This window comes from Paraciimarium castrense LEGE 11436, assembly GCF_056633055.1.
Genome location: NZ_JBSJOW010000002.1, coordinates 109967 through 333013, shown reverse-complemented (window position 1 = coordinate 333013; position 223047 = coordinate 109967). Strand labels below are relative to the sequence as shown.

The following is a 223047-nucleotide window of genomic DNA, read 5'->3' as shown; positions in this document are numbered from 1 at the left end:
CCAGGCGGGTACCCGCCGCCAGCGGCGCCCCTCTCCAGCTCTGGTGCTGAGCCACCGTCACGGCCAGGCCGGCCCGCTCCAGCAGGGGGCGCAGCTCAGCCAGGGCCTCCAGGGTGGCCAGGGGGATCACCACCACACCGCCCGGCCGCAGACGCGGCAGCAGCGCCTGCAGGATCGCCGCACGGTCGCTGCCACCGCCGCCGAGGAGCACCCGATCCGGATCGGGCAGCTGGCTGAACACCGCCGGCGCCCGGCCCTCCAGCACGGTCTGGGGCTGCACCCCCAGGCGCTCGGCGTTCGCCCGGATCAGGGCGGCGGACCCACCCCTGGCCTCCACCGCCCAGAGCTGCAGCTGCGGCCGCAGCCGCAGGGCCTCCAGGCCGATGGAGCCCACCCCGGCGCCGATGTCCCAGAGCAGCCCCGCTGCCGGCAGATTCAGATCGGCCAGCAGCTGGATGCGCACCTCCCGCTTGGTCATCAGGCCGGGGCGATCGGCATGTTGCAGGAAGATCCCATCCGGCAGGCCGAACAGGGGCAGGGTGGCCGGATCGGGGCGCGGCGGTGGTTCAGCAATCAGCAGCACCAGGTGCAGGGGATCCAGGTCTGCCGGTAGGGGAGCGGTGGGAGCCAGCCGCTGCACCCGCTCCTGGGGGTGGCCCAGCCGCTCGCATAGCCACACGGCGTAGGCCGCCTCCAGGCCGGAGGCACGCAGCATCCGCCGCACCTCCTCGGCACCGCCCCGGCCGGGGTCAGTGAGCACCGCCAGGGCGGCGGGCCGCTTCTGCAGCGCCGCCGCCAGGGGTTGGGGGTCCCGGCCGTGGAGGCTGATCCAGCTGGCGTCCTGCCAGGGACGGCCGAGGCGGGCGAAGGCCAGCTGCAGGGAGCTGGGGGCGGGGTGAAACCGGAGCTGGTCGGAGCTGAAGTGCTGAAGCAGGATCCTGCCAATGCCGAACCAGAGCGGATCGCCACTGGCGAGCACCACCGCCCGTTCACCGCTGGAAAGGGCCTTGCGCAGGGGGGAGACCAGCTCCCCAGGGCGATCCGAAGGAAGGCAGAGGGCGCCGGGGCAACCGACGACCACGCAGGGGAGCAGCCGGGCGGGGGCGGCCACCAGTCCGGCGGACATCAGCAGAGACCGGGCCGCCGGCGCCAGGCCCTCCAGACCGGAGGCGTCGCAGCCCACCACATCGATCCAGCCGCTGGCGATGGTCAGCACGTCCCCTTGCACTGAGGCCATGATGCTGAGCCGCGTTCCCCTTCGCCGTGAGCGATCGCCGCCAGCGCCTCCACGACCTCGTGATCGCCCTGTTGCGGCAGCAGAGCGATCTGGAGCTGCTGGATGGCGACAGCCTGATCGATGGGCTGGCGCGGGGCTCCAGTGGAGGCAGCGCTCACCCGGGGGAAGCCGCCAACTGGCTGGAGCGCAACCGGCGGGTGCTTCAGCGCTACCAGTCCCTGGTACGCACGGCCGTCACCCTCGACGCCCTGATCGACGAGGAGGGCAGCACGCCGTTCTGAGGCCGCAACGGCACGGAGCCTTCGCTCCCCCGCCATCTCTGACAAGCTGGCGCCACTTCCCCCCGCTCCATGGCGCGCCTCGGACTCTCCACCCTCAAGACCCTGCTGCAGGGCCGGGGATCCGGGGCGCCGGCCAACCCACCGCCGGCCAGCTGGTCGCGGCCCTTCGGCCTGGGCTGGGAGCAGCCCTACACGGTGCGCTACGCCAGCAACCTCGATGACGGCCCCAACCACGGCATGCCCCTCGGGGGCTTCGGCGCCGGCTGTCTCGGCCGCGCCCCCGATGGCAGCTTCAACCTCTGGAACCTCGATGGCGGTGAGCACTGGTTCGGCTGCCTGCCCGACTGCCAGTTCGCCCTCTATGAGAGCGATGGCGACAGCAGCCGCGCCCACGCCCTGGCCGTGGCCCCCGGGGCCGATGCCTCCCGCCCGGAGGCCGGAGCGCCCCTGACGGCCTGGAGCTGGTATCCGGCCAGCTCCAGCGAGCGCAGCACCGGCACCTACGCCGCCCGCTATCCGCTCAGCTGGACGAGCTACACGGGGGTGTTCGCCGCCCAGGTGGGCTGCGAGGCCTTCAGTCCGATCCTGCCGGGCGACTACCAGCGCAGCAGCTACCCGGTGGCGGTGTTCCGCTGGAGCCTCAGCAACCCCAGCCGCCGCCCCCTCGATCTCTCGTTGCTGCTGAGCTGGCGCAACACCACCGGCTGGTTCACCAACACCGACCCCACAGCAGCCGTCAAGTTCCGCGACGACGGCAGCCCCGAGCACAACTACCTGCCGGCCATCGGCCGCAGCGAGGGTCAGCGCAACCGCTGGATCGACGACGGGGCGCTCAAGGGCGTGCTGCTGGAGGGCCAGGTCGCCGAGCCGATCGCCGAGGGGCAGGGCCAGTGGTGCATCGCCACCGATGCCGGCCTGGAGCAGCTCCACCCAGGGCTGCGCATCCAGCGCTGCAGCCGCTGGAACCCCGCCGGTGACGGCGCTGAGCTGTGGGAGCCCTTTGAGCGCGATGGCTCGATTCCCGACAGCAACAACGACCGCCACAGCGGGGCGAACGACCCCGCCAGCGCCGCCCTGGCCGTGCAGCTGCGGCTCGAACCGGGCGAAACGATCGAGATCCCTGTGGTGATCAGCTGGGACCTGCCCGTGACGGCCTTCGCCACCGGCAGCTCGGCCCTGCGGCGCTACACCGACCACTTCGGTGCCAGCGGCGCCAACGCCGCGGCCATCGCCGCCGAGGCCCTGCGCGACTGGGGTGGCTGGCTGGAGCAGATCGAGGCCTGGCAGCGGCCGGTGCTGGAGCGCACCGACCTACCGGAGCCGCTGCGCATGGCCCTGTTCAACGAGCTCTACGACCTGGCCTCCGGCGGCAGCCTCTGGAGCGCCGCCAGCCCCGAGGATCCCGTGGGCCGCTTCGGGGTGCTGGAGTGCCTCGACTACGCCTGGTACGAGAGCCTCGATGTGCGGCTCTACGGCTCCTTCGCCCTGCTGCAGCTGTGGCCGGAGCTCGACAAGAGCGTGCTGCGCAGCTTCGCCCGGGCCATCCCGGCGGCCGATGCCACGGCCCGGCCGATCGGCTGGTATTTCACCCAGGGCAAGGGCCGGGTGGAGGCCCCCCGCAAGCTGGCCGGCGCCACCCCCCACGACCTGGGCGCCCCCAACGAGCGCCCCTGGGACGCCACCAACTACACCGCCTACCAGGACTGCAACCTCTGGAAAGACCTGGCCAGCGACTTCGTGCTGCAGGTGTGGCGCACTTTCCGCCTCGCCCCCGGCGGCGAAGACCTGCGCTTCCTGGCCGACTGCTGGCCGGCGGCGGTGCAGGCCCTGCAATACCTCAAGAGCTTCGATGCCAACGACGACGGCCTGCCCGACAACGGCGGCGCGCCTGACCAGACCTTTGACGACTGGCCGCTCAAAGGGGTGAGCGCCTACTGCGGCGCCCTCTGGATCGCCGCCCTGGAGGCGGCCCTGGCCATGGGGCAGCGGCTGCAGCTGGAGCTGGGGCTCGACACCTCGAGCCAGCAGCGGCAGTTCAGCAGCTGGCTGGAGCAGTCGCGCGCCAATTTCGATCGGCTGCTCTGGAATGGCGAGTACTACAACATCGATGCCGAGAGCGGCACGCCGGTGGTGATGGCCGACCAGCTCTGCGGCGACTTCTATGCCCGCCTGCTGGGTCTGCCTCCGGTGGTGGCTGACGAGCGGGCCCGCAGTGCCCTGCAGGCGGTGAAGGAGGCCTGCTTCGAGGGCTTCGCCGGCGGCAGGCTGGGCGTGGCCAACGGCCTGCGCCGCGACGGCACCCCCCTCGATCCCAACGGCACCCACCCCCTGGAGGTGTGGACCGGCATCAACTTCGGCCTGGCCGCCTACTACCGGCTGATGGGCGAGCAGGCCACGGCGCTGGCGATCACCGGCGCCGTGGTGGAGCAGGTGTACAGCGGCGGCCTCCAGTTCCGCACGCCCGAGGCGATCACCGGGGTCAACACCTTCCGGGCCTGCCACTACCTGCGGGCGATGGCGATCTGGGCCCTGTGGGCCACCCACACCAACTGGCAGCCGATCCCCGGTGCCGAGCGGGAGGCGCTGGCATGAGCGGCGTCCTCGGCCTCGTGCTCGCCCTGCTGCTGGGCCTGGCTGGCGGCGCGCCGGCCCTGGCCCAGGTGCACGCCCACCCGGATGAGAACGGCGTGCCGGTGGTGCGCAGCCTCGAGAGCCTGCGGGACCTCGACTACCAGAGCTGGCAGCTGGTGGCCTACCGCCAGGGCCGCCCCGGCGGTCCGCTGCGGCTGCGGGTGGTGGGCTACCCCGGCAGGGTGCGCCTGAATCACCCCACGCCCTTGCTGGTGCGCAGCGGCCGCAACAGCTGGGAGCTCGGCGACATCACCCTGGACAACCCCCAGCTGGCGGCCGATGGCCGCGATGCCGCCGCCGAGTTCGACCTCGCTCCGCTGCTGGCCGACCTGCAGCAGGATCGGCCCCTGCGGCTGCAGTTGCCTGGGGTCTTCGTGGAGTTGCCGGTGCCGCCCTTCGTGGTGGCGGAATGGCGCAGCCTGCCCAGCGCCCCCCTGGGATGACGGCCCGGCAGCGGGCCTGGCGCCCCTGGATGCAGCGGGCCCTGCAGCTGGCGGCGCTGGGCGCCGGCCGTACCAGCCCCAACCCGATGGTGGGCTGTGTGGTGCTCGATGCCGAGGGTCGGCTGGCGGGGGAGGGGTTCCATGCGCGGGCCGGCGGACCCCATGCCGAGGTGGGCGCCCTGGCCCAGGCGGGGGAAAGAGCCCGGGGGGGCACCGCTGTGGTGAGCCTGGAGCCCTGCTGTCACCACGGCCGCACCCCTCCCTGCAGCGATTCGCTGCTGGCGGCGGGGCTGGCCCGGGTGGTGGTGGCGATGGCCGATCCGAACCCACAGGTGGCCGGAGGCGGCCTGGAGCAGCTGCGCCAGGCGGGGCTGGAGGTGATCGAGGGCGTCTGCGAGGCCGAGGCCCGCGCATTGAACCGGGCCTTTCTGCACCGGCTCAGCCACGGGCGTCCCCTCGGGATCCTCAAGTGGGCCATGGGGGTGGACGGCCGTACCGCCCTGGCCAATGGGGCCAGCCAGTGGATCACAGGGCCTGAGGCCCGCGGCTGGGTGCATGGGCTGCGGGCCGGCTGTGACGCCGTGATCGTGGGCGGCGGCACCGTGCGGGCCGACGATCCCCTGCTCACCTCCCGCGGGCGGCGCCGGCCGGAGCCGCTGCGGGTGGTGATCAGCCGCAGCCTCGATCTGCCAAGGCAGGCCAGGCTATGGGACACCAGCGCAGCCCCCACCCTGGTGGCCCACGGCTACGGCGCCCCGGCCCGCAGACGCTTCCAGCTCGACCGGCTCGGCATCGAGCGGCTGGTGCTGGAGCACTGCGAGCCCCAGGCCCTGCTGGAGCACCTGGCGCGGCGCGGCTGCAACCAGGTGCTGTGGGAATGCGGCGCCGAGCTGGCCACCGCCGCCCTGCATCAGCACTGCGTGCAGGAGCTGGCGGCGCTGATCGCACCCAAAGTGATGGGCGGCACCCCGGCCCGCACACCCCTGGGTGATCTGGGGTTCACTGACATGGAGCAAGTGCCCAGCTGGCAGACCAGCGCCCCCCGCGGCCTGGGGCCCGATCTGCTGTGGCGCCTGCAGAGTCCGAGCCATTGATCGCCATGTCCCCGTCCACTGCTGCCGCCGCGGCCCTGCCCTTCAACCTGCAGCTGCCGCTGGCGGGGCTGCTGCTGGCCGCGGCGCTGGGGCTGGTGCTCGACCAGCTGGCCCGCCGCTTCCGCAGTGACTCCCTCTGGCGCGCCCTGCTGCTGCTGAGCAAGCTCAGCCTCTGCCTCACCCTGGCCCTCGGCACCGCGCTCTGGTGGGCCGCCGGCCTGGCCGCTCCGGATCTGCTGGCCCAGGCCCGGGGCGGCGCCGCCCTGCGGGATGGCCTGATCGCGGTGGGGGTGTTCTGGACCCTGCTGCGCTGGAAGGCTGAACTCAGCAGCAAGGCGGAGCGCTACGCCGCCCAGCTGCTGCCACAGCTGGATGGCAAAGACCGGATCTTCCTGTTCGACGTGCTCACCAAGCTGCTGGGCGTGCTGATCTGGGTGCTGATCACCTTCCAGGTGCTGCAGGTGCTGGGGGTGTCGCCGTCGGTGCTGATCACGGCCGGGGGCTTCGGGGCCGCGGCCCTGGGCTTCGGGGCCCGCACGATCGTGGAGAACGCCCTCAGCGGCCTGAGCATCTACATCAACAGACCCTTCACGATCGGCGAAACGATCAGCCTGCCCCAACTCTCGCTGCTGGGCACGGTGGAGAACGTGAGCTGGTTCTACACCCGCCTGCGCGACCCCGACCGCCAGCGCATCTATGTGCCCAACGGTGTATTCACCACCCAGCCGGTGCAGAACGTGGCTGAGATCGACAACCGGCGGCTGGTGATTCCCTTCGGCCTCACCTACGAGGACCGCCACCTGATTCCGGCCATCTCCGAAGCCCTCAGGCAGAGGGTGCTCGAAGTGGAAGGTGTGGATCCCGCCAAGGATCACCTGGTGCACTTCATCGGCTACGGCGACTCCAGCCTGGACCTGCGCCTCACCTGCTTCGCCCGCAGCGGCGACATCAAGGTGGCCTGGGCGGTGCAGCACCAGGTGCTGCTGCTGATCGGTGCGGTGGTGGCCGAGCACGGCGCCGGCATGCCCTTCCCCACCCGCACCCTCATCTCAGCTGGGGGTGGGCCGGATCTCCCTTGAAGGGACCCTCCAGCCAGGGCAGGATCCAGCCACCGTAGAAGCCGCCGGGCTGGGGCTGCACCGGCTCGCCATCCACCCAGCAGCCGTCCATCAGGGCCGGATAGAGGGAAAACCAGCCCGCCAGGGCGCTGAACCGTCCGGTGGGCTGGGGATAGCTCCAGAGCGCTCGGGGCAAGCGGCGCTCCCGGGGTCCGCCCTCATCCAGCAGCAGATCCCAGTAGCTGGCCAGCCCCTTCCACTCGCAGAAGGAGCGGCCTGAGCCGGGCCGCAGCCATTCGCTGCGCAGGGCCTGGGGCGGCAGGTAGATCGTGGGCGGGTGGAAGGTTTCGAGCACCCAGAGGGAGTGGTCGCTGCTGGCCAGCTCCTCACCCAGGGCCCGCACCTGCACGGGCAGGCTGCAGGCCGCCAGGGCCGGTGGGCGCGGGTAGCGGGCTACCCGATCGGGCCGGCGACTGCTGATCGGCTGGTCCCACGCACCAGGTTCAGGGCCGCCAGCGTCGTGGGTTGGAGAGAGGGGGGTCACAGGCGTTCTGTCGGGAGCCGGGAGGCCCAGGCTGAGGAGTTCAGAACCAGGCATTCAGAACCAGGGGTTCAGGCCTGGATGAAGTGACGCAGCTTGCGGGCCTCGATGCCGGCCCGGTGCTGCAGTTCGGCGTCACTGAGCTGGGCGTCCTGCCGCTCCTGGGCGGCGAGCACATCGGCCTCCTCCACCGCATAGCCGCAGGAGCGGGCCAGCTCCAGGAACTCCACCAGCTCCAGGGGCTGGTTCAGACGGGCGACCAGCGGCTCCTGGCTGCGGGCGTCGGCCAGAAAGGCATCCAGTTGCTCCAGGCTCACCAGGGCAGCTCCAACTGGTCCTGGTCTAGCGGTGCGGGCTGCGGCGGTGGCTTCGAGAGGGGCTCCAGTTGCCAGCCGTCGCCATCCCAAGGCTCCAGCAGAGGCTCCAGGGCCCGCAGCGCAGGGCCGTCGCAGGGGGCCAGCCAAGGCTCCTCCAGGCCGTCCGGCACCACCACGGGCATGCGGTGGTGCACAGGAGCGATCAGGGCATTGGGCGTGGTGGTGAGCACGCAGCAGGTATCCAGCTCGCTGCCGTCGGCGCCGATCCAGCGCTCCCACAGCCCCCCCAGCCAGAAGGGCGCCCCGTCGGCGCGGCGCACCTGATGGCCCTTCTCCTGGAAGGCATCGGCGGGGATCAGGCAGCGGTGATGGCGCCAGGGCCCGCGGAAGCTGGCCTTCTCGGCCACGGTTTCAGCGCGGGCGTTGATCGGCCGCCGGCTGCCGGCGGGGTCCTTCACCCAGCTGGGCAGCAGGCCCCAGAGGGCCAGGGCCGCCCCCAGCTGGCCATGCTCCTGCCGCAGCAGCAGCAGCGGTTCCCCCGGGCGGATCTGGGGCCGGGGGGCGTAGTGCTGCCGCAACCCCGGTGGCAGGGGGCCCTTGAGCCTGGGCAGCAGGCGGTCGAGCTCGCTGGTGAGGGAATAGCGGCCGCACATGGCAGGGACGGTGAAGGATCGGTTCTCCCAACCCCGGGTCGGTTCGGGCTCTCACCCACCAGGCCTAGCTTGGGCGCACCTTTGGCTGCCGCACCATGCCGATCCGCCAGGATGACAAGGGGCCCTCGCGGCGCTTCGGCCTGATCAATCTGATTCTGATCGGCTTCGGCGTTCTGCTGCTGTTCAGCAACTTCCTGCCCAATGGCTCCTCCCAGGTGCCCCGGGTGCCCTACTCCCTGTTCATCGATCAGGTGAACGATGACGGCGTCAAGCGCGCCTTCATCACCCAGGAGCAGATCCGCTACGAACTCAAGGAGGCCCCTGCCGAGGGAGCCCCCACGGTGCTGGCCACCACGCCGATCTTCGACATGGACCTGCCCCAGCGGCTGGAGCAGCACGGCGTGGAGTTCGCCGCCGCGCCGCCCCAGAAGCCCAACTTCTTCACCACCCTGCTGAGTTGGGTGGTGCCGCCGCTGATCTTCATTCTGGTGCTGCAGTTCTTCGCCCGCCGCAGCGGCATGGGCGGTGCCCAGGGGGCCCTGAGTTTCACCAAGAGCAAGGCCAAGGTGTACGTGCCCGATGAGGAATCCCGCGTCACCTTCGCCGATGTGGCCGGGGTGGATGAAGCCAAGACCGAACTCACTGAGATCGTCGACTTCCTCAAGACCCCCGAGCGCTACGCCGCCATCGGCGCCCGCATCCCCAAGGGCGTGCTGCTGGTGGGCCCTCCCGGCACCGGCAAAACGCTGCTCTCGAAGGCCGTGGCCGGTGAGGCCAGCGTGCCCTTCTTCATCATCTCCGGCTCGGAGTTTGTGGAGCTGTTCGTGGGCGCCGGCGCGGCCCGGGTGCGTGACCTGTTCGAAGAGGCCAAGAAGAAGGCGCCGTGCATCATCTTCATCGACGAACTCGACGCCATCGGCAAGAGCCGTTCGGGCTCGATGGGCGTGGTGGGCGGCAATGACGAGCGCGAGCAGACCCTCAACCAGCTGCTCACCGAGATGGATGGCTTCACGGGCCAGGACAAGCCCGTGATCGTGCTGGCGGCCACCAACCAGCCCGAAACCCTCGACGCCGCCCTGCTGCGGCCTGGCCGTTTCGATCGCCAGGTGCTGGTGGATCGCCCCGACCTCTCCGGCCGCAAGATGATCCTGGAGATCTACGCCAAGAAGGTGAAGCTGGCCGAGGGCGTGGACCTCGACCGCATTGCCCAGGCCACCAGCGGCTTCGCCGGAGCGGATCTGGCCAACCTGGTGAACGAGGCCGCCCTGCTGGCCGCCCGGGTGAAGCGCACCAGCGTGGAGCAGGGCGACCTCAACGAGGCGATCGAGCGCGTGGTGGCCGGCCTTGAGAAGAAGAGCCGCGTGCTGCAGCCCGATGAGAAGAAGGTGGTGGCCTACCACGAGGTGGGCCACGCAATCGTGGGTCACCTGATGCCCGGTGGCGCCAAGGTGGCCAAGATCTCGATCGTGCCCCGCGGCATGAGCGCCCTCGGCTACACCCTGCAGCTGCCCACCGAGGAGCGCTTCCTCAACTCCAAGGAAGACCTCGAGGGTCAGATCGCCACCCTGCTGGGCGGCCGCAGCGCCGAGGAGATCGTGTTCGGCGAGGTCACCACCGGTGCCGCCAACGACCTGCAGCGCGCCACCGACATCGCCGAGCAGATGGTGGGCACCTACGGTATGAGCGACACCCTCGGCCCCCTGGCCTACGACAAGCAGGGCGGCAGCCGCTTCCTCGGCGGCGGCAATAACCCCCGCCGGGTGGTGAGTGATGCCACGGCCCAGGCGATCGACAAGGAAGTGCGCAGCCTGGTGGACCGGGCCCATGACCGGGCTCAGGCGATCCTGCGCCACAACCGCTCCCTGCTGGAGAGCATCTCCCAGGAGATCCTCGAGAAGGAGGTGATCGAGGGGGACAACCTGCGCGATCTGCTCTCTGAGAGCGTCATGCCGGAAGACGCCAAGGCCCTGGCCTGAAGCTGGCCCCCCTTGACTGGGGGGCTGCCCATCTCCGATAAGGGTTCTTTGAGCGGGGTCCGATGGCCAGTCAGCCCACCTCTGCCGGCGCCAGCCTCGCCGCCCTGCAGGCCCTGCGGGGCCTCGACCTGCTCTCCTCAGCCGACTTCAGCGCCGAGCAGACCGCCGCCCTGCTCGACCTGGCCGCGGCCCTCAAGCGCGGCACCCGCAGCATCGACCTGCGCGACAAGGTTCTGGGCCTGATCTTCACCAAGGCCTCCACCCGCACCCGCACCAGCTTCAACGTGGCGATGGCCCGGCTGGGCGGCCAGACCATCGACCTGCAGCCGGGCATCACCCAGGTGGGCCGCGGCGAGCCGGTGGCCGACACCGCCCGGGTGCTGAGCCGCTACGTGGACGTGCTGGCCGTTCGCACCTACGCCCAGGAGGAGCTGGCCGAGTACGCCCGCTGGGCCTCGGTGCCGGTGGTGAACGCCCTTACCGACCTGGAGCATCCCTGCCAGGCCCTGGCCGACTACCTCACTCTCCAGGAGGCCTTCGGCGGCCAGGCCAGCGACCTGGCGGGCCTGACCCTCAGCTACGTGGGCGATGGCAACAACGTGGCCCACTCCCTGATGCTCTGCGGCGCCCTGCTGGGCGTGAACGTGCGCATCGGCTGCCCGGTGGACTACAGCCCCGATGCCGCCGTGCTGGAGCGCTCCCAGGCTCTGGCGGCTGAGCGCCGCTGCGTGGTGGAGGTGCACCACGAGCCGGTGGCGGCAGTGCGGGGCGCCCACGCCCTCTACACCGACGTGTGGGCCTCCATGGGGCAGGAGGACGAGCAGGAGCGCCGCGACGCCGCCTTCGCCGGCTGGTGCCTCGACGAAGACCTGATCGCCGAGGCCGACAGCCGCGCCATCGTGCTGCACTGCCTGCCGGCCTACCGGGGCAAGGAGATCAGCGCCGGCGCCATGGAGGGAGCAGCCAGCCGCATCTTCGATCAGGCCGAGAACCGCCTGCACGCCCAGCAGGCCCTGCTGGCCGCCCTGCTGGGCGGCATCTGAGCGGCATCCGGGCCCCATCCGGGCGGCCCACTGGACAAACGGGCCAGACGGCGGTACATCTGTATCAGTGACAGCGCCGCGGTGCCCCGATCCCAGCCTGACGTGCTCACCCAGGCCCAGCAGGAGCTCTACGACTGGCTGGCCGACTACATCGGCGCCCATCGCCACAGCCCCTCCATCCGCCAGATGATGGAAGCGATGGGGCTGCGCTCGCCAGCGCCGATCCAGAGCCGTCTGCGGCATCTGCAGCAGAAGGGCTGGCTCACCTGGCAGGAGGGCCAGGCCCGCACCCTGGAGCTGCTGGGGGGCGGCAGCGGCGGCATCCCGGTGCTGGGCGCCGTGGCCGCCGGCGGGCTGGTGGAGCCCTATGACGACCTGCGGGAACGGCTCGACCTGGCCCCGGTGCTCGACACCCGCGGCCTGTTCGCCCTCACCGTGAACGGCGACTCGATGGTGGAGGCCCACATCGCCGATGGCGACGTGGTGCTGCTGGAGCCGGTGGTCGATCCCGCCCGCCTGCGCCAGGGCACGATCGTGAGCGCCCTCGTGAGCGGCAGCGGCACCACCCTCAAGCACTTCCACCGCAAGGGCGCCACCGTGACCCTTGAGGCCGCCAACCCGGCCTATGAGCCGATCGTGCTGCCAGCCGACCAGGTGACCGTGCAGGGCAAGCTGGTGGCCGTCTGGCGCCAGGTGTGAGGGCCCACCGCGTTGTAAGCTCCAGCAGCGCCAGGCGAGGTCATCAGGCCTAACGGGTGAGCGACCAGCGTTCATCCAGCCCAGCGTTCACAACGGGGCCATAGCTCAGCTGGTAGAGCACCTGCATGGCATGCAGGGGGTCAGCGGTTCGAATCCGCTTGGCTCCATTCTCGTTGTTCATCAACAGCCGATAGGCTGGTCATGGATTATTGCTGTGGCAACCGCAGCTGATCAGGTTGTTTCTGCGCAGGGCTGGCAGGCCAGCGCTGTCGGAGAAGCTCACCCTCCCCAGAGGAACTTCAGAGCGGCAACATCGGAGCTGGTGTAGTTGAAGTTGCGCCGTACGTTGTATGACATCACCGTGTCATTGGTGGTGTAGCGAGGATTGAAGCCGCTGCCGTAGGGGTGGTCAAGCCCGAGCACGTGGCCGATCTCGTGCTTGATGGTACGGCGTTCACTGCGGGTGAGCCGCCCCCCCCGGCGTCCTTCCCAGGCCACCTCAAACCAGCCGAGGCGGCGGGTGGCGAGGCCGATCGTGTTGCCGCCCAGGTCCTTCACGGCGCTGATGTCCAGATCCGAGGCGCGGCGGCCTGTGTAGGCGAAGCGCAGGCCTGTGACGCGATCCAGCTGCCGGAAGGTGTTGCGGATGAACCGCTCTTCATGGCGCGACACCGACAGGGCACCGAAGGCCCCGTTGCGGTTGATCCAGACGTTCACCACACCATCCCCGCCTGAGAAGCGATCCAGGGAACTGGCCCAGGACGGATCGATGATGCCTGCGATAGCGATGCCCATGATGGCCTCGGTCTACCCCAACAATGCTCTCTTAACCGCACCTTGGCCAGCGGGGGCTATCCATGGAGCTGTCCTCCCCCGAGGACCCTGTCGCTGCGCCCCCCATGTCCCTCAGCTCCACGAACGCCCTCAGCACCATCGAGGCCCTGGCCCAGAAGCGCAGCGTTCTCTCCATCGCGGCCGGGGAAGTGATTTTCCGCAGCAACGACCCCGGTGATTGCCTCTATGGCCTGCTGGAAGGCACGGTGGAGCTCGACTGGGATGCGGGCAGCCTGGTGGAGACCATCGGCCCGGGCGAGACCTTCGGCATCGGCGCCTTCCTCGATCCCTCCCACCGCCGCTTCGGCAACGCCACGGCCAAGACCGCCTGCAAGCTGCTGGTGATGAACCAGCAGGAGTTCCTGTTCGCCGTGCAGGAGATGCCGATGTTCGCCCTGGAGATGCTGCAGTCCCTGGGGGGCCGTCTGCGCGACCTCAAGCGCCGGGCTCGGGTGTGAGGCTGGCCCGCAGCAGCGCCAGCCGCTTGGCGTTCACGCCCAGGTCGGAATCCCCGAGCCTCGACACCGAGCGGGCCTGCAGTACGCCCCCGGTGGGGTCGGCGTAGAGCTCCACATCATCCACAAAGCCGAACAGCGCACTGCTGGCCGTGGCGTGCACGTAGCCGCCCTGCTGCTCGATCAGTTCAACCCGGGGTTGCTCCAGCAGCACAGGCAACACCAGCTGCAGCGCCGCTTCGGGGTCGGCCACCTGCCAGCTCTCCCTGGCGCAGTGGGCGGGCGATGGGCAGGCCGCCAGGGCCCCCTGCTCCAGGCCCAGGTCGGTCGGCACCGGACCCACCAGGTGAAACAGGCCCAGGGTCAGGGCCAGCAGGCTCTGGATCAGGAAGGAAGGCAGCAGCATGGTCACGGTGATTCCAGGCGAGGGGAGGGGCTCAGCGTTGGGGTGGGTGGCGACACCGGCGGCTCCAGGAACGGATCCAGGAAGCTCAGCGGTCTCGCCATGGTGGCCGAATAGCCCAGCAGGCCGGGATCGCGGTGGCTGTAGAGGAGGGTGTCGTCGGTCTCCAGCAGGAAGGTGCCGCCGCGCTGGGTGAGGTGGCGGTCGTGGGGCACGTAGGTGCGCCAGCGGCCGAGCACTTCCGCCATGTTGCCCAGCCGCAGCAGGGCCAGCTCGAAGGGCCGCAGGAACCCCTCCCCGCCGGCCAGGGCCAGCAGCGAGCCGCGGATCGGCGGCAGGGGCGGCACCAGCACGGTGTCTTCGGCGGCGAGGCGCTGGGCGGCGCTGCGATCGCCGCTGTAGCCGCGCAGCACCTCCGCCAGGGTGCCGGGCGAAGCGATCCCTGCGCACATCAACAGCAGCGATGGCCAGGGTCCGCCTGGAGCCTGCAGGCCGGGAGAGAGCCCCAGGGCCTGGTGCAGCCCGGGCTCGGGCTCCACCTGCAGCCGGTCTGCGGGAAATCCCGTGAAGGCGCAGAAGCGCTCCGCCCCGGCCGCCTCGCCGAGACCGATCGCCAGCAGGGCGATGCCGGCGGCCTTGAGCCGGGGCAGCACGGGCACGAGTTGCTGGGCGTATTCGAGGCTGTCGAAATCCCCCAGCTGGGGCAGGATCAGCACCAGCCTCCGCTGCCCCCGCCCCATCCCGCTCACCCCTGCCAGCCTCTGCAGCAGGGGCTCTGGGGCAGGCGGTCTGCCGGCAGCCCCTGCAGCCTCCACCTTTCCTTCCGCTTCCATGGCCGGCGATGACAGCACCCGTGGCCCAGACCCTGGCATGGGCGGCGGGGCACTCGCGGATCTGCGCCAGGAGTATCGCCGCGGCGGCCTGCGGCGCTCGGAGCTGGCCGCGGATCCGGTGGAGCAGTTCCGGCTCTGGTTCTCCCAGGCCCAGGCGGCCGCCGTGCCGGAGCCCAACGCCATGGTGCTCTGCAGCAGTGATGGCCAGCGGCTGAGCTCCCGCACGGTGCTGCTCAAGGCCTTCGACCAGCGCGGCTTCGTGTTCTTCACCAACTACGAGAGCCGCAAGGCGCGCCAGATCGCCCAGCAGCCGGCGGTGTCGCTGTTGTTCCCCTGGTATGTGCTCGAGCGTCAGGTGGCGATCGAAGGACAGGCCGAGCGGATCTCCGCTGCCGAGTCGCTGGCCTACTTCCGTTCACGGCCCTGGGGAAGTCGCCTGGGGGCGTGGGTGTCGCAGCAGAGCCAGGTGATCAGCTCCCGCCAGATCCTGGAGATGCAGTGGGAGCACATGCGGCAGCGCTTCGCCGCCGGGGAGATCCCGAGGCCGCCCAGCTGGGGAGGCTTTCGCGTGGTTCCGGCCACGATCGAGTTCTGGCAGGGCCGCGAGAACCGCCTGCACGACCGCTTCCTCTACAGCCGTGAGAGCGCCCGTTCCGCCGCCGAGGGCAGCACCCCGAAGAGCGCGCCGCCCTGGCGCCTGGAACGGCTGGCCCCCTGAGATCTCAGTGGCTCCACAGCCCCAGCCACTCCTGCTGGCGCTGGGGCACCGAGCCCTCGGCCGGTTGCCAGAGCTGCTGCACCAGGCCAGCCCCGGCAAAGAGCGCGGCAATGGCTTCCGGATCGCTGCCCCAGGGCGGGCCGCCGGGGCGCCCATGGCACCAGAACAGTCCCAGCAGCCAGCCCCCGGGCCGCAGCAACCGGGCGATGGTGTGGGCGTAACTGGGGCGCTGGGCGGGGTCGATGGCGCAGAAGCAGGTGTGCTCCAGCACGCCATCGAGGCTGGCGGCAGCGAGCCCGGCCCGCTCCAGGGCTTGGGGATCGAGCAGATCGGCCTGCAGCCACTGCAGCCCGGGCCGATCGGGACCATGCCGCCGGCGGGCCTCCTCCAGGGCCAGGGCGCTGAGATCAAGGCCCACCGCGTTGAACCCGGCCCCGGCGAGCAGGGCCACCTCATGGCCGCGGCCGCAGCCCGGCACCAGCACCCGCCCAGGCGGCCGGGGAGCCAGCTGGTGGTGGAGCAGAAAGCGCTCCAGGGGAGGCGCCGGCTGGCCCAGTTCCCAGCCATCACGCCCCTCGCGGTAGCGCCGATCCCAGCGCTGGGCTTCGGCAGAGGAGGAGGGCGTCATCCGGAGCTGGCGCGGCTGGGGCCAGGCTGACAGCAGCAGCCGGGCAGGGGGTGGTGAACCCAGCAGTCCTGGCCTATTGCAAAGCGGAGTCACTATGAGTTAACTTCAGCAGCATCTGGCCCCGGCCAGCGCTTTGTCTGTCCCATCAGCCCTGTTTCCACGACCACCATGGCCATCCTCAACCGCGTTCCCAGCGTCACCTTCAAGACCCGCGTGCGCGATGCATCCGTGCCCGGCCCCAACCCCTTCCGCTGGCAGGACCTCTCCAGCGACGAGATCTTCGCCGGCAAGCGCGTGGTGCTCTTCTCCCTGCCCGGCGCCTTCACCCCCACCTGCTCCTCCAACCACCTGCCCCGCTACGAGGAGCTCTACGCCGAGTTCCAGGCCCAGGGCATCGACACGATCGTGTGCCTCTCGGTGAACGACGCCTTCGTGATGTTCCAGTGGGGCAAGCAGGTGGGCGCCCACAACGTGATGCTGCTGCCCGATGGCAACGGCGAATTCACCCGCAAGATGGGCATGCTCGTCGACAAGTCGAATCTGGGCTTCGGGCTGCGTTCCTGGCGCTACTCGATGCTCGTCAACGACGGCGTGATCGAGAAGGTGTTCGCCGAGCCCGAGTTCGGGGACAACTGCCCCATCGACCCCTTTGAGGTGTCCGATGCCGACACCATGCTGGCCTACCTCAAAGGCACCAGCTCTGCCGGGGTGAGCGAGGCGCGCCGCAGCTTCGAGGGCTGAGCCCGCCGGGGCGGGCTTGTAACGATTGCCTAGAGGGTGACGACCGCTACGGGCGCATCCTTAAGGTTTTCGTCAGAATCTCGCCATCAAGGTTCACCCCCCGCACCGCCCCTGGCGCTCCTGCTGATGACCAGCTCCGGATCCCTCCTCGCCCTCGCTGGGCTGCTCGGCTTCACTCTGGTGGAGGTGGCGCTCCAGTTCACGGGCTGAGCCGTGCCCTGCGCCCCTCCCAGCGGCGCAGACCCAGGCCCAGCAGCGCCAGCAGCAGCAGCGGCGTCTCCCGCCAGCGGCCGTAGGGGCTGAGCCGGGTGATCGGCACGGGTTCAAACAGAGCCGTCCCAGGCTCTCCTGGTGCCATCCGCCCCCGCACGGCACCGCGGGAGTCCACCAGTAGGCCAGGGCCCGTGTTGGCCGAGCTCACCAGCCAGCGGCCGGCTTCGATGGCCCGCAACTGGGCCAAGGCGGCGAACTGCTGCTGCAGCATCAAGGGATAGGGATCGAGATTGGCGCTGGCCAGCAACCAGGTGGCGCCCTCCCGGGTGGCGGCGCTCAGGGCCATGCCATCGGAGAGCTCGTAGCAGATCGCCACTCCCAGGGGGGCCAGGGGGCGCGCCAGCAGCCGCGATGGCGGCCCCGGCTCCACGCCACCCACGGCTGAGAGGCCGCTCCAGCGCAGCCAGCCAGCCAGGGGCACCCACTCCCCGAGCGGCACCAGGCGGTGCTTGTCCACTGCCGTGGCGGGCCGGCTGTCACCCACACCGAAGCGCAGCAGGGCACTGCGCTGTTCGGGACCGCCGGGCCCCTCCTGCCAGCGAAAGCCGCCGCTGAGCAGCTCCACCGGGGCCGGCTGGGGCAGCCGGGGCTCCAGCCCCAGCGCCCCTTCCGGCAGCAGCACCGCCACGGCCTGCCTCCGCTGGGCCTCCAGCAGGGCCGCCTGCAGCTGCTGCTCCAGCTGCCGCCGCGCTTCCCCGGTGTGTTTCTCGCGGGTGGGAATCGCGGGCTGCAGCACCAGCACCCGCTCGGCGGCCCCTTCGCCCGCGGGTTGCCACGCCAGCAGGGCGGCGCCGCTGCCGTGCAGGAGCACCACCACCAGCAGCCAGGCCCCCAGCCGGCGCCAGCGGAAGGCCGGCGCCAGGGCGGAGCCCCCGGGGGGCGTCGCCACCAGCCGCCAGAGGCCCCAGCCCAGCAGCACCTGAACCGCCGCCACCAGGCCACTGCCACCAAGCGCCGCCAGGCCGGCAAGCGGCAGATCGCCTGGCAGGGGAGCCGCCCCCAGCCCCAGCCAGAACAGCGGCCCCCGGGCCAGGGCCAGTTCAGCGGCGCCCCAGAGGCAGGCCAGCAGCAGGGCCGTGCTCCAGCGCTCAGGCCCCAGCAGGCCGGCCAGCCAGGTCCAGCCCGCCACCAGCAGCGCCCCCAGGGCCGCCAGCACCAACAGCAACAGCAGACAGAGGGGCAGGCTCAGGGGCAGGGGCACGCCGATCCAGTCGAGGGGGTGGAGGCCGAGCAGCCAGCGGTGGCTCACCAGCACCGCCAGAGCGCCCCACAGCCCTCCTGTGGCCAGGCGGCGGGTCCCCGAACCGCTGCTGCCATGCCAGAGCACGGCCAGGGCCAGCCAGAGCAGGGGGGGAAAGCCCAGCGGCGGCAGGGCGACGCCCGCCAGCAGGCCAGCGGCGGCGCCCCTGATCGAGGCGCCCCGTGCCCCGACCGTCAGAGCAATCCCGCGCAACCGTCCCTCGACCGCCATTGGCAGGCCACCGTAGGAAGCGCCAAGGTTGAACCACACGCGACTCACGCGAGGCCTCACTGATGGATTCCTCCAACCCCCTGCACCAACTGCTGCTGCGGGGCCTCGGCACCACCTCCCTGGTGAACGACAGGCTGCGCTACGTGAGCCAGGAGTGGGTGCGCAGCGGCAAGCTCGACCCCAGCCACGCCTCCGCCCTGGTGGAGGACGTGATGCGGGCCCTGCGCGGCGACACGCCTGGCCTGGAGGAGCAGGCCGGCCGCCAGCTGGAGCGCAACCGCGACCAGCTGCTGCAGGACCTCGGCATCCCGATGCAGCGCGAGCTCGACGAACTGCGCGGTCGCATCGATCGCCTCGAGCAGTCGCTGCGCCAGCGCAACGGTGATTCTGCCGGCGAGTAGGCCGATGCCGGCGAGTCGGCAGAATCGGAGCCTCTACGGGCTTGCCATGCGCGACATCCTGATCAGCTCCACCGTTTGTGTGCTGTGCCTGCTGCTGGCCTTTGTGAGCCAGTTGGTCAGCCCCACCACCGTGGCCGCCGCCGCCCCGGCTGAGCCGGCCCCCCTCAGCGCCCCGGCCGTGGCGAAACCTGCCGCCGTGGTCAGCACGGCCCCCTATGAACTCGATCCCGACGACCCCAACCCCACCCTGTTCGCCATGGCTCCGGAACCCAGCCCCGAGATCGCCCAGGCCGACATGCTCGGCGACCCCATGACAGCCCCGAAGGAGCGGGTCACCGCCAGTGGCCTGCGCATCACCGACCTGGTGGTCGGCGACGGCCCCGAGGCCAGCGCCGGCCAGAGCGTCAGCGTCAACTACCGCGGCACCCTGCAGAACGGCAAGGAGTTCGACAGCAGCTACGGCCGCGCACCCTTCTCCTTCCCCCTCGGCGGCGGTCGGGTGATCAAGGGCTGGGATGAGGGCGTGGCCGGCATGCAGGTGGGCGGCAAGCGCAAGCTGGTGATCCCCCCCGATCTGGCCTACGGCGAGCGGGGCGCCGGCGGCGTGATCCCCCCCAACGCCACCTTGATCTTCGAGGTGGAACTGCTGGAGATCGGCCGCTGAGCCCGGGCCGCTGCGGCCCCGCCCTGGCCGGGAACGGCCAGGGAATCTTTAGCGATCGTTAGGATGGATGTGCCGTCGGTCACGCCGGCGGGCACTTTTCAGAACGACATCCCATCCATGGCCCACACGCTTCCCGCGCTTCCCTACGGCCAAGATGCGCTCGAGCCCCATATCTCCCGTCAGACCCTCGAGTTCCATCACGGCAAGCACCACAACGCCTACGTCACCAACCTGAACAAGCTGGTTGAGGGCACCGAACTCGACGGCAAGAGCCTCGAGGACACCATCACCGCCGTGGCCGGTGATGCCGCCAAGGCGGGGGTGTTCAACAACGCCGCCCAGGTGTGGAACCACAGCTTCTACTGGCAGTGCATGAAGCCAGGTGGCGGTGGCCAGCCCACCGGCCCCCTGGCCGAGAAGATCAATGCCGACTTCGGCAGCTTCGAGGCCTTCGTGGAACAGTTCAAGACTGCCGGCGCCACCCAGTTCGGCAGCGGCTGGGCCTGGCTGGTGCTCGATGGCGGCAGCCTCAAGATCACCAAGACCGCCAACGCCGACCTGCCCCTGGCCCATGGCCAGAAAGCCCTGCTCACCATGGATGTCTGGGAGCACGCCTACTACCTCGACTACCAGAACCGCCGGCCTGACTACATCACCACCTACCTCGAGAAGCTGGTGAACTGGGACTTCGTGGCCGCCAACCTGGCCGCCGCCTGAGCCCCTCTGCTCCATGCCCGGCCCATCAGGGCCCAGGGCCAGCCCCCGCCAGAACGGGGGCTTTTTTCATGGAGCTCACGGCGAAACCGCTTCAGGCAGCACCGCCTCAGGCGGGATCCACATGGCATCGCCATAGGAAAAGAAGCGATAGTCCCGCTCGATCGCCTCGGCGTAGAGCGCCAGCAGGCGCCGCCGGCCGAGCAGGGCGCTCACCAGCAGCAGCAGAGAGCTCCTGGGCAGGTGGAAGTTGGTGAGCAGGCCCTGCACCACCGCAAAGCGGAAGCCGGGCTGGATCACCAGGTTCACCGGGCCCGTGTGGGGCCGGAGCTCGCCGCCGTGGAGGGCGGCCACCCCCTCCAGGCTGCGCACGCTGGTGGTGCCGATGGCGATCACGCGGCCGCCGCGGGCACGGCAGGCCTGCACCGCCGCCACCAGTTCGGGGCTCACCTCCACCCACTCGCTGTGGAGCTCCAGGCCCCTGAGGTCTTCCGTTTCCACCGGCCGGAAGGTGCCCAGCCCCACGTGCAGGGTGGTGGTGGCAAGTGCCACACCGCGGGCCTGGATGGCTGCCAGCAGCGCATCACTCAGGTGCAGGCCGGCGGTGGGGGCGGCCACGGCGCCGGGCCTGGCGGCGTAGCGGGTCTGGTAGCGGTCGTTGTCGCTGGCGTCGTGCTCGTGGATGTAGGGCGGCAACGGGATGGCGCCGTAGCGCACCAGCAGCGGCTCCAGGGAGGCGGCATCGGCGCAGGCCGCCGGAAACTGCACGATGCAGCCGCCGGTTTCGGCATCGCGGCCACAGATCTCCACCGGCAGGGGGGGCTGACCCTCGGCGATCACCTCCAGAACCTCGCCGCTCTGGAGGCGCTTGGCCGGCTTGGCCAGGCAGAGCCAGCGGCCCGGCGCCGGCGGCCCGGGCTCCTCCAGCCAGGGCTCCAGCACCAGCAGCTCCACCTGCCCACCTGAGCTGCGGCGCGCCTGCAGCCGGGCCCGCAGCACCCGGGTGTCATTCACCACCAGCAGGTCGCCGGGTCTCAGCTCCTGCTGCAGATCCCACACGCGCAGGTGACGGCAGGCAGGCCCATTCCCAGCGGACGCGCTGGAGGCAGGGGCGCCCACCGCCAGCAGTCGGGCACTGTGGCGCGGCTCCACGGGCCGCTGGGCGATGCGCTCCTGCGGCAGCTGAAAGTCGTAGCTGGAGAGCTTCAGGTCGTCGGACTCCCCGCCGCCAGCGGCAGGGGGAAGGGGAGCGCAATCGCTGGACAAGCGCAGCGGGCCAGGGACGGCCGATCAGGCCGGCAAGTAATAGCGCACCAAGGTCAACACATGGTTGTGGTGCGCATCCAGCGCCTGGCGCATGTTGAGGCCCCTCTGGTTGAGCAGCAGGCTGTCGAAGGGGTAGCGAGGGATGGCCATCGGCATCACGATCGTGAGCGGTTCTGCTGGCTGCCGCCGCTCCTCCTCCTGCACGAGGGCGACGAAGGGCTGGATCAAGGAGGCATAGGGGCTCTCCAGCAACCGCAGCTCGAGTCCGGGGGCCTCCCCCACCACCCGGCGCCAGTCGGCGCGGATCGCCACGGGGTCATCTTCCGCGGAGAGCACCCACACCCCCACCACCTGGTCCGACACCCGGGCGGCGTAGTGCAGGGCCTCGAGGCTGGGGCGGTTCAGGGAGGCGATCCACACCAGGCTGCGGTTGCCGATCGGCTGCCGCCGCAACGGCAGCCGCACCGGGCGGATCTCCTCCGGCGGCAGGGCGATCTCCGCGTACACCCGGCGGTAGCGCCGCCGGATCGCGGCCAGAATGGCCACTAGCAGGGGAATGGCGATCACCACAGTCCAGGCGCCCTCGCCGAACTTGCTGACCACGATCACCAGCAGCACCACGCCGGTGGTGCAGGCCCCAAGGGCATTGATCAGCAGCCGCCCCAGCCAGCCGGCACCACGCCGCCGCCACCAGAGCACGACCATGCCGCTCTGGGAGAGGGTGAAGGCGAGGAACACCCCGAGGGCATAGAGATTCACCGCCACGGTGGTGTCGCCGCGGCAGACCAGAATGATCACCGCCGTAGCCAGCACCAGCACGGTGATGCCGTTCTGGAACACCAGACGGTCGCCCAGCCAGCCCATCTGGCGGGGAAGGAACCGGTCCTGGGCCAGCATCGCCGCCAGCCGGGGAAAGCCGGCGAAGGCGGTGTTGGCTGCCAGCACCAGGATCAGCAGGGTGCTGATCTGCAGCGCCCAGAGCAGCGGGCTGCCGGCGCCGAAGACCCGGGCGCCGATCTGGGCCAGCACGGTGCGCTGCGGATCCGGCGCCACGCCGTAGAGATAACCCAGGCCGCTCACCGCCAGCACCATGGCCGAAAGGATCAACCCCATCACCAGCAGCGTGGCGCGGGCCCGTAGAGCCGCCGGCTCGCGGAACAGCTTCACGCCGTTGGCGATCGCCTCAATGCCGGTCATCGCCGAGCAGCCGGAACTGAAGGCCCGCAGGATCAGAAACAGCCCCAGCGGCTGCAGCGCCGCCACCGCTGGAGGCGGGTCGGGGCGGAAGCCATGGTGGAGCAGCAGATCCTGCAGGCCGAACAGGGCCAGCAGCGCCACCATCACCACAAAGGCATAGGTGGGCAGGGCAAAGGCCTGGCCGGCTTCCTTGACGCCGCGCAGGTTGGCCCACCCCACCAGGAGCAGCAACAGCAGGGCGAACGCCACCTCGTGCCGCAGCAGGCCAGGCACCAGGGAAGAAAGGGCCTGGGTAGCGGCCATCAGGCTCACCGCGGCGGTGAGGGTGTAGTCCACCAGCAGGGCGGCACCGGCCACCAGGCTGGCCCCACTGCCGAGGTTCTCCCGGGCCACCACGTAGGAGCCTCCCCCCTGGGGATAGGCCTCGATCGTCTGGCGGTAGGAGAACACCACGATGGCGATCAGGGCGACGATCGCCAGGGTGATCGGCAGCGACAGGGCCAGGGCAGCGCTGCCGGCCAGGATCAGCACCCCCAGGGCCGCCTCGGTGGCATAGGCCACCGAGGAGAGGGCATCGGAGGAGAGGATCGGCAGCGCCTCATAGCTGGGCAGCCGCTCGCTGTCCGCCAGGCTGCGGGGCAGGGGATCTCCGAAGAGGCGGCGCAGCAGTGCCACGGGTCTCCTGCCCGGCCGGATCAGAGGGCCAGGCGCTCGGTGTTGGTTTCGATCAGCAGGGCGAGATCCTTGAGGAAGGCGGCGGCATGGGCTCCGTAGATGGTGCGGTGGTCGCAGGTGAGATTCACCTGCATCTGATGGGCCACGCGGATCGAGCCGTCCTTGTTGGCCACCACACAGGGGCGCGACGCCGCCACCGCCAGGATGGCGCCCGTGCCCGGCGGCAGGATCGCGTCGAAGCGATCCACGCCGAACATGCCCAGGTTGCTGAGCGTGAAGGTGCCGCTGCTGTACTCCTCAGGCTGCAGCTGCTTGCTGCGGGCCCGGGCCACCAGATCAGCCCAGCTGCGGCCCAGGGCGTAGATGTCGGTGGTGTCGGCGTGGGCCAGCACGGGGGTGATCAGGCCACCGTCTTCCATCGCCACAGCCACGGCCACGTTCACGGTGGTGGGGTAGACCATGGCGCTGCCATCGGCCGAGGTGGCGGCGTTCACCTGGGGGTGGCGGGCCAGGGTCAAGGCCACGGCCTTGGCGATCAGCACCGTGGTGGTGACCCCTTTGCTCTTCACCTGCCGGGTGAGGGCATCGAGCTTCGTGGTGGTGATCGTGTAGCCCACCCGGTAGGTGGGCACGGCCAGGCTGGCCACCATGTTGCGGTTGACCGCGCTCTGGAGGGTGTTGAAGGCCACGGCCTCGCCAGCCCGGCCAAAGCTCTGGCCCACCGCCGTGGGCGCCCCCGGGGCCGTGGCCCCTGCGCCGGCAGCCCCGCTGCCATGGGCGGCGGCCACGGCGGGCCCGGTGCCCTCCGCCACCCGCGGCACACTCACCGGCTGGCCACTGGCGGCCAGCACATCCTCGGCCTGAATGCGGCCATGGGGACCGCTGCCCCGCAGGCCATTGAGGTCCACCCCGAGCTGACCCGCCAGCTTTCTGGCACGGGGCGAAGCCACCACCCGGCCAGCGGCGGCAGGCGCCGCCAGCGGGACAGCCTGGGGAGCGGGCGCCGCCACGGGTGCCGCGGTGGCCACCGGAGCAGGCGCTGGTGCGGAGGCCGCCATAGGGGGGGACGGAGCTGCAGGGGCCTCAGGAGCGGCCGCAGGCGCCGCCGCCGTGGCCGCGGGAGCTGCCGCGGCCACGGCGGCGATGTCGGCTTCGTTCTCCACGATTAAGCCGATCGTTTCACCCACCGGCGCGGTGCCGCCGGCGGGCATCAGCACGGCGGCCAGGAAGCCCTCCTGGAAGGCCTCCACGTCCATGTCGGCCTTGTCGCTCTCCACCACGAGCACGGATTCGCCCCGCTCGACGCGTTCACCGGGTTGCTTGAGCCACTCCACGATCTTGCCCTCCGTCATCGTGGAGGAGAGGGCGGGCATGAAGATTTCGTGGGTGGCCAACGGGGTGCGCCGCGCGGAATGGGCGGATTTTACGAGGCGCCTTCCACCGCTTCGATCACGCCATCGCGCACCAGCACCGAGGCCTGCAGTTTTTCCACCAGGTTGTCGCCCACCTGCACCGTGCAGAAGCTCTCCAGCTGGCCCTGCTCCACGATCTGCTCCATCTCCAGCTCGCGCACCTGGCGTTGCTGCTCCAGCATCTGGCGCTTCTGTTCCTCCAGCTCGGATCGCTTCGCCGCCACCTGCTGCTGCACTGACCCCACCTGCTCCTGCACCCGGGGGTCGAGGGGGTTGGCGCTCTGACGGCGGATCTCATCGATCACCTGCTGGCCCTCCTGCTCCAGCTGGGCCAGCTGGGCGTCGCTGGCGGCGAGGCCATTGCTCAGTTCCCGCTCCGCATCCTCTTTCCAGCGCGGGGTGACCACAGCGCGCACGGTGATCGAGCGCTTGATCGAAAGACTGCCGTCGGCCATAGGGAAGGGGATGCAGCAGTCAGGTTGTCAGCGCGGCGGGTGCTGGTCAACCGACGCAAGGTCAGTGGGGCCGATACAGAGCCTCGATCGCGGCGGCATCGCGGCTGGCGATGCGGTCACGGCGCTGCTTGAGGGTCTGGGTGAGCAGGCCGTTCTCCAGGCTGAAGGGCTGCACCAGGGCCACCGCCCCCAGCCGCTCATCGGGCCGGGAACCGGACCGGGCGGCCAGCAGGCGGTTGCACTCGCGGGCCAGAGCCCGCAGCAGGGCCGGCTCCGCCGGCTGCCCCTGGGCCCAGACCAGGCCCGCCTCGGCCGCGAACGACCCCAGCACGTCGGGGCGGGGCACCAGCAGGGCCCCCAGCTGCTTGCGGTCCTGCCCCACCAGCATCACCTGCTCCAGCAGCGGACTGGCCACCAGGGCATCCTCGAGGGGGCCGGGCTCGATGTTCTCGCCGCTGCTGAGCACGATCGTGTCCTTGGCCCGGCCAGTGAGCACCAGGGAGCCATCGGGCAGCAGGTGGCCCAGATCCCCCGTGTCGAACCAGCCGTCGGCGTCCAGCACGCGGGCGCTGGCCTCCGGCTTGTGCCAGTAGCCCCCCATCACCTGGGGACCGCGGGCGAGCACCAGCCCCCGCTGCCCCAGGGCCAGGGGCCGATGACTCTCGGGGTCGGCGACGCGGATCGCCGTGCCGGGCAGGGGCTGGCCGGCGCTGCCACGGCGGTTGGTCCAGGGGCGGCGGCAGGTGAGCACCGGACTGGTCTCGGTGAGGCCGTAGCCCACCAGCAGCTCGATGCCGATCGCCTCGAAGAAGCCATCCACATGCAGGGCGAGGGCGCCACCGCCGCTGATGGCCGTGCGCAGACGGCCACCCACCAGCTGGGAGCGCACCTTCGGCCACAGCACCGCACCGGCCAGGCGGTGCAGCGGCCAGCGCAGCAGGGCCTCGCAGGCGGCCCTGGCCCGACTCGCCGGCGGCTCGGGGCTGAGGGTGAGATCAAGCATGCGGCGACGCGCCACCCCCTGGGCGCGGCTGTTGGCCAGGGCGGCCCCGATCAGCCGCTGGCGGGGGGCCGGCATGGAGCGCAGGGCGTCCTCAAAACCAGCCAGGATGGCCTCCCACAGGCGCGGCACGCTGATCAGGTAGTGGGGTTGCACCCGCTGCAGGTCGGGCCGCAGCTGCTTGAGCGTGGTGTAGGTCTGATGGCAGCCGCAGGCCAGCAGGAAGTACTCGGCGCTGCGCTCGTAGGAGTGCCAGATCGGCAGCACGCTCACCACCCGGTCCCCGGGCTGGGGCGTGACCGCCACGCCCAGGTGGCGCAGCTGGTGCAGCAGGTTGGCGTGGGTGAGCGGCACACCCTTCGGCTGGCCCGTGGTGCCGGAGGTGTAGAGGATCGTGGCCAGGGCCTGGGGGTCAGCCGCCGGCTGCGGGGCCGGCCGGGCGGCCGCCAGGGCCTCAGCGCCCCGCTGGGCCAGCTCCTGCCAGCCCATCAGCACCGTCCCTGAGGGGGTCTCGCCGGTCGGCGGCTCCGCCTCGATCAGCACCACGAAGCGCAACGCCGCCAGGGCCGCTGGCGGCAGGTCGAGCTGCCGCCACAGGGCCGCCGACTCCACCACCAGGCCGATGGCGCCTGAGTCCTCAAGGATGTAACGCAGCTCCTCCACCGGAGCGGCGCTGCCACGCACGGCATCGGCGGCCCCGCAGCGCATCAGCCCCTGGTCAGCCTGCAGCCAGCGGGCGCCGTTCTCGGCAAAGATCGCCACCACGTCGCCGCTGGCCACGCCCAGGGCCGCAAAGCCTGCAGCCAGCTGCTCGATCCGCTCCTGGAGCTGGCGGTAGCTCAGCGACTCGGGCACCGCCGCATGGGGAGCCTCCAGGGCAGGCGCATCGCCGTAGCGCTCGGCCAGGATCGGCCAGAGGCCGTGAATCCCGCTGAGCTGGCTCCAGTCGCTGCCTTGGGCCAGGGCCTGCTGGTCGCGGCGGCTGCCGCTCCAGTGGACCTCGGCAACGTCAGGAGCGACCTCAGGAGTGGCAGATGGGGGAGCTGGCGACACGGGCAGTGGTCCAGGGAGTCACCATCGTTACCATCCCTGGAGCTGTTCGTGGGGCGCCGGGGGGCGCAGGTTCAGCTGGAACCGCTCGGCGAACGCCGCCAGCAGCGGGGCGCGCAGCCCCTCGGCCGTGAGGCTGGGGTCCAGGTCGACGAGCCGGCCCACGCGCTGATCGGCCAGACCGCAGGGGACCACCGCCTCGAAGCCGGCCAGATCGGCCTCCACGTTCAGGGCCAGGCCGTGCTGGCTGATCCAGCGCCGTCCCCCCACCCCGATCGCCGCCACCTTGCGGCCCTCCAGCCACACGCCGGTGAGCCCCTCGATGCGCTCGCCGCGCAGGGCCAAGCCCGCCAGCAGGTCGATCACCACCTGCTCCAGCTGGCGCAGATAGAGGTGCAGGTCAGCCCCGTGGCGGCGCAGGTTGAGCACCGGGTAGAGCACCAGCTGGCCCGGGGTGTGGTGGGTCACCTCGCCGCCGCGGTCGATGCGGTGCAGGGGGAAGGGCAGGGCGCTGGGGGGAGAGCGCAGGAAGGCCTCCGAGGCTCCGCGCCCCAGGGTGTAACAGCTCTGGTGCTCCAGCAGCAGCACGGCATCGGGGCCCTGGGGGGCAGCCAGCAGGCGCTGCTGCAGCTGCCGCTGGGCCCGCCAGGCCGGCTCGAACGCCACTGGAAGGCGGGATTCAAAAAGGATTGCGTCGAGCGGGGGGGGCACCGGCAGGCGTTCCTAGCGTGGGGATGAACCAGCAACGGAGCCGGCTGCCATCTGATGAAACTGCTGATCCATGGCCGCAATCTTGAAGTCACCCCCGCCATCCGGGAGTACACCGAAACCAAACTGACCCGAGCCATCAGCCACTTTGAGGGCATGGTCAAGGAAGCTGATGTGCACCTCTCGGTGGCCCGCAACCCCCGCGTCCCCCAACAGATCGCCGAGGTGACGATGTTCGCCAACGGCACCGTGATCCGGGCCCAGGAGCACAGCGACAACCTCTACGCCAGCATCGACCTGGTGGCCAGCAAGCTCACCCGTCAGCTGAACCGCTACAAGGAGCGCATCCACGAGCGCCATCAGGGTCCGGTGCATCGCTCCGCCCGTGACGAAGAGGCCGGTGCCGCAGCCCTGCCACCCCCCGGCGGCAGCCTCACCGATGGCAAGGAGCCGGAACTGCCCAACCGTGGCGTGCGGCGCAAGTACTTCTCCATGCCGCCCATGACCCTGGATGAGGCCACCCACCAGCTGGAGCTGATCGACCACGACTTCTACGTGTTCCGGGAGGCCGAAACGGGGCAGATCCAGGTGGTGTACCACCGCAACCATGGGGGCTTCGGGGTGATTCAACCGAAGGAGGCGTGAGCCGCGAGCTCCCCGATCTGATCCCCCTGATCGAGCACGCCCTGCTGGATCCCCTGCAGGGCAGCGAGGCCATCCAGCAGGGCTGCGATCAGGCCCGCCACTACGGCTTCGCCGGCCTGTGCGTGGCCTCACGCTGGGTCGATGAGGCCCGCCAGCGCCTGCCGCTGGCGAGCTCGGGCCGCGGCTCCGGGCCGCGCCTGATTGCCGTGGTGGGATTCCCGTTCGGAGCGGTGCCCGCCGCTGTGAAACGGGCCGAGGCCGAGGCCGCCGCCGCCGCCGGGGCCGACGAGCTCGATGTGGTGCCCGACTTCGGCGCCCTGGCCGACAGGGACAGCGCCCGGGTGCTCGACGAACTCTCGGCCCTCTGCGAGCTGGGGTTGCCCGTGAAGGTGACCCTGGAGGCGGGGCGCCTTGACCCCGAGGCCCTGGCCCTGCTGGTGGAGATCAGCATCGATGCCGGCGCCCGTTTCCTCAAGAGCGGCGCCGGCTTCGGGCCACCGGTGACCGCGGCCCTGGTGGCCCAGCTGCGCGACCTGGCCCGGGGCCGGGCAGGCGTCCAGGCCTCCGGCGGCATCAGCGGCCTCGAGCAGGCCCTGGAGCTGGTGGAGGCTGGCGCCAGCCGCCTCGGCACCAGCCGGGGGGTGGCCCTGGCCCAGGCCCAGAAGAGCTGAGGCGCCTGTGGTTGAGGAACGGCTGGATGGACTGGCCCTGAGCAGCCGACCCCTGGGGGAGAGCGACCGCCTGCTCACCGTGCTCAGTGAGACCCACGGGCTCAGCCGCCTGGCCGTGCCCGGGGCCCGCAAACCCCGCAGCAGCCTGGCGGCGGCCGTGCCCCTGGCCCATCTGCAACTGCAGGTGGGCGGGCGCGGCGGCCTGCGGCGGGTGCGCCAGCTACGGGTGCTGCACAACTACAGCCAGCTGGCCCAGCGCCTGGAAACCCTGGCAGCCGCCCAGGCCCTGGCTGAACTCTGCCTCGCCCTGGTGCCCACGGACGAGCCGGTGCCGGGCATGCTCACCACCGTGCTGATGCATCTGGGTCGGCTGGAGCTGCTGGTGCGCGACCGCAGCGACAACCTGGAAGCCCTGGCCGTGGCTGTGCAGGCCAGCGTGCATGTGCTGGCCCTCGGCGGCTATGCCTTGCCCCTGAGCAGCTGCTGCCGCAGCGGGGCGGTCCTGGAGCCACCCGTGGGCACCTGGGAGTGGCGCTGCAGCCTGCTGCCCGGCGAAGGCTTCGCGATCGGCGCCATCGCCGGAGCCCGGGTGGTGCTGAATGCCTCCGAACTGGCCCTGCTGCAACGGCTGCCGCGGGCCGCCCTGCCCCGCCGCCGCGACGGGGCCCTGATGGGCCCCCAACCCGTGTGGCTGCACCTGCTCGAGCTGCTGGAGTGCTGGTGCGGCGAGCATCTGAGCCGGCGGCCCCGGGCCTTCCGGCTGCTGCGGCAGGGGATCGAAACCGCTCCCGGACCGCCATGACTCGGCCCTGAGCCATCATGGGCAGCCGTGCTCGGGGCCATTCCAGCTTGACCGGCAGTCCAGAAGGCTCCCCAGCAACCAGGGAGCGGGGCCCAGGCAGGCAGACCACGGGGGTGCAGGCCGTGCTGGCCTTCCCCGACTTCCGCCTGCTCTGGGTGGGGCAGATCTTCTCCCAGCTGGCGGACAAGTTCTACATCGTGCTGATGGTGTACCTGATCGCCCAGACCTGGGTACGGGGCACGCCGGATGCCAACCCCGCCCTGGCGGAGGCCGCCACGGCGATGCGGATGGATCTGCCCGAGACCAGGGCCCAGATGATCACGCTGCTGGCCACGGGCATCTACGTGGCCAACACCCTGCCCGCGATGCTGCTGGGCACCGTGGCCGGCGTCTGGGCCGACCGCTGGCCCAAGCGCACCGTGATGGTGGCCTCCAATGGCCTGCGGGCAGCGCTGGTGCTGTTCGTGCCCTTCTGCCTGGTGGACACGCCCCTGTGGATGGGGCTGAGCGTGGGCTACTGGGGCCTGGTGCTGATGACCTTCCTCGAATCGGTGCTCACCCAGTTCTTTGCGCCGGCGGAACAGGCCGCCATCCCCCAGCTGGTGCCAAGCCAGCACCTGCTGGCGGCCAATTCCCTCTACCAGGCCACCAGCATGGCGGCCACCATCGTGGGCTTCGCCCTCGGCGATCCGATCCTGCGGCTGCTGCAGCGGGCCCTGGCGGAGATCGGCATCGAGGGGGGGGAATTCCTGTTGCTGCCGGCCTGCTACGGCATCGCAGCCCTCACCATCTCCCGCATCCGCTGGCGGGAAGCTCCCCGGCCGGCGGCCCACACGTCGGTGCTGTCGGAGATCCGCCAGGGACTCGCCGTGCTGCGGGAGCGGCCGCCGGTGGCCCGGGCCATGGGCCAGCTGGTGCTGCTCTACAGCCTGCTGGCGGCCCTCTACGTGCTGGCCATCAGCCTGGCCTCGGCGGTGCCGGGGCTCGGTCCCACCCGCTTCGGCACGCTGCTGGCCATGAGTGGCCTGGGATTGGGGATCGGCGCCCTGGCCGTGGCCCAGCTGGGTCAGCGGCTTCCACGCCGCAGCCTGGCCGCCGCCGGCCTGGGCACGATCGGCTGGAGCCTGCTGCTGCTGGGCCAGCTGCGCGGCAGTCTCGTGTTCACCCTGCTGCTCTGCGGCGTGCTGGGGGTCGGCGCCGCAATGCTGGCGATCCCGGCCCAGACCACGATCCAGGAAGACACCCCCGAAGCGATGCGGGGCAAGGTGTTCGGCCTGCAGAACAACCTGATCAACATCGCCCTGAGCCTGCCGCTGGTGCTCGCCGGCGCGGTGGTGAGCCGCTGGGGTCTGCTGCCGGTGCTGTGGGCGCTCGCCTCGATCGCGCTGGTGGCGGCCCTGGCCGAGCAGCCCTGGCGGCGCTGGTAGCGTCAGGAGACGTCGCGCGAGGCTGGGTGGCTCAGATTGCCTGGCTAGGCAAGAAATCTCCCTTCTGCGGCAACGTCACCTACGGCCTCACCACGACGCATGCCCTGCGGGAGCGGGGCCACGCCGTGAGCTTCATCCACTTCGACACACCGGCCGCCCAGCTGGGGCGCTCTCTGGCTGAACCAGGTGGTCAGACCGCCGAGGTGGCGGGTCGCTGGCCGAGCTCGAGCCTGGGCCGCCTAGGGCGGCGCAGTGGCGTGGGTGGCGGCGCCAGGCTTGGGGACGGGGCGGTGCTGGACCTGCCGGAGGCGGTACGGGCCCTGGGCGCCGAAGCGGGCGGCTCGCCAGGGGGAATGGACCCGGAAGTGATCCTGTCCTACCTGGTCAAATCCCAGGTCTACACAATTCCCTCGCCTGGAGCCCAGCGGGAACTGCGGGAGTCACTGGAACGCCTGCGCCCCGATCTGGTGCACGCCAGCCTCACTCTTTCTCCCCTCGACTTCCGGCTGCCGGACCTCTGCCAGCAGCTGGGGCTGCCCCTGGTCGCCACCTTCCATCCGGCCTTTGACGCCAGTCTGCGCAACCTCACGGCAGGCACCCAGCAACTCACCTACCAGCTTTACGCACCCTCCCTGGCCCGCTTCGACCGGGTGATCGTGTTCTCCGATCGCCAGGCGGAGGTGCTGATCCGGCTGGGGGTCAGGCCCGAGCGCCTCGCCGTGATTCCCAACGGCGTGGACAGCGACACCTGGACGCCTGCCCCTGCCGTTCCCTCCAAAGAACTGCAGGCCCTGCGCCATCAGTTCGGGGGGACTCGCGTTTTCCTGTACATGGGCCGGATGGCCACCGAGAAGAACGTGGAGGCCCTGCTCAGGGCCTGGCGCCTGGTGCACCCCAGCGGCTGCGTACTCGTGATCGTGGGGGATGGCCCCCTGCGGGCCGCCCTCCAGGGCGCCTCCCAGGACGATGATGTGGTGTGGTGGGGCTACGAGCCCAACCTGGCCACGCGGGTGGCCCTGCTGCAGCTGGCTGAAGTGTTCCTGCTGCCCTCCCTGGTGGAGGGCCTCTCCCTGGCCCTGCTGGAGGCGATGGCCTGCGGCACAGCCTGTGTCGCCACCGATGCCGGCGCCGATGGCGAGGTCCTGGACGGCGGGGCCGGCATCGTGATCAGCACCCAGGGGGTCACCACCCAGCTGCGCACCCTGCTGCCGGTGCTGCGGGACCAACCTGTGCTCACGGCCGAACTGGGGCGAAGGGCCAGGGCCAGGGTGCTGGAGCGCTACACCCTCAGCTGCAATCTCGATGCCCTTGAGCAGCTCTACGGCGAGCTGATGGGCAAGCGCCCGCTGCCCTCCTGATCACAGGCGGCCTGAGTCCCATTCGATGGCAGCAGGGTGGCTTCCAGGCCGTGCCTGACAAAGGCGGTGAGGTCCTCCACGGCCTGGCGGCGATCGCGGCGGTAGGCCGGATGGCGCTGCGTGACCTCGATCGGTGCCTGCACCTGCAGCCGTGCCCGGCTGCGGCCCAGCGACGGCGGCGAGGCCCCTGGGCGACCTTCGATCCAGGCCACGGCCCGCCAGAGGATCTGCAGCACCTCGGCGTAGCGGTCCGCCGTGGGGGCCTCGGCCACGTAGTGGCCGCTGATGGCTGCAAAGGGCTCCACCAGGTGCATGTGCTCCAGGCAGAGGCTGGCCTCGGCGGCGGTCCAGTCGGCCAGGCCCAGAGCCACCGGTGAGAGCTCGGCGCGGTCGCTGCGGTAGATCCGCTCCCAGCCGGCCTGCTCGATGCGGCGGCAGCGCTCCTGCAGCGTGCCCTGGGGCCTGAGCCCGAAGCGGGCTTCAGCCAACCCGAGCATGGCCTCCCGCAGCCGCGCCAGGCGATCGATGAAGGGAGCGGTGGGATCGAACACCAGTCCATGGGCCTGGCGGTAAAACACCTCCATCGCCCCCAGCAGGGCCATGGACACCGCCTGAAGGCGGGCGTAGCGCCGGGCCTGGAGCGATGGGCTGACGGGATCGCCCGCGGTGGTGGCAACCACCCCCAGCTGCCGTTCCAGCAGCAGCAGCAGCTGGTCGATGCGCTGCCAGCTGGGCCGCAGCAGCTCGTAGCGCACACCGATGGGCACGATCAGCACCTGCTCGTCGCGCCCCGCCGCCGCCAGGTCATCACAGGTCCAGAAGGCGATCTGGGCCAGCCCCGGCTCCAGGGGAGCGATCAGATCCCCATGTTCATTGGTGGCCCCCTCCGGGGCGATGGCCAGGGGGAAGGGGCCCCGGGCCGCCACGTCCCGGGCGAGGCGGAGGGCCTGGCGATCGAGCTTGCCGCGCTGGATCGGGATGCCCCCCAGCCGGCTCAGCAGCCAGCCCACCGCGGCGCCGGCCCAGAGCGGAACGCCCCGGTCGTAGAGAAACTGGGCATGGCAGGGCTGGGGCAGCCGCAGGCCCTGGCGGCGGGCCTGGCGCGGCAGGGCACACCAGAACAGCCAGGCCAGCACCAGGGGGTCGCGAGTGCTCGGGTGGCGGAAGGCCAGCAGCAGCCGCAACTCACCACGCTGGTGAGCCAGGAACAACCTGGCGAGTTCCTTACCGCCGGCCACCTCGATGCGCCAGACCCCCTGGCAGCGGTGCAACAGGGGCAGCAAGGCCCGCAGCAGCAGCCGCACCCAGGGGCGGCGCATCGGCGGGATGAAGCGGAGCGGGGGCTGAACCCCCCCGACATGCAGACGCGGCATGACCCAGGCCTCAACTCAGGACAGCTCAGCGCAACAGGCGGCGAAGGCCGCCGCCGGAGCAGGCGCCGCGGTGATGGGCCGGCCGATCACCAGCTGGCTGGCCCCGGCGGCCAAGGCCTCAGCCGGCGTCAGCACCCGCCGCTGGTCGCCGGCGGCAGAGCCTGCAGGCCGGATGCCCGGGGTCACAAGATGAAAGGGCCGGGGATGGGCCTGCCGCAGGGCCGCCACCTCCAGGGGAGAGCACACGGCACCGGCGATGCCGGCAGCGGCGGCGAGCCGGGCCAGTTGCAGGACGTAGGGCTCCAGGGGGGTCTCGATGGCCAGCTCGGCGCGGAAGCGCTGCGCCTCCCAGCTGGTGAGCACGGTCACGGCCAGCAGGGAGGGAGCGCCCAGGCCGGCCCCCTCTGCTCCCTCGGCGGCGCCGGCCTGGGCAGCGGCGAGGGCCTCGGCCCCGGCGCAGGCATGCACGGTGATCAGCTGCGCTCCCAGGGCCGCCGCGCTGCGACAGGCCCCGGCCATGGTGGCCGGGATGTCGTGGAGTTTGAGATCGAGAAACACCGACAGGCCCTCGTCCCGCAGGCGACGGACCACCTGGGGACCGGCCGACACGAACAGCTCCAGACCCACCTTCACCCAGCGCAGGCCGGGGATGGCGTGGGCCAGGGCCAGGGCCTCCCCGGCCTGAAGGCCATCGAGGGCCACGATGATCTGCTCGGCAGGCTCCTGGAGGCCCGTGGCCGGGCTCGGCGGGGCCGCGTCCCAGGAAGCAACGGCCAGGGTGGGATCGACGCTCACCGGCAGTGGCGGAGGGTGATCCGCACCCTAGGTGGGTCGGAGCACAGGGCTCGGGCCTCGGGCCAGGGCGTCCTGATCCAGAGCGGCTCAGCCCGGCACCAGGCGCCGGAAGGTCTTCCTGCCCAGCTGCAGCACCTTGCCGGCCAGGTCCTCGGCCGCGCTGAAGCTCTGGTTGGGATCGGTGAGCTTCTCGCCATCGAGCCGCACGCCACCGCCCTGGATCTGGCGACGGGCCTCGCTGCTGCTGGCACAGAGCCCCAGGGCCCGCAACAGGTAGAAGGCTGTGGCCGGGAAGCTCACTGCCGCCAGGGAGGCCTCCGGCACCTGGGCGGCCTCGGCCCCGGCCACCAGCGAAGCGGCATCCCGCTTGGCCTGCTCAGCGGCCAGCAGGCCATGGCGCTGGGCGGTGATCGCCAGGGCCATGGCCTGCTGGCGCTCGCGGCAGCCGGCGCCCAGGGCAGCGGGATCGAGATCGGTGAGCAGCGTGAGGTAATCCCCCACCAGGGCATCGGGAAGCTTCTCCAGCTTCGAGTACATCGAGAGCGGGTCCTCGTTGAGACCCACGGTGTTGCCGAGGCTCTTACTCATCTTCTGCACCCCGTCGAGGCCGGGCAGGATCGGCAGCAGCAGGCCGAACTGGGGGCGCTGGCCGAAGTGGCGCTGCAGGTCGCGCCCCATGGCCACGTTGAACTTCTGGTCGGTGCCGCCCAGCTCCACATCGGCCTGGATCGCCACGGAGTCGTAGCCCTGCAGCAGCGGGTAAAGGAATTCGTGCAGGGAAATCGGCGTGCCGGAGCCGTAGCGCCTGGAGAAGTCGTCCTTGGCCAGCATCTGGCCCACGGTGGAGGTGGCCAGTAGGTCGATCACGGCGGGGAGATCGAGATCGGCCAGCCACTCGCCGTTGCGGCGCACTTCCAGCCGCCCTGGGGTGTCGAAGTCGAGCAGGGAGCGTTCCGGGGGCTGGCCCTGGCCCAGCTGGCTCAGGTAAGTGGCGGCATTGGCTTCCACGGCGGCAGCACTGAGCTGCACCCGCGTGGCGCTCTTGCCGGTTGGATCGCCGATCCGGGCGGTGAAATCCCCCAGGATCAGCACCGCCGTGTGGCCGGCGTCCTGGAAGGCCCGCAGCTTGCGGAACAGAATCGCGTGGCCCAGGTGGATGTCGCTGCCCGTAGGGTCGATGCCCAGTTTGACCCTGAGCGGGCGGCCCGCCTGCTCGGCCTGCTGGAGGCGCAGGGCCAGGCAGCTGTCGCCATCTTGGCCCGCCCCCCCAGACGTCGCAGGCCCCACGGCGGGAAACAGATCGGCGAGGCCCCGCTGCAGCCAGGCCGGAAGCTCCACTCTGTCTTCAGCCATCGGCCTGCCCCGCTCAGCGGCGGATCGTAGGCAGGCCTCGGTCACCGCCCCCCTGCGGGTGGTCAGGTCTGGGCTTCCAGCTGGCCCTTCATCCGCTCCAGGGTGTGGTGCATCTGCTCGAACATCGCCTCCGGCGTGAGACCGAACTGACCCAGTTGAGAGCGGAGCTGCTCGACGGTGAGCTTGGCCTGGAAGTCCTCCGAGAGCTCGAAGCGCTTCATGAACACCCGGTAGCGATCCATCATCGCCTCCATCTGTTCGATGTAGAGCTTCTTGCCCTCCCGATCGAACTTGCCGTAGTCGCCGCCAATCTGCATCAGCTGCTGGTAGTCGAGGAACAGCCGCTTGGCCTCATCCTGGACGATTTCGGAATCGAAGAAGGCCATTGGCTGCCCAGCCCCACGGATCTGCGTCTCATCAATTGTGAGCAGGGAGCCTCGGCCCTGGGGAGTGTGGATTGGCGTATTCGCCGCATCGGGCGGCCTGGCGACCACCCAGCGGCCGCTTCCTGGCAGACAAGCCGGCTTGCCGCGGCCAGGATGGAAACTCAGGCAGCCCTGAGCTGCGTTCGCGTCCCGTGGACTACACCCCCAATCTGGAGGCCATCCGCGACCGGGGGCGGCAGGTGGCGGAGCTGCTGCAGGACAGCCGAGTGGTGCTCTGCATCGGCAACAGGATGAGCCTGAGTGTGTGGGTGGGCGGATCGATCGCCTCCCGTGCCGTGGTGGGCGCGGCCACGACGGAGGCGGAGGGCCTGGCCCTGGTGGAGCGGCTCGCCCCGACCCTGCTGGTGGTGAGTGATCGGCTGGAGCAGGGCAATGGCATCGATCTGCTGCTGGCCATCAAGGCCCGCTGGCCCGACCTGGCCGTGCTTGTGGTGGTGGGCCGGCATCAGCGCAGGCGGCGACTGCAGCAGGCCATGGCTGTCGGCTGCGAGGGGCTGGTGCCCAAGTCCCGCTTCGGCCAGGGAGCCGGGCTGGCAGCCCTGTCCACGATCGCCAGTGGCGGGATCTATCTCGATCGCACGCTGCGCTCCCTGCTCCAGGGCTCTGTGCCCGGCGAGGGACCGATCGAGCTGCTCTCACCGCGCGAACTGGAGGTGCTCTCCCTGGTGGCCGGCGGCTCCAGCAACCTCGAGATCGCCCGCGTCCTGTTCCTGAGCGTGGACACCGTGAAGACCCATCTGCACAACGTGATGCGCAAGCTGCCGGCCCGGGACCGGACCCATGCCGCCGTGCTCGGCCTCTGCTGGGACCTGATCGACTGGCCTGAGCCCTGATCCTGCCGCTAGGTTCAGCCTCACGACAGCAGACGGCAACCACCCATGGCCCGCAGGCACTGGCTGGACCCCCTGGCGCGGCAGCTGCTGGTGGCCACGGGCCAGATCCCCGCCAGCCCACCGACTCCGCCAGCCGCCCCCAGGCAGACCCCCCGGCAGGCCTCCCGCGAGGACGAGATCGAGCGGGAGTTGCTGGCCCTCAAGCTGCGCCAGGACCCCTCCCAGCCCCTGCGCAATGCCGACGCTGTGCGCCATGCCGCGGCCCTCGGCTGGCGCCTGGATGTGAACCGGGCCACCGCCGCTGACTGGTGGCGGCTGCCTGGCATCGGTGCCGACCAGGTGGACCTGCTGCTCAGGCTCCAGGCCGGCGGCATCCAGCTCAGCGATGCAGACGATCTGCACCGGGCCCTGGGCTGGTCGGCAGAGCAGGTGGCGCCCTGGCTGCCGGTGCTCGCCTTCCGCTGGTACGGCGAGCCGCCCACCAGCCCGGAGCGCGCCCGCGTGGACGTGAATCAGGCCAGCGCCTCAACCCTGCAGGCCCTGGGGCTGTCCAGCCAGCAGTCCCAGCGCCTGCAGCGGGAGCGGGCCCGCCGGCCCTTCCAGGACCTCGCTGAACTGCAGGAGCGGCTGCAGCTGCCACCGGCCCTGGTGGAGCGCTGGCTCGGACGGGTGCGCTTCGGGGCGGGACCCGCCGGCCCCGTGCTGCCCCCGGGCCCCCGGCGCTAAGCGATGGCTCGCCAGGGGGAACTGTTCGGGGCGGCTGTGCACGGTGCCGCTGGCGCGCCGGGGGCCCAGCATCGGCTGGAGCAGCATCAGTTGCTGGCCTGGCAGCAGCGGGTTGCCGCCTTTCAGGAGCCCCTTTTCGCCGTTCAGCCCCCGCCAACAAGCCAGCCCTCCCTGTTTGCGGCCCCTGACTTCGCTCCGGCCCCGTCAGCGTCTCCAACCGGCGACGTGGAGACAAGCGCCGCCCGGCTCGATCCCCTGACGCTCCAGCCCCAGTCGCTGCTGTTCTGGCGTTGGCCCGAGGCCCCCCAGTCCGGCGCGGCGCTCTACCTGGTGATCGACCAGGAACCCTCCCTGCCCGGCCCACTGCTGCTCTACGTGGGCGAAACCGGCGAGGCCGGCCGGCGCTGGAAAGGGGCCCATGACTGCAAGAGCTATCTGGAGGCCTACGGCGAAGCCCTCAGCCACACAGGCCTGCCCAGCCGCCTCAGCATCCGCTTCTGGCTGGATGTGCCCGAGGCGATCCGGCCCCGGCGGGCCCTGGAGCAGGCCCTGATCCGCCGCTGGCAGCCCCCGTTCAACAAAGAGACGCGTGGCCGCTGGGCCACGCCGTTCACGGCCGAGGCCGGCACCTGACGCTGGCTACGATCACGGCCCCTAAGGGCAGTCCATGGAGTTCCGCTGCATCCCCACGTCGCTGAGCAGCAGTCTGGGGGCGTGTGACACGGTGGCCGTCGGCCTGTTCGCCAGCCCCCAGAACGGCCCTCAAGGCGCCGCCAGCCCCAGCGAAGAGGACGGCTTCGAGCCCCTGGATCCGGCCCTGACCGAAGCCCTGGGTGCTCCGCTTGAGCCCTGGCTGCGGCAGCGCCGCTTCAAGGCCAAACCCGGCGAGTGCCTCAGCCTGCAACGCCTGGGCCAGCGGCCCGGCAGCGTGATCCTGGTGGGGCTGGGCGAGGCGGCGACCTACGGACTCCCCACCCTGCAGGAAGCGGCGGCGGCCGCAGCCCGTTGCGCCCTGGCCAGCGGCAGTGATCAGCTTGGCCTGGCCTTGCCGCCGGCCGACCTGGATCCAGCTGAAGCGGCGACGGCGATGGCCATCGCGGTGCGTCTCAGCCTCTACGAGGACCAGCGCTTCAAGGGCGCACCCAGGTCCAGGTCCCTGCCGCAGCGCATCGATCTGATCGGCCTGCCCAGCGAGGCCGCCAGCGGCCTGGAGCGGGTGGAAGCCACCTGCGCCGGCGTGGAGCTGGCCCGCCAGCTGGTGGCGGCTCCGCCCAACGTGGCCACGCCCCAGCACCTGGCGGACACAGCAGCGGCAATCGCCCAGAACCATGGCCTCAGCCTCAAGGTGCTGGAGCGGGGCGACTGCGAGGCGGCCGGGATGGGGGCCTTCCTGGCGGTGGCCCAGGGCTCCGATCTGCCCCCCAAGTTCATCCACCTCACCTACACCCCCCAGGGAGGCGCCCAGCGCCGGGTGGTGCTCGTGGGCAAGGGCCTCACCTTCGATTCCGGCGGGTACAACCTCAAGACCGGTGGCTCGCAGATCGAGATGATGAAGTACGACATGGGCGGCAGTGCAGCCGTGCTGGGGGCGGCCCGGGCGATCGGTCAGCTGCAGCCCGCCGGCGTGGAGGTGCATGTGATCGTGGCCAGCTGCGAAAACATGATCAGCGGCGGCGCCGTCCATCCCGGCGATGTCGTGACGACGTCCAAGGGCACGACGATCGAGATCAACAACACCGATGCCGAAGGACGCCTCACCCTGGCCGACGCCCTCGACTACGCCTGCGGCCTGGAGCCCGATGCGGTGGTGGATCTGGCCACCCTCACAGGCGCCTGTGTGATCGCCCTGGGCGACGAGATGGCGGGGCTCTGGTCGAACAGCGATGGCCTGGCCCAGGCCCTGCTGGCAGCGGGCGCTGCGGGCGGTGAGGCCCTGTGGCGCATGCCCCTGCGGGCCTCCTACAAAAAGGGGCTCAAGAGTGGCGTGGCCGATCTCAAAAACACCGGCCCCCGCCCGGGGGGCTCGATCACCGCTGCGCTGTTCCTGCAGGACTTTGTGACCAAGGGGCTGCCCTGGGCCCATCTCGACATCGCCGGCACGGTGTGGAGCGACAAGGGCCGGGGCCTGGACCCTGCCGGCGCCACCGGTTACGGGGTGCGCACCCTGGTGGAGTGGGTCTGTCGCGGAGCCGGCAGCTGAGGCTCGTGGCTCGTGCAGGCGAAGCTCGGGTCGCTGATGTTCAGGCGGCGATCGGGCCGGCCGGGCCGGCGCAATCAGCCCTGGCCGCAGCCGGGGCCTCGAGGGCATGGATCAGCCATCGGGCACGGTTGCTGCAGTAGGGCAGAAGGCGGTCGAGGTCGTCAGCGGCGTGCTTGGGGCTGGCATAAGGACCGATATGGCGGGTCTGCAAGCCTTCGCGGATGGTCAGCAGATACATACAAAACTCTGCCCGTCAGTGCCACTCACCCTAAGCGAATCGGACTGCTTCTGAACCGCCCCAGCAGGCAAACCGACGGACAAAGTGCCGCCGGGCACACTCTCACAACCCGATGATCTTTATCTTTTCTTTTGATTGTCATCCTTGCGGTGGCGGCCTCGATCACCACGGATCGGCCGTTCGCGCCCGGTCCCCCCATACCGCCCGCAGCCGCCGGTCGCGCCCACAGGCCCAGCGGTAGTAGCCATAGCTGGCGCCGTTCTGCTCGGCGTAGTTCTGGTGATACGCCTCCGCCGGCCAGAACCGCTGCAGGGGCCTGATCGCAACCTGCAGTGCCGAGGCGTCCACGTCCAGGGCCCGGGCCGCCGACTCCAGGCTGGCCTCGGCCCGGGCCTGCTGATCGCCACCGGTAGAAAAAATCACTGGCCGGTAGGAATCGCCGCGATCGCAGAACTGCCCGGCGCCATCGAGGGGATCCACGTTGCGCCAGTAGGCCCGCAACAGGGTGGGATAGCTGATCAGCGCAGGGTCGAAGCGCACCTGCACAGCTTCCTGGTGGCCCGTGCCCCCAGCGGACACCTGGGCGTAGGTGGGATTGGCCAGGTCGCCGCCGCTGTAGCCGCTCACCGCCTCCAACACCCCGTTCAAGCCTTCGAGATCGTGCTCCAGACACCAGAAGCAGCCTCCGGCCAGCACGGCCTGCTGCGGCTCGGCGGCCCTGGCCGGCCGGGGGGTGAACACCACCCCCAGCAGCAGCAGCATCGCCAGCAGCGCGCCCAGGATGCGCTGCCCGCCACGGGTGAGCGGCCAGGGGACTGGCGGCTGGCAGCTGGCGCGGCGCGGCAACGGCGGGCTCATGGGGTCTCCAGCACCAGATCCAGAATGGCGGCGGCGGCTCGGCGGGTGACGCCGGGCTCGCCCAGCACCGCCCGCAACCTGGCATAGCCCTCCAGCATCGACCCATGGGCGCCGCTGTCCGGCTGCAGCAGGGGCCGGGCAGCCCGCACGATCGCCTCGGCGGTGAGATCGGCCTGCAGCAGCTCCGGCACCAGCCGCTCCCCCAGCACCAGGTTCACCGGCGAGATGTGGGGCACGCTGAAGCGCAGGATGCGTCGCGCCACGAAGGCCGTGAGCCCGCTCACCCGGTACACCACCACCTGGGGCACCCCCCGCAGGGCCAGTTCCAGATTCACCGTGCCCGACTTGGCCAGGGCCAGGTCGGCGGCCGCGCAGAGGGCCGGCTTGAGCCGGTCGGCATCGGCGGCAGGAATCACCAGGGCCTTCACCCCGGCCTGATCGAGCTGGCGGCTGAGGTGGGCCTCGAAACCCGAGAGCCCAGCGGGCACCACCACCTGCAGCTCGGGCTGGCAGCGCTGCAGCTCGGCAGCGGCCGCCACGATGTAGGGCAGCATGTAGCGCAGCTCCTGGCGCCGGGAGGCGGGCATCAGCAGCAGCACCGGTGCCTCGTTGACCAGACCCAGCAGGGCTCTGGCCTCACTGCGGCTGGGGGATTCCTCCACGGTGTCCACCAGGGGGTGGCCCACATAGGTGACGTTGGCGCCCCGGCAGCCGTAGTAGCGGGCCTCCTCCTGAAAGATGGCCAGGATCTGGTTGGTGAAGCGGATCAGGTTGGTGCGGCCTTCGGATCCGAATTTGAAGGCCCACTCCTGGGGCGCGATGTAGTAGGTCACCGGCACCCCCGGAAAGTGCCGCTTCAGCCGCAGGCCCAGGTTCACGTTGGGGCCCATGTAGTCGATCAGCACCACTCCGTCCGGCGGGGCCTGGCGAAACCAGCGCTTGAGGCGGCGCTGCAGCCGCAGGGTGGGCAGCACGAAGGGCATCACCTCCAGCAGGCCAATGGCGCCCATGCGGGTGGTGTCGGCCAGCAGCTCGGCACCGGCCCGGGCCATGCGGTCACCGCCGAGGGCCACCACCTGCAGCTCCAGCCCGCGCCGACTCGCCTCCTCATAGAGCGCCTGCACCAGCAGCGCCCCCTGCAGATCGCCGGACACCTCACCGGTGCTGACCAGCAGTCGCAGCATCAGCGGGCTCCGGGAATCGGACCGCGACGCCCTGGCTGAAGCGACGACTCCAGGAAGGCCACCAGCGTTTCAGCGGCAGCCGTGAGCGGAGTGGCCCGCAGCTGATCCAGCGCCTCGGCCAGGGTCAGCTCCTGCCGGTAAAGCAGGGTCCAGCAACGCTTGAGATCAGCGAACTGCAGGCCCCCATCCAGCTCGGTGAGGCCGCTGCGGCGCAGGCCGATCGTGTTCAGGGCCCGCACCCGCGAGGGGTGGCCTTCCACCAGGGTGAAGGGCGGCACGTCGCGCTCGATCCGGCTCATGCCCCCCACCATCGCCAGGGTGCCGATCTGCACGAACTGGTGGATGCCGAGCACCCCCCCGATCACGGCCCGATCGCCGATCACCACATGGCCGGCCACGGCCACGCCGTTGGCGATCACGATCCGATCGCCCAGGGCACAGTTGTGGCCCAGATGGCTGTAGGCCATCAGCAGGTTGCCATCGCCGATGCGGGTCTGCTGGCTGTCAGTGGTGGCACGGTTGATGGTCACGTACTCGCGGATCGTGTTGTCATCGCCGATCACCACCTCGGTGGGATCGCCGGTGTACTTGAGATCCTGGGGTTCCAGGCCGATGCAGGCTCCGGGAAAGATGCGGTTGCCGCGGCCCATGCGCACCCGGCCATCGAGCACCACGTGGGGACCGATGCTGCAGTCCGGACCGAGACTCACCTGGGGACCGATCACCGCATAGGGACCCACCGTGACACCGGCGGCCAGCTCGGCGCGGGGATCGACCACGGCGGTGGCATGGATCGTGGTGGCCATCAGTCCACCAGCGAGAACATCAATTCACCGGAACAGGCCAGCTCACCATCCACGAGGGCTTCGGCGGCCACTTTGCCGAAGCGCCGGCGCTTGAGGCTGAGCAGGGTGCAGGTGATCACGAGCTGATCGCCGGGCACCACCGGGCGGCGGAAGCGCACGCCATCGATGCCGGCAAACACGAACAGGCCCTTGGGCAGGTCGGGCATCTGGGTCACGATCAGGCCGCCCACCTGGGCCATCGCCTCCACGATCAGCACCCCGGGCATCAGGGGGCGCCCAGGGAAATGGCCCTGGAAGTGGGGCTCGTTGACGGTCACGTTCTTGATGGCCACGGCCCGCTTGCCGGGCTCGTGAAGGATCACCCGGTCCACCAGGGCAAAGGGGTAGCGGTGGGGCAGCAGACCCTGGATCTGCTCGGCGCTCAGCACCACGGACGGCGGCGCCGGCTCAGCAGCCGTGGTGTTCTCGGGGCAGGCGGAGGAAGGGTCGGGGGAGGCGGGCAAGAGGGTCAAGCGGCAAACGACGAACGGGGCAGGTCCGCCAGGGCGGCCGCGAGGGCAGTGTGGAGCCCATGGGAGCCCCGGAAGGCAAACACCTGGGCCCGGGGCAGGCCGACCAAGGCCAGGTCGCCCACCAGGTCCAGGATTTTATGGCGCACCGGTTCATCGGCAAACCGGAGCGGCGGGTTGAGCCAGTGATCGCCATCACAGACGAGGGCGTTGTCGAGGGCACCGCCCTGGATCAGGCCAGCCGCCCGCAGCTGCTCCACCTGGGAGAGCAGGCCGAAGGTGCGTGCCGGGGCGATCTCCGCGACGAACGTTGCCGGGCTGAGCTCCAGGCCATAGAGCTGGCGACCGATCGCCGCCTCGCCGAACTCGATGCCGGCCCCCAGCCTCAGGCCTGACGCCGGCAGGGCCGTGATGAAGCCAGCCCCCTGGTGCAGCGTGAGTGGAGCCTCCAGCTGGGGCGACGGCGGCGCGCCGTCCACAGGAACCAGTCCGGCTTCAGCGATCGCGTCCACCCAGGGCAGGGCGGAGCCATCGAGCAGGGGAACTTCCGGCCCATCCACCAGGATTTCGGCCTGGCTGACGCCCGTGCCGGCCAGGGCGGCCAGCAGGTGCTCCACGGTGGCCAGCTGACGGCCCCCCAATGCCACCGCCGTGCAGAGGGTGGTGCCGTGGACCGCCGCCGGGCCCAGCTGCAGCAGGGGAGCATCCGGTTGCTGGTCCAGCCACCCCAGCCAGTACCCCGGCCGCCGGGACGACTGCAACCTGACCCGGGAGTGAGCGCCGCTGTGCAGACCCACACCGGAGCGCTCCACGGCAGCTCCCAGGGTCCAGGCCCGGGAATAGTCAGAGGGCCAGAGCCCCACTAGAACTTCCAGCCCACACCGAGGTTGAAGCGCCAGTTGTCGGTGAAGTTCTCCGTGGCCACCTCCAGCCGCAACGGCCCCACCGGGGTGGTGACGATCACGCCAATCCCCGGCGAGAAGCCCTCACCCTCCTTGCCGAGCAGGCCACCCGGGTTGCCGGGGATGTCGCTCTGGGTGCCGAAGGTGGTGCCGGCGTCAAAGAACACCGAACCGCTGACGATGCTGAACAGGGGGAATCGGTATTCGACCGTGAACTCGGCATAGCTCTTGCCCACCCCCAGGTCGCAGTCGAAGTAGCCCCGCACCGAGTTGCCACCACCGAGACAGAAGGCCTCGTAGGGGGGGATGTCATCGCCGAGCAGGGTGCCGGCGGATACCTGAAAGGCCAGGGCCTGCTTGCAATCGCGGGTCTCGCCGGGCTTGGGACGGCAGCCCTTGTAGATCTTCAGCCAGTCCACCGGGATGAAGTGGGTGAAGGTGGTGCGGAGGCGGTTGAAGGTGGGGGAATCATCGCCGATGGAGATGAATTGTTCGGTGCCGATGCTGAAGAAGTTGCCGCTCGTGGGATTGCGGGGGTCGTCCAGGGAGCTGAAGGTGGCGCCGACCCGGAAGCTGAGCAACTGGTTTTCCGAGGCGCAGTTGAAGGCCAGGCAGATCACCTGATTGCTGCGCACCCGCGCCGGCTGAGGCAGGTCGTCGTCGACGCCGACCACGGCCTGGTTGAACTTGGAACCCGAGAAATTCATCGGCGTGACCTCCTGGCCGCCGAAAGCCAGGATCAGGTTCCAGGGGGCCCGCTTGAAGGGATTCCCACCATTGAGGGGGCGGATGAACTGCACGTTGGCTCCGACCCGCTGGATCGCCACGGTGTCAAAATTGGTGCGCACCTCGGCGAAGGGGCCGGAGGTGTCCACCGGACTGTTGGTGACGACATCAAAATCAGCGCCGTTGAAGTCCTGCAGGTTGAAGGTGGTGTCGTTGTTCTCACTCTGGAACAGCTGCGGCACCTCCCGGCTGAAGAAGATTCGGGTGCGGAAAGAAGTGCGGAAGCGATCACCCTTGATCCAGGGATCGGTGAAGGTGATGTCGCCCAGGCCACCGAACTGGCCATAGGAGAAGTTGGTGCCCAGATTCCAGGCCCTGCCAAGCAGATTGCTCTCCTGCAGCTGGATCTGTCCAAACACGCCCTGGGTCTGGCTGTAGCCGATGCCGCCGGAGATGGAGCCGGTGGACTGCTCCACCATGCCCAGCACGATCACCACCTTGCCGGGTTCGGCGGGCACCGGTCGCAGGGTGACCTTGACATCGCCGAACAGACCGGTGCCGTAGAGGCGCCGGATGTCTTCCTCCAGCTGACGGCGGTTGAAGACATCTCCGTTCTTCATGGAGATCTCCCGGGTCACCACCCAGGGCTTGCTCTTGCCGCGGATCGGCTCGCCCTTGTCGTTGGTGGCCGAACCCTCCTTGTCGAGGAACTGGACCTCCACCCCCTCCACGAGGCCTTCCCGCACCAGCAGTTCGACCGTGCCGTCCGGACTCACCCGGGTGGGGCCGGTGACGCGGGCCAGGGAATAGCCCTCATCCGCATACCACTTCTGCAGCTCCTGCATGCGGGACTGCAGGGCGTTCAGGTTGAGGGTCTTGCCGAAGTCAGGGGCAAAGGTGTCGGTGACCACCTGCTCCGGCAACTTCAGATCGGTCGGCTCCAGATCCACGGCCTGCAGCACCGGGTTGGGCACCACCGAGACGATCAGCCTCACCCCCAGGGGCCCGTCCTGGGGCTGGATGCGCACATCGGAGAACCAGCCCGTGGCGTAGATGGCGGAGAGGTCGGTCTGCAGTTCGCTGCGGGTGACCCGGGTGCCAGGGGTGACGGCCATGGCGGCGTAGGCGGCCAGCTCAAGGCGTTCGCTCTCGGGATGGCCATCGAGGCCCTCCACCACAATCTCAGCGATCTGAACCCGGGGCTCCTCAGGGGCCACCGACTGCTCAGGCTCCCCGAAGGCATCAGCCGGCCCCGGGCTCTCCTGTGCAGGCCCCGGAGCCGGACCCTCTGGTGCCGGGGCCGTCTGCTGAGGTGCCGGAGTGGCCGGCTGGTCGACCGGGACGGGGATGGGGAAGTCGAACTGCCCCTCGCCCGGCGGAATGGCGCCAGGGGGTGTCTCGCCAGGCGTTGTGGGAGGACTCCCCTCCGGTTGCACTGAGGGGGCTGCCGTCTCCGGCTGCTGCTCCTGGGCCAGCGCCGGCGAGCCCGCCAGCAGTGCCAGACCGAGGAGCGGCCCAGCACTCTTCCAGCCCATTGAACCCACCATGCCAGTCACGAAGAGCGCGGGATGGCCGCAAATGCCGTGACCTTACCGGTAGACCTCCGGTTGGGGACAGACCCCTTGGAGCCGTTTGAGAACCTGCCCATAGGCCTCCACCACACCGCCGAGATCGCGGCGAAAGCGGTCTTTGTCGAGAATGCGATCGTCGCTGTCGGCAATCCCCCTGTCCCAGAGCCGGCAGGTGTCGGGGCTGATCTCATCGGCCACCACCAACTGCTGGTCCGCCGTGAAGCCCAGTTCGATCTTGAAATCCACCAGAATCAACCCCACGCTGGCCAGCACCTCCTGCAGCACGGCGTTCACCTGACGGGCCAGCCGCTCCAGCTCCTGGCGCTGGCTGGCATCCAGCAGGGCGAGATGCTGCAGGCGCGCCTCCGTGAGCAGGGGGTCAGCGAGTCCATCGTCCTTGTAATAGAGGTCGAGCAGCGGCGGCTCCAGGGGGGTGCCGGCTTCGATCGGCATCTGGCGGCAGAGAGAGCCGGCCGCCAGGTTGCGGATCACCACCTCGATCGGCACGATGCGCACCGGCCTCACCAACATCCAATGGCCGCCGTGCTCCCCCTCGCCCAATCCGAGGTAGTGGGTGGGAACACCCTGACGGGCCAGGAGCTCGAACAGCAGGGCCGAGATCTGGCAGTTGAGTTCTCCCTTGCCCACCAGCTGGGCCGTTTTGAGCGCATTGAAGGCGGTGGCATCGTCCTTGAACTCCACCGCCACCAGGTCGGGCTGGTCCGTGGCATGCACCCGTTTGGCCTTGCCTTCGTGGAGCAGGGAACCGAGGCTGTAGGCGCTCATGGCAGGGATGGGTCAGGGGGCTGGACGGCATGGCCGCCGGGATCACGGGGGGAGCGCAGCAACCGATCCAGCTGGGCGGCCCGGGCCGGATCCGCCGCAAAGCGGCGCTGCAACAACCACTCACCGTAGGCATCGTCAATCCGGCCGCTGAGCCGCAGGCGCCGCTGCAGGGCCTGGGCCTCAGCCGCCGAGAGCTGGGCCACGGGGCCGGCCGGCGCTGCGGCGAGCTGTTGGTCGAGCAGGTCGGCCACCAGCCCCCAGGCACCGCTGGCGGCGGCCTGTTCCAGGGCCCGCTCCAGCAGGCTCTGCCGCAGCCCAGGCTCGAGGCTGGTGCTGAGGGCCACGGCTCTGGCCCAGCGCCGGGCGTCGCTCTCCGGCGTGCTGCGGCTGGCCAGCAGCACCACAGCGGCCTCGTCGGGGCGGCCCAGGCTTTCGAGATGGTCGGCCAGCTGGTCGAGGGCAGAACGGCTCTTGGCCGCTGCTCCCTGCTGCGGGGTCAGGGTCAGGCTGACCTCCTGCAGACGCACCGGATCGCCCTCGGCCAACCAGCGCAGGGCCTGGGCGGCGCGCTCGTGGTCAAGGCCGGCATCGGCGGCCCGCCACTGCAGCAGCAGCCAGGCCCGGCGGCCGGGGCCGGGGGCGGGAGAACGGCGCGCCAGCACGGTCAGGGCGGCGTCGGGGGCCTCACAGCGCACCAGGGCATCGGCGCTGGCCAGCAGCGACTCCAGCCCCTGGTCCGTGGGCAGGGCCAGCAGGCGATCGTGCAGGCTGCGCAGCTGAACCGCATCCCCCGCGGCCCGGGCCTGCCGGCAGAGGTCCAGCAGTGGGGGCAGGGCCTCCAGGCCAGGCATGACCTGCGGGGCGGTCTGGGCCCTGAGCGGGTCTCCCCCTGCCCCAGGCAGCAAAGTCGCCCAGGCCAGGCCCAGCGCCAGCGCGGTGCTTCGCAATCGACCAGCCTGCATGGGGAGAGAATGGGGCGCGAGTTCAGGGACGAGACCCCTGATGGGCCAGGCGGTGGCCACTGGTCCGCGCCTGAACCTGGCAGGCCTGTCGGGCCATGCACCAGCCAGGCTGGTGGTTTCAACCTAGCCACAGAGCCCTCCTCCCTTCCCTACCCCATGCCTGAGCCCAATGGCCCCTGAGGCAACGCAGCACGATCTCCGCATCCTGGTGGTGGGATCCGGTGGTCGGGAGAACGCCCTCGGCTGGGCCCTGGCCCGCTCCGCTGGGGTTGAGCAGGTGTGGCTGAGCCCTGGCAATGGCGGCAGCGGCGATCTACCCGGCTGCCGCCAGCTGGAGATCAGCGAGGGCGATGGGCCCGCCCTGCAGCAGGGCTGCCGCGAGCTGGCCATCGATCTGGTGGTGATCGGCCCGGAGGTGCCGCTGGCGGCTGGGCTCGCTGACCAGCTCAGGGCCTGCGGTGTGGCGGTGTTCGGTCCCGGCGCCGATGGAGCCCAGCTGGAGTCCAGCAAGCGCTGGGCCAAAACCCTGATGCAGGAGGCCGGGGTGCCCAGTGCGGGCTTCTGGCCGGCCGCAAGTCGCGAGGAGGCCCTGGCGCTCCTGGAGGCCCAGGGCCGGCCCCTGGTGGTCAAGGCCGATGGCCTGGCCGCCGGCAAGGGGGTGACCGTGGCCGAAACGCTGCAGGAGGCCCGGGACGCCATCGAGGCGATCTTTGCCGGCCGTTTCGGCCCCAGCGCCTCACTGGTGCTGGAGGAGCGCACCCACGGTCCGGAGGTGTCCGTGTTCGCCCTCTGCGATGGCGAGCGGCTGCTGCTGCTGCCTCCGGCTCAGGACCACAAGCGCATCGGCGAGGGCGACACCGGCCCCAACACCGGGGGCATGGGGGCCTACGCCCCGGCGCCGCTCCTCGATGCCGCCGCCCTCGAAGCGGTGCGTCAACAGGTGCTCGAGCCCACCCTGCGGGCCCTGCGGGCCCGGGGCATTGACTACCGCGGCGTGCTTTACGCCGGCCTGATGCTGACGCCGCAGGGGCTGAGCGTGATCGAGTTCAACTGCCGCTTCGGCGATCCCGAGTGCGAAACCCTGATGCCCCTGCTGGGCGAGGAACTGGCCCAGGTGCTGCTGGCCTGCGCCAAGGGCCGGCTCGACACCGCTCCAGCCTTGAGCCTGCGCAGCGGCTGCAGTGCCTGCGTGATCGCCGCAGCCGAGGGCTATCCGGGCGCCATCCGCCAGGGCGACCCCGTGGAGGGCGTGGCCTGCCCGGGCGACGATCTGCAGATCTTCCACGCCGGCACCCTGCGCACCTCGGATGGGACCTGCGTCAGCAGCGGTGGGCGGGTGCTGGCGGTGGTGGCCCAGGCGGAGGATTTCGACGCGGCCTTCGCCAGGGCCTATGAAGGACTGGCCCAGGTGCACTTCACCGGCATGACCTACCGGCGCGATATCGGTCACCAGGTGCGCCGCCGATGAGCCCGTCGAGCAGCCCCGCTCCGCCCCCATTTTCCTGGCGCCAGGCCCTGGCGCGCTGGTGGGCCGAGTTCAGCCTGCAGACCAAGTTGCTGGCGGTGGCCACCCTGGTGGTGAGCCTGCTGATGACCGGCATCACCTTCCTGGCGCTCAACGGCATCCAGCGGGACGCCCGCATGAGCGACACCCGCTATGCCCGCGACCTGGGGTTGCTGCTCTCCGCCAACGTGACGCCCCTGGTGGCGGAGGGCAACGACCGCGAGCTGGCCATGGTGGCCGAGCGCTTCTGGCAGACCAGCCGCAGCCTCCGTTACATCTTCTTCGCCGATCCTGACGGGATCATTTATCTGGGCATCCCGATCGGCGGCACCTCGGGGGGCAGCGAACTGCTGCTGAGTCGGCGTCTGGAACTTCCCCCCGACATCCAGAAGCGGCCAGACAATCCCCTGGTGCGCCAGCACCTCACCCCCGACGGCCAGGTCACGGACGTGTTCGTGCCGCTGGTGAATGAGGGGCGCTTCTTCGGGGTGATGGCCATGGGCATCAACCCCAACGAAACCCTGCTGGCCAGCGCGGCCCTCACCCGGGAGGTGACGGTGGCCGTGTTCATCTCGATCTGGGTGCTGGTGATCCTGGGGGCCGTGTTCAACGCCCTCACCATCACCCAGCCGGTGAAGGAGCTGCTGCGGGGCGTGCGCCAGGTGGCGGTGGGCGACTTCGAAACCCGCATCGCCCTGCCGATGGGGGGGGAACTGGGGGAACTTCTGGAGGGCTTCAACGCGATGACCTCCCAGCTGGAGGTGTACAAGGCGGCCAACATCGAGGAGCTCACTGCCGCCCAGGTGAAGCAGGAATCGCTGATCGCCACCATGGCCGACGGCGCCGTGCTGCTCGATGCCGCCGGCGGCATCGTGCTGGCCAACCCCACCGCCCGGCGCCTGTTCCGCTGGGAGGGCCGCAATCTCGAGGGCCAGGAACTGATCGGCGAGCTGCCGGAACGTCTGGCCCTGGAGCTGCATTCCGCCCTCGACAACATGATCATCGGCCAGCAGGATGCCGCCGACGTGCGCTGCAGCGTCGGCGATCCCGCCCGCACCCTGCGCATCGTGCTGCAGCCGGTGCGCGATGCCAGCGGCGAATCGCTCAAGGGCATCGCCATGACCATCCAGGACCTCACCCGGGAGGTGGAGCTCAACGCCGCCCAGAGCCGTTTCATCAGCAATGTGTCCCACGAGCTGCGCACGCCGCTGTTCAACATCAAGAGCTACGTGGAAACCCTCTACGATCTAGGCGACCAGCTCTCTGACCAGGAGAAGCACGAATTCCTCGGCATCGCCAACGCCGAAACCGACCGGCTCACCAGGCTGGTCAACGACGTGCTCGATCTGTCGCGGCTGGAATCGGAGCGATCCTGGAGCTTTGAGCCGCTGGATGTGGCCGAGGCGATCGAGCAGATCCTGCGCACCTACCGGCTGAATGCCGAGGAGCGAGGCGTGAAGCTTCGGTTCGAAGCCGAAACGCTGCTGCCCAGGGTGCTCGGCAACTGGGACCTGCTGCTGCAGGTGTTCGGCAACCTGGTGGGCAATGCCCTCAAGTTCACCCCGCCCGGTGGACAGATCGTGCTGAGGGCCTATCCCTGGCCCGATCTCTGCCTGCTCCATGACCACCAGCAGCCAGGCGGTGACAGCCCCCGCTGCGAGCTCACCTCACCGCTGCCGCGGCTACGCATCGAGATTGGCGACAGTGGCTGCGGTATCTCCGAACCCGACCAGACCCGCATCTTCGAGCGCTTTTTCCGGGTCGAGAATGCCGTTCACATTGAGGCGGGTACCGGTCTGGGTCTTTCCATCGTGCGGGGCATCCTCGACAAGCACGGCACCCAGGTGAGGATGGCCAGTGAGCCTGGGGTCGGCAGCGTGTTCTGGTTTGAGCTCTCGCTTGAGGATTCCGATCAAGACGAACTCCTCCTGAGCGCAGAGCGCAGGGCCCAGAGCCTCGAAATCACCCCACTCTCCGCGACGGCTGCCGAGCCGGTGACCCTCTAAGCCATGGCCAGCCGCTGGTCTCAGCGCTCGTCGGCAACACCGCGCACAATCCGCGAGAGCTCGCTGCGCTCATCGGTGGTCACCCGGTGGGGAACACCGCTGATGATGCGTTCAAAGTTGGAGAAGGAGTCTTTGATTTCGGGGCCATTGTCGGTGATCACGAATTCGCGGATGCCCTTGTCATGCCAGGAGCCTCGCATCTTGAACACATTCAGGGCGCGGGCCATCTCACCGCGGATCTCCACATACTGAAGCAGGAGGATTGTATCGGTGATCGTGGAGATGTGGGAATCAGTGATGGAGTGGCTACCCATGAACTCCTCTGATGTGTTCGTGAAGAATCCGGCAATTTCCTCCTGCTTGGCATAGCCCGTAACCCCGATCACAAACTGGCGGAAGGCGTTGTGGCTGACGCCGCGGGCCAGGGCACTGAGCGAGTCAATGGCCATCCTCGACGGCTTGAACTGACTGATTTCGGTCTTGATGATCTGGAGGTGATCCTCCAGGCCAGTGGATTCCGGATAGGCACAGATGATCTTGAGCAGGCCATCCTGCTCCATCTGCTCAAAGTCAATGCCCCAGCTGGTGCCGTTGCGCAGCAGCTGGGCCCGGGATTCCTCGTAGGCGAACAGAATGGCGCGTTGCTTGCTGCGGCAGGCGTCTTCAATGAACTTGGACACCAGCAGCGTCTTGCCCGTGCCGGTGGCTCCCGTGGCCAGGATGATGGAGTCCTTGAAAAAGCCTCCACCGCACATCGCATCCAGCCGGGGCACCCCCGAGCTCACGCGCACATTGGAGGACCGTTGGGTGAGCCGCATCGCCCCCAGCGGGAACACGCTCATGCCATGGCTGCCCATGGTGAAGGGGAATTCGCCCTTCATGTGGGTGGTGCCCCGAAGTTTGAGAATCTCCACGGTGCGCCGGCGCCGCTCACCCTCCAGCACATTACGCAGAATCACCACATTATCGGACACAAATTCTTCAACCCCATAGCGAGCGATCGGCCCATACTCATCAATGCGCTCGGTGGTCATGACGGTGGTGACACCGATCTCCTTGAGCCGGGCAATCAGTCTGAAGATCTCCCGGCGCACCACCGAAACGGCGTCATACTGCTGGAAGACAGCGGTGATCGAATCGATGGCTACCCGCTTGGCCTTGTACTTACGAATCGCGTAGTTGATGCGCTCGATCAGACCGGAGAGGTCAAAGTTACCCGCCACGTCCTGGCCGTCAGGGTCAGGTGAAGCATCCAGCAGGAAGAGCTTGTCCTGCTCGATCATCTCCTGAAGGTCCCAGCCGAAGCTGGCCGCATTGCGCATGATATCGAGGGGCGACTCCTCAAAGGTTACAAAGATACCGGCTTCCTTATATTGCCTGATGCCGTTATAGAGAAAGTTCAACGACAGCACGGTCTTGCCGGTTCCCGACGTGCCGCTGATCAGCGTGGAGCGGCCGATCGGCAGACCACCATGACAGACATCGTCAAAACCCTCGATGCCGGTGGGCAACTTCTGGACCTGCATCAACTGGGCTTCGATCGGACTGGGTTCCTGCATGACCTGGGGAGACGTGGACAAAAGGGCTGGGGGCGGATCAATCCGCTGATCAAGCTCGGGGATTCAGGCCATCGTCAGGAAGCGATCCTTCCAGGGCGAGATCGGCCAGAGCATCATCCTCCCCAGCGAGACGCGGGACTGCCAATCCCTGGCTGCTGTGCAGAAGCTCATTGAGCTCGCCATCTTCGGTGAGCTCGTCGTAGAGCAGGTCCAGGCCGATCAGCACCCGCTCGCGGTCGCTGAGATCACCAATGATGCGGCGCACCGGCGGGGGCAGGATCTTGGTGAGCGTGGGGGTGGCCAGGATCTTGTCCTCCTCGGCCAACTGTGGATTTACGAGCACGTCGATCACCTTGAGGGCGTAGACCCCCTTGAACTCGGTTTCCAGAATGTCGCGCAGCGTTTTCAGGGCGCGCATCGAGTTGGGGGTGTTGCCCGCCACATAGAGCTTGAGAATGTAAGTTTTGCGGGGTGTCATGACAAGACTGTCCAGGTGTGCGAATCCATCTGCGCCTCAAGCCTCCGAAGGGAACGGCATCAGTGGCACATCGGGGGGGATTGAGCGGCGATACATCTCGCAGAGATGGGCCATCACATCCAGCAGAGCCAGTCTGTAATCCTGAAGAAAATCACTCTTGTGCCCCTCCAGCTGCAGGCGCTTGGAAAACAGATCGATCAGGTCCATGTGGATTTGCACGGTTGTCGTGATGGATAAATCACTGAAAAAGGCCGTGTTCACAAAGCTCTCCAGGGCCTGGTTGGCCGCTGAGGGGTTGCGGAAGTAATGGATCAGCAGATCCCGATAGCTGCGCTCCAGTGAGCGCAGCAGGTCGTCCTGCTCTCCCTTGGGCAGATTGCGCAGGAAGCGGGAGGGATCGCGCTTGTAGAACACCCCCAGCAGCCCCAGCCGCTCCTTGAGGCGGCCATCCAGTCGCCAGGGCAGGGGCGCCGGGGCCACCTGCCTGGCCCCGGCGACCTGGGGCGATGGCGCCGCGCTGGTCGCGACGGCAACCCCATCCTTCTCGGCAGAGGCTTCGGCGGCCTCGGCCCCGCTCCATGACGGCTCGCTGCCGGCGGAGCCGGTTCGGGGGTTGTCTTCAGCTGGATGGCCCAGGCCCTGTCGCAGAAAGCGCGACACCGCGGCATCCAGGCAGTAGCTCAGCTGCTCAAGCTGATCGGCCTGCAGCCTCACTTCCGCCTCGTGGAAGCTCACCTCGCCATTGACCTCCCCGATCACCACCGCGGGCAGCACCAGACCCCGCTCCGTGAGCCCGTTCAGCACCGAGCCATCCACGGCATCGGCCTCGATCAGCAGGGCGTCGAAGTCCTCCCGCAGGCGGTCGAGATCCGCCACAGGGTCGGCCAGCGGGTCGACGCTGACGAGGGTGTAGCGGCCGCCGGCCAACCAACGGGACACCCCGGCCTGCACGGTGGGATCACGGACAAGGGAAGCAACGGTGAGGGCCGACTTGGGCATAGGGGCGGTCCGCAGGCAAGGGGAATCTGGCGGACAGGTGGCCCAATGTTGACGAAAGGCAGCTTGGAATCGGAGGATTTGCCATTGTCTTTCGATTGTGCGTCAGGCCCAATCGGCCGGCGGTCCCCGCCGGCCAGCCTGACCACGCCCCATCCCCATGACCCAAGACCCCGCCGCAGCCCAGGCGCCCTACGCCATCGTGGAGGCCTCCGGCCAGCAATTCTGGCTCCAGGCCAACCGCTACTACGACCTCGACCGGCTGCCCGCCGCCGTCGATGAGACCGTCACCCTCGACAGCGTGCTGCTGGTGAACGACGGCCAGGCCGCGACCCTTGGCCAGCCCTACGTGAGCGGAGCCAGCGTCACCCTCAAGGTGATGGCTCACCGCCGCGGTCCCAAGCTGATCGTCTACAAAATGCGTCCCAAGAAGAAGACGCGGCGCAAGAACGGCCACCGCCAGGAGCTCACCCGTGTGATGGTGGAAGCCATCACTGTGGCTGGCAAGGCCCTGGGCTGAGGCCCTCTGCCCAGAACAAGCTGACCAGATCCCCGCGATCGTTTCCGTCCATCCTCATCCGCGTTCATCGCCCCCCTGATCCATGGCCCACAAGAAAGGCACAGGCTCCACCCGCAACGGCCGCGACTCCAACTCCAAGCGCCTGGGCGTCAAGACCTCCGGCGGCACGAGCGTGAGCGCCGGCTCCATTCTGATCCGCCAGCGCGGCACGTCCGTGCTGCCCGGCCTCAATGTGGGCCGCGGCTCCGACGACACCCTGTTTGCCCTCAGCGATGGCGTCGTGGGCTTTGACACCATCAAGCGAGGCCTGCGCACCCGCAAGCGCATCAACGTGGCCCTGGCCGTCTGACGCGAGCCCCAAGCCGTCTGATCTCGCCTGGCTGTGCTCTCAGCGCAGCCGGTAGGCCCTGGTGGTGATCAGGTAGGGATGGAACACCTCCAGAAAGCGCTCCTGGAGGGTGTGGAAGAAACGGTTCACCAGGACCGGGTCATCCACGTGGAATGGGTATTCGCCATTGAAGCCCTTGAAGAAATACCAGTTGAGCAGGGCGGTTCCAGAGGGTGCCAGCCGCTGGGCGAACTGTTCGAGCTGACCTGCTGGATCGGGCAGGTGCTCCAGCACGTCAAGGCACACCAGGGTGTCGAACCGCCCTGGCAGCCTGGCGTCGTCCAGGTCGCGGTGACAGGAGAGGCGCGCCCCCAGCCCCAGGCTGTCGGCCCGCGCCTGCACGCAGGCCCGGTTGTGGGGGTTGAGATCGACGAACCACACTCGCTCCACCTGCGGCAAGGCGGCCGCGGCCAGGGCATGGCTGCCGATGCCGCCGCCGAAGTCGAGCACCTGACCCTGGGCAAAGCGCTGCTGCAGCCTGAGGGTGTCGGCGATGTAGTCGGCACTGCCCAGGTGCCAGGCGGCCAGCTCCAGCAGGTGGGCCGTGCCCACGGTGTCTTCATAGAAGCGGCCGGCCTGGGCGAAGTCGAAGGCGCCGGGGTGCAGGGCGGCCAGCTGCTCGGTGCTGCTGGGCAGCTGCTGCTCCAGCTCACTGAGCTCGAGGCGGAGGTAGTCGGCCAGGTGCTGCTTGAGCGCGAAGCCATCGGCCAGAAAGCGCTCCACTCCCAGCCCCGTGCCCACTGCCGTCGTCACTGCTGCGCTGGTATCGGTGGCGCCAACTTAGTTGGCGGGGGCTCAGCCGATCTCCGCCCCCTCGCCGGGCACCTCGAGCCAGCGCCGCAACCAGGCGGTGAGGGCGTAGAAGGGCAGGGTGTCAACCAGGGCAGCCAGGGCCTTGAACAGATAGCCGCTGGCGATGTAGCTGCCGAGCTGGGGCAGCACGGCCTCGTCGGCACGGATCGGCAGCACATGGCTGGCGTAGTGGCTCACCAGCACCACCGCCGTGGTGTCCACCAGCTGGCTGCCCAGGGTGGAGCCGTTGTTGCGCAGCCACAGGGCACCGCCGCCGCTGAAGCGCTTCCAGAAATGGAACAGCCGCACATCGGCGAACTGGGCGGCCAGGTAGGCCAGCATCGAGGCCCCCACGGCGCCGAAGGCCAGGTGCTGCACCTCAAAGAAGGTGGCCTCGGGCGCTCCCGCCAGGCCCGGCAGCACGCCACCCAACCAGAGAATCAGCACCACCCAGCCATTCAGGGCCAGCCCAACCCACACCAGCTGGGTCGCCTTCTGCTCGCCCCAGAGCTCACTGATCAGGTCGGTGCAGAGGAAGGTCACCGGGTAAGGCAGAGCGCCCACCGCCACCACGATCGGCCAGGAGCCGATCGACCCCAGCTGCAGAAAGCGGGTGAGGCCCAGGATGTTCAGCATCGCCATGCTGCCCAGGAAGAGGCCGGCCAGCACCAGGAACGCCAGGTCGCGGCGCTGCTGCAGGGTCATCGGGGAGGGTGGCGTGGGACTGTTCCAGGCTGATGGGTGCCGGCATGGCTGACCAGCCCTGTGGATTTCTGGTGTTGGACAAGCCCGCCGGGCTCACCTCCCACGGCTGCGTGGCCCGGGTGCGGCGGGCCTACGGGCTGAGGCGGGTGGGTCACGGCGGCACCCTCGATCCCGCCGTGACCGGCGTGCTCCCCCTGGCGCTCGGACCGGCCACCCGGCTGCTGCCCTACCTGGTGGGCGACAAGCGCTACGAGGGCACGATCCAGCTGGGGCTCTGCACCGACACGGACGATCTCAGCGGCACCGTGCTGGAGCGCCATCCCCTGCCGCCACTGCCGCTCGACGTCCTGGAGCGGGCCCTGGCGCCCTTCCGCGGATCGATCCTGCAGGTGCCGCCCCAGGTCTCCGCCGTGCACGTGCAGGGCGAGCGGGCCTACGCCCGCGCCCGCCGGGGCGAGGCCCTCAGCCTGCCCCCCCGGGCCGTGACCATCACGCAGCTGGAGCTGCGCCACTGGGAGCCGGGCACGGGCCGCCTGCAGCTGGAGGTGCAGTGCTCGGCGGGCACCTACATCCGCTCCCTGGCGCGGGACCTCGGCACAGCCCTGGGCTGCGGTGGCGCTCTGGCGGAGCTGCGGCGCACCGGGGCGCTGGGCTTCGACCTGGCCCAGGCCGTGCCGCTCGAGGCCCTGGAGCAGCCGCCGCTGCCACCGCTGTTGAACCCGCTCGCGGCCCTCGGCCATCTGCCGCGCCGGCAGCTGGAGCCGGCCGAACTGGAGGGCTGGCGCTGCGGCCGGAGCCTGGAGGGCCAGGCGGACTGGCCACCCGGGCAGCCGGTGGCGGTGCTCGGTCCGGATGGCAACCTGGTGGGGATGGCCCTGGCCTGCGCCGCTGATCGGCTGCAACCGAAGCTGGTCTTCGATGCGCTCGGCTGAGCCGGCTCGCTCCTCCCCTTCGACCACCTCCCAGCTCCGATGGCCGGCCACAGCAAATGGGCCCAGATCAAGCGCACCAAGGCGGTGGTGGATGCCAAGCGGGGAGCTGTGTTCACCCGTCTGGGCCGGGAGATCAGCGTGGCCGCCCGCGGCGGCGCCGACCCCAGCGGCAACTTCCAGCTGCGCACCGCGATCGAGAAGGCCAAGGCCGCCGGCGTTCCCAACGCCAACATCGAGCGGGCAATCCTGAAGGGATCAGGGCAGCTCAGCGGTGGCGGGGAGCAGTTCGCTGACGTGCGCTACGAGGGCTACGGGCCAGGCGGCGTGGCGGTGCTGATCGAGGCTTTCACCGACAACCGCAACCGCACGGCCGCCGATGTGCGCCTGGCTTTCAACAAGCACGGCGGCAACCTCGGAGAGACGGGCTGCGTCGGCTATCTGTTCGAGCAGCGCGGCGTGGTGAGCCTTGGTCCTGCCCTCCCAGCAGACCGGCCCCAGGAGCTGCTGGACGTGGCCGTGCTGGAGGCACTCGAGGCCATTGAGGCCGCTGGGGGGCCCCAGACCCTGGACTACGAGCTCCAGGACAGGGGTGTTGAGCTGCACTGCCGCTTCAGTGCGCTGGAAGGCCTGCAGGAGGCCCTGCAGGGCGCCGGCTTCGCGGTGGAGGGGTGGGAGCACCGCTGGATTCCCCAGACCGCCTGCCCCCTGCACGAGGCCGAGCTGTTGCGGCGCTGCCTGGGGTTGCTCGATGCCCTGGAGGAGCTCGACGATGTGCGCAGCGTGACCTCCAACCTCGAGGCCGAGGACTCCCTGCTGGAGGCCCTGATGGCGGAGTGAATCCTGGCCTGGAGACGAGTCAGCCCCAGCTGAGGGCAGCCCGGTCGGCCAGCACCGAGACGGCCGGGTGGCCGCGCAGCCAGCTCGCCGGCAGCAGGGCGCTGGGGGGCTCCTCCAGCAGCCGCCGCAGCACAGCCGCCTTGGCGCTGCCCGTGACCACCAGCACAATCTCGCGGGCAGCGAGGATCTCGGCCAGTCCCAGGCTGATCGCCCGGGTCGGCACGGCCCCCAGGTCGCCGCCGAAGGCCCCGGCGTTCTGCTCCCGCGTCATCGCACTGAGGGCCACACAGCGGCAGGGGGCAGCGGCAGCACAGGGAGGTTCGTTGAAGCCCACGTGGCCATTGAGGCCGAGCCCAAGCACCTGCAGCCCGATCCCCCCCGCAGCGGCCACAGACGCCCCATAGCGGCCGGCCTCAGCAGCGGGATCGACGGCGAGGCCATCGGGCAGCTGCAGCTGGCTGGGCTTCAGGCCCAGGGGTCCACCCAGCCGTTCCTGCATGAACGCCGCAAACGAGCGGCCATCAGCCGGGGCCAGCCCCACGTACTCATCCAGATTGAAGCTCAGCCAGGAGCGGCTCACGGAGCGGCGCTCCGCTTCCGGGGCCCGGCGCCACTGCGCCACCAGGGCGGCGTAGACCGGCTCCATGGTGCGCCCCGTGGCCAGCCCCAGGGGCTGGCGGGGCGTGGCCAGGCGCTGCCGCCAGAGGCGCTCAGCCAGATGGTCCGCCACGGCTGCGGCGTCCTCAAACCGGATCAGCTCCAGCTCTTCAGAGCAGCTCAAGCTAGGGGTAGTGGCGCAACTGGGTGCCCCTGAAGTAGTGGCTGAGGATGGTCTCATGGCTGCGGCCCTGTTCCGCCATGGCCAGGGCGCCCCACTGGCTCATGCCCACCCCGTGGCCGAAGCCCCGACCAATGGCCAGCAGGGAAGGGGCCGGGGGCACGGAGCCTGCGGAACGAACCCCGGGAGCCATGGCACCGGTGGCCGAATCCACGACAAGGAACGGCTGGACCGAGGGGGCCCCGGCGGCCGTCAGCAGGGGCGGCGGCGGCGTGGGCAGGCCCCGGGTGAGGGGGCGGCTGGGCTCCACCACCTCAAAACGCACCTTGGTGCTGCGCAGGCCGAGGCGGCTGCGCAGCTGGGGACCGGTCACCACCAGGGTGCCGGCCGGGCCGATCACCCGGGCCTGCCGCACCCGGCCGGTGGCCGTGGTGGCCAGCACATCGATGCGCTGCACCCCGCCGGTTTCAGAAAAGGCCTGGCGCAGTGCCTCTGGGGGCAGGGGCTTCTCCCACTGGTGCACAGGACTGTTGTGGTCAAAATCAGGCACGCTCACCAGGTAGGGGAGCTGACGTGTCCAGAGATCGCCGCTGTTCTCGGTGCGGCCGCCGCTGCTGCTGTGAAAGACGGTGGTGGCCAGGCTGCCCTGGTACAGCAGCACCAGGCCGCGGGTGCTGGTCACCGCGTGGCGGGTGGATGCGGTTTCGGCCTCCACGCCTTTGTAAACCTGGCTGCTCACCGTGGCGGTGACGTCGAAGGGGGAGCCGGGTTTGCGTTGGCGCAGGGCGTAGGTGCGGGCCGCCACGGCCTGGGCCCGCAGGGCGGCCTGGGGCCAGCTGGCCGGCATCTCGCTGCCCACCACGCTCGGGAGATAGGTCTCGAGGCCGATGTGGTTGATGGCCTGGAGTGCCTGGCCCTCCCGGCGCAGCTGCAGACGGCCGCGGTAGTGACGTTTTTCAAGCTGGAACAGGGCCTCCTGGACGCCAGCGCCAGGATGGCTGGCCTCCAGCCAGAGGGTCGTGGCGGCCGGCAGCTCGCGGGCCCCGGTCTCGCTCTGGAGCTTGAGGCGCCCCGCCTGCAGCCGCAGCACCAGAGCCGTGGCCGGAGCCAGCTCCAGCAGCGGCGCCTGCTGGGCCCCACTGCGAAGCACCAGGGGCTGCCTCAGGGAACTGAGGCGGATCTCGCTGCCCTCGGCCAGCAGCACCCGGATCTCGGGCTCACCCTGCTGGGCCTGGAGTTCACTGCCACTGGGTACCAGGGCCACCACCGGCAGGGCCAGGGCCAGGGGCAGGATCGCAGCCGAGCGGCGCGAGATCACTGAGTGCAGTGCCACGGGTGGGCCGGCAAAAGGCACCTCATTGTGGCGATGCTGGTGGCGGCCCGCCAGACCCGGCGTGGCAGCATGCGCAGGAGGCACAAGGCCCGTGCAGGTCACGTTTCTCGGCACCAGCTCCGGCGTTCCCACCCGCAGCCGCAATGTTTCAGCCGTGGCGCTGCGCCTGCCCCAGCGCAGCGAGCTCTGGCTGTTCGACTGCGGCGAGGGCACCCAGCACCAGTTTCTGCGCAGCTCCCTGCGGGTGAGCCAGCTGCGCCGGATTTTCGTGACCCACATGCATGGCGACCACGTCTTCGGCCTGCCGGGCCTGCTGGCCAGCCTGGGCATGGCCGGCAGCTGCGGCGGCATTGACCTCTACGGACCAGACCGCCTGCGCGACTACCTGGAGGGGGTGCTGCACACCAGTTCCACCCGCATCGGCTATCCCCTGCGGCACCACCAGGTGCGCCAGGCGGCCGAACAGGGTCGTCTGGTGCTGGACGACGGGGATCTCACCGTGCGCTGCACCCCCCTCACCCACCGGGTGCCGGCCTTCGGTTACCGCGTGGACCAGAAACCCAGGCCGGGGCGCTTCGACGTGGCCAGGGCCCAGGCTCTGGGCATCCCGCCCGGACCCGTCTATGCGGAGCTGAAGCAGGGGCGGACCGTGACCCTGGAGGACGGCCGGATCATCCGCGGCAGCAGCCTCTGCGGCCCGCCCCAGCCCGGCGCCAGCATGGTGTATTGCACCGACACGGTGTTCTGTGAGGCCGCCGTGGAGCTGGCCCGCGGCGCCGATCTGCTCATCCACGAGAGCACCTTCTCCCATGGGGAGGCAGAGCTCGCCTACCAGCGCCAGCACTCCACCAGCACCATGGCCGCCCAGACGGCCCTGGCCGCCGGGGTCAGGCAGCTGGCCCTGACCCATCTGAGCCCGCGCTACGTGGCCGGCAACGCGGTCACCGCCGACGACCTCGTGGAGGAAGCACGGGCCATCTTTGCCAACACGCTGCTGGCCAAGGACTTTCTGACCCTCGATGTACTGCCCGGCCCCGCCGAGCCACTGCCCGAGGCCGGGACTGCCCCGAGCAGCGGCCCCGCTGCCCCCAGGGCCAGCCCAGGACGCCGCGCACCGGCGGGCCCACAGCCCTAGCCCTGCAACAGTTCTCCCGACTGCGCCGCTACGGCCCCATTGCCCGTGATACAAGGTCTCCGATGCGGTTTCCGTCGCCCCACCTCCCTCTGCCACACCGCCGGCTTCCCCCAATGGCCTCAACCTTCTCCCCATCTGCCCTTCGCAGAGTGCTGCGGGCTGCCGCCCGTACCCTGCTGGCGCTGCCCCTGGCCCTGCTGCTCTGCCTCGGCTTCGGCGGCCAGGCGCTGGCCGCCCAGTGGACCAGCGAGCAGCTCACCGTTCCCGCCAGCCCTGACGGCACCGCGGTGACCTTCAGCGAAGCGGAGATCAAGGGCGGTCGCAAGCTGTTCAATAACAGCTGCGGCGAGTGCCACGCCGGCGGCATCACCAAGACCAACCAGAACGTGGGGCTCGACCCTGAGACCCTGGCCCTGGCCACACCGGCCCGCGACAACATCGAGGCCCTGGTGGACTACATGAAGGACCCCACCAGCTACGACGGCGAGTACAGCATCGCCGACCTGCATCCCAGCATGCGCAGCAGCGACGTGTTCGTGAAGATGCGCGATCTCGATGACGACGACCTGCGCCTGATGGCCGGCTACATCCTGGTGGCTCCCAAGGCCCAGGGCCTGCAGTGGGGCGGCGGCAAGATCTACTTCTGAGCCCGCTGCGCTCCAGCGGTCCCGTGAAGCCTCAGCCGGTGTCCCCGACACCGGCTTTTTGCTGGCTGGAAGGCCGGGCAGAGGCCGTTGGAGGCTGCTGGTTGGCAGGGTCGAGGGAACTGGGCACCTTGCTGTACCACCACTCCTGCAGGCCGCCGCCGAGGCGCACCGGGAACAGGGTGATCACCGTGGCGGTGGGCCGGGCACCGGGCTGGAGCAGCTCCACGGCATAGGAGGGGCAGCGACGCGCGGCCAGGTCGGCGACGAAGCGCCGGCCCACCCGCCGCCAGCTGGGCTCCTTGCTGCGCCAGGCCAGCCTGCAGCACGGCCAGGGCAGGTCTTCCCGATCAAACAGCCGGCAGCAGGCCCCCAGCACCCGATAGCTGTACTGGCCGCCTGGACTGGCGTGCACACTGCCCGGCTCCAGCAACTCCTGATCGGGCCGGGGCAGCGGGTCGCTGGTGGAGACACGACCAGGACCGAGCATCGAGGCAGGGGGCGGCTGGGAGGACATGAAAAAAGCCACCCATCAGGGTGGCATGCTCAGAACTGGAAGGCGAGAGGCCTGAGGGCCTCCCGTCAGACAGCCTGGGAACTCAATAGAGCTCTTCTTCGGAGTGGGTCTTGATGGTGCAGTCGCTGGTGGGGTAAGCCACGCAGGTGAGCACGAAACCAGCTTCGATCTGGTCGTCGTCGAGGAAGCTCTGGTCAGACTGGTCAACGGTTCCGGCAGACAGCTTGCCGGCGCAGGTGCTGCAGGCACCGGCGCGGCAGGAGTAGGGGAGGTCGATGCCCTGCTCTTCAGCGGCGTCGAGGATGTACTGGTCGTCAGGAACCTCGATGGTCTTGTTGAGGCCCTCGCTCTCGTTGATGAGGGTGACCTTGTAGGAAGCCATGGAAGGGATTGGGGCTCACAGGCACCCGGGCAACCGGGCCTGTAGGACCCGCCCTTCATACATCCGCCACAGGCCGTTCCTGTCGATTTCGGGGCCCGAAGGCTGGAAGGCCAATCAAAGGGGAAGCACAGATCAGCGTGCCTTATGCGACATCCGGCCCCAGCCTCAGGCCCTGCGGATGCGCAACAGCGCCCAGCCGCTCTGCTGCCGCGCCAGGCTGCTGCGCCAGCCCTCGGCCGCGAGAACCCTCTGCAGACGCGGTGTCTGATCCTCCAGCAGGCCACTGAGCACGCCCACCCCCCCTGGGGCCAGCAGGCTGTTGAAGGCGGGGCAGAGGGCTTCAATCACCGGCGCCAGGATGTTGCAGAGCAGCAGGTCGGCTTGCTGGCCGGCCTGCAGGGCCACGAGCTCCGCCGCCGAGCCCTGGACCACCTGCAGCTGCTCGCCACAGCCGTTCATGGTGGCGTTCTCGCGGGTGGCCCGCACGGCCAGGGCATCGGTGTCGGCGGCAGCCACCCGGGTGGCGCCCTGGAGCAGGGCCGCCACGCCGAGGACGCCGCTGCCGCAGCCCAGGTCGGCCACGCTGAACTCGGCTGCAGGGCACTCTCCCGCTGACCCGTGCACCGCCAGCAGCGCCTCGATCTCCTCCAGGCAGAGGCGGGTGGTGGGATGGCTGCCCGTGCCGAAGGCGCTGCCGGGATCCATGCGGATCACCAGCCTGTCGGCGTGCTCCGCAGGCCGACTCAGCCAGGCTGGGAGGATCAACAGCCGCTGGCCCACCGGATCGGGCTGCCAGTGCTGCTTCCAGCTGCTGCTCCAGTCTTCATCGGCCTGCTGCTGCCAGGACACGGGCGGGAACGCCAGGTCGAAGGGAGCGGCCAGGCGGGCCAGGACAGCCTCCAGCTGCCGCCGCTCGGCCTCTGGCCAGTCGATGGCCGGCAGCCAGGCCTGCAGCAGCCGCTGGTCAGGCCGCTCAGGCCGATGCCGGATCGCCACCCGGGGCAGGCCCAGGTCCTGCAGCTTCCACAGCAGCGACTCCTCCAGTTCGGGCGGCACGGGGAGTTCGAGCCGCCACCAGCACAGTTCCATGGTGGATCGCAGCAGGGGAACGGACCCGGTCAGAGGGTCACCGGATGGGCCTCCTGGATGCCGGTGATCGCGTTCACGCGGGCCAGCAGGCTGGCGGGGATCGGATCATCGAGGCTGAGCACCATCACGGCATCCCCCCGCACGATGCGGCGGCCCACCTGCATCGAGGCGATGTTGACGTTGTTCTCGCCCAGCACCGAACCGATCTGGCCGATGATCCCAGGCATGTCCCGGTGGCGGGTGAACAGCATGTGGCGGCTCGGGTTCACGCTCACGGGGAATTCGTCGATGCAGGTGACCCGTAACTCCCCATCGGCGAACACGGCTCCGGTGACGCTGTGGTTGCCGAGACTGCTGCGGGAGCTGAGCTGCAGCGAGCCGCCGGCGTAGTCGCGGGCGGCGTCATCCTTCACCTCAAGCACGTGGATGCCCCGCTCCTTGGCCTCCAGGCTGGCGTTCACGTAGTTGATCGAATCGCCGAGGGCGGTGGAGAGCATGCCCTTGAGGGCGGCCACCACCAGGGGCTGGGCCGGGTGGCTGGCGAATTCGCCCTGCAGACGCACCTCCAGCTCGCTGATGGCGCCGCCGGCCAGCTGGCTCACCAGCTGCCCCAGGGTCTCGGCCAGCTGCAGGTGAGGTTTGAGCTGCTCCATCACCTCGGCGTTGAGGCCGGGGATGTTCACGGCACTGCGGGCGGGCAGGCCCTGCAGCACGTCCCGGATCTGTTCGGCCACATCGATGGCCACGTTCTCCTGGGCCTCGGCGGTGCTCGCCCCGAGGTGGGGGGTGAGCAGCAGACGCTCCTTGACGAGCCGCAGGGGCGAGTCGGCGGCCAGGGGCTCCTTGGCGTACACGTCCAGGGCGGCGCCGGCGATCACGCCGGCCTCCACGGCCTCCGCCAGGGCCGCCTCATCGACGATGCCCCCCCGGGCGCAGTTCACCAGGCGGGCAGTGGGCTTCATGGTGCGCAGCAGGGCCGCATTCACCAGGTTCTCGGTGTCGGGCGTGCGGGGCAGGTGCAGGGTGACGTAGTCGGCCTCGGCGAACAGCTCGGCCAGGGGCAGCAGCTTCACCTGCATCGTCTGGGCCCGCTCGGGGGAGACGAAGGGGTCGTAGGCGAGCAGCTCCATGCCCATGGCCTTGGCCACCCGGGCCACGTGGGAGCCGATCTTGCCGAGGCCCACCACGCCGAGTTTCTTCTTGTAGAGCTCATTGCCCACGTAGGTCTTGCGGTCCCAGCCGCCGGCCAGGGTGCTGGCGTGGGCCTGGGGCACGTGCCGCGACAGCGACAGCATCAGGGCCAGGGCATGCTCGGCGGCCGCGATCGTGTTGCCCTCGGGCGAATTCACCACCAGCACACCGCGGCGGGTGGCGGCAGGCACGTCCACGTTGTCGACGCCGACGCCGGCCCGGCCGATGATCTTGAGCTGGTCGGCGGCCTCGATCACGTCGGCCGTCACCGTGGTGCCGGAGCGGATCATCAGGGCGTCGTAGCCACCGATGCAGGCCTGGAGCTCCGCGGCCGAGAGACCGGGGCGGAGGTCCACCTGGGCCACCTCGGAGAGGATGTCGATCCCCGCCTGGTCGATGGGATCAGAGACGAGAACCTTTGTCATGCCCGGCGGGTGGGGTGGGGAAGCCGGAGGTGAAGTGTAGTGAGCAGCGAGAATCCTCTTGAAACCGATTCCTGAGGCAAAGCGGCGTGGGCACGAGCGTGGTGGTGGTGTTCAACGACCGCAAGCGGCTGAAGCAGCTCCAGGGGAGCCTGGCCGAGCGCCAGCCTCCCCTGGTGGAGCTGGTGGCCATCGGGGCCCAGGAGAGCAGCCTCGACGACGTGCCTCGCCTCAATCCGGCGGTGGCCCGCCGCATCCGGCAGCGCAACATGGCCCGCTGGCTGCTGCCCTTCGGCTTCATGGCCGGGCTCACCTTCACCTACATCACCGACCTGGACACCTTTGCCTTCGCCGGGGCCTGGAGCCAGCACCTGATCGGCGGCCTGCTGGGTCTGGTGTCGGGCTGGATGGGCAGTTTCGCCGCCTCGGCCAGTGTCAGCTCCGAGGACGACGACCGGATCCGCGGCCTGCGCAACCGCCTGGCGGAGGGCAGCTGGCTGCTGCTGGCTGAGACCGCCAGCGGCGTGGACATGCCCTGGCTGCTGCTGCAGCAGCACCGGCCCCAGGCGGTGGTGCGCCTGGCGGACCGCTGATGCTGCCCCGCCGCGACCTGCTGTCGGGCAGCCGCCATCCGGCCGAGCTGGAGGTCCTGATCGCCACCGCCGAACGGGTACTGCAGACCTGGCAGCCCATCTGGAGCGGGTTTCTGGAGGGCTCGGTGCTGGAGGAGGCCCAGCAGCGCCTGGGCGATCTGGCCGAACTGCAGCTCCATGCGGAGGGGGGCTATGCCGGGGCGGAGCGCTGCCGGCTGCTGCTCAGCCGGCGGGAGGGCGCCCAGCAGAGCGATGCCACGCGGGCAGCCCTGACCGGCCTCAGCCTGAACGGCAACTTTCTGTTCGATCCAGCCGCACCAGCCGATTTCCGCGCCAGCCTCACCGCGGCGGGGTTACCCCCTGAAGCCCTGGGCGATCTCTGGCTGCGGGGCGACCGCGGAGCCCAGGCCGTGATCATCGCCTGCTGCGCCGTGCCCGAGGCGCTGGATCTGCAGGTGCGCAGCGTGCCGGTGGCCCTGGAGCCCCTGCCCCTCGATCAGCTTCAGCCCCCAGGGCGCCGCCTGCCGCGCCGCATCGACACCGTGGAGGCCTCCCGGCGGCTGGACGCGGTCGCCTCCGCCGGCTTCGGCGTCTCGCGCAGTCGCATGGGCAGCTGGATCCGCGACGGACTGGTGCGGCTCAACTGGGCCGAGGTGACCCGCCCCGGCCAGGAGCTGGTGGCGGGCGACCGGGTGCAGTTGAGCGGCAAGGGGGAGCTGCAGGTGGAGGCGATCAACCCCACCAAGCGCGACCGCTTTCGCATCACCCTGCAACGCCGCTGATGGCGGCTGGTGCCAGGAGCTCCGACTGCTAGGTTCCAAGCATCCTGTTACGGCAGGACACGGCAACGATGGAGTCTCCGAAGGGAGATTCTGGCCGGGGGCATCCGTCCCAGGCAACCATCGACTCGCTGCACGACGGTGCCCGTTGATGACTGATCCAGGCCCCTGGCCCGGTTGACTGTCGGCAACAGCCTCTCTCCACCAGCGTTGATGTCGTTTCGTTGTCTGAGCTTCCTGGGCTGAACTTTCCGCTCCGGGAGCCGATCAGCATCAAGCTACTGGCTTGAATTCTGGATCAAGCTTCAGGCTTGAATCTCCCACTCTCGAACCCGTTTTACGGGCGATTAGCTCAGAGGTAGAGCACTACCTTGACACGGTAGGAGTCACTGGTTCGATTCCAGTATCGCCCACTTGTCTGAACCGGCGCCCTGCAGCGCCGCCCCCGATGTCCACCACGCCTCTGCGCCGTGAGGGTCTGACCGCCGTGGTGGGGATCGGACGCTCCGGCTGTGGCGCCGCCCGTTTGCTGCACCGAGAGGGCCATCGGGTGTGCGTGATCGATTCGGCCGATGCCGCCGAGCAGCGGCAACGGGCTGACCAGCTGAGGCAGCAGGGAATCGAGGCGCGCCTGGGCATCCCCCTGGAAGCCAGGGCGCTCGACAGCCTGGGACCCCAGCTGGAGCGCCTGATCCTGAGCCCAGGCATTCGCTGGGACCATCCGGCCGTGGAGGATCTACGGCGCCGCGGCGTGCGCGTGGATGGGGAACTGGTGCCGGCCTGGGAGGCCAGCCGACCCGTGCCCTGGATCGGCATCACAGGCACCAACGGCAAGACCACGGTGACCCATCTGGTGCACCACCTGCTCAGCAGCAACGGCATCGATGCGCCGATGGCCGGCAACGTGGGCCTCTCCGCCGCAGAGCTGGTGCTGGAGCGGCTGAGCGCCGCCGAGGGGCTGCCGCAGTGGATGGTGGTGGAGCTGAGCAGCTATCAGATCGAGGCGGCTCCTGTGGTGGCGCCCCGGGTGGGCCTCTGGACCACGCTCACCCCAGACCACCTGGAACGGCACGGCAGCCTGGAGGCCTACCGAGCCATCAAGCGGAGCCTGCTGGAGCACAGCGCCGTGCGCCTGCTGAATGCCGACGATCCCGATCTGCGCCGCCATGCCGAGAGCTGGCCGGCAGCCCATTGGGTCAGCGCCGGGCCGAGGCAGGCCCTGCCGCCCTCGATCCAGCCCCTGCTCTGGATCGAGCAGGGCCGGGTCTGGCAGCAGCAAGACGGCCAGAGCCACGACCTGATGGACGCCGCCTGTCTGGCGATGCCTGGGCAGCACAACCGCCAGAACATGCTGCTTGCCGCCGCCGTCGGCCTCGAAGCCGGCCTCGACGGCCCGAGCATGGAGCGGGCCTTCCGCCTGTTCCAGGGGGTGCCGCACCGGCTCGAGCGCATCGAGGTGTTGAAGGGCATCACCTATTTCAACGACAGCAAAGCCACCAACTACGACGCCGCCGAAGTGGCCGTGCGGGCCCTGGAGGGTCCCCTGGTGGTGCTGGCCGGGGGGCAGGCCAAGCTCGGTGAGGCCCGCCAGTGGCTGGATGCCCTCAAGCAGAAGGCCCTGGCGGTGGTGCTGTTCGGCGCGGCCCGCGAGCCGTTCGGGGCCCTGCTGGAGCAGGCGGGCTTCGCAGGCGCGGTGCATCGCTGTGAGGACCTGGAGGAGGCCGTACCCTTGGCCCGGCAGGCCGCCGAGAGCCTGGGTTGTCGGGCCGTGCTGCTCTCACCGGCCTGCGCCAGCTTTGATCAGTACAGCGATTTTGAGGCACGCGGCAACCACTTCCGCGAGTTGGTTCTCAACCTGAAGAGCTGATCGTGCCAGCCGCTGTCACCCCCCGGCGCTGCCCCTAGCATGGGTTTCTGGCTGGCGGTGCGATGGCCTACTGGTTAATGAAGAGTGAGCCCGAGGTCTACGGCATCGACCACCTGCAGCGGGAGGGCACCACGCTCTGGGATGGGATCCGCAACTACCAGGCCCGCAATTTCATGCGCAGCATGGTGCCGGGAGATCTGGCCTTTTTTTATCACTCCAACACCAAGCCACCCGGCATCATCGGCCTGATGGAAGTGATCGAAACCCACCTGGTGGATCCCAGCCAGTTCGATCCCGCCTCGAAGTATTTCGATGCCGCCGCCTCCCCGGAAAACCCTCGCTGGGACTGCGTCCGCCTGCGCTATCGCACCACCTACCCCCGGATCCTGAGCCTCGATGCCCTGCGGGAGGTTTTTACCCCTGAGCAGCTGGGCGTGGTGAAGCGGGGCAACCGGCTGTCGATCCTGCCCGTGCCGGAGGCCACCGCCCGGCGACTGGAGACACTCCTCGCCGTCGGCCCCGGGGAGGCCTGATGGCTGATCCGGTGGCCGCGGCCACACCCGCCATCGCGATCCGACGGGCCGTGGAGGAGGGCTGGCAGGCCTTCATCAGAACGCCGGTTCCCTTCGTCCTGTTCACCAGCGTGCTGGGAGGGGCGAACCTGCTCTGCCAGCTGGCGATCCGCTTTCAGCAGGAGCAGCTGCTGACGCCCTTCGGCCAGCCTGATGTAGGGGCCCAGCTGTTGCTCCTCGTCGCCTGGTTCTGCTGGGGGCTCAGCAATCTCTGGCTGGCCGTGGGGCTGCTGCATGGAGCCAGCACGGCCCTGGACCATGGCCGACCACGGCTGCGCCGGATGCTGCGGCCGGATGGCCGGGCGATGCTGCGGGGGGCAGGCACCCTGGGCCTGGTGCTGCTGGTGCTGGGGGCCATTGCCCGGCTCGCCCAGGCCAGCGGCTGGCTGCTGGCCCTGATTCAGCCGCTGCTGTCGTGGCTGCCGCTGCTGGCCGGCTGGGCCGTGACCGTGTACCTGGCCACCGACCAGCTGCTCTGCCTGCCGATCAGCGTGCTCGGCCAGGCCTCGCCGCTGGGGGCCTTCCGAGAGGGGCGCCGGGCGATTGATCCCCACTGGCTCCAGGCCCTGGGGCTCACCCTGGTGTTGATCCTGGTGGTGTTGGCGGGGTTCCTGGGGCTGGTGCTGGGGCTGGTGGTGGCCCTGCCGGTGGCCACCTGCATTCAGACCGCCGCTTACCGCCAGCTCTTCGCAGGGCCTGCTCAGGGACCCCTGAACTCCGACTGAGTCGGGAACAGTGTGGCCAGGTAGGTGCGGGTGAGCTCGCGGCTCTGCTCTCCGTTCTGCACCAGGAATCCCGCCAGGGCCGCCTGCACCAGGCGGTATTGATCCCAGTGGGGGTGACGTTCGATGAACAGCCGCATGCTGCGCAGCAACCCCTCGGGAACGCAGGCCTGCAGGCTCACAGTGGCCGATCGGTCCTGGGGGGAGGCGTCACTGGCAGAGGGGTCAACGGGGGGTCGGTGATCGGCAGGTAGGCCCAGTCCACCAGCCCTCCCATCGTCATTGTCCATGGCAGCCTGAGATCCGCAGTCTTGACCCAGTAGCCCACAGGTCGGCGGGGGGGTCAAATGCCACCTTTCCGGGCAGGGGCGAGGGGTTCCCAGCCTGAGATCACTTGCTGCGCCTGGGGTCGGGGGTCACCCTGCGCGGCACCGCGCGACACCGCTGCCATCGAGCCTGGTCTGTCAAGGGGAGCGAGGCGGCATGAGCGCCGCCGCAGTGCCTCTCCCCAGGTGAGGGAAGGCGCAAGCCCAGGCCGATGGCCCCCCCGGGAAAACCTGGGGAAAAACGGTGGCGGGCCTGGGGGATCCCGAGCAAGACCGAAGCAATCAGCACTGCTGATCACCCCCGGCGGAACCGGAGCCGTCTCAGCCGGGATCGGCGTCACAAGCTGGGGGCCCCGGAGACCGCCGATGCCTTCTGCTCCGCCGATCGCCCTGCTTGGCACTGGACTGCTGGGAGCCGCCATCGCCCAGCGGCTGCTGGGGCAGGGCTACAGCGTTCAGGCCTGGAACCGCACACCCGCCCGGCTGCGGGCCCTGGAGACCTGCGGTGCGCTGGCCTGCCCGAGCCCCGCCGCGGCGGTGCAGGGCTGCGGCTGGGTGATCACCGTGCTCTCGGACGCCAGCGCCTGCCGCCAGGTGCTGCTGGAGCAGCCGGGGCTGGAGCTGGCAGGCCTGCGGGTGGTGCAGATGGGCACCATTGGGCCATGGGAAAGCCAGGAGCTGGCGGAGTCGATCGCGGGCCGCGGCGGCCGCTACCTGGAAGTGCCGGTTCTGGGCAGCAGGCCAGAGGCACTGGCCGGCAGTCTGCAACTGATGGCGGCAGGGCCAGACGAACTCTTCGCCGAGGCCCTGCCCCTGCTGCGGGACCTGGGACCCCAGCCCCTCCATCTGGGCCCGGTGGGTCGGGCCATGCACACCAAGCTGGCCCTCAACCAGCTGATCGCCAGCCTCACCCATGCCTTCAGCCTCTCATTGCAGTTGGTAGAGGCGGCCGGAGTGGAACGGGAGAGCTTCATGGCCCTGCTGCGGGGCAGCGCCCTGCATGCCCCCACCTTCGACAAGAAGCTCTCCCGGATGGTGGCTGGCGACTACGCCAATCCGAACTTCCCCACCGCCCACCTGCGCAAGGACCTGAACCTGTTCCTGCAGGCGGCCCAGCGCCAGGGCCTCCACAGCGAAGGGCTCGCGGGCCTGGCGGCGCTGCTGGAGCGGGCTTCAGGCAGCCGCCTCGATGGCCTCGACTACAGCGCCCTGCACGAGCTCACGGGCCCCTACTCCGAGGCTTGAACGTCCAAGCCCTGCAGGGCCTGCTCCAGGGCTGCCGCGATCGCGGCGCTGCCCTGGGGGCACCAGCGCCCCTCAAACCCCCGTCGCTCCGGGCCCGGGGCCAGCACGACCCGCAGGGCCCAGGCGCTGGGATGGCCCTCGATTTCCAGCCAGAGGGAGCCGGCGCCACAGGGGCGCTCCAACTCGAGGGTGATGGCCTCTTCCGCCATCAGCTGATCGGCCAGGGCCTCCAGCTGGACGGCCAGCTCCTGCACACCGCTCGCCAGCAGGCGGGCCTCGCCAGCACTCAGCTCGGCGGCCCAGTCCTCAGCGCCGATCAGCACGGGCCAGGGATCACGGGAGGCGTCTACCTCCAACCGCCATCCCAGACCCTCAAGAACCTGCATGGCCTCGGGCCGCGTCGATCAGCCAGGCAACAGGGCGGGCTGGTCCTGCTCATCGCTGAGCTCGACGATCGCCCGCTGGACCGGTTTGATCATCGACTCATCGAGCAGGCCGTCGAAGTCGTCAAAGCGCCGCTGCTTGGCGCGGAAGGCGATCCGAACCGTGGTGAGATAGCGGTTGCTGGAGTGGCGGATCAGACTCTCCGCCCGCTGGGCCAGTTCCTTGGCGTTCACGTCCAGACCGCGTTGCATCGGATGCCGTACCACAGATCCTTCACCTTAAGTCACCACCCCGGGAACTCCCGTACCCCCGGGCTGACCGTCTAGAAGGGCGCCATGGCCGGCACGCTCGCCATCGATCTCGGCAGCAGCACCACCGTGGTGGCCTACCAGGCACCAGGGGGGGAGCCCGTCTTGCTGGCCCTGCCGCCCTTCAGCCTGGAGGAGCCGCCGGTGATCCCGTCGCTGCTGTGGCTGGCGGCCGCCGACAGTCCGAGCCCCCTGGTGGGCCGCCAGGTGCTGGAGGCGGGCCTCGCCCAGTCCACGGGACCTGAGCTGCAGCGGGATTTCAAACGCCGGATCGGAGCTGGCCCGGCGCCAGGAGCTGCCACCGGCGCTGACGCCAACAACGCTTGCAGCGCCCTGCCCCTTGCCCCGGAGGCCAGCGCTGCCCTGCTGCTGCGGCTGCTCTGGCAGGCCCTGCCGGCTGAGTTGGAGCCAGGCCGGCTGGTGCTCACCGCGCCGATCGAGGGCTACCGGGGTTACCGGAACTGGCTGCTGCAGGCCTGCAGCGAGCTGGATGTGGCCGAGGTGGCCCTGGTGGATGAGCCCACCGCCGCGGCCATCGGTGCCGGGCTGGCGGCCGGCAGCACCGTGCTGGTAGTGGACGTGGGGGGCGGCACCATCGACCTCTCCCTGGTGCGGCTGGAGGGGGGCGAGGGCCGGGCGATGCCGATCGCCCAGCTGCTGCGCTTCGCGGGCCGCGACCTCGGCAGCAGCCGGCAGGCCCTGCGCTGCGCCACGGTGATCGGCAAGGCCGGGGTGGCCTTGGGCGGCCGCGACATCGATCGCTGGATCGCGCACCAGCTCTGCGGCGAACTGGGCAGCGACGGCCAGGCCGAGCCGGCCCTGCTGGATGGGGCCGAACGGCTCAAGTGCCGCCTTAGCCAGGTGCCCGAGGCGCGGGTGCTGGTGAGCCCCCCAGGCAGGGCTCCAGTGGAATGGCGACTCAGCCGCAGCCAGCTCGACGCCCTGCTGGAGCAGCAGGGACTGCTGGAGGAACTCGACGCCTTGCTGGAGCAGGTCCTGGCCGCTGGCCGCCGCGCCGGCATGGGCCTGGCCGACATCGGGGCGGTGCTGCCGGTGGGGGGAGGCAGCCAGTTGGGGGCGGTGCGGGACTGGCTGGCCAGACGCTGCCCAGGGGTGACCATCCGTGACCAGCGGCCGGTGGAGGCCGTCGCCCTTGGCGCCCTCGCCCTCACCCCGGGAGTCCGCGTCAACGACGTGCTCAGCCATGGCGTGAGCCTCCGCTGCTGGGACCGGCGCAGCGCCTGCCACCACTGGCATGCCCTGTTCGTGGCAGGCCAGAGCTGGCCCACCGAAAGCCCTCTGGAGCTGGTGCTGGCCTGCAGCCATGACGGGCAGCGGCAACTGGAGCTGGTGTTCGGTGAGCCGGTCGACGAGGAGCGGCGTGAGGTGGTGTTCGAAGCCGGACTGCCCGTGCTGCGCCGACGCCAGGCCGGTGAGGCAAGCGTGCGGCGCTGGAGCCAGCCGCCCCTGGCCCTGCCCCTCGCTCCTCCCGGCAGCCAGGGCGTCGATCGGTTGCGTCTGGGCTTCGGGATCGATGCCCAGGGTCAGCTGGTGCTCACGGTCAAGGACCTGCTCACGGAGGAGCAAGTCCCAGCGCGGCCCCTGGGGCCGGTCCGCTGAGACGGATCCGCGGGATCGGCGTTGCATGGCCCTGGCCAGCAGGCCCTGCCAACGCCGACGCGGGCGCGCCGGGGGCGCTTACATAGAAACTGCCCCCCCCCAGGATCTGCCCCCTTTTGGCCCTGCGTCTGCATCGGCGGCCTCGCGTCTGGATTGCTGTTGCTGTCGGGCTGGCGGCCGCGATGGCGGGGGCAGCCTGGTGGTGGGAACGCCAGCTGCCTGCTCGCCTCGAGGCGGCCGGGGAACGCGGTGACCTGGATGCCTGCTTGCGCTACGGGGCCCAGCTGCAGGCCCTGCGCTGGCTGGGGGGTGGCGCAGCTCAGGAGCTGGACCAGTGCCGCCGGCGCAAGGCGGGCCAGCTGTGGGAGGAGGAACAGTGGGGCGAGGCCCTGCGTCTGCAATTGCAACTGGTCAATTCAGAAGCATCCAGGCCGGAGGATCGCCAGCGGCTCGATGCCTGGCAGGTGGCCCTGCAGGATCGGGCCATGGCCCGCTTTGAAGCCGGCGATCTCGAGGGCAGCCTGGCCCTGCTGGAGCCCATGGGCGAGCACGAACGCCCTGACCGGCGGGCCCTGGGCAACCGCCTCAGGGAGATCTGGAGCCGCAACCAGCAGCAGCTGGAGCGGGCCCAGCGCCTCAGTCAGGAGAAGCGCTGGTGGGAGGCCCTCGAGGCCCTCAACCGCATCGACCATCCCTGGTGGAAGCAGCAGAGTGAGGCCGTCAGGGCGGAGGTCCAGCTCGGCATCGGCAGCCTGCGCGGCCCCGACCGCCAACGGGATGGCCATGGCGCCCTGCCCCACTCGGTGCCCCTGGAGCAACTGGACCGCGAGGTGCAGCAGCGCATCGCTGCCGGCATGGATGAGTGGGCCGCCTTCGAAGCCGCCTGCCGGGCCCTGGGTGGCAAGGTGGTTGAGGCCGGCCCGGAGAGCGGTTGTCAGCGCTGAGGGAGGCTCAGGCCCGCCATGACAAGATTGGGGCCTTGAGTGTCGGGTCGTCCATGCAGCCAGGGGATCAGGTCAGGGTCTGCCAGAGCGTGGTGGTGTATCACCATCCCGAACACCGCGGCGAGGCCTTTGATCTGAAGGGCCAGCAAGGCGAAGTGAAGTCCGTGCTGAACGAATGGAAAGGCCGGGTGATCAGCCCCACCCTGCCCGTGATCGTGGCCTTCGGAAAATTCCGGGCCCACTTCCGCCCCGACGAACTCGAAGCCGCCTGACCAGGCCGCCCCGCGACCCACCCGAGCGCTGGAGCAGTGGCTTGTCCGGCACTCACAGTGGCTCAAGGACGGATCAGAAAGACGCCCTCCTCCGCGTCAATGCCCCGAAGACACAGCTGAATCGACTCCTGGCGGCTGGTGGGCACGACCCGGCCGCAGAAGTCGGGCTGGATCGGCACTTCCCGGTGCCCCCGGTCCACCATCGCCAGCAGGCTCACCCGTTTGGGGCGACCCCAGGCCTGCAGTGCCTCCAGGGCGGCACGAACCGTGCGCCCGGTGAAGATGACGTCATCCACCAGCAGCACATGGCGCCCCTCCAGCGCCACGGGTAGAGCCGTGGGCTGCACCAGGCGGGTGCCCACCCGGTCGAGGTCGTCACGGTGAAAGGTGGGATCGAGCGCCCCCCGATCCACGGACTGGCCGCTGAGCCGCTCCAGCCTTGAGGCCAGCACCTCGGCCAGGGCCACCCCCCGGGTGGGGATACCCAGCAACAGCAGCGCCTCGCTGTCCGGCTCAGCCTCCAGCACCTGGGTGGCGAGACGATCGAGCGTGCGGGCCAGCTCACCGCTGGAGAGAAGTTCCAGCCTGGCCATGCGCGCAGAAAACTCCAGGACGCTCAGGCTGAATCGTACGCAGCCCGGGCCGCAAGCCATCCCAGCGATCGGCGACCTGCTCGGCCCTCCCGCTCCCAGGAGTGTGACCAAAACCTGACGCTGGCTGGAAGCAACGCAGGAGCGTTACAAACGGGCTGTAAGTTGACACCCGAAGACACTTTCCAGCATGTGAGGTGAGCCGGGTGTCAGCAAATCCCTCCCAGCAGTCGGCCGTGGGTTCCAGGGAGGGTGCATCTGCCTCCAGGCTGCAGGGGCGTTCAGCTGACGGCTCCGCCCCGGTGGCTCCCGTGGTGCTGGCCATTCTCGACGGCTGGGGCCACCGCCATGAGCAGGCCCACAACGCCATCCAACTGGCCGAAACCCCAGTGATGGATGCCCTCTGGCAGGCCTATCCCCACACCCTGATCGAGGCCAGTGGCGCGGCCGTGGGCCTGCCGGACGATCAGATGGGCAATTCCGAGGTGGGCCATCTCACCATCGGCTCAGGCCGGGTCATCCGCCAGGAACTGGTGCGGATCAGCCAGGCCGTTCGCGACGGCTCTCTGGCACACAACAGCGCACTCAACGCCCTGGCCGATTCCCTGCTCCAGAGCGGCGGCACCCTGCACCTGCTGGGCCTCTGCTCCGATGGCGGCGTGCACAGCCACATCAGCCACCTCGGAGGCCTGCTGCGGTGGGCCGCCGGGCGGGGGCTGAGCGATGTGTGTGTGCATCTGATCACCGATGGCCGCGACACCGCTCCCACCAGCGCCCACACCTACGCGGCGATGGTCGAGGCCCAGATCGCGGCTGCGGGTATCGGCCGCGTCGCCACTGTCTGCGGTCGCTACTGGGCCATGGATCGCGATAACCGCTGGGAACGCACGGAGCGGGCCTACCGGCTGTACACCGAGCCCGGAGCACCCACGGGCCAGTCGGCGGCGGATGTCATCACCGCCTCCCATGCCGCCGATGTGGGGGATGAGTTTCTCGAGCCGGTGCGACTGAGTGAGGGCCATCTGCAATCCGGCGACGGCCTGATCTGCTTCAACTTCCGCCCCGACCGGGTGCGGCAACTCGTCCGTGCTCTGGTGCTCGACAGCTTCGAGCCCTTCCCCCGCCCCGATCCCCCCCTGCTGCAGGTGGTCACCTTCACCCAGTACGAGCGGGGCCTGCCCGTTGCAGTGGCCTTTCCACCGGAATCCCTTGATGGCCTGCTGGGTCAGGTGGTCTCAGAGGCGGGCCTGCGCCAGTTCAGAACCGCAGAAACGGAGAAATATCCCCATGTCACCTACTTCATGAATGGCGGCATTGAGCAGGCCTTCCCCGGGGAAGACCGCCATCTGGTGCCATCCCCGCGGGTCGCCACCTACGACCAGGCTCCCGCCATGTCGGCCGAACTGCTCACCGAGAACTGCCTGACGGCAATCCGCAAGGGGATCTATGCCCTGGTGGTGATCAACTACGCCAACCCGGACATGGTGGGGCACACAGGCCAGATCCAGGCCACCACCGAGGCGATCGGCACCGTGGACCGATGCGTGGGCCGGTTGATGGAGGCCACCAATCGCATGGGCGGCACGCTGCTGATCACCGCCGACCACGGCAATGCCGAGGTGATGGTGGGAAGCGACGGCCGGCCCTGGACGGCCCACACCACCAACCCGGTGCCGGTGATCCTGGTGGAGGGGGAGCAGCGCAAGCTGCCCGGCCACGGCAACGCCGTGACCCTGCGCGAGCACGGCGGACTGGCGGACATTGCCCCCACCCTGCTGGAGATCCTGGGGCTTCCCAAGCCCAGCCTGATGACCGGCACCTCCCTGGTGGAGCCGAGCACCGTGACCGTCACGGAGAACCGGGTGCCGCAGACCCTGAGCGTCTAGCCTGCGACAACCGCACCCGCAGCCATGGTTGCTTCCGTGATGGCCTGGGTCTGGGCCGCCACAGGCATTCTCCTGATCCTGACCATTCTCCTGCACAGCCCCAAAGGCGACGGCATGGGTGGACTGGCCTCCAGCGGCGGCTCGATGTTCACCAGCGCCCGCAGCGCTGAACAGACCCTCAACCGCGTCACCTGGACCCTGCTGGTGCTGTTCCTGGCCCTGGCCGTGGTACTGAGTGCCGGTTGGCTGGCCTGAGCCCCGCCCCTTGCCTTCCCCTCTCTGATGCCCATGTCCCGTCGCAACCTGTTCGCCGGCCTCGCCACGGGCCTGGCGGGTCTGCTGGCGACAGGATGCCGAGCCGATGCCTCCTCGGAGGCGAAGGACCCGAGCTGGCAACTGAGCGAAGCCGAGTGGCGCAAGCGGCTGAGCCCCGAGGCTTTCAAGGTGCTCCGCCAGGAGGGCACTGAGCGGCCCTTCTCCAGCCCGCTCAATGGCGAAAAGCGCCAGGGCACCTACAGCTGCGCCGGCTGCGAGCTGCCCCTGTTCAGCTCCAGCAGCAAGTACGACAGCGGCACCGGCTGGCCAAGCTTCTGGGAACCTCTGCCCATGGCCATCGGCACCAAGCAGGATTACAAGCTGATCGTGCCCCGCACCGAATACCACTGTCGTCGCTGCGGCGGCCACCAGGGCCACGTCTTTGATGACGGCCCCCGGCCCACGGGCAAGCGCTACTGCAACAACGGCGTCGCCCTGAGCTTCGAACCCAGCTGATTGCCCCTGAACTGTGCTGATTGCCCCTGAACTGTGCTGATTGCCCGTGAACAGTCCCTACAGCACCCTGCCGAGCAGGGCTTTCTGGCGCAAGGCGGTGGCAGAGGTCTCTCCCTTTGATCAGGGTGATCTCTATCGGCCCAAATGGAAGATCGGCCCAGAAACCAAGATTGCCACCGCCGGCAGCTGCTTTGCTCAGCACATCACCACTCACCTGAGGGCAAACAGCTTCAACGTTCTGGATCTTGAGAAACCGCCTTTTTCCTTGGCAGAAGAACACCACCAGCGTTTCGGATTCTCGCTCTATTCCTGTCGCTACGGGAACATCTACACCGCCCAGCAACTGCTCCAGCTGGCTCAGGAAGCCCTGGGCCGCTTTCAGCCCCAGGAGCCCGCCTGGGAGCGGGACGGCCGCTGGTTTGATGCCCAGCGGCCAGGCATCGAGCCTGAAGGCCTCGAGAGTCCAGACGCCGTCAGGGAGCATCGCCGCCATCACCTCGCTCAGGTGAAGCTGATGTTCAAACGCATGGATCTGTTCATCTTCACCCTCGGACTCACGGAAGCCTGGGTGCGCCTCGGCGTTCCTCAGGACACGGTCTACCCAACAGCTCCTGGCACGATCGCCGGCCAGTTCGAGCCACAGCAGCACATCTTCAGAAACTACAGCTGTGCCAGCGTGCTCCAGGCGCTGCAGAGCTTCCGCAAGGTGGTGCTGAACATGCGGCGGGGCCGACCCTTTCAGATGCTGCTCACCGTGTCACCAGTGCCCCTAACGGCCACCGCCAGCGGCGAACATGTGCTCGCCGCCACCGCTTATTCCAAGGCCGTGCTGCGGGCAGCGGCGGGTGAGCTGGCAGCCAGCTCGGAGGCCATTGACTACTTCCCTTCCTACGAAATCATCACCAACCAGGCCGCCCGCGGGCTCTTTTACGAGGCCAATCTGCGCTCGGTGCGCAGTCAGGGTGTTGCTGTGGCCATGGACACCTTCCTCAGGGCCCACAGCCTCGGTAGCCAAGGAACTGATGCCACCCCGGGAGCGCCGATGCCAGGCAGAGTCCGGGGCAAGAGCGCTGCCCGGGTGCGCCGTCAGGGCCAACGGGCCGAACAGCAATCCAGCCAGCGGCGCCGGGGCGATCTGCAGTGCGAGGAGGCCCTGTTGGAGGCCTTCGGGCCATGAAGAGGGTCCTCTGGTGCGGAGGCTCCCACCTGGGCAATGTCAAGAATTCAGCCATTCGCCGCCTGCACGAGGAACAGCTGCGCGACTACAGCGCCGAGTTTTACATCACCGCTGCCCCCGCCAATCGCAACTGGAGCGCCAGAGGTGGGCGCTACGGGGTGGAGCAGAGCACGGTGTTTGGCAATCGCACCATGCGGCAGGAGCGGCGCGACTTGAGCAGCTATGCCGCCATCATCTTTGTTGGCCAGTGGATACAGCCCTGGTTTGCGTTCAGAGACGCCTTGCCGCTCTCGGAGGCGCTGCTGCGCCTGAGCCTTGAGGGCCTGCCCCTGCATCCCTGGATCACCAGGAAGGGCCGACGGATGCGCTGGTTCAACGAACCCCTCGCCCTGTTTCCCAAGCTCACCCAGGCGCCGGTGATTCTGATTCGCGACCCCGAGGCCCGCATGAAGCACTACCGGCTCGTGCCGGCGGCGGTGAAACGGCGCTTCCAGTCCCATCTGGAGGCGTTCTGCCAGGAGGCCGGCATCGTGCTCTGCCCTCAGGCCTCAGATGCCCTGGATCGCGACCTGGTGACCCAGCCGCGCTATCTCCGCGACCGAACTGGGGCAGATTGCGTGCACATGTCGGATCGGTACTGGCAGCGTCTGTTCGTCAACCAGCTGGAGCCCTTGCTGAGGGTCCAGCTGCAGCAGTGGAAGGAGAGTATGGCGGCGACCAACCTGGGAACAGCTAGAGTAAAATCATCAGGTCAATCCTGAAATATGAGCAGGTTTCAAGCAACCATCTCCACGTTTGCAGCGATCGGCACGATTGCCCTCACTGTTGTGACGGTCTATCGTTTCGTTGATAATCAGCGGCAGAACGAGCTGCAGAATCAGAAAGAAATTCAAACCCTCAGAGAGCAGCTCAACCAGCAGTTGCTGGACAGGTCCCGCGAATCGGAGCCTGAGGATCCCACTCCCACCCCGCGAGAGTCCTCAAGGCCGTCCCTGGAATCTGGTGGGCCATCCGAGCCAGCCCAGTCCCTGCCGCCCGTGTTCAAGCCCCTGGACCCCCCTCCGGAACCGCCACCTGTCAACTCCCGCCCCTGAGGAAGCGGGCAGGGGCACGGCCCAACAGGCCCGAAAGCACGACCCAAAAAAAAAGCGCCCCCTTGGAGCGCTTGCCGGAGGGTGGAGGACAGGATCCACCCCGGATGATGAGACAGCGGATTCAGTAGTCGAAGTCGCCGCCCATGCCGCCGCCGGCAGGAGCTGCTTCCTTCTTCTCGGGAAGGTCAGCCACGATGCACTCGGTGGTGAGTACCATTCCGGCGATTGAGGCGGCGTTCTGGAGGCCGGAACGGGTCACCTTGGCGGGATCCACAATGCCGGCAGCCAGCATGTCCACGTAGTCGCCGGTGGCGGCGTTGTAGCCCTCGTTGAAGGGCTTGTTCTTCACGTTCTCGGCCACCACAGCACCGTTGGCGCCGGCATTCTCAGCGATCCGCTTGAGCGGAGCGGTGAGGGCGGAAGCCACGATGGTGGCACCGATCAGCTCTTCGCCGGAGAGGTTGGCCGCGGCCCACTCCTCGAGGGCGGGAGCCAGGTGGGCCAGGGTGGTGCCACCGCCGGGAACGATGCCCTCCTCAACAGCCGCCTTGGTGGCGTTGATGGCGTCTTCCAGGCGCAGCTTCTTGTCCTTCATCTCGGTCTCGGTGGCAGCGCCCACCTTGACCACGGCCACACCGCCGCTCAGCTTGGCCAGACGCTCCTGCAGCTTCTCCTTGTCATAGGAGGAGTCGGTTTCGTCCATCTGCTTGCGGATCTGCTCGCAGCGGGCCTTCACCGCCACCTCATTGCCTTCGGCCACGATGGTGGTGGTGTCCTTGTTGATGGTGATGCGGCGGGAGGTGCCCAGCATCTCCAGCTTGGTGTTCTCCAGCTTGAGGCCGGCGTCCTCGGTGATCAGCTGACCGTTGGTGAGAACGGCGATGTCCTCAAGCATGGCCTTGCGGCGGTCACCGAAGCCGGGGGCCTTGACGGCGGCCACGTTGAGCACGCCGCGCAGGCGGTTCACCACCAGGGTGGCGAGGGCTTCCTTCTCGATGTCCTCGGCGATGATCAGCAGCGGCTTGCCGGTGCGGGCGATCTGCTCGAGCACGGGCACCAGGTCCTGCACCAGGCCGATCTTCTTGTCGGTGAGCAGGATGTAGGGCTCTTCGAGCACCGCTTCCATGCGCTCGGTGTCGGTGGCGAAGTAGGGCGAGATGTAGCCCTTGTCGAAGCGCATGCCCTCGGTGACCTCCAGTTCGGTGGTCATCGACTTGCCTTCTTCCAGGGAGATCACACCCTCCTTGCCCACCTTGTCCATGGCGTCGGCGATCATCTGGCCGACTTCTTCGTCGTTGCCGGCCGAGATGGTGCCCACCTGGGCGATGGCGTTGGAATCGGAGATCGGCTTGGCGTGCTCCTCGATCTTCTTGACGAGGAAGTCGGAGGCCTTGTCGATGCCCTTCTTGAGGGTGATGGCGTTGGCACCGGCGGCCACGTTGCGCAGGCCCGCCTTGACCATGGCGTGGGCCAGCACGGTGGCGGTGGTGGTGCCGTCACCGGCGGCGTCGTTGGTCTTGGAGGCGGCCTGACGGATCAGGGCGACACCGGTGTTCTCGATGTGGTCCTCAAGTTCGATCTCCTTGGCGATCGTGACGCCGTCATTGATGATCTGGGGAGCGCCGAATTTCTTCTCGAGCACCACGTTGCGGCCCTTGGGACCGAGGGTGACGGCGACGGCCTCAGCCAGGATGTCGATGCCTTTTTCGAGAGCCCGGCGGGCTTGCTCGTTGTAGATGATGCGCTTGGCCATGGGAGGCAAAGATCGTAGGAAAGAACAGTGAAAGGAGTGTTCAGCGCGTCAGCGCGCCGCCCCACTCAGCATGGAGCTGGGATTCAGCTGACGACGGCGAGGATGTCCTTTTCGGACAGCAGCACGTATTCATCGGAGCCGAGCTTGATATCGGTACCGGCGTACTTGCTGTAGAGCACCTGATCGCCGATGCTCACTTCAGGAGCCTGGCGTGAACCGTCGTCATTGCGCTTGCCGGCACCCACTTGAACCACTTCCCCGACCTGGGGCTTTTCCTGGGCGGTGTCGGGCAGCAGGATGCCGCCGGCGGTTTTTTCGTCTGAGGCAGAGACTTTGATGAAAATGCGATCTCCGAGGGGCTTAACCGTGGAGACGCTGAGGGAAACAGCAGCCATGGATAGATGCGATAGCAACGACATGGCGCCCGAGACGCCATGCAAGACCCGAGTTAGCACTCTGGCCCTGCGAGTGCCAACCTATGCGGCGCCGATCCCCAACGGCTACCCCATCCGTTGTGCGGGTCACCGAACCCAGGGCCCGAACCAGGCCTGCCAATGTCCGCCGCTGAGCCGTGCTCGGCCCACCAGGCGCCTGTGCTGAGCGGCCCGGTGGTAAGGTTGCCCGGCTCCCAGCGGGCAGGGATCGTTCCAGCACCCCTCCCGCCCAGCGCCCTCCACGACTTCCTTCCATATGGCTGCTGCTACTGCCTCCGGCACCAAAGGCATCGTCCGGCAGGTGATCGGCCCCGTGCTTGACGTCGAATTCCCAGCCGGACAGCTGCCCAAGATCTATAACGCCCTGCGCATCGAAGCGAAGAACTCCGCCGGCCAGGACGTGGCCCTCACGGCCGAGGTGCAGCAACTGCTGGGCGACCACCGGGTCCGCGCTGTGGCGATGAGCGGCACTGATGGTCTGGTGCGGGGCATGGAAGCCCTCGACACCGGTGCTCCGATCTCGGTGCCCGTCGGTGAAGCCACCCTGGGCCGGATCTTCAACGTGCTGGGCGAGCCGGTGGACGAGAAGGGTCCTGTGACCACCAGCCTCACGGCGCCGATCCACCGCGCTGCTCCCAAGCTCACCGAGCTCGAAACCAAGCCCAAGGTGTTCGAAACGGGCATCAAGGTGATCGACCTGCTGGCTCCCTACCGCCAGGGCGGCAAGGTGGGTCTGTTCGGCGGGGCCGGCGTGGGCAAGACCGTGCTGATCCAGGAGCTGATCAACAACATCGCCAAGGAGCACGGCGGAGTGTCGGTGTTCGGCGGCGTGGGTGAGCGCACCCGCGAGGGCAACGACCTCTATGAAGAGTTCAAGGAGTCGGGCGTGATCAATGCCGACGACCTCTCGAAATCGAAGGTGGCTCTCTGCTACGGCCAGATGAATGAGCCCCCCGGCGCCCGCATGCGTGTGGGTCTCTCAGCCCTCACCATGGCCGAGCACTTTCGCGATGTGAACAAGCAGGACGTGCTGCTGTTCATCGACAACATCTTCCGCTTCGTGCAGGCCGGCTCCGAGGTGAGCGCCCTGCTGGGCCGCATGCCTTCTGCCGTGGGCTACCAACCCACCCTCGGCACCGATGTGGGCATGCTGCAGGAGCGCATCACCTCCACTCTGGAGGGCTCAATCACCTCCATCCAGGCTGTCTACGTGCCTGCTGACGACCTCACCGACCCCGCGCCGGCCACCACCTTCGCCCACCTGGACGCCACCACCGTACTGAGCCGGGGCCTCGCCTCCAAGGGCATCTACCCCGCCGTGGATCCGCTGGACTCCACCAGCACCATGCTGCAGCCCGCCGTGGTGGGCGATGAGCACTACCGCACTGCCCGTGCCGTGCAGAGCACCCTGCAGCGCTACAAAGAGCTCCAGGACATCATTGCGATTCTGGGCCTTGACGAACTTTCCGAAGACGACCGTCGCACGGTGGATCGGGCCCGCAAGATCGAGAAGTTCCTCTCCCAGCCCTTCTTCGTGGCCGAAGTGTTCACCGGCATGTCAGGCCAATACGTGAAATTAGAGGAAACGATCAAGGGTTTCAACATGATCCTTGCTGGCGAGCTCGATGACCTGCCCGAGGCAGCCTTCTACCTCGTCGGCAACATCGATCAGGTGAAGGCTAAATCTGAAAAGATCAAGGCGGATGCCCAGGGTTGATCCCGCTCCTTCAACCCTGAGGTTTTCATCATGTCCCTGACTCTCCGAGTTCTGGCACCCGACCAGAGCGTTTTCGATGGCAGCGCCGAAGAGGTGATCCTGCCCAGCACCACCGGCCAGGTGGGCATCCTTCCCGGCCACGTCACCATGCTGGCGGCCCTGGACACCGGGGTGATGCGTCTGCGGGCAGGCGGCTCCTGGAGCTCAATCGCCCTGCTCGGGGGCTTTGCCGAAGTGGAGGCCGATGAGGTCACGGTGTTGGTGAACGGCGCCCAGCTGGGTGCCAGCATCGACGCCACCGCAGCCGAGGCTGAGTTTGAAGCGGCCCAAGCCGCTGCGGCCAGCTTCGATGGCAAAACGCCAAGCACCGAAAAGCTGAAGGCTCAGCAGGCCCTCGCCAAGGCCCGGGCCTGGATGCAGGCCACCCGGGGCAGCTGAACGCAGGGGCTGCGCAGGTCATGCCCGCCTGGGCATCGATAGATTCGCGCCCATGGCGGTGCCGCCACGACAGCACTTGCGAGAGGACGGTGGGAGGCAAGGGGCGTGAGCTCGGACTCAAGCTGCGGGCCTGGCAGGAAAGCGGTACGCCGGGGCTGCTCAACGGCAAGGCCCTGGCAAACCGACTGGTGGATCTGCTCGGGGCCGATGAGGTGCTGAAGGGTCCCGTGCGGGACCTGGCCGTGCAACCCCTGTTTCTGCGTGCCCTCGGCCCTTCCGGCGCCGCCCGCGACAGCTCCGTGGAGCAGCTGAGCCAGCAGCTCGCCGCCACCTACGCCCCTGCCGTGCTGGCCGAACTGCTCGACCTGTTGGAGGCCGCCACCGGGGTGGCCTTGCCCCCGCCGGACACCACGGCCCCCCGGCGCCCCCCGGCTCCAGACGGAGCCCAGGCCCTGGACCCGACCCTGCAGGCCCTAGCCCTGGGCCCCACCCTCAGCGCCCTGGGCCCTGGCCTGGCCCTGGCCGCCAGCTTCGCCCTGGTGCTGCGCTGGTTCGGCGGCGAGCTGGAGCGGGAGCTGTTCAAGCCCTGGGGCTGGCCCGCCGTTGTGGTGCTGGCGGTGACGCTGGGCCTGTTGCAGGCCCTGGCCCTCGGCCCCCTGAAGGCCCTCCGGCGCCAGTGGCCGCTGGAGCAGGCCGATGCCTCTGAACCCCGCCAGGCCTGGCGCTGGATCACCGCCCCCTGGATCCACCACAGCCAGGCCGAGGCGGTCATCAACCTGGTGGTGCTGCTGATCCTGCTGGGGCCCTCGCCCCTGCCCCTGCCAGACCTGCTGCTGCGCTATGCGCTCACCAGCCTGGCCACCACGGCCCTGGCCCTGGTGCTGGCGAGGCAGGGCACCGACCAGCGGCGCTGGGATGGAGCCGCTGGAGCGATCAGCGCCCTGATCGGCCTGGGGGCCGCCTCGAGCCTGCTGCACTGGCGGGCCCTGGCCTATCCGGTGGGCGACAACCTGGCGATCCCCTGCTGGGTGCTGCTGCTGGTCTACGGCGCCCTGCAGCTGAGCTGGCAGCTGCCCCGCCAGAGCGACACCGACTTCAGCCGCCCCCTCGATCGCCTGCTGAGCTGCCAGTGGTGGTGGGGCCTGGTGCTAGGGGTCGGCTGGGCCGTGGTCAGCCGGCTGGGGGGGTTGGTGCAACTCGCCCTGCGGGCGCGGGAAGCCGGCGGCTGAACGGCCTCAGCTGCCGCGGGCCGGGATGGCTCCCATGTAGCGGCCCCAGAGTTCGGCCACGAGGCCGCCGCTGGCCGCCGCGGCCGGCCGGTTGTCGTCGTTGCCCATCCAGATCGCCGTGAGGATCAGGCGAGAGGGGGAGTAGCCGATGAACAGCACATCGACGCCGTTGTTGGTGGTGCCGGTCTTGCCGCGGGCATCGGCCACCCCAGCGGCCGCCTTGCCCGTGCCAGCCTGCACCACCTGGGCCAGCAGGTCGTCCATCACCGCGGCATCAGCCGCCGGGAGCAGCTGGCGGGGCTGCTCACCGATCGGAATGGTGACCCCCTGCTCCGGGCAGCTGTCGAGGCTGTAGATCGAGCGGCAGAGGCCCAGGTCGTAGATGCGGCTGACGCCGTGCATCGGCACGCTGCTGCCGCCATTGGCCACCACCGCGTAGGCGCGGGCCAGCTCATAGAGAAAGGTTTCACGGCCACCCAGCATGGTGTTGAAGTCGGCGTCGAGGGGGGTGCTGAGGCTCAGCTGGCGGGCCTTGCGCACCACCTGGTTGAGGCCGGCCTTTTCGGCCAGCCGTAAGGCCACCACGTTCTCTGACTGGGCGAAGCCGCGGGCCAGCGTGATGCTCCCTCCCCCCTGGCGGCAGCCGGCCACGTAGCCCAGGGGGGCACAGGAGATCGAGTCGGCTGGGCGGGCGCCCGCCTCCAGGGCCGCCAGATAGGGGAAGAGCTTGAAGGTGGAGCCGGGCTGGCGCAGGGCCTGCACTCGGTCGAAGCTGGAGCGGGAATAGTCGCCACCACCCACATAGGCGAGGATCTCCCCGCTGCGGTAGTTGAGCGAGATCAGGGCGCCCTGGGTGAGGCCCACCCGAGCCGCCGGCCCCTCCAGGAAGCGCTGCAGCTGCTGCTGGGCCAGCTGCTGCAGCTTCGGGTCGATGGTGCTCACCACGTAGTAATTGCCTCCCCCGGTCTGCTCCGAGAGGTTGAGGCCGAAGCGGGTGCTCTCCAGTTCCCCGAGCACGTAGTCGCTGAAGAAGGGATAGCTGGAGAAGCTGGATTCACTGCAGGCGGAGGCGTCGATGTTCAGCGGCCGCCGCTGGGCATCAATCAGCTGCTGATCCCCCAGGTAGCCCTGCTCGTGCATGAGCTGAAGCACCAGGTCGCGTCGTTCCCGACCTGCGGTGGGGTCCTTGACATTGCAGGGGCTGTAGCCGTTCGGGCTCGGCAGCAGCCCCACCAGGAAAGCCGCCTGGCCCACGTCGAGGTCGCCGACAGACTTGCGGAAGTAGAGCCGCGCCGCCTGCTCGAAGCCGTCGGTGCCCTGGCCCAGGTGGGCCCGGTCCAGGTACATCTTGAGAATCTGGTTCTTGCTGTAGCCCACCTCCAGCTGCAGGGCCACCCAGAGCTCCCGCAGCTTGCGGCTGAGGCTGTAGTCAGTGCCCACCTCCGCGTAGTAGATGCGGGCCACCTGCTGGGTGAGGCCGCTGCCGCCGCCACTGCCCAGCAGGGCCGAGCGCAGGGTGCCGAACAGATCCACGCCGCTGTTCCAGCCGAAGCGTGCCTCCTCGGAGGCCAGCAGGGCCTGGCGCAGATGGAGGGGGTAAGCCTGCAGGGAAGGCAGGGCCGTCGCCGAGCCCTCCTTGGCGTCGATCTGCTGGCCCGAGGCCGCCACGATCTTCACCGGGCCGGAGATCAGCCGGATGCGGGAGCCGCCACCGATCGAGGCCGCCGCCAGCAGCGCCCCCACCAGCAGACCCGACCCCACCAGGCTGGCGAGGCCGAGCAGGTGCACGGCCTGCTCCAGGGCGCTGCGGGGGTTCAGGTAGCGGAGTCGGGGTGCGGCGCCCTTGAGCGGCGAGCCGAAATGCACCCAGTCGCCGTGACGCAGGCGGATGGACCGGATGCGACGGTCACGGTGGAACAGGCCGTTGGCGGAATTGAAGTCCTCCAGAGCGAAATCGCGCTCGCCAGGGCGCTGCTTCTCGAGGATGGCGTGCACCCGGCTGAGGCTGTCTGCGGGCAGGGGCATCTCACAGGCCGGGTCGCGGCCGATGCGGTAGCGGCCCTCCCGCAGCACGGTGCGGCTGAGCCGCCGCTCCCCGAGCCAGAGCTCCGCCACCGCCCCGTGCTCCCGCAGCGGTCCCAAGGCCGAGCGCACCGCAGCCGGGCGCTGCCGCAGTCCCCCCTGGCTGCAGGCGGCCAGAAAGCGTTGCCAGGCCCGGCGGTGGCCGAGGGGTGCCGTGTCCGAGGCCGGAATGGGGGCGGAGGGGTCGGCCATGGAAGCAGGTCTCTGGCGCAGCCCGGGATACGCTAAGCGCTCTGATCTCCCCGTCCCGTGCTGCGCCAGCGCGATCCCTGGGAGCCCTTCAGGCTCTGGCTGGCCCTCACGATCGGCCTCTACGCGATCCGTGCCAGCTTCGCCGCCACCTGGATGGGGGCGATCCCCGGCTGGGTGCTGCTGGCCATGGTGCTGGTCGCCCTGGCCCTGGCCAGCAAGGCCCTGCTTTTCCCCGGGCGAGTCACCCCCTACCGCGAAGGCGATGGCGGCTGGTGGGCCGACATTCAGGCCGACTGGCGCCTCTGGTGGCGCCGCCGCCGCGGGGGGGCATGACCCCTCCAGCCGCCCAACTGCGGCTTCGGGATCAGGCCGGCAAAGTCGCCCGGCTCGATCCCCAGCAGCCGCTCACCATCGGCCGAGCCACCAACAACCGGCTCTGCATGCCGGAGCAGTCGGGCCTCTCTCCCCACCACGCCGTGGTGCGCCACTCCCGCAGCCAGGGTGGCTGGGTGGTGTGCGACTGGCAGAGCACCGATGGCACCTACCTGCGGGGAGAGCGCCTGCAGCACTGCCGCCCCCTGGGCGATGGCGACGAGATCCGGCTGGGCATCAGCGGGCCGGTGTTGATTTTTTCGCTGAGTCCGGCAGCAGCGGCCGCCAGCCGGCCAGTCAGTGCGGCCAGCCCTCCGGCCACCGCGCCGGCCGCGACACCGACCGCGATCCCACCCCCGCTCAGCCCCGCCACTGCCGCGCCGCGCAGCCTCGACATCGGCGGCGAGCAGATCGCCATCGATCAGATTCGTTCGGCCACGGTGCTCAGCCTGCCGCACCATCCCCACATCTTCAGCTGGTGGCTGCTGGTCAGCCTCGGCAGCCTGCTGCTGCTGCCCTTCCCGCTGCTGTTCTGGCCCCTGGAGGTGGCGGCCCTGGCCGGCTGGGTCCTGCTGGGGTCCCGCAAGGACCACAGCCTGGTGGTGGTGCTGCGCGACGGTCGCGCCCAGCGGCGCAGCTTCTCCAACCGGCTCACGGCCCTCTCCCACCGCAACGGCATCCGCAAGGCCATCGGCCAGAGTCTGGAGGCCTGACCAGCCACCCCCTGTGACCTGGATCCTGCCGGAAGGCGCCAGCCTCGACCTCGAGGGCATTGCTGCCCCGCTGCGGGTGCTGCGGGGCCTCGGCGGCGGCACCCAGGGACAGGTGTACGCGGTGGAGACCGCCGGGGAGCAGCTGGCGCTGAAGTGGTACCTGCCGGCCTGCATCGCCCGCGATCCGAATCTGGAGCGGCGGCTGGGGGAGAGCATCCGGGCCACAGCTCCCAGCGACGCCTTCCTCTGGCCCCTGGCCCTGGTCAAGGCCACCCCGGGGGCTCTGGGGCTGATCCGCACTCGAGAGCCGGGCTTCGGCTACCTGATGGAGCTGCGCCCTGCCGGCTTTCTCGGGGCCCACGAACATGTGGGGGGCCACCTGGAGATCAGCCTGCGCAACGTGGTGCGGGCCTGCTTCTTTCTGGCGGAGGCGTTCCACGCCCTGCACCTCAAGGGTCTCTGTTACAAGGACATCTCCCTGGGCAACCTGTTCCTGGAGCCTTCCAGCGGCCGCATCCTGATCTGCGACAACGACAACGTCGACGTGGATGGCCGCGACCTGGGCAGCGTGCTGGGCACCCCCGGCTTCATGGCGCCGGAGATCCTGATGGGCCGGGCCCGGCCGGGGGCCGCCAGCGATCTGTTCTCTCTGGCGGTGCTGATCTTCCGCCTGCTCACCCGCCACGATCCGCTGCGGGGCAAGCGGGAACTGGCGATCCGCTGCCTCGATGAACCGGCCCGTCGGCGGCTCTACGGCGAGGAGCCCCTGTTCATCTTCGATCCACGCGATGCCAGCAACCGGCCCGACCCGATCGAGCACGCTGCCGCCCTGGTCACCTGGCCGATCTACCCCGAACCGATCAAGCGGCTGTTTGAGCAGACCTTCTGCGACGGCCTGCAGGCGCCGCGGCGGCGCGCCCTCACCGGCCAGTGGATGGCCGCCCTGGCGGCATCCCTGGACCAGCGCCAGCTCTGCCCTCACTGCGGCCAGGAGACCTTCCCGGATCCGGCGGCCCAGGCCCCCCTCTGCTGGAGCTGCGGCAACTCCCTGCCCGCCCCGCTGCGGCTGCGGCTCGCCCATGGCCTGGTGACGGCGACGGCAGGCAACGAGCTCCATCCACACCATGGCGACAGCCGGCTGCCCGTGGCCCTTCACCAGCCCCTGGCCAGGGTGGAGGCCCACCCCGGTGATCCCACCCTGCTGGGGCTGCGCAACCTGGGCGCCCAGGGCTGGCTGGCCGAACTCAGAAACGACCGGCGGGTGACGGTGGAACCGGGCCAAGCCTGTAATCTCGCGCCACTCGTGCGGCTGATCACGCCGGACGGGGCCATTGCGCTGCAGTCCTGAGCCAGTCGTCGAGCCCGGAACCGATGCCCTTCCCCAACGTCAGGCTCGCCAATCGCCCCCTCCACTTCATCTACATCTGCGACTGCTCCGGCTCGATGCAGGCCCAGGGCAAGATGCGGGCCCTCAACCAGGCGATCCGCCAGTCGTTGCCAGGCATGGCCGAGGTGGCCCGCCAGAACCCTGAGGCGCGGGTGCTGGTGCGGGCCGTGAGCTTCGCCGACCGGGCCGGCTGGCACATCGCTGCGCCCACGCCAGTGCAGGAGCTGGAGTGGGTGGATCTGGAGGCCGGTGGCATCACCGCCATGGGGGAGGCCCTGGAGCTGGTGGCCGCAGTGTTGCAGTCGCCGCCGATGGAGGAGCGGGCCCTGCCGCCGGTGCTGGTGCTGATCTCAGACGGTCAGCCCACCGACGACTTCGACGCCGGCCTGGCCAACCTGATGCGGCGCCCCTGGGCCCAGAAGGCCGTGCGCCTGGCGATCGCCATGGGCCACGACGCCGACACCGAGGTGCTGCAGCAGTTCATCGGCCCTGACCCCGCCGGCCATCTGCCCGCGGGAGAAATTCCAGGAGCCAGCGGCCAGAGCCCCCTGCACAGCGTGGGCAGATCCCCCCGCCGCCCGCTCCAGGCCAGCAACGCCACCTCCCTGGCCCAGTACATCCAGTGGGCCTCCACCGCCGTGGTGGGCGCGGCGTCCATGCCCACCAGCCGCCTGGCGGGAACGGGCCCAGCCGGCAACATCCCCCTGCCGGACCTGCCCCCCACCCAGCTGGACCCCACCGACGATGTGGGACCGGTGGTGTGGTGAACCGCTGGCGCCCACCGCTCCAGGCCCGCCGCAGCGGTGCGGCCCATCTGCGCCGGGGCCGCCCCTGCCAGGACGCGGTGGCCGTGGGCGAGCTGCGCAGCCGCGACGGCCAGCCCGTGCAGCTGATGGCCGTGGCCGATGGCCATGGCGGTGAGCGCTACATCCACAGCGCCGAGGGCAGCCGCCTCGCCTGCAGCGTCGCCCTGGCGGCCGTGGAACGGCGGCTGCGGGCCGGCAGCCTGCCCGCTGGCGAGGGGCCGGAGCTGGAGGCGTGGGTGGACTGGCTGGCCGTCAGCCTGCCCCGCCAGATCCAGCACGACTGGCTGGCCGTCGTGCAGCGGCACTGGCTGGGCCTGAACACCCTGGAGGTGGCCAACACCAGCGAGGCTGGATCCAGCGAAACCAGCAGCGCCGCCGCGGCCGACGTGCCCTTGCTCTACGGCACCACCCTGGGGCTGGTGCTGATGGCCCCCGGCTGGTGGGGCTTCACGGGCCTTGGCGACTGGGACCTGGTGCGGATCGATGCGGCAGGCCAGGGGGAGCTGCTGAGCGAGGAGCCTTCCATGGGCGGCGGTGAAGCCACCGGCAGCCTCTGTCTGGAGCGGGCGGCCGAAGGATTCCGCAGTGGGCTGACACCGATCCGCGATCCTGATCGCGCCTTCGCCCTGGTGTTGAGCAGCGATGGCATCCGCAAGTCGTGCGCCACCGATGCCGACTTCCTCGCCCTGGCCAGCCACCTGGCCAGCACCCCGGCTCTGACAGCCAGCGACGACCTGGCCGCCTGCCTCGATCAGATCAGCCGGGAGGGCAGCGGCGACGACGTGACCGTGGCGATCGGCCACTGGGGCGGATCCGGCCACTTGACCGAGGCACAGCCGGCTGCCGATCCTGCTCCAGCGGTTAGGCAGCCACGCAGCAGGGCCATCGGGCTCACAGCCCTGGCCCTGGTGGTGGTGATGGCTGGGCTGGCCTGGGGCTGGCTGGGGCTGCGGCAGCGGAGCCAGACCGGCGGCCCGGTCGCGCCCCTCGCGGCCGAGATCACCCGGCTCTGCCGCAGCCCCGCCGCCACCATCGGCGGCACCCTGAGCGGCCGGCGCAGCCAGTTCAGCGGGCTGCGCCAGGGCACCCTGACCCCCGCCCAGCTGCTGGCCTCGGCCCAGCTCGATCCCCTTGGCGCCCTGATCGCCAGCAGTTTCGATCCCGGCAGCGGTGGCATGGTCCAGGGGCCCAGCCTGCGGGCCCTTGCCCTCTGTCCCGATCTGGCGGCGGCCCTGCGCCAGCAGTGGCAGCCGGGCCCTGCCGCCGCTGGCCTCAAGCTCAAGTCCCTCCCTTCTCAGCCATGACCGACCACCAGCTCGGCGCTGCCCTGAAGGCCCAGGTCCTCAATGACCGCCAGCGGGGACTGGCCGCCGATGGCCGTCGCCTCCAGGCGGTGGCGGGCGACCTCTGCGGGGCGGATCAGGCCGGGCTACTGCCCGCCGTGCGCTACCTGGTGATGTCGGCGGCCTTCGCCAGCGCGGCCGGCCAGGCCGAGCCCCTCGCCGATCCGCGGCTCCACTCCCGACTGATGCAGGAGTTGCAGCAGGTGTTCACACCCGCCATCTGCGCTCGCATGGAGGAGGTGCTTCGCGGGCTGCTCAGCCTGCCCTCCCAGGCCGGGGCCATGCCTGTCCCTCCCCAATCCCCTGCATCGGCACCGTCACCTGCCCAGACAGCCGTGTCCCTGCCGGCAGTCACCGCAGCGGCTGACCCCCCTGAGGCCGCCGCCGCCGGCAGCAGTTCCGGCAGTGGGGGCCTGGTGGCCGTTCTGTCCTTCCTCACCGGCGGCCTGCTGGTGGCCCTGGTCGGCGCCGTGGTGCTGGTGCACCAGTCCCGCCTGCCGCCAGTCGAGGTCAGTGCCCCAGCGGCATCGCTCCCCAGCCCGGAGCCGGAGCTGCCGCCCTCGGAGCTGATTCCCCCCGCCGAGCCGAGCCTGCCGGATGCTGCCGAGACTGCAGGGGCGGGGGACCAGGCCATGGCGGATCAGGCCTTGGCCAGCCTCCAGGGCCTCTATGCCGCCCTGAGCAACAAAAACTTCAGCGAAGCTCGCCAGTACTTCGGGGGTGCTGCCGCCGACCAGTTCGACCCTGCCTTCTTCGAGCAGTTCGAGCGGGTGAGCGTCGCTGACCTGCGCGAAACGAGTCAGGTGGGCTCCAGCCTCAACCTCCAGGGGATCGTGACCTTCGTCTACCCCGACGGCAGCACCCAGATCGAGAACCGCAGTTTCACTGTGGACACGTCAAGCAGCCCGGCCCTGATCACTGGCAGCGAATTCGGCGGGGTGCTCAAAGCCCGCTGACCCTGGGCCCACCCCGACAACCCCAAGGCCCCGGACCCCCCAAAAACGCAGGTAGCACCCCTGGTGCGAGCTGGTAGGCCGTTACCGCTCAGGCGGTGCCGCAGAAGGTCACGTCGGGGAACTTGAGCTTGGCTTCATCGAGATTCTTGCCCTTGCCCTCTTCCTGCCAGTAGTTGATCACCTCGGTGGCCTTGTTGAGCACCTCGACGCGCTCGTTGTCGGTGATCCAGCTTTTGGCCTCGAGCTCACTCTTGAGGGTTTCCCAGGCATCTTCCCGGGGCCAGAAGAAATAGGCGGTGAGAGGGCTGGGGCCGCCACCCACGATCTGATCCACCGCCAGGGCCACGTTGTCCGGCAGCCAGAGAATTTTCAGCAGGAAGCGGCCCTCGTCGGCCTTGGGGGTGTAACCCGAGGGAACACCGTCTTCATCGATGGTGGCCGAGGCCAGGGCAGCACTGCCACCACGCATCACCGGACGTCCCTGAGAGGCGGTGTCTTCAGTGGCGGTGGCCACCTCGGGCGCATCACTCACGGCAGCGCCGGCGGCGCTTTCGGTGGCTGGCATGGTGTCGGCGCTCAAGGCAGAAAGTCAAACAACTAACCTATCAGCCGAGCTGCCGCAGCCCCCTGAGTCCCCGCGCTGTCCAGCTGTTCGACATCGACGGTGTGATCCGTGACGTGTCCGGCAGCTACCGCCGGGCCCTGGCCGAAACCGTGCAGCACTACGCCGGCTGGCGACCGGATGCGGCCACGATCGACGCCCTCAAGGGCGAGGGCCGCTGGAACAACGACTGGGATGCCTCCCTGGAGCTGCTGCGCCGCCACGGCCACACCCCCCTGCCCCAGCGGCAGGCCCTGGTGGAGGTGTTCAGCCGTCACTATTTCGGCGGCGACCCCCACGGAGACCCGGCCCTGTGGCAGGGGTTCATCGGCCAGGAGCCCTTGCTGGTGGACGCCTCCCTGTTCACGTGGCTCAGCCATGCCCAGGTGGCCTGGGGCTTCGTGAGCGGTGCCGAACCCCCCTCCGCCCGCTACGTGCTGGAGCAGCGGCTGGGCCTGGAGCAACCTCCCCTGCTCGCCATGGGCGATGCTCCGGACAAACCCGATCCCACAGGCCTGCTGCGTCTGGCCGCCCAGCTGGCCGAAGCACCCCTGGGCCTGGCCTCCAGCCCACCGGTGCTCTACCTGGGCGACACGGTGGCGGACGTGCTCACCGTGGTGCGGGCCCGGCAGCAGCTGCCCGAGCAGCCCCTTCTCGCCCTCGGGGTGGCACCTCCCCACCTGCGCAGCGATCCAGCCGCGCTCCGCCGCTACGAGGCTTCCCTGCTCGAGGCCGGGGCCGACGCCGTGATCCCCAGCACCCAGACCCTGCCGGAGCGCCTGGAGCACCTGCTGGCGTCGCTCAGCGCTCCATCGCGCTGAGGCTCTTGAGGGCGGCAGCCGTCAGCACCTCATGGCCCCGGCCGGTGACAGCCACGTCATCCTCGATGCGGATGCCGATGCCCTTCCAGCGCTCCTCAATGGCGGGCTGGCCTTCCGGCACGGCCAGCCGGTCGCTCACGTACAGCCCCGGCTCCACCGTGAGCACCATGCCCGGCTCCAGCTGCACCGGGTGCTCGCCCAGTCGGTAGGCCCCCACGTCATGGACGTCCAGGCCGAGCCAGTGGCCGGTGCGGTGCATGTACAGGTGCCGGAAGGCGCCCTGCTCGATGACGCCGTCGACGTTGCCGCTGAGCAGGCCAAGCTCGATCAGGCCCTCCACCAGCACGCGCACGGCCGTCATGTGCACGGCCTCGGCGGTGTGGCCCGGGGCCACCGCCGCCACTGCCGCCTCCTGGGCTGCCAGCACCAGGACATAGAGCTCGCGCTGTTCGGCGCTGAAGCGACCGTTCACCGGGAAGGTGCGGGTGATGTCGCCGTTGTAGTAGTCGGCCAGGCTGCAGCCGGCATCGATCAACAGCAGATCGCCGTCCCGCAGGGGGGCGCTGTTGGCGGTGTAGTGCAGCACGCAGGCGTTGTCGCCACCCGCCACAATCGAGCCGTAGGCGGGCCCCCGCGCCCCCTGCTCCAGGAAATGCTGCTCAATCACCGCCTGCACCTGCCGCTCATTCAGGCCGGGGCGGGCCACCTGCCGGGCCAGCTCATGGGCCTCCGCCGAGATACGGGCGGCCTCCCGCAGGCGCTCGAGTTCATCGTTGCCCTTGCGCAGCCTCAGGGCATGCAGCAGCGGGCAGGGGGCCACCAGGCCGAGGGCAGCGCCCCCCCGCCGCGGCGCCCGGTCCAGCTGCTGGCCCCAGGCCTGCAGCACCAGGGGCTCCACCGCCGGGTGGCGACCCACCCGGAAGGCAATGCCCTCGGAGCCCTCGACGTAGTCGGCCAGTCGGGTCTGCAGCTCCGAGAGCGGATGGGCCGCCGAGGCCCCGAACTGGTCCACCGCGCCCTCGGTGCCCCAGCGCACGCCGGTCCACACTTCGGCGCTGGGCTGCTTGGGCTGCACGAACAGCACGAAGGGCGTGTCCGGGCGGTGGGGCAGGAACAGGGCCACCGCATCGGGTTCGTCGAAGCCGGTGAGATACCAGAAATCGCTGTTCTGCCGGAAGGGGTACTCGCAGTCGGCGTGGTGGGTCACCAGCGGGGCCGCCGGGATCACCGCCGCGGCACCGCCGAGCTGCTGCAGGAAGCGGGCGCGCCGCTCGGCATGAATCGACACATCGGGAAGAGCCGTTGCGGCCATGCTGACGAACCCTGTGCAGCGACCATGCTGACGGTCCGTGGGCGACAGCGGTGGCGCCGGCGGATTTAATGGAGCGATCCACCCCTTCGATGGCAACGGGCCTGCCCCCACCTGAATGAACGACCTGGTGGCTCTGGCCCTGCTGGTGCTGGTGGTGCTGGTGGGCTCCGCCCTCTGCTCCGGGGTGGAGGCCGCCCTGCTCACGGTCAACCCCCTGCGGGTGCACGAGCTGCAGGCGCGCATCAGACCGGTGCGGGGCGCCCGCCGCCTGGCCCAGCTGCGCCAGCGCCTCGGCCGCACCCTCTCGGTGCTGGTGATCGCCAACAACGGCTTCAACATCTTCGGCAGCCTGATGCTGGGGGGCTATGCCGCCCACGTCTTCTCCGAGTACGGCGTGGAGGGCGTGGCCCTTCCCCTGTTCTCGGTGGGACTGACGCTGCTGGTGATGTTGCTTGGGGAAATCCTGCCCAAGGCGCTGGGCAGCCGCATGGCCCTGCCGGTCGCCCTGGCCAGTGCCCCCGCCCTCTACCTGCTGGGGCGTCTGATGCTCCCCCTGGTGCTGCTGCTCGAGAGGGTGCTGCCGGCGATCACGGCGGAGAGCGAGATCAGCACCGATGAGGAGGAGATCCGCCTGCTGGCCAGGCTCGGGTCCCAGAAGGGACAGATCGAAGCCGATGAGGCCGCAATGATCGCCAAGGTGTTCCAGCTCAACGACCTCACGGCCAGGGATCTGATGACCCCCCGGGTGGCCGCTCCCACCCTGCGCGGGGCTGCCACCCTCACCGAGGCCCGCGCGGAGCTGCTGGCCACCAACGCTCCCTGGTGGGTGGTGCTGGGTGAGGAGGTGGATGAGATTCTCGGCGTGGCGAGCCGGGAACAGCTGCTCACGGCTCTGCTGCAGGGCCATGGCCAGCTCACCCCCGCCGACCTCAGCGAGGCGGTGGAGTACGTGCCGGAGATGATTCGCGCCGACCGTCTGCTCACCGGCTTTCGCCGCAACAGCGGCGGCGTGCGGGTGGTTGTGGATGAATTCGGCGGCTTCGTGGGGGTGATCGGCGCCGAGGCGGTGCTCGCCGTGCTGGCCGGCTGGTGGCGTCGCCCCCAGGGGACGACCGAGGCCTTGGCACCATGAGCCCGACGCTGCCTGCCCAGCTGCAGCGGCCACCGGCCTCCCCCGAGCGGGCACGGCTGCTGCTGGATCAGTGGCGCCGATCGCTCAGCCTCAGTGGCCGGGAAGCCAGTGGGCTGCAGGGCCAGCTGGCCGCCCTTGACCGCCAGTTGCAGCGGCTGCGCCAGCGGCAACCGCGGCTGGCCGTCTATGGCCGCGTGGGCGTGGGGAAGTCGAGCCTGTTGAACGCGCTGCTGGGTCGCCAGGCCTTCGCCACAGACGTGGCCCACGGCTGCACCCGCCACCAGCAGGCGGCACTCTGGCCCCAGCCGCTGGCGGGCCTGGCCGCGGCGGAACTGGTGGACACCCCTGGCCTCGACGAGATCGGAGCGCTGGCGCGGGCGCGGCTGGCCCGGCGGGTGGCCCTGGGCTGCGATCTGGTGCTGATGGTGCTGGACGCCGATCTCAGCGCCGTCGAACGCCAGGCCCTGGACGTGCTGCTGGCCGCTGGAAAACCCGTGCTGCTGGTGCTCAACCGCAGTGATTGCTGGCCGCTCGAGCAACGCCAGAGCCTGCTGGAGAGCATCCGGCGTCGGCTGCCGCCGCAGGCGCGGCAGCTGGAGCTTGTGGCCGTGGCCGCCGCGCCGCGGCGGGCCCGGCTGCTGGCCGATGGGCGGGTGCGCAGCGAACCCCTGCAGCCCTCCATCGCCCCCCTGGAGCGGCTCCTGATCGCCCTGCTGGAGAGCCAGGGTGAGCTGCTGCTGGCCATCAACGCCCTGCGAGCCGCCGAGCGGTTCCACCAGGCCCTGCAGGCGGCACGGCTGCAGCACAGCCGCCGGGCGGCCCAGGGGCTGATCGGCAGGTTCGCAGCCCTGAAGGCGGCGGGGGTGGCGGCCAATCCGCTGGTGCTGCTCGATCTGGCCGGTGGCCTGGCCAGCGACACCGCCCTGGTGATGCAGCTCTGCCAGCTGTACGGCCTGCCGATGGAGGGGGCCCGCGCCCGTCAGCTGCTGGCGCGGCTCAGTGGCCACAACGCCCTGCTGGGCGGTGCCCAGCTCGGCCTCCAGGCCCTGTTGGGGGGCCTGAAGCAGCTGTTGCTGGCGGCGGCGCCCCTGAGCGGCGGCCTGAGCCTTGCCCCTGCCGCGCCGGTGGCGGTGGCCCAGGCGGCCCTGGCAGTGCACACCACCCGCCGCACCGGCAGGCTGGCGGCGCTGGAACTGGTCCGGGCCGCCAGGGGCGGGGGCCGGCCTGGTTCGCTGCTGCGAAGGCTGGCCGCCAGTGACCCGGAGGTGCGGCTGTGGCTGGGCACCTGGCCGGAGCGCTCCCACACCGCCAAGGCTGGGGAGTCCGGCCAGGCCCCCTGGCAGGGCCTGCTGCCATGAGCCGGCCTGGCCTGAACGCTGGGGGCGACGCCATCGCCCTGTTCGGCACCAGTGCCGACCCCCCCACCCGGGGCCACCAGGCCCTGCTGGAGGGGCTGCTGCAGCACTTCCCGCGGGTAGCCACCTGGGCCAGTGACAATCCGATGAAGCAGCATGGTGCCCCCTTGGCCCAGCGAGCCGCGCTGCTGGGGGCCCTGGTGCGGGGCCTCCATGAACCGCGGCTGGAGCAGCATCAGGAGCTGAGCAGTCCCTGGACGATCACCACCCTGGAGCGCGCCGCCGCTGCCTGGCCTGGGGCTCCGCTGGTGTTTGTGGTGGGCAGCGATCTGGCCCCCCAGATCCCGCGCTGGAAGCAGGCCGGCGAGCTGCTGCAGCGCTGCCGGCTGGCGATCGTGCCGCGGGTGGGCTGGCCGGCGGCAGAGGCTGATCTGCGCCCCCTGCACAGCCTCGGCGCCCAGATCGAGGTGCTGCCCCTGGCGATTCCGGCCAGCGCCAGCTCGGCCCTGCGCCGCCAGCCCGATCGCGGCCAGGTGCCCGACAGCGTCTGGCCGGTGCTGCTGCAGCAGAATCTCTACGGCCTGCCCCAGCCCTGATGCAGCTCGCCCTCGCCCAGCTCAATCCCCTCGTGGGAGATCTGCGGGGCAATGGCGAGCGCATCCTGCGGGCCTGCCGCGAAGCCGCCAGCGGCGGGGCTGAGCTGGTGCTCACCCCCGAGCTCTCGCTCTGGGGCTATCCGCCGCGGGACCTGCTGCTGCAAGCGTCGCGCCTGGCCAGCCAGGCCCGGGTGCTGGGGCAGCTGGCCGCTGACCTGGCCGCTCACTGCCCCGGGCTGGCCGTGCTGGTGGGCATCGCCGAGCCGAGCGGCAGCTCCGCCCTGCCCAGCCTGTTCAATGCCCTGGCCCTGGTGCAGGCGGGGGGCTGGCGGGTGGTGGCGCGCAAACAGCTGCTGCCCACCTACGACGTGTTCGATGAACAGCGCTACTTCCGCCCGGGGTCGGAGCCGGCCGTGCTGCAGCTCAACGGCCGGGATGGCCCCCTGCGGCTGGGGCTCACCATCTGCGAGGACCTCTGGGTGGAGCAGGAGCTTCAGGGTCACCGCCTGGCGGGACCGGATCCCGTGGCGGCCCTGGAGCACCAGGGCCTGGACCTGCTGATCAACCTCTCGGCCTCCCCCTTCAACCCAGGCAAGGCCGCCCTGCGCCATGCCCTGGGGGCCCGGGCGGCCCGGCGGCTGGGCTGTCCGGTGGTGTACGTGAACCAGGTGGGAGGGAACGACGAGCTGGTCTTCGATGGGGCCAGCTTTGTGGTGGACCGGGCGGGGGCCGTGGTGTGTCAGCTGCCGAGCTGCCAGGAGGCCCTGGAGCCCTGGAACCCCCTGCACAGCACTGGCTTGGTCAGGGCTCTGCCTGAACCGATCGAGCAGCTGTTTCGGGCGCTGGTGCTGGGGGTGCGCGACTACGCGGCCAAGTGCGGCTTTGGGCGGGCGCTGCTCGGCCTCAGCGGCGGCATCGACTCCGCCCTGGTGGCGGTCCTGGCGGTGGCGGCCCTGGGGGGGGGCCAGGTGCGGGCCCTGTTGATGCCCTCCCCCTGGAGCTCCGAGGGTTCGCTGGCCGATGCTCTGGCCCTGGCCAGCCGCCTGGGCCTGGACACCGACACGGTGCCGATCGCCGAGCTGATGGGCGGCTTCGATGCAGCTCTGGCACCAGCCCTGGGGCAGGAGCCGGCGGGGCTGACAGCCGAGAATCTTCAGTCGCGCATCCGCGGCACCCTGCTGATGGCGGTGGCCAACCAGGACGGCCCGCTGCTGCTCTCCACGGGCAACAAATCCGAACTCGCCGTGGGCTACTGCACCCTCTACGGCGACATGAACGGGGGCCTGGCCGTGATCGGCGATCTCTACAAGAGCACCGTCTTTGCCCTGTGCGCCTGGCTCGACAGGCCGGAATCGTCCGCCTGCCGCGCGGCCCTGGGCTTGCCAGCCGAGGGGGAGCTGGTCGGCGCGGCCATCCGCCAGAAGCCCCCCAGCGCTGAACTGCGCCCCGACCAGCGCGACAGCGACTCGCTCCCCGACTACGGCCAGCTCGACCCCCTGCTCGAGGCCCTTGTGGAGCAGCACCGCAGCCCCGAGGAGCTGGTGGCCCAGGGCAGCGATCCCGCCCTGGCCGCCCGGGTGCATGGGCTGCTGCAGCGGGCGGAGTTCAAGCGCCGCCAGGCGGCACCGGTGCTCAAAGTGAGCGGTCACGCCTTCGGCAGCGGCTGGCGGATGCCGATCGCCGCTGGCTGAGCCAGTCTGGGGACACGCCTACCGCGTCTGCATGGCTGCCCAGGCTTCGTCCCTTCCCCTCACAGCGCCGATGGCGAGCATCGGTGTGCCCACGGAAATCAAGCGCGACGAGCGGCGCGTGGCCCTCACCCCCGATGGGGTGCGGGAGCTGGTGGGCCAGGGCATGGAGGTGCGGGTGCAGCAGGGCGCCGGCCTCGGCGCCGGCATGGAGGATGCCGACTTCAGCGCCGCCGGCGCCCGGCTGGTGAGCTGCGAGGAGGCCTGGGCCGCCCACCTGGTGGTGAAGGTGAAGGAACCCCAGCCCGAGGAATTCGTCTACCTGCGCAGCGACCTGGTGCTGTTCACCTATCTGCACCTCGCCGCCTACCCGGCCGTGGGCCGGGCCCTGCTGGAGGCGGGCACCACCTCCGTGGCCTACGAGACGGTGCAGCTGGAAGACACCAGCCTGCCCCTGCTGGCGCCGATGAGCGAGATCGCCGGTCGGCTGGCGGCCCAGGTGGGCGCCCATCTGCTGGAGAAGCCCCACGGCGGCCGCGGCATCCTGATGGGCGGCTGCACCGGTGTGCGGCCGGCCCGGGTGGTGGTGCTGGGGGCCGGCACCGTGGGCTGGAACGCCGCTCGCATCGCCGCCGCCATGGACGCCGAGGTGTTCCTGCTTGACCGTTCGCCCCAGCGCCTGCGCCAGCTGGAGGCCGACCGCCGCGGCAGGCTGGTGAATCTGGTCAGCAGCCGCAGCCTGGTGGAGCGCCTGGTGCCCGGTGCCGACCTGGTGATCGGGGCCGTGCTCACCCCGGGGGGGCGGGCCCCCACCCTGGTGGAGGAGGAGCTGGTGCAGCGGATGAAGCCGGGTTCGGTGATCGTGGATGTGGCCATCGACCAGGGGGGCTGCATCGCCACCAGCCGGGAGACCACCCACACCGAACCCGTGCATGCCGTGCACGGCGTGCAGCACTACGCCGTGGGCAACATGCCCGGGGCGGTGCCCTTCACCTCCACCGAGGCCCTGATGAGTGTCACCCTGCCCTACATCCTGGTGATGGCGGGCCGGGGGCTGGCGGAGGCCGTCACCGACCGGCCGGAGCTGCTCTCCGGGCTGAACACGGTGGATGGTGCGGTCTGCCATCCCGGCGTCGCCAGGGCCCTCGGCGTGTCGCCGCGGCACCCGATGGCCTGTCTGCGCTGAGCGGCGAGCCCCCCGCATGCTGAATCCGAGCCGGATCCGGATCCTCGCAGTGGGCAAGCTGCGCAGGAGCTGGGTGCGGGATGGACTGGCGCACTATGCCAAGCGCCTGCCGGGTCTCACGATCGTGGAGCTCAAGGACAGCGATCCCCTGCGCGAGGCGGAGGCGATCCGCGCCCAGCTGCGGCGCGATGAGCAGCTGATCGCCCTCAGCGAGGAGGGCCAGGTCCTGCCGTCGCGCCAGCTCGCCGCTCAGCTGCTGCAGCGCGGCTCCCTCAGGCTGGCCTTCGCGATCGGCGGGGCCGATGGTCTGCACGCCCAGCTCAAGACCGAGGCCAGCTGGCAGCTGAGCCTCTCGGCCCTCACCTTCCCCCATGAGCTGGCCCGGCTGCTGCTGGTGGAGCAGCTCTACAGGGCCCAGACCATCCTCCAGGGCGGGCCCTACCACCGGGAGTGAGGCCCCAGAGGTTCACCCCCCCGGGTTGAGGGGCGGCAGGGGCCGACTCAAGGCCGTGGGGCAGATCCCCTCCCGCAGGGCCAGCACCAGGCCGGCGGCCTCGCTGTAGCTGCGCGCCGGCAGCACCTCCAGCCCCAGGGCCGCCCCATCCACCTGCAGCACGCAGGGGTTCTCCACCGCGATCAGGGGCACACCCCGCTCGGCGCAGGCCAGCACCGCCGCTCCCCCCAGGGCACCGGCCGGAGCCACCACCGCTCCGATCTGCTCGGGCAGCAGCAGGTCCGGATCGGCCCAGGCCGGGCGGCCGTTGCAGAGCGGCACCAGGTCGGGGGCCCGGCTGAGGCCCACCAGCACACAGGGGAGGAAGGTGTGGCCGAGCTCTTCGGCGGCAGCCCTGGGGTCGAGGGCCGGGTCCAGGGGCAGGGCAGCCAAGGCGGGGGCATGGGCACAGGGCAGCCCCAGCTGATCGGTGAGCAGGTGGCTGATCACCGCCTCGGCACCGGCCAGGGCGTCGACGCCGGAGCCGTCCCGGTAGGCCGCCAGGGCCTCAGCATCGGCATCGTCCGGGAAGCGCGCCACCACGGCGATGGCCGTGGCTCCGGCGGCCCGCAGCCGTTCCGCCCCCTGCAGCAGCAGATCCGGCCGGCCCAGGCTGCCCCAGCTGGCCCCACTGGGGCCGAGCTCCAGGCGAACCTGCAGCGGCCCAGCGGTGCCCAGCACCGGGCCGATCGTGAGCCCCAGGGTGGCCCGGCAGGCGTCCACCACCTGAAGATGGCGCTGCAGCAGGGGCTGTTCAATGCCGTCGTCGAACAGGACCCCGAGCCGCTGGCTCCGCACCGGTCGCAGGGCCAGGGTGCCGCCAGCGAAGCGATCCAGGGCCGCCCCCTCCACATAGTGGATGCGGGGGTCCCGCCAATAGAGCGCCGCCCCGTTCATCACATTGGGATGGGTGATGAGACAGCCGCTGGCCGCTGCCAGCAGTCGGGCGGCAGGCAGGGCATCGCCGGCATAGCCCCCGAGGGCGCAGCCGATGCCCGTGGGCACCACCAACAGGGTGGGCAGCGGTGGCGACAGCACCGCTTCAGGGGCGATCACGGCCGGCCGGACGGGCCGATCACCACAGCTTCAAGGGTGAGGCCATCGCCGCACACTCCAGTGATGGCCCAGCGCAGCGGCCGGCCGTGCAAGGCCAGGGCCGCCAGCACCTGGGGGAGCAGGGCCCCCGGACAGCGCTGCAACCGCAGCTCGACAGATCTGAGCTCAAGCGAGCCGGGGGTGAGGAACTCGGCACTGGATGGGGCGCTCACTTCTGGTACTGGCCGAACTGGAGGTCGTACAGCGCGTCCTCCATGCAGGCCTTGAGGGTCAGGTCACTGGTGGGAAAGGACACACACAGCAGCGCATAGCCCTTCTCCTGCAACTCAGGCTTCACCCCCATGGCATCGGGCTGGCGCACCTGGCCCGTGCCGATCAGGGCCGCGCAGGTGGTGCAGACCCCGGAGCAGCAGGAACTGGGCAGGGGCACAGCGGCCAGCTCGGCCGCCGCCAGCACCGTCTGGTCGGCTCGACAGGGGAAGGTGTGGCTGGTGCCGTCGATCTCAGCAGTGATCGTGAAAGTCTGGGGCGCGTCAGTCACGGAGGCGTCCGGCGTCGGGCTGGGGTGCTCCATCCTCCCAGCCGAACGGTCCGCCCCCCAGATCCTGCCAGTGACCCGGATGGGGGGCCAGGTATTCCGGGGGGGCTGTTCCAGCCGGAGCCGTCAGCACGAGGTCCAGACTCAGGGAGCAGCGAATGCTGTCGGGATCGCGGTTCGGCAGCACCGCATGGTCAAGGCTGGCTGGGAACAGCACCAGCAGCCCGGCGCGGGGAGCCACATCCACCCAGGGGAGGGTCCAGTCCGAGGCTCGCAGGGGTCCGTCATGGCCCACGGCCATGCCCGGCACCAACTCGTTGCCCGTGGCCGGCGGGAACAGGCGCAGGCTGCCCTGCTTGCCACTGCCATCACCAGTGAAGTAATACACAGCGCTCAGATGGGCATTGGGATGGTGGTGGCGCCCCACCACCTGGCCGGCCTCGCTGAGCACGGGCCAACAGCGCTGCACATGCAGAGCCACGCGGTCGGGCGCAAAACCCAGTTGCTTCATGAAATCGGCGGCATGGCCACAGAGCTCTTGCACCAAGGGCGCAAAGGTGGCGTGGCGATGAAGTTGCCACACCCCCTGCAGATCGCCTGTCCAGGCGCAACCGGGCTCAGGGTTGCTGCAGGCATCGCCACGCAGCGCCAACAGATCCTGCAGCTGGATGGCCAGGTCCAGAGGATCAGGCCGTCGCTGCAGCTCGCCCAGGGCCACGGGGAACAGCGGCTTGAGATGGAGCTCGGAACCGGAAGGGTCCAAGGGAGGTCTTCGGCAGGTGGGAGCCGGCAGGCCCCCTCAGGCCATGGCGGCAGAGCCACCCACCACTTCCAGGATTTCCTGGGTGATGGCGGCCTGGCGGGCCTTGTTGTAGTCGAGCGTGAGCGTCTTGGCGAGGGCCTTGGCGTTGTCGCTGGCGTTGTTCATGGCCGTCATGCGGCTGGCCAGTTCTGAGGCTGCAGCTTCCTGGAGAGAGCGCAGCAACTGGTTCTGCATGTACAGGGGCAGCAGAGCATTCAGCAACTGCTCCGGGCTCTGGTCAAAGACGATGTCCGAGGGCAGGGCAGGGGCCGCGTTGTTGGCACTGCCGGCTTCCACCACCAGGCGACCTTCACGGGTGGTGAGCCGGAAGATCTCATCTTCAGGGGTGGCAATGCCCTGGGGATCCAGGGGCAGGAGAGTCTGAATGACAGGCCTGGAGCTCACCAGGTTGATGAACTTGGTGAAGATGATTTCCACCCGATCGGTGGAAGCGGAGAGGAATTCCGCCAGGATTTCGTTGGAAATCGTCCTGGCCTCATCGGCACTGGGCACCTGCTCAAGGCCGGTGAAGGTGGCACGGATGGTGTAGAGGCTGGAGCGGTTCTGGAAGTAGCTGATGGCCTTGCGGCCGATCAGCACCAGATCCACCTTGAAGCCCTGGCCCACCAACTCAGCGTGGCGCAGTTCCGTGCGCTTGATGATGTTGGCGTTGTAGCCACCGCAGAGGCCCCGATCACCTGTGACAGCCAGCAGGGTGATCTGATCCACAGGGCGGGACTCCAGCAGGGGAGCGTCCATGTCTTCAAACCCCATGCGCGACTGAAGGTTTTCGAGCACGCGAGCCAGGCGATCGGCAAAGGGACGACTGCGCAGCACCTGATCCTGGGCACGTCGCACCTTGGCTGCAGCCACCAGGCGCATCGCCTCAGTGATCTTGCGGGTGTTCTTGACCGAACTGATGCGGTCGCGGATCTCTTTGAGGTTGGCCATAGGTTCGTTCGCTCCTGCTCAGATTGAGGCCAACATGGTGGACTTCACCTCGGCAATGGCCTCTTTGAGCATGGCTTCCGCCTCCTCGCTGAGCACCTTCTCGGTTTGCACCTTCGAGATGTAGTCAGGCTTGTTGGACTTGAGATACTCCCGCAGCTCACGGCAGAACTGGGCCACCGCATCGGCCGGGACCTCGTCGATCAGGCCCTTGACCCCGGCATAGACCACGGCCACCTGCTCAGCCAGAATCAGGGGGCTGAACTGGGGCTGCTTGAGGATCTCGCGTAGCCGCTTGCCCCGCCCCAGCTGGGCCTGGGTCGCGGCATCCAGGTCTGAGGCGAACTGGGAGAAGGCGGCTAGTTCATCGAACTGGGCCAACTCGAGCTTCAAGGTGCCAGCGATCTTCTTGATCGCTTTGGTCTGGGCGGCACCGCCCACCCGGCTCACGGAGATGCCCACATTGATGGCGGGGCGCAGGCCGGAGTTGAACAGGTCGGAGCTGAGGAACACCTGGCCATCGGTGATCGAGATCACGTTGGTGGGGATGTAGGCCGACACGTCACCAGCCTGGGTCTCGATGATCGGCAAAGCGGTCATCGAGCCCTTGCCCATGGCATCGGAGAGCTTGGCGGCGCGCTCCAGCAGGCGGCTGTGGCAATAGAACACGTCGCCGGGGTAGGCCTCCCGCCCGGGTGGGCGGCGCAGCAGCAGAGACATCTGGCGGTAGGCCTGGGCCTGCTTGGTGAGGTCGTCGTAGATCACCAGGGTGGCCTTGCCCTTGTACATGAACGATTCAGCCAGGGCCGCACCCGTATAGGGGGCGAGGTACTGCAGAGCTGCAGATTCCGAGGCGCTGGCGGCTACCACGATGGTGTAGTCAAGGGCGCCCTTCTCGCGCAGCACCTCCACTACGTTGGCCACCGAGGCGGCCTTCTGGCCCACCGCCACGTAGACGCAGACCACGTCCTCGCCACGCTGGTTGATGATGGTATCGATGGCGATGGCGGTCTTGCCAGTCTGGCGGTCACCGATGATCAGTTCCCGCTGTCCCCGGCCGATGGGGATCATGGCGTCGATGGCCGTGATGCCCGTCTGCATCGGCTCGTGCACTGACTTGCGCTGGATGATGCCAGGCGCCATCGACTCGATCAGGCGTGTCTCGGTGGTGGCGATGTCGCCCTTGCCATCGATCGGCTGACCAAGGGCGTTCACCACCCGGCCGAGCATGGCATCGCCCACCGGCACGGCAGCGATCTTGCCGGTGGCCTTGACGGTGCTGCCCTCTTGGATGCCCCGACCCTCGCCCATCAGCACGACGCCGACGTTGTCGTCTTCGAGGTTGAGGGCGATCCCCTCGGTGCCATCCACGAATTCGACCAGTTCCCCGGCCATGGCCTGCTGCAGGCCGTAGACGCGGGCGATGCCATCGCCGATCTGCAGCACGGTGCCGACGTTGCTGACGGCCACCGACTTGTCGTAGTCCTCAATCTGCTGCTTGAGGATGGCGCTGATCTCGTCAGGACGGATGGAAACCATGGGAGAAATCCCCGCAGGGGGAGTGGAGGGGAACTGGGGGGAGAGTGATGGGGCGGGAGCGGCGACTCCCGAAGAAGAGCGGGCAGGGCCCTCTAGCCAACCTTGGCCAGGGCAAGACCGAGGCGACGAACCTGGCCGGAGAGGCTGGCGTCGACCACCTGGGAACCCACACTGACGATGAAACCGCCGATCAGGGCGGGATCGATCTGCAGATCGACCTCGACGGCATCGGTGCCTGCCAGGGCCTGCACCTTGGCGGTGAGCTGCTGCTGCTGCTCTTCGCTCAGGGGCGTGGCGGACGTGACAGTGGCCATGGCGATGTTGCGGAGCTCGCGGTACAGCTCAAGGAAGCGCATCAGCACGGCATCGAGCACGGCGATGCGCTGGCGATCAGCCAGCACTTTCAGCAGATTCTGGAGCGAGGCCGCAGTCTGGTCCTTGAACAGAGCGTCCAGGGCCGCCTTCTTGGCCTCAGGCTCCAGCACCGGTGAGGCCATGGCCTCGCGAAGCTGGGACGAGGCCTTCCAGATGGCCAGCAGGTCGCGGGCCTGGTCAGCCACGCTGTCGGTTTCCTCTCGGGCCTCGGTGACCTGCAGCAGCGCCTCCGCATAGGGGCTGGCGAGACTATTGAGCAGAGGCATCAGGCGTTCCCCAGATTCTGGATGGACTGATCGATCAGGCGGGCCTGGGCCGTGGCATCGAGCTTGCCGGGCAGGCTGGCGAGAGCCTTGTCGATCGCCTGCTGGGCGGCTTCCCGGCGCAGAGCTTCTGTGACCCTGGCGGCCTCGGCATCGAGATCGGCCATGGCGCCCTGCTTGAGGCGGGCCATCTCATCGATGGTTCGGGCCTCACTGTCGGCCCGAATGGCCGCTGCCCTGGCCTTGCCATCCACCCGAATCTGCTCGGCCTTCTGGTGGGCCGCGGCGAGGGCGCTCTGGGCCTCAGTCAGGCTGGCGTTGGCCTGGCTCAGGCGTTGCTCGGCATCGTCGAGATCCGTGAGGATGGCCGCCCTGCGGCGCTCAAGGATGCCGCCCAGAAACCCCGGAAGAAACTTCCAGAGAGCGACGATCACGATCACCAGATTGATGATGTTGGTCTCGAACAGGTCGAGGTTGAGACCAAAGCCGCCGTGGCTGGCGAAAAGAGGAAGCATTGGGGTCATGGCGCGGGAGCCAGCAGGCGGGAGACGATCAGATCGGCAAGCCCATCAGCATCCCCGCTGAGGCGGATGAGGGCCTGATCCCGTTGGCCATCGATCTGGCGCCGGACTTCTTCCCTCTTGGCGTTGGCGTCGGCAGTGGCCGCAGCCAGGGCGGAACGGTAGAGCTGGTCCATCTCCTGCTCGGCTTCCAGGATCAGCTGCTGGGCCTGCTGGCGAGCCTCTTTGAGCTGCTCACGCAGGTCGCCCTCCAGGCGCTCCACCTGGGCCAGCTTCTGCTTGGCGTCGGCGCGGCTGGTGCTGATGTAGCCCTCGCGCTCCTCAACAGCCCGGCCAACGGGGCGGAAGAACAGCGAGTTGAGGATGAAGGTGAGGAGAACGACCTGCACAGCCATCAGAGGCAGTGTGGCGTCGAGGTCGAAGAGACCTCCCTCGGGTGCGCCTGCTTCGGCGAGCAGAAGCCAGCTGGTCATGGGAATCGATGCGCTGGAGGGATCGGGATGGAAGGAGGGGCCGAGCTGCCAGACGGCAGGGGCATCAAGCCCCCACCGACCGTCCACTCAGAAGCCGATCAACCAGCGAAGGGGTTGGCGAACAGCAGCACCAGGGCAACCACGAGGCCGTAGATGGTGAGCGCCTCCATGAAGGCCAGCGAAAGCAGCAGGGTGCCGCGGATCTTGCCCTCGGCTTCGGGCTGGCGGGCGATGCCTTCAACGGCGCCGCCGGCAGCGGTGCCCTGACCGATGCCAGGGCCGATGGCGCCCAGGCCGACGGCCAGACCAGCGGCCACAACGGAAGCTGCGGAAGTGATGGAATCCATGGGGGAAGAAAAGATGGATGCGCTGGGACAGCGCTGAGTGGACGGAGGGATGAAATTCTCCTGCGCCTGGGACGTTGCCTGGGGTTGGAAACGGGCCCGGTGGCTACCGGACCTGCGCGCAGTGAGTTTGCCAGACCGGCGGACCGGGCCAGCTGAGCCGCTCTAGTGGTGCTCCTCGTGGACCGCTTCACCGATGTAGTAAGCGGCAAGGGTGGCAAAGATCAGAGCCTGGATCGCGCTGGTGAACAGGCCCAGGAACATCGCCGGAAGCGGCACCAGCAGGGGAACCAGAAAGGCCAGCACGGCCACAACCAATTCGTCGGCCAGGATATTGCCGAAAAGTCGGAAAGAGAGCGAAAGTGGTTTGGTGAAATCCTCGACGATCTTGAACGGGAGCATGATTGGCGTGGGCTCCACGTAATACTCAAAGTAACGAAGCCCTTTGCGGCTGAGGCCCGCGTAGAAGTAAGCAAGCGACACCAGCAGTGCCAGGGCAATAGTGGTGTTGATGTCGGCGGTTGGGGCGCCAAGCTCGCCGCTGGGCAGGTGGATCAGCTTCCAGGGAACCAGCGCTCCGCCCCAGTTGCTCACGAAGATGAACAGGAACAGCGTGCCGATGAAGGGCATCCAGTCTCTGTAGGCCCGTTCACCGATCTGCTCCCGGGAGAGGTCGCGGATGTAATCCCACAGAAACTCCAGCAGATTCTGGGTGCCGCGCGGGTCACGTTCGAGCTTGCGGGTTCCGGCGATCACCAGGGCCAACAGGGCACCGATCACAACCCAGGAGCTCAGGAACACCTGGCCATGGATCTTGAGGTTGCCCAGCTGCCAGTAGAGGTGTTGACCCACCTCAAGCTCGGCGAAAGTCAGAATGGAGGGCAGCGCAAGCATCGGGGGGATCAGGGGGACGGGGAATTCAGGCGTCGAGCACGGCCTGCAGGATCACTGCGGGCTTGTAGAGCAGGAACCCCAGGAAAGCAGGCAGCAGATCCAGCTGGGGCAGGCGGCAGGCGGCCAGCACAAGGAGAATGGGCACGAGCAGCTGGGCCTTGCCCATGCCGCGTCGCTCACCACCCAGTCGGGTGACGCTGCGCCCGAGCAGCCGCAGATAGAGGAGGGCGGCCGTAGCCCCCACCAGCACAGCGAACGCTGTGCTCCAGCTCAGGAGCAGACCGGTGGCCAGGAAGGCCACACCGCTGAGCAGCAGGGTGAGCTGCTGCAGCTTCAGTTGGAGACGGTGATACTCGGCCATGCCATTGTCCGGCTCGGCGGCATCGGCCTGGGGGGCTTGCGCGTCGGCAGCAGGGTCCACGTCCCCTGCCGGCTGGCCGGCATCAACCGATCCTGTCACCTGATCAGCCAAGGGCTGCCCAGGCAGGCAAGGTGGAGAAACCGACAACCGAGCCAACCCCTAGAAGGCGCGCGGAATCTATCACGCAGCCCCAGAAGCCAGTGGTAGCAACACCCGGGCGGCCAACAGCTCCCGGGCGGCGCCAAGTCGGCGTTGCCTCGATGCGTTGATTGTGTCGTCCGTCGGGCCGGCTGTCGAGCGCTCAGCAGGCAGGGCACCGATCGCCGTCCCCGGGGGGGCGGCCTCCAGGGCCTGCATGAGGGCCAGAGCCTCGTTGCTGAGGCTCAGAGGCATCAGATCCGGATCCAGCAGCTCCGTGGAGGGCCAGCCCCAGAGGCAGCGGTTGCGGATGCCGCCGGCTGCCAGCAGAGCTCCATCGTCATCCCAGCAGGGGCTGGGCAGCGCCCCCTGGGAGAGAAAGAACTCGAAGTGGCTGATCTCAGGGTCCAGATCCTCCACCAGAGCCCAGCGCTCCAAGTCAGGCAGGGCCTGGGCCCTCTCCAGCAGCTCGCCGCTCAGCAACCGGGCCGGGTCCCAGACGCCCGGATTGGAAAAGCCCGCAAATGAGAGCTCCGCGCTCTGCACGAAGGCCATCAATCGCTCCAGGTTGTAGCTGGTCTCCTGGGGATGGAGGTACATGTCGGCGAAGTTGGCCTCGGCCGCGGTGTCGAGGGCCCAACGCTGCTCGTGGTGCCGCCGTAGCCGGTTGGTCTCGGGCAGGTCGGCGAAGAGCTGGCGGCCCAGCCGCATCCCCTCGCTGCCGCTGCCCACCCCCAGACGGCCGAGGCTGCGCTGGATCCGGTGAATTTCCCAGCGCCCCCCATCGGCATACAGAAACAGATGCAGGAGGCCGCCGGGCCTGAGCAGGCCCGCCAGGGCCTTCAGTCCGGCCTCCGGCTGGCGCAGGTGATGCAGCACACCCACCGAGTTGATGTAGTCGAAGGGTCCCTCGCCGGCCAGGTCGAGCAGGCTGCGCTGCTCGATGCGCAGCTCCCCGACCTGCTGGGCGGCGCCGGAGCGGCGGGTGCGCTCCCGGGCCACGTCCAGGGCACCGGCACTGATATCCACCGCCAGCACCGACGAGCCCGGGTTGAGATGGCAGAGGTAGTCGGTGCTTACGCCAGTGCCGCAGCCGGCGTCCAGGATTCGCCAGGCCCGCCTGCCTGAGGGCCCGGGTGGCGGCAGGGCACCGCTGGCCGCCACCCAGGCGCTGTCGACACACCAGCGCCAGTTGTAGCCAGGAGGAGGCCCGTCCTGGAGCGGGTCGGCTGGGTAGGGGAAGCGGTCGTAGAAGGCGCTCACCACAGGGGTGGCGGCATCACTGGCAGACACGGCAGCAGGGCGATCTGGGGGCGAGCATTTCACGGCGGCCCCGGCGACAGGGCTGGACCGGGGGGGCTGCCGGGGCTGCCGGGGCTGCCGGGGCTGCAAACATTTGTTCAACAGCTCCCGGTGCTCCTGGCAACGAGCCGTAGGTTGGCGCGGCCCGGTTCGCTCTCGTCAATGACCGTGACCGCCAGCAGCGGCAGCACCAGGGTTGCTCCCCAGCGCTACGACACCCTGCCGCTGTCCAGCGTCCGTCAGGCGGAGCAGGAGGACCGCTTCCCTGATGGGGGGGAGCTGAACAACCTGGTCACGTTCTTTCAGAGCGGCCAGAGGCGGGTGGAGGCAGCCCGTCGCATTTCGGACAATGCCGACTTCATCGTGGCCAAGGCGGCCAACAGGATCTTCTCGGGTGGAACGCCGCTTTCCTACCTGGATGCGCCCCTCAGCCCTGCGGCCCGCTCGGGCAGCCAGACCGCCGTCCTGGCCGCAGATCAGGCCGCCTTCCGCCGTTCGGTCGAAACCTATGCAGGGGCCAGCGGCAGCACCGGCCGCGGCAGCCTGATCAGCCGTCTGCTGGACGGTGCTGGCGGCGACGCCGACGTGCGCGTGGTGCTGCCGACCGGCTTCTCGCCGATTGCGGTGGGTCTCTACGGCACCGCCAGGATGCGGAAATCGATCCGCGACCTCGCCTGGTTCCTGCGCTACGTGGGCTATGCCCTGGTGGCAGGCGACCCCAGCATCCTGGCCGTCAACACCCGCGGCCTCCGCGATGTGCTCGAGAAGGCCTGCTCCCTGACAGCCACCAACGTGGCCCTGCAGGAAATGCGGGCGGCCTCGGCCGGGCTGTTCAAGGGCGAGCCTGACACCCGCCAGCTGGTGATCCAGTATTTCAATGTGCTCATCGCCGAACTGGCGATTCCCACCCCCTCGGCACGCCAGCGTCTGGGCAGCCCGATGAGCCAGGGACTGCAACTCCCCGCCACCTACGCCCTCGGAGCCCAGGGCAAGGCCCTGCGCTTCGTGATGAAGCCGGCCATGACCGGGGCCCAGAAGGCCGAGGTGATCCGGGCGGCCTACCGCCAGGTCTTCGAGCGCGACATCGTCAAGGGCTACGGCCAGGAGGTGTGCTCCGTGGAAGCCACCCAGACGCGCCAGGGGCAGCTCTCGATGCGCGAGTTCATCCGCGCCCTCGGCCGCAGCCGCGACTACCAGAAGCAGTTTTACGGCCGCTTTTCCAACAGTCGGGCCGTGGAGCTGGCCTTCCGCCACTTCCTCGGCAGGGGCCTCAGCTCGAGAGAAGAGTTCACCGCCTACTTCGACATCATCAGTGCCCAGGGCCTGCCCGGCCTGGTCGACTGCCTGGTGAACTCGATGGAGTACGCCCGGGTCTTCGGTGAGGAGACCGTTCCCTACCTGCGCGACCTCGGCGAGGAAGCCCAGGAAAGCGCCGGCTGGGGTTCGAACCGCAAGCTCTTCCGCTTCAGCGCGCCCTTTGAGGGAGCGCCCCAGTACGTCACCCTCTACGCCTCCTACCGCCAGCCCTATCCCGATCAGCACCCCTACGGCGGCAGCAACGATCCGCTGGGCCTCACCTACGGTGCCATTTTCCCCTCCAGCACCGCCAAGGTGGCCACCCGTCCCGCCCCGTTCGGCTATGACAGTCGCCGCATCCTGATCGGCAACGGCCTGAACCAGCCCGGTCAGATGGACAGCCGCCAGTTCCGCAAGGCAGTTCCCCGGCGGGTCGGCCCCAAGGTGGTGCGCCTGCAGCAGATCGCCACCGGTGGCAACTCCGTGCCCCGCCGCGGCGGCCAGCCCAGTATCCGCGGCACCGAAGCCAGCACCCAGGCCGTGATCAATGCGGTGTATGTGCAGGTGCTCGGCAACGCCGGCTATGCCGGCGAGCGCAACAAGGTGGAAGAGATCAAGCTGGAGAACGGCGACATCAGCCTGAGGGAGTTCGTGCGCCAAGTGGCCCGCTCCAACGCCTTCCGCCGGCGCTACTGGAGCGGCCTCTACATCACCAAGGCCATTGAAGTGATGCATCGGCGCCTGTTGGGCCGCCCCAGCTTCGGCCGCTGGGAAATCGATGCCTACTTCGACACGGCAGCCCGCCAGGGCTTCTATGGCGTCATCGACGCCATGCTCAACAGCCGGGAGTACAACGACTGCTTCGGCGAGGACACGGTTCCCTTCGAGCGCTTCATCACCCCTGCCGATCGGAGCGCCCGCAAGGTTCCTGGCCTGAATCGGCCCTTCAACGCCGCCGCCTACCCGGACCTCACTCCCACCAAGCGCCCCGAAGTGGCTCCGCCCCTGGCCGTGCGCACCGTTGGCGACATCACCCCCCGCAACCTTCCCCAGCGCGACAGCGTCATCCGCGGCAGTTGGAGCGCCAAGGTTGCCGGTGGCGAGGTCAGCCGTCCTGCCGGTTCCCGGACAGCCAGCAACAGTGTCCGCCAGCAGCCGGCTCCGGAACGCACCTGGCGCGCTCCCGGAGTGAATGCTTTCTGGAGCACTCCCGGTGGCCAGGGATTTGAGAGCCCCTCTGCCCCCCAGGCTCCGCTCGTCGGTGGCTGGACCAAGGCCGTTGGGGGCAACCTGGCCACGGCACCGGCCCTGCAGCCTGGAGAGGCCATGCAACGGGCCCTGCGTCCCGGCCAGCCGCAGGGCTTCGGCCGGCGCCAGGGCCTCGGACGTCCGGTCCGCGTGGGCCGCACCGCCAGCGAGGCCCAGGTGCAGGAAGCCGTCACCAGCACCTACCGCCAACTGCTCAACCGCATTCCCCTGGCGGTCGAGCGCCTCAAGGACGCCGAGTCCCAGTTCCGCAACGTCCAGCTGACGGCTGCCGAATTCGTGGCCCAGGTGGCCACCGGTGAATTGTTTCAGCAGCGGCTCAACCGCATGGCGCCGCTGCGGGCTGCTTCTGCGGCCTACCTGGCCCTGCTGGGACGGGCAGCCCAGCCCCAGGAAGTGAGCCGTTATCTGGCCACGAGGGCCGCCTCCGGTCAGGTCGCAGCCGTACAGGAGCTGCTGAACAGCCAGGAGTACGCCGAGGCCTTCGGACAGGACACCGTTCCCTATGTGCGCGGCCTGGCCACCGCTGACGGCATTCCCCTCAGCACCGTGAACCGGACGGCGGCTCTCTATGGTGGCAACGGGGGGTTGAATCCAGCCCCCCGTGGAGCGATTTAGCTGGGTCCCAAGTCCCCTCCTGGGCTGCGCACAGACGCCCAGACCCCTGAGGAGCAAGGCCCCGTGAGCTCACCTAGGCCAGAGGCCACAGGCTCGAAGCTATGACGCTGCTCGTTCAGCCTCCAGCCCTCGGCCACCTGAACGGTTCCGATCCGATGGCTACAGATGACATGGCCGCCACCAATCTGTCGATGCACGCTAGATGAGCGGCTGAGGCATTAACGCCCATCAGAGCAACATCTTCTCCTTCGGAGCACTCCAACGTGAGGTTATGCATCGCAGGAAAAATATGCCTCCACAGCAATTCTTTGCCGTATCCGCTGAAGACAACAGTCACCCCCTACGACGCCCCTAGCCAGGAGCGTCGTAGGGTTTATTCACTATTGGAAACATCCGCCAAACCCCTTGCGCGCCAGTGCTTTTCCTTCAGCGTCTGGCCATGAAGAACTGTTACCGGAGCAGGAGCCATGGCGGGGCCTTGGCGCAGAATGATTCGGCGATCGGCGCGAGTCGATCACTCCCTTACCCACCGGATACCGGTCTCCGTCAAGGCGGCCGCTTGTTTCGAGGCAGAACTGCATGAGCATCGTCTCCAACTCGATCATCAACGCGGACGCCGAAGCCCGCTATCTCAGCCCTGGCGAACTCGACCAGATCAAATCCTTCGTGACTGCCGGCCAGCGCCGTGTGCGCGTGGCCCAGGTCCTGAGCGAGAGCCGCGAACGCATCGTCAAAACCGCCGGGGGTGCGCTGTTCCAGCGGCGTCCCGACGTCATCTCCCCTGGCGGCAACGCCTATGGCGAGGAGATGACCGCGTCTTGCCTGCGGGACATGGACTACTACCTGCGCCTGGTCACCTACGGCGTTGTGGCCGGTGATGTGACACCCATTGAGGAAATCGGGATCATCGGTGCCAAGGAGATGTACCGCTCCCTGGGCACGCCTCTCGATGCGATGGCCGAGGCTGTCCGCGAGATGAAGAACGTGGCCACCGGCATGCTCACGGGTGGTGACGCCGAAGAAGCTGGTTTCTACTTCGACTACGTCATCGGCGCCCTCTCCTGAGGCTGCTCATTCCCTTTTCCTCCTACGCCTTCAGCAGGATTCATGCAAGACGCCATCACCAACGTCATTAATCAGGCCGACGTTCAAGGCCTGTATCTCGACGGCTCCGCCATGGGTCGTCTGGAGCAGTACTTCGCCAGCGGTGAGCTGCGCGTCCGTGCCGCCGCCACGATCAGTGCCAACGCTTCCGGCATCATCAAAGAGGCCGTCGCTAAGTCTCTGTTGTATTCGGACATCACCCGTCCGGGCGGCAACATGTACACCTGCCGTCGTTATGCGGCCTGCATTCGCGACCTCGACTACTACCTGCGCTATGCCACCTACGCCATGCTGGCAGGTGACACCTCCATCCTGGATGAGCGGGTGCTCAACGGCCTCAAGGAAACCTACAACTCCCTGGGTGTGCCCATCGGCGCCACGGTTCAGTCGATCCAGGCCATGAAGGAAGTCACCGCTTCCTTGGTGGGCCCCGATGCCGGCCGTGAAATGGCCGTTTACTTCGACTATATCTGCTCGGGTCTGGGTAACTGATCCAGAGTTTCCGTCTATCCCTGCGGATCACTCCATGCGCCTGTTCAAAATCACTGCCTGCATCCCTTGCCCTGAGAAGTCGCGAACCCAGCGCGAACTTCAAAACACCTACTTCACCAAGTGGGTGCCCTATGAGAGCTGGTTTGCTGAACAGCAGCGAATCATGAAACAGGGCGGCAAGATTCTCAAAGTTGAATTGGCCACCGGCCGCCGTCAGGTCAACGTTGGCAACTGAGCGAATCACTGATCTCTCAGGCCTCTCCTGAGAAATCATCTGATCAGCCCGGCCCCGTGCCGGGCTTTTTCATGCCCATCCGGTTGCGGCCATCCGTGAGAGGACAGCTGCATGGGCGGACTCAAGACTCGACAATCAGGGGTGAGGCGCGGCTCAATGGGAGTCCTTCCTGGTTCTGCCAGGACCCGATGTCCAGTTCGTGACCTCCACTGCTGCGCCAACAGCCGCACGACCGCGACGGCCAGGCCGCCGTCCCCACGCCGTAACCCCGGAGCGGACCCTCTGGCCCTGGCCTTGGGCCCAGTGGCCGGCGGAAGCACGTCTGCTCCTGGCCCTGGTTGGCCTGTGGAGCCTGATGGGCTTACTGGTGCTCGCCTCCGCTAGTTGGTGGGTGGCCGAGCGGGAGATGGGGGATGGCGCCTTCTATCTCAAGCGCCAGCTGATCTGGATGCTGGCGAGCTGGGGATTGCTGTGGATGGCGGTGCGCACCAGCCTGCGGCGCTGGCTTCACCTGGCTCCGCTCGCCCTGCTGGTCTTCACGTTGCTTGTGGCCGCCACGTTGGTGGTGGGCAGCACCGTGAATGGCGCCAGTCGCTGGTTGGTGCTGGGCCCCATCCAGATCCAGCCCTCCGAGCTGGTGAAGCCCTTCGTGGTGCTGCAGGGGGCCGCCCTGTTCGCCCACTGGCGCCGCATCAGCCTCGATCAGAAACTGCTGTGGTTGGGTGTGTTTGGAACCCTGATCCTGCTGGTGCTCAAACAGCCCAACCTCAGCACCGCCGCTCTCACCGGGCTGTTGCTCTGGCTGATGGCCCTGGCCGCTGGGGTGGGGCTGCCACTGCTGCTGGGAGCCGCCACCGCGGGGGGCCTGCTGGGCTCGGCCAGCATCCTGATCAACGACTACCAGCGGCTGCGGGTCATCTCGTTCCTGGACCCCTGGCGGGACGCCCAGGGCGATGGCTATCAGCTGGTACAGAGCCTCCTGGCCATCGGCTCCGGTGGGCTGCTCGGGGAGGGCTTCGGCCTCTCGACCCAGAAGCTCCAATACCTACCGATCCAGACCACCGACTTCATCTTTGCCGTCTACGCCGAGGAGTTCGGCTACGTGGGCTCGGTGGCACTGCTGCTGTTCCTGCTCCTGTTCGGCTTTGTGGGGGTGCGGGTGGCGCTCAGTTGCCGCAGCAACCAGCAGAGGCTCGTGGCCATGGGGGCCACCACCTTGCTGGTGGGCCAGTCAATTCTCAACATTGCCGTGGCCAGCGGGGCCATGCCCACCACGGGGCTGCCGCTGCCCCTGATCAGCTACGGGGGCAATTCCCTGCTGGCCAGCCTGCTGATCTGCGGTCTGCTGATTCGCTGCTCCCTGGAATCAGGGGGCCTCAGCACCGAACCCCGCCGCCGTCGACCGCAGCCGGCCCGATAGGCTGGAGTCATGATCGAAGCTGGCGCAGCACTGGCCGATTGGGCCCGCTACAGCGAGCTGCTGCTTCGGAATTCTCTTCAGCATCCCGGGCCCGCCACCGTGCTTCTGGTGTTCGCCGGAGGTGTGCTGACCAGCCTGGGCCCATGCTCCCTCTCGCTGCTGCCGGTCACCCTGGCCTACCTCGCCGGGTTCAGCGGCCAGAGCGAGGCAGGCCGGCCCTGGCTGCGCAGCGCCAGCTTCGCTGCCGGGATCGTTGCCGCCCTGGTGCTGCTGGGGCTGGCCAGTGGGCTGCTCGGCAGGATCTATGGCCAGATTCCCGGTCTGATTCCCACCATCGTGGCCCTGATCGCCCTGGCGATGGGCCTCAACCTGCTGGGCTGGCTCCCCTTGCAGCTTCCTGCCGGCCCGGATCCCGAACGCTGGCGCCAGCATGTTCCCGCCCCCCTGGCTCCCCTGGCTGCGGGCCTTGCCTTTGGCCTTGCCGCCACGCCCTGCACCACGCCCGTGCTGGCGGTGCTGCTGGCCTGGATGGCCCAGGTGGGCAAGCCCCTGGTGGGCATGCTGTTGCTCACCAGCTTCGGCGCCGGCCAGGTGATGCCTCTGCTGCTGGCCGGCACCGTGGCCGCCAGCCTGCAGGGCCTGCTCAGCCTGCGGCGCCTGGGTCAATGGGTGCCACCCCTGAGCGGCGCCGTGCTGCTGGCGACGGGACTGGTGATGCTGGTCGCCAACTGGACCTGACCCCATGAGTGCCCTGCAACGCCTGGCTGGCTGGATTGCCGATCTGCGTCTGGCCATCGGTCTCCTGATCGTGATCGCCATCGCCAGCGGTGTCGGCACCGCCATTCCCCAGAAAGAGCCTGAAGGCCTCTACCACCAGCTCTACGACCCCCAGCCCTGGCTGGGGGTGCTCAATGCCGACAGGGTGCTCGGCCTGGAACTCGACCATGTGTATTCCAGCCACTGGTTCCTGGCCCTGCTGGCCTGGTTGGCCCTCTCGCTTCTGCTGTGCAGCTGGCGGCGCCAGTGGCCTGCCCTGCGGGCCTCGCTGCGCTGGATCGATTACCGCAGCCCGCGCCAGCTGAGCAAGCTGAACGTGGCCGAAACGCGGGCGTGCGACGACGCCAGCGCCGATCTGCAACGCCTGGAGGAAAGGCTGCGGGCCGAGGGCTGGCAGGTGCAGCGCCAGCCCGATCGCCTCGCCGCCCGGCGGGGAGTCCTGGGGCGGGTGGGGCCCCTGCTGGTGCATGCCGGCATGGTGGTGCTGATGCTGGGGGCCGCCTGGGGAGCTCTCGGGGGCCAGCGGGCTGAGCAATTCCTGGCACCTGGCCGCAGCCTGGAGCTGGTGGACAGCCGCGGCCACAGCACCCTCACCCTCGCCCTCGACAGCTTTGCGGTGGAGCGCGATCCCGCCGGGCGGCCGGAACAGTTCCGCTCCGACCTGCGGCTGCTGGAAGGCGATGGCGAGACCGGCACGCTGCTGAAGGCCTCCCAGATCAGCGTCAACCACCCCTTGCGCTTCCAGGGCGTCACCCTTTACCAGGCCGACTGGGGCCTGGCCGCCATCACCGTCCAACTGGGGCGCAGCCCGCTGCTGCAGCTGCCCCTGCAGAGCTTCCCTGAGCTGGGAGAGCAGATCTGGGGCCTGGTGCTGCCCACCAGGCCCGATGGGACTGATCCAGTGCTGCTCAGCCTCAGCAGCGAGCAGGGACCGGTGGAGGTGTTCGGCGCCGATGGCTCCAGGCTCGGCCAACTGGGGATCGGCGCCGCTCCCCTGGAGATCAATGGGCTGCCTGTACGGGTGGATTCGGTGCTGCCGGCCAGTGGCATCCTGCTCAAGCGCGATCCAGGCGTCCCCCTGGTGTATTCGGGCTTTGCCATCGCCCTGGTCGGCGGCGGCCTGAGCCTGCTGGCCACCCGCCAGCTCTGGGCGATCGCCGAGGTGGGGCGGTTGCACGTGGCCGGGCTGTGCAACCGCAACCTCACCGCCTTTGCACGGGAACTACCCGAATTGCTCAACCCGCCTCAGCAGGCCTGACGGCTGCCATGGCTCACTGTGACCACCGTGTGCACATTGCCGCGGGGGTTGAAATCGGCTTGCAGCTGCATCCACTGCGGCTCGCAGGCTGCCACGAAGTCGTCCAGGATCCGGTTGGCCACCTCCTCATGGGAGATGCTGCGATCGCGGTAGCTGTTCACATACAGCTTGATGGCCTTCAGCTCCATGACCCGGGGACCGGGCTGGTAGAGCAGACGCAGGGTGGCGAAATCGGGGTAGCCCGAGAACGGACAAAGGCAGGTGAATTCCGGGAGGGTGATGGCGATGTCGTAGGGACGCCCCGGCCGGGGATTGTCGAAGCAGATCAACCGGCACTCGGCGATCGCCCGTTCGCCGTAGAGGGGTGTCTGGGTCTGCTCCGCAACGGAGCTGGCGCTCGCCTCGGGGATGGCAGGTGGCGTGGACAAGGCTGGGCACAGAGCTGACGCAGGCCATGATGACTGAAACCAACGGAGGGCCTGGGGGCCACGGCCTGCCGGTTGCAAGCGGGGATCCTGTCAGGGCGCTGGCCGAGTAGCATCGGCTACGACAACACCCCCCTGGCTCGGGCGTAATGGACCCCTCTCCGCCAAAAGCGGGGAACCCTGAGATCCTGATCGTCCAGCCCACCGGTATCCATGAAAAAAGTAGAGGCCATCATTCGGCCCTTTAAGCTTGAAGATGTCAAGATTGCCCTGGTCAATGCCGGCATCGTGGGCATGACAGTCAGCGAGGTTCGCGGCTTTGGTCGGCAGAAAGGTCAGGTGGAGCGCTACCGGGGTTCTGAATTCACGGTGGAATTCCTCCAGAAGCTCAAGCTGGAAATCGTGGTGGATGATGACAAAGTCGACACCGTGGTCAATGCGATTCAAGACGCGGCTCGCACCGGTGAAATCGGCGACGGCAAGATCTTCGTGGGCACCATCGATGGGGTGATCCGCATCCGCACCGGTGATCGCGACAGCGGCGCCATCTGAGCTCGCCGGCTCTGAAGCTCTGAGTTCTAGGGATCACCAGGGGGCCTCTCGGCCCCCTGGCCACGGCAATCTTCCCCTCAGGGGGTGGCCAGGGTGGAAGCCACGCATGCACTGATCGCTTCAATCCGCTCTTTGGGGTCCAGTGGCAAGGCCCAGCTCGCCTCAGCAGGAACGCTCACCAGGGCTGCCGAACGCAGCCAGAGCAGGTATTCGTGGTTGCCGGCCGGGCCTGTGATCGGAGACGCCACCAGGCCTGGGGCCTGAAGTCCTTGCTGTTCAGCGGCCCTCAGCACCGCCGTGATGGCTCCGACATGGGCCTCTGGGCTGCGCACCACACCCCCTTTGCCCACCTGGCCCCGACCCACCTCAAACTGGGGTTTCACCAGCAGAATCAGATCGTGAGTGCCACGAGGGGGAGCGTCCCCCAGCAGCCCCAGCAGGGCTGGCAGCACCAGGGCAAGGGAGATGAATGACACATCAGCCACCGCCAGATCGGGCCGGGGGTCGGCGGCCCCGAACAGAGCTTCGGGACTGAGATGGCGCAGATTGGTGCGCTCCTTGAGCACCACCCGCGGGTCGCAGCGCAGCCGCCAGGCCGTCTGGCCGTAACCCACATCAATGCCGTACACCCGCGCAGCCCCGTGCTGCAGCAGGCAGTCGGTGAAACCGCCCGTCGAGATGCCGCCATCGACACAGACTCGACCGCTGACCGGGAGCGGGAAAACGGCCAGGGCCGTCTCCAGTTTCTCGCCTCCGCGCGACACATAGCGAGGCAGCTGCAGCACCTGCAGCGGCAGCACAGCTGCCACGGCCATGCCGGGTTTATCGAGCAAACGCTCACCGCTGCGCACCCGACCGGCCCTGATCAGCACCTGGGCCTGCTGGCGTGTCTCCACCAAGCCGCGGGCCACCAGTTCCAGATCCAGGCGCTGTTTCGAAGCCACGACTCCGGGAGCGGACAGGTGTTGCCGTTCCCTGATCAAACCACAAGGTAAACGGAACAGATTGCGTGATTGTCCACGGCGGCCCCCGCAGCCACCTGAAGATGGCCCCAGCCCCCGAGCGGCAGTATGCAGTCCAGCGCAGCCAGCATTCCACCCACAGCCCAGGTGGCCGACCTGGAGCGCCACCGTCAGTCGGCCCAGCTCATCGAGGCCCTGACCCCTGGCAGCTTTGTCACGCTGCGCAACCAGCCCCCCGACCTCCCCCCCTTCCAGCTGATCCAGTGCCGGGGTGGGCGCTGCTGGGTGCGCCAACAGAGCTGGGGGGCGATGGTGCAGTGGGAGGTGGGCCACCGCCAGCTCAGGGCCCTGACCTGAACAGCTTCGGCGCAGCAGAACCGCCCCCGTCGGGCACCTTTCAGCGGCGTCCCTGCCAGCCCCTGCAGCCGCGTCCTTGCCGACCCATACATTGGATGGGCCGTTCCCACCCGCTGGGCCTTGATCGAGCGTTACACCCTGCCTGAGATGGGCGCCATCTGGAGCGAGCAGGCCAAGTTCCAGAGCTGGCTTGACGTGGAGATCGCCGCCACTGCCGCCAATAGCGAGCTGGGTCGGGTGCCCGCCGAGGCCCTGGCCCAGATCAGGGAAAAGGCCAGCTTCAGCGTGGAGAGGATCCTCAGTATCGAGGCCGAGGTACGCCATGACGTGATCGCCTTCCTCACCAATGTGAATGAACACGTGGGCGACGCGGGGCGCTACATCCACGTGGGCATGACCAGCTCCGATGTGCTGGACACCGGCCTGGCGCTGCAGATGAAGGCCTCCGTGCAGGTGCTCCGCCAGGAACTGGATCAGCTGGTGGAGGCGCTGCGCAGCCTGGCTCGGCAGCACAAGGACACGGTGATGATCGGCCGCTCCCATGCGATTCACGGCGAACCGATCACCTTCGGGTTCAAGGTGGCTGGCTGGCTGGCCGAGACACTGCGCAACCAGGAGCGGCTCGAGCGGCTGGAGCAGGTGGTGAGCGTGGGTCAGATCAGTGGCGCCATGGGCACTTACGCCAACACCGACCCCGAGGTGGAGGCCATGGCCTGCAGGCAGCTGGGCCTGGTGCCGGACACGGCCAGCACCCAGGTGATCGCCCGCGATCGGCATGCGGAATACGTTCAGACCCTGGCCCTGGTGGGAACCGCACTGGAGCGCTTCTCCACCGAGATCCGCAATCTGCAGCGCACGGACGTGCTGGAGCTGGAAGAGAACTTCGCCAAGGGCCAGAAGGGCAGCTCTGCCATGCCCCACAAGCGCAATCCGATACGCAGCGAGAGGATCAGTGGCTTGGCCAGGGTGTTGCGCAGCTACACGGTTGCCGCCCTGGAGAACTGCGCCCTCTGGCATGAGCGGGACATCAGCCATAGTTCGGTGGAGCGCATGATGCTGCCCGATTGTTCAGCTACCTTGCAGTTCATGCTGAGGGAGATGACTGAAGTCGTTCGGGGTCTGGGCATTTATCCCGAAAATATGACCCGGAACATGAATATCTATGGAGGCGTTGTATTCAGCCAGCGCGTGTTGCTTGCCCTGGTGGAATCGGGTCTCAATCGCGAACAGGCCTACCGGATCGTGCAGAAGCACGCCCATGCGGCATGGAATACCGAAACCGGAAATTTCCGTCTCAACCTCGAGAGTGACCCAGTGGTTGCAGCGCGGCTGACGGCTGAGGAACTTGCAGCGTGCTTTTCGACGGACCTTCACCGGGCCAACCTGGCTGTGATCTGGCAGCGGCTCGGGATCTGAGCCGCATCGGCGCCCTACAACCGGGTCTCAGCGGGTCAGGATGTTGTAGAGCGAAGCGGCATTCAACAAAGGGCCCAGGGGTGCCACAGCCTGGGAAAGGGTGTCATTGAAGCGGGTCCAGTTGTTGCGCGACACCACGATCACATCGCCATTGCGCAGAGGGGGGTTCGCCTCCGAACCCAGGGCAGCGGAAGGATCAAAGGCCACCTCCTGAGACATGATCGAGCCATCGGCCTCCAGTCGCAACAGGCGAACGTTGGAGAGCCTGGCGCGCTGGGGATCAAGGCCACCTGCTGCCAACACCGCATTGGTCAGAGGGCTATTGGATTTCACCTGCTTGACGCCAGGAACCTCCACTTCGCCAACGACATTCACCGAGATGGAGTCTGGAGCAAAGTTGGATGCCCCAGTGGCAATGAGTGCCTCATTGGAGCGTGCACCTTCGAGCTTACCCACCTTGATCATGTCGCCGTCATTGATCAGTGGATTAACAACCTGCGCGTTGTTCATTAACACGCTGAGATAGTCAAAATGATATTCGCGAGGCGACTCTCCCGGAACATTGCCCTGACGCACCAGCACCAGATTGGAGAGATCACCCAAGGCCGTGAGGCCGCCGGCCCGCTGGATCGCATCCACCATGGTGGGCCAACCGGAGGTGGCCACAACAGTGCCCTCCACTCCAGGCCCTGCGGCCCTCAGGGTGGACGTGGATGGGTCGCGGCTGAGAGTGTAAAAGCCGGGGCGCTCCAACTGACCCACCAATGAGACCCGCACCGGCCGGGGCGCGATCAGGTCGATGTAGACCAAGGGTCGACGCAGGATCGTGGAATAGAGGCTGGTAATGCGCTGGTTGGATTCATCCAGCGTCAAACCCCACACGTTGACCGACCCGATCCGAGGCAGGTTCACCGTGCCATCACTGAGAACTTCCGTCTCAGCGGCATAGCCATCAACCTTGAACACCGAAATCCTCACCCGGTCACCGGGCGCCAGGCGGTAGCGGAAATTGCTGGTCTCCGGACTGAAGGTGGCCCGCCGCGCGCGCGCCTGCCTGGTCTCCCGCTGCTGTTGCACCACGGGTTGACCCGGTAAGGCGCTGGGAACCGCGGTATCTGACTGGGGAGCAGCTTGATCCCCGGTCATCGGGTAAGCCTGGCGCTGGGCCAGCCAGGCACCGGCAGCGGCCTGCGGGGCGAAAGGCTGCCGCTGGCCTGCCTGAGCAGGGATGCTGGGAACCATCAGGCCAGGACTGGCGAGCAGCAGCCCCGCAGCCCCAATCCGCAGCGGTGCCTGGGCGGCGGCTGTCAAATGGACACGGATGGAGGGCAGCATCGAAACCTCGACAAACACGCTGATCTCCGGCCGCTACAGGCGGATCAGCATTGGGCGCTCAGTGTAGGGGCAGAGTCCGGTCGGATCCAGGTGACAGCCTCACAACCGGCGGGACCTAAGGGCTTCAGCCCAGGGCCTTGGTTCTGGGCCTGCCCAGGTGGTTTCATGGGCAGCACGACGTCCACCGCGCTCAGCCCCAGCGACCGATGATCCCCCTGAGCCGTTCACTGATTGACGACATCAAGCCATTTTATTTCTTTTCCAACTACGGATTAACCCTCTTTCTAATTCCTGGCAACACGTTCGAAAACTTTTCGGATGAAGTTGGCCTGCTGCGAGAGCTGACCTACAGACAGAAGCTTTCTGGCTCTGGAAACAATAAAGACTTGGATGGCAGAGACCCATTCTACGATCACTTTATTTTGGTCGATGATACAACATTTGCCCTTGCAGGGACAGCCCGTCTTCAGTTTGTACCGTCTCAAACACCTTCTACTGACCCCAGCGCCAGCGGTATTGCCCACAGCTCTGCAACGTCATATCTTGAGCACGTCTACCCAGGAATAAAAAATTTTCTGATCACCCGTGGCAGCCATCTTGAGATCGGCAGGGTCGCTATTTCGCCAGCATTTCAGAGGCAACCTGCTTCGCTGATGACCCTGTTCCGAGGAGGCCTTCAAGCAGCCATTGCCTCAGGCTACACTGCAATTTATGGATTAGTATCCTATAATCACTTTCAATATCCGGGCAGTGTGAATGATTTCTTTCTTCGTTCCCTGATGCTCTCTCCATTCAGGGACGACAACACTGACATCCCCCCGGCTCGCTACCCAAGGGGGTTCCGCGGTGATGAACGCCACGCCGGTGGCAGCTGCCAATCCATCCAGAGGCTGGAAGGTGAAACCCAGAAACAGCTGGCCAGCTTCAAGCTCCCGGTGTTGTTACGCCAATACATCAATCTCATGGGTGCCAAAAGTCATGACATCTCAGTGGCCAAAGACTTCAACCAGATCACGGAGATTTTAATGACAGCCGACCTCACAAAGGTGCCCCGCCGACGGCTGCAGCATTTCATTGGCTTTTCCCACGCGCCGGTGTACCGGCAATTTCCCTGGTTCCGTGGTCCTTCTGAGATTGACCCCAGTGGTCCAGGCCGTGCTGGCAAACCCTTGAGTCAATGATAAAATATTGCTCGTAGAGCACCTGGTCAGACCCCGCTCCAGCTCGTCATAGTCTCAAACTCTTGACAGATTCAGTCACCCCAGAATCCAACGAAGGGCTGCCATCCTGTGCAGGCCACCTGCAATCAGACCCCAGCCCCGTGCTCACCGAGGCAGAGATTCTGGCTGGTTTAAAAGATATTCTGGCCCGGATCGCCGGGGTGGATCCCGCGGGTATTGAGTTGGATGCCCTCATCATTGATGATGTCGGTGTTGACTCCCTGGGTTTCTATGAGATTCTGATTGAGGCCGATGAAACCATGGGCATCAAAATCGAAGAAAAGGATCTTCTTACCTTCAAGACTGTGCGTGACATCGTTGATTACGTCACTGCCCGTGCAGTCACCGCGACCCAGCCAGCCCCTCGCTGAATGGCCCAGGGCCAGGGCCTGAGCACGGTTGGGGCTCCGTAGGCGCAGGCCCCACCACGTAGGTTTGGCCATGTTTCGCGCACAGCGCTGAACCCAGCCGTGGCCAAGGAGAGGATCGCCATCACGGGCATGGGAGCCCTCTCGCCTCTGGGTGCCGGGGTAGAGAGCTGCTGGCAGGCCTACCTCGCGGGCCGATCCGGCATCAGCCTTCTGGCGGACGGGTGGGCTCAGGACTTGCCATCCCGGGTGGCGGGGATGATCCCAGAGGAGCCCACTGCCCAGTTGGAGCCCCTGCTCAGGCGCCGCCTCGATCGCTGCTCCCAGTTGGCCCTGCTCGCGGCCAGGGAGGCCTGGCAGGGGGCAGGCCTCGACACTCCTGGTGGGCTGCCCGAGCGCCGGGTTGCCGTGGTGGTGGGCTGCGGCATCGGCGGTCTGGAGACCATGGGGCAGCAGTACCGGATCCTGCTGGAGCGCGGCCCCTCGCGGGTCAATCCGGTGACGGTGCCGATGCTGATTCCCAATGCGGGGGCAGGGCAGATCAGCATTGCCCTCGGTGCCCACGGCGGCGCCCACACGCCCGTTTCGGCCTGTGCATCCTCCGCCGAAGCCCTGCTCTGGGCCCTGATGCTGCTGCGCGATGACCGCGCCGATGTGGTGGTGGCGGGGGGGTCGGAGGCCCCCGTGAACCAACTGGGCCTGGCGGGCTTCAGTGCCATGCGCGCCCTCTCCACCCGTAACAGCACTCCGGAACTGGCCTCCAGCCCCTATGGCCTGGATCGGGATGGCTTCGTGATCGCTGAGGGGGCCGGCATTCTGGTTCTGGAGCGCGAGGCCGATGCCAACGCCCGCGGCGCCCACTGTGAGGCGTTCCTGCTGGATGCGGGCAGCACCGCCGATGCGCATCACATGGTGTCGCCCGAACCCCATGGCACCCAGGCCCGGGCCGCCATGCAGCAGGCCCTGCAGCGCAGCGGTCTGGCCGTGGCTGATCTGAGTTTCATCCAGGCCCATGCCACGGGCACCGCCATGGGTGATCTGGCGGAAGCCCAGGCGATCGGTGGGCTTCTGGGAGAAGCCAACGCGGCCCTAGCGGTGACAGCACCCAAAGGACAGTTCGGCCACATGCTCGGCGGGGCCGGCGCGGTGGAAACCATCATGGCCATCAGGTCCCTGGCCAGCGGGCAGGTTCCTGTGAGCGCCAACAGTCAGCCCCAGGATCCCGCCGTTCAGCTCCACTTAGTGCAGGGGGAACCCACCAGGCTCACGGTGCCGGTTGGGCAACGCTTCGTGCTCAAAAATGCGTTTGGCTTTGGTGGGCACAACATTTCCCTGGTGCTGCAGGGGGCCTGATCAGCTGGCCAGATGGTGATGGCGCTCGGCCCAGCCGGCCGCATCCTGGGAGTAGTACGCCATCACGCGGCGGGAGAAACCCTCCCGATGGTTCTCCTCAACCGGCAAGCCGAGATCCTCGGGACGACCCTGGCGGCAGTGGAGCACAACCCGTGGGGCCGTGAGTCGCTGGGCCAGCAGGCGCAGTGGTCTGTAGAGCGCCCCAGCCTCGATGCCCTCCAGCCCCCTGTACTCAAACCACCAGGGCACCACCGTGGCCCGATGGCGACGGGCCAGCAGATAGGCACTGGCGGAAGCGCGCTGCAGGATCGACGTCTTCAGGGAACCGTTGGGCGCGATCATCAACTGACCGTGGCGCTCCAGCACCTGCGACGACTTCCAGAGCGTGCTGCGCCGCTGCTCGGGATGGCGATGATCCAGGAGCACATGGCCGGCATTGGTGGCGGAGCGGTCAAAGAATGGCAGCAACCGGTTCAGATGCAACCCGGAGGTGGTGACTGCGGGAATCTGCAGATAGCCCTGGATGGCGAACACATCAAAGGGGCTGTTGTGATTCCAGATATGGATGCGTCGGCACTGATCATCCTGTAGCAACAGGCTGTCGTCGACAATCACATCGATGCCCACGGCGCGCAGGCCGAAGCGGGCCACCACGGTGAGCAAGTTCCGGGCCAGCCGCCGCATCCGCAGCGTGAGGGCGATCAACTCCAAGGCATAGGCCACATACATGGCCGCGAAGCAGAACAGGCGATAGATGACCCGCAGCGGCACCAGCCAGCCCAGCCTGGCGCCCGATGCCGAGCCCAGCCGGGCTGGACTTGAGCGCGCCGAGAGGGCCACCGGCAGGGTTTCGCGAAAAGGGAATTCACCATCAAAGTTGCCGTTGATCTGGGTGGTGGTGACCAGGTGGTTATAGAAGCGGTAAAACAACGGACGACTGCTGGTCTGGGGCGAGGCCCAGAAACCATCCAATGGTTGTTGATCAGTCAGGCCGGGGAGGTTGTAGAACGTCTGCCCCATCACCTTGGTGGCTGCCGCATGGAACAGGGCCTGCAGCCCCACCGTGCTGTTGACGGTGACCACGCCGCGACAGGTGCGGATGAAGGCGCTGAGGGGACCATCGTGGAAGTAATGAACCCGGCCGTAAACTCCTTCGCGTTCTGCCAACAGGCGGATCAGAGACTTGTAATTATTGTAACCCCGATCGCGGGGATGGTGCTTGAACGCAAGATGATCTGAGGGATGGGCATGGGCTGCAAACGATACAATCACGGTTTCAATGAAATCGTGCATGCCGCGAAAACCTGACCCTGTGGTGATCTGCGAGTCGCTGGAGACCTGAAGAATCGCCAGGAAGAACGACAGGTTTTCGACCAGCAGGTGCTTGAGCTTGCGTTCCTGCAGCCGATACATCCAGTAGCGCACGGAGCCCCTCACCTGGCACCAGAGAAAAGCCGGCGAGGGCTGCAGCTTGTGCTCCCCTTCAATGATCCTGTAGCGCGTCAAGGCGTGCTGGATGAAGGTGGGTGCTTTCCAGATCTTGCGCCAGCGCCAACCAGGATCCAGGCGTGCCTGGGGCAGATGGGCCACTGCAGGCAGGGCCTCGTAGAAACTCACTGGCTGGTTGAGATTGGAGCGGCAGTTAACACGATCGCGCTCCAGGGTGACATAGTTCGGCCTGACGTAACCCAGCTCAAACACATAGGCATCAACGTTCAGACTTTGGGCCACCTCAATAGCCAGGCGATGCGGGTCAATGAAGTCGCCATACATAAACAGGTGGCGGATTCCCTTTTCCTGAATCACCTCTCGCAGGAATGCTGGCCATTCCTCCATGGAACCTGAAAACGGAATCCTTGCCTTCCGAGGAAATCCGAATTCGTGCAGTGGATAGGAAATCTTGTAGACCGGCACGCCGCAGTCGTGCAGATACCGCCAGAGGCGCGAGAAAAACAGACCGATCGGGCCCATCAGGAGCAGCACCGGGCCTTCGATCTGAATCTGAACGCTGGCCAATGCCACCCCTGCGGCCGGACGAGTCGATTCTCCCATGCTGCAGCGGCTGGGCCGGGCTGAAACCCAGTGCTGACAGGCACTGAGACAGGTGTTTGGTCCTGGGGATCAGGCGTAGGATCGGCGCCAACAACCTCCGGAACAAAGGATGGGGACCAGCCCGCAGCCGGCCGCCTCCCCGCTCCTGCCCAGTCCCGACCCTGCGACCGCTGCGGCCGCGGCCACAGCTGCCTGCGACGGGCCGGGACCGTTGCTCGGCCTTCCCGATCCCCTCGTACTGGCCCACACCACCCTGGAGGCGCTGCTGGCTCCGGCGCAGGTTGTGGTGGGACGCCGTGCCTGCAGGCGTCGCAACCCCGACGCGTTGCTGGTGTGGGGACGGCGTCGCAGCGGACTCTGGGGCGAACGGGAGGCCAAGCGCCGGGGCCTCCCCCTGTGGCGGATCGAGGACGCCTTCCTGCGCTCGGTGGATCCAGGACCGGGCACACCGCCGCTTGGCATCCTGCTGGACGATCGGGGGATCCATTACGACGCCTCCCGGCCCAGCAGGCTGGAGGCCCTGATCGCCTCGGGCCTGGCTCCCGCCCAGCAGCAGCGGGCCCGGCAGCTGGCGGCGGCCTGGCGGCAGCACCGGGTCAGCAAGCTGAACGGGGCCCGGGAGTCGCCGCCCCCCGATGGCCCGTTCGTGCTGGTGGTGGATCAGGTGGCGGGCGATGCCTCCATCCGCCACGGCGCCGCCTCCGCAGCCAGCTTCCTGGCGATGCTCGAGGCCGCGCTGCAGGACTTCCCCAGGCACCAGGTCGTGCTGAAGACCCACCCCGACGTGGTGAGCGGGCGTCGACGGGGGCATGTCCCGGCGGAGGCCTTGCAGCACCCCAGGGTGCTGGCCTGTGCCGATGGCGGCCATCCTGCGGCCCTGCTGGAAGCCGCCAGCGCCGTTTATGTGGTGACCTCCCAGATGGGTTTCGAGGCCCTGGTCTGGGGGCGGCCCGTGCACTGCTTCGGCATGCCCTTCTATGCCGGCTGGGGGCTCACCCACGACCGCCTGCCAGTCCCGGAGCAGGCGGAGCGGGCAGCAGGCGCCCGGGCAGGAGGTGCCCAGCTGGAGGATCTGGTGCATGCCTGCCTGGTGGGGTACGCCCGCTACCTCAACCCCGAAACCCGGCAACTGATCGGCCCCGAGGCTCTGATCGCCCATGTCGGCCTGCAGCGGCGCCAGCGGGCGGCGGTGCCCCCGGCCCTGGAGGTGTTTGGAGTCGCCGGCTGGAAACGCCAGGCCGTGCGCCGCTTTCAGCGCCCCCTCAGCCCAGGCCGGCTGAGCTTTCGCCCCTTCCATGCCAGGCCGACCCGGAGGGCCGGTTGGCGCTCCCTGGTCTGGGGCAACCGGGTGGGGCTGGGTCTGCGGAAGGCTGGCTGCCCCCTGATCCACGCCGAAGACGGCTTTCTGCGCTCGGTGGGGCAGGGGTGGTGGCTGCGCTGGGTGCCGCCGGTGTCCTGGGTGGTGGACCACACCGGCATCTACTACGACGCCTCCTGCGCCTGCGACCTGGAGACCTTCCTGGCCGAACACCACTTCACTGCCGCCGAGCGACAGCGGGCAGCGGCCCTGCGGCAGCGGATCGTGGCGGCGGGGGTGACGAAATACAACCTGCGCGCGCCCCGGTGGAGCCGTCCCTCAGACCTGGGCCGCAGGCAGGTGCGCCTGGTGCCCGGCCAGGTGGAGGTGGACCTCTCGATCCGCTATGGCGTGCCGAAGCAGGCCAGCGTGCGCAGCAATCTGCAGCTGCTGCAGGCGGTGCGCGCGGCCTATCCAGACGATTTCCTGATCTACAAGCCCCATCCTGATGTGGTCTCCGGGCGTCAGAAACCCGGCCCAGGGGAAGCGGAGGCTCACCGCCACTGCGATCTGGTGCTGGCCGAGGCGCCGATGGACCATCTGCTCCAGGAGGTGGACAGCGTGCACGTGCGCACCTCGATCACCGGCTTCGAGGCCCTGATGCGGGGCATCCCGGTGGAGACCTGGGGCATGCCCTTCTATGCCGGCTGGGGGCTCAGCCGCGACCAGCTGCAGTGCGAGCGGCGGGGCCGGGCCCTGGTGCTCGATGACCTGGTCTACGGCGCCCTGATCCACTACCCGATCTATCTCAGCCAGGCTTCAGGGGCCTTCACCACGCCGGAGCGGGCCGTGGAGGAGCTGGGGCTGCTGCGCCGCGATCCCGGCGCCTTCCCCACCGCCCTGCCCCGCTGGCTGGAGCTGCTGGGGCTGGATCCGCCGCCGGAGCTGCGCTTCCGGCTGGCCCAGATCCGAGCCCGGCTGCGTGCCTGGAGCCCCGATGGGCGCTGCTAAGTTCGGGCTCAGTGCGGACCCCGGAGTCCTGGGGATGGAACTGCCGATCCCGCGCCACGACTGGCCCGAACCGCTGATCGACCCCTCCCTGCCGCCCCTTGCCCTGATTCCGGCGCGAGGCGGGTCCAAGGGAATACCCCACAAGAATCTCCAGCCCCTGGGTGGCCTCCCCCTGGTGGGCCGCACCGTCCAGAGCGCCCTCGCCGCCGAGGGCATCGGCCGGGTGGTGGTCAGCACCGACGATGGGGCGATCGCCGAGGCCGCCGCCGCCGCAGGCGCCGAGCTGGTGACCCGTCCTGCGGCACTGGCGGGAGACGGGGCGTCGTCAGAGTCGGCCCTGGTGCACGCTCTGCGCGACCTCGGTCAGCAGGGCGCCCTGCCCTCCGTGTTCGTCTTTCTTCAGTGCACCTCACCCTTCACCACCGGTGAGCAGATTGACCAGGTGGTGCGGGGTCTGCTGGCGTCAGAGGCCAACCTGGCCTTTGCCGTGACGCCGTGGCACGGCTTCCTGTGGGGCCGTGATCCCGACGGCTGGGGCGTGGGCCTCAACCACGACGCCAGCCGTCCCCGCCAGAGGCGCCAGGATCTCGAACCCTGCTTCCTTGAGACTGGCTCCATCTATGCCCTGCGCACCCAGGCCTTCCTGAGCGCCGGCAGCCGCTTCGTGCCTCCCCTGCTGCCGGTGGAGATCGAGGCGCCCTCCCCGGAGATTGACACCCCGGCAGATCTCGACCTCTGCCGTCAGCTTGCCCCGCTGCTGGATGGCCCCGTTCGCGGAGGGCTGGGCGGATGAGCCGCCTCCAGGACCGGCAGATCGCCGCCATCGCCAGCTTCGACTCCTTTGGCAAGACCGCCATGGCGATGTTGTCGGTGTGCCGCAAGCAGGGGGCAGTGACCACCCTGTTCCTGCTGGAAATCCAGGGCCGCCGTCTGTCGCGGCGGCAGCTGATTGAAATCCAGCGGATCGACGCCAAGGTGACGATCGTGCGCCAGGACTGGCAGACCCTCCGCCAGATCCGCGCCAGCCTCGCCGAGCTCGATGCCCTGGTGCTGGGCCTGGACGGCCAGCGCACCCGTGAGCTGCAGATGCTGCTGCGATCGGAGATGCCTGATGGGCGCTGGCCCCTGACGGTGAGCGCCTACCCCGGCATCCTCTTCCGCCACCAGATCGAGGGGATGATGGATCGCTCCGGTGCCGATCTGCTCTGCCTCAACTCCCCGGTGGACCTGGCGCTCTACAGCCACGCCTGCCAGGCCCTGGGAATCTCGGCCAGCAACGCCGTGGTGACGGGCCTGCCGATCCTCTGGAGCCTGCACCCAGGCCGCCGCGGCCCCGTGGAGAAGCCAAGCATCGTCTTCTTTGAACAGCCTTCGGTGCCCGGCAATCCTCTGCAGCGCCACTACGTCTGCAACCGGCTCAACGACCTCGCCAAGCGCTGGCCAGACCACACGGTGATCTTCAAGCCGCGCACCTCCGGAGTGGAGCGCACCCTGCACAGGCGCCATGGCGAGATGGCCAGCCGCATCGAGAAGCTGATGCGCAAGTCGCCGAACCTGCAGATCAACTACAAGCCGAGCCTTGCCCTGCTGCGCCAGTGCGGCTGCGCCATCACCGTGTCGTCAACGGCGGCCATGGAGGCGATGGCCCTGGGCATCAGCACCCGCATCGTGGCCGACCTGGGGGTGAACGAAACCCTGGGCAACCACTACTTCGTGGCCTCGAACACGGTGCGCAGTTTCGAGGCGATCATTGCCGATCCGTTCACGCCGATCCACGACGAGGCCTGGCTCGACAGCCACGGCCGCTGTCAGGACGGCCGCGAACGCTTCATCGAGGCCATGGCCCAGCTGCTTGAACGGGGCAGGGAGGCCGCTGCCAGCAGCCCCTCCACCTCCCCGGGCCCGCCGGGCTGGGGGGCCGAGCCCTGGCAGCAGTACGCCCTGCGCCACGGCGGCCGGCGGATGCTGAGCAGTGCCGGCAACCGCTCGCGCCTCAAGACCAGCCACCGCGGCAAGAACGTGATGCGCTATCTGCGCGACCTGGTGCTCGGCCTGCACTGGGTTGAGGACTTCGTCCGCGGCCGATGAGGGTGCTGCTGGTGAGCGACAGCCCGGCCACCCGCTCCGCCTGCGGGGCCCTCGCCACCGCCCTGGAGTCTGCGGGAGCGGAGGTCCTGGTGGATGCGCCCCTGGGGCTGGAGGCCCTGAGCTGCAGCGATCTGCTGCTCGATCTGGACGGCGTGGGGCTGTTCATCAACCCCCTGCAGGTGCCCCCCTTCCTGCAACGGCTGCGGCAGGCTGCCGCCCTGAGGGGCCGTACGCCGGTGGCCGTGTTCAGTGGACCATCCACGCCCCTGGTGGGCGATGACCTGGCCATGGATCTGCTGCCACGGCTCGGGGTCGACCTGCTCTGCCTGCAGGGCCCGCGTCAGCGGGAAGAGTTGGCGGACCTTGGGCGTACGAGCGGGCAATCGCCTCCGCCAACAGCCTTGCTGGGGTTGTGGGGGCTGGCGCCGAAGCTTCCTGCCGCGGCACCAGGATCCCGGCCGCGTCGCCTGGTGTTCCTGGAGCAGGCGACGCTGCCACCCGCCCCGGGGGCGCGCCTGCGGCTGCTGGAGGTGCTGGAGCGCCTCTGCGCCAGTTCTCCGGCCTGGGAGGTGATCCTTCAGAGCGATCCCTTACAGGATGGGCTGGGCCATGCACGGAACCATGCCGGTTCCGCCGCGGTCGAAGACAGCGAACCCAGCCTGGCCGGGTTGCTGGAGCAGCGCCCGCCCCCGGCCAACCTGCGCCTGGCCCCGCCATCGGACTGGGCCCGCAGCCTCGATCGGGCCGGCGTCTGCGCCACGATCAGCAGCCCCCTGCTGTGGGAGGCCCTGGGCCGGGAGCTGCCCCTGCTGCTGCTCGGCGACTACGGCATCCGCTCCGACATGCAGGGACCGCTGCTGTTCGGCTCCGGGCTGATGGGCCGGATCACCAGCTGCGAGAACCTCGAGGAGCTGCTGCATCTGCCATCTCCCAATCCCGGCTGGCTGCGGGAGCTGGGCTGGGAGATCGGTCCCGGTGCCGCTGCCCTGATCCAGTGGCTGGCGGACAGGACAGCACAGGCCGCCGAACTGGCGGAGCGGCGATGAGCGCCGTTCTGCTGGTCGCCGACTCAGACAGCCAGATGCTGTACTGCGAGGCCCTGGCCCGGGGGCACCGCGCCGCCGGCCTTGAGCTCACCATCCACCTGATCCCCCGGGACGGCACCCCGGAGGCGGTGAAGGAGCGCATGGCACAGCTGGGCACGGTGCAACAGGGCAGCTTGAGCACGCTGCTGCAGGACCAGGGTCTCAGCCGCTTCGCAGCGATCGGCGTGTTCCTCACCGGCAGCAAGATCGCCGGCTTCCGCAGCGCCTACCTCCGCTCACGTCAGCATGATCACCACCGCAGGGCCCTGCTCTTCTGCGGATTCAACGGCGTGGTGCTGGAGCGCTTCGAGGAGGCCCTCACCTGGCGGCTGGGCTACGACCTGATCTGTCTCAACGGCCCGCGCGACCAGGCGCGCTTCGAGCGCTTCCTGCGTCACACGCCCTTCCGGAGCCAGCGCACGGTGCTCACCGGGCTGCGGCGAGCCTCGGTAGCGGAGGTGAGGCCCCTGGCCGATCGCCCACGACAGCTGGTGTTCGCCGAACAGGTGGCCATGCCCGCGAGCCTGGAGGAGCGGCGCCAGCTGGCCAGGCTGGTGGTGGACCTGGCCCAGCGGTTCAGCGACTGGCAGGTGGTGCTGAAGCCCCGGGTGGCTCCCCATGAGGCCACATTCCATGAGATCGGCGAGCACATCACCACCACCCTCGAGCAGGTGTGCCGTCGTCGTCCGGCCAACCTGACGGTCTCCTACGCCCCCCTGGCCGCACTTCTGGCGGACAGCCGCCTGTTCGCCACGCTGTCCTCCACGGCGTTGTTCGACGCCCTCGACCATGGCTGCTCAGCGCTGGTGATGGGAGACTTCGGCCTGCGAAGCGACCTGGGCAGCGACTTCTTCGGGGGGTCCGGGCTCGTCCACTGCCTGGCCAGCATCGACGATCTCGATGCCCTGGTGGGAACGCGGGGAAATCCAGACTGGCTCCAGTGGGTGGGCTACGACGAGACCTGCAGCCCCAGCCGTCTATTCGATGCCATCAGCTGGCATGGCCTCCAGCGGGTGGGTGCCCCAGCCGAAGCGTCCCTGGAGCTGGAGCATCGGGGCTACGTGGTGAACTCGGCGGATCTGTCCAGCAACCAGCTGCGGCTCGCTGCGGAAGAGGCCATTGCGGCCCACGACTACGCCGAGGCCGGGAAACTGCTGGAGATGGCGGCCCTGCAACGGCCTGACAATGGCAACATCCAGCGCAGGCTGGAGGCCGTACGTTGCTCCAGCCGTCTCGGGCGGCGCCTGCTGCTGCTGGCCAGCCCCAGGTTCAACCTGTAAGCTGGCCGCGACGAAGGAGATTACACATTGCTCTCTTGCAAAGCAGTCTAAAGACTTCCAGCTGGTTGGCCCCCTGGGCTAACAATCTGAACGACAGACTGGGACTCCAAAACGCTTCAATCGTCGATGCTGTTGTTATAGGGCTAAGACCATGCAGATCGAGCGCAATTTCACTCAATTTGTAGTCTTCGCCGAAGACACTGTCTTGGCGGCCCTGTCCAAGATCACGGCCAACAAGTCACGCCTGATTTTTGTCGTCTCGGAGAGCGGCATCCTCCAGGGCGTACTCAGCGACGGTGACTTTCGTCGCTGGGTGGCCAGCTGCAACCCGATCGATCTGAACGCCCCGGTCACCCGGGCCATGAACCCCAAGTGCCGCACGGGACTGGTGGGCATGAGTCCAGCTGATCTGGCGCCCCTGTTCAGCCCGCAGATCCAGTTGGTGCCGCTACTCGACAGCCATGGACGCATCGCCGCCGTGGCCATTGAAGGGGCCCGGGAACTGCGGATTGCAGGGCGTTTGATCGGTGATGGCAGTGCAAGCTTCCTGATTGCGGAAATCGGCAATAACCACAACGGCTGCCTCGATCTGGCCCTGAAGCTGATTGATGCGGCGGCAGCAGCGGGTGTGGATTGTGCCAAGTTCCAGATGCGGGAGATGAAGAATCTCTATGTCAACGCTGGCAACAGCAATGACATGGCCTCTGATCTGGGCACCCAGTACACGCTCGATCTACTTGAGCGGTTCCAGCTGACGGACGACGAGCTCTATCGCTGCTTTGACTACACCGCCCGCAAGGGCATGATTCCCCTCTGCACACCGTGGGATGTCAGCAGCCTGGAAAAGCTGCAGCGCTGGGGTATGGAGGGTTTCAAGGTCGCCTCGGCGGACTTCACCAACCACGATCTGCTCACGGCCATCGCCGCCACGGGCAAGCCCCTGATCTGCTCCACGGGCATGGCCACGGAAGTGGAGATCACCAGCGGCATTCGACATCTGCGCCAGCAGGGGGCGCCGTTTGCCCTGCTGCACTGCAACTCCACCTACCCCACTCCCTACAAAGATGTGAATCTCCGCTATCTCGCACGCTTGCGAGAACTCTCCGGTGGACCGGTGGGCTATTCAGGCCACGAGCGCGGCTTTGAAGTGCCCATCGCCGCTGTGGCCCTGGGGGCCACTGTGGTGGAAAAACACATTACCCTTGATCCTGGCATGGAAGGGAATGACCACAAAGTGAGTCTGCTGCCAGAGGAGTTTCGTCGGATGGTGGAGGCCATTCGCGCCGTAGAGGATTCCATGGGCAGCGATGCCGAGCGCGCCATCAGCCAGGGAGAACTGATGAACCGTGAAGTGCTGGCCAAAAGCCTCGTGGCAGCGTGCCCTATCCCTCGCGGAACCGTGATCGAGAGTGCCATGGTGCGGGTTCAGAGCCCCGGCCAGGGCCTGCAACCCTACCGCCTCAATGATCTGCTGGGGCAGACTTTGAGCAGTGACAAGAATCCAGGCGATTTCTTCTTTGAGTCTGATCTCGGCCAGGATGGCGTTCAAGCGCGTCACTACCAGTTCAGCAATCCTTTTGGGGTGCCAGTTCGATACCACGATCTTCAACTTTTCAGCGGTGCCAGCAATCTCGACTTGGTAGAGATTCACCTCAGTTACAAAGATCTGGAAATCCCTGTAGCCAAGGCCGTTCCGAACAGCATTCCGTTGGGGCTGGTTGTGCATGCCCCTGAGTTGTTCGCCGGGGATCACACGCTGGATCTCTGCAGCATAGACAGCGAGTACAGGCAGCACTCAATCCAGCAACTGCAGAGGGTGCTGGATCTGGCCAGGGTCTTGCGGGAACGCTTCGATTGCCCTCAAGACGTGCTGCTGGTGACCAACATGGGTGGATTTTCAGCCCACCAGCACTTGTTGCCGGAAGCACGGCAGCCAATGCTTAACGCGCTGGAGGCCAGCCTCTCAGCGCTGAGCTGTGACGGCGTCGAAATCATCCCGCAAACGATGCCGCCCTTTCCCTGGCATTTCGGGGGGCAACGCTTCCACAACTTGTTTGTTGACCCCGACTTTATTGAGTCGTTCTGCAGGGAGCATCACTATCGAGTCTGCCTGGATGCCTCCCACTCGAAACTGGCCTGTAACCACCTTGGCCAGTCATTTCATGGCTTCCTCAAAAGGATTCTGCCCTTCACTGCCCACCTGCATCTGGCTGATGCCAGTGGTGTGGATGGTGAAGGTCTGCAGATTGACGAAGGCGAAATTGACTGGCCTCTACTGTTCCGGATGCTGCGCCACCACACCCCCGCAGCCTCGTTCATCCCCGAAATCTGGCAAGGGCACAAGAACCAGGGGGAGGGAGCCTGGCGGGCACTCGAAAGGCTTGAACGCCATGACCAGCGGACTGGCTCCGTGGCGCTCAGCAGCCCGGAGGGAGTGGGGAGCGAGCGCGAAGTCCAGGCTTCCCTGTTGAACTGATGCCGCAACCTCCCGCACTGTGGCCTGGCTCGAGCGCGACCGCTGAACCTGACATGGAGGCGGTGTTAGCCGCGATCGCCAAGGGCCTGGAAGGCGCCGACTACGACGCTGTGGCCAGGATTCCAACCAACTCACTTCCGAACTTCATCGTGATCGGGGCCGCCAAATCTGCCACGACAACACTGACCCGGGTGCTGGGCAGACATCCCGACATTTTCATGGCCAAGCCGAAGGAACCGAAGTTCTTTGGCAGGCGCTATGACAAGGGCTGGAATTGGTATGCCAAGCTTTTTCAAGAGGGTGCCCAAGCCAGATTACGCGGGGAGGGCAGCACAATGTATAGCAGCACCCTGCCAAGCTTTGAGCACACATCAGCCTTGATGCACAAGTATCTGCCGGATACAAAAATCATCTACATGACCAGACATCCCCTCGATCGCCTGGTGTCACAGTGGCGTCATATCAAAGGAAAACATCCTGGGACAAGGGAGTTCTCACAATTACTAGCAACATCAAGGCTTCAACATCTACTTCTGGGCTGCTCGATGTACTACGAGCGCATCAGCAGTTTCAGAAGCTATTTTTCGGATCAGCAAATTCTATGCCTGACCTTTGAAGATCTCCTCGGCTCACCCCAGCAGACCCTGCAAGTCGTGCTTGACTTTTTAGGCATTGGTGGTGAAGCGCGACAACTCCTGAACGATGGAACCAACTTGCCCTTGGTCAATGAAGCTGGCCAACAGGGCCGTCGCTATGTTGATAAGCCCGAGTGGCCGTGGCTCATGAAGTGGCGTGTTGCCCGCCGCCTCAAGGGCGACACGAGGCAGTTCCTGAGTTACATCGGCAAACCGGCAGACTACTGGAAATTATGATCACGTGCTGCCTGCCAGGCCAACTGGCCTCCCAAGCCTGAATCATGCCACCATCCCTGAACCTGATTCACAACGCCAACAAACGCCATCCCTCATGGTGGGGGAAGGCCTCGGTTGGGAAACCAAGCCCGATCATCGTTGAGAGCAATGCTTTGTTACTCGACATCAGTCGTCACCAGCATTATTTGAAGCGTTGGTGGCTGAATATGAGCCATGGAGCTGTGAACGAACATGGCGAACTGATCGAAGCATTGAACGATAAACGTGGTGAGCGCCACTTCTATTACCCACAGCAAGACCGCCTCGAGGATGTCAGACAAGGTAGGGGCTTGGGGGCAGAAGTCCTGGACAAAGATTTCGTGCTCTATGGCGGCACATTATTTGACCACTTCGGGCATTTGCTGCTGGATCTGACTCGTACCTATCAGCTGTTGCGGCTGTTTCGTGATCTTGATGCTCCCATCTGGTTTCACTACCACCGACTGCGCAAGGGAGGCAGCCTGGCGGATCGTCCTTTGATCACTGACTGGCTCGACTGCCTCGGCATCCGCGAGCGCGCACGGCTGGTGCGCCGACCGATCAGAGCCAAAACACTGGTGTCCAGCGGCGTGCTCTACAGGGACCGCTGCTTTGTGAACAGCGACTTTCACCACGCCTGCCTTGCTGCCCTGCGACCCCAGTTGCGTGACAAGCTGGCCCAAACGGCACGCAAGCAGAAGATCGCCTACCTTTCCCGCCACCGGCTGAGTACAGGCACAACCAAGTTTCTAGGCGAAACTGAAGTTGTTGAACGCATAGGCAGGCTGGGGCAAGTTGATATTATCTGCCCTGAAGAGTTGAGTTTTGAGCAGAAGTTGTCTCTCTACCGCGAGTACGAGTGGGTGATCGGATTTCCCCAGGCCTGCATGAATCTGAAAGCCTTTGTTCCCGCCACGGAAAACCATCCTCCTGCCCGACAGGTGATGTTCTTGGCAGGGCCCAAAACTCTCAGCACAAACTGGGTCAATATTGACGCTGCATGTCAATTTGAAGACTGCTATGTGGACTGCCATCCCGACACGTCCACGCGCCTTCAAGCCGACGAAGGCTTTCAACGAAGCAATGGCTTCAACGTAGACGCAGTTGTGCAGACCATCGAACAGCTAGCAAACAACTAGCAGCTGATGCAAAACAATAATCTCTCATGTCCATCCTTGTATCTTGTTCATATTCGTCGCACCAATGCAACCAGCAGGGAATCAATGCTGGAGTCGATCCCCCACGCCAGTGGCCAAAGAGTCCCAAGCGAAACCCTTCGCCGCCATTCAAACGAAACACCCTAGTCCCAGCCTTGGAACAACTACTTTCCCTTTACGATTATTCGGCATACATAACTTAGGCCTTTCTCACGGCCTTTCGGTTCAGCCGGTGGATGGAGTACGCTTCAAGAATCAGTCTCTTCACCTTGGCCATTCCAAGCGGAAGTCTGGATCTCCGATTACGATTGAGCTCGGTTCTCGCTTCCACACACTCCCAAAGCGGCTCGCCCTTGAGCCAAGCTGCGGCCATCTCTGGTTCTCATTACGTGTACATCCCCATGCTCGCAGAAGAGCAGGATGCCATCTAGAAGCTGGAAGATCTATCCAATATCGTCAGCAATCATGCTGCCATGCTGTCTCTCCAATGTCCAGCTCTGGAAAAGAATGTGGTTGCCAGGCCTGGAGTTGAATCCAGCCTCAGGGATGACGAGTTGTCGTCAAAGCAAATCAACAAAGCCTACCGGCTTGATGATGAAGATTTTGGGTATGGTATGTTGATTCCATGAGCACGCCAGCACGACTTGTCGCCGAAGCCACTACTGTGCCAATCATCACCCTTCGAGCGCGGCAACATCGGCTGGCTTAGTTAGTCCTACGGGGTAGGTGAGTTGGCATTCTAGAGTCCTCCGATGGTTTGGGACACGACGCGTGCTGGTGGTGGTTTGTGGGATGCACCGATCTGGCTCCACCCTGGTGGCGCAGCTGGCGAAAGGCCTGCTAAGCCCGGGCGGTGAGCTCACCGTCAGCAGCAATGGTCTCGGCAATTCAGTGGAGGAGATGCGAGCCCGGGCCAGTGACCCAAACCACACCTGGCTCGCCAAGGTTCATATTCCCCGGCGGGCACTGCGGCGTGCCTTGCCCGACCAGGGTGCTCGCTACCTCTACACCTACCGCGATGTCCGGGATGCCTTGGCTTCAGCCTGGCGCAAGAATCGCTTCATGTTTGGCAGTGAGGAGCGAGGTCCAACGATTGCAGCCCAGTTCGTACGCGAGGAGATCGAGATCGGGGCCGTGTTCGAAGATCGCCGCCACTGCTGGATCGGGCGCTACGAAGTCATCGTCAATGACATCCCCAGCCTCGTGAACGATCTGGAACGCTTTCTGAACGTGTCTGTCTCCACGACTCTCAAACAGGAGCTGGTGGAAGAGGCTTCCCCAGAGAAGCAGCGGCAGCGCTCTCGGCTGGTGAGCACGGGCGATCGTTCGGTGCGGCTGGACACATTCATCACCACCAATCACATCACCGATGGGCGTTTCGGTGCCTGGAAAGAAACCCTCTCCGTGGAGGAAGCCATCGCCTCCGAATGGGCTGCTCGCGACTGGCTGCGCCAGAAGGACTATCCCCTGTGTTTTCGCAAGGCCATGTACACCGATCCCCCCCAGGACTGACAGCTGTCATCAGACCACTGGCTGCCTTGAGCATTGGCTCGCTTGAGAGCTGGCTCGAGGCCCCAGACCTTCAGAGGCGCTCCAGGGTAGGGATCGCCCGGTAGAACAGCATCTCCGGCTGGGTCTGAAAACTGGCCTTCACCTCAGCCGCCAGGTTCCAGGGCAGCACCAGCACCCGCCTCGGCTCCAGGGCCAGCCACTGCTCCGGTGAGAGCACCGGGATGTGACTGCCAGGCAGAAAGCGGCCGATCTTGCTGGCAGCCTTGTCCGCCACCACGGGCAGGAGGTCAGCCCGCACCCCGGCGTAGTTCAGAAGGGTGTTGCCCTTGGCCGCCGCTCCGTAACCGAGCACCGACTCGCCCTGTTGCCGGGCCTCCAGCAGAAACCTCTGCAGGGCATGCTTGGTCGCTTCGGCGCGCTGCTGGAAGCCCAGAAACGCCTCCACAGACCAGAGGCCTGCCTCGGCCTCGGCGGCGAGAACGGCGGCGAGCCTGGCCAGGGCCGAAGCCGGCGGCGGCTGATCCGCACCGCGGCGGGCCAGCCAGACCCTGAGGCTGCCGCCATGGGTGGGGAGCCTCTCCACGTCCATCAGCTGGAGGCCCGCATGCTCGGCCATCCGCTGCAGGGTGGCGAGGCCGATGTAGCTGTAGTGCTCGTGGTAAATGGTGTCGAACTGGTTGCCCCGCAACAGCTCCAACAGATGCGGGAACTCGATCGACACCTGGCCACTGGGCTTCAGCAGGATGGCCATGCCGGCCAGGAAGTCATTGATGTCAGGCACGTGGGCCAACACGTTGTTGGCCACGATCAGATCGGCCCGGCGCCCCTCTGATGCCAGTTCCCCGGCAAGGCTGACGCCGAAAAACCGTTCGATCGTGGCGATTCCCTTCTGCCGTGCCGCCTCTGCGGTGGCCGCCGTGGGCTCGATTCCAAGGCAGGGGATGCCTCGCTCCTGCACGTACTGGAGCAGGTAGCCGTCGTTGCTGGCCAGCTCCACCACCAGGCTGTCAGCCCCGAGGCCAAGCCGCTCGCAGGCCATCGCCACAAAGCGCTCAGCATGAGCGCACCAACTGGTTGAGGTGCTGGAGAAATAGGCGTAGTCAGCGGTGAACAGCTGAGCGGCCGCCGCGTGGGCTGGCAGCTGCACCAGCCAGCAACTGGTGCACACCGACACCTTCAGCGGATAGGTGATCTCAGGCTGCAGCAGTTGCTCGGCCGTGAGGTAGGCGTTGCTGGGGGGCTGGTGGCCCAGATCGATCACCTCCTGCTCCAGCGGCGCTTGGCAGTGGCGGCAGCAGTGCTGGATCACGGGACGGGAACAAACGATTCAGAGGGCGGCCAGGCGCGGCAGCTGCTGGTCGCGGGGGCTGAGATCCACCACTGGCAGAGGCCAGGCGATGCCAAGGTCTGGATCATTCCACACCACTCCCACCTGGTCGGCGGGCCGGTAGGGAGCGGAATGCACGTAGAGGAGCTCGCTGCCGGCCTCCAGCACCTGAAAGCCGTGCAGGCAACCCTCGGGAATCAGCCAGGCATTGCCCGCCCCGGCGCTCAGTTCCAGGGCCAGCCACTGGCCCCGGGTGGGGGAACCCTGGCGCCCATCGAGGGCAACGTCGAACACCCTGCCACGCAGGCAGCGCACAAGTTTGGCTTCCGGAGTTGCCCCCTGCTGCCCGTGCAGACCACGCAGGGCGCCGATCCGCTCTGTGCGGCTCAGGTTGATCTGGTGCACGGGCCGATCGCCCCACCAGGGCGCCAGATCCTCGCGGCGGAAGGCGTTCAGAAAACTGCCGCGGGCATCGAGAAACGGCAACGCCACCAGCTCCACCAGCCCCTCGATGGCCGTGGGACGGGCCTGGGGCGAACTCTGCGCCATGGTGAAAGGACCGCTGCAGCGCGAGTCAGCCTGCCAGAGCCCCCACCCGTAGGCTGCTTCGGCCAGGGAGGTGGACATGGAAAAGTCCGGCGGAGCATCTGACTACAAGGCTCCCCGTGAGCTGCTCCTGCACACCGGCCTGGATGGGGGCCTGATCGCTGAGTTGGCCGCGGAGGTCGCGGCCAACCGCCGGCAGCTGCGGCGGCAAGGCATCTGTGCCCACCCGGGCGAGGCGCTGCTGCCGGCGGTGCTGCGCAACGACTGGACCGCCTGGAAGCGCATCGAACGAGGGCGCCAGTGGAAACCCTGGCGACGCCATGAGCACCTTTGGGCCGTGGCCCCCGGCCTGGTGCCGTCGCTGCTTCAGGAACGACGGTTCGGGCGCCTGCAGCAGCAGGTGGAGCAGCAGGGCTTCCGCCTGGCCATCGCGGTGCATCTCTTCGATGGCCGCGAGCAACTGGCGCGCGACTTCGCCCGTTGTCTGACGGCGTTGCGCTGCACCGGCTCCTATGACGCCTTCGCCGCACGCCAACTGGAGCACCATCCGCAGCGCTACCGGCTGGATCGCCTGTTCGAACCGCTGCTGGAATGGTGCGGCGCCCGGGGGCTGCGCTTCGTCCTGCATCCGCCTGCCGGGGGGGAACGCCTGGCCAGCACCTGGACCACCCTGAGCCTGTTCGGCGGCGCCGGCTGCCCGGACCTGCCTGCATCCAGCGATGGCCCCGCGCCCACGCCGCCGCCATGGCAAGCCGGACTGCCAATCCCCCCAGACCTCTCGCCGCGTGCTGTGGCGCTGGCTCAGCAATGCCTCCAGGGCCTCGATCAACCGCCCCGAGGCCAACAGCGTCAGCAGTTGCGCCAGCAGATCAAAGCCGAGCTTGAGGGATCGAGCCTGCCTGAGCCAGCAGAGACCTGCTGGGCCGACCACTTCGACACGCCATCCCTGGCCGCCGAGATTGCCGCGGCCCAGCAACGGCTGGGGCTGAGGGTCTGGGGTATGGACTGGCCGGCCCTGGGGCCGATCACGCCGGCTGGTCTCCCCCTGGGGCTGTCACGGCGTCGGTTCCGCAAGCGGCCAGGCGTGGCGTCAGTCAAGGCCCTGCGCCCTCGCCCGCAGGCCTCGGATCAGGCTGTCGGCTGATCAGACCTGCTGATCAGGCCATGCGCAGATCCAGCAGCCGCTCGGGGTAGGCCAGCATGAAGGCCCGCTGCAGGCGGGAGTTGCGCCACGGCCGCAGCTTGCGCAGGTAGCGACCCTTGCGGTCTTCGATCAGCACATTGGTGACGCCATCGAGCCCCCAGCCATGGTCGGGGTCGAAGGGCCAGAAGCTGTAGACGGTTCGGGCATGGGGGGAGAGGGCGACCACCCCCTGCATGAAGGTTCCGCGTCCCGCCACGAAATGCCGCCCGCGCACGAGGAAGGCGATGTCACGCTCCAGGCCCCAGCTGTGCAGGGTCACCGCCAGGCCCAGGGAACGGCAGTGCTGCTGCAGGGCCAGCACCACGGGGTTGCCGAAGTCTTCGAACACCAGGTGCACATGGCCCCAGGCCCGCTGCTGCAGCACCAGGGTGTAGAAGGCCAGCGGCGGCTGGTAGTAGCCGGGGTGGGGGTGGCGATCGAAGATGTCGCCGCAGCGAATGTGCACCACCAGGTGGTCGTCCGGCAGGGCCTCCCCCTCCAGCGCCAGCGTCATGGCGGGCCGCAACTGCTGCAGCAGGCTGCGGAAGCCGTGCATCGGATGGGCCAGGGCTCCGAGGGTATGGCAGTAGAAGAAGCGCCCCTCCAGGCGGGTGTGCTGGGGAGGGAAATGGCTGAGGCCGTTGATCACTTCCAGACCATCGGCCAGCCGCGTGGATCCGCGGCGCAGGTACCAGGCATCGGGAACCTCCAGAACCCTGGCACCGATCCGACGGGCGAGGTGGGAGGCATGGCAGAGCTGGGCCAGGCTGTTGGAGAAGCGCTCCAAACGGTGGATCCGCAGGGCGTCGACCTTGCCATCAAAGGCTTGGGGGCTGGCATCGGCGCCCAGATGCACGGCGTAGGGGTCGCTGCGCCGGCGATGGGCGGTGGGGGAAGGAATCCTGTGGCCCCGCATCATCAGCAGGTCGAGCTGATGGCGTTCGGCGAAGACGCTCTGAACGTGGTCATTCATGGATCAGCCCGCCCCGTAGGCCTCCAGATCGGCCTGGCAGCATGCCAGGGGAGACGACCCTTCATCCACCTGTCGATACCAACCGGCGGTGCGGGCCACGGTGGCGGCGAAGTCCCAGCGGGGCTGCCAGAGCAGGCGGCTGACGGCCTTGTCGATGGCCAGGTGCAGCAGGCCGGCTTCATGGGGAGCTCCAGCGTCGCTGGAGTCGCGCCAGCGGCCAGGCCGGTGGACCTGCAGGGCCTCCACCAGCTGCTGCACCGTGCGGTTCGACTCCAGCCCTGGTCCGAAGTTCCAGGCCTCGGCAAAAGCCGCCTCATCCCGGCTCAGGGCTTCGGCGAGCTGCAGGTAGCCGCCCAGGGGTTCGAGCACGTGCTGCCATGGGCGGGTGGCCCCGGGGTGACGCAGCTCCAGGGTCTCCGCTGCCGCCCAGGCGCGCATGGCATCGGGCACGATCCGGTCAGGGGCCCAGTCGCCCCCGCCGATCACGTTGCCGGCCCTGGCCGTGGCCACGGCCAGGTGAGGGGTCTGGTGAGCGCCAGGCCCGCAGAAACTGCTGCGCCAGGACGCGATGGCCAGCTCGGCCGCCGCCTTGCTGGCGCTGTAGGGGTCGTGGCCTCCGAGCCGGTCGGTCTCCCGGTAGCCATGCAGCCACTCCCGGTTCTCGTACACCTTGTCGGTCGTCACCATCACCACCGCGCAGGGATGGGGCACCGCCCTGAGGGCTTCCAGCAGATGCAGGCTGCCCTGCACGTTCGTGGCCCAGGTGCCGAGGGGGTCGGCGTAGCCCCGCCGCACCAGGGCCTGGGCCGCCAGGTGAATCACCACCTGGGGGCGGGAATCCCGCACCGCCGCCGCCACGGCCTCGGCGTCGCGCAGATCCAGCAGGCGCGAGCGCAGCAGCTCCGGGAAGCTGCGCTCGAGCTCCAGAGCGCCATAGAGGTTGGGGCTGCCTTCCGGCGGTAGGGCCAGCCCCTCGACCCTCGCCCCAAGCTGCAGCAACCAGAGGGCCAGCCAGGCCCCCTTGAAGCCGGTGTGGCCGGTGAGCAGCACCCGCCGACCAGCCCAGAAGGCCGGATCAATGCTCATCGCCAGCACTTCCAGGGGGCCTGGCCGCCCTGCCACAGCGCCTCCAACCGGTTGCGCTCCCTCAGGGTGTCCATCGGCTGCCAGAAGCCGCAGTGGCGGAAGGCTGACAGCTGGCCGTCCGCCGCCAGCCGCGGCAGCACGTCGGCCTCGAACACGCTGGCGTCATCGCGGATCAGGTCACACACCGAGGGCTCCAGCACAAAGAAACCACCGTTGATCCAGGCGTTGTCGCCATCGGGCTTCTCCTGGAACTGGCGCACCCGGTGATCCTCAAGATGCAGGGCGCCGTAGCGTCCAGGCGGCTGTACGGCGGTGAGCGTGGCCTGCAGGCCCTGGCTGGTGTGGTGCTGCACCAGGGCCGCCACATCAACATCGGCGAGGCCATCGCCGTAGGTGAAGCAGAACGACTGCTCCCCCAGATAGGGCCGCACCCGGGCCAGTCGGCCCCCGGTCTGAGTGGTCTCGCCGGTGTCCACCAGGGTCACTTTCCAGGGCTCGGTCTTCTGGTGGTGCACCTCCATGCGATTGCCCTCATCCATGTGAAAGGTGACATCGCTGGTATGGAGGAAGTAGTTCGCGAAGTACTCCTTGATCATGTACCCCTTGTAGCCACAACACACCACGAAGTCGTTGATTCCGAAGGCGCTGTAGATCTTGAGAATGTGCCAGAGGATCGGCCGCCCGCCCACCTCCACCATGGGCTTGGGACGCACCTGGGTCTCCTCGGAAAGGCGGGTGCCCAAACCGCCTGCGAGGATGACAGCTTTCATGCGACAGCGCAGGCGTGGCGCCACTTTAAGCCGCGGGGGCCACGGCTCCGATGCCCGCGGCTGAGCACCTCCGACCTGCCCCGCTGCGCCTGAGCCCATGGCTGCTGCTCCCCCCGATCTCGTCTGGCTGCCTGCGGCCAGCCGCCGGCTGCTGCAGGCCTCCCGGCTGATGCGCTCGGGTGAGCCTGGCCTGGCTCTGCAGCAGCTGTTCCAGGTGGCCGAGGCGTCACCGGGGTTGCGGCCGCTGTGCTCCCGGCAGGCCCGCCAGGCCCTCACCGCCCGGCTCAAGCGTGACGGCGTGGAACGGCTGCGCACCCAGGGCCCCTTGCCGGACCCCCCCGAGGCCCTGCTGGCCTGGGTTCTGGCCCATCCGGCCCGGCAGCTGGAGCTCTCGGCGGCCAGCCCGTCGGCCCTGCGGCTGGGCCTGCTGCATCAGCTGGTCTGGGACAGCACCGTGGTGGCGGCGCTCGCTGGCGACGCCCCCGGCCAAGACCCGCTGCCGGCCCTGCTCTGGCTCGATGGCCAGCTGATCACCGAGAGCGATGGCCGGAGCCGCTCCCTGAATGGCCGCGAGGAACCCCAGGCACGACTGGAGCGCCGCATCCGCCTGGCCCTTGGGCGCGAGTGGCTGCTCGGCTGGCACCGCTGGCCGTGGCTGCCAGGCCTGGCGATCGACCTCGAAACTCCCCTGAAGCCCGCCGAGCATCCACGCCACTGGCAGGAGGCCCGCAGCCTCTGCCACCAGAACCTGCTGGAGGAGCGGCGGCGCCTCTGCTGGATCTCAGTGCAGCGGCAGAGACGAGATGACGAGCTGGTGTCCGTGGTGATTCCCGTGTGGGGTGCGGGGACAGAGCTGGCCCTCGGCCTGGAGCACCTGGGCCAAGGGCAGGGCTCCCAGAAGCTGGAGATCCTCCTGGTGGACAACGGCAACGGCGATGCCGACACCTGCGCCGTTCTGGATGAGGCGCCCAGGCGCGATCGCCGCGTTCGGGTGCTGCGGCAGCCCCGAAATTTCGGCTTCGCGCTGGGATGCAACCTCGGCTTCGCAGCCAGTCGCGGCAGCAGGGTGCTGTTCCTGAACAGCGATGCCCGCATGGCCCCTGGGGCCCTGCCCCCGCTGCTGATCGCCCTGGAGGATCCGCAGTGCCGCGGCGCCCAGCCGGCCCTGCTCACCCCAGCAGGCCAGGTGCAGTGCCTGGGCATCGTCTTCGGCCAGGCCAGCCCCCTCGGCCTGGCCCTGCATGCAGGCGCCGCCGCAGCGCCCCTCTTGCAGCGTCGCCGCACCCCAGCCGCCACAGCAGCCTGTCTGCTGCTGCGCGCGCGGGAGTTCGCCGCCGTGCAGGGCTTCGACGTGGGCTATCTCAACGGCCAGGAAGACACCGATCTCTGCCACCGGCTGAGGCAGCGCTTTGGTGGTGACTTCAGCGTGGTGCCGGGAAGCCTGGTCGTCCACCCGGAAGGGTCGAGTCCAGGCCGCTATCGCTTCATCGAGGCCAACCGCAGCCGGCTGATCGCCCGCTGGCCCCACCCGGAGCAGCACTCCCTGGCCAGCGCCGCAGCCGCCGATGGTCTGGAACTGGTGGGCTATCTGGACAACGACCGGCCCGGCCGCCCCGCTTGGCTGCGCTCGCCGCGCCCTGTACTCAGGCCCCGACGATCGAGGCCTGCTGACGCTGCAACCCTCTGATCACCTCCAGAGCCGAGTCGTGCAGAGCATTCTGGCTGCGGGAGAACTGGACCGCCTGCTCCAGGGTGGCCTGGATCTGCTGCTGGTTGGCCAGCAGTTCCGCCTGGTTGAGCTGCTCGGCCTCCACCTGATGCTGCAGCTGCAGTCGGTCGCTTTGGCACGTCGCCAGGTCCGCCAGGGCGGCCTCCATCTGCTGCAGCTGCTCTGCCAGTTGCTCCCGGATCCAGGCAGCATCGATCAGTTCAGCGCGAGCCGCCCCGAGCTCCAGCCCGAGATCGTGCAGGTCAGCCTCGAAACGGGCCAACCGCTGGCGCTGCTCCAGCAACCGCCCTGGCTGGGCCGACGTCTCAAGACGTGAGGTGTAGTCGTGGTCGGTCTGGCGCCGTTCGGCAGGAGCCGCCAGGGGATGGCCGTCCACCCTGAGGTAGGCGGGCAGGATCTGCGGCTGGCACTGGAGCAGGTCCAGGGCAATCACGGCGTCGAGGGCTTCGGACTCGGGCCGGAACCAGAGGTCCTGAGCGGCCAGGTCAGCTGCGGGGCCCTCGCCAGACCCCGGCAAAGCGCCCGGCAGCGCTCCTGCTTGCAGGGCCGCCACCGCCCAGCCAACCAGCTGGGGCACGGAGCTGAGGGCCAGGTTGACCAGACGCAGCTGGGGCAGCGGCTCTGTCGCCGCCCACGTCGAGGCCAGATCGGCCAGGCGGGCGTAGTGCCCGGCAAGACCGCCCTCAGACTGAAGCAGGTCGGTGCAGAGGGCCTGATCAGGGGTGGGGTAGAGCACGGCCACGGGCCCCAGGCCCAACTCCACCGCCTCCCAGCTCTCCAGCCGTTCCACCGGCAGGCCTGCGGCAACCAGAGCGTTCAGCACCCGTTGCAGCACCGGCTCCAGCACGGGATCCGCAGCCCCCGGAGGGGGGGCAATCCGAAGTGCGCTCACAGGCCATCCAGGCTCACCGGCCCATCTTGCTCCCTGCTCCAGCCATCACCAAAACGAAGCAGCCGTGCCGGGCTGCCAGGAGACCGGCCAAAGACGGTCCACAATGGCGTACAGAGGATCACTGAGACCCCAGCAAAGGCATGAGCAAGACAGCCTTGATCACCGGGATCACGGGCCAGGATGGAAGTTATCTGGCAGAACTGCTGCTTGAAAAGGGCTATGAAGTGCATGGCATCAAGCGCCGCGCCAGCAGCTTCAACACCAGCCGCATCGACCATCTCTACCAGGATCCCCATGTCAATGATCCCCGCCTGGTACTGCACTATGGAGATCTCACTGACAGCACCAACCTGATTCGGATCGTTCAGCAGGTACAACCTGATGAGATTTACAATCTGGGGGCCCAAAGCCATGTTCAGGTAAGTTTTGAGGCACCCGAGTACACGGCCAACAGTGATGGCCTGGGGACACTCAGAATTCTCGAAGCCGTAAGGATTCTGGGCCTCTCAGAGGGCACCCGGATCTATCAGGCCAGCACCAGCGAACTCTTCGGACTGGTGCAGGAAGTGCCGCAGAAGGAGAGCACACCCTTCTACCCCAGGAGCCCCTATGGGGTTGCCAAGCTCTACGCCTACTGGATCACCGTGAATTATCGAGAGGCCTATGGCATGTATGCCTGTAATGGCATCCTCTTCAATCATGAATCTCCCCGAAGGGGCGAGACGTTTGTGACCCGCAAGATCACGCGGGGGTTGGCAAGGATCGATGCAGGCTTGGATCAGTGCCTCTACATGGGCAACCTCGATTCGCTGCGTGACTGGGGGCATGCCCGGGACTATGTCGAGATGCAGTGGCGGATGCTGCAACAGGAAGGCCCCCCCGAAGACTTCGTGATCGCCACCGGACGGCAGGAGAGTGTGCGCCGCTTCATCGAATTGGCTGCAGCAGCCGCGGGCTGGCAGGGTTCAGACGGTGGACCGGCCATCGAGTGGCAGGGGCAAGGTCTCGAAGAAGTGGGCCGCCGCACCGACACCGGTGCCGCTGTGGTGCGCATCGACCCCCGTTACTTCAGACCGGCAGAGGTGGAAACCCTGCTGGGTGATCCAAGCCGGGCTCATGAAAAACTCGGCTGGACTCCGACCACCACCCTGGAGGAATTGGTGGAGGAAATGATGGCCTGCGACAAGCTGGAGGCCTCCAAGGAAGCCACCCTTCGGCGGGAAGGATTCACGGTGGTGGGGTCGATGGAGAACCCGCCAACCAACCCCAATGCCGTGAGCCCAAAGGTGAAGGCATGAGCACCAGCACCGCGCCGCCATCCGCTGGGTTGCTCCATCGCCAGGACAGAATTTTTGTCGCTGGACATCGGGGCATGGCTGGCAGCGCCGTCTGCCGAGCCCTTGAGCGGCAGGATTTCACCCATCTGCTCAGCGCCGATCGCTCCAGCCTCGACCTCAGCGACAGCAAGGCCGTCAAGACATGGTTTCAGCAGCAGCAGCCGGATGTGGTGGTGGTGGCTGCGGCCAAGGTTGGTGGCATTGTGGCCAACTCCACTTACCCCGCAGACTTCCTGCTGGACAATCTCAAGATTCAGCTCAATGTGATTGAGGCTGCCTGGCGGCAGGGTGTGCGTCGTCTGCTATTTCTCGGCAGCAGTTGCATTTATCCAAAGTTTGCCGCCCAGCCCATCCGAGAAGAGGAATTGCTGAATGGCCCACTTGAACCTACCAATGAGTGGTATGCCATCGCCAAGATCAGCGGCATCAAGCTATGCGAAGCCCTGCGACTTCAGCATGGCTTCGATGCCATCAGCTTGATGCCGACCAATCTCTATGGCCCAGGAGATAATTATCACCCTCAGAACAGCCATGTTCTGCCAGCCCTGATTCGTCGATTCCATGAGGCTCGCCTCAACGACGCCAGCTCAGTGACCTGCTGGGGCACAGGCCAACCACGGCGGGAATTCTTGCATGTGGACGATCTTGCGGATGCTTGCGTGTACTGCCTTCAGCACTGGGATCCTTCAGCCCCAAAGGCTCCTCTGCGGCAAGACGGCCAGCTCCTCAGCTTCCTGAACGTAGGCACAGGTCAAGATCTGCCGATCAAGGAATTGGCCCAAATGGTGGCTGATGCCGTGGGCTTTCAAGGGGACATTGAGTGGGATAAGACCAAGCCAGATGGCACCCCGCGGAAACTACTGGATGTGACTCGGCTGCAGGACCTTGGTTGGAAGGCCAAGGTGGCACTATCCGTAGGAATCCAACAGGTGGCTAGGGATTTTGCCCAGGGACAATCAACCCGTCTTTGAGGCTGTCGCGCTCCATGCGATCGGCGGCTGTATTGGAGCGGGGAAAGGGCACAGGGGGTATTGGGTAGCCTAGAAAGTTGCAGAGTTCGGGCCAGCCGGCGCCTGCCGTGAGATCAAGCACTAGCAGGTCCCTTGGGCGATCCCGAAAATAGTCAATCACCTCAGCATTGTGCTCGTTATAGCGCTCAAGATAAACGCTCTCATTCCCTTCAGGGCATCCCTTTCCATAGATCCATTGCCGCATACTTGACATCTTCCTGCCAAAGTGCTTCACCTGACTCTGCAGCCAGGCCTCGGCGGGGCGCACAGTAAGTATGAATTTGCTACCTGGAAATCTGGCATCCAATTCCCGGTAGAATAGTGGCCAGGGATTATCTTGGAAGGCATTATAGCGAGGCACAAGGTCGCAGCACGCCTCCAGGAGTTCGTCGTGGCTGTGAAGCCCCTTGAGCCGTCTTCGACCAATCACCCGGTAGCCCAGATACTCCAGGGCTCGCTCCAGGCTGGTTGTGCCAGTTTTATGAAAACCAATGCAGAAAAGCTTGGATCTGGAGCGGCGGCGGCGCTGTTGCCTCAGACGCCTTGCAACCCGGCTCTGGGCGAGCACAACCGCCGGATCAGGCTCCGGCAGCCCCAGAAACTGCTTCAATGCTGCCTTAGCCTCCGGGCTCGGCAGCGCAACAGCAAGCAGCCGTCCAGGCTGGGCCGCAAAGAAACACTCCACCTCCTCGCAAAAAGCAGTCATGCGCTGGGTGGCGATATTGCTCTGCCCATCGCTGCCGCGACTGCGGAGAAGAATGAACCGACTGGAGGGGAAACGTTGTGCGAGATCTTGATACTGCCCAGTCAGGCCTGCACCCATGAACGTGTCATAGCCCGCCGCCCCCTCTGCCTCAGGGGAGGCCTCGCTGACGGCCAACCCGAAACTCTTCAGAATGCGACGCGTCACCTTCTGGCCCTGCCGCAAAGGACGCAGCACAAAGATTGTCATCGTGGTGGCACGAACAGCCATGAGGCTAGTATTGTACAGGCGCTAGAATCTCTCACACTTGCCAAGCCGTAAACTGGATTCAGACGATGCACAGGAATACGAAGCCCAGGCATGCGAGGCACAGCAGAAAAGAGCTAAGCCCTGGAAAGCGCACCGATGCAAAGCAGAGACTGCGTGGCCAAGATCAAGAAGATGGCAAAGACTGGTCGCCAGGATGAATCAGTAACGACCATGTCATAGATCAGCATAGTACAGTACAGCTGCCATGATGGCACCCTGAACTTCAGACCCTTGATTCGTGAGTAAGCACCAGAGACGCAGGGCCATTATTCACATTGGGGCTCCAAAAGCCGGATCGTCTGCCATCCAGACGTTTCTGAAAGCCCACTACGAGCAGTGGCAAAGCAGTGGGATACTGAACCTGGGGATGACAGGCGCCAAGACCGGCCTCAATCACCGCAGCCTTTATTTCGCTTTTCATCAGGGCAGCATCAGTCGCGTGGACCGCATGCGCTTCAAATCAGATGATGCCTATGCTCAGCATCGCGAGCTCCAACGTCAGCTCCTGACACAAGAGATCGCCAGTCACGACTCTTGTCGCACCCTGATTTTCAGTGATGAATATCTCACACGCCTAGATCTCGAAAGCGTGCGTGACTTACGGCTATTCCTGGAATCTCAAGCCGTCACCGAATTTCTGATTCTTGCCTATGTTCGAGACCCGGGGTCCCTGTTCCTTTCAAGTGCCCAGCAATCCATCAAAGCCCATCATGAATTGCCATCGCCCATAGGCTGGCAGCAGACGTTCTCCCACGTGCTGCGGACATGGGATTCGGTCTTTCCTGGATGCACACTTTTCCGCGCCTATGAACGGAGCACCTTGGCAGAGGGGTCTGTGGTGGACGATTTCCTGCAATCCATTCGCAACCCCAATACAGACGCTGCCCATGCAAACACCGCGGCATCCACCAAGGGCAACCGAAATCTCTCCATGACGGCTGAAGGCATGGCTCTTTTGCTGAACTACCGTCGAATGTTTCATCGGGATAAGGCCAACACCTTCACCCCGGATACCCGCCAACTGATCCTGACACTACAGGAATGCAGTGGAATGGAACGATTCGAGCCTCCTCGCCTGCGAGAGGAATGGCGAAATTACATCGAGGGCTGCCACGCCGAGGAACTCCTTAAGCTGGAAATAGAGTTTGGGCTGAGCTATCAACGCGTAAACTATGAGCATCTGAAGGAAGCCATTGAATCGCCCCCACCTGCCCCCAAAATCCCCCCAAGTGATCTCAGCGGAGGGCTCAAGGACGTTGCCCATCTCGTGGAAAATATCTCAACCGAAGCCTATGACACCCTGAACTTGCTTGTGCTGAACAAGATGGCCCACCGCTCAGCAGAGAACAGCAAGCTCAAAAAAGCTCTTCAAGATGCTGCGCCACAGACACCCAGCTCCAGCTGAGTCAGTGACACAACCAGTTCCTGGCGAAGCTTTCATCACTCCATTGTTTGCCTGAGGCTTCTGCCACGCAGCTTTGTCTGGACCGACGAAACATCGCCAAGCCATGGCATCCCTGCCCTGGGGCCTCTGACCTGGTTCACACGACAGCAGACAGATCTCCACAGCGGTGGCCCACAGCTGTGTGGCTTTCATTTGCGTAGCGGCTGTGTAGCGTTGAGTGTCATCCATCCCATCGGCGGGATCCATGGCCAGGGCCACTGCAGCTGTCTCGCTTCAACGCCGTCTTGCTGGGCCGCTGAAGAAGATCGCTCGGCGGCTCAGACTCCTGCCCGCCCCCACGCCCCACCAGCGGCTGGCGATCCTTCTCGAGCATCCCCAGCGGCGTGCCCCTGAAGCCTGGCGCAGCTGGCGCAAGACCAAACTCAACCGCGTCCAGGAGCTTCTGGCCAACAAGAAGGGCGTGGTCGCCGCCAGGGAACTCAGCCGAGCCCTGCTGCAGGACCCGGACTTCCCCAGGTTTGAGGAGCTCATGGCGGAGGCCGCCAGCCTCAAACTGCGCCGGGATGTCAAGGCGGGCCAGCCTGATCCGATCGTCGAATTCCCTGAAGAGCTGCGGGCCCAGGCCCTGCAGCTGGAGGGTTTTCAGCTTTATCTCGCCGAAGTGGAGCAGCTGCTCCAACAGGCTGGCTTCGCCTCAGGGCCTGAGGTCGGCGGGGGCAGCAAGGGCAGCCCCTCGCGTTCGGCCGCCGCCAGCGCCACCCAACCCTGAGCCCAGGCCGCAGGCCGCCAGCAGCCCCTCGGCCCGGGCCTCAAAACTGTGCTCCCTAGCCACGACTCCGCTGACCCGTTGCAGCAGTCCAGGCTGGGAGCGGCGGCGCACTACCTCAGCCAATGTGGCCTGGGGGTCGTCATCGGGCCCATGCACCACGATCCCCGGCAGCAGGGCTTCAGGGCAGCCAGGCGCCATGTCGGTGATCACCGGCACGCCGCAGGCCAGCACGTCGAAGACCCGGTTGTTGAGATAGCCGAAGTCACGCATGGCGCCGTGGTGGTCGTTGAGCACAGCCAGACAGTCGCCGTAGAGAGCCGGCAGGGCGTGGTTGCGGATGCTCTGCCGCTCCGCCCTCAGGCCGTAGGCCTCCCAGCCGCTGCCGATCAGGCTGAGCGGCACTCCACTGCGGCCGAAGCCGAGCACCAGGGGCCGGACCACGCCACGGGTGTTGCCCACGAACAGCAGTCCCCGGCTGGGCTGCCGCGGGGCACCGGCCAGCCGGAAGTCCGTCGCCTGGGACAGCACGTGGGTGGGCTTGCCGCTCAGGTAGGCCAGACGCTGCCGATCCTGGGCCGAGGCCACGAACAGGCGGTCGTAGCTGGCCAGTTCCGCGGAGCTGATGTCCAGTGGCCAGCTGATCTGCCAGAGCAGGCGGGTGCAGTACCTGGCCTGGCTGAGCCACTCAGGGCGGGGACGGAACTTGCCCCGCAGCAGCAGCAGTCCGGTGTCGTCAGGGGGAGGGGTGGCGCTTTCGTAGGTGTCGCGAAACAGCAGGCGCGTGGCAAGGCCACAGCCGCGCAGGGCCCGCTGCAGGCTCTGGGCGAAGGCCACGTCCCCCCAGCCCGCCAGGCCAGCGGGGTCGCTCGGTGCGGCGATCAACAGGTCGAGGGACCTCAATCGGGGCGCGAAGATGGATCGCCATCCTCCCCCGCCCCCGTTCTGGACGTTCACACACGCCTGAACCTGCAAGGACTGATCCAGCGGCTCTATGCCTTGCCTGGGGTGAGCAGGTACCTCTTCTGCGCAGGCCTCGACGCCGTGCTGCTGCTGTCAGGTGAGGCCCTGGGCCCAGAGCAGCCTTGCCTCAGCCTGGAGCTGGCCGTGCCGCCCGGCTCCGGGCGTGACGCCGAGCCCGCCTTCCCGTCCGTGATCGCCCTGCTGCCCCTGAGCTGGGCTCGGGGACTGGTGGCGTCGGAGCGGGCCCCCAGCCCGGATGAGCTTGTGGCGGCTGCCGCTGGCTCCTGCCTGACCCTGAACGCTCTGCACTGGCCAGCCAACAGCAGCACCATCGCCGCTGCCACCGCCAGGCCTCTGTCCCGCTTGGGGGAGCAGATCCTCGCCTACCGCGCCCAGCTGGATCTGGGGCTGAACCTGCTGGAGCCCCTGCAGCGCGAGCCCGGAGGCCCGCTGGAGCCAGCAACGCCAGAGGTGATCCCCACTGCCCTGGCCCTGCTGCAGAGCGAGCGTCGCCTGCTGCGCCAGATCGATCCGCGCAGCTGGCCTACGCCGCCCTGGCGCCCGCCGCTTGACGCCGGTGGCTGGATCCGGGCCGACCTTCCCGTCAGCCCTGAGCAGGCCGATCAGCTGGCCGCCCTGGTGCACCTGCTCCCCCAGGTCGAGCAGGTGACCTTCATGGCCGCACTCGCCTCAGACCTGGAGGCGCTGCTGGGGCAGGCTGTCCCCGGAAGCGGCGCACCAGAGCCTGCCTCCGGGCACGACTGGGTCAGGGACCTGGCCGAAACGCTGGTCGGCGCCCTCAACAGCCGCGACCCGGAACTGCACGCCATCGCCCGGCAACTGCGGCAGCGGATGCTGGAGGTCGCCCTGCAGCTCCCGGACCCGGTTCAGCGGACGGCCAGGTTGATCCGCTGCATCGATACTGAGATCTGCATCGATAGTGAGACCTGCAGCAGCGAAGGCTCCACTGCCGTGGTGGTGCTGGCGGCCGCCATCGACAGCGTGGTTCAGGAGATCGATCGGGCCTCCAGTGACGGCGATGGCAGGCGACGACGGCAGCTGCAGCGTCAGCTGGCCGAAGCCTTGCGCGGCGCCGGCAGCAACCTGGAGCTGCTGCGCCAGCTTGTGATGCAGCTGAGCCTGGAGAGCTGCAGCCAACTGCCCCAGCGGCAGCCCCCCTCCGCTTGCCTGCTCCTGCTCAAGGGTCTGCTGCTGCTCGACACGGCCGCCGTGGCTGCGTTGCCGCTGGAGCGCCAGCTGGCCCTGGTGCAGCTGTTCGAGCGTCTGCTGCCGAGGGTGTGGTGGCAGGCGGACCTGCTGCAGGCCCTGCTGCGTGACCTGCGCCGGTTTCGGCTTGAGGTGAGCTGGCTCTCCAGCCAGGGCGGCGCCGTTCTGGCTGGCACGATGCGCCTGCACCGCTACCTCGTACCGCCCCCACTGTCAGCGGCCGGCCCGCTGACAGTGGGGGCGGACGACCACGGCCAGGAGCTGCTGCGCCTGCAGCTCCTGGCCCTGCTGCGGCTCACCAGCGGCGTCAAGGACCGCACCAACCTGCTGCGGCGACTCCAGGAGATCAGTCCCGGCGACACCAGCCGCTGCTGGCTGGCTGGGGCCGAGGAGCCGCTCCTGGCAGCGGCCTGCTCGGGCTTTGGCACTTACACCACTTCGCTGCTGCGCCTCTATGGAGAGGCCTGCGGGGTGCCCGATCTGGTGCCACTGCTGCCCCCCGGCGAGGGAGTGGGCCGGGCCTTCGAGCGCGTGCTGGACCACTGGCGCCGCCATGGACCCAGGCCCGGCTCTGCTCCGCTGCCAGCCATGCCCATCGGCGTGGTGATCACCACCTTCCGCCCGGATCTGGGGCGGCTGCGGCAGGCCCTGGAAGCCCTGCGCCTGCAGACCCTCCCCGCCGCCGAGGTGCTGGTGGTGGATGACGGCTCCCCGGCCCCAGTGGCGGAAGCTCTGGAGCAGCTCCTGGATCTCTACCGCCATGGTCACGGCCTGCCCGTGGTCCTGCTGCGCCAGGACCGCAACCAGGGCCAGTACGCCTGCCGCAACCTGGCCCTTGCCGCCAGTCGCTCCCAGGTGCTGGCCATTCAGGACGATGACGACCTCTCCCACCCCCTGCGCCTGGAATACCAGGGGCGGGCCCTGGCGCAGGGAGCCCTGGCCTGCTACACCCAGCATGTGCGCTTCGAGGAGACCAGTGGCCAGCCCCAGCCGGACGGCGACGGGTTCAGGGCCATCGGCGATGGCATCACCTCCTTGATGGTGCGGCGCGACATCGCTGTGGCCCTGGGGGGCTTCTATCCCGTGCGCTCTCGGGGCGACGTGGAGTTCCGCAGCAGGCTGCAGCGCCAGTACGGCGAAGGGGCCATCGCCTGGCTGAACCAACCGCTCTATCTGATGCGTGGCGGGGCTGGCACGATCTCCTCTGGTTTTGAATACGGCTGCAGCCTGCGGATGGCCACCTGGCGGCGGCTGCTGAAGCGGGAGCATCTGGTGTGACTGCTTCAGGACCAGCTGCGATAGGCAACGCAACAGCTCTGGGCCCGAGCTCAGCCATGACCGGCAGCGTGCCCGTGCTGATCGGACTCACCTCGATCCGAGGCCGGGAACGGGCCCTGAAACGCACCCTGGAGAGTCTGCTGCGGCAGTCTCTGCCGCCGGATCACAGGGCCATCTCCCTGCACCTGTTCCTCTCCCGTGAGCCCTACCTCCTGGATCGAGGCTTCTCGGAGCCTCCCGCCTTCATCCAGCGGTACCAGCACCGCTCACACCCAGGGAGCATCCAGCTGCACTGCCACTTCGTGGAGAACACCGGCTCCTACCGCAAGCTGCTGCCCCTGATCGGCCTGCTCAACGAACAGGCGCAGGCCCTGGACCCCTACCTGATCACGGCCGACGACGACACCCTCTACCCCAGGAACTGGTTACGCAGACTGCTGAGCGCCCAGGACAGGCTGAACTGCGTGGTGGGTTTCCGGGGGCGCCGGATGGTGGTGGTGGAGGGGCGGATTGCGCCTTACCACCGCTGGATCAAGCACGATCCCACGCTTACCGAACCCCACCCGCTCACCGTGCCCACCGGCAAGGACGGCATCTGCTACCGGTTGAGCCAACTGCATCGCGGCGTGCTCGACTGGCGGAAGGCCCTGCAGTTGGCCGGCCATGCCGACGACCTGTGGTTCAAGCATCACAGCCTGTTGCTGGGTGTGCCCTGTGCCCTGCTGAACGACTCCCTCAGCCTCGAATTCCCCGAACTCACGGCTGCCGGTCGGCGCATCCGTGCCAGCCAAAGATCATCAGCGCTGCACAGCCTTTTTCTGACCATCAACAAACGTGGCGGCAACGACGCGGTTCTCGATCGGCTGATGGACGCGAGCGTCTATCCGCTCAGCGGCGCAGGCGACCACTCCAGGGCTACCGGCTCAGTCCAGCCACTCCAGGCTCGAGGCGCCCAGCTGTTGGCTGACCGCCGAGCGCATGGAGGCCTCGGCTGAGCCGCACCAGGGAGCAAAGCCCGGCTGCCCTGACTCCTTGAGGTCGGCAGCACTGAAGGGCAACTCCAGCAGGATGAAACGGCAATCGAAGCCGCTGGGCATAGCCATAGCCTGGAGCGGGTGGCGCAGACTGAATGGAGCCCATAGCGTCAGTGGCTGCCGGTCTGCCAGGCCGCTCAGGGCTGCTGGCCAGTCGGCCGGCCATTGGGGAGCGCCATCGCTGGCAAGGCCAAGCTGCTCGGCGCTGTGCAACACCAGATGCCAGGGCCCGGCACCCGCTCCGGAATCAAGCAGGGACTGTGGGTGGCAGGCTGCAACGGCATGACCTGCCGGCCTCGGCCGGGCGCTGGGGCCAGCTGGGCCAGGCAAGCCGCGGCTGTGGGAGTGAAACTGGTGCAGCCGCCAGGCCCACAGGAGCCTGCGGGTGGTTCTGAGCCATAACCAGTGATCGGTGATCGATTTGGAGCGCCCACGGGGCTGCTCCGACAGCAGCCAAGGCTTGGGACCTGCAAAGTGCACCAGCGCCAGGCCTTCGATGCAGCCTTCCAGAAACTGAACAACATATTTGATGTTGCAATTGTAGTTGACCGGGAGCAGCTCTAAGGGCTGGTCGATCAGCAGCTGATTCCACACTTTCTGGTCAGCAAAAGAGTCCAGGCATGGACATACGGCATCAGCACTCGAGCCAATCAAGGCCTGCATGCGGTTGAACATCGTGTCGCTCAGAGCAGAGCCCGGAATCGAAATCATGCCTGAATTGACCACAGGCCGCCCGGTATGGCGACTGACCACACCAAAGGGGTTGGCGCCACAATCAATCACCGCTCGGAATGCCGAGCCTGGGGCCCAGAGGCGATCCAGCGCTCCGAACACCAGCACATCAGAATCGAGCACAATGACGCGCTCATAACCTCGTAGGCCCAGGGCATAGGTGTTGAGATACCCAAGAAAGCCAATCCGCTCCCGGTTGGCAGAGTTGCGCGGCAGTGCAGCAACCCAGCTTGGATCAGGCACCTCAAAGATGAGCTGGGGGTAGAGCTCAAGCAAATCAGCCCGGGCGAACTGATCTAGCGAGCCATCGTGAAACACCACGAACGGGCTGCAAAGATCCGGATAGACAGCCAGCAATGACAACAACAGCCCCTGGAGTCCTGGCAGGAAGCGGTGGTTGGCGACGGTGGCGAAGGCCACACAGGGTCCCGGAGCCTGGGGAATGGTCGGGCCAGAGACCCGCTCCGGCCAAATCAGCTCTGGGTCGCCGCCAGAGTGAGAGTGCGGGTCAAAGCGGCCGTAGGGGGGCAGAAGGGCCTTGGCCCTTTCCTGGGCGAGGAGGCCTCCCAGATGGCTCAGCCGCTGGGCTAGGCGGTCCCTTTGGCGACGGGCCGTATCCCGCTGCTCGCGCAGACGATCAAAATCCTGCTGAGTGCGCTTGCGACCGAACAAACGCGATTACTGGCGGCGCGAGATGCCGAGCACAAAGCTGGCCACGCCCCACCCCACGAGCAGCAGTCCAACGAGAGAGAGCAGCCCCTTCCAACGCCAGTCGAGCGACTGTCCGGAAGGAGTTTCCGGGTTGCTCAGCAGAACCAGGAACTTCAGCTGGCGTTGGCTTTCGAGCCGGCTGTTGTCGGCAGCAAGTTGGGCAGCCTTGACGGAAGCCTCTGCAAATTCGACCTCCGTGGTGAGATTTCTCGACTCGACTAGTTTTTGGTTGAAGTTCTTTGCGTCCGGGCCAACAAGCTTGGAGCGTTCTACATCGATTTGCTGTCTTAGTTCTGCAATCTGATCAGAAACGAAAGAGACTTCAGGGCCTCTTGGGTCAAGGAACTGTCGCTTCAAGCGCCCTTCTTCCACCTGAAGATCGATTAATCTGGCTTCCATGGCGGCAATGAAGCGGCTCGTGGCCTCAGCGGCCGCCGTGGGATTGATTTCACCCTGACGGTCGTTGAAAGCGGCCAAGGCCTGCTGAGCCTTGGCCAGACGGTCGCGCGCATTTCCCAGTTCCTGTTCAGCAAAGGTCTGCTGATTTCGGCTGATGTTCTGGTTAGAAGTATTGAGAAAGTTCTCCGCCTCATCGAGCAGCAAGCGGTTCAGCTTGAAGGCAGTGGTTGGATTCAGGCCCGTGGTCGTCATCTGGATGACCCCAGTCAGATCCTGGGGGACCACACTGACCTGGCGGCGAAAGAAAGACAGCTGCTGATCGAAAGCGGCATCCCTGGGCAGGCCCGCGAAGGGATCTACACCATTTTTGGCATAGCTCTGTTCAGGCGCCAAGCGCAGAAAGACCCTCTGCATCACCTCCGGCGACGTGAGATAAACCGAGAGGAAACGGCCATCCTCGAGGGAGCCCAACATGGTGGGGCCAGCAAGAACACTGCCGAGCAAAGAGGGGGTGACGTTGTTGGGGGCTTGGGGCAATCGCACAATGAAGTCAGACGTGACCTGGTAGCGGTTGCGACCAACGAATCCAAAGTAGAGAACCCCTCCCACCAGAACCAGGGCGGCGATGCGCTTCGGCCCGGGAATCAGCCAGCGGCGCTGCTCGGGAGTGAGCCCCTTCCAGCGGTGCTCTCCATCCTGGACAGACTCATCGCCAGAGGCGGACTGTTCACGAACGGGAGGTTGACCCACATTGGGTAGTTCCTCATCGGCCAACCCAATGGCCCGGAGCACACCAGCGAGGGAATGGCCCACACGGCCAGCGAGACCCCCAGCCACCATGCCGATCTCAAGAGCGCGCACTTCGGGCCGATCGCGCCGGCTCAGCCGGCGCTCTCGCCTGGCACGCGCCGGCTTAGGGAGAGCTGCAGAGCTGGCAGAGCGATCAAGGTTCATTGTAAGTACTCTATCACAGAGGAATCAAAGTGAAGCTGGTCATGAACATCCGCCAAGTGGCCCCCCAGCAGCACAAGCCAAAACAGCCAATAGCGACTGAAGACGGGGGGGAAAATCACGAGGCCTGCTCCTCATCTGCCAGCAGAAGCGTTTCATTGTTACCATAGATAAAGAAACCAAGACCCACCAGAAAGAAAGTAGATCCAATAAGATAACTAGCCGATACTCCAGGTATGGGATAGTCATGGTTGAACGAGTGCCTCAACAGTTCAATGCCATGGGCGAGCGGATTCCAAAGGATCCAGCCCCGGAAAATATTTGGAATCGTGCTGATCGAGAAGAAAATGCAAGACGTGAACAACAGCAACCGCCTCACAGCAGTCTTGGCAATACTGGCCACAAAAGGTAAGCGATGTCCTACAATCAATGTGACAAGGCCCACTCCAAAAGCCAGCAGAGATACCATGACGAAGTAAAAGACAGCAAGCCCTGGCTCCTCAACAATCGGCTTCCACTCATACAGAAAGGAGCCCATGATGAAGGCGAGCAACAGCAGCGAGAAGACCTGGGTATCAAGGACTGCGGAGCCAAGCAAATAGTCAATCGGGCGTATCCTGCTGTAATAGGTGAGCTTTGTGCTTTTCTTGACGCCGCCAAGTGCCTTGAGAGCAACTTCTGAAAACATGAAGAAGCCAACAAAGCCGATGGCCATCCACAGCACTGGATTAATATAATCAGGCTGCAGACTTGCCTGGCTCCCGAAAAGCCTGAAGGACATGAAGATGGCAATAAAGAACAGTGGCTCTACAAATACGCCGACAACACCCATTGGGCCCTTCGCCGAGCGCATTTGCAGCTCCCGCCTAGCGATAGCATTAACAATACGAACTTGGAGCAGTAACTTTTGAATGATCATGGCTCAGCTCTCCTCCGCAGAGGCTTGCTGCACTTTCCGAGACTGCCTCTGGACTTGGAACTCATCAAAGACCGACGCCTCAAGCAAGTCGTCCATGGTCCCCTGCAGATCCTCCTCGTTGTCTGAATGTTGCCTTAAATGTCGCGATAGTGATCTCTCCTTTCGTGCAGCTTGAGTCTCTTTTGCCAAATCAGCGCAATCATCAAGTGATCCTCTGAAAATGATGGCCCCATCCTTCAGAACAATTCCTTCATCGCAGTAGTCCATTGCAAAGCTCTGAGAGTTAGATGCCTCTGCAATCAATGTTTTACCCTCCAAGCGCCGATCCACGAGTCGCTTGACTTGGTTCATAAATGGAACATCGGCTCGGCAATTCCAACCGTCCCATCTCATCACGGGATACACATCAAATTGAAAGGCCAAGGACAAAGCCAGCTTGAGTCGGTCTTTCATGCCAGCAGTGTATTTTTCAAGAGGTTCATCGAAAGAGGCACCCAAATCACAAAGCTTTCTTATGAAATCAACTTCGCGTTGGTCATCCTCATGCACTCCATAAACAGAAACGAGAAACTGAGCATTGGCCCGTCCCGTGAGTACGGGCATCAGCGGCATCCTGGAACCGATCAACCAGGAGGCCGAACCTCCCATCAGAAGTTCGCCACTGTTGATCATTTCATGGCCAGCCAAGCAGTTCAAGAAGGCACGGCTGGTCTCAACAGAAGCGGCGAAAAGAGCAATTTTACTTCCCGGCTCGATGGTAAGAGTGAGGCCGTCAAGCACCGTCAGCGAGCGGCTACCGCCTAGCGAAACCCGCTTGCTGACCTGATCGAAGACCACCGATCCTCGCTCGAGATCAGAAGGGTTCCTCGTTGGCAGGAGCCGCAATGCTGTGAGCTGCGAACTCGCCACGGTCCATCCAGGCAAGGGCGCTCAATGGTAGCCGCCTCTGGCAGCGGGATTCAAGCCTTGACAGGCACGCCAGCAGGGCCTTCCGCCCCAGCAGCACGAACAACGGCCTGGGCAGCCAGCCCGTGAGCGGCCCCGGTTGCAGCTCAAGAGCAGCCGTGGCAGAAGCCAGCAGCATGGAGTTCTCAGCCCGCAGGCAAGCTTCCAGCTCAAGGCGCACCCCCTCCCCCTGGCGGGCGCCGGAGGCGGGAAGCCCCTGAAGCTGACAATCCACAAGGTGGATCTGCAAGCTGTCACCGGTCCAGGTGGCCTGAAACCAGAATTGGGGCTGCAGCTGCCAGGGACCCACCACAATGGTCCGCGAACGGTAGTGAAAACGCCCAGGCGAGACCCTGCGCAACCGTTGGCGGCTCAGCAGGGCCGCCAACACCCTGCCTGGATGGCCCAGGTAGGCACGCAGAAGTGCTTCCTCTCGCGGGGGGGTGGGCTGGCCCGGTGGCGGAGCAGCGCCCAGCTCAATTGAGCAGTGGCGAGACTCGCAAAGCCGCAGCAGCTCACGGCTCATGGCGGCGCGGGGAGAAGGTCCTCAAGCTCGCAGACTGGAAAACGGTTGATGGCCTTCAAGGCTGCCCTTGAGTTGTCCCGTAACTGCTGACTGACGGCAACCCCGTAGGGAATCTGGGCCAACAGATCCACAGTGCGGCGCAGAACCCTCACCACATCACCCTCGTCAAGCGACGTGTTGGCCATCAGATCAGCCCAGGTGGTGCCGGAGGCCCAGGCATGCACAAGTCCGGTGAGCTCCGGCTCCCACCAGATCGGAACCACAACACCGGCCTGCTCCTGTTGGCGCCCCAGTTCCCGCCGCAGGCCCCGCAGGCTGTGGAGCGCCTCCTCCACTGCGGCCGGTGGGGCCCAGGAGCACCACAGATCCGGACGGTTCACCTCCGTGGAGATGGCCTCCAGAGCAGCTGCCAGCTCCGCCGGGTTGAGCTCGTCACAATGGCCGCTCATCAGAGCCAAGCCAAGCCAGAGTTCATTGTCACCCCGCAGAGCGGCCACGGTGTGCCCCACCTCTGTGGGCTGCAGACCATCGGATCCGGCCAGCGCACCAAAGAAACGAAGGATCTCGATCAGAGCCAGAAACGTGTCCCAATGGCGATTGGAGCGGAAGTGCAGCAACCGCTGGCGCTCCGTGATCTCCTCGTTGAGCTCCTCCATGCGCCGGCGATGCCGCTTGAGCTGCTTGCGGTCCCCCCAGCTGTGCGCTGGATGGATGGCCAGGGAACTCTCGAGGGCCTCCACCAGCTCAGCCTGGCTGCGCACCTCGGCGGCCAGGTCGTAGTGGGGGGTGGTCATGTCATGCCGGCGGGCCATCGAGGCGACGGCCAGAGCCAGGCCACCGCTGAGCTGATCGCCATGGCGAATCTCACCGGCATGGGAGAGCTGAGGGGTTTCAAGCTCGCTCACCTGAAGGCAACTCAGTTCAGCATGCAGGCTTACAACAGCACTGCAAGGCACCAGGATCCAGATGTTGTCGTCCGTGAGACACAGCAACAAGGGGAACTGACCCGGCCCCGCTGGCTTGCGCGCGATCACCGCCGGGGTGACACGACCCCGAAGCTGCGGTGCTTTCAGGCTCACCAGGGTGCCAACACTGGCGAACTGCAACGCTGCCGTGAGCTCATGGACCAGAGTTTCTTCTGCCTGATGCTGCAGGGTGCGCAGCAGGCGCCGCTCCTCCCTGAGCCTGCCCCGCTGCTTTTCGTAGTCTTCAAAAGCCTCCCAGGGCACATCATCGGCATTGGTTTCAAGGGCACTGAGCTGGAGCGTCAGCTCAGTGATGCGCGTTTCATCCTCCACCAGATCAAGCGTGGCGAGATAGCGGCCAAAACTGCGCTCAACCAACTCCTTCGCCTTGGCCAGGTCATAGCGCTGCAACAGGTTGAGGACCATGCCGTAGCTGGGTGTGAACTGGCTGACCAGGGGGTCGGCAGGTGCGGTGGCAAGCTGGCCCGCTTCGCGCACGCCTTCATAGCGGCTCTGCACGGTCACGACATAGCCCTGGATGTCAAGACCGCGACGCCCTGCCCGCCCAGCCATCTGCAGAAACTCGCTACCCGTGAGTGAACGGTGGCCCCGCTCTGTACGTTTAGACAGTGCGGAGACCACCGTGGTGCGTGCCGGCATATTGATGCCCGCAGCCAATGTTTCCGTGGCGAAGACGACCTTGATGAGGCCCTGCTGGAACAGAGCCTCAATCAATTCCTTCCAGGCCGGAAGCACTCCAGCATGGTGGGAGGCAATTCCACGCAAAAGAGGTTCAGCGTAGCCATCACGAACGGCTTCGGGGCTGGAGACAGAAAACAAATCCAATTGCTGCTGAATACGAAAACGCTCATCCAGCGACACAAGATTCAGCTTGGCCAAGTCGCGCACTCCCTTATCGCAACCGCGTCGACTGAAAATAAAATAAATGGCTGGCAGCATGTCTCGCTCAGCCAACTTCTGCACGACAAATGCAAGTGGTGCAGGCTCAGGCTGAGGGGGCCTGGCAGCACCAGGCCCCTTGCGGCGAGCTCCCTTTGGGGCGCGCCAGACTTTGCTATTCGGATGCAGATCCGTTCCTGCATCATTGAGAAGCGGATGCAGACCCTTGGCGCTGCAAAAACTGAAACTCAAGGGCACAGGGCGATGGGTGCTGATCACCAGCTGGGTGGGCCCATGCACGCGGCAGAGCCAATCAGTAAGTTGGTCGGCATTGGCCACTGTGGCGGACAAGGCCACAAGCTGAATGGCTGGGGGGCAGTGAATGATGGACTCCTCCCAGACGGTGCCTCGCTGGGTATCATTCATGTAATGGCACTCATCCAAAACCACTGCTTCGACGTTGAGCAGTGGGTCATCTGCCGGATTATCGATTTCAGCATAGAGCATATTGCGGAATATTTCAGTGGTCATCACAACAACCGGGGCATCGCGATTGAGGCTGAGATCGCCTGTGAGCAGGCCAACGCGGTGGTCACCAAACTGCCTCTTGAAATCTCTCAGTTTCTGATTTGAAAGAGCCTTCAAGGGAGTGGTATAAAATACTCGATTACCATGGGATAACGCCCGGTGAATGGCATATTCACCAACCAGGGTCTTTCCGCTTCCAGTAGGCGCGCTTACAACAAGGGAAAGACCGTTATTCAAAGCCTGAACTGCAGCCACCTGGAAATCATCCAGAACAAGACCATCGCTGAATGCGCTCAAAGGTCCTGCTTCCAAGTCAAACCGCAATCAATGCGCCCCTATCCTAGCCGATTCATTGCTATCCCCAGTTTCCTCCTAAGCCTGAGACCGCCCTAGGCCAGTGCCGGGCCGCACCAAAGGCCTGGGGCCCATCCAGACTCAATCAACCCAGGCCACCGCATTGCTTCCATCAACCTGGCTTGCAAAATAATAGATTGTCCTTTCAATTGCGTGACCAGGATAACGCCCACAGAACTTTGTACCCTCAAGCGACAACTGCTCGTAATTGATCGAGCCCAGCCTTGAAAAGTACCGACAAAGAAAATCGGCATTCATCGCAAAGATTGATCCCATGCAGAAGTAGTCCTTGCGGGCTGCATCTGCAGACAAGCCAAGCCGTTGAAGATAGTGATAGATCATCTTCTCATTGGCGCCAAAGCCCTTTTGCATGCAAAGGGAGCTAGCAACAATTGAACGTTTGCCTTGTGATAGCAACTCAGCCGTGTCGAAGACCTTGGAATAGGAGCCGCAAATGGGCTGCAGTGCTTCGTCTGTCCACGCAACACCACCATCACGACCAAGATTAGCAGATTTTTTGGTTTGAAGTTTATAAATAACACCAGTTTTAATCAAGAAACCATTTTGAAAAGCTGAGTGCAATGAAGACCAGTCTTCCCCATGATTAACCATACGATGCCATTGATGGCAGGAGGAGGCGGTAGACAGGGATGCCAGAAAGTCGTCCATCACCGAGTTATGTATGCGCTCATTCACAACTAAAACCAGAATCTGAGCCCCTAGTCGAGCCAAGGTCCTGAGATAGAGATGCAAGCCACACAGTACATCATAATAATAGCAATGCACCACCACTTGAATCGGAGGCTCAGGTCCACACCGATCTAGCTTCGCTTGTGTAGCAAATCTTCGATCAAGCAGGCTCGCCGATTTTGATGTTTGCCTCGGCTCATAGATTCCATTGTTTAGATAATGTTTTGTAACTTCAAAGGGTGTCATCGAATGCAGGTCTTCATTTAAATCCCGATACTCTCTCCAGCTGAATAATGCTGCGATTTCCTTGGCAGCTCTTGCAAACTTGGAGTTAGAAAGCTGGGCTTGAAGGAAGGCCTGCGCTGAAGGAAAGACATTGTGCTGGCCAAGGTGCAATCGATAGTGCTGATAGGCCGATTCCTCATCCAGCGACTGTACCTCCTTGGCGCAGGTTGAGATATAAAACTGGGCGTCAAAATCAGACGGGAGTATTGGAGCAGTATCACCTGATTGAGAGATCATGTCTGAATCACTTCTTACTAGGCTTGGCTGGCGATGTGAAGATAATTTCGGGGAGTTGATTCAAGTCTGACCACTCGGGAATGTCCACGGAAAGAAGACTCAACAGCGGCATCACCAAAGCACATACTGAAGGAGCGTGGATGGAGCGGGTTTCGCTGAGCTCTAAAACCTCACGCTTAAGAAAATAAAAACCGCGTGACATTAACAAAGCCCAGCAGGCTTGAGATGGATTGTATTGCAGACCAGGCTTGGCAATCCACTCAGACGAAAAGTCGTTGATCAAGGATTGAATGTTGTCTGCACGCATGCATCCATCTTGATTTTCGAGGAGACATGCCATTTTATAGGACAACAACTTCATCTCCTCAAAAGCGGGCACATCAGGAAGGCCGCGATTAAACAGCAAAGATCGGATCGAAAAGCCTTGGGCAAGAGCAAATTTCGACATCTTTAGTTCGCCATTCTTAATCGCATATGTACGCGATGTTTCTTTTGCTGAATCGATGCCGCGAAGGTACTCACCAAGAAACCTGCCAAAGGTTTTAGCCTCAAACATGCGCTGTGACATGCTGAAGAAGAAGGTCTGGATGTGAAAGGTACGATCTTCGTAGGAACTCGTGATCCCAACCAGATCAGCCTCATCGGGTGGATCGACTAAAGCATCTAGGAAAGGATCGCCATGGAAGCCGTTGCTGGCAATGTTAAGCATGCTGCTATTGATTACAACATAACGATTCGATCCAAGTAATCCATGCTCCATCAAAATTTCGCGGGCCGCCTGCAGAGACCCAAAGTCATACCCACTATTCTCTCTCTGAATAACTGTTATCGCCATGCAAGCAAGTTTCTCGGCCCAGAAGTCTGACAACTTTGTCGAGACTAAGACTACTCGATAGCCGCATTCAATGGCGGAAGAGATGAGTTTCAGATATCCCTGGGAAATCAGGCCCCGGAAATGATAGTGAATGAATAACACCGTAACCTTGGAACGCGAAGCAGCAAGCTTGTCCAATCCAATGATCTTCATCTCCGTGCTGGCCTGATGCCGCCCAGCCCCTCTGCGTCGGACTCGTACGTTTAGGCCCTGCGAGAATTCCTTGTAGAGCTTTTTAAATATCTTGAACAGTCTACTCATTGGGCCCAAAAAGAGTGTCCGGACAGGCGCAGCCTAGGCCCATCCGGTCCTTAATCATACCGATTTTACCACTCATCGAGCCGGACTGTCCTGGCATCGGCCTGGCCAGAGCCATGGCACTATTGAATGGATTAACAGAGTGCAACTGTTAATCAGGGTCTTCAATGGCTCAGACCTGCAGCTGGGCCCTTGCCCTGCCTTCCTGGATCTGTCCTGACATGGGCTGATCCTCGATCGGCGCTACTTCCAGCCCCTCATCGTCGCTTGCGCCAGATCACCGCCAGAACGCTGCCCAGCACCGCATGGACCACGGCGGAAATCGCCCCGGGCAAGGCCGTGAGTGGGGAGAGGGCAAAGCCCGAGCGCGCCAGCACAACGGCCAATCCAGAGTTCTGCATCCCGACTTCGAGGCTGACCGTGCGCCTCACCGCTTGCGGCTGGCGCAGTAACGCCGGGATCAACCAGCCGAGCAGGAAGCCGCCGGCGTGGAGCAGGAGCGTGGCCAGCAGCAGCAGGCGTCCCTGCTCCAGCAGGGCCTCGCGCTGGCTGCCCACGATGCTGGCCACGATCAGCACAATCGCCAGCACCGCCACGGGTGGCATGACCGGGGCAATCCGCCTGGCCAGCTGCGGGCTGAGCCGCTTCAGCATCACGCCCAGGCCCACCGGCAGCAGCACCACCTGAAGCACATCGAGCAACAGCTTCCAGCCGTCCACGGGCACATAGCGGCCGGCCAATCCGCTGGTGAGAAGCGGCGTGAGCACCACGGCGAGCAGGGTGCTGACCGTGGTCATCACCACCGAGAGGGCCACGTCGGCACGGGCGATCAGGGCCACCACATTGCTGGCCGTGCCGCCGGGGCAGCACCCCACCAGGATCAATCCCACGGCGAGGGCGGGCTGGAGCTGCAACCCCCAGGCCACCAGGGCGGCGAGCAGGGGCATCACCAGGAACTGGGCGGTGACGCCGACCAGGGCCGGCAGCGGCCGGAGCAGCACACGGCGGAAATCGGCGGGCTGCAGATCGAGGCCCATGCCAAGCATGATCAAGGCCAGGGCTGCCACGATCCAGCCTCCCTGAAGCCAGGTGAACAGCCCAGGGAACGGCAGGGCCAGCAGCACAGCCAGCAGGGTCCAGACGGGAAACAGGACGGTGAAGCGCTCCAGAGAGATGCCGGAACTGTGATGGCGAAACCTTAATCTGCAGCGATGGTCGATCACCACCAGAGAGCGCTCCAGGCCTGCGCTTTGAGCTGGCGGGAAGAGCTCAGGCTGGCATTGGCGGCCATCCCTGCGGACGCCCGGCGGCACTTGCGCAGCCTCACCCCGGCAGGTGCGGCCTGCCTCACGCCGAGCCAGGGCTCCACCCTGCTGGATCTGGCCAGCAACGACTATCTGGGCCTGGCCCGCCACGGCGCGGTCGTGGCAGCAGCCCAGCGCCTCATCGGGCGCCAGGGAGTGGGCGCCGGCGGCTCGCGGCTGGTGAGTGGCACGCGGCCAGTGCACAGGGCCCTGGAGCAGCAGCTGGCCGCCTGGCTCGGGCGAGAGCGGGCACTGCTCTTCCCCAGCGGCTTTCAGGCCAACCTGGCCGCTGTGACGGCCCTGGCCGATCGCCACAGCCTGGTGCTGGCCGATCGGCTGATCCACCACTCGCTGCTCATGGGCGTCCGGGCCAGCGGTGCTCAGCTGGGGCGCTTCCGCCACAACGACCTCAGCGATCTGAAGCAGAGGCTCGCCGCAGCACGGCGGAGTGATGCCGGCCGGCGCCTGGTGGTGCTCAGCGAGAGCCTGTTCTCGATGCAGGGCACCAGCCCGGCCGTGGCGGATCTGGCCGCGCTCTGCGCCGCCCACGGCGCGGCCCTGGTGCTGGATGAGGCCCACGCCCTCGGGGTGCTGGGACAGGGAGGACGGGGTCTTGGCCACGGACTGGCATCGATCGCCCTGATCAGCGGCACCCTCGGCAAGGCCTTCGGCAGCGGTGGTGCCTTCCTGGCCGGCGACACCCTCACCATCGAATGGCTGCTGCAGAGCAGTGGCGCCTTTCGCTACACCACGGCCCTGGCGCCGCCGCTGGCCGCGGCGGCCCTGGCCGCGCTGGGGGAGATCCAGCAGCGGGACCCAGGGCCGGCCCTGCTGGATCGGGCCCGGCGCTGGCGCCAGGGTCTGGAGGCGGCCGGCTGGCCGCGGCCGCCAGGGCAGGGACCGATCCTGTCGCTGCTGGTGGGTGAGGCCCGAGCCGCCCTGGCGCTCCAGGCCCAGCTGGAGGCGGCCGGCCTGCTCGTGGTGGCGATCCGACCGCCCACCGTGCCCCAGGGCACCGCCCGGCTGCGACTGGTGCTGCGCCACGATCTTCCCCGGGGCAGCCTGCAACGGCTGCTCCAGGCCCTTGGTCCTCCACCCCCCGTCAGCCCATGCAAGTGATCGCCATGCACGGCTGGCTGGGGGACAGCCGCGGTTGGGCCCCCCTGGCCGCCGCGGCCCGTCGCGAGGGCTGGCCGTGGCAGAGCGCTGATCGGGGCTACGGCCCCTGCGAGCCGGTGCAGCCGCAGTGGCTGGACGCGGAGGGGCCGCGGGTGGTGGTGGGGCACTCGCTCGGGCCCCACCTGCTGCCGACTGAACTGCTGCGCCAGGCCGATACCGTGGTGCTGCTGGCCAGCTTTGGGCGCTTTGTGCCCTCCGGCGCAACCGGACGGCCCCTGATGGCGGCGCTCAAAGCCATGGCCCAGCAGCTGCAGGGGGCCGAAGCCGAAGCCATGCTGCGTCGCTTCCTGGAGAGGGCAGCGGCACCGCAACCGCTCAGCGCCCTGCCGGTGTCGATCCTCGACAGCCCGCTGAGCGCCGATGGACGAGAGCGGCTGCTGGAGGATCTGATCCTGCTCCAGCACTGCGAGGCGCTGCCCGAGGGTTTTCCCGCCCAGGCCCGCTGTCTCGTGGTGGAGGCAGCAGAGGATCAGATCGTGGTCCCCGAGGCCAGGGCCTGGCTGCAGCGGGCCCTGCCCGAAGCCGAGCGGGTCGCAGTGGAGGGGGCAGGCCATGCCCTGCTGGTGCCGTCCTTGCTGGAGCTGGTGATCGGCTGGATCCAGGGGCTCTGAGCATGGGGGATCAGAGCGGGGCCGGCGCCAGGGCGGCCCAGGCCTTCGCCCGCCAGGCCGCGGACTACGAGCGGCAGGCCCTGCTGCAGAGGGCGGTCGCCTGGCGGCTCGCCCGCCACTGCCGGAGCCTGGCCCTGCCCACGGGCCCGATCGCCGACCTGGGGGCGGGCAGCGGACTGGTGGGACGGGCCCTCGAGCGGCAGGGCTTCCAGGGCAGCCTGCTGCAGCTGGATGGCTGCCGAGCCCTGCTGGCCCAGAACCCCCTGGCAGCCGGCCATGGCCAGCTCGTCTGGGACCTCGACCAGGGGCTGCCGGGGACCCTGAACCGGTGCGGCCTGCTCACCTCCAGCTTTGCGCTGCAGTGGCTGCAGGACCCGCCGGGACAGCTCGACCTGTGGTGCCGCAGCCTTGCCCCCGGTGGCTGGCTGGCGCTGGCGGTACCGACGGCGGGCAGCTTCCCCCAGTGGGAGCAGGCCGCCAGGAGTGCCGCGGTGCCCCACAGCCGCTGGCCCCTGCCCGAAGCTGCGGTGCTGGAGACCGCCGCGGCCCGGCACCTGCAGCTGGAGCGCCACGACCACCTGCGCTTCAGCCGCTCCTACGGCAGTGGGCTGGGCTTTCTGCGCCACCTCCAGCAGCTGGGCGCCGGCCTGGGCAGCGGAACGACGCTGGGCACCAGTCGACTGCGGCGGCTGCTGCAGCACTGGCCGGATAAGGGCGTGGTGACGTGGAATGTGCTGATCCTGGTGGGTCACAGACCGTGACAGAGGCTCTGCAGCTGGTGGTGTGCGGCACCGACACAGACGTGGGCAAGACGGTGGTGAGCGCCTGGCTGATGCAGGGCCTGGGGGGGCACTACTGGAAGCCGGTTCAGAGCGGCCTGGAGGGGGGCGGCGACCGGGGCCGGGTGCAGGCCCTCCTGGGGCTGCCCGACAGCCGCTTCCTGCCGGAGGCCTACCGCCTCGACGCGCCCGTGTCTCCCCACTGGGCCGCCGAGCGGCAAGGGATGCAGATCGATCCTCAGCGCCTTGCCCTGCCAGAGGTGCCAGGGGCGCTGGTGGTGGAAACGGCGGGGGGTCTGCTGGTGCCGCTGCGGCGCGACTGGCTCCAGATCGAGCAGCTGCTGCAGTGGCAACTGCCGGTGGTGCTGGTGGCCCGCAGCGGCCTGGGCACCCTCAACCACACCCTGCTGTCGCTGGAGGCCCTGGGCCGGCGCCGGATTCCGGTGCTGGGGCTGATCCTCAATGGCCCGGAGCACCAGGACAACCCAGACACCCTCGAACAGCTGGGCGGCATCCCGGTGATCGCCCAGCTGCCTGCTCTCCGGGAGCTGAACCGGGAAGCCCTGGAAGCCGAGTGGCAACGGCAGGAGGTGGGCCATAGATTGCGGGGCCTCACCCCAGCCATCCCACCGGAGGGGCCGTCATGCCGCGGACTAAAGCCAGGGTCGGCCGCGACGCCCTAGTGAGCCTGGCATTGGTTGTGGTCTGTGGCGCCATCCTGGCCCTGTTCACCGACGTGGAGCTGACGCTCGTGCGCTGGGTCAACTGCGGGCCGCTGGCCGCTGAGGAGAGCCGTCGCAGCAACCGCTGCCAGTGAGCGCCGGGAAGCGGCCGGCCTGGCTCGGCCCAGACTCCTTTCAGGGGCCGGCCAGGATCGCCGCCTCCACGTCAGCGCGCGAGAGCCCATAGGGGAACTGGCGCACGCAGTCGCGGCCATCGGCCTGCCAGCTCACCTTGAGATCCTCCACCTCCAATTCGATCTGGGCACTCCAGGCGGGCCGATGCAGATCCCAGAGACAGGAGTTGGAGGGGCTCCGTACGGCACCGAGCTGGCGGAGCCAGGCCTCCAGATCCGGCAATGGATGGTGGTAGAGGGGGGTGTGGTCGGCAGGGAGCTCAGGCATGCGGATCGGGAATGGGAACGGGGACAGGTGGTGGAGCAACCCTCAGGCCGGCGGCCACCAGCTGGGAAAGCGGGCCAGCTCCACCCCGCGGGCCAGGGCCAGACCGACCCCCAGCAGCAGACTCAGCACCAGGGCGAGCGCCAGCAGCAGCAGAGCCAACCACTCCCCGCCGGAGAGGGCGCGCCGCACGGGCAGCGGCCGTCCCGGCTGCTGCAGCCGCAGCGCCGGGGGAGCGGCGCTGGCGCTGGCCAGCAGCAGCGCCTGGCGCAGCTCGGCGTCGTACTGGCGGCGGCTCTCGGGGTTGCTGAGCACCGCATAGGCCTGGCGCAACTGCAGGAAGGACTCGGCGGCCTGGTCCTTGGGCAGGGCGGTGGTGTCGGGGTGGTAGAGCTTGCTCAGGCTGCGGAAAGCCTGCCGCAGCTGCTCCGGCGTGGCTGTGGAGGGCAGCTGCAACAGGGCGTAATGGCTGGAACGCGAGCCGGAGGGCGGCAACGTCAGGAAACCCAGGATGGGAGATCCTAGGAATCTTGCACCCGCCTACCGTCCATGCCCACTGCCTCCGGACCCCAGGCTGCCGGGAGCCTGCAACCTGAGGCCCTCTGGAGCAGCTTGGGCTGGCGGCCTGAGCCCGGCCAGCTCAGGGGTTTTGAGCGTCTCCAGGACGAGCTGCGGCTCTGGAACGGGCGCCGCAACCTCACCCGGCTGGTGGAGGGGGACGACTACTGGATCTCCCAGGTGTTCGACAGCCTCTGGCCCCTGCGAGCCCTGCTGCAGAGCCCGAGCGCCGCTGAGCCGCTGGAGCTGATCGACGTGGGCACCGGCTGCGGCTTTCCCGGCCTGGCCATCGCCCTGGCCCTGCCCCGGGCCCAGCTCACCCTGGTGGACTCGGTGGGGCGCAAGCTGGAAGCCGTCACGGCCATGGCCGCGGCCTTGGGGCTGGACTCCAGGGTGTCCGTGCGGTTGGAGCGGGTCGAGCTCAGCGGCCGGGCGGTGGAGTGCCGCGGCCGCTTTGCCCTGGCCATGGCCAGGGCGGTGGCGGCAGCCCCGGTGGTGGCGGAATACCTGGTGCCATTGCTGGCCCCTGGCGGCCAGGCCCTGCTGTACCGCGGCCAGTGGGGCGACGCCGACCAGGAGCCCCTGGAACGGGCCGCCAGAGCCCTCAAGGCGGAGATCAGCGCCGTGACGTCCTGCGATCTGCCGGCTGGGCGGGGCATCCGCCATGCGGTGTGGCTCAGCCCCCTGGCCCCATGCCCACTGACCTATCCCAGGGCCGTGGGGGTGCCCAGCCGGAACCCCCTCGGCAGCTGAGCCAGCAGGAGCTTCCGGCCTCAGGCGGCCGAGCTGAGCCGCTGCACCGGGGTGCCGCCGAGGCGCTGCCGCAGGCGGCGCAGCAGCGGCGGGATCTCCTCCCTCCAGGGGCTGCCAGCCAGGGCCCGGTGCAGGGCCTCCTCGCTCACGGTGCTGTCGAGCCCATCGGCATTGGCGCCAGGGAACCAGTGGCCGCCACTGCCCAGCAGGCCGTAGCGGGCCCGGGCGAAGCCCTCCAGGTCCCAGGCCTCCACCAGGTTGTGGAGCCACAGCAGCACCGGCAGGTTGATCGCCCCTGGTGCTTCGGCCCAGTCCGGCAGGCCCTCCTGCCAGCTCTGCAGCCAGCGGGCCCCCAGGGCCTCGCGGCGGGCCTGCTCGAGCCTCTCCAGCACAGGCGGCAGCAGCCGTTCGGCCTGATCCAGCAGCCCCACGGCCTCCAGATGCAGCTCCAGGTCTGCCGGGCAGGAGGCCCCCACGCTGATCGTGTGGATCCCAGCGGCCGAGAGGCAGAACAGATCGTTGAACACGATCGGATGCAGGGGCGTACACAGCTCCTGCAGCCGCGGGGAGGGGGTGTGCAGATGGCCTCCCTTGTCCGTGGGACTGATCACGAACACGCCCATGTCGTGGCGGGTGGCCAGTTCCAGCGCGGGCTGGTTGTCCTGGCGGATGAAATACCAGTGCAGATTGATGTAGTCGAAGGCGTCGCTGGCGATGGCCTCGAGAATCAGCTCCAGGCTGGCGTGGGTGGAGAAGCCCACATGGCCGATGCGCCCCTGGCGCTGCCAGCGCCGCGCCACCTCCATGCAGCCGCCCGGGCGCAGGGTGTGGTTCAGATGCTCCGGCAGGTTGACGCCATGGATGGCCAGCAGATCGACCCGCTCCACCGCGAGCCGCTCAAAGCTGAGGCTGAGCTCGGCCTCAAAGGCGGCCGGATCCTCCTGGGGGGGCACCTTGGTCTGAAGGATGCGGCAGGGATCGGGGCGCTGGCCCAGCAACCAGCCCAGCTGACGTTCGGAGCTGCCGTAATGGCGGGCGGTCTCGATGTGGTGCAGCCCCCTCGACCTGGCCTGATCCAGGGTCGCAGCCAGATTGACCTGGCTCTCTGCGCTGATCTGGTCGGGGGGAAGGTCTGTCCAGCTCTGCTGGAAACGCATGCCCCCCAGGGAGAGCACCGGCATGGCCAGCTCGGTGCGGCCGAAGCGACGGGTGGGAATCATGGGTGAAGCGGCTTGGCAGGCAACCGCGGCCGATGGCTTGGCCCGAAGCGGGTGGGCGCGTCCTAGGGCGATGGGCTGGCGTCGCGCCGGGGCAGGGTGCGCCTGACCCGGGAGGGGTTGGGGAAGCCGAGGGGCTGGATGTCCTGCTGGGAGAGCTGCTCGACCAGGGAGGGGAGCGCCTCGTAGGGCACCCAGTGGATGCAGTCCACGGGGCAGGTGTCGATGGCCTCCTGGATCCTGTCGGTGCTGTCACCGTCCTGGCGAATGGCCCTGGAGCGTCCCCAGGTTTCCTCCACCAGGAAGGTGTTGCCAGCCACATGGGCGCAGTAGCGGCAGCCGATGCAGACGGCCTCATCCACCCAGACGGCCTGCTGGCGCAGGGCTCCGCCGAGAACCGGCTCATGCCCCGTGGCGGCTGGCTGCTGGCGCTGACTCGGGGCCGTGAAGGCGAGGGCTGGATCGATGCCGGTGGTCACGCTCAACTCCAGCGGGTCACCACCAGTTCGATGCTGCCATCGGCCTGGTTGGCCTGTTCGCTCACCTGGAAGCCTTCGTCGAGGCTGGCGGCGAGCACGGTGCGCAGGGCGTAGCGCTGGGTGAGCTGGGCGAGGAAGCGCTCTACGGGAACCTGCTGTTTCCAGAGGTCGAGGTCGGTGACCAGTTCGTAGCGCTCCTGGCTGGCATTGAAGCGGAAGCCGATGTCGGCGCCATTGGGCTGGCTGATCGCCACCTGGGCCAGCTCGCTCTGGCCGCGGTAGCCGCGCACCGGCAACTCCCCTTCCCGGGGGTCGTAGCCCAGGTCGCTGAGGGCTTCGAGCAGCGCCCCACGGTCACGGAGCTCGGTCTTGACGGTGCTGAAGTGGGACATGGCCTCAGGTGAGCTGGGTGGTCTGGGATTCGTTCTGGAGCTGCCGGGGCGCCTGGTAGGCCTCCGAGGTGCTGCTGCGCTGCTGGACGCTGCCCAACCGGGCTTCGATGCGCTCGGTGAGCTGCTCGCAGCCCTGACCCTGAACGCCCTCCACCAGCTCTTCGACCCGGCCGTCGGGCCGGATGCGGAAGCGGATGGTGTGTTGCGCCATCCCGTGACGGTTCGGAATGGGGCGATGTTAACCGTGATCTGAGGCTGGCTGGGATCAGGCCAGCAGCCCCTCATCCACCAGGGTCTGGAGCCGCTCCAGCACCTCGGGCTGCTCCAGTTGCTCGAGAGCCAGCCGCGCTTCGTCACGCACGCTGGACTCCCCGTCGTGAAGCATGGTGTGGAGCAGACACTCCACCAGCTCCTGCTGGCGCGGCTGCACCAGGTCGGGGAAGAGGCGACCCAGGCCCCAGGCACTGTTGCTGCGCACCGCCGGCTCACTGTCGATGCGCAGACTCAGCAGCAGCTGGGCGGCCGCCGGATCCGCCTTGGCCGGCCCGGTGCTGCCGGCATCCGCCAGGGAACTGGCGGCCCAGAGGCGCACCGCCGCGATGTCCACCTGCAGGGCCCGGATCAGGGGGTTGAGCACCGGGGCCTCGGGGTAGTTGCCGAGGCTCCAGGCCACGGCCTTGCGCACATAGCCGTTGTCATCGCTGGCCAGCAGGGCCAGCAGGGGAGTCACGGCCTGGGGGCTGGGGTTGCGGCCCAGGGCGTAGACCGCACTCATCCTCAGGATCGGACAGGAGGCCTCCAGCAAGGGCAGCAGCAGGGGCACCGAGCGGGGGTCGCGGTGCTCGCAGAAGATGCGCAGGCCCTGCATGCGCTGCTCGTGGGCCCCGGCGAGCAGGGTCAGGCCCAGTTCGCATTCGGCCACCACGTCCACCGCGCTGTCCTCGGCGCCATCGAGCTCATCGAGGGGATCCCCGAGCAGCTCCTGGGCCAGCTCCTGGGCGAGCACGTCCGGATCGAGATACAGCTCCTGGGGGCTCTCCGGATAGGGGCCCGGCGTGGCTGGCAGCTCGGGCCAGGGATCGGACGGGGACACGCTCACGGGACTCGCTCAGCCCACCGGAGCGGGGGCGGCCATGTCGCCCGGCAGCCAGATGCGGGCGCTGACGGCAAACAGCGCCAGGCCGAACAACACCACGATGGCGGCGGGCAGCAGGGTGGAGCGGAAGAATTGCACTGGGATCCGGCAGTAACTGGGGGCAGAAGGCCCACCACCGGGGCCATCATCACCCCTGTGGGGTCTGCCCCAGCAGCCCGCGCAGCTGGCCCTGGAGCCGACGCCCCTGCTGCAGCGCCAGGCCCCCCAGCACTGCCACCGCCAGGCCACCCCAACCCCAGAGGGGCAGCTTGAGCAGGAAGCCGCCGATGCCCAGCAGGGCGCCGAACAGCACGGCACAGCTGCTCACCAGCTGGGTGAGCAGTTCCAGCAGCGTCTCCTCGGGTTCGACGCCAGTGCGCTGCCTCCAGCGACGCCAGCCGGGCCCCGCCGGTCGCACCTGGCGCACGAAGTGCTCCAGCACCTCCGCAGACTCCGGCGGCGTCGACACCATCACCCCGATCCACACCACACCGGTCACGGCGGTGGTGACCAGCAACCGCTCGCCGTAGTCGTCGATGCGCAGCAACGGCACCACCGAGGTGGCGAAGCCAACCAGAAAGCCTCCCAGCATCGCCGCCAGCTCGGCGGCGGCATTAACCCGCCACCAGAACCAGCGCAGCACCAGCACCACCCCGGGACCGGTGCCGATGGCGATCACCAAGCGGAACACCGTGCCGATGTTGTTGCTGAGCAGGGCCGTGATCACGCCCAGCACCACCAGCAACACCGAGGCCAGCTGGGCGATCAGCAGCAGCTCGCGCTCGCTGGCACGGGGTCGCATGAAGCGCTGGTAAAGGTCGTGGGTGAGGTAGCTGGCCCCCCAGTTCACCGCGGTGCTCACCGTGCTCATGAACGCCGCCACCAGGGACACCACCACCAGCCCGAGGGCCACGGGGGGGAGCAGCCGCACCGCCAGCAGGGGATAGCTCTGTTCCCAGTCGGTCTGGTCGGGCAGGAGCACCACGGCCGCCAGGGCCACCAGGATCCAGGGCCAGCTGCGCAGGAGGTAGTTCACCCCCAGGAACACCCATCCCGCCACCCGGGCTTCGCGCTCGTTGCGGGTGGCCAGCAGCCGCTGGATGAACTCGCCGCCACCGTCGCTGCGGCGGAAGCTCCACCACTGCAGAGCGATGTAGGCCGTGAAGGTGGGCACAGAGATACCGGCCCCCTCCAGCCAGCGGATGCGGCCGCCCTCCACCTGCCAGGGCACCATCGACAGCAGCTCCGGGCGATCCAGGGCCCGCAGGCTGGCCAGCAGGGCATCCATGCCCCCGGCGGCGTGCACGGCCGCCACGGCCACCGCCGTGGCACCGGCCAGGGCCAGCACCAGCTGCACCATGTCCGTCACCACCACGGCCCACAGGCCTCCTGCCGCCGTGTAGATCAGCACCAGCACCCCCACGATCGCCAGCAGGGTGAGACGGGCCTCAGGCGTAGGGGCCAGCCCGAGAGCCTCACTCACCTTGGCCATGGCCAGGAAGGCGTAGCCGATGCCGATGCAGTTGATCGGCAGGGCGAACAGGAAGGCCTTGATGCCCCGCAGCCAGGCGGCCGTGGCTCCGCCATAGCGCAATTCCGTGAAGGCGGCGTCAGTGAGCACACCACTGCGGCGCCAGAGGGGCGCGAACACCACGGCCATGGCCACGTGCGCCACCCCGAAGCTCCACCACTCCCAGTTGCCGGCCAGGCCGCGCACTCCCACGAGCCCGGCCACATAGAGGGGGGTATCCACCGAGAAGGTGGTGGCGGCCATGGAGGCGCCGGCCAGCCAGCCTTTGAGGCTGCGTCCGGCCACGAAGTAGTCCGACTGGTCGCGGTTGCGACGGGCCAGCCAGAGGCCCAGCAGCAGACTGGCCACCAGATAGCCGATCAGGATCAGCCAGTCGATCGTGTGCAAGGCGAGCGGCGCTGGTGGGCGCAGTATGAAGGCGTGATCCCTGCCGGCCGCTGCGACCTGCCCGATGCTCAACAGCTTCTTTGCCGACTCCCTCGACCAGGACACCGTGCGCAGCCGGATCCTGGACCTGGAGGACGGCCTGGTGGGGTTCTACAGCATCGGGCTCTACCCGGCGTCGCTGGCTTACAACAGCGCCATGCACGGCGGCGGCGACCGCCTGCTGCTGGCCCCCAGGCCGGGCCGCTCCCTGTTCGGGGCCTTCACGCCGCGGGATCTCTCCGGCATGGACCCCCTCCATGTGGCCACCATGGAGAAGATGCTCCTGCACGAGCAGGATGGCGAGGTGCAGCCGAACAGCCTGCGCACCTTGATCGAGCGCTGTGATCTGGTGGTGCTCACCGCCAACAGCAACCACATCGAGCAGGACCTGCACGAGGCCTGTGAGCTGCGGCGGCAGCTCGGGCGTGAACAGGTGGTGATGGCCTGCCTGGCGGGCTCGTTCAGCCACGACCCGCTCCGCAACGATTCCTACGTGCTGTGTGAACGGCAGCCCAACCTCGCCTTCTTCTCTGGCTTCCACAGGCACGGCGCTCTGCGCGATCCCGTGGACAGCTTCACGGCCAATTTCTGCCATCCCAACGGCATCACCGCGATGATCGGCGCGCGGCTGATGGATCGGCTCTCCCCCAACATTCAGGTGTCACCTGGTGTTCACAACGTCGAGGCGCAGTACATCAAAGCTGCCAAGAACATCTCCTCGATTTTTGCCGGATTCGGTTACTCATTCCATGCCGAGAATACTGGTATTCTGCCCACCCTGCTCACCCTGTTGCTCGACCAGTGCCTGGATCAGGCCTCCTCGGTATCCATGCGGCGCCGCGACCGGCAGCGCCTCTACGGCCGGCAGCCCTTTCCGCTCACCGAACTGGGCTATGGGGTGCAGCGGATCGAAGCCACCCTCAGCCGGGGAGGCGAGATGGAGAAGGTGCGCGACCATACCTTCACCCAGCTCACGGCGATGGTGGCCGATGTTCGTGGCAGCATGATGCTGCCTGTGTGTGGCAAACCCACCCGCAACTTTCAGGCCGGGCAGATCCTGGCCGAGGGCATGCGCAAACTCGGACGCTGCCCCACAGATGTGGATGAATTCGAACAGTGGTGTGAGCAAGCTGGCGTGAAAAAAGGGGGACTTGAAGGCCTGAAGGCACTTCGCTACTGGCCTCAGATTCTGGTGAACTATGGCATTCAGGTACACGATGCATCGATGGTGAACTTGCTCTACATGGCCATTTTCGGCAAGAGCGACACCAAGGCGATTGCCTTTCGGGTCATGACAGAGAGCCGTGAACTCTCCAACTATTGCCAGGAGTCGGTGCGGCCGTCCCACAGCCGCCGTTACTCGGAGGCCTTGCAGACCCTGGAGCGCCCTGAAAGCCTGGATCTGCTTGCCAATGCCGTGGTGGCCGACAACGCACGGCGAGCGATTCCTGACGACGGCAATGCCGATGACGGCAGCTCCAGCGAAGAGACACCGGCCTATCTGCGCGCCATGAATGTGATCGAAAATGTGTGGTAACGCTGAACTACAGCCCCAAGGAGAGATTTTGATCAAGGTTGGCGGATGACGAGGGCCATCAGCTGCCGCACGGCGCGCAGCAGCTCCAGGGCTTGGTCTCGCTGATGCCGCAGCTGTCTGATCAGCTGCCGCTTACGATCGAGTTTCGCCTGGAGGGCCGCGTTGCGCTCCCGACGGGCCGTGTGTCGCTCCTGGGTGTGCTCAAGCAGCCGGACCAGATCCTGGTGCTTGCTGAGCAGGGCATCGCGTTCCTGTTGCGCGGCACTGAGCCCCTTGAGCTCATGGGCCAGTTGGTCGCGCTCGCCGCGCAGGGCGCGCAGCTGATCCGTAGCCGAACGCCAACCCGGAATCGTCCCAGGGCTGGCCAGCACCCGCGCCACCAGGGGGCCGAGCAGGGTCTGGGCCGCCCCAGGGGTGAGATCATCCGCAAGCATCCGCGACCGCAGCCCCTGCCAGGCCTCCACGGCTGCTTCAGCCAGGAGAGCCCCAGGCGGCAGCGTCAGTCGGGCCTGGAGCGCAGCCCGCTGACGCACCTCTCCAGCGGCGTAGGACTGGCCGATCACCTGCCCGACCAGGGCGGGAGAAAGCCGTTCCAGCTGAGCCGGCTCCAGCCATCCCGCCCAGAGCGCGGCCAGCGCGCTGCTGAGCCGCTGCAGGGGCCAGGTGTCCGCAGAGGCAAAACACTCGAATGGGAGACACAGCTGAGCGGCTCCGCTCTCCTGGCCCAACAGAGCCAGGTTGTAAGCGGCCCAGATCGCCAGACCCCGGTCGGGGGGGATGCCATCCCTGGCCTGCAGGGAGGCGGCCACCTCAATGGGGTGCCGAACGATGGCGATCAGGGGAACCTGGCGCAGCAAGATGTGCCGGAAGGCCTCGCTGGTGAGGCAGAGGCGCGGATCCTTGTCGATCCAGAAGTGATCACGGGTGTGAACCGGTAGATCGCTGCGCAGCCCGGCCAGAAAGGCGCGGCTCTTGGCCACAGCGAAGTCAGGCTGGCCCAGCCAGGGCCGATCCCAGGAGCTACCAAAAAATGCAAGAATACGGTCGTTAGCGCTTAGCAGAGAACGAGATTCGTAATATCCCCTGGTGTTCGCAATCGTTGCAGGCAGGGAAGCAGACGCGTCAAAAAGCTGATTGGAAAGCCCCAGCTGATTGGCTATTCCATGCAGAAGACCAGACAGGAAGGATGTGCCCGAGCGGTGACAACCAGCAACAAACAGCAAGGCAACCGCCTAACCAAGCAAACCTGACTTTACAGCCAATCAAGACAGCCAACGAACACAGCCAACCGCATGATCGTGGCGAGCCTCCAGCTGCATGGGATCAAGCCCAGGAACCTGGGGCGCTCCAGATTCAGGCCTGGGCGGTGGTGTCGGGCGACAGGCGACGCCGCAGCTGACCGCAGGCCGCATCGGCATCCAGTCCCCGACTGGCCCTCACGCTCACCGCCCCATGGCGGGCCTCGAGGATGCGGCGGAAGGCCTCCACCGCAGCCGGCGCAGGGCGCTGAAACTCCTCTTCCTCAATCGGGTTGTAGGGAATCAGGTTCACATGGCTCTGGAAGCCTCGGATCAGCCGTGCCAGGCCCTCGGCGTGGTGGGGCTGGTCGTTGAGCCCACCCAGCAGGATGTATTCGAAGCTCACCCGCCGGCCCGTGATCGCCACATAGCGGCGGCAGTCGTCCAGCAGGGCCTCGATCGGATAGGCATGGGCCGTGGGGATCAGCTCCTCCCTCAGCCGCTGATCCGGCGCGTGCAGACTCACGGCCAGGGTGAACTGGGCGCGGCCCAGCTCCGCCAGGGCCCGCTCCGCCAGGGTGGGCAGGGTGCGCGGCACACCCACCGTGCTGACGGTGATCTGGCGCTGGGCCATGCCGAGATCAGCGCAGAGGCAGCGGATGGCGGCCAGCACCGCCTCAATGTTGAGCAGAGGCTCACCCATCCCCATGAACACGACATGGCTGGGGCGCTCTTCCATGACCTCGCGCAAAGCCAGCACCTGATCCACGATTTCGTGAACCGCCAGGGAGCGCTGCAGGCCCCCCTTGCCAGTGGCACAGAAGCGGCAGGCCATCGAACAGCCCACCTGACTGCTGACACAGGCCGTGAGGCGGCCCTTCGCGGGGATGCCCACGGTTTCCAGGCTGAGGCCATCGGCCGTGGCCAGCAACAGCTTGGTGGTGCCATCGCGCGCCACGCTGCGATGCAGTTCATGGGAGCGGCCGATCCAGTCGGGGGATCCGGCCGGGGGCGAGCTCAGCAGGCGCTCGCGCCAGGCCTTGGGCAGCACCGTGACCCGATCGAGGCTGCGGGCCCCCTTCGCATAGATCCAGTCGTGGAGCTGACGGCCGCGGAATGGTTTCTCACCCTGTTGCTCAGCCCAGGCTTCCAGCTCGCTGAGGCTGCGGCCCAGAAGATGGGCAGGGGAGGTGGGGGGGGCCGTCATCAGGTGGTCATGGCCAGATCAACAGGCCATGGCCCAGCCACCACTCCACAGCCAGCAGGGCCATGAAGCCCAGCATCGCGGCCCTGCCATTGAGCCGCTCGGTGTGGGTATGGAAGCCAAAGCGGGGCAGCCGGCGCTGGGGCACAGGCGTGCCAAGGGCGGTCAGCGGCTGTAGTGCAGCCTCTCCTTTGCCCCCGGCCGGGGGGTTGGTGGCACGGGCTGTCATCGGGACTGGTGTGGGCATCGGGCCATCATGGCGGGAGAGGGTGGTGGGCCAGGAGCCTCAGGACTCCTGGCCAGGACTCACTCCTCGGTGAGCAGCCCTTCTTCCTGCAGCCCTTCGAGGGCAGCGGGATCGGCAACCAGTTCCTCTTCGAGGCCCTCATCGGCCGTTGGCCGGGTGAAGGCCGCCGTGGTGCTGGCGGTGGCCTCCAGGCCATGGCGGCTGCGGGTGGCCTCGAGGTCCTCCTCGGAGGGGTCGTCGAGAACGGCGGTGGCGGCCGGCGGAGCGGGGGTCTCCACCGTGTAGTCCGGACGCAGGTTCTGCATGCGGCGGTAGCCCATGCCGTCTTCCTCGAGGATGTCGGGATGGGGGCCAGCCTCCGACCTCAACTCCTCTTCGAAGCCGCTGAATCCCGTGCCGGCCGGAATCAGCCGGCCGATGATCACGTTCTCCTTGAGGCCCCGCAGCCAATCGCTCTTGCCCTCGATCGCCGCTTCAGTGAGCACCCGGGTGGTCTCCTGGAAGGAGGCCGCCGAGATGAAGCTGTCGGTGTTCAACGAGGCCTTGGTGATGCCGAGCAGCACCGGGGTGAACTCCGCAGGGGCACCGCCGGTGATGGCCATGGCACCATTCACCTGCTCCACCTGGCGCAGCTCGATCAGTTCGCCTGGCAGGAAAGTGGTGTCGCCGGCATCTTCAACGCGCACCTTGCTGGTCATCTGGCGCACAATCACCTCAATGTGCTTGTCGTCGATGGAGACGCCCTGGCTCTTGTAGACGTTCTGCACCTCCTGCACCATGCGGAACTGGAGCTTGGAAATCGATTCCTGGGCAGCCTCCAGGGTTGGCTTGCGACTGCGCAGGTCCTCGAAATAGCACTCCAGCAGCTCGTGGGGATTGATGGGGCCATCGGTGAGCGATTCGCCCGCCTTCACCTGCTGTGAATCGCTGACCATCACGGTACGGCCGAGCAGAATCGGGTACTCGCTGATTGCATCGTCGGACTCGATCACCGTGACGGTGATCGAGTCGTCGTCCTCTCCCTGCTTGATCTCCACAGTGCCGGCCTTACGGCAGAGGACGGCGGAATCGCGGGGGCGCCGGGCCTCCAGGAGTTCCTCGATTCTTGGCAGACCCTGCACGATGTCGCCTGTCTTCTGGCGCTCAAACACCAGCAGGGCCAGGCCATCACCACGCTGCACGAGTTCGCCGTCACGAACGTGCAGCACCGAGTCCGGCGACACCATGTAGGGACGGCCGAGACGCACGATGAGGTTGGAACCCTCGATGGCTTCCACCTCACCGCAGCAGGGTGAGGGCATGCCCTCGGCCAGCAGATCGCCATCCACCAAGCGCTGATCCACCCGCACAAGCGGGGTTGCCGAGCCGAGATCGATGCTGCGGGTATCGATATCCCGCTCCACGATCAGGCGGCGGATCGGCTCACCATCGATGGGCGTCGGCAGCTGAACCACGCCGTCCTCCTTGCAGAGGATCTGGGTGGTCGCCACGACCTCGCCCTTCTTGACCAAGTCGCCGTCCTGCACCTGCAGATCCGTGTGGGTGGAGCCATGGCTGGCGTCGGAGAGGGTGTCGCGCCTCACCAGCAAGGTTTCCAGGATGGTCAGCTGCAGGCGCTCGATGGTCTTGGCCCGCTTGTCGGGCAGAGCCTCCACATCCACGGTCATCTGGGGCGTGGTGTCGAAAGTCTCAAGAATCAACTGCGTGCGCAGCAGCTCCACGCCCTCGACGCTCTTGATCAGTTCGCCATCCTTGAAGGCCAGCCTCTGGGTGGCCTTGAGGCCCATGAAGGGTCCGCCGGATTGCTTCACGGTAGTGAGTTCCGGCAGGTGGGCGGCATCGGGAATGGCGTATTCCTCAACAGGGCGCAGCAACAAAGCACTGCCCTCAGGGGTCTCAGCTGTTTCCACATAGACCATCGCCTCGGCCTTGAGATCCTTGCTGATGTCCTCACCAGGCATCACCATCCGACCATCGGCGAACTTGCTGATCACCTTGCTGTCGGGTACGAGGTGCAGCACACCGGAGCGCACAATGATCTCGCGCAGAATGTCGTTCTTCTGGGTGACAGTCACGATCCCGGCGGTCTGGCTGAAGATGTCTTTGACCACCTCCGTGCCGGCTTCAATCCACTGGCCATCCTCGATCATCAACAGGGAGATGTCCTTGTTGATCTCGTGGGTTTCCTGGGGGATCCACAGCAGGGTTCCGCCCTTGCTCACCTCATAGCCGTTCTTGGCGCTGCGGGCTTTTTTGATCGCCAGACCTGGGGCGAACTTGACGAGGCCACCTGTCTGGGTGCGGAAGCGGTCATCGGCGAGCTCGGCGATCACCTCGCCGTTACCGATCTTGCTGCCCGGAGCCGTGTTGAGGCGGTAGCGGTTGCCCTCCTTGCCCTCCAGGTGCCACAGCTCGCCTGAGTGAGTGGATTCACCCAGGAGCTTGCAGTCCTTGAGCGTGAGGCTGGTGGTGACGATCTGGACTTCCCGGGAGTCACCAGCGCTCTCCCGCAACCGCACGGCGCCTCCGTACTCCGACATCAGGCGGCTCTCGGCCAGCACCTCGCCCGTGGTGACGGCCTTGTTGCCATCGACGACGGGAAGGGCGTTAGGCGGAAGGTTGTAGACATCGCCCGCAAACACCCAAAGGCGGCCCAGGCGGGTGGCCTTGTGGGTGATGTTGCCCTGGCGGTCGGTGACCTCCTTGGGCTGAATGCCGTCCTCATAGCGCACCTGGCCGGCCAGGTCGCAGATCACATCCTTGGTGGCTTTTTCCACACTCTTCTTGACCGTGGCGCCAGCCGAGATCTGGGCAAGGATGATGTCTCCCGGCACGGTGTCACCGTCGGCAACAAACAGGATCGAACCTGTGGTGATGTCCAGCTTCTGGATCTTGCCCTTGCCGATGGGCTTCAGGGTGAGCAGGAAGTCGGTCTCGGCGATCTGGGCATTCACCCCGTGGGAGGTGCGGAACGCCCTGACCCGGGACTTCGGACCAAACTCCACCGTGCCATCCACCAGGGAGCGCACCACGCCGGTTTCGGCGGTGGACACACCTCCGGTATGGAAGGTGCGCATGGTGAGCTGGGTTCCGGGCTCACCGATCGACTGGGCCGCCACGATGCCGACGGCCTCGCCCAGATCCACCAACTGGTTGTGGGCCAGGGCCCATCCGTAGCACTTGCGGCACACCGAGCGGGAGGCCTCACAGGTGAGGGGCGAGCGCACGTTCACCGTGCGTACACCAGCGGCTTCGATCCGGAGTGAGAGGGGCAGGTCGATTTCGCCATCGCGATCAACCAGCACAACGCCATCGGCATCGAGCACGGGCTGGGCGGCCAGGCGGCCCACCAACTTGCTGGCGAAGCGGCCACGCTCGTCGGCATCGATCGGGATGAAGCGCGTGGTGCCGCAGTCGTCCTCGCGGACGATCACATCCTGGGCCACATCCACCAGCCGCCGGGTGAGGTAGCCGGAATCCGCCGTACGCAGGGCTGTGTCCACCAGGCCCTTGCGGGCGCCGTAGGAGGAAATCACGTACTCGGTAACCGTGAGCCCCTCACGGAAGTTGGTGCGGATCGGGAGGTCGATGATCTCGCCCTGGGGGTTGGCCATCAGGCCGCGCATGCCCACCAGCTGGCGCACCTGGGACATGTTCCCCCGGGCGCCTGAGTTGGCCATCATCCACACCGAATTGAGCGGATCATTCTCATTGAAGTTGCGGCGCACCGCTGCCACGAGGCGCTCATTGGTTTCGGTCCAGGTGTCGATGACCTTGGTGTGGCGTTCGACTTCGGTGATCTCACCGAGGCGATAGCGCTCTTCGGTTTGGGTGATCTGCTCCTCAGCTTCCGCGAGCAGGGCGGCCTTGTCGCCGGGAATGCGCAGATCGTCGACGGAGATCGACACGGCCGCCTGGGTGGCGTAATGAAAGCCAAGATCCTTGAGCTCATCAGCCATCGCGGCCGTGGCCGCCGTGCCGTGGTGTTTGTAAGCCCACGACACCAGGTTGCGCAGGGCTTTCTTGTCGATCACCCGGTTGCGGAACGGCGGTGCCTCGCGGCTGAGGGGCGGGATCACCACGGCAGCCGCGGTGTCCATGCTCACCTCGGCGGCTTTCTTGGACGACTTGGACTTCTTGGCGGGAGTGGCGGTCATGGGCGGCTGGGCGCTGGTGAAAAGGCGAAACGAAATTGGAGACGTTGGACCGGTCGGACGCCGGTTCAGACCGCAGCCACGGCGTCGATGATGGTGTGGTTGATCACGACCCGACCCACGGTGGTGAGCAGATAACGGCTGATCAGAGCGCCGTCCTCATCGAAGCGGTCGCGGCGGTATTTCCACTGCTCGATGCGGGTGCCATCGCTGAGCGTCTTCTGCTCCAGCGGTGTGCTCTCCTCGTCGTCACAGTCCACATCGCCGGAGAAACGCACCCACACCCAGTGGTGCAGGCCGATGTGCTTTTCCTCAAAGGCCGCGATCACATCCTCAAGCCCGGCGAAGGTGCGGGAGCGGTCGCCGAAGTCGGGCTTGCTGGCCCCAGGCTGCTCGGCACTGAGGTAATAGGCCCCGAGCACCATGTCCTGGGAGGGGGTGATGATCGGCTCGCCTGTGGCCGGCGAGAGAATGTTGTTGCTGGCCAGCATGAGCATGCGGGCCTCAGTTTGAGCTTCGATCGCCAGGGGCACATGCACGGCCATCTGGTCGCCGTCGAAGTCAGCGTTGAAGGCAGGGCAGACGAGGGGATGGAGCTGGATGGCGCGGCCATCCACCAGCTTGGGCTCGAAGGCCTGAATGCCGAGGCGGTGCAGGGTCGGAGCCCGGTTGAGCATGATCGGGTGTCCCTCGATCACTTCCTGCAACACCTGCATCACCTCATCGTCGGCCCGCTGAATCAACTTCTTGGCGGCCTTGATGTTGTTGACGATGTTCTGGCGGATCAGACGGTTGATCACAAAGGGCTGAAACAGCTCGATGGCCATCTCCTTGGGCAGCCCGCACTGATGCATTTTCAGCTTCGGGCCAACCACGATCACCGAACGTCCGGAGTAGTCGACGCGCTTGCCCAGCAGGTTCTGACGGAAACGCCCCTGCTTGCCCTCGATGATGTCGCTGAGCGACTTGAGAGCCCTGTTGTTGGCACCTACCACCGTGCGGCCACGGCGGCCATTGTCGATGAGGGCATCGACAGCCTCCTGCAGCATCCGCTTTTCATTGCGAACAATGATCTCAGGCGCCAGGATCTCCTGCAGCCGGGCTAGGCGGTTGTTGCGGTTGATCACCCGGCGGTAGAGGTCGTTGAGATCGCTCGTGGCGAAGCGACCGCCATCGAGCTGCACCATGGGACGCAGATCAGGCGGGATCACAGGGATGACATCCAGCACCATCCAGTCGGGCCGCGCTCCGGTGGCCACAAAGTTGTCGATCACCCGCAGCCGCTTGATCAGCTTGGCCCGCTTCTGACCCTTGCTGGCCGCGATGTCCTCGCGCAGCTGCTCGGCCGTCTCGCTGAGGTTGATGGCTTCCAGCAAGCTTTTGAGCGCCTCGGCGCCGATGCCTACGATGGGCTCATTCTCGATCTCGGAATCTTCGGCATAGATTTCATCCTCAATCTCAAGCCATTCGTCTTCGGTCAGCAGCTGCTTGTAGGAGAGGGTTTTGTGGTCGCCTGGATCCAGCACCACGTAGCAGTTGAAGTAGACAATCTGCTCCACATCCCGCAGGGGCATGTCAAGCAGGATCGCCACGTAGCTGGGGATCCCCTTCAAATACCAGACATGGCTCACCGGTGCGGCCAGCTTGATGAAACCCATGCGGTGGCGGCGCACACGGCTCTCGGTGACCTCGACGCCGCAGCGCTCGCAGACGATGCCGCGGTGCCGCACCCGTTTGTACTTGCCGCAATGGCACTCCCAGTCTTTGGAAGGTCCGAAGATCTTCTCGCAGAACAGGCCATCCATCTCCGGCTTGAGCGTGCGGTAGTTGATGGTTTCGGGCTTGGTGACCTCACCCACAACCTGACCGTTGGGCAACGTGCGCTGCCCCCACTGCATGATCCGATCCGGCGAGGCCAGCGTGATCTTGACGTAGTCGAAGTGGTTTTCGGTGCGGAGATTGCTGTTGGACATGGGGGTGACTAACGCGCAGAGATCGAAAGGGGTGGCTTCAACAAGGAGGCATCGACTGGGGGGCAGCGACACGAATGGCAGACCTGAGAGGACGGCGAGCCGAACCTCCCAGGGGCACCGGGTCGATCAGTCGTCGTCGTAATCCGCGACGCCGAGGGATTCGTAGGTGGGCCGGCTAGGCGTGCTGCGGCGGGGGTTGACGTCCTGCATCAGATCCACCTCTTCGCCCGCATCGGTGTACACCGCGATGTCGAGGCCCAGGGACTGCAGCTCGCGCATCAGCACCTTGAACGACTCCGGGGTGCCGGGGCGGGGGATCGGCTTGCCCTTGACGATGGCGTTGAGGGCTTCGTTGCGGCCCTGCATGTCGTCGGACTTGACGGTGAGCAGCTCCTGCAGCGTGTAGGCCGCGCCATAGGCCTCCAGGGCCCAGACTTCCATCTCGCCAAGGCGCTGGCCGCCCTGCTGGGCCTTGCCCCCCAGGGGCTGCTGGGTGACCAGGGAGTAGGGACCGGTGGAGCGGGCGTGGATCTTGTCGTCCACCAGGTGCACCAGCTTGAGGATGTGGGCATAGCCCACGGTGACCGGCTGGTCGAAGGCCTCGCCACTGCGGCCATCGATCAGCTGAATCTTGCCGGGGTTCTCCGGGTCGTAGACCCAGTCCTTGCCCGGCTGGCTGGCGGCTTCCTCCAGGAAGGCCTGCACGGTCTGCTTCGATTTCTCGGCGCCGTGCATCTCATCGAAGGGCACCACCTTGACGCGGCAGTCCAGGTGGGCGGAAGCCCAGCCCATCAGACACTCGAACACCTGGCCCACATTCATCCGGCTGGGCACTCCCAGGGGGTTGAGCACGATGTCGATGGGTGTGCCGTCGGGGAGATAGGGCATGTCCTCGCGGGGGAGGATGCGGCTGATGATGCCCTTGTTGCCGTGGCGGCCGGCCATCTTGTCGCCCACCTGAATCTTGAGGCGCTTGGCTACATACACCCGCACCACCATGTTGGCCCCCGGCGGCAGCTCGTCACCCTGTTCGCGGGTGTAGATGCGCACATCCACCACGCGGCCACGCTCAGTGCTGGGCACCCGCAGGGAGTTATCGCGCACGTCGCGGGCCTTCTCACCGAAGATGGCGCGCAGCAGCTTTTCCTCAGGCGGCTGATCGGATTCCCCCTTGGGAGTCACCTTGCCCACCAGGATGTCGCCGCTTTCGACGAAGGCACCGACACGGATGATGCCCATCTCATCGAGATTGCCAAGGCTTTCTTCCGCCACGTTGGGGATCTCTCGGGTGATCTCCTCCGGGCCAAGCTTGGTCTGGCGGGCCTCAATCTCGTACTTCTCGATGTGAACCGAGGTGTAGAGATCGTCGGTGACGAGCCGTTCGCTTACCAGGATGGCATCCTCGTAGTTGTAACCCTCCCAGGGCATGTAGGCGATCAGCACGTTCTGACCCAGGGCGATTTCACCGCCCTCACAGGCCGATCCATTCGCCAGCACCTGGCCGGCGATCACCGGATCTCCCTGGCGCACGATCGGGCGCTGGTTGAGGCAGGTGTCCTGGTTCGAGCGCTGGTACTTCTGCAGGTAGTGGGTATGGTCCACGCCGTCTTGATCGCGGATCACGATGGCCGTGGCATCCACATAGGTGACCGTGCCATTGACCCGGGTGATCGGCACCATGCCGGAGTCGCGGGCGACCTGGGTCTCCAGGCCCGTGCCCACCAGGGGCCGCTCCGGACGCAGCAACGGCACCGCCTGACGCTGCATGTTCGAGCCCATCAGGGCGCGGTTGGCGTCGTCATGCTCGAGGAAGGGGATCAGGGAGGTGGCCACGGAGATCACCTGTACCGGCGAGAGCTGCACGTAATCCACCTGCTCGGGTGGCACCTTTTCAAAATCCTGGCGGTAGCGCACGGGCACCAGGTCAGCCGTGATGCGGCTGTCGGAGTCCGTCGGCACGTCACCGGGGGCGACGCGGCACTCATCCTCCAGATCGGCGGAGAGGTAGATGGGGTTGCCCTGCTTGATCACGATCCCCTCCTCCACCTTCCAGAAGGGGGTTTCGATGAAGCCGTATTCGTTCACCCGGGCGTGGGTGGCGAGCGAACCGATCAGGCCGGCGTTGGGACCCTCCGGGGTTTCGATCGGGCAGATGCGGCCGTAGTGGGAGGGGTGGATGTCGCGCACGGCGAAACCGGCCCGCTCCCGGGTGAGGCCGCCTGGACCGAGCGCGCTGATGCGGCGCTTGTGGGTGAGCTCAGCCAGGGGGTTGGTCTGATCCATGAACTGGCTCAGCTGGCTGGAGCCGAAGAACTCCTTGATCGCCGCCACCAGGGGCTTGGGGTTCACCAGCTGGGCCGGGGTGAGCGACTCGGTCTCGCCGACGGTCATCCGTTCCCGGATGATCCGCTCGAGCCGGTTGAGGCCCACGCGCACCTGGTTCTGCAGCAGCTCACCCACGGAGCGCACGCGGCGATTGCCCAGGTGATCGATGTCGTCGATCTCATAGCCGGGCTGGCCCAGCTGCAGGCCGATCAGGTAATCGAGGGTGGCGAGCAGCTCCTCTTTGGTGAGCACCCGCGTCTCATCCGGCACGGTGAGCCGCAGCTTCTTGTTGATCTTGTAGCGGCCGACCCGGCCAAGGTCGTAGCGCTTGGCGTCAAAGAAGCGGGAATCCAGCAGGCTCTGGCCCCCGCTCACAGAGGGCGGTTCACCCGGGCGCAGCTTCTTGTAGAGCTCCAGCAGAGCCTGGTCCTGGGAGGTGATTCCGTCCACGCTGGTGGCGGATTCAATCGTCTTCGAGTAGTACTCGGGGTGGCGCAACTTATCGAGCACGTCCACATCCGAGAGGCCCATGGCCCGCATCAGCACGTGGGCATTGATCTTGCGGGTCTTGTCCACCCGCACGTGCATCAGCTCGTGCTTATCGGTTTCAAACTTCAGCCATGCTCCCCGGTTGGGGATCACACTGGCGTTGTAGGTCTTGCGCCCGGTCTTGGGGTCTGGCTCTTCCTTGAAATAGACACCGGGAGAGCGAACGATCTGATTCACGATCACACGCTCAGCACCATTGATGATGAAGGTGCCGCGCTCGGTCATCAGCGGCAGTTCGCCGATGAAGACCTCCTGCTCCTTGATCTCACCGGTCTCCTTGTTGACCAGCCTGCAGGTGACATACATCTGCGAGGCGAAGGTGGCATCACGCCGCTTGGCTTCTTCCACGTCGTGGCGTGGCCGCTTCAGCCGGTATTCACTGCCGATGAAGTGCAGCTCAAGCTTGCCCGTGTAGTCGGTGATCGGCGAAAAGCTCTCCAGCTCTTCGATCAGGCCCTTCTCCAGGAACCATTTGAAGCTCGCCCTCTGTACCTCCACGAGATCGGGCAGGTAAGTGACGGTCTTGGCGACCTGGATCGCGCTGCTCATGCGGTGAACCTGCAGGATCGGGAACTTGAAGCGGTGGCCTGTCGGTCCATCAGCTGGTTGATCGTTCGCAGCTGCCCACGCGAACAGCCGCTCCCCAGGGGGGAACGGCTGCCCTGCGGGAGGCATCTAACGAGATCGCATCAAGGCTGCAGACGTCGACAACAAGGAGCGCTTTCGCATCCAGGCCAATGAACCATCATACACCTTCACCCGGTAGCTGAAACAGCGCCCTGGCATTGGCCGTGCTGGTGCGGGCCACGGTTTCGAGGCTCTCCCCCCGCAGCTCCGCCACCCGGGCTGCCACGGCGGCCACATAGGCCGGTTCATTGCGCTTGCCCCGGCGCGGCACGGGAGCCAGGAAGGGGCAGTCGGTTTCCACCAGGTAGCGATCGGCAGGCACGGCCAGGGCGCAGGCGTGGGTGGCCTCGGCCTTCGCAAACGTGACCACCCCACTGAAGCTGATGTAAAACCCGAGCTCGAGGAAGGCCTCCATCTCCTCGGGGGTGCCCCCCCAGCAGTGCATCACCCCCCGGGGGCACAGGCCCTCGCCGCGGCGGCGGCGCAACTCGGCGAGCATCGGCTCGGCGGCATCGCGGCAGTGCACGATCACCGGCAGATCCAGCCGGCAGGCCAGGTCGAGCTGGGGGCGCAGCACCGCCAGTTGGGCCTCGAGGTTGTGCTCCCGGAACAGGTCCAGGCCCAGTTCGCCGATGGCCACAACCCTGGGGTCATCCAGGGCCGCTTGCTCCAGAACAGCCGCAGTGTCGCTGCTCCAGTGCTCGGTATCGAGGGGATGGACCCCCACCGAATAACGCAACTCGGGCAGGCGATCGGCGAGGGCCCGAATCGCCGGGATTTCGGCAGGCTCCACGCAGGCGTGCACCAGGGCCACCACCCCAGCCTGCCGCCAGCGCGCGATCACCTCATCGAGATCGTCGTCAAACTGGCGAAAGACGATGTGGCAGTGGGAATCGACCAGCCCGCCATGGGCCAGGGGCGCCTCGGGATGCTCAGCATGGTCGGAGAGCCCCAGGGATGGGGCCTGCCCTGAGGAAGGCTGTGCGGTGGCGGCCTTCTGGATGGCAGAGGGCGGCGTCATGGAGATCGAGGGTCGGGGCCAAGGGCATGCTGGCTGATCAGCGGTTGGGCTGAGGCGCCCTCCGCAGCGGGCTCCTGGCTCCAGGGGGAGGGCTCAGCTGCTGACGGTTTCAGGCGGCTCCACGGCCTTGCGCACCGCGGTGCTGAGGCGGGATTTCTGGTGGGCGCCGGTGTTGCGATGCAGCACACCCACCTTCACGGCCTTGTCGATCTTGCTGAAGGCGGCCCGCATGGACAGCTGCACCGCCTCCTTGGCGCTGGCATCGGGCCCCTGGCTGTAAGCCGTGCAAGCCGTGAAACAGCGCTTCATCAGGGTGCGCAGCGACGACTTGTAGGTGCGGTTGCGCAGCCGGTTGCGCTCGGCGATCTCGATGCGCTTCTTCGAAGACTTGTTATTGGCCACAGGCGGTGGGGAGCTGGTTCAGCGATCGATGATCTTACCTCGGTGCCATCCAGCCCCACATCCGCCCCGGGGACGGGTACCCCTGCTGCGGCCCTCTAGGTTGAGCCCCTGCCTCGCGAGACTTCCGTGGCCGCCCCCTCCACTGCGTTGCACCTCACCTGCCTGCGGGATCCGGCAGCTGCAGCCGAACGGCTCGAGGCCATCGCCGGACGGACCCAGGGCGAAGCCAGCCAGCAGGCCTCAGTCCTGGTGGACGACATCCTCCAGCAGGTACGGCGCGAGGGCGATACCGCCCTGCTCCGCCTCACGGAGCGGTTTGATGGCGTGCGCCCGGATCCGCTGCGGATTCCGCCGGAGCGGCTGGCCAGCGCCTGGGAGCAGTGCCCGCCGCCCCTGCAGCAGGCCCTGCGCCTGGCCCACGGCCGCATCCTGGATTTTCATCGGCGCCAGCTGCCGGCAGACCTGAGCGTCACCGGTCCCCATGGCGAAACCCTGGGCCGGCGCTGGCGGCCGGTGCAGCGCGCCGGGCTCTACGTGCCTGGCGGCCGGGCCTCCTACCCGAGCACGGTGCTGATGAACGCCGTGCCTGCCGTGGTGGCGGGAGTGGAGCGGCTGGTGATGGTGACGCCGCCTGGCCCCGGCGGTGAGCCGAACCCCACCGTGCTGGCCGCGGCCCATCTGGCCGGCATCAACGAGGTCTACCGGGTGGGCGGCGCCCAGGCGATCGCTGCCCTCGCCTACGGCACCGCATCCATTCCCCGCGTGGATGTGATCACCGGCCCCGGCAATCTCTACGTGACCCTGGCCAAGAAGGCGGTGTACGGCCAGGTGGCGATCGATTCCCTGGCCGGGCCGAGCGAGGTGCTGGTGATCGCCGACCACACCGCCCGGGTGGAGCAGGTGGCCGCTGACCTGCTGGCCCAGGCCGAACATGACCCCCTGGCGGCGGCCATCCTGCTCACCACCAGCGAGGAGCTGGCCGGCGCGCTGCCCCAGGCCCTCGAAGCCCAGCTCCAGGGTCACCCGCGCGCCGCCATCACCCGCTCGGCCCTGCAGGACTGGGGCCTGGTGGTGATCTGCCGCGATCTCAGCCGTGCCGCCGCCCTCAGCGATCGCTTTGCCCCGGAACACCTCGAGCTGCTGGTGCAAGAGCCGCAGGCGCTGGCGGAACAGATCCAGAACGCCGGCGCGATCTTCATGGGGCCCCACAGCCCGGAGGCGGTGGGCGACTATCTGGCCGGCCCCAACCACACCCTGCCCACCTCGGGCACGGCCCGCTTCGCCGGTGCCCTGAGCGTCGAGACGTTCCTGCGTCACACCTCGCTGATCCACTTCAACCGGGCCGCCCTCGAGGCCACGGGCCAGGCCGTGATCACCCTGGCCGAGAGTGAGGGCCTGCACAGCCACGCCGAGTCGGTGCGGCGGCGACTCGGCTGAAAGCCCCCGGAGTCGATGTGTCTGGCGGGGGCTCAGCGTTTGTCGAGATCTCTGACACCCGGGGTGTCCGCCTCGATCTGGCCCACCAGCACCTGATCGGCCAGGTTCACGAACAGGCCGTTCTCCAGCACACCGGGAAGGTTGTTGATCTGCCGTTCCAGCCCTTCGGGATCGGCGATGCCGCCGGCAAAGCGCACATCCAGCACCAGGTTGCCCTGATCCGTCACCACGGGACCGGCCTTGCGCACGGCCATGCGCAGCTGGGCTTCACTGCCGAGGGCCTTGAGTTCCGCCTGCACCTGGCGCCAGGCGCCAGGCAGCACCTCGACCGGCAGCAGGAAGTCGAGGTTGAGGGTGTCCACCAGCTTGGTGGCATCCACCACCACCACAAAGCGGTCGGCGCGCCGGGCCACCAGCTTTTCCTGCACGTGGCAGGCGCCACCCCCCTTGATCAGCTGGAACGAGGGATCCACCTCATCAGCTCCGTCAATGGCCAGGTCGATGCGGCTGATGGCATTGAGGCTGGCGAGCGGGATGCCCAGCTCAGCCGCCAGCACCTCGCCCTGGAAGGAGGTGGCCACGCCGGTGATGTCACTGAGCTCGCCATTGCGCAACCGCGCGCCCAGGGCCTGGATCATCAGCGCGGCCGTGGAGCCCGATCCCAGCCCCACCACCATGCCACTGCGGATCTGGTCAGTGGCCGCCAGGGCCACCGCCTGCTTCATCCGGTCCTGCAGCTCGGCCATCGGCACCATTCCCTCGCGCGGGCCGCGACCGTAGCAGCGGCCTCAGCCGGCGCTGGGCAGGGCCGCCGGACGGATCGAGAGGCTCAGCTCGCGGCGGCCTCGCACCACGGTGATGGCCAGAGGTTCGCCCACCGCCGCGTGCTCCACCTGGCGCAGCAGGCTGGCGGGATCAGCCACCGGCTGATCGGCTGCGGCCACCACCAGGTCGCCGCGGCGCATGCCGGCCTGCTCGGCGGGGCTCTCCGGCAGCACCCGCTGCACCAGGGCACCATCGCGCTCGGGCAGCTGCAGCACGGCATCGGGATCACGGTTGTTGTCCCGGGCGCGGCGGGCCGTGAGGGGCACAAGCTGCAGGCCGAGATAGGGATGCACCACCTGGCCGCCATCGGCCAGCTGGCCGGCCACCTGCCGGGCCAGGTTGATCGGAATGGCGAAGCCAAGCCCCGCTCCCGGACCGGAGCGCACCAGGGTGTTGATGCCGATCACGTCACCGGCAGCGTTGATCAGGGGTCCGCCGGAGTTGCCGGGATTGATCGCGGCATCGGTCTGGATCAGATCGAGGCGCTTGTCAGAGAAGCCGAGACTGTTGATGTCGCGGTGCAGGCTGCTGACGATGCCCAGGGTGACGGTGCGCTGCAGGCCATAGGGGCTGCCCAGGGCGATGGCCCAGTCGCCCACTTCAAGCGCCTCGGAATCGCCGAGGGAAGCGGCCTGCAGGTCGTCGACACCGCGGATCCGCACCAGGGCCAGGTCGGTGACGGAATCACTGCCCACCACAGTGGCATCGCGCTGGCGACCATCGGCCAGGGTGACTTCCACCCGATCCACCTGATCCACCACGTGGGCATTGGTGAGCACCAGCCCCCTGCGGGCATCGATCACCACGCCCGATCCCTGGCCCCGCTCCCGCCTGCTGCCGGCGGGGTCGCCGAACAGATCGCGCAGCAGCGGATCCAACAGGGCCGGATCGAAGGCCTGCCGCTCCACGTCCCGTTCGATGTCGATCCGCACCACGGCCGGGGCCACCGAGCGGGCCGCCTCAGCCACAAAACTGTGGGCCGCCGGGTCAGGGGAGGTCGCCTCAAGGGCCCAGGCGGCGGGGGCACCAACCAGGTGCATCGCCACCAGGGAGAGGGCCAGCAGCCCGGCAGAGGCAGGGAGGCACCGGCGGAGCCAGCGGCGCAGCATGACCAGAAATCCAGCGGAAGAGGGCTTCAGCTCAGGGGGCACGGGCGGGCCAGCACTGCTGAGCTGAGGCTAGGGAAGGGACCAGCGCAGCAGGGACTCCTGAAAACCGCCCGGTGCACCGATCTCCAACCAGCGGCCGCCAGGGTCGTCAGGGCGGCCCAGGGGGCACGGCTGCACCGGTCCGAAGCCGCAGAGGGTGGAAGGGCAGCCGAGCAGGGGCACCTCCGGACGGCCAGGCAGGTGGCCGCGCCAGTGCTGGTGGATGTGGCCGAACACCACGGCCTCAAGGTCCCTGGCCTGTCCCAGCAGCTGCAGCAGGGCCGCCCCATCCAGGAGCCCGATGGCATCCATCTCCGGATCGCCGATCGCCACGGGGGGATGGTGCACGGCCACCAGCAGGGGTCGGGGCAAGGCCTGCTCCAGCTGCTGGAGAACACCCGCCAGCCAGCCGAGCTGGGTGGCTCCGAGCCAACCGGCGGTAGCTCCGGCCTTGTGGCTGTCGAGCAGGAGCAGCCTCGCCCCAGGCCCCTCCACCAACGCCGGCGCGATCGGGCTGTGGCGACCCAGAACGGAGCGCAACAGCTGGGGATGGTCGTGGTTGCCTGGCAGCAGGGCCAGGGGAAGGCCCAGGAACTGCAACGATGTGTGGAGATGGACATACCCCGCCAGGCTTTCGTCCTGGCAGAGGTCGCCACTGAGCAGCAGCAGGTCCGGCGGGGCCGGGGCCGCCGCCAGGGCTTGCCGCAGCCCATGGGTCAGGCAGGCGAAGGGCGGGCGACCGCGATAGACGCCGCCAGGATCGGCAAGCAGATGCAGATCGCTCAGCTGCAACACGCGCATCCACACCTCCTGCACCTAGGCCTAAGTTGCCCCCTGAACAGCGAGGCCGCCATGGCAGCAATCCCCCCCGGCACCCGGCAGCGTTGCAGCCTCTGTCAGGTGGAGATCCAGGGCATGGCCGGTGGTGCCGACCTGGTGCACTTCAGCCAGGGAGCGCCGGGCAGCCGCGCCAAGCTCTGGGCAAGGGTCTGCCAGTACCTGCGCAGCGATGAGCAGAAAGCCCAGTGCATGAACCTCGACGCGGAGCGGCGCGGCAGCGTTCAGCGCAGTGACTACTACGCCGAGGCCCCCGTGATCGATCTGGGAGCCCTGGCTGCCCCTTCGGACGGCGGCCGAGATCCCCTAGGGTGAGAGACAGGCCCTGAGGTCTTTGGGCCAGGCCTGGTTCAGGTCTCCCACGGTCTCCCCTTCGGTGCCCCATCCGCTGCTGCCCAAACTGGAAGCCCTGGCGCGCCAGACCTGCGCGGCCCATGGCTGTGAACTCAAGGGTGTGGCACTGCTCAGCCATCGGATTCCGATGACGTTGCAGGTGCTTGTGCAGCGGGCTTCAGGGGGCGAAATCACGCTCGACAACTGTGCGGCCCTGTCCCCAACGCTGGCCGAGGCCCTGGAATCCGAGGGCTTGCTGACCGACGAGGCCTATGTTCTGGAGGTCAGCAGTCCCGGCGTCAGCGAGGAACTGCACGACGATCGGGACTTCCGCAGCTTCCGCGGGTTCCCGGTGGCCGTGCGCTTCCGCGATGCCAAGGGATCAGAAAGTCGCTGCGAGGGCCTTCTTCTTGAGCGCACCGAGAGCGAGCTGCAGATCAACCAGCGCGGCCGCACCAAGCGGTTCCCACGCGAAGCCGTGATCCAGGTGCTCCTGGTCACGCCGAGCGTGGAGAGCTGAGCTCCAACAACTGAATCACCCACAACCAAAAACCCATGGCCCTGGTCTTACTTCCCGGCCTGAACAATCTGATCGAGGACATCAGCGAAGAAAAGAAGCTGGCAGCCTCGGTTGTCGATGCAGCGCTGCGTGAGGCCCTGTTGAAAGGCTATGAGCGCTATCGCCGAACCCTTTACCTCGGCATCAGCGAAGACCCCTTCGAGGAAGATTACTTCTCCAACTTCGACGTCCAGCTGGATCTCGACGAAGAAGGCTATCGGGTGCTGGCCTCCAAAATCATTGTGGAGGAAGTGGAAAGCGAAGACCACCAAATTGCCCTCTCTGAGGTGCAGCAGGTGGCCGAAGACGCCCAGATCGGCGACACCGTGGTTCTGGATGTGACCCCGGAGAAAGACGACTTCGGGCGCATGGCCGCAGCCACCACCAAGCAGGTTCTGGCGCAGAAGCTGCGCGACCAGCAGCGGCGCATGATCCAGGAGGAATTCGCCGATCTGGAAGACCCGGTTCTGACCTCCCGGGTGATCCGCTTCGAGCGCCAGAGTGTGATCATGGCCGTGAGCAGCGGTCTCGGTCGCCCCGAGGTGGAAGCCGAACTGCCGCGGCGTGACCAGCTGCCCAACGACAACTACCGCGCTAACGCCACCTTCAAGGTATTTCTCAAAGAAGTGAGTGAGGTGCCCAGGCGCGGCCCTCAGCTGTTTGTAAGTCGCTCCAATGCGGGCCTTGTGGTTTATCTCTTCGAAAACGAAGTGCCAGAGATCCAGGAGGGTTCTGTGCGCATCGTTGCCGTGGCACGGGAAGCCAATCCGCCCAGCCGTTCGGTCGGACCGCGCACGAAAGTTGCGGTGGATTCGGTGGAGCGGGAGGTGGACCCCGTGGGCGCCTGCATCGGTGCCCGCGGCTCCCGGATTCAGCAGGTGGTGAACGAGCTGCGCGGCGAAAAGATCGATGTGATCCGGTGGTCCCACGATCCCGGCCAATACATCGCCAACTCCCTCAGCCCGGCCCGGGTGGAGGCCGTGCGCCTGGTGGATCCCGATGGGCAGCACGCCCACGTGCTGGTTCCCCCGGATCAACTCAGCCTGGCGATCGGCCGCGAGGGCCAGAATGTTCGGCTGGCGGCCAGGCTGACCGGCTGGAAGATCGACATCAAGAACGCCCACGAGTACGACCAGGCCGGCGAGGACGCCACCGTGGCCGAGCTGATTGCCCTGCGGGAGGCGGATGAGGCCCTGCAGGCCGAGGCCGAGGCCCGGCTGGCGGTGGAACAGGCCACCCGCGCCGAGGAGGACGCCCGCCTGCGGGAGCTCTACCCCCTGCCGGAGGACGAGGAGGGCACGCCCTACGGCTATGGCGGGGACGACCTAGGTGAGGCCGAGACCCCCGCCATCGATCCCCAGGCAGCCGAACCCGCAGAGGCTGAATCTTCTGTAGAGGCTGAACCCGCAGAGGCGGAACCTTCGGAGGCGGAAACCCGGTGAGCCCGTCTTCGCCCGCGGCAGTGGTGCTGCGGCGCTGTGTGGCCTGCCGGACCCTGGTGGATCGCAGCAGGCTCTGGCGGGTGGTGCGCCTGGCCTCTGGTGGGATCCAGCTGGATCAGGGGATGGGCCGCTCGGCCTACCTCTGCCCCTGCAGGCACTGCCTGGATGAGGCCCGGCGGCGGCGGCGGCTGCAGCGATCCCTTCGCTGCCAGGTGGCCGAAGCACTGCTCGACCTGCTGGACGAGCGACTGGATGCCGAGCCTCAGCCATCCTCAGGGGCAAGCTCTGAGGCAAGATGAACCTTGGCTGCAGTGTGCGTGCAGCCTCGTGCCCACGGCCCCCACTGGAGGCCGGAGCCCGGACCCTTGGAGACCTGAATGACCAGCAGCGGCAAAGTCAGAATCTATGAGCTTTCCCGGGATCTGGGCCTGGAGAACAAGGACGTGCTGGATGCTGCCGTGAAGCTGGGCGTGGCGGCCAAGAGCCACAGCAGCTCGATCAGTGACGGCGAAGCCAGCCAGATCCGCCGGCTGATCCAGCAGGGCAGCAACGGCTCCACCCAACCCGCCCCCACGGCTGGGCTTACGGCGGGCAAGGCGATCCTCGCCGTGCAGAAGACGGCTCCGGCCGCTCCCTCGCGCCCCTCTGCCCCCGCTCCCACGGCTCCGAGCCAGGCCGCCTCCCCCCCGGCCCGGCCGGCGGCACCGGCCAGGCCGGCGCTGGCGCCCAAGCCGCCAGGCGGCGAGGCCGATCAGCCCAGAGCGCCCCAGGCCAAGCCAGCGGGGACAGCTACCGCCAAACCCAGCGTCAAACCCACCGTCAAGCCGGTGGTCAAACCCGAGCTGAAGCCAGTGGTCAAGCCTGCTGCTGCCGTCGCAGCTCAGCCGGCAAGGCCAGCGACCACCCCGCTGCGTCCCGCGTCCGCCAAACCGGCCGCCAGTCCGTCGCGACCGGCTTCGCCAGCTCCGGGCCGCCCCGCCAGTGCCCAGCCCGGTGATCGCCAGCCTGCGGCAGCCCGGCCGGCCACTCAGGCCCGCCCGCCCGTGGTGATCGCCTCCAGGCCGGCCCGGCCAAGCACTCCTGCCCCGAGCCGCAAACAGGACCCGCCCGCCCGGCCCGGCGGCAACAGGCCCCAGCTGGTGGGCAAGCCGATCAGTCCCCAGGCCGCCAGCAGCAGGCCACCGGGCCCCGGCAGCCGACCCTCACCTCCAGGCAGCAGGACGCCCCAGGGACAACGCCCCGCCCCGCCTCAGCGGGCGGGGGCGCCAGCGCCCATCCGCCCCGGCCAGACCGGTGGTGGCGGGCGTCCCGCTCCCACACCGCTGGAGCTGGTGGGCAAACCCATCCGCCGTGACAGCAGCGGGACCGCTGGCCCCAGGGTGGCCGGCCCCGGCCGTCCAGGCATGCCGGCCGGCATGCGCAAGCCCGTGGCGCCCGGCGAGCTGATGCAGCTCCAGAAGCCTGGCGGGCGCACCCCGGCTCCGCCGCCGCGCCGCCCCGGCGATCGCCCTGCCGAAAGCGGCACAGGCAACGGCAACACCCCCGATCTTGTACGCCCGAACGCCTCTCCAGCGGCGGCACCACGCCGTCCAGGCTTCCGCGCCCCCGTGCCGGCCGGCCGGCCGCGCCGTCCCGACTGGGATGACAGCGCCAAGCTGGAGGCCCTGCGCAGCCGTGCACCGCAGCGCCAGCGGCCCAAAGTTCACATCATCGGCGACAACGACGACGCCCTCACGGCCGAAACCGGCGGCTACGCCGGCGAGCAGGAGGCGGTGGTGCTCCAGGCCAGCCTGGCACGCCCCTCCAAGGCCAGAGTCCGCACCGCTGCAGCCCCCAGGCCCACGGTGGCGGCGCGCAAACGCAAGAAGGAAACCACCCGTCAGCGCCAGCGCCGCCGTGCCATGGAGCTGCGTGCCTCCCGCGAGGCCAAGCAGCAGAGGCCCGAGATGCTGATCGTGCCGGAGGGCAACCTCACGGTGCAGGAGCTGGCCGAAAAACTCGGCCTGGAGAGCTCCGAAATCATCAAGAGCCTCTTCTTCAAAGGCATCATCGCCACGGTCACCCAGAGCCTGGATCTCTCCACGATCGAGGCGGTGTCGGAGGAATTCGGCGTGCCTGTGCTCCAGGACGACGCCGAGGAGGCCGCAGCCAAGACGGTGGAGATGATCGAGGCGAGCGACCTCGAGCACCTGATCCGGCGACCTCCGGTGGTGACGGTGATGGGCCACGTGGACCACGGCAAGACCAGTCTGCTCGATGCGATCCGCAAGACCCGGGTGGCCGCCGGCGAGGCCGGGGGCATCACCCAGCACATCGGCGCCTACCAGGTGCAGATCGAGCAGGACGGCGTGCCGCGCAAGCTGACCTTCCTGGACACCCCCGGCCACGAGGCCTTCACGGCGATGCGCGCCCGGGGCACCAAGGTGACCGACGTGGCCGTGCTGGTGGTGGCCGCCGATGACGGCGTCCGGCCCCAGACCCTGGAGGCGATCAGCCATGCCCGGGCCGCCAAGGTGCCGATCGTGGTGGCGATCAACAAGATCGACAAGGAGGGCGCTTCGCCCGAACGGGTGAAGCAGGAGCTCTCCGGTCTCGATCTGGTGGCTGAAGACTGGGGCGGCAATGTGGTGATGGTGCCCGTGAGCGCCATCAAGGGCGAGAACGTGGACAAGCTGCTGGAGATGATCCTGCTGCAGTCCGAGGTGGAGGATCTTCAGGCCAACCCTGACCGCCGCGCCAAGGGCACCGTGATCGAGGCCCACCTCGACAAGGCCAAGGGCCCAGTGGCCACCCTGCTGGTGCAGAACGGCACCCTGCGCCCCGGCGATGTGCTGGCGGCCGGCCCGATCCTGGGCAAGGTTCGGGCCATGGTGGATGACACCGGCAAGCGGGTGAAGGAAGCCGGCCCCTCCTATGCCGTGGAGGCCCTGGGCTTCAGCGAAGTGCCCACCGCCGGCGATGAGTTCGAGGTGTTCGCCGATGAGAAGTCGGCGCGCGCCGTGGTGGGCGATCGGGCCAATGAGGCCCGGGCGACGCGCCTGGCCCAGCAGATGGCCTCCAGGCGGGTGTCTCTGGCCTCGATGTCCGGCCAGGCCAGCGAAGGCGAGCTCAAGGAACTCAACCTGATCCTCAAGGCCGATGTGCAGGGCTCGGTGGAGGCGATTCTCGGCTCCCTCGAACAACTGCCCCAGGGCGAGGTACAGGTGCGGGTGCTGCTCTCGGCCCCGGGAGAGATCACCGAGACCGACGTGGATCTGGCCGCCGCCTCTGGCGCGGTGATCGTGGGCTTCAATACCTCGATGGCCCCCGGTGCCAAGCGAGCCGCTGACGCCACCGGCGTGGACGTGCGCGACTACGACGTGATCTACAAGCTCCTGGAGGACATCCAGCTGGCCATGGAGGGCCTGCTGGAGCCGGAGCTGGTGGAGGAGGCCCTCGGCGAGGCGGAGGTGCGTGCGGTGTTCACCATCGGCAAGAGCGCTGTGGCGGGCTGCTACGTGACCACGGGCAAGCTTCAGCGCAACTGCAAGATCAGGGTGCGCCGTGGCCGCGAGGTGGCCTACGAGGGCGATCTCGACTCCCTGCGCCGCAACAAGGACGATGTGAAGGAGGTGGCCACCGGCTTCGAGTGCGGCATCGGCTGCGATCGGTTCACCGGCTGGCAGGAAGGCGATCGGGTGGAGGCGTTCAAACTGGTGACCCAGCGACGCACGCTCAGCACCTGAGCGCCGCCCTCTCCTGAGCCTCCCAGCCTTGACCCCCCGCAGCGAGCCCCTGCTCTGGCTTCAGCTCATCGCCCTGGGGGCCATCCCCCTGGAGCTGCTGCTGCTGCTGCTGCTCCTGGCTGGGGCCGATCCGGGGCCGGCTCCAGCCCTGGAGCGGCTGCTGGCCTGGGGTCTTGGCGTTCTGGCGCCCTCGCTGCTGCTCTGGCGCCAGCCGGCCGACTGCTGTTCGCTGCTGCTGGTGCAGGTTCCCCTGGCCGGGCGCAGCCCGTTGCAACGCCGCCTTGCTGCCCTGCAGGATGGCCTGCCGGCCAAGCTGCTCGGCGCCCTTGGTGCCCTGGGACTGCTGCCGCTGCTCTGGACCCTGGACGCACGGGCCGCCGCCGTCTCGGGCTTCTCTCCCCTGGCCCAGAGCAACCGCCTGGTGGTGCTGCTGCTGAGCGTTCCGCTGCTGGCAGTGTTGCTCTGGCAGTGGCATCAGCTGATGCAGGCCAGCTGGCTGCTGAGCCGCAGCCAGACGGAACTGGAGCAGGCGGCGCCCCTGAGCGCCGAACAGCTGGCGCAACGGCGCCTCTGCCTGGGCTTGCCCCTGCTGCTGCTGGATCCCCTCGTCTCAGTCAGGGTCGGCGGCGGGGGTGCGGTTGCGATCGAACCAGAGCAAGCCCCCAAACAGGACGAGGGCGCTGATCTGGATGAGCAGGTCAGCTGAGGCCACCTCGGCTCCAGAGGCCCCGCGCATCGCCATCGTTGCCAGCCCCACGGCGCCGGAGGCCGCCAGAGCCAGCCACAAGCCGCGGCGCAGACCACGCCAGGGGGTGCGCAGTTCCTGCATCAACCGGGCCCTCAGCTCTGGATCAAGCGGGCGTGGCTGGGTCCCCATGGGCGGCCTGGTTGGAGCGGTCCCCACAATGCTAATTTCGATCCGGTGCCGGTGTAGCTCAGCGGTAGAGCAACTGATTCGTAATCAGTAGGCCATCGGTTCAAATCCGATCATCGGCTTCAGTCCTCCGCAGGAATTTGAGCCATAGGCACCGAGCTCGAGACCTTCAGGTCCACGTCTCAGTGGGAGTCAGAGCCTTTCGGTGGCTTGGGGTTGAGCTGTTTGATGCCAGCCAACGGGTTGAAAGAAGGGGCATGACCAGCGGCGGCTTGGCCCTAGAGACGAAGTTCGATCACCAGTCGACATGGCTGACTGACGTGAATCATGGGAATGGTGGTAGCAATTGCGGGGAAGACTGCAATCATGGCGAGCAGCCCATGAACCAGCTGAGCTAATTCATGGGTCTCATCACTGCTGATTGAGGCCATTCACGTGACCTTGATGAATGCAGCGATGCAGTCCTTCTTGATACTTCCCGCCTCAAACAGCCGCAGCCGAGTTGGTGGATGAGCTGTTCAGAAGACGATCTCCCCCGGGGTGTTCAGCTAGCGGCTCAACCAGAGCCGAGGTGTCCCGGCATGACCAGAAAGCGCGCGCCGATCGGGGAGAGATCCCCTTCAAGGAGATGGGCAGAACCAGCAGATCACTCCGGCCAAATCAAGCTGGCAGCAGTGGGATAGTGCACGGCTGAAGGGAAGATCCGGCTGCGGCTTCAGCACGCCGGCGCCAGGGGCCGAAGTTAGCGGGGGTTGTGCGGAGCGAGATCGCTGGGGCGGGAGAGAACGAAGCCCACCATGGCAGTGAGAACGATCACCAGACCAGTGACCCCGGCGATGGCTGCGGAATAGTCAGTGCTCATGGCGATCAACCCAGACCGATCTGGGAAAGGATGCCTTGGCCAGTGAGCAGCTCGGTGCCGAGGCCGATCACGAAGCCAAGCATGGCCAGACGGCCATTCCAGGTTTCCGCGAAGGCACTGAAGCCGAAGCGGGTGGCGGTGTCGTCCATCGAGATCACGAAGTGTTTCGACAAGTGTAACAGACTGTGAAGGGGCAGTGGCTCGCCACGGTGCCCTTCTGGCCCCGTAGCGCCAGCCAGCGGGTTGTTCACAGAAACCTGGTGCACTCCCCGGGCATGTCGATGCGCTCTGCGCTCTCGGCAAGGAGTTCGAAATCGTCGAACTCAAAACCCGGGGCCACGCTGCAGACCACCAGACTCCAGCGCCCCCGGCTGCAGGCGGCCTGCCACCAGTCGGCCGGCACGACGGTCACTGGGGTGAGCGGGCTGGCTTCAGGGCTCGTGGCGCCAGGCCCGGCCAGGGCCCTGAGCCTTGACACGCTGGCTTGTCCCCCCGCTGGCGGCAGCCGCCAGAGGTCAAGCGGATCGCCGCCGAGATGCTGCCAGGACTCCTCGGCCTGCCTGACCCGGTGCCAGCGGCTGATATCGCCCGCAGCCAGCAGGAACACGATCTGGGTGAAAGCGCTGCGCCTGGCTCCATCGGGGCGGGTCACCGCCAGATTGCTGCGGTGCAGTTCCCGATACCAGCCCCCCTCCGGATGGGCCTGGAGCTGGAACTGCTCCACCAGGGCAGCGATCTCAGGGTTGGCAGGCATTGGGGAGGCGTTGATTGAGCAACCATCAAAAAGCCCCCCTGCTGAGAGGGGGGCAGAAGGGGATTCCGTCTGGTCTGGAGCTGTTCAAGGCTGAGGCTCCCTGGTGAGCAAGCTCACAGGAGACCCCAACCCGTTCAGCTTCAGCCGATCGCCGGGGCGGTCAGAGCCACGGGGGTGGCTTCTGCAGCAGCCAGGTCGAGGGGGAAGTTGTGAGCGTTGCGCTCGTGCATCACTTCCATACCCAGGTTGGCGCGGTTCAGCACGTCGGCCCAGGTGTTCACCACACGGCCCTGGCCGTCGAGGATCGACTGGTTGAAGTTGAACCCGTTCAGGTTGAAGGCCATCGTGCTCACGCCCAGGGCGGTGAACCAGATGCCGATCACCGGCCAGGCAGCCAGGAAGAAGTGCAGGCTGCGGCTGTTGTTGAAGCTGGCGTATTGGAAGATCAGGCGACCGAAGTAACCGTGGGCAGCCACGATGTTGTAGGTCTCTTCCTCTTGGCCGAACTTGTAGCCGTAGTTCTGGCTCTCGCTCTCGGTGGTTTCACGCACCAGCGAGGAGGTCACCAGTGAGCCGTGCATGGCGGAGAACAGCGAGCCACCGAACACACCGGCCACACCCAGCATGTGGAAGGGGTGCATCAGGATGTTGTGCTCAGCCTGGAACACCAGCATGAAGTTGAAGGTGCCGCTGATGCCGAGGGGCATGCCGTCGGAGAAGGAGCCCTGACCGAAGGGGTACACCAGGAACACAGCCGAAGCGGCAGCCACGGGGGCGCTGTAGGCAACGCAGATCCAGGGGCGCATGCCCAGGCGGTAGGAGAGTTCCCACTCGCGACCCATGTAGCAGAAGATGCCGATCAGGAAGTGGAACACAACCAGCTGGTAAGGACCGCCGTTGTAGAGCCACTCGTCGAGGCTGGCAGCTTCCCAGATGGGATAGAAGTGCAGGCCGATGGCGTTGCTGGAGGGCACAACAGCACCGGAGATGATGTTGTTGCCGTAGATCAGCGAACCGGCGACCGGCTCACGGATGCCGTCGATGTCGACGGGGGGAGCGGCGATGAAAGCCACGATGTAGCAGATGGTCGCAGCCAGCAGGGTGGGGATCATCAGCACGCCGAACCAGCCCACGTAGAGGCGGTTGTTGGTGGAGGTGACCCACTCGCAGAACTGCGCCCAGCTGCTGGCGCCGGAGCGCTGCTGGAGAGTGGTGGTCATGAGAACAGGTGATGGGTGCTCGAAAGAGCAGGTAAGTAGGACGGCAGAAGCTCTCCTGGGCAAAGCCCGGAAGCAGGAACGGCCGCGGGACGGAACCCCGTCGCCGCTTAACGTAACAGAACGTTGCGGGGTTTGTGAAGAGGGGTGTCGCGGTCCGTGGCGATCGGCCCCCGGCGCTGGCCACTCCGCTATGTCTGCGACACCCTCACGCAATCGAGGCATGGCCATGCCAGCCCCCCCGGCCCGCTTTCAGGTCCGCCTGCCGCTGGCCCTGGCGCTGACCCTGGCGGCGGCCTTCACCCTGGGCGCCTGCGAGAAGAAGCCCTCCGCCGAGCTGCAGCAACTGCAGCAGCGCCTTGAGCAGCAGGACCTCAAGATCCAGCAGCTGGAGCAGAAGCTCAATGCGGTGACACCCAGGGGAGCAGCCGACAGCAGCGGCAAGCCTCCGGCAGGGCCGGTGAAGTCGCTCACCTACAGGAGCGGCACCAGTGACGACCGCCTGCGCATCTACTGGGCGGACGGCACCCAGAGCGATCTGCCCTGCACTGAGGAGCAGGCCACCCTCGTTTGTGGCTGATCGGGGCTTCCGCAGGGGCGGCGAAGGCTCCAGCCTCTGGGGACTCCAAGAGCTGCGGGCCTTTCTCCATGGGGCGCTCCACCACCTGCCATCTCCAGAGGTCCTATCGGGCTGCCCAGGCCATGGCGGGCCCACTGCTCAAGCGCATGGGGTTCCTGGTCACCCGCTGCGTGATGAGCTCGGGCCTCGTGCTGGCCGCCACGGTGCTGGAAGCGCCTCTGGGCCAGGCGCAAGAGCCGTCGCCTGGGAGCCTGACCGGCCAGACCCTGCAACGGATCGAACAGATCATGAGCGAGGCGGCGGGCCTGCAGCGGGGGATCAACCTGGCCCGCGGCACCGCGGCCACACTCAACGGCGGTCTGAGTGCCTACCGGCCAGCCCTGTGCATGTTCCAAGGGGTCAGCAACAACCCCTGCCTGGTGGATCGCTCCGAGGCGGGGTTCACCTTCCGCTTCCTGGGCGGCAGCCCAGGCTGGGAACAACTGCAACTTCCAGCCACGGTGGAAACCGAGCTGGTGATCTCCCCCGACGGCCGCAGCGTGGTGCAGATCCTCTACAACGGCTTTCCAAGGCCTGAGCCTGCCCCCACTCCGGAGCCTGCCGCTCCCGACGCAGACAATCCTCCATTCTGAGTGCCTGGTCCGGTTGCGCCTTGGGCTCAGGTCGAACCCAGTCCGGCTGCCAGCTGCCGCAAGGCCTGCCCCCAGGACTCCTGCACGGTCCACACCTGCCGTTGCGTGAGGCTCAGGGCGATGCCCTTCTCGCCATAGGCGGCCTCATTGACGAACACCGCCACAGGCGGCTCGCCGCTCTGCTCGGCCTCAAAGCGCAGCACCGTGCCATCGGCATCGAGGAAGAGGGGATCGCCACCGTGCAGCGGCACCCAGTCGCGCGACTGCAGCGCCGGGTGAATGCAGGCCCGGGGCGAGCCATCGGCGCGGCGGGGCACATCGAGGCTGCCCAGATGGGAGTGCACCACCAATTCGGGGGGTAGCCGCAGCGTGCCGGCCCGGGCGGCCGCCAGCACCGCCAGGGCCGCCTCCAGCCCCAGCTGGGTCTGCCGGCAGATCCGGGCCTGGAGCACCCCCTGGGGCACGGGGCCCACCTCGATCACCACCCCACAGGGCCACTGCTCCAGCAGAAAGCCCGTCTGGCTGGCATCCCCCTCATGCAGGTAGATGGGCAGGCCCAGACGGCCCTGGATGCCGGCGGCCAGGGCCAGATCGGCGGGGCGCCGGCCGTAGACCACCAGGCAGTTGCCCATGGCGCTGGTGGTGCTGTGCAGATCGATCACCGCCCCACAGGGCGCGCTGCCCTTGGGACCATGGCTGGCGATCAGCTCGCGGGCGCGGCGCACTTCAAGGGCCTGCTCGGCGGGGTCCTGCAGCAGCGACCCGCTGAAGCAGCGGTTCAGGTCGCGCTCGAGGTAGCGGCGGTTGCAGGCGTAGGCGGCGGGGTTGCCGAGCACCAGGTGCAGGGGAAGTCCTGCGGAGGCGAGGGTTTCGGGGCGCTGCTGCCAGTGCTCCAGCAGCCAGGGGGCATTGCGCTCATTGCCATGGGTACCCGCCACCACCAGCACGCCGGCGGCCTGACCTGAACGCTCCTGCACGGGCCTCTCCCTGGCGTCTGGCCCCAGCCTGGCGCAGAGTCGAAGCAGCAGTGAGGGCAGGCCGATGGCACCAGCACCGATCCTGGTGCGCAGCGCCCGCTGCGCCTGGCAGTGGCAGTGGCGGCAGCTGATGGGGGGCCTGGCGCCCGCCGATGCGGCCGGCAACTACCGCCGCCCTGAGGGGGTGTTCACCTCCCCACCTCCGCCGCCGCCGGACGCCGCTGAACCCGGCGGCCATGTGCTGATCGTGGGCAGGAGCTGCCCCTGGGCGCACCGGGCCTGGCTGGTGTGGAGCCTGCGCCAGCTCGGCGGCAGCATCAGCCTGCAGGTGGCGGAGCCCGATCCGGAGGCGGGCCGCTGGCGCTTCCGGCAGCCGTTCCTGGGCTGCGACAGCCTGCAGGAGCTCTACCGCCTGTGCGGGGCCCCGGCCGGGGTGCGGGCGACGGTGCCGGTGCTGGTGTCGCCGCGGCGGGGCGAGGTGCTGGTGGGCGAGAGCGCCCGGCTGATCGAACTGCTCAACCGCTGGCCCTCCCCCGGCGACTGCGACCTCGACCCTGCCGCCCAGCAGGAGCTGAGCCAGGCCTGGCGGCAGCGGCTCCAGCACGCTGTGAACGACGGCGTCTACCGCTGCGGCTTTGCCCGCAACCAACAGGCCTACGACCGCGCCGAAGCCGCCCTGTTCAGCACCCTCGCCGAGGCCGAGCGGCAGCTGGGTGAGAGCGAGGCCACCAGCCCCTGGCTGAGCGGTCCCAACCCCAGCCTGGCCGATGTGCAGCTGTTCCCCACCCTGATCCGACTGGAGCTGGTGTACGCCCCCCTGTTCGGGGTGAGCCGGCTGCCCCTGAACCAGCTGCCGGCGCTGTGGCGCTGGCGCTCGCGCTTCCACGCCCTGCCCGGGGTGGCGGACACCTGCTGGCCGGACGCCTGGCGACAGGACTACTTCGGAGCCCTGTTTCCACTGCATCCCTCGGGGATCGTCCCGGCCGGCCCTCCCCTGGCCACACTGGTGGGAGATCCACCCGCACCTGGGGCGCCATGACGGACTCAGCCATTGATCCCACCGGGCCTTCCGCAGCGGAGCCGGTGTTCCAGGGCGTCTATGGCCCGTTCACGATCACGGCCGAGGACCGCCGCGAGGTGCTGGGCTACCGGCTCAGCCTGCTGCTGGTGGCCCTGGCTCAGATCGCCCTGCTGGCCCAGTGGCGCTGGCTGGGGGATGGCTGGCTCTGGCCCTGGCTGCTGCCGATGGCAGCGGGCCTGGGGCTGGCCTTGCGCTGGATCCACATCTATCTGAAACCCCTGCATCAGGCCCTGCGGGCCTTCTGGCTGCTGGGCTGCCTGGGCTTCCTGGCCCTGGGGGTCCAGGCCGGCCCGGGGGCGATGGCCGCGGCCCTGCAGGCCGACGGTCGCTGGATCTGGGCCGTTGGGCCCTTCTTCGCGGCCCTGGCGGGGATCGGCTTCAAGGAGTTCTTCTGTTTCCAGCGGCCCGAGGCGATCGGCGTGACCCTGCTGTTGCCCCTGGCCCTGCTCGGCCAGCTCAGCGGCCTGCTATCGCCGACGGCCAGCGGCAGCCTGCTGGCCGTCGAGGCGGCGCTGCTGCTGGTGCTCTGCCTGCGCAAGTTCCCCATGCCCGCCGCGGCGGATGTGGGCGACAAGAGCGTCTTCGCGGCACTGCAGGATCGCCGCCAGGGCGCCGGAGCCTGACGTGAGCCTGATCAGCCTGGTGGACGTCCGCAAGGACTTCGGCATCCGCACCCTGTTCGAGCAGCTCACCCTGCACATCGGCGAGCGCGAGCGCCTGGGTCTGATCGGACCCAACGGCGCCGGCAAGAGCACCCTGCTGAAGCTGCTGGCCGGCGAGGAGCCCCCCGGCGCCGGGCAGCGCCGCACCCTGCCCCAGGCCCGCGTCGTGCTGGTGAGCCAGGACCCGGTGCTCGATCCGGAGCGCACCGTGCTCGACCAGGTGTTCGAGGGCAGTGGCGAAAAACTGGCCCTGCTGCGCCGTTACACGGCGGTGAGCGATGCTCTGGCCCACGCCCGGGACGATGACGCCACGGCCCTGCTGGCGGAGCTGGGCGAGCTGAACAGCCGCATGGACCAGAGCCAGGCCTGGGGCCTGGAGCAGCAGGTGCGGGAGGTGCTGGATCGTCTCGGCGTCGACGGCGTGGGGCGCCGGGTGGGGGAGCTCTCGGGGGGCTTCCGCAAGCGCCTCGCCCTGGCCTCCGCCCTGGTGGCCGAACCCGATGTGCTGCTGCTCGACGAGCCCACCAACCACCTCGATGCCGACTGCATCCAGTGGCTGCAGGGTTACCTGGGGCGCTTCCCCGGGGCCCTGGTGCTGATCACCCACGACCGCTACGTGCTCGACCAGGTGGCCGATCGGATCGTGGAGGTGGACCGCGGCGAGGCCAGGAGCTACGGCGGCAACTACGCCACCTACCTGGCCCGCAAGGCCGAGGACGAGGCCTCAGCCGCATCCAGCGAGGCCAAGTTCAAGGGGGTGCTGCGGCGGGAGCTGGAGTGGCTGCGGCGCGGTCCCCAGGCCCGCAGCACCAAGCAGAAAGCCCGCATCCAGCGGATCGAGGCGATGCAGGAGGCGCCACGCCGCCAGAGCCGCGGCCAGCTGAGCCTGGCCAGCAACCAGCGCCGGCTGGGCAAGCGGGCGATCGAGGCGGAGGCCCTGAGCATCTGGGCCAACGAGGCCTGCCGCCAGCGGGGCGAGCCCCCGCTGCTGCGGGAGTTCAGCTACGACTTCAGCCCCGAGGACCGGGTGGGGATCATCGGCCCCAACGGCTCGGGCAAATCCACCCTGCTGGACCTGATCGCCGGGCGGCGTCCGGTGCAGGAGGGCCGCCTGGAGCTGGGCTCCACCGTGAAGCTGGCCTATTTCGACCAGCACAGCGACGTGTTGGGAGAGGAGCGCGATGCGGCCGGCCGCGAGCGCAAGGTGATCGACGTGGTGACCGAGGCGGCCAGCAGCGTGGAGGTGGAGGGCAGCCGGATCAGCGCCTCCCAGCTGCTGGAGCGCTTCCTGTTCCCCCCGGCCCAGCAGCACCAGCCGGTGAGCAGGCTCTCGGGGGGCGAGCGGCGGCGGCTGCACCTCTGCCGGCTGCTGATCGAGGCCCCGAATGTGCTGCTGCTGGATGAGCCCACCAACGATCTGGACGTCCAGACCCTCACGGTGCTCGAAGACTTCCTCGAGGACTTCCGCGGCTGCGTGGTGGTGGTGTCCCACGACCGGTACTTCCTCGATCGCAGCGTGGACCGGCTGTTCGCCTTCCATGACGGCGTGCTGGAGCGATTCGAGGGCAACTACAGCGCCTACCTGGAGCAGCAGCAGCAACGGCGCAGCAGGGCCCGGGACAGCTCACGGACGAAGCCGGAGGCCTCACAGGCCGACCAATCAGCCCAGGACGGGCCCCAGACAGCTGAGCCCGCGCCAGCGGTGCCCCAGGCCGCAACCAGCTCCGAACCGGATCAGAAGCGGCGGCGCAGCTTCCGGGAAAACCGGGAACTGAGCCAGATCGATCACGATCTCCCCGTGTGGGAGGAGCACTGCCGGGTGCTGCAGCGGCGGATGGCCGAGGAGAGCAGCGACTACGCCGCCCTGGAGGCCCTGACCCAGGAGCTCTCGGAGCTGAGCGGCCGCATCGCCAGGGCCGAGGAGCGCTGGCTCGAGCTCAGCGAGCTGGTCGGCTGACGGCGCCAGGGCTCCATCAGCGGCCCACCACAGAGCCACGATCAGCAGGCATCCGGGCTTGCATGGCCCGTAAGGTGGGCGTCAATGCGCTTCGGACCGACCCGGCCGGCAACTGCATGAACAACATCGACGAGCACATCCAGAAGGACCAGACCGAGATGGAAGCGGCGAAAGCTTCCGGCAATCTCGGCAAGGTCCGCCATCTCGAGGATGAGCTCAAGGGACTCCAGGAGTACAAGGCCCACCACCCCGAAGACAGCCACGACCCCTCCCCGCTTGAGGTGTACTGCGAGCTGAACCCCGAAGCCCCCGAGTGCCGGGTCTACGACGACTGAGCCCCTCAGGCCTCCGGCAGGGCTGAAGGAGCTGCCAGGACCAGAGCCTCTGGCTTCTGCTCAGCTCCGACCACCACGACAGCGTCCTCCTGGTCTCTTCGGACGGCAGCGGCGGCGTCGAGCTCTCGCCACACCACGGCCAGCAGTTGCTCCAGGTTTCTGGAGGTGGCTCCGGAAATGGCGAGCACCTCTTGAATTCCATTCCTGAAGCTGTTGCCCCCCGGACGGCAGTGCGCGATGACATCCGCCTGAACCCCCTTGAGGATCTCCGGATCCAGCAGCTCAATCTTGTTGAGCGCCACCACCCGGGGCCGCTCGCTGAGTCCGTGACCGTAGGCCTTCAGCTCGGTTTCCACCACCTTCAGGTCCTCCAGCACGGAAGCTGAGGAGACATCGATCAGATGCACCAGCAGCCGGGTGCGCTCGATGTGCCTCAGGAAGTCGTGGCCCAGCCCGGCGCCCTGGGCGGCCCCGGCGATCAGTCCGGGGATGTCGGCGAACACGGTGCCATCGCCGCTGGGGCGGCGCACCACCCCCAGGTTGGGCACCAGGGTGGTGAAGGGGTAGTCAGCGACCTTCGGCCGGGCGGCTGAGAGCACCGAGATCAGGGTGCTCTTGCCGGCATTGGGCAGGCCGATGATCCCCACCTCGGCCAGCAGCTTGAGTTCGAGCTGCAGCAGCCACTCCTCGCCCTCCTTGCCCTCGGTGAACTTCTCCGGCGCCCGGTTGCGGTTGCTGAGGTAGTGGGCATTGCCCAGGCCACCGCGGCCGCCCAGGGCCACCAGCAGCTCATCGCCCGGGGCCGTCAGATCCCCGAACAGGATGCCGGTGCGGGAGTCGCGCACCTCGGTGCCACAGGGCACCTTGATGCGCAGCACATCGCCGCCGGCACCGCTGCGCCGGTTCGGCCCGCCGCGGCGGCCATCGATGGCCTGGAACAGGCGCCGGTAGCGGAAGTCCAGCAGGGTCTGAAGGTTGGCGTCGGCCTGCAACAGCACATCGCCGCCGCGGCCGCCATCGCCACCGGAGGGGCCGCCGGCTGGAACGTATTTCTCCCGTCGGAACGCCACGATGCCATCGCCACCGCGGCCGGCCTTGACGGCGATTCGGGCCTGATCGATGAACTGCATGGCCCAAACCTAGGATTCCAGCTGAAAGCGGGCCACGTGGGAGCAGGTTTGGCGGAGGTTCGGTTCCACGGCGTCGGCAAGATCTATCCACCCCGCCGGGGCGGAGCGCCGGTGGAGGTGCTGCGGCAGCTGGAGCTGCATGTGCGCGACGGCGAATTCCTGGTGCTGGTGGGGCCTTCCGGCTGCGGCAAGAGCACCCTGCTGCGCCTGCTGGCCGGGCTGGAGCAGCCCACTTCCGGCACGA

General features: G+C 67.5%; 220 protein-coding genes and 3 tRNA genes (2 of these 223 only partly in view). 115 read left to right on the top strand and 108 right to left on the bottom strand.

Annotation, left to right across the window (positions count from 1 at the left end; all coding sequences use genetic code 11):
* Positions 1-1237 carry the 5' portion of a precorrin-6y C5,15-methyltransferase (decarboxylating) subunit CbiE gene (gene cbiE / locus ACWJIO_RS05495; RefSeq protein WP_480311904.1) on the bottom strand. It extends 44 nt beyond the left edge of the window, so the window shows 1237 of its 1281 coding nt (coding positions 1-1237); the start codon lies at positions 1235-1237; the stop codon falls past the left edge of the window.
* Positions 1238-1263: 26 nt separating this feature from the next.
* On the opposite strand from cbiE, the gene ACWJIO_RS05490 reads away from it, so the two are divergent.
* The 5 genes from ACWJIO_RS05490 to ACWJIO_RS05470 all read left to right on the top strand — a co-directional run bounded on the left by ACWJIO_RS05490 (position 1264) and on the right by ACWJIO_RS05470 (position 6765).
* Complete coding sequence (locus ACWJIO_RS05490; protein WP_480311902.1) at positions 1264-1518, top strand: hypothetical protein; 255 nt, start codon at positions 1264-1266, stop codon at positions 1516-1518.
* A gap of 69 nt (positions 1519-1587) precedes the next feature.
* Complete coding sequence (locus ACWJIO_RS05485; RefSeq protein ID WP_480311900.1) at positions 1588-4110, top strand: GH116 family glycosyl hydrolase; 2523 nt, start codon at positions 1588-1590, stop codon at positions 4108-4110.
* A complete protein-coding gene (locus ACWJIO_RS05480; RefSeq protein ID WP_480311898.1) occupies positions 4107-4592 on the top strand; it encodes a DUF3122 domain-containing protein in 486 nt (161 codons plus the stop codon). The genes ACWJIO_RS05485 and ACWJIO_RS05480 overlap by 4 nt, the downstream gene beginning before the upstream one ends.
* The gene (gene ribD, locus ACWJIO_RS05475) at positions 4589-5686 is read left to right on the top strand and encodes a bifunctional diaminohydroxyphosphoribosylaminopyrimidine deaminase/5-amino-6-(5-phosphoribosylamino)uracil reductase RibD (RefSeq protein WP_480311897.1); all 1098 of its coding nucleotides are present in this window, start codon (positions 4589-4591) and stop codon (positions 5684-5686) included. The genes ACWJIO_RS05480 and ribD overlap by 4 nt, the downstream gene beginning before the upstream one ends.
* Positions 5687-5691: 5 nt before the next feature.
* Entirely contained in the window at positions 5692-6765 is a 1074-nt protein-coding gene (locus ACWJIO_RS05470) for a mechanosensitive ion channel family protein (protein ID WP_480311895.1), read from the top strand.
* Here ACWJIO_RS05470 and ACWJIO_RS05465 read toward each other — a convergent pair.
* The 3 genes from ACWJIO_RS05465 to ACWJIO_RS05455 all read right to left on the bottom strand — a co-directional run bounded on the left by ACWJIO_RS05465 (position 6731) and on the right by ACWJIO_RS05455 (position 8255).
* Positions 6731-7225: a DUF427 domain-containing protein gene (locus tag ACWJIO_RS05465; protein ID WP_480311979.1), complete on the bottom strand. Its 495-nt coding sequence runs from the start codon at positions 7223-7225 to the stop codon at positions 6731-6733. The two genes, ACWJIO_RS05470 and ACWJIO_RS05465, sit on opposite strands and share 35 nt — an antisense overlap.
* A 131-nt stretch (positions 7226-7356) precedes the next feature.
* Positions 7357-7602 carry a Nif11-like leader peptide family RiPP precursor gene (locus ACWJIO_RS05460; RefSeq protein ID WP_480311893.1) on the bottom strand — a complete coding sequence of 82 codons (246 nt, stop codon included), beginning with the start codon at positions 7600-7602 and terminating at the stop codon, positions 7357-7359.
* On the bottom strand, positions 7599-8255 hold the full coding sequence (locus ACWJIO_RS05455) for an SOS response-associated peptidase (RefSeq protein WP_480311892.1): 657 nt from the start codon (positions 8253-8255) through the stop codon (positions 7599-7601). Before ACWJIO_RS05455 ends, ACWJIO_RS05460 begins: the two co-directional genes overlap by 4 nt.
* 95 nt (positions 8256-8350) lie before the next feature.
* Between ACWJIO_RS05455 and ftsH the strand changes: the two genes are divergently transcribed.
* The 4 genes from ftsH to ACWJIO_RS05435 all read left to right on the top strand — a co-directional run bounded on the left by ftsH (position 8351) and on the right by ACWJIO_RS05435 (position 12140).
* Positions 8351-10231 (top strand): ATP-dependent zinc metalloprotease FtsH, encoded by a 1881-nt coding sequence (ftsH, locus tag ACWJIO_RS05450; protein WP_480311890.1) that lies wholly within the window; start codon positions 8351-8353, stop codon positions 10229-10231.
* A gap of 62 nt (positions 10232-10293) precedes the next feature.
* Complete coding sequence (argF, locus tag ACWJIO_RS05445; protein ID WP_480311889.1) at positions 10294-11274, top strand: ornithine carbamoyltransferase; 981 nt, start codon at positions 10294-10296, stop codon at positions 11272-11274.
* An 81-nt stretch (positions 11275-11355) separates the two neighbouring features.
* Entirely contained in the window at positions 11356-11973 is a 618-nt protein-coding gene (gene lexA / locus ACWJIO_RS05440; protein ID WP_480311888.1) for a transcriptional repressor LexA, read from the top strand.
* A 94-nt stretch (positions 11974-12067) separates the two neighbouring features.
* A tRNA-Ala gene (locus tag ACWJIO_RS05435) sits at positions 12068-12140 on the top strand.
* A 112-nt stretch (positions 12141-12252) separates the two neighbouring features.
* On the opposite strand, the gene ACWJIO_RS05430 is transcribed toward ACWJIO_RS05435, so the two are convergent.
* Positions 12253-12768: a zinc metalloprotease gene (locus ACWJIO_RS05430; RefSeq protein WP_480311886.1), complete on the bottom strand. Its 516-nt coding sequence runs from the start codon at positions 12766-12768 to the stop codon at positions 12253-12255.
* Positions 12769-12872: 104 nt separating this feature from the next.
* Between ACWJIO_RS05430 and ACWJIO_RS05425 the strand changes: the two genes are divergently transcribed.
* Positions 12873-13265, top strand: a complete 393-nt coding sequence (locus tag ACWJIO_RS05425) for a cyclic nucleotide-binding domain-containing protein (RefSeq protein ID WP_480311884.1) — start codon at positions 12873-12875, stop codon at positions 13263-13265.
* Here ACWJIO_RS05425 and ACWJIO_RS05420 read toward each other — a convergent pair.
* Together ACWJIO_RS05420 and ACWJIO_RS05415 are read right to left on the bottom strand one after the other, a co-directional pair.
* On the bottom strand, positions 13243-13668 hold the full coding sequence (locus tag ACWJIO_RS05420) for a DUF1499 domain-containing protein (protein WP_480311882.1): 426 nt from the start codon (positions 13666-13668) through the stop codon (positions 13243-13245). The two genes, ACWJIO_RS05425 and ACWJIO_RS05420, sit on opposite strands and share 23 nt — an antisense overlap.
* A gap of 2 nt (positions 13669-13670) precedes the next feature.
* Positions 13671-14498, bottom strand: coding sequence for a peroxiredoxin-like family protein (locus ACWJIO_RS05415; protein ID WP_480311880.1), 828 nt, complete (start codon positions 14496-14498; stop codon positions 13671-13673).
* 37 nt (positions 14499-14535) lie between these two features.
* On the opposite strand from ACWJIO_RS05415, the gene pdxH reads away from it, so the two are divergent.
* The gene (gene pdxH / locus ACWJIO_RS05410) at positions 14536-15216 is read left to right on the top strand and encodes a pyridoxamine 5'-phosphate oxidase (protein ID WP_480311977.1); all 681 of its coding nucleotides are present in this window, start codon (positions 14536-14538) and stop codon (positions 15214-15216) included.
* Positions 15217-15220: 4 nt separating this feature from the next.
* Here pdxH and ACWJIO_RS05405 read toward each other — a convergent pair whose 3' ends face one another.
* Positions 15221-15844 (bottom strand): methyltransferase domain-containing protein, encoded by a 624-nt coding sequence (locus ACWJIO_RS05405; protein WP_480311878.1) that lies wholly within the window; start codon positions 15842-15844, stop codon positions 15221-15223.
* 168 nt (positions 15845-16012) lie between these two features.
* Here ACWJIO_RS05405 and ACWJIO_RS05400 point away from each other — a divergent pair, with 168 nt between their 5' ends.
* On the top strand, positions 16013-16585 hold the full coding sequence (locus ACWJIO_RS05400) for a redoxin family protein (RefSeq protein ID WP_480311877.1): 573 nt from the start codon (positions 16013-16015) through the stop codon (positions 16583-16585).
* Positions 16586-16784: 199 nt separating this feature from the next.
* Here ACWJIO_RS05400 and ACWJIO_RS05395 read toward each other — a convergent pair whose 3' ends face one another.
* Entirely contained in the window at positions 16785-18329 is a 1545-nt protein-coding gene (locus tag ACWJIO_RS05395) for an apolipoprotein N-acyltransferase (RefSeq protein ID WP_480311876.1), read from the bottom strand.
* Positions 18330-18391: 62 nt separating this feature from the next.
* Between ACWJIO_RS05395 and ACWJIO_RS05390 the strand changes: the two genes are divergently transcribed.
* The 3 genes from ACWJIO_RS05390 (at position 18392) to ACWJIO_RS05380 (ending at position 20111) form a co-directional block, all read left to right on the top strand.
* Positions 18392-18730 (top strand): phasin family protein, encoded by a 339-nt coding sequence (locus tag ACWJIO_RS05390; RefSeq protein ID WP_480311874.1) that lies wholly within the window; start codon positions 18392-18394, stop codon positions 18728-18730.
* 46 nt (positions 18731-18776) lie between these two features.
* Complete coding sequence (locus tag ACWJIO_RS05385) at positions 18777-19394, top strand: FKBP-type peptidyl-prolyl cis-trans isomerase (RefSeq protein ID WP_480311872.1); 618 nt, start codon at positions 18777-18779, stop codon at positions 19392-19394.
* 117 nt (positions 19395-19511) lie between these two features.
* Complete coding sequence (locus tag ACWJIO_RS05380) at positions 19512-20111, top strand: superoxide dismutase (protein ID WP_186698968.1); 600 nt, start codon at positions 19512-19514, stop codon at positions 20109-20111.
* A 75-nt stretch (positions 20112-20186) separates the two neighbouring features.
* Here the strand turns inward: ACWJIO_RS05380 and queA are convergent, their stop codons facing one another.
* The 6 genes from queA to lipB all read right to left on the bottom strand — a co-directional run bounded on the left by queA (position 20187) and on the right by lipB (position 27874).
* Positions 20187-21374 (bottom strand): tRNA preQ1(34) S-adenosylmethionine ribosyltransferase-isomerase QueA, encoded by a 1188-nt coding sequence (gene queA, locus ACWJIO_RS05375; RefSeq protein ID WP_480311871.1) that lies wholly within the window; start codon positions 21372-21374, stop codon positions 20187-20189.
* Between the two features lie 24 nt (positions 21375-21398).
* Positions 21399-23246 carry an APC family permease gene (locus ACWJIO_RS05370; protein WP_480311870.1) on the bottom strand — a complete coding sequence of 616 codons (1848 nt, stop codon included), beginning with the start codon at positions 23244-23246 and terminating at the stop codon, positions 21399-21401.
* 20 nt (positions 23247-23266) lie between these two features.
* Positions 23267-24640 carry a dihydrolipoamide acetyltransferase family protein gene (locus tag ACWJIO_RS05365; RefSeq protein ID WP_480311869.1) on the bottom strand — a complete coding sequence of 458 codons (1374 nt, stop codon included), beginning with the start codon at positions 24638-24640 and terminating at the stop codon, positions 23267-23269.
* 29 nt (positions 24641-24669) lie between these two features.
* Entirely contained in the window at positions 24670-25113 is a 444-nt protein-coding gene (locus ACWJIO_RS05360; protein ID WP_480311868.1) for a YlqD family protein, read from the bottom strand.
* Between the two features lie 61 nt (positions 25114-25174).
* Entirely contained in the window at positions 25175-27166 is a 1992-nt protein-coding gene (locus ACWJIO_RS05355) for an AMP-binding protein (RefSeq protein ID WP_480311867.1), read from the bottom strand.
* Between the two features lie 27 nt (positions 27167-27193).
* Positions 27194-27874 (bottom strand): lipoyl(octanoyl) transferase LipB, encoded by a 681-nt coding sequence (lipB, locus tag ACWJIO_RS05350; RefSeq protein ID WP_480311866.1) that lies wholly within the window; start codon positions 27872-27874, stop codon positions 27194-27196.
* A 54-nt stretch (positions 27875-27928) separates the two neighbouring features.
* On the opposite strand from lipB, the gene hpf reads away from it, so the two are divergent.
* From hpf to ACWJIO_RS05325, 5 genes are read left to right on the top strand one after another with little or no spacing between them, the layout of a single operon-like run.
* On the top strand, positions 27929-28516 hold the full coding sequence (hpf, locus tag ACWJIO_RS05345) for a ribosome hibernation-promoting factor, HPF/YfiA family (RefSeq protein ID WP_186698956.1): 588 nt from the start codon (positions 27929-27931) through the stop codon (positions 28514-28516).
* Positions 28513-29187, top strand: coding sequence for a deoxyribose-phosphate aldolase (gene deoC, locus ACWJIO_RS05340; RefSeq protein WP_480311865.1), 675 nt, complete (start codon positions 28513-28515; stop codon positions 29185-29187). The genes hpf and deoC overlap by 4 nt, the downstream gene beginning before the upstream one ends.
* A 7-nt stretch (positions 29188-29194) precedes the next feature.
* Entirely contained in the window at positions 29195-29989 is a 795-nt protein-coding gene (gene recO, locus ACWJIO_RS05335; RefSeq protein WP_480311863.1) for a DNA repair protein RecO, read from the top strand.
* Between the two features lie 17 nt (positions 29990-30006).
* The gene (locus ACWJIO_RS05330; RefSeq protein WP_480311862.1) at positions 30007-31416 is read left to right on the top strand and encodes an MFS transporter; all 1410 of its coding nucleotides are present in this window, start codon (positions 30007-30009) and stop codon (positions 31414-31416) included.
* A gap of 26 nt (positions 31417-31442) precedes the next feature.
* Complete coding sequence (locus ACWJIO_RS05325; RefSeq protein WP_480311861.1) at positions 31443-32774, top strand: glycosyltransferase family 4 protein; 1332 nt, start codon at positions 31443-31445, stop codon at positions 32772-32774.
* Here the strand turns inward: ACWJIO_RS05325 and ACWJIO_RS05320 are convergent.
* The 4 genes from ACWJIO_RS05320 to ACWJIO_RS05305 all read right to left on the bottom strand — a co-directional run bounded on the left by ACWJIO_RS05320 (position 32735) and on the right by ACWJIO_RS05305 (position 36681).
* Positions 32735-34093, bottom strand: coding sequence for a 1-acyl-sn-glycerol-3-phosphate acyltransferase (locus ACWJIO_RS05320; protein ID WP_480311860.1), 1359 nt, complete (start codon positions 34091-34093; stop codon positions 32735-32737). The two genes, ACWJIO_RS05325 and ACWJIO_RS05320, sit on opposite strands and share 40 nt — an antisense overlap.
* Before the next feature lie 69 nt (positions 34094-34162).
* Positions 34163-34855 carry an orotidine-5'-phosphate decarboxylase gene (gene pyrF / locus ACWJIO_RS05315; protein WP_480311975.1) on the bottom strand — a complete coding sequence of 231 codons (693 nt, stop codon included), beginning with the start codon at positions 34853-34855 and terminating at the stop codon, positions 34163-34165.
* Between the two features lie 174 nt (positions 34856-35029).
* Positions 35030-36295, bottom strand: coding sequence for a tyrosine--tRNA ligase (gene tyrS / locus ACWJIO_RS05310; protein ID WP_480311858.1), 1266 nt, complete (start codon positions 36293-36295; stop codon positions 35030-35032).
* Between the two features lie 62 nt (positions 36296-36357).
* Complete coding sequence (locus ACWJIO_RS05305) at positions 36358-36681, bottom strand: DUF1825 family protein (protein ID WP_480311856.1); 324 nt, start codon at positions 36679-36681, stop codon at positions 36358-36360.
* Between the two features lie 191 nt (positions 36682-36872).
* Between ACWJIO_RS05305 and ACWJIO_RS05300 the strand changes: the two genes are divergently transcribed.
* From ACWJIO_RS05300 to ACWJIO_RS05285, 4 genes are all read left to right on the top strand, one after another.
* Positions 36873-37574, top strand: coding sequence for a LuxR C-terminal-related transcriptional regulator (locus tag ACWJIO_RS05300; RefSeq protein ID WP_480311855.1), 702 nt, complete (start codon positions 36873-36875; stop codon positions 37572-37574).
* Between the two features lie 45 nt (positions 37575-37619).
* Positions 37620-38300: a ComEA family DNA-binding protein gene (locus ACWJIO_RS05295; protein ID WP_480311853.1), complete on the top strand. Its 681-nt coding sequence runs from the start codon at positions 37620-37622 to the stop codon at positions 38298-38300.
* A gap of 3 nt (positions 38301-38303) precedes the next feature.
* Positions 38304-38933 carry a GIY-YIG nuclease family protein gene (locus ACWJIO_RS05290; RefSeq protein ID WP_480311852.1) on the top strand — a complete coding sequence of 210 codons (630 nt, stop codon included), beginning with the start codon at positions 38304-38306 and terminating at the stop codon, positions 38931-38933.
* Between the two features lie 103 nt (positions 38934-39036).
* Positions 39037-40500, top strand: coding sequence for a leucyl aminopeptidase (locus ACWJIO_RS05285; protein WP_480311974.1), 1464 nt, complete (start codon positions 39037-39039; stop codon positions 40498-40500).
* Positions 40501-40540: 40 nt separating this feature from the next.
* On the opposite strand, the gene ACWJIO_RS05280 is transcribed toward ACWJIO_RS05285, so the two are convergent.
* From ACWJIO_RS05280 to ACWJIO_RS05240, 9 genes are all read right to left on the bottom strand, one after another.
* A complete protein-coding gene (locus ACWJIO_RS05280; protein WP_480311851.1) occupies positions 40541-40738 on the bottom strand; it encodes a hypothetical protein in 198 nt (65 codons plus the stop codon).
* A gap of 162 nt (positions 40739-40900) precedes the next feature.
* Entirely contained in the window at positions 40901-41500 is a 600-nt protein-coding gene (msrA, locus tag ACWJIO_RS05275) for a peptide-methionine (S)-S-oxide reductase MsrA (protein ID WP_480311973.1), read from the bottom strand.
* Positions 41501-41592: 92 nt separating this feature from the next.
* Positions 41593-42780: a lipid-A-disaccharide synthase gene (lpxB, locus tag ACWJIO_RS05270; protein WP_480311850.1), complete on the bottom strand. Its 1188-nt coding sequence runs from the start codon at positions 42778-42780 to the stop codon at positions 41593-41595.
* Complete coding sequence (gene lpxA / locus ACWJIO_RS05265) at positions 42780-43586, bottom strand: acyl-ACP--UDP-N-acetylglucosamine O-acyltransferase (protein WP_480311848.1); 807 nt, start codon at positions 43584-43586, stop codon at positions 42780-42782. Before lpxA ends, lpxB begins: the two co-directional genes overlap by 1 nt.
* Positions 43586-44014 (bottom strand): 3-hydroxyacyl-ACP dehydratase FabZ, encoded by a 429-nt coding sequence (gene fabZ / locus ACWJIO_RS05260; RefSeq protein WP_480311972.1) that lies wholly within the window; start codon positions 44012-44014, stop codon positions 43586-43588. The genes lpxA and fabZ overlap by 1 nt, the downstream gene beginning before the upstream one ends.
* Before the next feature lie 80 nt (positions 44015-44094).
* Positions 44095-44958 carry a UDP-3-O-acyl-N-acetylglucosamine deacetylase gene (gene lpxC, locus ACWJIO_RS05255; protein ID WP_480311847.1) on the bottom strand — a complete coding sequence of 288 codons (864 nt, stop codon included), beginning with the start codon at positions 44956-44958 and terminating at the stop codon, positions 44095-44097.
* Positions 44958-47270, bottom strand: a complete 2313-nt coding sequence (locus tag ACWJIO_RS05250; RefSeq protein WP_480311846.1) for a BamA/OMP85 family outer membrane protein — start codon at positions 47268-47270, stop codon at positions 44958-44960. The genes lpxC and ACWJIO_RS05250 overlap by 1 nt, the downstream gene beginning before the upstream one ends.
* A gap of 42 nt (positions 47271-47312) precedes the next feature.
* Positions 47313-48080 carry a phosphoribosylaminoimidazolesuccinocarboxamide synthase gene (gene purC, locus ACWJIO_RS05245; RefSeq protein ID WP_480311844.1) on the bottom strand — a complete coding sequence of 256 codons (768 nt, stop codon included), beginning with the start codon at positions 48078-48080 and terminating at the stop codon, positions 47313-47315.
* Positions 48077-48931 carry a hypothetical protein gene (locus tag ACWJIO_RS05240; protein WP_480311842.1) on the bottom strand — a complete coding sequence of 285 codons (855 nt, stop codon included), beginning with the start codon at positions 48929-48931 and terminating at the stop codon, positions 48077-48079. The genes purC and ACWJIO_RS05240 overlap by 4 nt, the downstream gene beginning before the upstream one ends.
* A gap of 280 nt (positions 48932-49211) precedes the next feature.
* On the opposite strand from ACWJIO_RS05240, the gene purD reads away from it, so the two are divergent.
* Positions 49212-50510 (top strand): phosphoribosylamine--glycine ligase, encoded by a 1299-nt coding sequence (gene purD / locus ACWJIO_RS05235; RefSeq protein ID WP_480311841.1) that lies wholly within the window; start codon positions 49212-49214, stop codon positions 50508-50510.
* On the top strand, positions 50507-52552 hold the full coding sequence (locus tag ACWJIO_RS05230) for an ATP-binding protein (protein ID WP_480311839.1): 2046 nt from the start codon (positions 50507-50509) through the stop codon (positions 52550-52552). Before purD ends, ACWJIO_RS05230 begins: the two co-directional genes overlap by 4 nt.
* Positions 52553-52572: 20 nt before the next feature.
* Here ACWJIO_RS05230 and kaiC read toward each other — a convergent pair whose 3' ends face one another.
* From kaiC to ACWJIO_RS05215, 3 genes are read right to left on the bottom strand one after another with little or no spacing between them, the layout of a single operon-like run.
* The gene (gene kaiC / locus ACWJIO_RS05225; RefSeq protein WP_480311838.1) at positions 52573-54111 is read right to left on the bottom strand and encodes a circadian clock protein KaiC; all 1539 of its coding nucleotides are present in this window, start codon (positions 54109-54111) and stop codon (positions 52573-52575) included.
* 49 nt (positions 54112-54160) lie between these two features.
* Positions 54161-54589, bottom strand: a complete 429-nt coding sequence (kaiB, locus tag ACWJIO_RS05220; protein WP_480311836.1) for a circadian clock protein KaiB — start codon at positions 54587-54589, stop codon at positions 54161-54163.
* Between the two features lie 36 nt (positions 54590-54625).
* Entirely contained in the window at positions 54626-55588 is a 963-nt protein-coding gene (locus ACWJIO_RS05215) for a circadian clock protein KaiA (protein WP_480311835.1), read from the bottom strand.
* A gap of 157 nt (positions 55589-55745) precedes the next feature.
* Here ACWJIO_RS05215 and rplU point away from each other — a divergent pair, with 157 nt between their 5' ends.
* Entirely contained in the window at positions 55746-56105 is a 360-nt protein-coding gene (gene rplU, locus ACWJIO_RS05210) for a 50S ribosomal protein L21 (RefSeq protein WP_480311833.1), read from the top strand.
* An 82-nt stretch (positions 56106-56187) separates the two neighbouring features.
* A complete protein-coding gene (gene rpmA / locus ACWJIO_RS05205; RefSeq protein WP_186698911.1) occupies positions 56188-56454 on the top strand; it encodes a 50S ribosomal protein L27 in 267 nt (88 codons plus the stop codon).
* Positions 56455-56493: 39 nt separating this feature from the next.
* Here the strand turns inward: rpmA and ACWJIO_RS05200 are convergent, their stop codons facing one another.
* Positions 56494-57246 (bottom strand): class I SAM-dependent methyltransferase, encoded by a 753-nt coding sequence (locus tag ACWJIO_RS05200; RefSeq protein ID WP_480311830.1) that lies wholly within the window; start codon positions 57244-57246, stop codon positions 56494-56496.
* Positions 57247-57288: 42 nt separating this feature from the next.
* The gene (locus ACWJIO_RS05195; RefSeq protein WP_480311826.1) at positions 57289-57990 is read right to left on the bottom strand and encodes a queuosine precursor transporter; all 702 of its coding nucleotides are present in this window, start codon (positions 57988-57990) and stop codon (positions 57289-57291) included.
* Positions 57991-58034: 44 nt separating this feature from the next.
* On the opposite strand from ACWJIO_RS05195, the gene truB reads away from it, so the two are divergent.
* Positions 58035-58922 (top strand): tRNA pseudouridine(55) synthase TruB, encoded by an 888-nt coding sequence (gene truB / locus ACWJIO_RS05190; protein WP_480311824.1) that lies wholly within the window; start codon positions 58035-58037, stop codon positions 58920-58922.
* A 39-nt stretch (positions 58923-58961) separates the two neighbouring features.
* The gene (locus ACWJIO_RS05185) at positions 58962-59759 is read left to right on the top strand and encodes a YebC/PmpR family DNA-binding transcriptional regulator (RefSeq protein WP_480311823.1); all 798 of its coding nucleotides are present in this window, start codon (positions 58962-58964) and stop codon (positions 59757-59759) included.
* Positions 59760-59778: 19 nt separating this feature from the next.
* On the opposite strand, the gene ACWJIO_RS05180 is transcribed toward ACWJIO_RS05185, so the two are convergent.
* On the bottom strand, positions 59779-60540 hold the full coding sequence (locus ACWJIO_RS05180) for a glucosamine-6-phosphate deaminase (RefSeq protein WP_480311821.1): 762 nt from the start codon (positions 60538-60540) through the stop codon (positions 59779-59781).
* A 1-nt stretch (position 60541) separates the two neighbouring features.
* Positions 60542-61870, bottom strand: a complete 1329-nt coding sequence (locus ACWJIO_RS05175) for a SpoIID/LytB domain-containing protein (protein WP_480311820.1) — start codon at positions 61868-61870, stop codon at positions 60542-60544.
* A gap of 91 nt (positions 61871-61961) precedes the next feature.
* Between ACWJIO_RS05175 and rnz the strand changes: the two genes are divergently transcribed.
* The gene (rnz, locus tag ACWJIO_RS05170) at positions 61962-63005 is read left to right on the top strand and encodes a ribonuclease Z (protein WP_480311819.1); all 1044 of its coding nucleotides are present in this window, start codon (positions 61962-61964) and stop codon (positions 63003-63005) included.
* Positions 63006-63118: 113 nt separating this feature from the next.
* Positions 63119-63652, top strand: a complete 534-nt coding sequence (gene psbV, locus ACWJIO_RS05165; RefSeq protein WP_480311818.1) for a photosystem II cytochrome c-550 — start codon at positions 63119-63121, stop codon at positions 63650-63652.
* A 31-nt stretch (positions 63653-63683) separates the two neighbouring features.
* On the opposite strand, the gene ACWJIO_RS05160 is transcribed toward psbV, so the two are convergent.
* The 4 genes from ACWJIO_RS05160 to serA all read right to left on the bottom strand — a co-directional run bounded on the left by ACWJIO_RS05160 (position 63684) and on the right by serA (position 67253).
* Positions 63684-64139, bottom strand: coding sequence for a hypothetical protein (locus ACWJIO_RS05160; RefSeq protein ID WP_480311970.1), 456 nt, complete (start codon positions 64137-64139; stop codon positions 63684-63686).
* Between the two features lie 109 nt (positions 64140-64248).
* Positions 64249-64548, bottom strand: a complete 300-nt coding sequence (locus tag ACWJIO_RS05155) for a ferredoxin (protein WP_480311817.1) — start codon at positions 64546-64548, stop codon at positions 64249-64251.
* 165 nt (positions 64549-64713) lie between these two features.
* Positions 64714-65637, bottom strand: a complete 924-nt coding sequence (prmA, locus tag ACWJIO_RS05150) for a 50S ribosomal protein L11 methyltransferase (RefSeq protein WP_480311816.1) — start codon at positions 65635-65637, stop codon at positions 64714-64716.
* A 29-nt stretch (positions 65638-65666) separates the two neighbouring features.
* The gene (gene serA / locus ACWJIO_RS05145) at positions 65667-67253 is read right to left on the bottom strand and encodes a phosphoglycerate dehydrogenase (protein ID WP_480311814.1); all 1587 of its coding nucleotides are present in this window, start codon (positions 67251-67253) and stop codon (positions 65667-65669) included.
* A gap of 86 nt (positions 67254-67339) precedes the next feature.
* Here serA and ACWJIO_RS05140 point away from each other — a divergent pair, with 86 nt between their 5' ends.
* The 6 genes from ACWJIO_RS05140 (at position 67340) to ACWJIO_RS05115 (ending at position 71786) form a co-directional block, all read left to right on the top strand.
* Positions 67340-67843 carry a hypothetical protein gene (locus ACWJIO_RS05140; protein WP_480311813.1) on the top strand — a complete coding sequence of 168 codons (504 nt, stop codon included), beginning with the start codon at positions 67340-67342 and terminating at the stop codon, positions 67841-67843.
* A complete protein-coding gene (locus tag ACWJIO_RS05135; RefSeq protein WP_480311812.1) occupies positions 67843-68625 on the top strand; it encodes a photosystem II electron transport protein, Sll1252 family in 783 nt (260 codons plus the stop codon). The genes ACWJIO_RS05140 and ACWJIO_RS05135 overlap by 1 nt, the downstream gene beginning before the upstream one ends.
* Positions 68626-68963: 338 nt before the next feature.
* A tRNA-Val gene (locus ACWJIO_RS05130) sits at positions 68964-69035 on the top strand.
* Between the two features lie 35 nt (positions 69036-69070).
* Positions 69071-70489 (top strand): UDP-N-acetylmuramoyl-L-alanine--D-glutamate ligase, encoded by a 1419-nt coding sequence (gene murD / locus ACWJIO_RS05125; protein ID WP_480311811.1) that lies wholly within the window; start codon positions 69071-69073, stop codon positions 70487-70489.
* 62 nt (positions 70490-70551) lie between these two features.
* Positions 70552-71022 (top strand): EVE domain-containing protein, encoded by a 471-nt coding sequence (locus ACWJIO_RS05120; RefSeq protein WP_480311810.1) that lies wholly within the window; start codon positions 70552-70554, stop codon positions 71020-71022.
* Entirely contained in the window at positions 71022-71786 is a 765-nt protein-coding gene (locus ACWJIO_RS05115) for a hypothetical protein (protein ID WP_480311808.1), read from the top strand. The genes ACWJIO_RS05120 and ACWJIO_RS05115 overlap by 1 nt, the downstream gene beginning before the upstream one ends.
* Here ACWJIO_RS05115 and ACWJIO_RS05110 read toward each other — a convergent pair.
* The gene (locus tag ACWJIO_RS05110; protein ID WP_480311806.1) at positions 71762-71965 is read right to left on the bottom strand and encodes a DUF2811 domain-containing protein; all 204 of its coding nucleotides are present in this window, start codon (positions 71963-71965) and stop codon (positions 71762-71764) included. The genes ACWJIO_RS05115 and ACWJIO_RS05110 overlap by 25 nt on opposite strands.
* A gap of 510 nt (positions 71966-72475) precedes the next feature.
* Here ACWJIO_RS05110 and ACWJIO_RS05105 point away from each other — a divergent pair.
* Positions 72476-73354: an NAD(P)-dependent oxidoreductase gene (locus tag ACWJIO_RS05105; protein ID WP_480311804.1), complete on the top strand. Its 879-nt coding sequence runs from the start codon at positions 72476-72478 to the stop codon at positions 73352-73354.
* Here the strand turns inward: ACWJIO_RS05105 and ACWJIO_RS05100 are convergent.
* Complete coding sequence (locus tag ACWJIO_RS05100) at positions 73339-73740, bottom strand: DUF1818 family protein (protein WP_480311802.1); 402 nt, start codon at positions 73738-73740, stop codon at positions 73339-73341. The genes ACWJIO_RS05105 and ACWJIO_RS05100 overlap by 16 nt on opposite strands.
* A gap of 18 nt (positions 73741-73758) precedes the next feature.
* Positions 73759-73989: a DNA-directed RNA polymerase subunit omega gene (locus ACWJIO_RS05095; RefSeq protein WP_186698872.1), complete on the bottom strand. Its 231-nt coding sequence runs from the start codon at positions 73987-73989 to the stop codon at positions 73759-73761.
* A gap of 84 nt (positions 73990-74073) precedes the next feature.
* Between ACWJIO_RS05095 and ACWJIO_RS05090 the strand changes: the two genes are divergently transcribed.
* From ACWJIO_RS05090 to ACWJIO_RS05080, 3 genes are all read left to right on the top strand, one after another.
* A complete protein-coding gene (locus ACWJIO_RS05090) occupies positions 74074-75666 on the top strand; it encodes an Hsp70 family protein (protein WP_480311800.1) in 1593 nt (530 codons plus the stop codon).
* A gap of 182 nt (positions 75667-75848) precedes the next feature.
* On the top strand, positions 75849-76610 hold the full coding sequence (locus ACWJIO_RS05085) for a hypothetical protein (protein ID WP_480311799.1): 762 nt from the start codon (positions 75849-75851) through the stop codon (positions 76608-76610).
* 53 nt (positions 76611-76663) lie between these two features.
* Positions 76664-76882, top strand: coding sequence for a ferredoxin-thioredoxin reductase variable chain (locus ACWJIO_RS05080; RefSeq protein WP_480311798.1), 219 nt, complete (start codon positions 76664-76666; stop codon positions 76880-76882).
* Between the two features lie 62 nt (positions 76883-76944).
* Here the strand turns inward: ACWJIO_RS05080 and pyrR are convergent, their stop codons facing one another.
* On the bottom strand, positions 76945-77475 hold the full coding sequence (pyrR, locus tag ACWJIO_RS05075; RefSeq protein ID WP_480311796.1) for a bifunctional pyr operon transcriptional regulator/uracil phosphoribosyltransferase PyrR: 531 nt from the start codon (positions 77473-77475) through the stop codon (positions 76945-76947).
* A 308-nt stretch (positions 77476-77783) separates the two neighbouring features.
* Between pyrR and gpmI the strand changes: the two genes are divergently transcribed.
* From gpmI to ACWJIO_RS05050, 5 genes are read left to right on the top strand one after another with little or no spacing between them, the layout of a single operon-like run.
* Positions 77784-79358 carry a 2,3-bisphosphoglycerate-independent phosphoglycerate mutase gene (gpmI, locus tag ACWJIO_RS05070; RefSeq protein ID WP_480311968.1) on the top strand — a complete coding sequence of 525 codons (1575 nt, stop codon included), beginning with the start codon at positions 77784-77786 and terminating at the stop codon, positions 79356-79358.
* 24 nt (positions 79359-79382) lie between these two features.
* A complete protein-coding gene (gene secG / locus ACWJIO_RS05065; protein WP_186698864.1) occupies positions 79383-79613 on the top strand; it encodes a preprotein translocase subunit SecG in 231 nt (76 codons plus the stop codon).
* A 33-nt stretch (positions 79614-79646) separates the two neighbouring features.
* Positions 79647-80129, top strand: a complete 483-nt coding sequence (gene msrB / locus ACWJIO_RS05060; protein ID WP_480311793.1) for a peptide-methionine (R)-S-oxide reductase MsrB — start codon at positions 79647-79649, stop codon at positions 80127-80129.
* Between the two features lie 46 nt (positions 80130-80175).
* Entirely contained in the window at positions 80176-81306 is a 1131-nt protein-coding gene (locus ACWJIO_RS05055; RefSeq protein ID WP_480311792.1) for a GSCFA domain-containing protein, read from the top strand.
* On the top strand, positions 81303-82067 hold the full coding sequence (locus tag ACWJIO_RS05050) for a hypothetical protein (protein WP_480311790.1): 765 nt from the start codon (positions 81303-81305) through the stop codon (positions 82065-82067). The genes ACWJIO_RS05055 and ACWJIO_RS05050 overlap by 4 nt, the downstream gene beginning before the upstream one ends.
* Positions 82068-82521: 454 nt before the next feature.
* Here ACWJIO_RS05050 and groL read toward each other — a convergent pair whose 3' ends face one another.
* Both groL and groES read right to left on the bottom strand, forming a co-directional pair.
* Entirely contained in the window at positions 82522-84153 is a 1632-nt protein-coding gene (gene groL, locus ACWJIO_RS05045; protein WP_480311789.1) for a chaperonin GroEL, read from the bottom strand.
* 83 nt (positions 84154-84236) lie between these two features.
* Positions 84237-84548, bottom strand: coding sequence for a co-chaperone GroES (groES, locus tag ACWJIO_RS05040; RefSeq protein ID WP_186698842.1), 312 nt, complete (start codon positions 84546-84548; stop codon positions 84237-84239).
* Positions 84549-84843: 295 nt separating this feature from the next.
* Here groES and atpD point away from each other — a divergent pair, with 295 nt between their 5' ends.
* From atpD to ACWJIO_RS05025, 3 genes are all read left to right on the top strand, one after another.
* A complete protein-coding gene (atpD, locus tag ACWJIO_RS05035; protein ID WP_480311787.1) occupies positions 84844-86304 on the top strand; it encodes a F0F1 ATP synthase subunit beta in 1461 nt (486 codons plus the stop codon).
* Between the two features lie 30 nt (positions 86305-86334).
* The gene (gene atpC, locus ACWJIO_RS05030; protein WP_480311785.1) at positions 86335-86742 is read left to right on the top strand and encodes an ATP synthase F1 subunit epsilon; all 408 of its coding nucleotides are present in this window, start codon (positions 86335-86337) and stop codon (positions 86740-86742) included.
* Positions 86743-86831: 89 nt separating this feature from the next.
* Positions 86832-87971 carry a rhomboid family intramembrane serine protease gene (locus ACWJIO_RS05025; RefSeq protein ID WP_480311783.1) on the top strand — a complete coding sequence of 380 codons (1140 nt, stop codon included), beginning with the start codon at positions 86832-86834 and terminating at the stop codon, positions 87969-87971.
* 6 nt (positions 87972-87977) lie between these two features.
* On the opposite strand, the gene ACWJIO_RS05020 is transcribed toward ACWJIO_RS05025, so the two are convergent.
* Positions 87978-90245, bottom strand: a complete 2268-nt coding sequence (locus tag ACWJIO_RS05020) for a transglycosylase domain-containing protein (RefSeq protein ID WP_480311781.1) — start codon at positions 90243-90245, stop codon at positions 87978-87980.
* Positions 90246-90302: 57 nt separating this feature from the next.
* Here ACWJIO_RS05020 and ACWJIO_RS05015 point away from each other — a divergent pair, with 57 nt between their 5' ends.
* From ACWJIO_RS05015 to ACWJIO_RS04990, 6 genes are read left to right on the top strand one after another with little or no spacing between them, the layout of a single operon-like run.
* Entirely contained in the window at positions 90303-90578 is a 276-nt protein-coding gene (locus tag ACWJIO_RS05015) for a hypothetical protein (protein WP_480311779.1), read from the top strand.
* On the top strand, positions 90575-91330 hold the full coding sequence (locus tag ACWJIO_RS05010; RefSeq protein WP_480311777.1) for an FHA domain-containing protein: 756 nt from the start codon (positions 90575-90577) through the stop codon (positions 91328-91330). Before ACWJIO_RS05015 ends, ACWJIO_RS05010 begins: the two co-directional genes overlap by 4 nt.
* 13 nt (positions 91331-91343) lie before the next feature.
* The gene (locus ACWJIO_RS05005) at positions 91344-92678 is read left to right on the top strand and encodes a protein kinase domain-containing protein (protein WP_480311775.1); all 1335 of its coding nucleotides are present in this window, start codon (positions 91344-91346) and stop codon (positions 92676-92678) included.
* 23 nt (positions 92679-92701) lie between these two features.
* Entirely contained in the window at positions 92702-93484 is a 783-nt protein-coding gene (locus ACWJIO_RS05000; protein WP_480311774.1) for a vWA domain-containing protein, read from the top strand.
* Positions 93481-94827: a protein phosphatase 2C domain-containing protein gene (locus tag ACWJIO_RS04995; protein WP_480311772.1), complete on the top strand. Its 1347-nt coding sequence runs from the start codon at positions 93481-93483 to the stop codon at positions 94825-94827. Before ACWJIO_RS05000 ends, ACWJIO_RS04995 begins: the two co-directional genes overlap by 4 nt.
* Positions 94824-95822, top strand: a complete 999-nt coding sequence (locus ACWJIO_RS04990) for a hypothetical protein (RefSeq protein WP_480311770.1) — start codon at positions 94824-94826, stop codon at positions 95820-95822. Before ACWJIO_RS04995 ends, ACWJIO_RS04990 begins: the two co-directional genes overlap by 4 nt.
* An 88-nt stretch (positions 95823-95910) precedes the next feature.
* On the opposite strand, the gene ACWJIO_RS04985 is transcribed toward ACWJIO_RS04990, so the two are convergent.
* A complete protein-coding gene (locus ACWJIO_RS04985) occupies positions 95911-96402 on the bottom strand; it encodes a 30S ribosomal protein PSRP-3 (protein WP_480311769.1) in 492 nt (163 codons plus the stop codon).
* Between the two features lie 86 nt (positions 96403-96488).
* Between ACWJIO_RS04985 and ACWJIO_RS04980 the strand changes: the two genes are divergently transcribed.
* Positions 96489-97244: a TIGR01548 family HAD-type hydrolase gene (locus tag ACWJIO_RS04980; protein ID WP_480311768.1), complete on the top strand. Its 756-nt coding sequence runs from the start codon at positions 96489-96491 to the stop codon at positions 97242-97244.
* Here ACWJIO_RS04980 and ACWJIO_RS04975 read toward each other — a convergent pair.
* A complete protein-coding gene (locus ACWJIO_RS04975; protein ID WP_480311767.1) occupies positions 97225-98556 on the bottom strand; it encodes an aminopeptidase P N-terminal domain-containing protein in 1332 nt (443 codons plus the stop codon). The two genes, ACWJIO_RS04980 and ACWJIO_RS04975, sit on opposite strands and share 20 nt — an antisense overlap.
* A 115-nt stretch (positions 98557-98671) precedes the next feature.
* On the opposite strand from ACWJIO_RS04975, the gene ACWJIO_RS04970 reads away from it, so the two are divergent.
* The 6 genes from ACWJIO_RS04970 to ACWJIO_RS04945 all read left to right on the top strand — a co-directional run bounded on the left by ACWJIO_RS04970 (position 98672) and on the right by ACWJIO_RS04945 (position 104967).
* Positions 98672-99688, top strand: coding sequence for a CNNM domain-containing protein (locus tag ACWJIO_RS04970; RefSeq protein WP_480311766.1), 1017 nt, complete (start codon positions 98672-98674; stop codon positions 99686-99688).
* Positions 99685-101046: a DUF697 domain-containing protein gene (locus ACWJIO_RS04965; protein WP_480311765.1), complete on the top strand. Its 1362-nt coding sequence runs from the start codon at positions 99685-99687 to the stop codon at positions 101044-101046. Before ACWJIO_RS04970 ends, ACWJIO_RS04965 begins: the two co-directional genes overlap by 4 nt.
* Positions 101043-101639 carry a nicotinate-nucleotide adenylyltransferase gene (locus tag ACWJIO_RS04960; RefSeq protein WP_480311764.1) on the top strand — a complete coding sequence of 199 codons (597 nt, stop codon included), beginning with the start codon at positions 101043-101045 and terminating at the stop codon, positions 101637-101639. Before ACWJIO_RS04965 ends, ACWJIO_RS04960 begins: the two co-directional genes overlap by 4 nt.
* Positions 101639-103330, top strand: a complete 1692-nt coding sequence (locus ACWJIO_RS04955; protein WP_480311763.1) for an NAD+ synthase — start codon at positions 101639-101641, stop codon at positions 103328-103330. Before ACWJIO_RS04960 ends, ACWJIO_RS04955 begins: the two co-directional genes overlap by 1 nt.
* Positions 103331-103400: 70 nt before the next feature.
* Positions 103401-104513, top strand: coding sequence for an alanine dehydrogenase (gene ald / locus ACWJIO_RS04950; protein WP_193914463.1), 1113 nt, complete (start codon positions 103401-103403; stop codon positions 104511-104513).
* 19 nt (positions 104514-104532) lie between these two features.
* On the top strand, positions 104533-104967 hold the full coding sequence (locus tag ACWJIO_RS04945) for a 23S rRNA (pseudouridine(1915)-N(3))-methyltransferase RlmH (RefSeq protein WP_193814662.1): 435 nt from the start codon (positions 104533-104535) through the stop codon (positions 104965-104967).
* 12 nt (positions 104968-104979) lie between these two features.
* Here the strand turns inward: ACWJIO_RS04945 and ACWJIO_RS04940 are convergent, their stop codons facing one another.
* The 13 genes from ACWJIO_RS04940 to ACWJIO_RS04880 form a co-directional block, all read right to left on the bottom strand.
* Positions 104980-106062, bottom strand: coding sequence for a DUF3326 domain-containing protein (locus ACWJIO_RS04940; RefSeq protein ID WP_480311762.1), 1083 nt, complete (start codon positions 106060-106062; stop codon positions 104980-104982).
* The gene (locus ACWJIO_RS04935; protein WP_186698821.1) at positions 106059-106274 is read right to left on the bottom strand and encodes a hypothetical protein; all 216 of its coding nucleotides are present in this window, start codon (positions 106272-106274) and stop codon (positions 106059-106061) included. Before ACWJIO_RS04935 ends, ACWJIO_RS04940 begins: the two co-directional genes overlap by 4 nt.
* Complete coding sequence (locus tag ACWJIO_RS04930; protein ID WP_480311761.1) at positions 106271-106636, bottom strand: 2Fe-2S iron-sulfur cluster binding domain-containing protein; 366 nt, start codon at positions 106634-106636, stop codon at positions 106271-106273. Before ACWJIO_RS04930 ends, ACWJIO_RS04935 begins: the two co-directional genes overlap by 4 nt.
* Positions 106596-107363: a TIGR02466 family protein gene (locus ACWJIO_RS04925; protein WP_480311760.1), complete on the bottom strand. Its 768-nt coding sequence runs from the start codon at positions 107361-107363 to the stop codon at positions 106596-106598. Before ACWJIO_RS04925 ends, ACWJIO_RS04930 begins: the two co-directional genes overlap by 41 nt.
* Positions 107364-107399: 36 nt before the next feature.
* Complete coding sequence (locus tag ACWJIO_RS04920; protein ID WP_480311759.1) at positions 107400-108353, bottom strand: F0F1 ATP synthase subunit gamma; 954 nt, start codon at positions 108351-108353, stop codon at positions 107400-107402.
* Between the two features lie 18 nt (positions 108354-108371).
* Positions 108372-109889 carry a F0F1 ATP synthase subunit alpha gene (gene atpA / locus ACWJIO_RS04915; protein ID WP_480311758.1) on the bottom strand — a complete coding sequence of 506 codons (1518 nt, stop codon included), beginning with the start codon at positions 109887-109889 and terminating at the stop codon, positions 108372-108374.
* A 92-nt stretch (positions 109890-109981) separates the two neighbouring features.
* Complete coding sequence (atpH, locus tag ACWJIO_RS04910; protein ID WP_480311757.1) at positions 109982-110530, bottom strand: ATP synthase F1 subunit delta; 549 nt, start codon at positions 110528-110530, stop codon at positions 109982-109984.
* On the bottom strand, positions 110530-111051 hold the full coding sequence (locus ACWJIO_RS04905) for a F0F1 ATP synthase subunit B (RefSeq protein WP_480311756.1): 522 nt from the start codon (positions 111049-111051) through the stop codon (positions 110530-110532). Before ACWJIO_RS04905 ends, atpH begins: the two co-directional genes overlap by 1 nt.
* A complete protein-coding gene (locus ACWJIO_RS04900) occupies positions 111048-111521 on the bottom strand; it encodes a F0F1 ATP synthase subunit B' (protein ID WP_480311755.1) in 474 nt (157 codons plus the stop codon). The genes ACWJIO_RS04905 and ACWJIO_RS04900 overlap by 4 nt, the downstream gene beginning before the upstream one ends.
* A gap of 98 nt (positions 111522-111619) precedes the next feature.
* Positions 111620-111868, bottom strand: a complete 249-nt coding sequence (gene atpE / locus ACWJIO_RS04895; RefSeq protein WP_010315318.1) for an ATP synthase F0 subunit C — start codon at positions 111866-111868, stop codon at positions 111620-111622.
* A gap of 162 nt (positions 111869-112030) precedes the next feature.
* Complete coding sequence (gene atpB, locus ACWJIO_RS04890; protein ID WP_480311754.1) at positions 112031-112759, bottom strand: F0F1 ATP synthase subunit A; 729 nt, start codon at positions 112757-112759, stop codon at positions 112031-112033.
* 25 nt (positions 112760-112784) lie between these two features.
* Positions 112785-113219 carry a hypothetical protein gene (locus ACWJIO_RS04885; RefSeq protein ID WP_480311753.1) on the bottom strand — a complete coding sequence of 145 codons (435 nt, stop codon included), beginning with the start codon at positions 113217-113219 and terminating at the stop codon, positions 112785-112787.
* Positions 113220-113300: 81 nt separating this feature from the next.
* On the bottom strand, positions 113301-114551 hold the full coding sequence (locus ACWJIO_RS04880; protein WP_480311752.1) for a class I SAM-dependent methyltransferase: 1251 nt from the start codon (positions 114549-114551) through the stop codon (positions 113301-113303).
* Between the two features lie 171 nt (positions 114552-114722).
* Between ACWJIO_RS04880 and ACWJIO_RS04875 the strand changes: the two genes are divergently transcribed.
* The 7 genes from ACWJIO_RS04875 to ACWJIO_RS04845 all read left to right on the top strand — a co-directional run bounded on the left by ACWJIO_RS04875 (position 114723) and on the right by ACWJIO_RS04845 (position 123026).
* Positions 114723-117740, top strand: coding sequence for a phycobilisome rod-core linker polypeptide (locus tag ACWJIO_RS04875; RefSeq protein WP_480311751.1), 3018 nt, complete (start codon positions 114723-114725; stop codon positions 117738-117740).
* A gap of 579 nt (positions 117741-118319) precedes the next feature.
* Positions 118320-118805 (top strand): globin family protein, encoded by a 486-nt coding sequence (locus ACWJIO_RS04870; RefSeq protein ID WP_186698798.1) that lies wholly within the window; start codon positions 118320-118322, stop codon positions 118803-118805.
* Between the two features lie 42 nt (positions 118806-118847).
* The gene (gene apcB / locus ACWJIO_RS04865; protein WP_186698796.1) at positions 118848-119336 is read left to right on the top strand and encodes an allophycocyanin subunit beta; all 489 of its coding nucleotides are present in this window, start codon (positions 118848-118850) and stop codon (positions 119334-119336) included.
* 34 nt (positions 119337-119370) lie between these two features.
* Positions 119371-119571, top strand: coding sequence for a phycobilisome linker polypeptide (locus tag ACWJIO_RS04860; RefSeq protein ID WP_087068758.1), 201 nt, complete (start codon positions 119371-119373; stop codon positions 119569-119571).
* 322 nt (positions 119572-119893) lie between these two features.
* The gene (locus tag ACWJIO_RS04855) at positions 119894-120991 is read left to right on the top strand and encodes an FtsW/RodA/SpoVE family cell cycle protein (protein ID WP_480311967.1); all 1098 of its coding nucleotides are present in this window, start codon (positions 119894-119896) and stop codon (positions 120989-120991) included.
* 9 nt (positions 120992-121000) lie between these two features.
* Entirely contained in the window at positions 121001-121729 is a 729-nt protein-coding gene (locus tag ACWJIO_RS04850; protein WP_480311750.1) for a cytochrome c biogenesis CcdA family protein, read from the top strand.
* A 4-nt stretch (positions 121730-121733) separates the two neighbouring features.
* Entirely contained in the window at positions 121734-123026 is a 1293-nt protein-coding gene (locus ACWJIO_RS04845; RefSeq protein WP_480311749.1) for a cytochrome c biogenesis ResB family protein, read from the top strand.
* Here the strand turns inward: ACWJIO_RS04845 and queF are convergent.
* Positions 123014-123436, bottom strand: coding sequence for a preQ(1) synthase (gene queF, locus ACWJIO_RS04840; protein ID WP_480311965.1), 423 nt, complete (start codon positions 123434-123436; stop codon positions 123014-123016). The two genes, ACWJIO_RS04845 and queF, sit on opposite strands and share 13 nt — an antisense overlap.
* 228 nt (positions 123437-123664) lie before the next feature.
* Between queF and ACWJIO_RS04835 the strand changes: the two genes are divergently transcribed.
* Positions 123665-124003 carry a P-II family nitrogen regulator gene (locus ACWJIO_RS04835; protein WP_186698784.1) on the top strand — a complete coding sequence of 113 codons (339 nt, stop codon included), beginning with the start codon at positions 123665-123667 and terminating at the stop codon, positions 124001-124003.
* A gap of 77 nt (positions 124004-124080) precedes the next feature.
* Here ACWJIO_RS04835 and ACWJIO_RS04830 read toward each other — a convergent pair whose 3' ends face one another.
* A complete protein-coding gene (locus ACWJIO_RS04830; protein ID WP_480311748.1) occupies positions 124081-124947 on the bottom strand; it encodes a TlyA family RNA methyltransferase in 867 nt (288 codons plus the stop codon).
* A gap of 126 nt (positions 124948-125073) precedes the next feature.
* On the opposite strand from ACWJIO_RS04830, the gene ACWJIO_RS04825 reads away from it, so the two are divergent.
* Both ACWJIO_RS04825 and purB read left to right on the top strand, forming a co-directional pair.
* The gene (locus ACWJIO_RS04825) at positions 125074-125322 is read left to right on the top strand and encodes a hypothetical protein (protein ID WP_480311747.1); all 249 of its coding nucleotides are present in this window, start codon (positions 125074-125076) and stop codon (positions 125320-125322) included.
* Between the two features lie 120 nt (positions 125323-125442).
* Entirely contained in the window at positions 125443-126738 is a 1296-nt protein-coding gene (gene purB / locus ACWJIO_RS04820; RefSeq protein WP_480311746.1) for an adenylosuccinate lyase, read from the top strand.
* Positions 126739-126765: 27 nt separating this feature from the next.
* Here the strand turns inward: purB and ACWJIO_RS04815 are convergent, their stop codons facing one another.
* The gene (locus ACWJIO_RS04815; protein ID WP_480311745.1) at positions 126766-127818 is read right to left on the bottom strand and encodes a polysaccharide biosynthesis/export family protein; all 1053 of its coding nucleotides are present in this window, start codon (positions 127816-127818) and stop codon (positions 126766-126768) included.
* A 461-nt stretch (positions 127819-128279) separates the two neighbouring features.
* On the opposite strand from ACWJIO_RS04815, the gene ACWJIO_RS04810 reads away from it, so the two are divergent.
* From ACWJIO_RS04810 to ACWJIO_RS04800, 3 genes are all read left to right on the top strand, one after another.
* A complete protein-coding gene (locus ACWJIO_RS04810) occupies positions 128280-129254 on the top strand; it encodes a GNAT family N-acetyltransferase (RefSeq protein WP_480311744.1) in 975 nt (324 codons plus the stop codon).
* 140 nt (positions 129255-129394) lie between these two features.
* On the top strand, positions 129395-129664 hold the full coding sequence (locus ACWJIO_RS04805) for an acyl carrier protein (protein ID WP_480311743.1): 270 nt from the start codon (positions 129395-129397) through the stop codon (positions 129662-129664).
* 99 nt (positions 129665-129763) lie between these two features.
* On the top strand, positions 129764-131014 hold the full coding sequence (locus ACWJIO_RS04800; RefSeq protein ID WP_480311742.1) for a beta-ketoacyl-[acyl-carrier-protein] synthase family protein: 1251 nt from the start codon (positions 129764-129766) through the stop codon (positions 131012-131014).
* Here ACWJIO_RS04800 and ACWJIO_RS04795 read toward each other — a convergent pair whose 3' ends face one another.
* Positions 131015-133036 (bottom strand): capsular polysaccharide export protein, LipB/KpsS family, encoded by a 2022-nt coding sequence (locus ACWJIO_RS04795; RefSeq protein WP_480311741.1) that lies wholly within the window; start codon positions 133034-133036, stop codon positions 131015-131017. It abuts the gene before it with no gap.
* A 139-nt stretch (positions 133037-133175) separates the two neighbouring features.
* On the opposite strand from ACWJIO_RS04795, the gene ACWJIO_RS04790 reads away from it, so the two are divergent.
* The 9 genes from ACWJIO_RS04790 to ACWJIO_RS04750 all read left to right on the top strand — a co-directional run bounded on the left by ACWJIO_RS04790 (position 133176) and on the right by ACWJIO_RS04750 (position 145862).
* The gene (locus tag ACWJIO_RS04790; protein WP_480311740.1) at positions 133176-135374 is read left to right on the top strand and encodes a capsular polysaccharide biosynthesis protein; all 2199 of its coding nucleotides are present in this window, start codon (positions 133176-133178) and stop codon (positions 135372-135374) included.
* Positions 135361-136167, top strand: a complete 807-nt coding sequence (locus ACWJIO_RS04785) for an acylneuraminate cytidylyltransferase family protein (RefSeq protein ID WP_480311739.1) — start codon at positions 135361-135363, stop codon at positions 136165-136167. The genes ACWJIO_RS04790 and ACWJIO_RS04785 overlap by 14 nt, the downstream gene beginning before the upstream one ends.
* Positions 136164-137462 carry a DUF6716 putative glycosyltransferase gene (locus tag ACWJIO_RS04780; protein ID WP_480311738.1) on the top strand — a complete coding sequence of 433 codons (1299 nt, stop codon included), beginning with the start codon at positions 136164-136166 and terminating at the stop codon, positions 137460-137462. Before ACWJIO_RS04785 ends, ACWJIO_RS04780 begins: the two co-directional genes overlap by 4 nt.
* The gene (locus ACWJIO_RS04775) at positions 137459-138508 is read left to right on the top strand and encodes a DUF6716 putative glycosyltransferase (RefSeq protein ID WP_480311737.1); all 1050 of its coding nucleotides are present in this window, start codon (positions 137459-137461) and stop codon (positions 138506-138508) included. The genes ACWJIO_RS04780 and ACWJIO_RS04775 overlap by 4 nt, the downstream gene beginning before the upstream one ends.
* On the top strand, positions 138505-139827 hold the full coding sequence (locus tag ACWJIO_RS04770; protein ID WP_480311736.1) for a DUF6716 putative glycosyltransferase: 1323 nt from the start codon (positions 138505-138507) through the stop codon (positions 139825-139827). The genes ACWJIO_RS04775 and ACWJIO_RS04770 overlap by 4 nt, the downstream gene beginning before the upstream one ends.
* 151 nt (positions 139828-139978) lie before the next feature.
* Positions 139979-142303 (top strand): N-acetylneuraminate synthase family protein, encoded by a 2325-nt coding sequence (locus ACWJIO_RS04765; protein WP_480311735.1) that lies wholly within the window; start codon positions 139979-139981, stop codon positions 142301-142303.
* Positions 142303-143175, top strand: a complete 873-nt coding sequence (locus tag ACWJIO_RS04760) for a sulfotransferase family protein (RefSeq protein WP_480311734.1) — start codon at positions 142303-142305, stop codon at positions 143173-143175. Before ACWJIO_RS04765 ends, ACWJIO_RS04760 begins: the two co-directional genes overlap by 1 nt.
* Positions 143176-143219: 44 nt before the next feature.
* Positions 143220-144332: a glycosyltransferase 61 family protein gene (locus ACWJIO_RS04755; protein WP_480311733.1), complete on the top strand. Its 1113-nt coding sequence runs from the start codon at positions 143220-143222 to the stop codon at positions 144330-144332.
* A 744-nt stretch (positions 144333-145076) separates the two neighbouring features.
* On the top strand, positions 145077-145862 hold the full coding sequence (locus tag ACWJIO_RS04750) for a sulfotransferase domain-containing protein (RefSeq protein ID WP_480311732.1): 786 nt from the start codon (positions 145077-145079) through the stop codon (positions 145860-145862).
* Between the two features lie 70 nt (positions 145863-145932).
* Here ACWJIO_RS04750 and ACWJIO_RS04745 read toward each other — a convergent pair whose 3' ends face one another.
* Together ACWJIO_RS04745 and ACWJIO_RS04740 are read right to left on the bottom strand one after the other, a co-directional pair.
* Positions 145933-147171 carry a methyltransferase domain-containing protein gene (locus tag ACWJIO_RS04745; RefSeq protein ID WP_480311731.1) on the bottom strand — a complete coding sequence of 413 codons (1239 nt, stop codon included), beginning with the start codon at positions 147169-147171 and terminating at the stop codon, positions 145933-145935.
* A gap of 18 nt (positions 147172-147189) precedes the next feature.
* A complete protein-coding gene (locus tag ACWJIO_RS04740) occupies positions 147190-147738 on the bottom strand; it encodes a dTDP-4-dehydrorhamnose 3,5-epimerase family protein (protein WP_480311730.1) in 549 nt (182 codons plus the stop codon).
* Positions 147739-147814: 76 nt separating this feature from the next.
* Between ACWJIO_RS04740 and ACWJIO_RS04735 the strand changes: the two genes are divergently transcribed.
* Positions 147815-148879, top strand: coding sequence for a hypothetical protein (locus ACWJIO_RS04735; RefSeq protein WP_480311729.1), 1065 nt, complete (start codon positions 147815-147817; stop codon positions 148877-148879).
* A gap of 13 nt (positions 148880-148892) precedes the next feature.
* On the opposite strand, the gene ACWJIO_RS04730 is transcribed toward ACWJIO_RS04735, so the two are convergent.
* From ACWJIO_RS04730 to rfbF, 3 genes are read right to left on the bottom strand one after another with little or no spacing between them, the layout of a single operon-like run.
* Positions 148893-149891 (bottom strand): hypothetical protein, encoded by a 999-nt coding sequence (locus tag ACWJIO_RS04730; RefSeq protein WP_480311728.1) that lies wholly within the window; start codon positions 149889-149891, stop codon positions 148893-148895.
* 3 nt (positions 149892-149894) lie between these two features.
* Positions 149895-150977: a CDP-glucose 4,6-dehydratase gene (gene rfbG, locus ACWJIO_RS04725; protein WP_480311727.1), complete on the bottom strand. Its 1083-nt coding sequence runs from the start codon at positions 150975-150977 to the stop codon at positions 149895-149897.
* The gene (rfbF, locus tag ACWJIO_RS04720) at positions 150974-151747 is read right to left on the bottom strand and encodes a glucose-1-phosphate cytidylyltransferase (RefSeq protein WP_480311726.1); all 774 of its coding nucleotides are present in this window, start codon (positions 151745-151747) and stop codon (positions 150974-150976) included. The genes rfbG and rfbF overlap by 4 nt, the downstream gene beginning before the upstream one ends.
* Positions 151748-151844: 97 nt before the next feature.
* Here rfbF and ACWJIO_RS04715 point away from each other — a divergent pair, with 97 nt between their 5' ends.
* Positions 151845-153434: a glycosyltransferase family 2 protein gene (locus ACWJIO_RS04715; protein ID WP_480311725.1), complete on the top strand. Its 1590-nt coding sequence runs from the start codon at positions 151845-151847 to the stop codon at positions 153432-153434.
* Here the strand turns inward: ACWJIO_RS04715 and ACWJIO_RS04710 are convergent.
* Positions 153391-154368 (bottom strand): hypothetical protein, encoded by a 978-nt coding sequence (locus ACWJIO_RS04710; protein WP_480311724.1) that lies wholly within the window; start codon positions 154366-154368, stop codon positions 153391-153393. The genes ACWJIO_RS04715 and ACWJIO_RS04710 overlap by 44 nt on opposite strands.
* A 140-nt stretch (positions 154369-154508) precedes the next feature.
* Here ACWJIO_RS04710 and gmd point away from each other — a divergent pair, with 140 nt between their 5' ends.
* Positions 154509-155666, top strand: coding sequence for a GDP-mannose 4,6-dehydratase (gene gmd, locus ACWJIO_RS04705; protein WP_480311723.1), 1158 nt, complete (start codon positions 154509-154511; stop codon positions 155664-155666).
* Entirely contained in the window at positions 155663-156676 is a 1014-nt protein-coding gene (locus tag ACWJIO_RS04700; RefSeq protein ID WP_480311722.1) for a GDP-L-fucose synthase family protein, read from the top strand. Before gmd ends, ACWJIO_RS04700 begins: the two co-directional genes overlap by 4 nt.
* Here the strand turns inward: ACWJIO_RS04700 and ACWJIO_RS04695 are convergent.
* Positions 156639-157667, bottom strand: coding sequence for a sulfotransferase family protein (locus ACWJIO_RS04695; protein ID WP_480311721.1), 1029 nt, complete (start codon positions 157665-157667; stop codon positions 156639-156641). The genes ACWJIO_RS04700 and ACWJIO_RS04695 overlap by 38 nt on opposite strands.
* Positions 157668-157965: 298 nt before the next feature.
* On the opposite strand from ACWJIO_RS04695, the gene ACWJIO_RS04690 reads away from it, so the two are divergent.
* Together ACWJIO_RS04690 and ACWJIO_RS04685 are read left to right on the top strand one after the other, a co-directional pair.
* Positions 157966-159132, top strand: a complete 1167-nt coding sequence (locus tag ACWJIO_RS04690; protein ID WP_480311720.1) for a hypothetical protein — start codon at positions 157966-157968, stop codon at positions 159130-159132.
* 244 nt (positions 159133-159376) lie between these two features.
* Complete coding sequence (locus ACWJIO_RS04685; RefSeq protein ID WP_480311719.1) at positions 159377-159901, top strand: hypothetical protein; 525 nt, start codon at positions 159377-159379, stop codon at positions 159899-159901.
* Here the strand turns inward: ACWJIO_RS04685 and ACWJIO_RS04680 are convergent.
* Entirely contained in the window at positions 159827-160801 is a 975-nt protein-coding gene (locus ACWJIO_RS04680; RefSeq protein ID WP_480311718.1) for a glycosyltransferase family protein, read from the bottom strand. The two genes, ACWJIO_RS04685 and ACWJIO_RS04680, sit on opposite strands and share 75 nt — an antisense overlap.
* Before the next feature lie 105 nt (positions 160802-160906).
* On the opposite strand from ACWJIO_RS04680, the gene ACWJIO_RS04675 reads away from it, so the two are divergent.
* Together ACWJIO_RS04675 and ACWJIO_RS04670 are read left to right on the top strand one after the other, a co-directional pair.
* Positions 160907-163366 carry a glycosyltransferase gene (locus ACWJIO_RS04675; RefSeq protein ID WP_480311717.1) on the top strand — a complete coding sequence of 820 codons (2460 nt, stop codon included), beginning with the start codon at positions 160907-160909 and terminating at the stop codon, positions 163364-163366.
* A 56-nt stretch (positions 163367-163422) separates the two neighbouring features.
* Complete coding sequence (locus ACWJIO_RS04670; RefSeq protein WP_480311716.1) at positions 163423-164361, top strand: glycosyltransferase family A protein; 939 nt, start codon at positions 163423-163425, stop codon at positions 164359-164361.
* On the opposite strand, the gene ACWJIO_RS04665 is transcribed toward ACWJIO_RS04670, so the two are convergent.
* From ACWJIO_RS04665 to ACWJIO_RS04625, 9 genes are all read right to left on the bottom strand, one after another.
* The gene (locus ACWJIO_RS04665) at positions 164290-165552 is read right to left on the bottom strand and encodes a glycosyltransferase family protein (protein WP_480311715.1); all 1263 of its coding nucleotides are present in this window, start codon (positions 165550-165552) and stop codon (positions 164290-164292) included. The two genes, ACWJIO_RS04670 and ACWJIO_RS04665, sit on opposite strands and share 72 nt — an antisense overlap.
* Positions 165553-165810: 258 nt before the next feature.
* Positions 165811-167055 (bottom strand): KpsE/RkpR family capsule polysaccharide export protein, encoded by a 1245-nt coding sequence (locus ACWJIO_RS04660; RefSeq protein WP_480311714.1) that lies wholly within the window; start codon positions 167053-167055, stop codon positions 165811-165813.
* A 256-nt stretch (positions 167056-167311) separates the two neighbouring features.
* Complete coding sequence (locus tag ACWJIO_RS04655) at positions 167312-168112, bottom strand: ABC transporter permease (protein WP_480311713.1); 801 nt, start codon at positions 168110-168112, stop codon at positions 167312-167314.
* A 3-nt stretch (positions 168113-168115) separates the two neighbouring features.
* Positions 168116-169021: a hypothetical protein gene (locus ACWJIO_RS04650; protein ID WP_480311991.1), complete on the bottom strand. Its 906-nt coding sequence runs from the start codon at positions 169019-169021 to the stop codon at positions 168116-168118.
* Positions 168966-169583, bottom strand: coding sequence for a DUF1997 domain-containing protein (locus tag ACWJIO_RS04645; RefSeq protein WP_480311712.1), 618 nt, complete (start codon positions 169581-169583; stop codon positions 168966-168968). Before ACWJIO_RS04645 ends, ACWJIO_RS04650 begins: the two co-directional genes overlap by 56 nt.
* Positions 169580-172273, bottom strand: a complete 2694-nt coding sequence (locus tag ACWJIO_RS04640; RefSeq protein WP_480311711.1) for a DEAD/DEAH box helicase — start codon at positions 172271-172273, stop codon at positions 169580-169582. Before ACWJIO_RS04640 ends, ACWJIO_RS04645 begins: the two co-directional genes overlap by 4 nt.
* A gap of 138 nt (positions 172274-172411) precedes the next feature.
* Positions 172412-173542, bottom strand: coding sequence for a hypothetical protein (locus tag ACWJIO_RS04635; RefSeq protein ID WP_480311710.1), 1131 nt, complete (start codon positions 173540-173542; stop codon positions 172412-172414).
* Between the two features lie 7 nt (positions 173543-173549).
* Entirely contained in the window at positions 173550-174569 is a 1020-nt protein-coding gene (locus ACWJIO_RS04630) for a rhamnan synthesis F family protein (protein WP_480311709.1), read from the bottom strand.
* 362 nt (positions 174570-174931) lie between these two features.
* Entirely contained in the window at positions 174932-175849 is a 918-nt protein-coding gene (locus ACWJIO_RS04625) for a bile acid:sodium symporter family protein (RefSeq protein ID WP_480311964.1), read from the bottom strand.
* A 105-nt stretch (positions 175850-175954) separates the two neighbouring features.
* Here ACWJIO_RS04625 and ACWJIO_RS04620 point away from each other — a divergent pair, with 105 nt between their 5' ends.
* The 5 genes from ACWJIO_RS04620 to ACWJIO_RS04600 are packed head-to-tail and all read left to right on the top strand — an operon-like array spanning position 175955 to position 179364.
* Entirely contained in the window at positions 175955-177097 is a 1143-nt protein-coding gene (locus ACWJIO_RS04620; protein ID WP_480311708.1) for an aminotransferase class I/II-fold pyridoxal phosphate-dependent enzyme, read from the top strand.
* The gene (locus ACWJIO_RS04615; protein ID WP_480311707.1) at positions 177088-177768 is read left to right on the top strand and encodes an alpha/beta hydrolase family protein; all 681 of its coding nucleotides are present in this window, start codon (positions 177088-177090) and stop codon (positions 177766-177768) included. The genes ACWJIO_RS04620 and ACWJIO_RS04615 overlap by 10 nt, the downstream gene beginning before the upstream one ends.
* A 2-nt stretch (positions 177769-177770) precedes the next feature.
* A complete protein-coding gene (locus ACWJIO_RS04610; protein ID WP_480311706.1) occupies positions 177771-178529 on the top strand; it encodes a methyltransferase domain-containing protein in 759 nt (252 codons plus the stop codon).
* The gene (gene bioD, locus ACWJIO_RS04605) at positions 178526-179230 is read left to right on the top strand and encodes a dethiobiotin synthase (RefSeq protein WP_480311705.1); all 705 of its coding nucleotides are present in this window, start codon (positions 178526-178528) and stop codon (positions 179228-179230) included. The genes ACWJIO_RS04610 and bioD overlap by 4 nt, the downstream gene beginning before the upstream one ends.
* Positions 179230-179364, top strand: a complete 135-nt coding sequence (locus tag ACWJIO_RS04600) for a hypothetical protein (RefSeq protein ID WP_480311704.1) — start codon at positions 179230-179232, stop codon at positions 179362-179364. The genes bioD and ACWJIO_RS04600 overlap by 1 nt, the downstream gene beginning before the upstream one ends.
* Positions 179365-179404: 40 nt before the next feature.
* Here ACWJIO_RS04600 and ACWJIO_RS04595 read toward each other — a convergent pair whose 3' ends face one another.
* Together ACWJIO_RS04595 and ACWJIO_RS04590 are read right to left on the bottom strand one after the other, a co-directional pair.
* The gene (locus tag ACWJIO_RS04595) at positions 179405-179671 is read right to left on the bottom strand and encodes a DUF3143 domain-containing protein (RefSeq protein ID WP_480311703.1); all 267 of its coding nucleotides are present in this window, start codon (positions 179669-179671) and stop codon (positions 179405-179407) included.
* A 42-nt stretch (positions 179672-179713) separates the two neighbouring features.
* Positions 179714-180163, bottom strand: a complete 450-nt coding sequence (locus ACWJIO_RS04590; protein ID WP_480311702.1) for a J domain-containing protein — start codon at positions 180161-180163, stop codon at positions 179714-179716.
* 54 nt (positions 180164-180217) lie between these two features.
* On the opposite strand from ACWJIO_RS04590, the gene ACWJIO_RS04585 reads away from it, so the two are divergent.
* Positions 180218-180979 carry a 16S rRNA (guanine(527)-N(7))-methyltransferase RsmG gene (locus ACWJIO_RS04585; protein ID WP_480311701.1) on the top strand — a complete coding sequence of 254 codons (762 nt, stop codon included), beginning with the start codon at positions 180218-180220 and terminating at the stop codon, positions 180977-180979.
* 20 nt (positions 180980-180999) lie between these two features.
* On the opposite strand, the gene ACWJIO_RS04580 is transcribed toward ACWJIO_RS04585, so the two are convergent.
* The 7 genes from ACWJIO_RS04580 to ACWJIO_RS04550 form a co-directional block, all read right to left on the bottom strand.
* Positions 181000-182199, bottom strand: a complete 1200-nt coding sequence (locus ACWJIO_RS04580) for an aldo/keto reductase (RefSeq protein ID WP_480311700.1) — start codon at positions 182197-182199, stop codon at positions 181000-181002.
* Positions 182200-182261: 62 nt separating this feature from the next.
* Positions 182262-182681 carry a ferredoxin gene (locus tag ACWJIO_RS04575; RefSeq protein ID WP_480311699.1) on the bottom strand — a complete coding sequence of 140 codons (420 nt, stop codon included), beginning with the start codon at positions 182679-182681 and terminating at the stop codon, positions 182262-182264.
* The gene (locus ACWJIO_RS04570; protein WP_480311698.1) at positions 182678-183067 is read right to left on the bottom strand and encodes a DUF1257 domain-containing protein; all 390 of its coding nucleotides are present in this window, start codon (positions 183065-183067) and stop codon (positions 182678-182680) included. Before ACWJIO_RS04570 ends, ACWJIO_RS04575 begins: the two co-directional genes overlap by 4 nt.
* Before the next feature lie 4 nt (positions 183068-183071).
* Positions 183072-183278: a DUF2997 domain-containing protein gene (locus tag ACWJIO_RS04565; protein ID WP_480311697.1), complete on the bottom strand. Its 207-nt coding sequence runs from the start codon at positions 183276-183278 to the stop codon at positions 183072-183074.
* Between the two features lie 54 nt (positions 183279-183332).
* Positions 183333-184133 carry a HEAT repeat domain-containing protein gene (locus ACWJIO_RS04560; protein WP_480311963.1) on the bottom strand — a complete coding sequence of 267 codons (801 nt, stop codon included), beginning with the start codon at positions 184131-184133 and terminating at the stop codon, positions 183333-183335.
* Positions 184134-184175: 42 nt separating this feature from the next.
* On the bottom strand, positions 184176-184301 hold the full coding sequence (locus tag ACWJIO_RS04555; RefSeq protein ID WP_480311696.1) for a hypothetical protein: 126 nt from the start codon (positions 184299-184301) through the stop codon (positions 184176-184178).
* Positions 184302-184350: 49 nt separating this feature from the next.
* Positions 184351-186120 (bottom strand): sodium:solute symporter family protein, encoded by a 1770-nt coding sequence (locus ACWJIO_RS04550; protein ID WP_480311695.1) that lies wholly within the window; start codon positions 186118-186120, stop codon positions 184351-184353.
* A 64-nt stretch (positions 186121-186184) separates the two neighbouring features.
* On the opposite strand from ACWJIO_RS04550, the gene ACWJIO_RS04545 reads away from it, so the two are divergent.
* The gene (locus ACWJIO_RS04545; RefSeq protein WP_480311694.1) at positions 186185-187696 is read left to right on the top strand and encodes a hypothetical protein; all 1512 of its coding nucleotides are present in this window, start codon (positions 186185-186187) and stop codon (positions 187694-187696) included.
* Positions 187697-187728: 32 nt separating this feature from the next.
* Here the strand turns inward: ACWJIO_RS04545 and ACWJIO_RS04540 are convergent, their stop codons facing one another.
* From ACWJIO_RS04540 to rpsT, 8 genes are all read right to left on the bottom strand, one after another.
* Positions 187729-188676 (bottom strand): hypothetical protein, encoded by a 948-nt coding sequence (locus ACWJIO_RS04540; RefSeq protein WP_480311693.1) that lies wholly within the window; start codon positions 188674-188676, stop codon positions 187729-187731.
* Between the two features lie 373 nt (positions 188677-189049).
* On the bottom strand, positions 189050-190141 hold the full coding sequence (rlmN, locus tag ACWJIO_RS04535; protein ID WP_480311692.1) for a dual-specificity RNA methyltransferase RlmN: 1092 nt from the start codon (positions 190139-190141) through the stop codon (positions 189050-189052).
* Positions 190142-190148: 7 nt separating this feature from the next.
* The gene (locus ACWJIO_RS04530; protein WP_480311961.1) at positions 190149-190307 is read right to left on the bottom strand and encodes a high light inducible protein; all 159 of its coding nucleotides are present in this window, start codon (positions 190305-190307) and stop codon (positions 190149-190151) included.
* 137 nt (positions 190308-190444) lie between these two features.
* Positions 190445-194542, bottom strand: a complete 4098-nt coding sequence (locus ACWJIO_RS04525) for a DNA-directed RNA polymerase subunit beta' (RefSeq protein WP_480311691.1) — start codon at positions 194540-194542, stop codon at positions 190445-190447.
* Between the two features lie 65 nt (positions 194543-194607).
* Positions 194608-196512, bottom strand: coding sequence for a DNA-directed RNA polymerase subunit gamma (locus ACWJIO_RS04520; protein ID WP_480311690.1), 1905 nt, complete (start codon positions 196510-196512; stop codon positions 194608-194610).
* Positions 196513-196638: 126 nt separating this feature from the next.
* On the bottom strand, positions 196639-199935 hold the full coding sequence (gene rpoB, locus ACWJIO_RS04515) for a DNA-directed RNA polymerase subunit beta (protein ID WP_480311689.1): 3297 nt from the start codon (positions 199933-199935) through the stop codon (positions 196639-196641).
* 196 nt (positions 199936-200131) lie between these two features.
* Entirely contained in the window at positions 200132-201034 is a 903-nt protein-coding gene (locus ACWJIO_RS04510; protein ID WP_480311688.1) for a TatD family hydrolase, read from the bottom strand.
* Between the two features lie 93 nt (positions 201035-201127).
* Positions 201128-201436, bottom strand: coding sequence for a 30S ribosomal protein S20 (gene rpsT / locus ACWJIO_RS04505; RefSeq protein ID WP_480311687.1), 309 nt, complete (start codon positions 201434-201436; stop codon positions 201128-201130).
* 126 nt (positions 201437-201562) lie between these two features.
* Between rpsT and hisD the strand changes: the two genes are divergently transcribed.
* A complete protein-coding gene (hisD, locus tag ACWJIO_RS04500) occupies positions 201563-202873 on the top strand; it encodes a histidinol dehydrogenase (RefSeq protein ID WP_480311686.1) in 1311 nt (436 codons plus the stop codon).
* A gap of 32 nt (positions 202874-202905) precedes the next feature.
* On the opposite strand, the gene rpiA is transcribed toward hisD, so the two are convergent.
* The 3 genes from rpiA to ACWJIO_RS04485 form a co-directional block, all read right to left on the bottom strand.
* A complete protein-coding gene (rpiA, locus tag ACWJIO_RS04495; RefSeq protein WP_480311685.1) occupies positions 202906-203619 on the bottom strand; it encodes a ribose-5-phosphate isomerase RpiA in 714 nt (237 codons plus the stop codon).
* A 42-nt stretch (positions 203620-203661) separates the two neighbouring features.
* Positions 203662-204738: a trypsin-like peptidase domain-containing protein gene (locus tag ACWJIO_RS04490; RefSeq protein ID WP_480311959.1), complete on the bottom strand. Its 1077-nt coding sequence runs from the start codon at positions 204736-204738 to the stop codon at positions 203662-203664.
* Between the two features lie 138 nt (positions 204739-204876).
* Positions 204877-205647 carry a metallophosphoesterase gene (locus ACWJIO_RS04485; protein ID WP_480311684.1) on the bottom strand — a complete coding sequence of 257 codons (771 nt, stop codon included), beginning with the start codon at positions 205645-205647 and terminating at the stop codon, positions 204877-204879.
* 51 nt (positions 205648-205698) lie between these two features.
* On the opposite strand from ACWJIO_RS04485, the gene nblD reads away from it, so the two are divergent.
* From nblD to ACWJIO_RS04455, 6 genes are all read left to right on the top strand, one after another.
* Positions 205699-205998 (top strand): NblD family protein, encoded by a 300-nt coding sequence (nblD, locus tag ACWJIO_RS04480; RefSeq protein ID WP_480311683.1) that lies wholly within the window; start codon positions 205699-205701, stop codon positions 205996-205998.
* A gap of 61 nt (positions 205999-206059) precedes the next feature.
* On the top strand, positions 206060-206536 hold the full coding sequence (locus tag ACWJIO_RS04475; protein WP_480311682.1) for an LSm family protein: 477 nt from the start codon (positions 206060-206062) through the stop codon (positions 206534-206536).
* 35 nt (positions 206537-206571) lie between these two features.
* On the top strand, positions 206572-208017 hold the full coding sequence (gene nusA, locus ACWJIO_RS04470; RefSeq protein WP_480311681.1) for a transcription termination factor NusA: 1446 nt from the start codon (positions 206572-206574) through the stop codon (positions 208015-208017).
* The gene (locus ACWJIO_RS04465; protein ID WP_480311680.1) at positions 208014-208316 is read left to right on the top strand and encodes a YlxR family protein; all 303 of its coding nucleotides are present in this window, start codon (positions 208014-208016) and stop codon (positions 208314-208316) included. Before nusA ends, ACWJIO_RS04465 begins: the two co-directional genes overlap by 4 nt.
* A 78-nt stretch (positions 208317-208394) precedes the next feature.
* The gene (infB, locus tag ACWJIO_RS04460) at positions 208395-211742 is read left to right on the top strand and encodes a translation initiation factor IF-2 (protein ID WP_480311679.1); all 3348 of its coding nucleotides are present in this window, start codon (positions 208395-208397) and stop codon (positions 211740-211742) included.
* Between the two features lie 28 nt (positions 211743-211770).
* Positions 211771-212448, top strand: coding sequence for a low-complexity tail membrane protein (locus tag ACWJIO_RS04455; RefSeq protein ID WP_480311678.1), 678 nt, complete (start codon positions 211771-211773; stop codon positions 212446-212448).
* Here ACWJIO_RS04455 and ACWJIO_RS04450 read toward each other — a convergent pair.
* Complete coding sequence (locus ACWJIO_RS04450; protein WP_480311677.1) at positions 212353-212571, bottom strand: photosystem II assembly family protein; 219 nt, start codon at positions 212569-212571, stop codon at positions 212353-212355. The two genes, ACWJIO_RS04455 and ACWJIO_RS04450, sit on opposite strands and share 96 nt — an antisense overlap.
* 95 nt (positions 212572-212666) lie before the next feature.
* Here ACWJIO_RS04450 and ACWJIO_RS04445 point away from each other — a divergent pair.
* A tRNA-Thr gene (locus tag ACWJIO_RS04445) sits at positions 212667-212738 on the top strand.
* 745 nt (positions 212739-213483) lie between these two features.
* On the opposite strand, the gene ACWJIO_RS04440 is transcribed toward ACWJIO_RS04445, so the two are convergent.
* The 3 genes from ACWJIO_RS04440 to psbA form a co-directional block, all read right to left on the bottom strand.
* Positions 213484-213627: a high light inducible protein gene (locus ACWJIO_RS04440; RefSeq protein WP_480311957.1), complete on the bottom strand. Its 144-nt coding sequence runs from the start codon at positions 213625-213627 to the stop codon at positions 213484-213486.
* A gap of 98 nt (positions 213628-213725) precedes the next feature.
* Positions 213726-214232, bottom strand: coding sequence for a cupin domain-containing protein (locus ACWJIO_RS04435; RefSeq protein WP_480311676.1), 507 nt, complete (start codon positions 214230-214232; stop codon positions 213726-213728).
* A 140-nt stretch (positions 214233-214372) separates the two neighbouring features.
* Positions 214373-215452, bottom strand: a complete 1080-nt coding sequence (psbA, locus tag ACWJIO_RS04430) for a photosystem II q(b) protein (RefSeq protein ID WP_186697343.1) — start codon at positions 215450-215452, stop codon at positions 214373-214375.
* 226 nt (positions 215453-215678) lie between these two features.
* Between psbA and ACWJIO_RS04425 the strand changes: the two genes are divergently transcribed.
* Positions 215679-216029, top strand: coding sequence for a hypothetical protein (locus ACWJIO_RS04425; RefSeq protein ID WP_480311675.1), 351 nt, complete (start codon positions 215679-215681; stop codon positions 216027-216029).
* A 68-nt stretch (positions 216030-216097) separates the two neighbouring features.
* Positions 216098-216661, top strand: coding sequence for a hypothetical protein (locus ACWJIO_RS04420; protein ID WP_480311674.1), 564 nt, complete (start codon positions 216098-216100; stop codon positions 216659-216661).
* A gap of 26 nt (positions 216662-216687) precedes the next feature.
* Here the strand turns inward: ACWJIO_RS04420 and ACWJIO_RS04415 are convergent, their stop codons facing one another.
* On the bottom strand, positions 216688-217638 hold the full coding sequence (locus tag ACWJIO_RS04415) for an aspartoacylase (RefSeq protein WP_480311673.1): 951 nt from the start codon (positions 217636-217638) through the stop codon (positions 216688-216690).
* 64 nt (positions 217639-217702) lie between these two features.
* Between ACWJIO_RS04415 and ACWJIO_RS04410 the strand changes: the two genes are divergently transcribed.
* The 4 genes from ACWJIO_RS04410 to ACWJIO_RS04395 all read left to right on the top strand — a co-directional run bounded on the left by ACWJIO_RS04410 (position 217703) and on the right by ACWJIO_RS04395 (position 221673).
* Positions 217703-218677, top strand: a complete 975-nt coding sequence (locus tag ACWJIO_RS04410; RefSeq protein WP_480311672.1) for a glutathione S-transferase C-terminal domain-containing protein — start codon at positions 217703-217705, stop codon at positions 218675-218677.
* On the top strand, positions 218674-219342 hold the full coding sequence (locus ACWJIO_RS04405; protein ID WP_193814693.1) for a DUF2301 domain-containing membrane protein: 669 nt from the start codon (positions 218674-218676) through the stop codon (positions 219340-219342). The genes ACWJIO_RS04410 and ACWJIO_RS04405 overlap by 4 nt, the downstream gene beginning before the upstream one ends.
* A gap of 1 nt (position 219343) precedes the next feature.
* Entirely contained in the window at positions 219344-221338 is a 1995-nt protein-coding gene (locus ACWJIO_RS04400) for an ABC-F family ATP-binding cassette domain-containing protein (protein ID WP_480311671.1), read from the top strand.
* 116 nt (positions 221339-221454) lie between these two features.
* Entirely contained in the window at positions 221455-221673 is a 219-nt protein-coding gene (locus ACWJIO_RS04395) for a CP12 domain-containing protein (protein ID WP_480311955.1), read from the top strand.
* Between the two features lie 5 nt (positions 221674-221678).
* Here ACWJIO_RS04395 and obgE read toward each other — a convergent pair whose 3' ends face one another.
* A complete protein-coding gene (gene obgE / locus ACWJIO_RS04390; RefSeq protein WP_480311670.1) occupies positions 221679-222803 on the bottom strand; it encodes a GTPase ObgE in 1125 nt (374 codons plus the stop codon).
* A gap of 48 nt (positions 222804-222851) precedes the next feature.
* On the opposite strand from obgE, the gene ACWJIO_RS04385 reads away from it, so the two are divergent.
* Positions 222852-223047 carry the 5' portion of an ABC transporter ATP-binding protein gene (locus tag ACWJIO_RS04385; RefSeq protein ID WP_186700126.1) on the top strand. 1019 nt of this gene lie beyond the right edge of the window, so 196 of the gene's 1215 nt are visible here — the first part of the coding sequence; the start codon lies at positions 222852-222854; its stop codon lies beyond the right edge, outside the window.

Bases quoted from the DNA above. Each gene is read 5' to 3' on its own strand.
- ACWJIO_RS05485 (WP_480311900.1), top strand. From the start codon at position 1,588: ATGGCGCGCCTCGGACTCTCCACCCTCAAGACCCTGCTGCAGGGCCGG.
- ACWJIO_RS05480 (WP_480311898.1), top strand. From the start codon at position 4,107: ATGAGCGGCGTCCTCGGCCTCGTGCTCGCCCTGCTGCTGGGCCTGGCT.
- ribD (WP_480311897.1), top strand. From the start codon at position 4,589: ATGACGGCCCGGCAGCGGGCCTGGCGCCCCTGGATGCAGCGGGCCCTG.
- ACWJIO_RS05470 (WP_480311895.1), top strand. From the start codon at position 5,692: ATGTCCCCGTCCACTGCTGCCGCCGCGGCCCTGCCCTTCAACCTGCAG.
- ACWJIO_RS05455 (WP_480311892.1), bottom strand. From the start codon at position 8,255: ATGTGCGGCCGCTATTCCCTCACCAGCGAGCTCGACCGCCTGCTGCCC.
- ftsH (WP_480311890.1), top strand. From the start codon at position 8,351: ATGCCGATCCGCCAGGATGACAAGGGGCCCTCGCGGCGCTTCGGCCTG.
- argF (WP_480311889.1), top strand. From the start codon at position 10,294: ATGGCCAGTCAGCCCACCTCTGCCGGCGCCAGCCTCGCCGCCCTGCAG.
- ACWJIO_RS05430 (WP_480311886.1), bottom strand. From the start codon at position 12,768: ATGGGCATCGCTATCGCAGGCATCATCGATCCGTCCTGGGCCAGTTCC.
- ACWJIO_RS05425 (WP_480311884.1), top strand. From the start codon at position 12,873: ATGTCCCTCAGCTCCACGAACGCCCTCAGCACCATCGAGGCCCTGGCC.
- ACWJIO_RS05420 (WP_480311882.1), bottom strand. From the start codon at position 13,668: ATGCTGCTGCCTTCCTTCCTGATCCAGAGCCTGCTGGCCCTGACCCTG.
- ACWJIO_RS05415 (WP_480311880.1), bottom strand. From the start codon at position 14,498: ATGGAAGCGGAAGGAAAGGTGGAGGCTGCAGGGGCTGCCGGCAGACCG.
- pdxH (WP_480311977.1), top strand. From the start codon at position 14,536: ATGGGCGGCGGGGCACTCGCGGATCTGCGCCAGGAGTATCGCCGCGGC.
- ACWJIO_RS05405 (WP_480311878.1), bottom strand. From the start codon at position 15,844: ATGACGCCCTCCTCCTCTGCCGAAGCCCAGCGCTGGGATCGGCGCTAC.
- ACWJIO_RS05400 (WP_480311877.1), top strand. From the start codon at position 16,013: ATGGCCATCCTCAACCGCGTTCCCAGCGTCACCTTCAAGACCCGCGTG.
- ACWJIO_RS05395 (WP_480311876.1), bottom strand. From the start codon at position 18,329: ATGGCGGTCGAGGGACGGTTGCGCGGGATTGCTCTGACGGTCGGGGCA.
- ACWJIO_RS05390 (WP_480311874.1), top strand. From the start codon at position 18,392: ATGGATTCCTCCAACCCCCTGCACCAACTGCTGCTGCGGGGCCTCGGC.
- ACWJIO_RS05385 (WP_480311872.1), top strand. From the start codon at position 18,777: ATGCGCGACATCCTGATCAGCTCCACCGTTTGTGTGCTGTGCCTGCTG.
- ACWJIO_RS05380 (WP_186698968.1), top strand. From the start codon at position 19,512: ATGGCCCACACGCTTCCCGCGCTTCCCTACGGCCAAGATGCGCTCGAG.
- ACWJIO_RS05360 (WP_480311868.1), bottom strand. From the start codon at position 25,113: ATGGCCGACGGCAGTCTTTCGATCAAGCGCTCGATCACCGTGCGCGCT.
- hpf (WP_186698956.1), top strand. From the start codon at position 27,929: ATGAAACTGCTGATCCATGGCCGCAATCTTGAAGTCACCCCCGCCATC.
- ACWJIO_RS05330 (WP_480311862.1), top strand. From the start codon at position 30,007: ATGGGCAGCCGTGCTCGGGGCCATTCCAGCTTGACCGGCAGTCCAGAA.
- ACWJIO_RS05320 (WP_480311860.1), bottom strand. From the start codon at position 34,093: ATGCGCCGCCCCTGGGTGCGGCTGCTGCTGCGGGCCTTGCTGCCCCTG.
- tyrS (WP_480311858.1), bottom strand. From the start codon at position 36,295: ATGGCTGAAGACAGAGTGGAGCTTCCGGCCTGGCTGCAGCGGGGCCTC.
- ACWJIO_RS05305 (WP_480311856.1), bottom strand. From the start codon at position 36,681: ATGGCCTTCTTCGATTCCGAAATCGTCCAGGATGAGGCCAAGCGGCTG.
- ACWJIO_RS05295 (WP_480311853.1), top strand. From the start codon at position 37,620: ATGGCCCGCAGGCACTGGCTGGACCCCCTGGCGCGGCAGCTGCTGGTG.
- ACWJIO_RS05290 (WP_480311852.1), top strand. From the start codon at position 38,304: ATGGCTCGCCAGGGGGAACTGTTCGGGGCGGCTGTGCACGGTGCCGCT.
- ACWJIO_RS05280 (WP_480311851.1), bottom strand. From the start codon at position 40,738: ATGTATCTGCTGACCATCCGCGAAGGCTTGCAGACCCGCCATATCGGT.
- msrA (WP_480311973.1), bottom strand. From the start codon at position 41,500: ATGCTGCTGCTGCTGGGGGTGGTGTTCACCCCCCGGCCGGCCAGGGCC.
- lpxB (WP_480311850.1), bottom strand. From the start codon at position 42,780: ATGCTGCGACTGCTGGTCAGCACCGGTGAGGTGTCCGGCGATCTGCAG.
- lpxA (WP_480311848.1), bottom strand. From the start codon at position 43,586: ATGGCCACCACGATCCATGCCACCGCCGTGGTCGATCCCCGCGCCGAG.
- ACWJIO_RS05250 (WP_480311846.1), bottom strand. From the start codon at position 47,270: ATGGTGGGTTCAATGGGCTGGAAGAGTGCTGGGCCGCTCCTCGGTCTG.
- purC (WP_480311844.1), bottom strand. From the start codon at position 48,080: ATGAGCGCCTACAGCCTCGGTTCCCTGCTCCACGAAGGCAAGGCCAAA.
- ACWJIO_RS05240 (WP_480311842.1), bottom strand. From the start codon at position 48,931: ATGCCTGGCCTGGAGGCCCTGCCCCCACTGCTGGACCTCTGCCGGCAG.
- purD (WP_480311841.1), top strand. From the start codon at position 49,212: ATGGCCCCTGAGGCAACGCAGCACGATCTCCGCATCCTGGTGGTGGGA.
- ACWJIO_RS05230 (WP_480311839.1), top strand. From the start codon at position 50,507: ATGAGCCCGTCGAGCAGCCCCGCTCCGCCCCCATTTTCCTGGCGCCAG.
- kaiC (WP_480311838.1), bottom strand. From the start codon at position 54,111: ATGCAGGAACCCAGTCCGATCGAAGCCCAGTTGATGCAGGTCCAGAAG.
- kaiB (WP_480311836.1), bottom strand. From the start codon at position 54,589: ATGACACCCCGCAAAACTTACATTCTCAAGCTCTATGTGGCGGGCAAC.
- ACWJIO_RS05215 (WP_480311835.1), bottom strand. From the start codon at position 55,588: ATGCCCAAGTCGGCCCTCACCGTTGCTTCCCTTGTCCGTGATCCCACC.
- rplU (WP_480311833.1), top strand. From the start codon at position 55,746: ATGACCCAAGACCCCGCCGCAGCCCAGGCGCCCTACGCCATCGTGGAG.
- rpmA (WP_186698911.1), top strand. From the start codon at position 56,188: ATGGCCCACAAGAAAGGCACAGGCTCCACCCGCAACGGCCGCGACTCC.
- ACWJIO_RS05195 (WP_480311826.1), bottom strand. From the start codon at position 57,990: ATGACCCTGCAGCAGCGCCGCGACCTGGCGTTCCTGGTGCTGGCCGGC.
- truB (WP_480311824.1), top strand. From the start codon at position 58,035: ATGGCTGACCAGCCCTGTGGATTTCTGGTGTTGGACAAGCCCGCCGGG.
- ACWJIO_RS05185 (WP_480311823.1), top strand. From the start codon at position 58,962: ATGGCCGGCCACAGCAAATGGGCCCAGATCAAGCGCACCAAGGCGGTG.
- psbV (WP_480311818.1), top strand. From the start codon at position 63,119: ATGGCCTCAACCTTCTCCCCATCTGCCCTTCGCAGAGTGCTGCGGGCT.
- ACWJIO_RS05160 (WP_480311970.1), bottom strand. From the start codon at position 64,139: ATGCTCGGTCCTGGTCGTGTCTCCACCAGCGACCCGCTGCCCCGGCCC.
- ACWJIO_RS05155 (WP_480311817.1), bottom strand. From the start codon at position 64,548: ATGGCTTCCTACAAGGTCACCCTCATCAACGAGAGCGAGGGCCTCAAC.
- prmA (WP_480311816.1), bottom strand. From the start codon at position 65,637: ATGGAACTGTGCTGGTGGCGGCTCGAACTCCCCGTGCCGCCCGAACTG.
- serA (WP_480311814.1), bottom strand. From the start codon at position 67,253: ATGACAAAGGTTCTCGTCTCTGATCCCATCGACCAGGCGGGGATCGAC.
- ACWJIO_RS05135 (WP_480311812.1), top strand. From the start codon at position 67,843: ATGCTGCCCCGCCGCGACCTGCTGTCGGGCAGCCGCCATCCGGCCGAG.
- murD (WP_480311811.1), top strand. From the start codon at position 69,071: ATGTCCACCACGCCTCTGCGCCGTGAGGGTCTGACCGCCGTGGTGGGG.
- ACWJIO_RS05120 (WP_480311810.1), top strand. From the start codon at position 70,552: ATGGCCTACTGGTTAATGAAGAGTGAGCCCGAGGTCTACGGCATCGAC.
- ACWJIO_RS05115 (WP_480311808.1), top strand. From the start codon at position 71,022: ATGGCTGATCCGGTGGCCGCGGCCACACCCGCCATCGCGATCCGACGG.
- ACWJIO_RS05105 (WP_480311804.1), top strand. From the start codon at position 72,476: ATGCCTTCTGCTCCGCCGATCGCCCTGCTTGGCACTGGACTGCTGGGA.
- ACWJIO_RS05100 (WP_480311802.1), bottom strand. From the start codon at position 73,740: ATGCAGGTTCTTGAGGGTCTGGGATGGCGGTTGGAGGTAGACGCCTCC.
- ACWJIO_RS05095 (WP_186698872.1), bottom strand. From the start codon at position 73,989: ATGCAACGCGGTCTGGACGTGAACGCCAAGGAACTGGCCCAGCGGGCG.
- ACWJIO_RS05090 (WP_480311800.1), top strand. From the start codon at position 74,074: ATGGCCGGCACGCTCGCCATCGATCTCGGCAGCAGCACCACCGTGGTG.
- ACWJIO_RS05085 (WP_480311799.1), top strand. From the start codon at position 75,849: ATGGCGGGGGCAGCCTGGTGGTGGGAACGCCAGCTGCCTGCTCGCCTC.
- ACWJIO_RS05080 (WP_480311798.1), top strand. From the start codon at position 76,664: ATGCAGCCAGGGGATCAGGTCAGGGTCTGCCAGAGCGTGGTGGTGTAT.
- pyrR (WP_480311796.1), bottom strand. From the start codon at position 77,475: ATGGCCAGGCTGGAACTTCTCTCCAGCGGTGAGCTGGCCCGCACGCTC.
- secG (WP_186698864.1), top strand. From the start codon at position 79,383: ATGGTTGCTTCCGTGATGGCCTGGGTCTGGGCCGCCACAGGCATTCTC.
- msrB (WP_480311793.1), top strand. From the start codon at position 79,647: ATGTCCCGTCGCAACCTGTTCGCCGGCCTCGCCACGGGCCTGGCGGGT.
- ACWJIO_RS05050 (WP_480311790.1), top strand. From the start codon at position 81,303: ATGAAGAGGGTCCTCTGGTGCGGAGGCTCCCACCTGGGCAATGTCAAG.
- groL (WP_480311789.1), bottom strand. From the start codon at position 84,153: ATGGCCAAGCGCATCATCTACAACGAGCAAGCCCGCCGGGCTCTCGAA.
- groES (WP_186698842.1), bottom strand. From the start codon at position 84,548: ATGGCTGCTGTTTCCCTCAGCGTCTCCACGGTTAAGCCCCTCGGAGAT.
- atpD (WP_480311787.1), top strand. From the start codon at position 84,844: ATGGCTGCTGCTACTGCCTCCGGCACCAAAGGCATCGTCCGGCAGGTG.
- atpC (WP_480311785.1), top strand. From the start codon at position 86,335: ATGTCCCTGACTCTCCGAGTTCTGGCACCCGACCAGAGCGTTTTCGAT.
- ACWJIO_RS05020 (WP_480311781.1), bottom strand. From the start codon at position 90,245: ATGGCCGACCCCTCCGCCCCCATTCCGGCCTCGGACACGGCACCCCTC.
- ACWJIO_RS05010 (WP_480311777.1), top strand. From the start codon at position 90,575: ATGACCCCTCCAGCCGCCCAACTGCGGCTTCGGGATCAGGCCGGCAAA.
- ACWJIO_RS05000 (WP_480311774.1), top strand. From the start codon at position 92,702: ATGCCCTTCCCCAACGTCAGGCTCGCCAATCGCCCCCTCCACTTCATC.
- ACWJIO_RS04990 (WP_480311770.1), top strand. From the start codon at position 94,824: ATGACCGACCACCAGCTCGGCGCTGCCCTGAAGGCCCAGGTCCTCAAT.
- ACWJIO_RS04975 (WP_480311767.1), bottom strand. From the start codon at position 98,556: ATGGCCGCAACGGCTCTTCCCGATGTGTCGATTCATGCCGAGCGGCGC.
- ACWJIO_RS04970 (WP_480311766.1), top strand. From the start codon at position 98,672: ATGAACGACCTGGTGGCTCTGGCCCTGCTGGTGCTGGTGGTGCTGGTG.
- ACWJIO_RS04965 (WP_480311765.1), top strand. From the start codon at position 99,685: ATGAGCCCGACGCTGCCTGCCCAGCTGCAGCGGCCACCGGCCTCCCCC.
- ACWJIO_RS04960 (WP_480311764.1), top strand. From the start codon at position 101,043: ATGAGCCGGCCTGGCCTGAACGCTGGGGGCGACGCCATCGCCCTGTTC.
- ACWJIO_RS04955 (WP_480311763.1), top strand. From the start codon at position 101,639: ATGCAGCTCGCCCTCGCCCAGCTCAATCCCCTCGTGGGAGATCTGCGG.
- ald (WP_193914463.1), top strand. From the start codon at position 103,401: ATGGCGAGCATCGGTGTGCCCACGGAAATCAAGCGCGACGAGCGGCGC.
- ACWJIO_RS04930 (WP_480311761.1), bottom strand. From the start codon at position 106,636: ATGGAGCACCCCAGCCCGACGCCGGACGCCTCCGTGACTGACGCGCCC.
- ACWJIO_RS04920 (WP_480311759.1), bottom strand. From the start codon at position 108,353: ATGGCCAACCTCAAAGAGATCCGCGACCGCATCAGTTCGGTCAAGAAC.
- atpA (WP_480311758.1), bottom strand. From the start codon at position 109,889: ATGGTTTCCATCCGTCCTGACGAGATCAGCGCCATCCTCAAGCAGCAG.
- atpH (WP_480311757.1), bottom strand. From the start codon at position 110,530: ATGCCTCTGCTCAATAGTCTCGCCAGCCCCTATGCGGAGGCGCTGCTG.
- ACWJIO_RS04905 (WP_480311756.1), bottom strand. From the start codon at position 111,051: ATGACCCCAATGCTTCCTCTTTTCGCCAGCCACGGCGGCTTTGGTCTC.
- ACWJIO_RS04900 (WP_480311755.1), bottom strand. From the start codon at position 111,521: ATGACCAGCTGGCTTCTGCTCGCCGAAGCAGGCGCACCCGAGGGAGGT.
- atpE (WP_010315318.1), bottom strand. From the start codon at position 111,868: ATGGATTCCATCACTTCCGCAGCTTCCGTTGTGGCCGCTGGTCTGGCC.
- atpB (WP_480311754.1), bottom strand. From the start codon at position 112,759: ATGCTTGCGCTGCCCTCCATTCTGACTTTCGCCGAGCTTGAGGTGGGT.
- ACWJIO_RS04875 (WP_480311751.1), top strand. From the start codon at position 114,723: ATGACCGTGACCGCCAGCAGCGGCAGCACCAGGGTTGCTCCCCAGCGC.
- ACWJIO_RS04870 (WP_186698798.1), top strand. From the start codon at position 118,320: ATGAGCATCGTCTCCAACTCGATCATCAACGCGGACGCCGAAGCCCGC.
- apcB (WP_186698796.1), top strand. From the start codon at position 118,848: ATGCAAGACGCCATCACCAACGTCATTAATCAGGCCGACGTTCAAGGC.
- ACWJIO_RS04860 (WP_087068758.1), top strand. From the start codon at position 119,371: ATGCGCCTGTTCAAAATCACTGCCTGCATCCCTTGCCCTGAGAAGTCG.
- ACWJIO_RS04850 (WP_480311750.1), top strand. From the start codon at position 121,001: ATGATCGAAGCTGGCGCAGCACTGGCCGATTGGGCCCGCTACAGCGAG.
- ACWJIO_RS04845 (WP_480311749.1), top strand. From the start codon at position 121,734: ATGAGTGCCCTGCAACGCCTGGCTGGCTGGATTGCCGATCTGCGTCTG.
- ACWJIO_RS04835 (WP_186698784.1), top strand. From the start codon at position 123,665: ATGAAAAAAGTAGAGGCCATCATTCGGCCCTTTAAGCTTGAAGATGTC.
- ACWJIO_RS04825 (WP_480311747.1), top strand. From the start codon at position 125,074: ATGCAGTCCAGCGCAGCCAGCATTCCACCCACAGCCCAGGTGGCCGAC.
- ACWJIO_RS04810 (WP_480311744.1), top strand. From the start codon at position 128,280: ATGATCCCCCTGAGCCGTTCACTGATTGACGACATCAAGCCATTTTAT.
- ACWJIO_RS04790 (WP_480311740.1), top strand. From the start codon at position 133,176: ATGGGGACCAGCCCGCAGCCGGCCGCCTCCCCGCTCCTGCCCAGTCCC.
- ACWJIO_RS04785 (WP_480311739.1), top strand. From the start codon at position 135,361: ATGGGCGCTGCTAAGTTCGGGCTCAGTGCGGACCCCGGAGTCCTGGGG.
- ACWJIO_RS04780 (WP_480311738.1), top strand. From the start codon at position 136,164: ATGAGCCGCCTCCAGGACCGGCAGATCGCCGCCATCGCCAGCTTCGAC.
- ACWJIO_RS04775 (WP_480311737.1), top strand. From the start codon at position 137,459: ATGAGGGTGCTGCTGGTGAGCGACAGCCCGGCCACCCGCTCCGCCTGC.
- ACWJIO_RS04770 (WP_480311736.1), top strand. From the start codon at position 138,505: ATGAGCGCCGTTCTGCTGGTCGCCGACTCAGACAGCCAGATGCTGTAC.
- ACWJIO_RS04765 (WP_480311735.1), top strand. From the start codon at position 139,979: ATGCAGATCGAGCGCAATTTCACTCAATTTGTAGTCTTCGCCGAAGAC.
- ACWJIO_RS04760 (WP_480311734.1), top strand. From the start codon at position 142,303: ATGCCGCAACCTCCCGCACTGTGGCCTGGCTCGAGCGCGACCGCTGAA.
- ACWJIO_RS04755 (WP_480311733.1), top strand. From the start codon at position 143,220: ATGCCACCATCCCTGAACCTGATTCACAACGCCAACAAACGCCATCCC.
- ACWJIO_RS04740 (WP_480311730.1), bottom strand. From the start codon at position 147,738: ATGGCGCAGAGTTCGCCCCAGGCCCGTCCCACGGCCATCGAGGGGCTG.
- ACWJIO_RS04735 (WP_480311729.1), top strand. From the start codon at position 147,815: ATGGAAAAGTCCGGCGGAGCATCTGACTACAAGGCTCCCCGTGAGCTG.
- ACWJIO_RS04730 (WP_480311728.1), bottom strand. From the start codon at position 149,891: ATGAATGACCACGTTCAGAGCGTCTTCGCCGAACGCCATCAGCTCGAC.
- rfbG (WP_480311727.1), bottom strand. From the start codon at position 150,977: ATGAGCATTGATCCGGCCTTCTGGGCTGGTCGGCGGGTGCTGCTCACC.
- rfbF (WP_480311726.1), bottom strand. From the start codon at position 151,747: ATGAAAGCTGTCATCCTCGCAGGCGGTTTGGGCACCCGCCTTTCCGAG.
- ACWJIO_RS04715 (WP_480311725.1), top strand. From the start codon at position 151,845: ATGGCTGCTGCTCCCCCCGATCTCGTCTGGCTGCCTGCGGCCAGCCGC.
- gmd (WP_480311723.1), top strand. From the start codon at position 154,509: ATGAGCAAGACAGCCTTGATCACCGGGATCACGGGCCAGGATGGAAGT.
- ACWJIO_RS04700 (WP_480311722.1), top strand. From the start codon at position 155,663: ATGAGCACCAGCACCGCGCCGCCATCCGCTGGGTTGCTCCATCGCCAG.
- ACWJIO_RS04695 (WP_480311721.1), bottom strand. From the start codon at position 157,667: ATGACAATCTTTGTGCTGCGTCCTTTGCGGCAGGGCCAGAAGGTGACG.
- ACWJIO_RS04685 (WP_480311719.1), top strand. From the start codon at position 159,377: ATGGCCAGGGCCACTGCAGCTGTCTCGCTTCAACGCCGTCTTGCTGGG.
- ACWJIO_RS04670 (WP_480311716.1), top strand. From the start codon at position 163,423: ATGACCGGCAGCGTGCCCGTGCTGATCGGACTCACCTCGATCCGAGGC.
- ACWJIO_RS04655 (WP_480311713.1), bottom strand. From the start codon at position 168,112: ATGATCATTCAAAAGTTACTGCTCCAAGTTCGTATTGTTAATGCTATC.
- ACWJIO_RS04645 (WP_480311712.1), bottom strand. From the start codon at position 169,583: ATGAGCCGTGAGCTGCTGCGGCTTTGCGAGTCTCGCCACTGCTCAATT.
- ACWJIO_RS04635 (WP_480311710.1), bottom strand. From the start codon at position 173,542: ATGATCTCTCAATCAGGTGATACTGCTCCAATACTCCCGTCTGATTTT.
- ACWJIO_RS04630 (WP_480311709.1), bottom strand. From the start codon at position 174,569: ATGAAGATCATTGGATTGGACAAGCTTGCTGCTTCGCGTTCCAAGGTT.
- ACWJIO_RS04615 (WP_480311707.1), top strand. From the start codon at position 177,088: ATGCAAGTGATCGCCATGCACGGCTGGCTGGGGGACAGCCGCGGTTGG.
- ACWJIO_RS04610 (WP_480311706.1), top strand. From the start codon at position 177,771: ATGGGGGATCAGAGCGGGGCCGGCGCCAGGGCGGCCCAGGCCTTCGCC.
- ACWJIO_RS04595 (WP_480311703.1), bottom strand. From the start codon at position 179,671: ATGCCTGAGCTCCCTGCCGACCACACCCCCCTCTACCACCATCCATTG.
- ACWJIO_RS04585 (WP_480311701.1), top strand. From the start codon at position 180,218: ATGCCCACTGCCTCCGGACCCCAGGCTGCCGGGAGCCTGCAACCTGAG.
- ACWJIO_RS04580 (WP_480311700.1), bottom strand. From the start codon at position 182,199: ATGATTCCCACCCGTCGCTTCGGCCGCACCGAGCTGGCCATGCCGGTG.
- ACWJIO_RS04570 (WP_480311698.1), bottom strand. From the start codon at position 183,067: ATGTCCCACTTCAGCACCGTCAAGACCGAGCTCCGTGACCGTGGGGCG.
- ACWJIO_RS04565 (WP_480311697.1), bottom strand. From the start codon at position 183,278: ATGGCGCAACACACCATCCGCTTCCGCATCCGGCCCGACGGCCGGGTC.
- ACWJIO_RS04545 (WP_480311694.1), top strand. From the start codon at position 186,185: ATGCTCAACAGCTTCTTTGCCGACTCCCTCGACCAGGACACCGTGCGC.
- rlmN (WP_480311692.1), bottom strand. From the start codon at position 190,141: ATGACGGCCCCCCCCACCTCCCCTGCCCATCTTCTGGGCCGCAGCCTC.
- ACWJIO_RS04525 (WP_480311691.1), bottom strand. From the start codon at position 194,542: ATGACCGCCACTCCCGCCAAGAAGTCCAAGTCGTCCAAGAAAGCCGCC.
- ACWJIO_RS04520 (WP_480311690.1), bottom strand. From the start codon at position 196,512: ATGTCCAACAGCAATCTCCGCACCGAAAACCACTTCGACTACGTCAAG.
- rpoB (WP_480311689.1), bottom strand. From the start codon at position 199,935: ATGAGCAGCGCGATCCAGGTCGCCAAGACCGTCACTTACCTGCCCGAT.
- ACWJIO_RS04510 (WP_480311688.1), bottom strand. From the start codon at position 201,034: ATGACGCCGCCCTCTGCCATCCAGAAGGCCGCCACCGCACAGCCTTCC.
- rpiA (WP_480311685.1), bottom strand. From the start codon at position 203,619: ATGGCCGAGCTGCAGGACCGGATGAAGCAGGCGGTGGCCCTGGCGGCC.
- ACWJIO_RS04490 (WP_480311959.1), bottom strand. From the start codon at position 204,738: ATGCACCTGGTTGGTGCCCCCGCCGCCTGGGCCCTTGAGGCGACCTCC.
- ACWJIO_RS04485 (WP_480311684.1), bottom strand. From the start codon at position 205,647: ATGCGCGTGTTGCAGCTGAGCGATCTGCATCTGCTTGCCGATCCTGGC.
- nblD (WP_480311683.1), top strand. From the start codon at position 205,699: ATGGCAGCAATCCCCCCCGGCACCCGGCAGCGTTGCAGCCTCTGTCAG.
- nusA (WP_480311681.1), top strand. From the start codon at position 206,572: ATGGCCCTGGTCTTACTTCCCGGCCTGAACAATCTGATCGAGGACATC.
- infB (WP_480311679.1), top strand. From the start codon at position 208,395: ATGACCAGCAGCGGCAAAGTCAGAATCTATGAGCTTTCCCGGGATCTG.
- ACWJIO_RS04450 (WP_480311677.1), bottom strand. From the start codon at position 212,571: ATGCAGGAACTGCGCACCCCCTGGCGTGGTCTGCGCCGCGGCTTGTGG.
- ACWJIO_RS04440 (WP_480311957.1), bottom strand. From the start codon at position 213,627: ATGGACGACACCGCCACCCGCTTCGGCTTCAGTGCCTTCGCGGAAACC.
- ACWJIO_RS04435 (WP_480311676.1), bottom strand. From the start codon at position 214,232: ATGCCTGCCAACCCTGAGATCGCTGCCCTGGTGGAGCAGTTCCAGCTC.
- psbA (WP_186697343.1), bottom strand. From the start codon at position 215,452: ATGACCACCACTCTCCAGCAGCGCTCCGGCGCCAGCAGCTGGGCGCAG.
- ACWJIO_RS04425 (WP_480311675.1), top strand. From the start codon at position 215,679: ATGCCAGCCCCCCCGGCCCGCTTTCAGGTCCGCCTGCCGCTGGCCCTG.
- ACWJIO_RS04420 (WP_480311674.1), top strand. From the start codon at position 216,098: ATGGGGCGCTCCACCACCTGCCATCTCCAGAGGTCCTATCGGGCTGCC.
- ACWJIO_RS04410 (WP_480311672.1), top strand. From the start codon at position 217,703: ATGGCACCAGCACCGATCCTGGTGCGCAGCGCCCGCTGCGCCTGGCAG.
- ACWJIO_RS04405 (WP_193814693.1), top strand. From the start codon at position 218,674: ATGACGGACTCAGCCATTGATCCCACCGGGCCTTCCGCAGCGGAGCCG.
- ACWJIO_RS04395 (WP_480311955.1), top strand. From the start codon at position 221,455: ATGAACAACATCGACGAGCACATCCAGAAGGACCAGACCGAGATGGAA.
- obgE (WP_480311670.1), bottom strand. From the start codon at position 222,803: ATGCAGTTCATCGATCAGGCCCGAATCGCCGTCAAGGCCGGCCGCGGT.